At 71.2% G+C, this 198,710-nt stretch carries 192 protein-coding genes, 4 tRNA genes and 3 pseudogenes (1 of these 199 running past the window's edge); 121 read left to right on the top strand and 78 right to left on the bottom strand.

Features of this window, described 5'->3' with window-relative positions; genetic code table 11:
• The 5 genes and pseudogenes from AC07FJ_RS28515 to AC07FJ_RS28495 form a co-directional block, all read right to left on the bottom strand.
• Positions 1-250, bottom strand: a pseudogene (locus AC07FJ_RS28515) (2-oxoacid:ferredoxin oxidoreductase subunit beta); the annotation flags it as partial.
• The gene (locus AC07FJ_RS28510; protein ID WP_479052125.1) at positions 243-2,201 is read right to left on the bottom strand and encodes a 2-oxoacid:acceptor oxidoreductase subunit alpha; all 1,959 of its coding nucleotides are present in this window, start codon (positions 2,199-2,201) and stop codon (positions 243-245) included. The pseudogene AC07FJ_RS28515 and the gene AC07FJ_RS28510, both read right to left, overlap by 8 nt.
• A 285-nt stretch (positions 2,202-2,486) precedes the next feature.
• The gene (locus AC07FJ_RS28505) at positions 2,487-3,158 is read right to left on the bottom strand and encodes a LuxR C-terminal-related transcriptional regulator (RefSeq protein ID WP_479052124.1); all 672 of its coding nucleotides are present in this window, start codon (positions 3,156-3,158) and stop codon (positions 2,487-2,489) included.
• A 143-nt stretch (positions 3,159-3,301) separates the two neighbouring features.
• On the bottom strand, positions 3,302-4,624 hold the full coding sequence (locus AC07FJ_RS28500; RefSeq protein WP_479052123.1) for a sensor histidine kinase: 1,323 nt from the start codon (positions 4,622-4,624) through the stop codon (positions 3,302-3,304).
• 160 nt (positions 4,625-4,784) lie between these two features.
• Positions 4,785-5,945, bottom strand: a complete 1,161-nt coding sequence (locus tag AC07FJ_RS28495) for a sensor histidine kinase (RefSeq protein WP_479052122.1) — start codon at positions 5,943-5,945, stop codon at positions 4,785-4,787.
• Positions 5,946-6,158: 213 nt separating this feature from the next.
• Here AC07FJ_RS28495 and AC07FJ_RS28490 point away from each other — a divergent pair, with 213 nt between their 5' ends.
• The 13 genes from AC07FJ_RS28490 to AC07FJ_RS28430 all read left to right on the top strand — a co-directional run bounded on the left by AC07FJ_RS28490 (position 6,159) and on the right by AC07FJ_RS28430 (position 17,977).
• Positions 6,159-6,560: an NADH-quinone oxidoreductase subunit A gene (locus AC07FJ_RS28490; RefSeq protein ID WP_361421625.1), complete on the top strand. Its 402-nt coding sequence runs from the start codon at positions 6,159-6,161 to the stop codon at positions 6,558-6,560.
• Positions 6,551-7,246: an NADH-quinone oxidoreductase subunit B gene (locus AC07FJ_RS28485; protein WP_479052121.1), complete on the top strand. Its 696-nt coding sequence runs from the start codon at positions 6,551-6,553 to the stop codon at positions 7,244-7,246. Before AC07FJ_RS28490 ends, AC07FJ_RS28485 begins: the two co-directional genes overlap by 10 nt.
• A complete protein-coding gene (locus AC07FJ_RS28480) occupies positions 7,243-8,370 on the top strand; it encodes an NADH-quinone oxidoreductase subunit C (protein WP_479052120.1) in 1,128 nt (375 codons plus the stop codon). Before AC07FJ_RS28485 ends, AC07FJ_RS28480 begins: the two co-directional genes overlap by 4 nt.
• Entirely contained in the window at positions 8,367-9,335 is a 969-nt protein-coding gene (locus tag AC07FJ_RS28475; RefSeq protein ID WP_479052119.1) for a complex I subunit 1/NuoH family protein, read from the top strand. Before AC07FJ_RS28480 ends, AC07FJ_RS28475 begins: the two co-directional genes overlap by 4 nt.
• Positions 9,335-9,943: a NuoI/complex I 23 kDa subunit family protein gene (locus AC07FJ_RS28470; RefSeq protein WP_479052118.1), complete on the top strand. Its 609-nt coding sequence runs from the start codon at positions 9,335-9,337 to the stop codon at positions 9,941-9,943. The genes AC07FJ_RS28475 and AC07FJ_RS28470 overlap by 1 nt, the downstream gene beginning before the upstream one ends.
• Positions 9,940-10,548 carry an NADH-quinone oxidoreductase subunit J family protein gene (locus AC07FJ_RS28465; RefSeq protein WP_479052117.1) on the top strand — a complete coding sequence of 203 codons (609 nt, stop codon included), beginning with the start codon at positions 9,940-9,942 and terminating at the stop codon, positions 10,546-10,548. The genes AC07FJ_RS28470 and AC07FJ_RS28465 overlap by 4 nt, the downstream gene beginning before the upstream one ends.
• Positions 10,548-10,961, top strand: a complete 414-nt coding sequence (gene nuoK, locus AC07FJ_RS28460; protein WP_479052116.1) for an NADH-quinone oxidoreductase subunit NuoK — start codon at positions 10,548-10,550, stop codon at positions 10,959-10,961. The genes AC07FJ_RS28465 and nuoK overlap by 1 nt, the downstream gene beginning before the upstream one ends.
• Positions 10,958-12,958: an NADH-quinone oxidoreductase subunit 5 family protein gene (locus AC07FJ_RS28455; protein ID WP_479052115.1), complete on the top strand. Its 2,001-nt coding sequence runs from the start codon at positions 10,958-10,960 to the stop codon at positions 12,956-12,958. Before nuoK ends, AC07FJ_RS28455 begins: the two co-directional genes overlap by 4 nt.
• Positions 12,959-12,961: 3 nt before the next feature.
• Positions 12,962-14,539: a complex I subunit 4 family protein gene (locus tag AC07FJ_RS28450; protein WP_479052114.1), complete on the top strand. Its 1,578-nt coding sequence runs from the start codon at positions 12,962-12,964 to the stop codon at positions 14,537-14,539.
• On the top strand, positions 14,536-16,074 hold the full coding sequence (locus AC07FJ_RS28445) for an NADH-quinone oxidoreductase subunit N (protein WP_479052113.1): 1,539 nt from the start codon (positions 14,536-14,538) through the stop codon (positions 16,072-16,074). The genes AC07FJ_RS28450 and AC07FJ_RS28445 overlap by 4 nt, the downstream gene beginning before the upstream one ends.
• Before the next feature lie 40 nt (positions 16,075-16,114).
• A complete protein-coding gene (gene mscL / locus AC07FJ_RS28440; protein ID WP_479052112.1) occupies positions 16,115-16,573 on the top strand; it encodes a large conductance mechanosensitive channel protein MscL in 459 nt (152 codons plus the stop codon).
• 151 nt (positions 16,574-16,724) lie between these two features.
• Positions 16,725-17,588, top strand: a complete 864-nt coding sequence (gene htpX, locus AC07FJ_RS28435) for a zinc metalloprotease HtpX (protein ID WP_479052111.1) — start codon at positions 16,725-16,727, stop codon at positions 17,586-17,588.
• On the top strand, positions 17,585-17,977 hold the full coding sequence (locus AC07FJ_RS28430; protein WP_361421591.1) for a YccF domain-containing protein: 393 nt from the start codon (positions 17,585-17,587) through the stop codon (positions 17,975-17,977). The genes htpX and AC07FJ_RS28430 overlap by 4 nt, the downstream gene beginning before the upstream one ends.
• A 246-nt stretch (positions 17,978-18,223) precedes the next feature.
• On the opposite strand, the gene AC07FJ_RS28425 is transcribed toward AC07FJ_RS28430, so the two are convergent.
• Positions 18,224-19,429 (bottom strand): APC family permease, encoded by a 1,206-nt coding sequence (locus tag AC07FJ_RS28425; RefSeq protein ID WP_479052110.1) that lies wholly within the window; start codon positions 19,427-19,429, stop codon positions 18,224-18,226.
• Positions 19,430-19,515: 86 nt separating this feature from the next.
• Here AC07FJ_RS28425 and AC07FJ_RS28420 point away from each other — a divergent pair, with 86 nt between their 5' ends.
• On the top strand, positions 19,516-19,785 hold the full coding sequence (locus tag AC07FJ_RS28420) for a GlsB/YeaQ/YmgE family stress response membrane protein (protein WP_479052109.1): 270 nt from the start codon (positions 19,516-19,518) through the stop codon (positions 19,783-19,785).
• A gap of 14 nt (positions 19,786-19,799) precedes the next feature.
• On the opposite strand, the gene AC07FJ_RS28415 is transcribed toward AC07FJ_RS28420, so the two are convergent.
• The 3 genes from AC07FJ_RS28415 to AC07FJ_RS28405 all read right to left on the bottom strand — a co-directional run bounded on the left by AC07FJ_RS28415 (position 19,800) and on the right by AC07FJ_RS28405 (position 21,634).
• Positions 19,800-20,474: an alpha-ketoglutarate-dependent dioxygenase AlkB family protein gene (locus AC07FJ_RS28415; RefSeq protein ID WP_479052108.1), complete on the bottom strand. Its 675-nt coding sequence runs from the start codon at positions 20,472-20,474 to the stop codon at positions 19,800-19,802.
• Complete coding sequence (locus AC07FJ_RS28410; protein ID WP_479052107.1) at positions 20,471-20,977, bottom strand: methylated-DNA--[protein]-cysteine S-methyltransferase; 507 nt, start codon at positions 20,975-20,977, stop codon at positions 20,471-20,473. Before AC07FJ_RS28410 ends, AC07FJ_RS28415 begins: the two co-directional genes overlap by 4 nt.
• A gap of 168 nt (positions 20,978-21,145) precedes the next feature.
• Complete coding sequence (locus AC07FJ_RS28405; RefSeq protein WP_361421577.1) at positions 21,146-21,634, bottom strand: YajQ family cyclic di-GMP-binding protein; 489 nt, start codon at positions 21,632-21,634, stop codon at positions 21,146-21,148.
• Positions 21,635-21,807: 173 nt separating this feature from the next.
• On the opposite strand from AC07FJ_RS28405, the gene AC07FJ_RS28400 reads away from it, so the two are divergent.
• Positions 21,808-21,889 (top strand) — tRNA-Tyr (locus tag AC07FJ_RS28400).
• Between the two features lie 96 nt (positions 21,890-21,985).
• Here the strand turns inward: AC07FJ_RS28400 and AC07FJ_RS28395 are convergent.
• The 3 genes from AC07FJ_RS28395 to AC07FJ_RS28385 are packed head-to-tail and all read right to left on the bottom strand — an operon-like array spanning position 21,986 to position 24,424.
• A complete protein-coding gene (locus AC07FJ_RS28395) occupies positions 21,986-22,501 on the bottom strand; it encodes a GyrI-like domain-containing protein (RefSeq protein ID WP_479052106.1) in 516 nt (171 codons plus the stop codon).
• Positions 22,498-23,154: an SDR family oxidoreductase gene (locus tag AC07FJ_RS28390; RefSeq protein WP_479052105.1), complete on the bottom strand. Its 657-nt coding sequence runs from the start codon at positions 23,152-23,154 to the stop codon at positions 22,498-22,500. Before AC07FJ_RS28390 ends, AC07FJ_RS28395 begins: the two co-directional genes overlap by 4 nt.
• A 34-nt stretch (positions 23,155-23,188) precedes the next feature.
• Positions 23,189-24,424, bottom strand: a complete 1,236-nt coding sequence (locus AC07FJ_RS28385) for an amidohydrolase family protein (protein ID WP_479052104.1) — start codon at positions 24,422-24,424, stop codon at positions 23,189-23,191.
• A gap of 268 nt (positions 24,425-24,692) precedes the next feature.
• Here AC07FJ_RS28385 and AC07FJ_RS28380 point away from each other — a divergent pair.
• The 6 genes from AC07FJ_RS28380 (at position 24,693) to AC07FJ_RS28355 (ending at position 27,321) form a co-directional block, all read left to right on the top strand.
• Positions 24,693-24,765: transfer RNA gene (locus AC07FJ_RS28380), tRNA-Thr, on the top strand.
• A gap of 46 nt (positions 24,766-24,811) precedes the next feature.
• Positions 24,812-24,884: transfer RNA gene (locus tag AC07FJ_RS28375), tRNA-Met, on the top strand.
• Between the two features lie 93 nt (positions 24,885-24,977).
• Positions 24,978-25,142: a 50S ribosomal protein L33 gene (gene rpmG / locus AC07FJ_RS28370; protein ID WP_003948671.1), complete on the top strand. Its 165-nt coding sequence runs from the start codon at positions 24,978-24,980 to the stop codon at positions 25,140-25,142.
• 95 nt (positions 25,143-25,237) lie between these two features.
• A complete protein-coding gene (locus AC07FJ_RS28365) occupies positions 25,238-25,690 on the top strand; it encodes a MaoC family dehydratase N-terminal domain-containing protein (RefSeq protein ID WP_356645128.1) in 453 nt (150 codons plus the stop codon).
• A gap of 7 nt (positions 25,691-25,697) precedes the next feature.
• A complete protein-coding gene (locus tag AC07FJ_RS28360) occupies positions 25,698-26,126 on the top strand; it encodes a MaoC family dehydratase (protein WP_479052103.1) in 429 nt (142 codons plus the stop codon).
• Between the two features lie 100 nt (positions 26,127-26,226).
• On the top strand, positions 26,227-27,321 hold the full coding sequence (locus tag AC07FJ_RS28355) for a UDP-N-acetylmuramate dehydrogenase (protein WP_479052102.1): 1,095 nt from the start codon (positions 26,227-26,229) through the stop codon (positions 27,319-27,321).
• Positions 27,322-27,342: 21 nt separating this feature from the next.
• Here AC07FJ_RS28355 and AC07FJ_RS28350 read toward each other — a convergent pair whose 3' ends face one another.
• A complete protein-coding gene (locus tag AC07FJ_RS28350) occupies positions 27,343-28,374 on the bottom strand; it encodes an adenosine deaminase (RefSeq protein ID WP_361421558.1) in 1,032 nt (343 codons plus the stop codon).
• Between the two features lie 125 nt (positions 28,375-28,499).
• Positions 28,500-29,726 carry a pyridoxal phosphate-dependent aminotransferase gene (locus AC07FJ_RS28345; RefSeq protein ID WP_479052101.1) on the bottom strand — a complete coding sequence of 409 codons (1,227 nt, stop codon included), beginning with the start codon at positions 29,724-29,726 and terminating at the stop codon, positions 28,500-28,502.
• Positions 29,727-29,920: 194 nt separating this feature from the next.
• Here AC07FJ_RS28345 and AC07FJ_RS28340 point away from each other — a divergent pair.
• The 9 genes from AC07FJ_RS28340 to AC07FJ_RS28300 all read left to right on the top strand — a co-directional run bounded on the left by AC07FJ_RS28340 (position 29,921) and on the right by AC07FJ_RS28300 (position 42,219).
• A tRNA-Trp gene (locus tag AC07FJ_RS28340) sits at positions 29,921-29,993 on the top strand.
• A 102-nt stretch (positions 29,994-30,095) separates the two neighbouring features.
• A complete protein-coding gene (secE, locus tag AC07FJ_RS28335) occupies positions 30,096-30,374 on the top strand; it encodes a preprotein translocase subunit SecE (protein ID WP_355366709.1) in 279 nt (92 codons plus the stop codon).
• A gap of 77 nt (positions 30,375-30,451) precedes the next feature.
• Positions 30,452-31,357 (top strand): transcription termination/antitermination protein NusG, encoded by a 906-nt coding sequence (gene nusG / locus AC07FJ_RS28330; protein WP_479052100.1) that lies wholly within the window; start codon positions 30,452-30,454, stop codon positions 31,355-31,357.
• A gap of 159 nt (positions 31,358-31,516) precedes the next feature.
• Positions 31,517-31,951, top strand: a complete 435-nt coding sequence (gene rplK / locus AC07FJ_RS28325; RefSeq protein ID WP_003956479.1) for a 50S ribosomal protein L11 — start codon at positions 31,517-31,519, stop codon at positions 31,949-31,951.
• A gap of 79 nt (positions 31,952-32,030) precedes the next feature.
• Positions 32,031-32,753, top strand: a complete 723-nt coding sequence (gene rplA, locus AC07FJ_RS28320; protein WP_479052099.1) for a 50S ribosomal protein L1 — start codon at positions 32,031-32,033, stop codon at positions 32,751-32,753.
• Between the two features lie 389 nt (positions 32,754-33,142).
• A complete protein-coding gene (gene rplJ, locus AC07FJ_RS28315; protein ID WP_361421544.1) occupies positions 33,143-33,673 on the top strand; it encodes a 50S ribosomal protein L10 in 531 nt (176 codons plus the stop codon).
• A gap of 114 nt (positions 33,674-33,787) precedes the next feature.
• Positions 33,788-34,177: a 50S ribosomal protein L7/L12 gene (gene rplL / locus AC07FJ_RS28310; protein WP_361421541.1), complete on the top strand. Its 390-nt coding sequence runs from the start codon at positions 33,788-33,790 to the stop codon at positions 34,175-34,177.
• 527 nt (positions 34,178-34,704) lie between these two features.
• Positions 34,705-38,190 carry a DNA-directed RNA polymerase subunit beta gene (rpoB, locus tag AC07FJ_RS28305; protein ID WP_355366724.1) on the top strand — a complete coding sequence of 1,162 codons (3,486 nt, stop codon included), beginning with the start codon at positions 34,705-34,707 and terminating at the stop codon, positions 38,188-38,190.
• 129 nt (positions 38,191-38,319) lie between these two features.
• Positions 38,320-42,219: a DNA-directed RNA polymerase subunit beta' gene (locus AC07FJ_RS28300; RefSeq protein WP_479052098.1), complete on the top strand. Its 3,900-nt coding sequence runs from the start codon at positions 38,320-38,322 to the stop codon at positions 42,217-42,219.
• A gap of 71 nt (positions 42,220-42,290) precedes the next feature.
• On the opposite strand, the gene AC07FJ_RS28295 is transcribed toward AC07FJ_RS28300, so the two are convergent.
• The 9 genes from AC07FJ_RS28295 to AC07FJ_RS28255 form a co-directional block, all read right to left on the bottom strand.
• Positions 42,291-42,554 carry a hypothetical protein gene (locus AC07FJ_RS28295; RefSeq protein ID WP_355366730.1) on the bottom strand — a complete coding sequence of 88 codons (264 nt, stop codon included), beginning with the start codon at positions 42,552-42,554 and terminating at the stop codon, positions 42,291-42,293.
• On the bottom strand, positions 42,541-42,777 hold the full coding sequence (locus tag AC07FJ_RS28290; protein WP_479052097.1) for a hypothetical protein: 237 nt from the start codon (positions 42,775-42,777) through the stop codon (positions 42,541-42,543). The genes AC07FJ_RS28295 and AC07FJ_RS28290 overlap by 14 nt, the downstream gene beginning before the upstream one ends.
• Positions 42,778-42,790: 13 nt before the next feature.
• Positions 42,791-43,684, bottom strand: coding sequence for a peptidoglycan-binding protein (locus AC07FJ_RS28285; RefSeq protein WP_479052096.1), 894 nt, complete (start codon positions 43,682-43,684; stop codon positions 42,791-42,793).
• Between the two features lie 96 nt (positions 43,685-43,780).
• Positions 43,781-44,431 carry a hypothetical protein gene (locus AC07FJ_RS28280; protein ID WP_479052095.1) on the bottom strand — a complete coding sequence of 217 codons (651 nt, stop codon included), beginning with the start codon at positions 44,429-44,431 and terminating at the stop codon, positions 43,781-43,783.
• Positions 44,428-44,655: a hypothetical protein gene (locus tag AC07FJ_RS28275; protein WP_479052094.1), complete on the bottom strand. Its 228-nt coding sequence runs from the start codon at positions 44,653-44,655 to the stop codon at positions 44,428-44,430. The genes AC07FJ_RS28280 and AC07FJ_RS28275 overlap by 4 nt, the downstream gene beginning before the upstream one ends.
• Positions 44,652-47,024 carry a hypothetical protein gene (locus AC07FJ_RS28270; RefSeq protein WP_479052093.1) on the bottom strand — a complete coding sequence of 791 codons (2,373 nt, stop codon included), beginning with the start codon at positions 47,022-47,024 and terminating at the stop codon, positions 44,652-44,654. Before AC07FJ_RS28270 ends, AC07FJ_RS28275 begins: the two co-directional genes overlap by 4 nt.
• Complete coding sequence (locus tag AC07FJ_RS28265; protein ID WP_479052092.1) at positions 47,011-48,270, bottom strand: hypothetical protein; 1,260 nt, start codon at positions 48,268-48,270, stop codon at positions 47,011-47,013. The genes AC07FJ_RS28270 and AC07FJ_RS28265 overlap by 14 nt, the downstream gene beginning before the upstream one ends.
• 51 nt (positions 48,271-48,321) lie before the next feature.
• Entirely contained in the window at positions 48,322-49,434 is a 1,113-nt protein-coding gene (locus AC07FJ_RS28260) for a hypothetical protein (RefSeq protein ID WP_479052091.1), read from the bottom strand.
• 46 nt (positions 49,435-49,480) lie between these two features.
• Positions 49,481-50,107: an HlyD family secretion protein gene (locus AC07FJ_RS28255; RefSeq protein ID WP_479052090.1), complete on the bottom strand. Its 627-nt coding sequence runs from the start codon at positions 50,105-50,107 to the stop codon at positions 49,481-49,483.
• 68 nt (positions 50,108-50,175) lie between these two features.
• On the opposite strand from AC07FJ_RS28255, the gene AC07FJ_RS28250 reads away from it, so the two are divergent.
• The gene (locus AC07FJ_RS28250) at positions 50,176-50,601 is read left to right on the top strand and encodes a hypothetical protein (protein WP_479052089.1); all 426 of its coding nucleotides are present in this window, start codon (positions 50,176-50,178) and stop codon (positions 50,599-50,601) included.
• Positions 50,602-50,647: 46 nt separating this feature from the next.
• Here AC07FJ_RS28250 and AC07FJ_RS28245 read toward each other — a convergent pair whose 3' ends face one another.
• The 4 genes from AC07FJ_RS28245 to AC07FJ_RS28230 all read right to left on the bottom strand — a co-directional run bounded on the left by AC07FJ_RS28245 (position 50,648) and on the right by AC07FJ_RS28230 (position 52,587).
• Positions 50,648-50,992: a hypothetical protein gene (locus AC07FJ_RS28245; RefSeq protein WP_479052138.1), complete on the bottom strand. Its 345-nt coding sequence runs from the start codon at positions 50,990-50,992 to the stop codon at positions 50,648-50,650.
• 65 nt (positions 50,993-51,057) lie between these two features.
• On the bottom strand, positions 51,058-51,348 hold the full coding sequence (locus tag AC07FJ_RS28240; protein WP_355361775.1) for a hypothetical protein: 291 nt from the start codon (positions 51,346-51,348) through the stop codon (positions 51,058-51,060).
• A 131-nt stretch (positions 51,349-51,479) separates the two neighbouring features.
• Positions 51,480-52,064, bottom strand: a complete 585-nt coding sequence (locus AC07FJ_RS28235; RefSeq protein WP_361421504.1) for a phage tail tube protein — start codon at positions 52,062-52,064, stop codon at positions 51,480-51,482.
• 121 nt (positions 52,065-52,185) lie between these two features.
• The gene (locus AC07FJ_RS28230) at positions 52,186-52,587 is read right to left on the bottom strand and encodes a hypothetical protein (protein WP_361421501.1); all 402 of its coding nucleotides are present in this window, start codon (positions 52,585-52,587) and stop codon (positions 52,186-52,188) included.
• A 355-nt stretch (positions 52,588-52,942) separates the two neighbouring features.
• Here AC07FJ_RS28230 and AC07FJ_RS28225 point away from each other — a divergent pair, with 355 nt between their 5' ends.
• Positions 52,943-53,236: a hypothetical protein gene (locus AC07FJ_RS28225; protein WP_479052088.1), complete on the top strand. Its 294-nt coding sequence runs from the start codon at positions 52,943-52,945 to the stop codon at positions 53,234-53,236.
• Positions 53,237-53,319: 83 nt separating this feature from the next.
• Here AC07FJ_RS28225 and AC07FJ_RS28220 read toward each other — a convergent pair whose 3' ends face one another.
• From AC07FJ_RS28220 to AC07FJ_RS28210, 3 genes are all read right to left on the bottom strand, one after another.
• On the bottom strand, positions 53,320-53,559 hold the full coding sequence (locus AC07FJ_RS28220) for a MerR family transcriptional regulator (RefSeq protein WP_479052087.1): 240 nt from the start codon (positions 53,557-53,559) through the stop codon (positions 53,320-53,322).
• Positions 53,556-54,377 carry a hypothetical protein gene (locus AC07FJ_RS28215; protein WP_479052086.1) on the bottom strand — a complete coding sequence of 274 codons (822 nt, stop codon included), beginning with the start codon at positions 54,375-54,377 and terminating at the stop codon, positions 53,556-53,558. The genes AC07FJ_RS28220 and AC07FJ_RS28215 overlap by 4 nt, the downstream gene beginning before the upstream one ends.
• A gap of 181 nt (positions 54,378-54,558) precedes the next feature.
• Positions 54,559-54,939: a WhiB family transcriptional regulator gene (locus AC07FJ_RS28210; RefSeq protein WP_479052085.1), complete on the bottom strand. Its 381-nt coding sequence runs from the start codon at positions 54,937-54,939 to the stop codon at positions 54,559-54,561.
• A 210-nt stretch (positions 54,940-55,149) separates the two neighbouring features.
• Between AC07FJ_RS28210 and AC07FJ_RS28205 the strand changes: the two genes are divergently transcribed.
• From AC07FJ_RS28205 to tuf, 6 genes are all read left to right on the top strand, one after another.
• Positions 55,150-55,635 (top strand): helix-turn-helix transcriptional regulator, encoded by a 486-nt coding sequence (locus tag AC07FJ_RS28205; RefSeq protein WP_479052084.1) that lies wholly within the window; start codon positions 55,150-55,152, stop codon positions 55,633-55,635.
• 174 nt (positions 55,636-55,809) lie between these two features.
• Positions 55,810-56,826: a hypothetical protein gene (locus tag AC07FJ_RS28200; RefSeq protein WP_479052083.1), complete on the top strand. Its 1,017-nt coding sequence runs from the start codon at positions 55,810-55,812 to the stop codon at positions 56,824-56,826.
• 356 nt (positions 56,827-57,182) lie between these two features.
• Positions 57,183-57,554, top strand: a complete 372-nt coding sequence (gene rpsL / locus AC07FJ_RS28195) for a 30S ribosomal protein S12 (protein WP_003948652.1) — start codon at positions 57,183-57,185, stop codon at positions 57,552-57,554.
• 2 nt (positions 57,555-57,556) lie between these two features.
• Entirely contained in the window at positions 57,557-58,027 is a 471-nt protein-coding gene (gene rpsG, locus AC07FJ_RS28190; RefSeq protein ID WP_031076642.1) for a 30S ribosomal protein S7, read from the top strand.
• Positions 58,028-58,065: 38 nt separating this feature from the next.
• A complete protein-coding gene (fusA, locus tag AC07FJ_RS28185; RefSeq protein ID WP_355361794.1) occupies positions 58,066-60,192 on the top strand; it encodes an elongation factor G in 2,127 nt (708 codons plus the stop codon).
• Positions 60,193-60,340: 148 nt separating this feature from the next.
• Positions 60,341-61,534: an elongation factor Tu gene (gene tuf, locus AC07FJ_RS28180; protein ID WP_361421479.1), complete on the top strand. Its 1,194-nt coding sequence runs from the start codon at positions 60,341-60,343 to the stop codon at positions 61,532-61,534.
• A 100-nt stretch (positions 61,535-61,634) separates the two neighbouring features.
• Here tuf and AC07FJ_RS28175 read toward each other — a convergent pair whose 3' ends face one another.
• The 3 genes and pseudogenes from AC07FJ_RS28175 to AC07FJ_RS28165 all read right to left on the bottom strand — a co-directional run.
• Complete coding sequence (locus tag AC07FJ_RS28175) at positions 61,635-63,662, bottom strand: PIG-L family deacetylase (protein ID WP_479052137.1); 2,028 nt, start codon at positions 63,660-63,662, stop codon at positions 61,635-61,637.
• 200 nt (positions 63,663-63,862) lie between these two features.
• A complete protein-coding gene (locus AC07FJ_RS28170) occupies positions 63,863-64,318 on the bottom strand; it encodes a DUF6463 family protein (protein ID WP_479052082.1) in 456 nt (151 codons plus the stop codon).
• A gap of 160 nt (positions 64,319-64,478) precedes the next feature.
• Positions 64,479-65,141, bottom strand: a pseudogene (locus AC07FJ_RS28165) (response regulator); the annotation flags it as partial.
• 175 nt (positions 65,142-65,316) lie between these two features.
• Between AC07FJ_RS28165 and AC07FJ_RS28160 the strand changes: the two are divergent.
• From AC07FJ_RS28160 to AC07FJ_RS28150, 3 genes are all read left to right on the top strand, one after another.
• On the top strand, positions 65,317-66,267 hold the full coding sequence (locus AC07FJ_RS28160; RefSeq protein WP_479052081.1) for an ABC transporter ATP-binding protein: 951 nt from the start codon (positions 65,317-65,319) through the stop codon (positions 66,265-66,267).
• Positions 66,268-66,323: 56 nt separating this feature from the next.
• Complete coding sequence (locus AC07FJ_RS28155) at positions 66,324-67,046, top strand: ABC transporter permease (RefSeq protein WP_479052080.1); 723 nt, start codon at positions 66,324-66,326, stop codon at positions 67,044-67,046.
• 160 nt (positions 67,047-67,206) lie between these two features.
• A complete protein-coding gene (locus tag AC07FJ_RS28150; RefSeq protein ID WP_479052079.1) occupies positions 67,207-68,754 on the top strand; it encodes a sensor histidine kinase in 1,548 nt (515 codons plus the stop codon).
• 82 nt (positions 68,755-68,836) lie between these two features.
• Here the strand turns inward: AC07FJ_RS28150 and AC07FJ_RS28145 are convergent, their stop codons facing one another.
• The 5 genes from AC07FJ_RS28145 to AC07FJ_RS28125 form a co-directional block, all read right to left on the bottom strand.
• Positions 68,837-69,157, bottom strand: coding sequence for a hypothetical protein (locus AC07FJ_RS28145; protein ID WP_479052078.1), 321 nt, complete (start codon positions 69,155-69,157; stop codon positions 68,837-68,839).
• A 75-nt stretch (positions 69,158-69,232) separates the two neighbouring features.
• On the bottom strand, positions 69,233-69,583 hold the full coding sequence (locus tag AC07FJ_RS28140) for a hypothetical protein (protein WP_479052077.1): 351 nt from the start codon (positions 69,581-69,583) through the stop codon (positions 69,233-69,235).
• The gene (locus tag AC07FJ_RS28135) at positions 69,576-70,508 is read right to left on the bottom strand and encodes a hypothetical protein (RefSeq protein WP_479052076.1); all 933 of its coding nucleotides are present in this window, start codon (positions 70,506-70,508) and stop codon (positions 69,576-69,578) included. The genes AC07FJ_RS28140 and AC07FJ_RS28135 overlap by 8 nt, the downstream gene beginning before the upstream one ends.
• Before the next feature lie 8 nt (positions 70,509-70,516).
• The gene (locus AC07FJ_RS28130; RefSeq protein ID WP_479052075.1) at positions 70,517-71,362 is read right to left on the bottom strand and encodes a helix-turn-helix domain-containing protein; all 846 of its coding nucleotides are present in this window, start codon (positions 71,360-71,362) and stop codon (positions 70,517-70,519) included.
• Positions 71,363-71,502: 140 nt separating this feature from the next.
• The gene (locus AC07FJ_RS28125; protein WP_479052074.1) at positions 71,503-72,036 is read right to left on the bottom strand and encodes an ATP-binding protein; all 534 of its coding nucleotides are present in this window, start codon (positions 72,034-72,036) and stop codon (positions 71,503-71,505) included.
• Between the two features lie 141 nt (positions 72,037-72,177).
• Between AC07FJ_RS28125 and AC07FJ_RS28120 the strand changes: the two genes are divergently transcribed.
• The 3 genes from AC07FJ_RS28120 to AC07FJ_RS28110 all read left to right on the top strand — a co-directional run bounded on the left by AC07FJ_RS28120 (position 72,178) and on the right by AC07FJ_RS28110 (position 74,565).
• On the top strand, positions 72,178-73,047 hold the full coding sequence (locus tag AC07FJ_RS28120) for a helix-turn-helix domain-containing protein (protein ID WP_479052073.1): 870 nt from the start codon (positions 72,178-72,180) through the stop codon (positions 73,045-73,047).
• Positions 73,044-73,253, top strand: coding sequence for a DUF397 domain-containing protein (locus AC07FJ_RS28115; RefSeq protein ID WP_479052072.1), 210 nt, complete (start codon positions 73,044-73,046; stop codon positions 73,251-73,253). Before AC07FJ_RS28120 ends, AC07FJ_RS28115 begins: the two co-directional genes overlap by 4 nt.
• 76 nt (positions 73,254-73,329) lie before the next feature.
• Complete coding sequence (locus AC07FJ_RS28110) at positions 73,330-74,565, top strand: outer membrane protein assembly factor BamB family protein (protein ID WP_479052071.1); 1,236 nt, start codon at positions 73,330-73,332, stop codon at positions 74,563-74,565.
• A 19-nt stretch (positions 74,566-74,584) separates the two neighbouring features.
• Here the strand turns inward: AC07FJ_RS28110 and AC07FJ_RS28105 are convergent, their stop codons facing one another.
• Positions 74,585-75,175 carry a 2'-5' RNA ligase family protein gene (locus tag AC07FJ_RS28105; RefSeq protein WP_479052070.1) on the bottom strand — a complete coding sequence of 197 codons (591 nt, stop codon included), beginning with the start codon at positions 75,173-75,175 and terminating at the stop codon, positions 74,585-74,587.
• A gap of 269 nt (positions 75,176-75,444) precedes the next feature.
• Here AC07FJ_RS28105 and AC07FJ_RS28100 point away from each other — a divergent pair, with 269 nt between their 5' ends.
• Positions 75,445-75,987, top strand: a complete 543-nt coding sequence (locus AC07FJ_RS28100; RefSeq protein ID WP_479052069.1) for a phospholipase — start codon at positions 75,445-75,447, stop codon at positions 75,985-75,987.
• Here AC07FJ_RS28100 and AC07FJ_RS28095 read toward each other — a convergent pair.
• Entirely contained in the window at positions 75,956-77,107 is a 1,152-nt protein-coding gene (locus AC07FJ_RS28095) for an FAD-dependent monooxygenase (RefSeq protein WP_479052068.1), read from the bottom strand. The genes AC07FJ_RS28100 and AC07FJ_RS28095 overlap by 32 nt on opposite strands.
• 179 nt (positions 77,108-77,286) lie before the next feature.
• Between AC07FJ_RS28095 and AC07FJ_RS28090 the strand changes: the two genes are divergently transcribed.
• The 3 genes from AC07FJ_RS28090 to AC07FJ_RS28080 all read left to right on the top strand — a co-directional run bounded on the left by AC07FJ_RS28090 (position 77,287) and on the right by AC07FJ_RS28080 (position 80,178).
• Positions 77,287-78,294, top strand: coding sequence for a TetR/AcrR family transcriptional regulator C-terminal domain-containing protein (locus AC07FJ_RS28090; RefSeq protein ID WP_479052067.1), 1,008 nt, complete (start codon positions 77,287-77,289; stop codon positions 78,292-78,294).
• Between the two features lie 70 nt (positions 78,295-78,364).
• A complete protein-coding gene (locus AC07FJ_RS28085; RefSeq protein WP_479052066.1) occupies positions 78,365-79,486 on the top strand; it encodes a hypothetical protein in 1,122 nt (373 codons plus the stop codon).
• Between the two features lie 80 nt (positions 79,487-79,566).
• Positions 79,567-80,178, top strand: a complete 612-nt coding sequence (locus tag AC07FJ_RS28080) for a hypothetical protein (RefSeq protein ID WP_479052065.1) — start codon at positions 79,567-79,569, stop codon at positions 80,176-80,178.
• A 5-nt stretch (positions 80,179-80,183) separates the two neighbouring features.
• On the opposite strand, the gene AC07FJ_RS28075 is transcribed toward AC07FJ_RS28080, so the two are convergent.
• The 5 genes from AC07FJ_RS28075 to AC07FJ_RS28055 form a co-directional block, all read right to left on the bottom strand.
• A complete protein-coding gene (locus tag AC07FJ_RS28075; RefSeq protein WP_479052064.1) occupies positions 80,184-82,955 on the bottom strand; it encodes a poly(A) polymerase in 2,772 nt (923 codons plus the stop codon).
• Between the two features lie 3 nt (positions 82,956-82,958).
• Positions 82,959-84,692: an RNA ligase family protein gene (locus tag AC07FJ_RS28070; RefSeq protein WP_479052063.1), complete on the bottom strand. Its 1,734-nt coding sequence runs from the start codon at positions 84,690-84,692 to the stop codon at positions 82,959-82,961.
• Positions 84,693-84,770: 78 nt separating this feature from the next.
• Positions 84,771-85,454 (bottom strand): hypothetical protein, encoded by a 684-nt coding sequence (locus AC07FJ_RS28065; RefSeq protein WP_479052062.1) that lies wholly within the window; start codon positions 85,452-85,454, stop codon positions 84,771-84,773.
• A gap of 13 nt (positions 85,455-85,467) precedes the next feature.
• Positions 85,468-86,067 carry a hypothetical protein gene (locus AC07FJ_RS28060; protein WP_479052061.1) on the bottom strand — a complete coding sequence of 200 codons (600 nt, stop codon included), beginning with the start codon at positions 86,065-86,067 and terminating at the stop codon, positions 85,468-85,470.
• Between the two features lie 42 nt (positions 86,068-86,109).
• A complete protein-coding gene (locus AC07FJ_RS28055) occupies positions 86,110-86,595 on the bottom strand; it encodes a hypothetical protein (protein WP_479052060.1) in 486 nt (161 codons plus the stop codon).
• Between the two features lie 519 nt (positions 86,596-87,114).
• Here AC07FJ_RS28055 and rpsJ point away from each other — a divergent pair.
• The 31 genes from rpsJ (at position 87,115) to truA (ending at position 104,479) form a co-directional block, all read left to right on the top strand.
• A complete protein-coding gene (rpsJ, locus tag AC07FJ_RS28050; RefSeq protein WP_003948644.1) occupies positions 87,115-87,423 on the top strand; it encodes a 30S ribosomal protein S10 in 309 nt (102 codons plus the stop codon).
• A gap of 13 nt (positions 87,424-87,436) precedes the next feature.
• On the top strand, positions 87,437-88,081 hold the full coding sequence (rplC, locus tag AC07FJ_RS28045) for a 50S ribosomal protein L3 (RefSeq protein ID WP_361421414.1): 645 nt from the start codon (positions 87,437-87,439) through the stop codon (positions 88,079-88,081).
• An 8-nt stretch (positions 88,082-88,089) separates the two neighbouring features.
• Positions 88,090-88,740: a 50S ribosomal protein L4 gene (rplD, locus tag AC07FJ_RS28040; RefSeq protein WP_355353904.1), complete on the top strand. Its 651-nt coding sequence runs from the start codon at positions 88,090-88,092 to the stop codon at positions 88,738-88,740.
• Positions 88,740-89,054 carry a 50S ribosomal protein L23 gene (gene rplW, locus AC07FJ_RS28035; protein ID WP_361421410.1) on the top strand — a complete coding sequence of 105 codons (315 nt, stop codon included), beginning with the start codon at positions 88,740-88,742 and terminating at the stop codon, positions 89,052-89,054. The genes rplD and rplW overlap by 1 nt, the downstream gene beginning before the upstream one ends.
• A gap of 39 nt (positions 89,055-89,093) precedes the next feature.
• On the top strand, positions 89,094-89,930 hold the full coding sequence (gene rplB, locus AC07FJ_RS28030; protein ID WP_355353910.1) for a 50S ribosomal protein L2: 837 nt from the start codon (positions 89,094-89,096) through the stop codon (positions 89,928-89,930).
• Between the two features lie 12 nt (positions 89,931-89,942).
• A complete protein-coding gene (rpsS, locus tag AC07FJ_RS28025; RefSeq protein ID WP_041665437.1) occupies positions 89,943-90,224 on the top strand; it encodes a 30S ribosomal protein S19 in 282 nt (93 codons plus the stop codon).
• Positions 90,225-90,275: 51 nt separating this feature from the next.
• The gene (rplV, locus tag AC07FJ_RS28020; RefSeq protein WP_030685471.1) at positions 90,276-90,623 is read left to right on the top strand and encodes a 50S ribosomal protein L22; all 348 of its coding nucleotides are present in this window, start codon (positions 90,276-90,278) and stop codon (positions 90,621-90,623) included.
• Complete coding sequence (gene rpsC, locus AC07FJ_RS28015; protein ID WP_355353915.1) at positions 90,623-91,453, top strand: 30S ribosomal protein S3; 831 nt, start codon at positions 90,623-90,625, stop codon at positions 91,451-91,453. Before rplV ends, rpsC begins: the two co-directional genes overlap by 1 nt.
• 5 nt (positions 91,454-91,458) lie before the next feature.
• Entirely contained in the window at positions 91,459-91,878 is a 420-nt protein-coding gene (rplP, locus tag AC07FJ_RS28010) for a 50S ribosomal protein L16 (RefSeq protein ID WP_030494257.1), read from the top strand.
• Complete coding sequence (gene rpmC / locus AC07FJ_RS28005; protein WP_015035581.1) at positions 91,878-92,102, top strand: 50S ribosomal protein L29; 225 nt, start codon at positions 91,878-91,880, stop codon at positions 92,100-92,102. Before rplP ends, rpmC begins: the two co-directional genes overlap by 1 nt.
• Entirely contained in the window at positions 92,102-92,386 is a 285-nt protein-coding gene (gene rpsQ / locus AC07FJ_RS28000) for a 30S ribosomal protein S17 (protein ID WP_039656223.1), read from the top strand. The genes rpmC and rpsQ overlap by 1 nt, the downstream gene beginning before the upstream one ends.
• A 142-nt stretch (positions 92,387-92,528) precedes the next feature.
• Entirely contained in the window at positions 92,529-92,897 is a 369-nt protein-coding gene (rplN, locus tag AC07FJ_RS27995; protein ID WP_003956455.1) for a 50S ribosomal protein L14, read from the top strand.
• A gap of 2 nt (positions 92,898-92,899) precedes the next feature.
• A complete protein-coding gene (gene rplX / locus AC07FJ_RS27990; protein WP_031076675.1) occupies positions 92,900-93,223 on the top strand; it encodes a 50S ribosomal protein L24 in 324 nt (107 codons plus the stop codon).
• Positions 93,223-93,780: a 50S ribosomal protein L5 gene (gene rplE / locus AC07FJ_RS27985; RefSeq protein ID WP_004984522.1), complete on the top strand. Its 558-nt coding sequence runs from the start codon at positions 93,223-93,225 to the stop codon at positions 93,778-93,780. Before rplX ends, rplE begins: the two co-directional genes overlap by 1 nt.
• 5 nt (positions 93,781-93,785) lie before the next feature.
• Positions 93,786-93,971 carry a type Z 30S ribosomal protein S14 gene (locus AC07FJ_RS27980; RefSeq protein ID WP_003956452.1) on the top strand — a complete coding sequence of 62 codons (186 nt, stop codon included), beginning with the start codon at positions 93,786-93,788 and terminating at the stop codon, positions 93,969-93,971.
• A 208-nt stretch (positions 93,972-94,179) separates the two neighbouring features.
• Positions 94,180-94,578 carry a 30S ribosomal protein S8 gene (rpsH, locus tag AC07FJ_RS27975; protein ID WP_010473942.1) on the top strand — a complete coding sequence of 133 codons (399 nt, stop codon included), beginning with the start codon at positions 94,180-94,182 and terminating at the stop codon, positions 94,576-94,578.
• A gap of 21 nt (positions 94,579-94,599) precedes the next feature.
• Positions 94,600-95,139 (top strand): 50S ribosomal protein L6, encoded by a 540-nt coding sequence (gene rplF, locus AC07FJ_RS27970; RefSeq protein WP_010473939.1) that lies wholly within the window; start codon positions 94,600-94,602, stop codon positions 95,137-95,139.
• A gap of 3 nt (positions 95,140-95,142) precedes the next feature.
• A complete protein-coding gene (gene rplR, locus AC07FJ_RS27965) occupies positions 95,143-95,526 on the top strand; it encodes a 50S ribosomal protein L18 (protein ID WP_355353926.1) in 384 nt (127 codons plus the stop codon).
• Positions 95,527-95,565: 39 nt separating this feature from the next.
• Positions 95,566-96,171 (top strand): 30S ribosomal protein S5, encoded by a 606-nt coding sequence (gene rpsE, locus AC07FJ_RS27960; RefSeq protein ID WP_030201551.1) that lies wholly within the window; start codon positions 95,566-95,568, stop codon positions 96,169-96,171.
• On the top strand, positions 96,171-96,353 hold the full coding sequence (rpmD, locus tag AC07FJ_RS27955; protein WP_010473936.1) for a 50S ribosomal protein L30: 183 nt from the start codon (positions 96,171-96,173) through the stop codon (positions 96,351-96,353). Before rpsE ends, rpmD begins: the two co-directional genes overlap by 1 nt.
• Before the next feature lies 1 nt (position 96,354).
• On the top strand, positions 96,355-96,810 hold the full coding sequence (gene rplO, locus AC07FJ_RS27950) for a 50S ribosomal protein L15 (protein WP_355353932.1): 456 nt from the start codon (positions 96,355-96,357) through the stop codon (positions 96,808-96,810).
• A 260-nt stretch (positions 96,811-97,070) separates the two neighbouring features.
• A complete protein-coding gene (secY, locus tag AC07FJ_RS27945) occupies positions 97,071-98,390 on the top strand; it encodes a preprotein translocase subunit SecY (RefSeq protein WP_479052059.1) in 1,320 nt (439 codons plus the stop codon).
• Positions 98,390-99,055, top strand: coding sequence for an adenylate kinase (locus AC07FJ_RS27940; protein WP_361421390.1), 666 nt, complete (start codon positions 98,390-98,392; stop codon positions 99,053-99,055). The genes secY and AC07FJ_RS27940 overlap by 1 nt, the downstream gene beginning before the upstream one ends.
• A 127-nt stretch (positions 99,056-99,182) precedes the next feature.
• The gene (map, locus tag AC07FJ_RS27935) at positions 99,183-100,019 is read left to right on the top strand and encodes a type I methionyl aminopeptidase (RefSeq protein ID WP_479052058.1); all 837 of its coding nucleotides are present in this window, start codon (positions 99,183-99,185) and stop codon (positions 100,017-100,019) included.
• 288 nt (positions 100,020-100,307) lie between these two features.
• Positions 100,308-100,529, top strand: coding sequence for a translation initiation factor IF-1 (gene infA, locus AC07FJ_RS27930; protein WP_003956442.1), 222 nt, complete (start codon positions 100,308-100,310; stop codon positions 100,527-100,529).
• A 69-nt stretch (positions 100,530-100,598) separates the two neighbouring features.
• Entirely contained in the window at positions 100,599-100,712 is a 114-nt protein-coding gene (gene rpmJ, locus AC07FJ_RS27925) for a 50S ribosomal protein L36 (protein ID WP_003956441.1), read from the top strand.
• Between the two features lie 202 nt (positions 100,713-100,914).
• Positions 100,915-101,295: a 30S ribosomal protein S13 gene (rpsM, locus tag AC07FJ_RS27920; protein ID WP_064069941.1), complete on the top strand. Its 381-nt coding sequence runs from the start codon at positions 100,915-100,917 to the stop codon at positions 101,293-101,295.
• A 64-nt stretch (positions 101,296-101,359) separates the two neighbouring features.
• A complete protein-coding gene (gene rpsK, locus AC07FJ_RS27915) occupies positions 101,360-101,764 on the top strand; it encodes a 30S ribosomal protein S11 (RefSeq protein ID WP_003956432.1) in 405 nt (134 codons plus the stop codon).
• A gap of 128 nt (positions 101,765-101,892) precedes the next feature.
• Positions 101,893-102,915 (top strand): DNA-directed RNA polymerase subunit alpha, encoded by a 1,023-nt coding sequence (locus tag AC07FJ_RS27910; protein ID WP_023587013.1) that lies wholly within the window; start codon positions 101,893-101,895, stop codon positions 102,913-102,915.
• An 80-nt stretch (positions 102,916-102,995) separates the two neighbouring features.
• Positions 102,996-103,508: a 50S ribosomal protein L17 gene (gene rplQ, locus AC07FJ_RS27905; RefSeq protein ID WP_351809138.1), complete on the top strand. Its 513-nt coding sequence runs from the start codon at positions 102,996-102,998 to the stop codon at positions 103,506-103,508.
• Positions 103,509-103,597: 89 nt separating this feature from the next.
• Positions 103,598-104,479, top strand: coding sequence for a tRNA pseudouridine(38-40) synthase TruA (gene truA / locus AC07FJ_RS27900; protein ID WP_479052057.1), 882 nt, complete (start codon positions 103,598-103,600; stop codon positions 104,477-104,479).
• On the opposite strand, the gene AC07FJ_RS27895 is transcribed toward truA, so the two are convergent.
• Entirely contained in the window at positions 104,444-105,352 is a 909-nt protein-coding gene (locus AC07FJ_RS27895; RefSeq protein WP_479052056.1) for a hypothetical protein, read from the bottom strand. The genes truA and AC07FJ_RS27895 overlap by 36 nt on opposite strands.
• 56 nt (positions 105,353-105,408) lie before the next feature.
• On the opposite strand from AC07FJ_RS27895, the gene AC07FJ_RS27890 reads away from it, so the two are divergent.
• A complete protein-coding gene (locus AC07FJ_RS27890) occupies positions 105,409-107,028 on the top strand; it encodes an ABC-F family ATP-binding cassette domain-containing protein (RefSeq protein WP_479052055.1) in 1,620 nt (539 codons plus the stop codon).
• A 34-nt stretch (positions 107,029-107,062) separates the two neighbouring features.
• Here AC07FJ_RS27890 and AC07FJ_RS27885 read toward each other — a convergent pair whose 3' ends face one another.
• From AC07FJ_RS27885 to AC07FJ_RS27840, 10 genes are all read right to left on the bottom strand, one after another.
• Entirely contained in the window at positions 107,063-107,917 is an 855-nt protein-coding gene (locus AC07FJ_RS27885; protein ID WP_479052054.1) for an FAH family protein, read from the bottom strand.
• The gene (locus tag AC07FJ_RS27880; RefSeq protein ID WP_479052053.1) at positions 107,914-109,119 is read right to left on the bottom strand and encodes a mandelate racemase/muconate lactonizing enzyme family protein; all 1,206 of its coding nucleotides are present in this window, start codon (positions 109,117-109,119) and stop codon (positions 107,914-107,916) included. The genes AC07FJ_RS27885 and AC07FJ_RS27880 overlap by 4 nt, the downstream gene beginning before the upstream one ends.
• Positions 109,112-110,008, bottom strand: a complete 897-nt coding sequence (locus tag AC07FJ_RS27875) for an alpha/beta hydrolase (protein WP_479052052.1) — start codon at positions 110,006-110,008, stop codon at positions 109,112-109,114. The genes AC07FJ_RS27880 and AC07FJ_RS27875 overlap by 8 nt, the downstream gene beginning before the upstream one ends.
• Positions 110,005-111,702 (bottom strand): GH3 family acyl-acid amido synthetase, encoded by a 1,698-nt coding sequence (locus AC07FJ_RS27870; RefSeq protein WP_479052051.1) that lies wholly within the window; start codon positions 111,700-111,702, stop codon positions 110,005-110,007. Before AC07FJ_RS27870 ends, AC07FJ_RS27875 begins: the two co-directional genes overlap by 4 nt.
• A gap of 97 nt (positions 111,703-111,799) precedes the next feature.
• The gene (locus AC07FJ_RS27865; RefSeq protein ID WP_479052050.1) at positions 111,800-112,321 is read right to left on the bottom strand and encodes a flavin reductase family protein; all 522 of its coding nucleotides are present in this window, start codon (positions 112,319-112,321) and stop codon (positions 111,800-111,802) included.
• A gap of 130 nt (positions 112,322-112,451) precedes the next feature.
• The gene (locus AC07FJ_RS27860; RefSeq protein ID WP_361421358.1) at positions 112,452-113,564 is read right to left on the bottom strand and encodes an LLM class flavin-dependent oxidoreductase; all 1,113 of its coding nucleotides are present in this window, start codon (positions 113,562-113,564) and stop codon (positions 112,452-112,454) included.
• A 51-nt stretch (positions 113,565-113,615) separates the two neighbouring features.
• On the bottom strand, positions 113,616-114,884 hold the full coding sequence (locus AC07FJ_RS27855; RefSeq protein ID WP_479052049.1) for an ATP-grasp domain-containing protein: 1,269 nt from the start codon (positions 114,882-114,884) through the stop codon (positions 113,616-113,618).
• Positions 114,881-116,203 (bottom strand): aminotransferase-like domain-containing protein, encoded by a 1,323-nt coding sequence (locus AC07FJ_RS27850; RefSeq protein WP_479052048.1) that lies wholly within the window; start codon positions 116,201-116,203, stop codon positions 114,881-114,883. The genes AC07FJ_RS27855 and AC07FJ_RS27850 overlap by 4 nt, the downstream gene beginning before the upstream one ends.
• Position 116,204: 1 nt before the next feature.
• Positions 116,205-116,531 (bottom strand): YciI family protein, encoded by a 327-nt coding sequence (locus AC07FJ_RS27845; RefSeq protein WP_479052047.1) that lies wholly within the window; start codon positions 116,529-116,531, stop codon positions 116,205-116,207.
• A 44-nt stretch (positions 116,532-116,575) separates the two neighbouring features.
• On the bottom strand, positions 116,576-117,322 hold the full coding sequence (locus AC07FJ_RS27840; protein ID WP_361421346.1) for an SDR family NAD(P)-dependent oxidoreductase: 747 nt from the start codon (positions 117,320-117,322) through the stop codon (positions 116,576-116,578).
• Positions 117,323-117,872: 550 nt separating this feature from the next.
• On the opposite strand from AC07FJ_RS27840, the gene AC07FJ_RS27835 reads away from it, so the two are divergent.
• From AC07FJ_RS27835 to glmM, 9 genes are all read left to right on the top strand, one after another.
• The gene (locus tag AC07FJ_RS27835) at positions 117,873-119,186 is read left to right on the top strand and encodes an MFS transporter (protein WP_479052046.1); all 1,314 of its coding nucleotides are present in this window, start codon (positions 117,873-117,875) and stop codon (positions 119,184-119,186) included.
• Between the two features lie 260 nt (positions 119,187-119,446).
• The gene (locus AC07FJ_RS27830) at positions 119,447-120,595 is read left to right on the top strand and encodes a fatty acid desaturase (protein WP_479052045.1); all 1,149 of its coding nucleotides are present in this window, start codon (positions 119,447-119,449) and stop codon (positions 120,593-120,595) included.
• 124 nt (positions 120,596-120,719) lie between these two features.
• Positions 120,720-121,157 (top strand): cobalamin-dependent protein, encoded by a 438-nt coding sequence (locus tag AC07FJ_RS27825; RefSeq protein WP_361421337.1) that lies wholly within the window; start codon positions 120,720-120,722, stop codon positions 121,155-121,157.
• Positions 121,154-122,530 carry a methylaspartate mutase gene (locus AC07FJ_RS27820; RefSeq protein WP_479052044.1) on the top strand — a complete coding sequence of 459 codons (1,377 nt, stop codon included), beginning with the start codon at positions 121,154-121,156 and terminating at the stop codon, positions 122,528-122,530. The genes AC07FJ_RS27825 and AC07FJ_RS27820 overlap by 4 nt, the downstream gene beginning before the upstream one ends.
• 54 nt (positions 122,531-122,584) lie before the next feature.
• The gene (locus tag AC07FJ_RS27815) at positions 122,585-123,547 is read left to right on the top strand and encodes a quinone oxidoreductase family protein (protein ID WP_479052043.1); all 963 of its coding nucleotides are present in this window, start codon (positions 122,585-122,587) and stop codon (positions 123,545-123,547) included.
• A gap of 62 nt (positions 123,548-123,609) precedes the next feature.
• On the top strand, positions 123,610-124,905 hold the full coding sequence (locus tag AC07FJ_RS27810; protein ID WP_479052042.1) for an ATP-grasp domain-containing protein: 1,296 nt from the start codon (positions 123,610-123,612) through the stop codon (positions 124,903-124,905).
• A gap of 236 nt (positions 124,906-125,141) precedes the next feature.
• Positions 125,142-125,585: a 50S ribosomal protein L13 gene (gene rplM / locus AC07FJ_RS27805; RefSeq protein WP_064069935.1), complete on the top strand. Its 444-nt coding sequence runs from the start codon at positions 125,142-125,144 to the stop codon at positions 125,583-125,585.
• Between the two features lie 41 nt (positions 125,586-125,626).
• On the top strand, positions 125,627-126,145 hold the full coding sequence (rpsI, locus tag AC07FJ_RS27800; RefSeq protein WP_479052041.1) for a 30S ribosomal protein S9: 519 nt from the start codon (positions 125,627-125,629) through the stop codon (positions 126,143-126,145).
• A gap of 111 nt (positions 126,146-126,256) precedes the next feature.
• Positions 126,257-127,615, top strand: a complete 1,359-nt coding sequence (gene glmM, locus AC07FJ_RS27795; protein ID WP_479052040.1) for a phosphoglucosamine mutase — start codon at positions 126,257-126,259, stop codon at positions 127,613-127,615.
• 64 nt (positions 127,616-127,679) lie between these two features.
• On the opposite strand, the gene AC07FJ_RS27790 is transcribed toward glmM, so the two are convergent.
• Together AC07FJ_RS27790 and coaA are read right to left on the bottom strand one after the other, a co-directional pair.
• Positions 127,680-128,627: a DUF389 domain-containing protein gene (locus AC07FJ_RS27790; RefSeq protein WP_479052039.1), complete on the bottom strand. Its 948-nt coding sequence runs from the start codon at positions 128,625-128,627 to the stop codon at positions 127,680-127,682.
• Between the two features lie 15 nt (positions 128,628-128,642).
• Positions 128,643-129,653 carry a type I pantothenate kinase gene (gene coaA, locus AC07FJ_RS27785; RefSeq protein ID WP_479052038.1) on the bottom strand — a complete coding sequence of 337 codons (1,011 nt, stop codon included), beginning with the start codon at positions 129,651-129,653 and terminating at the stop codon, positions 128,643-128,645.
• A 135-nt stretch (positions 129,654-129,788) separates the two neighbouring features.
• Here coaA and AC07FJ_RS27780 point away from each other — a divergent pair, with 135 nt between their 5' ends.
• The 10 genes from AC07FJ_RS27780 to AC07FJ_RS27735 all read left to right on the top strand — a co-directional run bounded on the left by AC07FJ_RS27780 (position 129,789) and on the right by AC07FJ_RS27735 (position 139,237).
• Positions 129,789-130,178 carry a hypothetical protein gene (locus tag AC07FJ_RS27780; RefSeq protein ID WP_479052037.1) on the top strand — a complete coding sequence of 130 codons (390 nt, stop codon included), beginning with the start codon at positions 129,789-129,791 and terminating at the stop codon, positions 130,176-130,178.
• A 125-nt stretch (positions 130,179-130,303) separates the two neighbouring features.
• Positions 130,304-131,317, top strand: a complete 1,014-nt coding sequence (locus tag AC07FJ_RS27775) for an ATP-binding cassette domain-containing protein (protein ID WP_479052036.1) — start codon at positions 130,304-130,306, stop codon at positions 131,315-131,317.
• Complete coding sequence (locus tag AC07FJ_RS27770) at positions 131,314-132,123, top strand: ABC transporter permease (RefSeq protein WP_479052035.1); 810 nt, start codon at positions 131,314-131,316, stop codon at positions 132,121-132,123. Before AC07FJ_RS27775 ends, AC07FJ_RS27770 begins: the two co-directional genes overlap by 4 nt.
• A gap of 50 nt (positions 132,124-132,173) precedes the next feature.
• Complete coding sequence (glmS, locus tag AC07FJ_RS27765) at positions 132,174-134,021, top strand: glutamine--fructose-6-phosphate transaminase (isomerizing) (protein ID WP_479052034.1); 1,848 nt, start codon at positions 132,174-132,176, stop codon at positions 134,019-134,021.
• Between the two features lie 21 nt (positions 134,022-134,042).
• Entirely contained in the window at positions 134,043-134,411 is a 369-nt protein-coding gene (locus AC07FJ_RS27760) for a holo-ACP synthase (RefSeq protein WP_361421301.1), read from the top strand.
• A 37-nt stretch (positions 134,412-134,448) separates the two neighbouring features.
• Positions 134,449-135,861 carry an NAD(P)H-hydrate dehydratase gene (locus AC07FJ_RS27755; protein WP_479052033.1) on the top strand — a complete coding sequence of 471 codons (1,413 nt, stop codon included), beginning with the start codon at positions 134,449-134,451 and terminating at the stop codon, positions 135,859-135,861.
• Positions 135,862-135,918: 57 nt separating this feature from the next.
• Positions 135,919-137,076 carry an alanine racemase gene (alr, locus tag AC07FJ_RS27750; protein WP_361421295.1) on the top strand — a complete coding sequence of 386 codons (1,158 nt, stop codon included), beginning with the start codon at positions 135,919-135,921 and terminating at the stop codon, positions 137,074-137,076.
• 18 nt (positions 137,077-137,094) lie between these two features.
• The gene (locus AC07FJ_RS27745) at positions 137,095-138,327 is read left to right on the top strand and encodes an alpha/beta fold hydrolase (protein WP_361421292.1); all 1,233 of its coding nucleotides are present in this window, start codon (positions 137,095-137,097) and stop codon (positions 138,325-138,327) included.
• Positions 138,299-138,883: a tRNA (adenosine(37)-N6)-threonylcarbamoyltransferase complex ATPase subunit type 1 TsaE gene (gene tsaE, locus AC07FJ_RS27740; RefSeq protein ID WP_479052032.1), complete on the top strand. Its 585-nt coding sequence runs from the start codon at positions 138,299-138,301 to the stop codon at positions 138,881-138,883. Before AC07FJ_RS27745 ends, tsaE begins: the two co-directional genes overlap by 29 nt.
• Positions 138,884-139,066: 183 nt before the next feature.
• A complete protein-coding gene (locus AC07FJ_RS27735; RefSeq protein WP_479052031.1) occupies positions 139,067-139,237 on the top strand; it encodes a hypothetical protein in 171 nt (56 codons plus the stop codon).
• Between the two features lie 55 nt (positions 139,238-139,292).
• Here the strand turns inward: AC07FJ_RS27735 and AC07FJ_RS27730 are convergent, their stop codons facing one another.
• Complete coding sequence (locus tag AC07FJ_RS27730) at positions 139,293-139,859, bottom strand: hypothetical protein (protein WP_479052030.1); 567 nt, start codon at positions 139,857-139,859, stop codon at positions 139,293-139,295.
• Between the two features lie 113 nt (positions 139,860-139,972).
• On the opposite strand from AC07FJ_RS27730, the gene tsaB reads away from it, so the two are divergent.
• The 6 genes from tsaB (at position 139,973) to AC07FJ_RS27700 (ending at position 144,116) form a co-directional block, all read left to right on the top strand.
• Positions 139,973-140,629, top strand: coding sequence for a tRNA (adenosine(37)-N6)-threonylcarbamoyltransferase complex dimerization subunit type 1 TsaB (tsaB, locus tag AC07FJ_RS27725; protein WP_479052029.1), 657 nt, complete (start codon positions 139,973-139,975; stop codon positions 140,627-140,629).
• A gap of 29 nt (positions 140,630-140,658) precedes the next feature.
• Entirely contained in the window at positions 140,659-141,123 is a 465-nt protein-coding gene (gene rimI / locus AC07FJ_RS27720; protein WP_479052136.1) for a ribosomal protein S18-alanine N-acetyltransferase, read from the top strand.
• Positions 141,113-142,234: a tRNA (adenosine(37)-N6)-threonylcarbamoyltransferase complex transferase subunit TsaD gene (tsaD, locus tag AC07FJ_RS27715; RefSeq protein WP_479052028.1), complete on the top strand. Its 1,122-nt coding sequence runs from the start codon at positions 141,113-141,115 to the stop codon at positions 142,232-142,234. The genes rimI and tsaD overlap by 11 nt, the downstream gene beginning before the upstream one ends.
• Positions 142,231-142,506 carry a hypothetical protein gene (locus tag AC07FJ_RS27710; protein WP_479052027.1) on the top strand — a complete coding sequence of 92 codons (276 nt, stop codon included), beginning with the start codon at positions 142,231-142,233 and terminating at the stop codon, positions 142,504-142,506. The genes tsaD and AC07FJ_RS27710 overlap by 4 nt, the downstream gene beginning before the upstream one ends.
• Before the next feature lie 71 nt (positions 142,507-142,577).
• Positions 142,578-143,429 (top strand): polysaccharide deacetylase family protein, encoded by an 852-nt coding sequence (locus AC07FJ_RS27705; protein ID WP_479052026.1) that lies wholly within the window; start codon positions 142,578-142,580, stop codon positions 143,427-143,429.
• Between the two features lie 48 nt (positions 143,430-143,477).
• Positions 143,478-144,116: a hypothetical protein gene (locus AC07FJ_RS27700; protein WP_479052025.1), complete on the top strand. Its 639-nt coding sequence runs from the start codon at positions 143,478-143,480 to the stop codon at positions 144,114-144,116.
• 6 nt (positions 144,117-144,122) lie between these two features.
• Here AC07FJ_RS27700 and AC07FJ_RS27695 read toward each other — a convergent pair whose 3' ends face one another.
• Positions 144,123-145,301, bottom strand: coding sequence for a THUMP-like domain-containing protein (locus tag AC07FJ_RS27695; RefSeq protein ID WP_479052135.1), 1,179 nt, complete (start codon positions 145,299-145,301; stop codon positions 144,123-144,125).
• An 82-nt stretch (positions 145,302-145,383) separates the two neighbouring features.
• On the opposite strand from AC07FJ_RS27695, the gene AC07FJ_RS27690 reads away from it, so the two are divergent.
• From AC07FJ_RS27690 to groL, 3 genes are all read left to right on the top strand, one after another.
• Positions 145,384-146,346: a polysaccharide deacetylase family protein gene (locus AC07FJ_RS27690; protein WP_479052024.1), complete on the top strand. Its 963-nt coding sequence runs from the start codon at positions 145,384-145,386 to the stop codon at positions 146,344-146,346.
• 231 nt (positions 146,347-146,577) lie between these two features.
• The gene (groES, locus tag AC07FJ_RS27685; protein ID WP_355354073.1) at positions 146,578-146,886 is read left to right on the top strand and encodes a co-chaperone GroES; all 309 of its coding nucleotides are present in this window, start codon (positions 146,578-146,580) and stop codon (positions 146,884-146,886) included.
• Between the two features lie 115 nt (positions 146,887-147,001).
• On the top strand, positions 147,002-148,630 hold the full coding sequence (gene groL / locus AC07FJ_RS27680) for a chaperonin GroEL (protein ID WP_361421261.1): 1,629 nt from the start codon (positions 147,002-147,004) through the stop codon (positions 148,628-148,630).
• A 106-nt stretch (positions 148,631-148,736) separates the two neighbouring features.
• Here groL and AC07FJ_RS27675 read toward each other — a convergent pair whose 3' ends face one another.
• The 7 genes from AC07FJ_RS27675 to AC07FJ_RS27645 form a co-directional block, all read right to left on the bottom strand.
• Entirely contained in the window at positions 148,737-149,765 is a 1,029-nt protein-coding gene (locus AC07FJ_RS27675; protein WP_479052023.1) for a hydroxyacid dehydrogenase, read from the bottom strand.
• A 17-nt stretch (positions 149,766-149,782) separates the two neighbouring features.
• Positions 149,783-150,646 (bottom strand): carbohydrate ABC transporter permease, encoded by an 864-nt coding sequence (locus AC07FJ_RS27670; RefSeq protein WP_479052022.1) that lies wholly within the window; start codon positions 150,644-150,646, stop codon positions 149,783-149,785.
• Positions 150,643-151,674 carry a carbohydrate ABC transporter permease gene (locus AC07FJ_RS27665; protein ID WP_479052021.1) on the bottom strand — a complete coding sequence of 344 codons (1,032 nt, stop codon included), beginning with the start codon at positions 151,672-151,674 and terminating at the stop codon, positions 150,643-150,645. Before AC07FJ_RS27665 ends, AC07FJ_RS27670 begins: the two co-directional genes overlap by 4 nt.
• A 4-nt stretch (positions 151,675-151,678) precedes the next feature.
• Positions 151,679-153,013, bottom strand: coding sequence for an ABC transporter substrate-binding protein (locus AC07FJ_RS27660; RefSeq protein WP_479052020.1), 1,335 nt, complete (start codon positions 153,011-153,013; stop codon positions 151,679-151,681).
• Positions 153,014-153,124: 111 nt separating this feature from the next.
• On the bottom strand, positions 153,125-154,282 hold the full coding sequence (locus AC07FJ_RS27655) for a LacI family DNA-binding transcriptional regulator (protein ID WP_479052019.1): 1,158 nt from the start codon (positions 154,280-154,282) through the stop codon (positions 153,125-153,127).
• Positions 154,283-154,451: 169 nt separating this feature from the next.
• Positions 154,452-155,225, bottom strand: coding sequence for an SDR family NAD(P)-dependent oxidoreductase (locus tag AC07FJ_RS27650; RefSeq protein WP_361421243.1), 774 nt, complete (start codon positions 155,223-155,225; stop codon positions 154,452-154,454).
• Positions 155,222-155,914 (bottom strand): MOSC domain-containing protein, encoded by a 693-nt coding sequence (locus AC07FJ_RS27645; RefSeq protein ID WP_479052018.1) that lies wholly within the window; start codon positions 155,912-155,914, stop codon positions 155,222-155,224. The genes AC07FJ_RS27650 and AC07FJ_RS27645 overlap by 4 nt, the downstream gene beginning before the upstream one ends.
• A gap of 81 nt (positions 155,915-155,995) precedes the next feature.
• Between AC07FJ_RS27645 and AC07FJ_RS27640 the strand changes: the two genes are divergently transcribed.
• On the top strand, positions 155,996-156,889 hold the full coding sequence (locus AC07FJ_RS27640) for a LysR family transcriptional regulator (RefSeq protein ID WP_479052017.1): 894 nt from the start codon (positions 155,996-155,998) through the stop codon (positions 156,887-156,889).
• Positions 156,890-156,995: 106 nt separating this feature from the next.
• Here AC07FJ_RS27640 and AC07FJ_RS27635 read toward each other — a convergent pair whose 3' ends face one another.
• Positions 156,996-157,367 carry a WhiB family transcriptional regulator gene (locus tag AC07FJ_RS27635; protein ID WP_479052016.1) on the bottom strand — a complete coding sequence of 124 codons (372 nt, stop codon included), beginning with the start codon at positions 157,365-157,367 and terminating at the stop codon, positions 156,996-156,998.
• Positions 157,368-157,769: 402 nt separating this feature from the next.
• Here AC07FJ_RS27635 and AC07FJ_RS27630 point away from each other — a divergent pair, with 402 nt between their 5' ends.
• The 4 genes from AC07FJ_RS27630 to AC07FJ_RS27615 all read left to right on the top strand — a co-directional run bounded on the left by AC07FJ_RS27630 (position 157,770) and on the right by AC07FJ_RS27615 (position 162,155).
• Entirely contained in the window at positions 157,770-158,381 is a 612-nt protein-coding gene (locus AC07FJ_RS27630) for a response regulator transcription factor (protein ID WP_003948568.1), read from the top strand.
• Positions 158,382-158,614: 233 nt separating this feature from the next.
• The gene (locus tag AC07FJ_RS27625; protein WP_361421232.1) at positions 158,615-159,217 is read left to right on the top strand and encodes a sigma-70 family RNA polymerase sigma factor; all 603 of its coding nucleotides are present in this window, start codon (positions 158,615-158,617) and stop codon (positions 159,215-159,217) included.
• Between the two features lie 193 nt (positions 159,218-159,410).
• A complete protein-coding gene (gene guaB / locus AC07FJ_RS27620; protein ID WP_361421229.1) occupies positions 159,411-160,913 on the top strand; it encodes an IMP dehydrogenase in 1,503 nt (500 codons plus the stop codon).
• 117 nt (positions 160,914-161,030) lie between these two features.
• Positions 161,031-162,155 carry a GuaB3 family IMP dehydrogenase-related protein gene (locus AC07FJ_RS27615; protein ID WP_479052015.1) on the top strand — a complete coding sequence of 375 codons (1,125 nt, stop codon included), beginning with the start codon at positions 161,031-161,033 and terminating at the stop codon, positions 162,153-162,155.
• A gap of 131 nt (positions 162,156-162,286) precedes the next feature.
• Here the strand turns inward: AC07FJ_RS27615 and manB are convergent, their stop codons facing one another.
• The 6 genes from manB to AC07FJ_RS27585 form a co-directional block, all read right to left on the bottom strand.
• Positions 162,287-163,369, bottom strand: coding sequence for a mannose-1-phosphate guanylyltransferase (gene manB / locus AC07FJ_RS27610; protein WP_479052014.1), 1,083 nt, complete (start codon positions 163,367-163,369; stop codon positions 162,287-162,289).
• 33 nt (positions 163,370-163,402) lie between these two features.
• Positions 163,403-164,659, bottom strand: coding sequence for a glycoside hydrolase family 113 (locus AC07FJ_RS27605; protein WP_479052013.1), 1,257 nt, complete (start codon positions 164,657-164,659; stop codon positions 163,403-163,405).
• 117 nt (positions 164,660-164,776) lie between these two features.
• Positions 164,777-166,225: a glycosyltransferase family 2 protein gene (locus tag AC07FJ_RS27600; RefSeq protein WP_479052012.1), complete on the bottom strand. Its 1,449-nt coding sequence runs from the start codon at positions 166,223-166,225 to the stop codon at positions 164,777-164,779.
• 83 nt (positions 166,226-166,308) lie between these two features.
• Positions 166,309-167,100, bottom strand: a complete 792-nt coding sequence (locus tag AC07FJ_RS27595; RefSeq protein WP_479052011.1) for a hypothetical protein — start codon at positions 167,098-167,100, stop codon at positions 166,309-166,311.
• Positions 167,101-167,257: 157 nt separating this feature from the next.
• The gene (locus AC07FJ_RS27590; protein ID WP_479052010.1) at positions 167,258-168,604 is read right to left on the bottom strand and encodes a glycoside hydrolase family 26 protein; all 1,347 of its coding nucleotides are present in this window, start codon (positions 168,602-168,604) and stop codon (positions 167,258-167,260) included.
• 168 nt (positions 168,605-168,772) lie between these two features.
• Positions 168,773-170,014, bottom strand: a complete 1,242-nt coding sequence (locus AC07FJ_RS27585) for a nucleotide sugar dehydrogenase (RefSeq protein ID WP_361421208.1) — start codon at positions 170,012-170,014, stop codon at positions 168,773-168,775.
• A 223-nt stretch (positions 170,015-170,237) separates the two neighbouring features.
• Here AC07FJ_RS27585 and AC07FJ_RS27580 point away from each other — a divergent pair, with 223 nt between their 5' ends.
• On the top strand, positions 170,238-171,944 hold the full coding sequence (locus AC07FJ_RS27580; RefSeq protein ID WP_479052009.1) for a glycerol-3-phosphate dehydrogenase/oxidase: 1,707 nt from the start codon (positions 170,238-170,240) through the stop codon (positions 171,942-171,944).
• Between the two features lie 22 nt (positions 171,945-171,966).
• On the opposite strand, the gene AC07FJ_RS27575 is transcribed toward AC07FJ_RS27580, so the two are convergent.
• Entirely contained in the window at positions 171,967-173,031 is a 1,065-nt protein-coding gene (locus AC07FJ_RS27575; RefSeq protein ID WP_479052008.1) for a serine hydrolase domain-containing protein, read from the bottom strand.
• A 160-nt stretch (positions 173,032-173,191) separates the two neighbouring features.
• On the opposite strand from AC07FJ_RS27575, the gene AC07FJ_RS27570 reads away from it, so the two are divergent.
• The 6 genes and pseudogenes from AC07FJ_RS27570 (at position 173,192) to AC07FJ_RS27545 (ending at position 186,197) form a co-directional block, all read left to right on the top strand.
• Positions 173,192-175,810: a serine/threonine-protein kinase gene (locus AC07FJ_RS27570; protein ID WP_479052007.1), complete on the top strand. Its 2,619-nt coding sequence runs from the start codon at positions 173,192-173,194 to the stop codon at positions 175,808-175,810.
• A 134-nt stretch (positions 175,811-175,944) separates the two neighbouring features.
• Entirely contained in the window at positions 175,945-178,422 is a 2,478-nt protein-coding gene (locus AC07FJ_RS27565; RefSeq protein ID WP_479052006.1) for a protein kinase, read from the top strand.
• Between the two features lie 123 nt (positions 178,423-178,545).
• Positions 178,546-180,303, top strand: coding sequence for a serine/threonine-protein kinase (locus AC07FJ_RS27560; protein WP_479052005.1), 1,758 nt, complete (start codon positions 178,546-178,548; stop codon positions 180,301-180,303).
• Positions 180,304-180,402: 99 nt separating this feature from the next.
• Positions 180,403-181,191: pseudogene (locus tag AC07FJ_RS27555) on the top strand (serine/threonine-protein kinase); the annotation flags it as partial.
• Between the two features lie 1,497 nt (positions 181,192-182,688).
• Positions 182,689-184,359, top strand: a complete 1,671-nt coding sequence (locus tag AC07FJ_RS27550; RefSeq protein WP_479052004.1) for a succinic semialdehyde dehydrogenase — start codon at positions 182,689-182,691, stop codon at positions 184,357-184,359.
• 29 nt (positions 184,360-184,388) lie between these two features.
• Entirely contained in the window at positions 184,389-186,197 is a 1,809-nt protein-coding gene (locus tag AC07FJ_RS27545) for a GMC oxidoreductase (protein ID WP_479052003.1), read from the top strand.
• 72 nt (positions 186,198-186,269) lie between these two features.
• Here AC07FJ_RS27545 and AC07FJ_RS27540 read toward each other — a convergent pair whose 3' ends face one another.
• The 3 genes from AC07FJ_RS27540 to AC07FJ_RS27530 all read right to left on the bottom strand — a co-directional run bounded on the left by AC07FJ_RS27540 (position 186,270) and on the right by AC07FJ_RS27530 (position 195,912).
• Positions 186,270-187,370 carry an LAETG motif-containing sortase-dependent surface protein gene (locus AC07FJ_RS27540; protein WP_479052002.1) on the bottom strand — a complete coding sequence of 367 codons (1,101 nt, stop codon included), beginning with the start codon at positions 187,368-187,370 and terminating at the stop codon, positions 186,270-186,272.
• A 771-nt stretch (positions 187,371-188,141) separates the two neighbouring features.
• Positions 188,142-188,858, bottom strand: coding sequence for a hypothetical protein (locus AC07FJ_RS27535; RefSeq protein ID WP_479052001.1), 717 nt, complete (start codon positions 188,856-188,858; stop codon positions 188,142-188,144).
• Between the two features lie 88 nt (positions 188,859-188,946).
• Complete coding sequence (locus AC07FJ_RS27530; RefSeq protein WP_479052000.1) at positions 188,947-195,912, bottom strand: polymorphic toxin-type HINT domain-containing protein; 6,966 nt, start codon at positions 195,910-195,912, stop codon at positions 188,947-188,949.
• A gap of 502 nt (positions 195,913-196,414) precedes the next feature.
• Between AC07FJ_RS27530 and AC07FJ_RS27525 the strand changes: the two genes are divergently transcribed.
• Positions 196,415-198,710: the start of an FG-GAP-like repeat-containing protein gene (locus AC07FJ_RS27525; RefSeq protein ID WP_479051999.1), read on the top strand. It continues 2,477 nt past the right edge of the window; only the first 2,296 of its 4,773 coding nucleotides appear in the window; the start codon lies at positions 196,415-196,417; its stop codon lies beyond the right edge, outside the window.

Below are 198,710 nucleotides of genomic sequence, written 5' to 3'. Positions count from 1 at the left end.
GGGCGCGGCCGTGGATGGAGTGCATCCCGTAGGTGTTCATGTAGTACGGGAAGCGGGAGGAGCAGCCGATGCCGGAGACGAAGACGATGTTCTCCCTGGCCAGGCCGAGCTCGGGCATGAAGCCCTGTACGGCGGCGAGGATCGCGTAGTCACCGCAGCCGGGGCACCAGCGCACTTCCTGGTCCGACTTGAAGTCCTTCATGGACTGCTTCGCCTCGGCCTTCGGCACGAGCTTGAGCGCCTCAGACATCGGTGGCCTCCTTGAGAGCCGTGGCGAGCTGCTCGGCCTTGAACGGCATGCCGTTGACCTGGTTGTAGCTGTGCGCGTCCACGAGGTACTTCGCCCGGATGAGAGCGGCGAGCTGGCCGAGGTTCATCTCGGGCACGACGACCTTGTCGTAGCGCGCCAGCACCTCGCCGAGATTCTTCGGGAAGGGGTTGAGGTGGCGCAGATGGGCCTGGGCGATGCGGCCGCCGTCTCTGCGGACGCGTCGTACGGCGGCGGTGATCGGGCCGTAGGTCGAGCCCCAGCCCAGGACGAGCGTGCGGGCCCCGTCCTGGTGGTCGACCTCCACGTCCGGCACCTCGATGCCGTCGATCTTGGCCTGGCGGGTGCGGACCATGAAGTCGTGGTTGGCCGGGTCGTAGGAGATGTTGCCCGTGCCGTCCTGCTTCTCGATGCCGCCGATGCGGTGCTCCAGGCCCGGTGTCCCCGGCACCGCCCAGGGTCGGGCGAGGGTGTGCGGGTCGCGCTTGTAGGGCCAGAAGACCTCGGTGCCGTCGGCCAGCGTGTGGTTCGGGCCGGAGGCGAACTGCACCCGCAGGTCGGGCAGCTCGTCCACCTCGGGGACGCGCCAGGGTTCGGAGCCGTTGGCGAGGTAGCCGTCGGACAGCAGGAACACCGGTGTGCGGTAGGTGAGCGCGATCCGGGCGGCGTCGAGGGCGGCGTCGAAGCAGTCGGCCGGGGTGCGCGGTGCCACGATCGGCACCGGGGCCTCGCCGTTGCGCCCGTACATCGCCTGCAGCAGGTCGGCCTGCTCGGTCTTGGTGGGCAGGCCCGTCGAGGGGCCGCCGCGCTGGATGTCGACGATCAGCAGCGGCAGCTCCAGGGAGACGGCCAGGCCGATGGTCTCCGATTTCAGTGCCACACCGGGCCCTGAGGTGGTGGTGACGGCCAGCGACCCGCCGAAGGCGGCGCCGAGCGCGGCGCCGATGCCGGCGATCTCGTCCTCGGCCTGGAAGGTCCGCACGCCGAAGTTCTTGTGCTTGGACAGCTCGTGGAGGATGTCGGAGGCCGGGGTGATGGGGTAGGAGCCCAGGTAGAGCGGCAGGTCGGCCTGGCGGGAGGCGGCGATCAGCCCGTAAGACAGGGCGAGGTTGCCGGAGATGTTGCGGTAGGTGCCGGCGGGGAAGGCCTGGGTGGCGGGTGCGACTTCGTAGGAGACGGCGAAGTCCTCGGTCGTCTCGCCGAAGTTCCAGCCGGCGCGGAAGGCGGCCACGTTCGCCTCGGCGATCTCGGGCTTCTTGGCGAACTTCTTGCGCAGGAATCTCTCGGTGCCCTCGGTAGGCCGGTGATACATCCACGACAGCAGGCCGAGGGCGAACATGTTCTTGGACCGTTCGGCTTCCTTGCGGGACAGGCCGAAGTCCTTCAGCGCCTCGATCGTCAGCGTGGTGAGGGGGACGGGGTGGACGTTGTAGGCGTCCAGGGAGCCGTCTTCGAGGGGGCTGGTGTCGTAGCCGACCTTGGCCATGGCGCGTTTGGCGAATTCGTCGGTGTTGACGATGATCTCGCCGCCGCGGGGTACGTCGGCGATGTTGGCCTTCAGGGCGGCGGGGTTCATCGCGACCAGCACGTCCGGGGCATCGCCGGGGGTGAGGATGTCGTGGTCGGCGAAGTGGAGCTGGAACGAGGAGACGCCGGGCAGGGTGCCGGCGGGGGCGCGGATCTCGGCGGGGAAGTTCGGCAGGGTCGACAGGTCGTTGCCGAACGACGCCGTCTCCGAAGTGAACCGGTCTCCCGTCAACTGCATACCGTCACCGGAGTCACCCGCGAACCGGATGATCACCCGATCCAGACGACGGACCTGCTTCTCGCCCTCGTGCCGCGTCGGCGTGCCGCGCTGTTCCCCGACGACAGCCTCGTCGGCTTCGCCGGCCTCGTCCGCCCGCTCGGCCGGGCTACTGACCTGGCTGGTCACTGAACTGGACCTCCCTCGAGACAAGGGGCCTCCCCGCCGTCGGCGGGGGAACGCTCGGGAGACGGCCTGGTGGCTGGTTCTCCCAAGGCCCACCCTACGTCCGTAAGGGTCGCCTTCCCTGGATCGCTCAAATGTTGGACGTTATTTTGGAACGTCCTTACACCCGGACTCATCATGCTTTGTCTCCCCCCGACTCCTGCGTGAACGACGCTCCCGGCCGGTCCTCCGGTTCTGGGCCGGCAGCCCGGGCCGGGACGCCTGGGGCGCCTCAGATGTACAGACGCCTCAGCTGTTCAGATAGGTGAGCACCGCGAGCACCCGCCGGTGATCACCCTCGCTCGGGGACAGCCCGAGCTTCAGGAAGATGCTGCTCACGTGCTTCTCCACCGCGCCGTCGCTCACCCTGAGCTGCCGCGCGATCGCGGAGTTCGTCCGCCCCTCCGCCATCAGCCCCAGGACCTCACGCTCACGCGGCGTCAGCCCCGCCAGAACGTCCTGTTTACGGCTCCGCCCCAGCAGCTGGGCCACCACCTCGGGGTCCAGCGCCGTACCGCCCCGGGACACCCGCACGACCGCGTCCACGAACTCGCGGACCTCCGCGACCCGGTCCTTCAGCAGGTACCCCACGCCCCGGGTGCTGCCGGCCAGCAGCTCGGTGGCGTACCGCTCCTCGACGTACTGCGACAGCACCAGGACACCGATGCCGGGGTGCTCCTTGCGGAGGCGCACCGCCGCCCGCACGCCTTCGTCGGTGTGCGTCGGGGGCATCCGCACATCGGCGACCACCACGTCCGGCAGATCCCCCTGGCCGGCCAGGTCGTCGATTGTCTTGATCAATGCGTCGCCGTCACCCACCCCGGCGACGACGTCGTGCCCCCGGTCGGTCAGCAGCCGGGTCAGCCCCTCCCGCAGGAGTACGGAATCCTCGGCGATGACCACCCGTACCCGGTCTTCCACATCTCCCACGATCCTGAAGCCCCCACCATCGATCCGGTCCACGCGTTTGCCGCGTCCGGGGTACAGCATCCCAGCATCCGGATCGTCATGGGCTGCCTGTGGATAACCACTTGGGGGAGGACGGGCAGCCGGCGAGGGGCGCGTCAGGGCCGGGCGCGCCACGGCAACTCGGCGATGATCGCGGTCGGGCCGCCGGCCGGTGACTTCACGGCGAGGACGCCGTCGACCGCGTCCAGCCGCTCGGCCAGCCCCGCCAGGCCCGTGCCGCCGTCGAGTCGTGCGCCACCGCGGCCGTTGTCCGTCACCTGGAGCAGCAGCCGGTCCTCCACCCGCCACACGTCGACACCGGCCCGCGTGGCCCCGGAGTGCTTGGAGACGTTCTGCAGCAGCTCCGAGACGGTGAAGTAGGCGATGCCCTCGATGGCCGGCGCCGGCCGCTCCGGCAGGTCCACCTCGACCGACACCGGGACGGTGCAGCGGGAGGCTATGGAGGACAGGGCGGCGTCGAGGCCGCGGTCGGTGAGCACGGCGGGGTGGATTCCGCGTGCCAGGTCGCGCAGTTCCTGCAGTGCGATCTTGACCTCGCCGTGTGCCTCCTCGACCATGCGCGCCGCTGCCTCGGGGTTCTCGGCCATCTTCTCTTTGGCGAGGCCGAGGTCCATGGCGAGGGCGACGAGCCGGGCCTGGGCGCCGTCGTGCAGGTCGCGCTCGATGCGGCGTAGATCGGCGGCGGCCGTGTCGACGACCACGCCCCGGTCCGACTCCAGCTCCGACACCCGGCTGGCGAGCCGGGACGGGCCGAGCAGCCCCGTGACCAGCAGGCGGTCGACGCCGGCCATCGCCCGGATCAGCCACGGTGTGAGCATCCAGAGCAGCAGCCCGGCCAGGCTGGTCAGCGCCAGCTCGACCGGCGTGTCCAAGTGGACGCTGTGCGTCCCGTCACCGTACAGCTGCAGCCCGTCGACGCCCGCGTACACCGGGAAGATCCACTGCCACAGCGGATACGTCAGCAGCGCCCAGCCGTACGCCCAGAAGGACACCGCGACCGAGAAGGCGAAGACCGCCCAGGGCAGGTGCACCACCGCGTAGAGGAGGTGCCGCCAGGACACGCCGCTCTTGAGCAGGCCGCCCACCCGGGCCATCGGCCCGCCGCCGGGGCCGCGCCGTACCGGGTCGGGGTCGGCGATCTCCACCCCCAGCAGCACACGCGCCCGAGCCCGCTCCACCACGCCGAACCCACGGCACAGGGCGAGACCCCCGGCGAGGACGGGTATGCCCAGGAAGGTCACGAGCAGCCCCGCGCCGAGCGCGACCGTCGCGATGGCGACGGCGAAGTAGAACACGCTGAGCGGCAGCCCCAGGAGCAGGTAGCCGAACTCGCGCCAGGTGCGCGCCTCCAACGGCGCGCGCAGCGCCGCCGGGACGCGGTGGTGCCGGGTGGTGCCCGAGCCGTAAGCCATGGCCATCGGTGTCAGTCCGTTTCTGCGAGTCGCGGTCGCGCGGTGCGCGCCATTGCGTCGTGTGTCCAGGCTGCCGTGCCCGGGTCGTGTCCACCATGAGGGCGCTCTCCGTCGTGACCGGGGGTTTTCCCTACTCCCGAAGGGGGGCCCACCCTCGGCGGCGCCGCTAACGCGCGGCCGGGCGCGAGGTGTCGCGGCGGCGCCAGGGCAGCTCGGCGGTGACCGTCGTCGGGCCGCCGGCCGGGGACTCCACCGTGAACAGTCCGTCGACCGCGTCCAGCCGTTCCTCGAGGCCCGGCAGGCCGGTGCCGTCGTCCAGCCGGGCTCCGCCATGGCCGTCGTCCGTGACCTGTATGAGCAGCCGGTCGTCCACCCGCCAGACGTCGACGGCCGCCGAACGCGCCCCGGAGTGTTTGGAGACGTTCTGCAGCAGCTCGGAGACGGTGAAGTAGGCGATGCCCTCGATCGCCTCGGCCGGCCGCTCGGGAAGGTCGACGGTGACCTTGACCGGGACGGTGCAGCGGGAGGCTATGGAGGACAGGGCGGCGTCGAGGCCGCGGTCGGTGAGCACGGCGGGGTGGATTCCGCGTGCCAGGTCGCGCAGTTCCTGCAGCGCGATCTTGACCTCGCCGTGCGCCTCCTCGACCATGCGCGCCGCGGCCTCGGGGTTCTCGGCCATCTTCTCTTTGGCGAGGCCCAGGTCCATGGCGAGGGCGACGAGCCGGGCCTGGGCGCCGTCGTGCAGGTCGCGCTCGATGCGGCGTAGATCGGCGGCGGCCGTGTCGACGACCACGCCCCGGTCCGACTCCAGCTCCGCGATCCGCCGCTCCAGCTCGTCGGAGGGCGACAACAGGCCGCGCGCCAGCGCCCCGTCCACAGCCACCATGCCGCGCACGACGTAGCCGAGGACCGGCCACAGCACGACGAGGCCCACCAGCGTGACGACGAAGGTGAGGACGCTCCACGGCAGCCGTATGAACGCGTACAGCATCGTCCGCCAGGCCACCGGGTCCTTCAGCCCCGTCCACAGCCAGGGGAAGAATCCGGCGCCGCGCCGGTGCGGCAGCCGGCTCGGCTCGTCGATCCGTATGCCGAGCAGCGCCCGCGCCCGGGACCGCTCCGTCCGACCGAGCACCCGCGCCCCGGCGAGCCCGACGGTGAGCAGGGGCAGCCCGACGACGGTCACCGACAGGCCCACGCCGACGCCCACCACCACCAGCACGTACACGAAACCCATCACGGCGACCGGGAGGCTGGAGAGGAGGTACGCGACCTCCTTCCAGGCCTGCCGGCCGAAGGCGAAGTGCGGTGCGCTGCGTGCGGTCATGCGGACCAGCCTGCCCGGCCGTACACGGCCACGCCATGGGGCTCGTGGGGGGAGCGGAGTAGGGCTAACCCCACCCAGCGGGCCCCCGAGCACCGCCGAAGTGCGGCACGGCTGATTACCCGCGCTTTGCCAGGGCCTACACTCCCGTGCGTAGAGAACGCATAAACAACAGCCGCAACAGCAGCCGCGTGGCAGGGAGCGAGGACTACGGACGTGCCGGAACCGACCGTGGGGACCGTACTCGCCGTCGACTACTTCCAAAGCTACTCGGTGGTAGGCCTGCTGGCGCTATTGGGGGTGCTCTTCGTCGCCGTCGCCTTCGGGGCCGGGCGGCTGCTCCGGCCCGTCGTGCCGACGCAGGAGAAGATGCTCACCTACGAGTGCGGCGTCGACCCCGTGGGCGAGGGCTGGGCCCACACCCAGGTGCGCTACTACGTCTACTCTTTTCTGTACGTCATCTTCGCCGTCGACTCCATCTTCCTCTTCCCCTGGGCGACGGTCTTCGCAGCACCGGGGTACGGCGCCACGACGCTGGTCGAGATGTTCATCTTCCTCGGCTTCCTCGCCGTAGGACTGCTCTACGCGTACAAGAAGGGCGTCCTGACATGGACGTAACCCCTGTGACTCCCGAGACGCCTGCGACCCCTGTGGTCCCCGCGAGCCCGGTGGACCTGCCCGAACCGAAAAGGCTCGGCGTCCTGTCCCGGCTCGCCCCCGAGCCGATGAAGGTGGTCCTGAACTGGGGCCGCCGCTACAGCCTGTGGGTCTTCAACTTCGGACTCGCCTGCTGCGCGATCGAGTTCATCGCCGCGTCGATGGCCCGGCACGACTTCATCCGGCTCGGCGTCATCCCGTTCGCGCCCGGCCCCCGCCAGGCCGACCTCATGGTCGTCTCCGGGACCGTCACCGACAAGATGGCCCCGGCGGTGAAGCGGCTGTACGAGCAGATGCCGGAGCCGAAGTACGTCATCTCCTTCGGCGCCTGCTCCAACTGCGGGGGACCGTACTGGGACTCGTACGCCGTGACCAAGGGCGTCGACCAGATCATCCCCGTCGACGTGTACGTGCCGGGCTGCCCGCCGCGCCCGGAGGCGCTGCTCCAGGGCATCCTCAAGCTCCAGGAGAAGATCGCCCGCGAGTCGCTGGGCGAGCGGTACGGCCACGGGCGGCCGTCGTCGGTCGCGCAGCTGCGCAGCGGTCCCGTGCCGCCGCCGTCCCCGTCCGCCTCGCCGACCGTCTCCGCGTCTGTCTCCCCGTCGGCCACGTCTTCGGCCGCGCCGTCGCCGGGAGGCGCGGAGTGAACGCGTACGACCGTCTCCCCGAATCCGTCACCGAGGTCTTCGGCGAGGAGGCCACCGCCGAGCACGCGTACGACCTGCTGACGGTCGACGTGCCGGCCGGCTCCTGGATCGCCGCGCTCGAAACCGCCCGGGACGAGCTCGGCTGCACCTACTTCGACTGGCTGAGCGCGGTCGACGAACCGGCGACGGGCTTCCGCGTCTGCGCCCACGTCGTCGCCCTGGCGGACGGCACGGTCCGCCGTCTCCTGCTGCGTACGACCGTGCCGCACGACGCCCCGGTGCTGCCGACCGCCATCGGCGTGTACGCGGGCGCGGCGTGGCACGAGCGCGAGACGCACGAGATGTTCGGCGTCCGCTTCGAGAACCACCCCAACCTCGCGCCTCTCCTCCTCCCCGAGAACTTCGAGGGCCACCCGCTGCGCAAGGACTTCGTCCTGGCCGCGCGCGTGGCGAAGGCGTGGCCGGGCGCGAAAGAGCCCGGGGAGACTGCGGCGGGCGCGGCGCACGGCGGCCCCAAGCGCCGCCAGATGCTGCCGCCCGGCGTGCCCGACCCCAACGAGTGGGGTCCCCTCAAGGGCCAGCTGCCCCCTGCCCCGGCGCGCCCCGTCCGCGAACGCCCGGCCCGCGCCGCCGGTGCGGCGGGTGCGGCCGGTGCGGGTGCCGCTGCCGGTGCCGGTGACCGTCCGGTACGCCGTGCCCGTACGGCCGCCGAGGGCTCCGCGAGCCAGGCGGCTCCGGCGGCTGCTGCGGCTGCGGACGCCCCGGCGGCTCCTGCGGCCCCGGCGACCGGTACCCCTCGCCGCGCGCGCAGCGTGAGCGAGGGCTCGGCCACCCAGCGCACGCGGCCCGCGGCGCCGGAGGCCACGCCTCCGTCCGAGGCCCCCACCGCGCCGCCGGCCCCGCCGCGCACCCGCAGCACGGACGCGCCCTGGAACAACCCGCGCCCCGCCTTCGACGACGACACCGCCGCCGCGCCCGCCGCGCCCGACGCCGAAGAGCAGCGGCGCCCCGAAGGCCCCGAACGACCCGAGAAACCCGCACGGACCGCACAGCCGGAACGACCCGCACAAGCGGAACGGCCCGAACGGCCCGAACAGCCCGAACGACCTGAAGGAGACGCGTGAACGACGTGCTCGACGTCGCCCTCCGCCTGGTCGCCGTCTTCGCCGTGTTCCTCGTCCTGCCGCTGGTGATCGGCCAGACGGAGCACAAGGTCATGGCGCACATGCAGGGCCGCCTCGGCCCCATGTACGCCGGCGGCTTCCACGGCTGGGCGCAGCTCGTCGCGGACGGCGTGAAGTTCGCGCAGAAGGAGGACGTGGTCCCGGCCAACGCCGACCGCCGCATCTTCCAGCTCGCCCCCGCCATCGCGCTCCTCCCGTACCTCCTCGTGCTGGTCGCCATCCCGATCGGCCCGAGCGAGGGCGCGGTCGGCGTACTGGTCGACGCGGGCGTCTTCTTCGTGCTCGCCGTCATGGGCGTCGGCGTGCTCGGCTCGCTCATGGCGGGCTGGGCGTCCGCCAACAAGTTCTCGCTCCTCGGCGGCCTGCGCACCGCCGCCCAGCTGCTCGCGTACGAGCTGCCCATGCTGCTCGCCGCCGCCTCCGTCGCCATGGCGGCCGGCACCGTCTCCCTCCCGGGCATCGTCAACGCCTTCGAGTGGTGGTGGCTGCCGTGGCAGATCGTCGGCGCGCTGGTCTTCTTCGTCGCGGGCCTCGCCGAGCTGCAGCGCCCGCCCTTCGACATGCCGGTCGCCGACTCCGAGATCATCTTCGGTGCATACACCGAGTACACGGGCCTGCGCTTCGCGCTGTTCCTCCTCGCCGAGTACGCCGGCATCGTCGTGCTGTGCGGTCTGACCACCGTCCTCTTCCTCGGCGGCTGGCACGGGCCGTTCGGCGCCGAGGGGCTCGGCTGGCTCTGGACCCTGCTCAAGACGGCCGTGCTGGCCTTCATCGTGATCTGGCTGCGCGTGAGCTACCCGCGGCTGCGCGAGGACCAGCTGCAGAAGCTCGCCTGGACCACGCTCGTCCCGCTCGCCCTCGCCCAGATCGCCCTCACCGGCATCGTCAAGGTGGTGAACCCCTGATGCCTCCGATTCCCGGATCCGGCCTCGCCAAGGGCCTGGCCGTCACGCTGCGCACGATGACGAAGAAGAGTCACACCGCGCAGTACCCGGACGCCCAGCCCGAACTGCCGCCCCGTACCCGCGGCGTGATCGGGCTGTTCGAGGAGAACTGCACGGTCTGCATGCTGTGCGCCCGCGAATGCCCCGACTGGTGCATCTACATCGACTCCCACAAGGAGACGATGCCCGCCGCCACGCCGGGCGGGCGCGAGCGCAGCCGCAACGTCCTCGACCGGTTCGCCATCGACTTCGCACTGTGCATGTACTGCGGTATCTGCATCGAGGTGTGTCCTTTCGACGCGCTGTTCTGGTCGCCGGAGTTCGAGTACGCGGAGACGGACATCCACGAGCTCACGCACGAGCGGGACAAGCTCCGCGAGTGGATGTGGACGGTCCCGGAGCCGCCCGCCCTCGACCCGGGTGCGGAGGAGCCGAAGGAGATCGCTGCCGCCCGCAAGGCCGCGGAGAAGCTCGCCGCGGCCCAGGCGGCCCAGGCAGGGGAGACGCCCGAGACGACCAAGACCACGGACGCGCCCGAGGCGCCCGGGACCGCGGGAGGCAGTGAGTGAGCCTCGCCGCGGCCCACGGCTTCCTGTCGCCCACGGGCGTCGAGATCGCCTTCCTCCTCGTCGGCATCGTCACCCTCGGCGCGGCCGTCGTCACCGTCACCACCAAGCAGCTGGTGCACGCCGCCCTGTGGCTCGTGGTGGCGCTCGGCGGCATCGCCGTCGAGTACCTGCTCCTCACCGCCGAGTTCGTCGCCTGGGTGCAGGTGCTGATCTACGTCGGTTCCGTCGTCGTCCTCCTCCTCTTCGGTCTCATGCTCACCAAGGCACCCATCGGCCGTTCCCCGGACGCCGACTCGGGCAACCGCCCGGCCGCCCTCGCGGTCGCCGTCGCCGCGGCGGCCGCCCTCGTCTGGGTGGTCGTCGACGCGTTCCGCACCACCTGGATCGACCTGGACGGGCCCGTCCAGGGCTCCACCAAGGTCTCCGGCACGATCCTCTTCCGGCACTGGGTGCTGCCCTTCGAAGCGCTCTCCGTCCTCCTGCTCGCCGCGCTCGTCGGCGCGATCGTCCTGTCCCGCAAGGACCGGGCGGACGACGGTGCCGCGCCCGGCCGGGCCACCGGCCCGGCCGCCGGCCGGGCGACCGACCGGAAGGGGCAGCGCTGATGCACCTCGCCTATCCCGCGGTCCTCGCCGTCCTGCTCTTCTGCACGGGGCTGTACGGAGTCCTCGCCCGCCGCAACGCGATCCTGGTCCTGATGTCCGTCGAGCTGATGCTCAACGCCGTCAACCTCAACCTCGTCGCGTTCGACGTCTGGCTCCGCGACACCCTGCACGCCGGCCAGGCACTCACGCTCTTCACCATCGCCATCGCCGCCGCCGAGATCGGCATCGGCCTGGCGATCGTCCTGATGGTCTACCGCAACCGCGGCACCTCCGACATCGACAAGCTCCGCGACAACGCCGAGACGCCGGGTCCCGACGACGCCCCTGACGACGCCCTGGACGAGGCCGCCTCCGACGCTGCCTCCGACGCCGCCGGCGAGGTCCCCGACGAGAAGGCCGAGGCCACCGCGTGACCACCACGACCCTCGCCGTCCTCGTACCCCTCCTCCCGTTCCTCGGCGCCCTGGCCGGGCTGCTGCTCGGCCGCACCGCGCCCGGCTTCGTCCGCCCGCTCGCCGTCCTGCCGACGCTCGCCGCCCTCGTGGTGGCCGTCCTGGTCGCAGCCCGGCAGGGCGGCGGCCGGCCGATCGACGCGGCCACCCAGCTCACCCCGACCGGCTCGGTCCCCATCGAGCTCGCCCTGCACCTGGACGGCTTCGCCGTCCTCGCCGCCGTCCTGGTCGGCGTGGTCGCGTCGTGCGTGCAGATCTACTCGACGGGCTACCTGCGCGACGACCCGCGCTACCCCTCGTACGCGGCGCTCGTCTCCCTCTTCACCTCCGCGATGCTGCTCGTCGTCTACTCCGGCGACCTGATGGTGCTGCTGGTCGGCTGGGAGATCATGGGCATCTGCTCGTACTTCCTGGTCGGCCACTACTGGGAGACTCCCGAGGCGCGGGCCGCCTCCCTGAAGGCGTTCCTCGTCACCAAGCTCGGTGACGTCCCGTTCCTCATCGGCCTCTTCGCGCTGGCCGCCGACGCCGGCACGTTCCGGATCACCGGGATCCTGGGAGCCGTCGCCGCCGACGGCATCGACCACCCGACACTGGTGGCGCTGCTGCTCCTCGCGGGTGTGGCGGGCAAGTCCGCGCAGTTCCCGCTGCACACCTGGCTGCCCGACGCGATGGCCGGCCCGACGCCGGTCTCCGCGCTGATCCACGCCGCGACGATGGTCGCCGCCGGTATCTACTTCGTGGCCCGCCTCCTCCCGCTTTTCGCCGCCTCCGCCGCGGCCATGACCGTGCTCGCCGTGATGGCCGCGGTCACCATGGTGGGCTCCGGACTGGCCGCCCTCGCCCAGGACGACATCAAGCGCGTGCTCGCGTACTCGACCATCGGCCAGCTCGGCTACATGTCGGGCGCCCTGGCCGTCGGCGACCGCGGCGCCGCCGTCTTCCACCTCCTGTCGCACGGTGCCTTCAAGGCGCTGCTCTTCCTCGCCGCCGGCGTGATCATCCACGCCGCCGGCACCAACTCCCTGGCCGCCATGTCCCGCATGCGGGGCCTTGCCGCCCGCATCCCCGACGCGTACTGGACGATGACGGTCGCGCTGCTCGCGCTCGCCGCGATCCCGCCCTTCGCCGGCTTCTTCTCCAAGGAGGCCGTGCTCGTGGCCGCCGAGCACACCGCTCTCGGCGACCGGGCCGCCGCCCCCGCCGGGGCGGGCTGGATCGTGCTCGTCTCCGGTCTGATCACCGCCCTCCTCACCGCCGCCTACGCGACGCGCCTGTGGCTGCTCGCCTTCCGGGGCCGCGGCACCGAGGCCCCCGATCACGGCCGCCAGCCGCTCGTCATGAACGGCGTCCTGTGGGTGCTCGCCGTCCCGTCCCTCGCCTTCGGCCTCACTGCCGGCTACCTGAGCGACTGGTTCGACGGCCAGGCCCTCACCCCCACCGTCACCACGGCGGTGCTCGGCACGGGCATCGCGCTCGTCGGCGGACTGGTCACCTACGCCGCCTGGCGCGCAGCGACACACAAGGTGCGCACCGCGGCGGCCACCCCGCTCGGCGCGGTCGCCGCCCACCCCCAGGAGCAGCCGGCCGTCTCCGAGGAGGAGGCCATCGCCACCCACACGGCCGCCTACGGCGATATCGCGTCGGCCCCCGACCCCGCCGACCCGGGGCGCCTGCTGCTCGGCCCGCTGCACCGCCACGCCGCCGCGGGCTTCCGCCTTGACGCCGTCTACTCCGCCCTCTTCGTACGCCCCGTCCGGGCCGCCGCCTCCCTGGTCAGCTTCCTCGACCGGGAGGTCGTCGAGACCTACGTACGCGGCGCGGGCGGCGGCACGCACCTGCTCGGCCGGGCCGTACGCCGCGCCCAGACCGGCAATGTGCAGACCTACCTCAGCGTCCTGCTGGCCGGCTCCGTCGTCCTGGCGATCGCCGCCGTACTCGTCGCCGCCGGAGCGTGAGCCGTGATCGATATCAGCGAATCCGTGATGCAGTTCCTTCTCGCGTTCATCGTCGTCGGCCCGCTCATCGGCGCGGCCGCGGCTCTCCTCCCCGCCCCGCCCGGGCTGAAGGGGAAGTCCCCGGACCAGGCCGTGCTGCGCCACGGCGTGACCGTGACCGGCGCCGTCCTCGCCGCCGCGATCGTGCTCCTGCTGGGCTTCGACCACGACCAGCCGTCGAAGATGCAGGCCACGACGGACATCAGCTGGATCCCCGCGCTCGACGTGCGGATCCACCTCGGTACCGACGGCATCTCGCTCCCCCTCCTCGTCCTGACCGCGCTGCTGACCTTCCTCTGCGCGCTGTACAGCTACTTCAAGCTGCCCGCGGGCCCTTCCCCCAAGGCGTTCGTCGCCCTGCTGCTCGTCCTCGAGTCCGGCATGCTCGCGACCTTCGCCGTCCTCGACCTGCTGCTGTTCTTCCTGGCCTTCGAGATGGTCCTCATCCCGATGTACTTCCTCATCGCCCGCTGGGGCGGCGAGGGCAGGCGCCAGGCCGCCTGGCGGTTCATCCTCTACACGCTGCTCGGTTCGGTCGTCATGCTGCTCGGCCTGCTGCTCGTCGGGCTGAAGGCCGGCACCTTCGACATGGTGGCACTCGCCACTGACAACGGCCGCGACATCACCACGTCCGTGCAGGTCATCGCCGTTCTCGCGATCGGCGTCGGCCTCGCCGTGAAGACCCCGATGTGGCCGCTCCACAGCTGGCTGCCGGACGCCCACACCGCCGCCCCGACCGTCGGGTCGGTGCTCCTCGCGGGCGTGCTGCTGAAGATGGGTACGTACGGGTTCGTCCGGATCGCCCTGCCGATCACGCCCGACGGCATGCACGTCCTCGCCCCGTACCTCGCGGGCTTCGCCGTCGCCGGCATCATCTACGGATCGCTCGCCTGCCTCGCCCTGGCCCGTTCCGGTGCGAACGGCGACCTCAAGCGCCTGATCGCGTACTCCTCCGTCGGCCACATGGGCTTCGTGCTCCTCGGCATCGCCACCATGACCCCCACCGGCGTGAACGGCGCGCTCTTCGCCAACATCGCCCACGGCCTCATCACCGGCCTGCTCTTCTTCCTGGTCGGCGCCCTCAAGGACCGCACCGGCACCACCGACCTCGACGCCCTGGCCCAGCAGACCGGCGCCGCGCTCTACGGCCGCGCGCCGCGCCTCGGCGGCCTGCTCGCCTTCGCGGCCGTCGCCTCCCTCGGCCTGCCCGGGCTGGCCGGGTTCTGGGGCGAGATGCTCGCGCTGTTCGGCGCGTTCCAGCCGGCCGCGGGCCTCAACCGCCCCGCCTTCCTCACCTTCATGGCCATCGGCGCCTTCGGCACGCTGCTCACCGCCGCGTACCTCCTCGTCGTCGTACGCCGGGTCTGCATGGGCGCCCACCCCGCCGAGGGCCGGCCGCCGATCGCCGACATCCGGCCCTACGAGTTCGCCGCCTGGACCCCGCTGGCCGTCCTCACCGTCCTCGCCGGCCTCTGGCCCGCGCTCCTCCTCGGCCTGTCCGACCCGGCCGTGCAGAAGCTCCTCGCAGGAGGCAAGTCGTGACCGCCGCAGCCGCGAGCACCGCGAACACAGCCCACCTCGTCCAGTCGGTCGACTGGGCGGCCATCGCGCCGCCCACCATCGCCGCCGTGACCGGCCTGGCCGTGCTCGTCGCCGACCTCTTCGTACCGAAGGACCGCCGGCGCCTCCTCGGCTGGATCTCCCTCGCCGGTCTCGCCGTCGCGCTCGCCGCCCTCGCGCCGCTGCGCAAGGGCGACCGCTCCACCTTCTGCCTCACCACCGACTCCGACGCCTGCAGCTACACCGCGGACCACTTCACCCTCGTCATCCAGCTGCTGGTGCTCGGCGGCGCCCTCCTGACGGCCCTGCTGTCGCTGACGGAGACCGAGGAGAAGCTCCCCGCGGGCGAGTTCTGGTTCCTGCTGCTCTCCTCGGCCGCCGGAGCCGCGCTGCTGCCCGCCTCCCGCGACCTGGCGACCCTGATCGTCGCCCTGGAGGTCGCCTCGCTGCCCGCGTTCGCGCTCGTCGGCCTCAAGCGCGGCGACCGCATGTCGGGCGAGGCGGCGCTGAAGTTCTTCCTGTCCTCCGTCACCGCGACGGCCGTGTCCCTGCTCGGCGTGAGCTTCGTGTACGCCTCGACCGGCACGCTGCACCTGACCGAGATCGCCCAGAGCATCGACGACACCCCGGCCCAGCTCGCCACCCTCGCCAAGGCGGGCGTCGCCCTCACCCTCGTCGGCTTCGCCTTCAAGACGGCCGCCGTGCCGTTCCACTTCTGGGTGCCGGACACCTATGTCGGCGCGCCGCTGCCCGTCGCCGCGTTCCTCTCCGTCGTCGGGAAGGCGGTCGGCTTCACCGGCCTCATCCTGGTGACCGTCGTCGCCTTCCCCTCGTACGCCGACGTCTGGGGCCCGGCCCTGTCCGTGCTGGCCGCGCTGACCATGACCGTCGGGAACGTCGCCGCCCTGCGGCAGGTCTCCACGCGCGCGTGGAGCGCCGTCCGGCTGCTGGCCTGGTCCTCCGTGGCGCAGGCCGGGTACCTCCTGGTGCCGATCGCGGCCGCCGCGTACTCCAGCGACGACCAGATCGGCGCCACCGTCTCGTACGCCCTGATGTACGCCGTCGTGAACCTCGGAGCCTTCGCGGTCGCCGCCCTGGTGGCGCGTACGCACCCGCTCAACCGGATCTCCGACTACCGGGGCCTGTACGCGACCCGGCCCCTCGCCGCGCTCGCCATGGGCTTCTTCCTGCTGTGCCTGGCGGGCCTGCCGCCCGGCATCATCGGCCTGTTCGCCAAGGTGACCGTGTTCCAGTCGGTCGTCGACGCGGGCCTGGGCTGGCTCGCCGTCGTCATGGGCGTCAACGTGGTCATCGGCCTCTACTACTACCTCCAGTGGACGGCGGTGCTGTTCCGCGCCCCGGAGGCGCGGGCCGCGGCCCCGGAGGCGGCCGTGGCTAGCCGCGCGGCGGGTACCGCGCCGATCACCCTCGCCATCGGCCTGACGGCCTTCGCCGGCGTCCTGCTGTCCGGCTACCCCCAGCTGGTGCTGCGCTTCGCCGCGAGCACCCTGTTCTGATCCCCGTCCCGATCCCCCCACCACCTCCAGGAGCACGACCGTGCTGAACGGTTTCAAGGACTTCGTCCTGCGCGGAAACGTCATCTCCATGGCGATCGGTCTGGCCGTCGGAGCCGCCTTCACCGCCGTCGTCACGGCCTTCAGCAACGCCTTCATCGTGCCGCTCATCGGCCTCGCCACCGGTTCGATCGGCGACTACAGCAAGGCCACCTTCTCGGTGGAGGGCGCGAAGTTCCCGTACGGCCTGTTCGTCAGCGCCATCCTGGCCTTCCTGATCACGGCGGCCGTCCTGTACTTCGGCGTCGTGGTCCCGATGATGAAGATCCAGAGCCGCTTCAAGCGGGACGAGCCCTTCGACATCAAGGCGGCCCTGCGCGACTGCCCCCGCTGTTACTCCGAGATCCCCGCCATCGCCAGCCGCTGCCGCCACTGCACCAGCGAGGTGCAGCCGGTTCCCGAGGCGCTCGCCAAGGCCGGTCTGATGCCGGCTCCGCGCTGAGTCACCCGAACGGCCGAGCGCACCGCCCTCCGCGCGCGAGGGAACCCGCCACTCCCGCCTGGCGTTGACCAGTACGGGAGGGTCCACTGGACAGTGGACGAGGACCAGCACCAGCAAGGGTTCCCCTACCGCACCACTTGGAGGGCGTACCGTGCACCGCCGGCACAACGGGCTGAGGACCGCCGTACTCCTCGGAGGACTGTCCGCACTCATCATCCTCATCGGCAGCCTCTTCGGGCGTACGGGCCTGTACGTCGCGCTGCTCGTGGCGCTCGGCACCAACGGGTACGCGTACTGGAACAGCGACAAGCTGGCCCTGCGCGCCATGCGGGCGCGCCCGGTGAGCGAGTTCCAGGCGCCGCAGCTGTACCGGATGGTCCGCGAGCTGTCGACGCAGGCCCGCCAGCCCATGCCGCGGCTCTACATCTCTCCGACCATGGCCCCCAACGCCTTCGCCACCGGCCGCAACCCGCGCAACGCGGCGGTCTGCTGCACCGAGGGCATCCTCCAGCTCCTCGACGAGCGCGAGCTGCGCGGCGTGATCGGCCACGAGCTCAGCCACGTCTACAACCGCGACATCCTGATCTCGTCCGTGGCCGGCGCGCTCGCCTCGGTGATCATGTTCCTGGTGAACTTCGCCTGGCTGATCCCGATCGGCCGCTCGGACGACGACGAGGGCCCGGGCCTGTTCGGCATGCTCCTGATCATGCTGCTGGGTCCGCTCGCCGCGTCGGTCATCCAGCTCGCCATCAGCCGCTCCAGGGAGTACGAGGCGGACGCCTCGGGCGCCCAGCTGACCGGGGACCCGCTGGCCCTGGCCAGCGCCCTGCGCAAGCTGGAGGCGGGCGCCAAGCGGCTCCCGCTGCCGCCGGAGCCCAGGATCGAGACCGCCAGCCACATGATGATCGCCAACCCGTTCCGGCCGGGCCAGGGGCTCGCCCGGATGTTCTCCACCCACCCGCCGATGGCGGAACGTATTGCCCGGCTCGAACAGATGGCAGGTCGCCGCCCGTGAAGACGATCCTCAACCTCATATGGCTGGTCCTGAGCGGCTTCTGGCTGTGCCTCGGCTACCTCGCGGCGGGCCTCCTGCTCTGCATCACCGTCATCGGCATCCCCTTCGGCATCGCCGCCTTCCGTATCGGCCTGTACGCCCTGTGGCCCTTCGGCCAGACGGTGGTGGACCGCCGCGACGCGGGCGCCGCGTCCTGCGTCGGGAACGTGCTGTGGCTGGTGCTGGCGGGCTGGTGGCTGGCGATCGGCCACATCGTCACGGGCATCGCCCTGTGCGTCACGATCATCGGCATCCCGCTCGGCATCGCGAACTTCAAGCTGATCCCGGTCTCGCTGCTGCCGCTTGGCAAGGAGATCGTCCCGACGGACCAGCCCTTCACGGCCCGCTGACGCCGGGCGTGACGACGTCGTCACCGGTTGTCAGTGGTGTGGTGCACCATGGAGCCATGACGGAACACGCGTACGACTTGGGGGCCTGGGCCCCCCGAATATCCCGGACCTGAGCGCGGCCGCGCGCTATCCCGCCCTGGGCGCGGCCGTGCGACGGGCCGCACGCGCGCCCGCGCCCGAACCCGCGCCGGGGAGCCGCCCGGCAGGGACCCCCGCAGCTCTGCCGTCCCCGCCCCCGCCCGGGCCCTACCCGCGCCGCACCGCGTAGATCACCGCGCCCACCGCCAGTACCGCCGCGCCCGCGAGGACGGACGACACCGGCAGGGCGAACGCCAGCAGCGCGCACCCCGCCAGGCCCGCCACCGCCAGGACGCGGCCGGTACCGAGGGTCCACGCCGAGGCGTTGGCGATCGCGTAGTAGGCCAGCACCCCGAACGACGAGAAGCCGATCGCCCCGCGCAGATCCGCCGTGGCCGCCACCACCGCGCCCACCGCCAGCTCGGCGTGGTGCGGTACCTGGTAGCGGGGGTGGACGGCGGCGAGGGCGCGCGGCAGGTGGCCGTCGCGGGCCATCGCCAGCGTCGTCCGGGAGACACCGAGGATCAGCGCCAGCAGCGAGCCGAGCGCGGCCACCGCCGCGCCGACCCGCACCACCGGGACCAGCCAGCCGTGCCCCGCCGCCCGCGCCGCGTCCGCGAGCGGGGCCGCCGACCCGGCCAGCTCCCGCGCGCCCAGCACCGACAGGACGGAGACCGCCACCACCACGTACACCACGAGCGCGATGCCCAGCGCGAGCGGGACCGCCCGCGGGATGGTCCGCGCCGGGTCCCTGACCTCCTCGCCGAGGGTGGCGATCCGCGCGTACCCCGCGAAGGCGAAGAACAGCAGACCCGCCGCCTGGAGCACACCGCCCAACGACGCGTCACTTCCCGGCTCGAGCCGCCCGAAGTCCGCGGCCCCCGACCCGAGAGAGGAGACCGCCACCGCGGCCAGGACCGCCAGCACCACCGCCACGATCGCGCGCGTCACCCACGCCGACTTCTGCACGCCTCCGTAGTTCACGGCGGTCATGGCCACCACCGCCGCGACCGCGACCGCGTGCGCCTGCCCCGGCCACACGTACGCGCCGACCGTCAGCGCCATCGCCGCGCACGACGCGGTCTTGCCCACGATGAAGGCCCACCCGGCCAGGAAGCCCCAGAACGGACCGAGCCGTTCGCGACCGTACACATAGGTGCCACCCGACGCCGGATAGCGGGCGGCGAGGCGCGCCGACGCCATGGCGTTGCAGTACGCCACGCCCGCGGCCAGCGCGAGCCCCGCGAGCAGCCCGCTGCCGGCCGCTCCGGCCGCCGGTGCCAGGGCCGCGAAGATCCCGGCCCCGACCATGGAGCCCAGCCCGATGACGACCGCGTCGAAGACGCCCAGCGACCGCCGCAACTCCCGTGTCATGTGCCGCACCCTACTGACGCCCGCAACCTTCCCCGGCGCCCCCGGCGTCCTCCACGACAACACCGTATGAAAGGCAGGTTCCCGGCATGAGCTTCCTCAGCTGGATCGTCCTCGGGCTGCTGGCCGGAGTCGTCGCCAAGATCCTGCTCCCGGGCCGCGACCCCGGCGGCTTGATCGGCACCACCGTCATCGGCGTCGCGGGCGCCTTCGTCGGCGGCTGGCTGTCGGCCCGCTTCCTGGACCGGCCGATCACCAACGAGTTCTACGACGGAGCCACCTGGGCGGCGGCCATAGGCGGCTCGCTCGTGCTGCTGATCGCCTACCGCATCCTGTTCGGCCACTCCCGCTCGCGCTGAGCCGCCCGACACCCTCAGGAGAGCCCGGTCTCGCGCAGGGTGATGTTCAGCCGTCCCGAGGGAAGCCCCGCCGCCGGGTCGCCCGTGTCCGGGTACACCTTCGGCACCCCGTGGTACGCGAACCGCGAGGGGCCGCCGAAGACGAACAGGTCGCCCGACGCCAGCTCCACGTCCGTGTAGGGCCGCCCACGCGTCTCGGTGTTCCCGAACCGGAAGACGCAACGGTCCCCGATGCTCAGCGACACCACCGGGGCGCCGGACCGCTCCTCCCGGTCCCGGTGCATGCCCATCCGGGCCCCGGGCTCGTAGAAGTTGACCAGCGCGGTGTCCGGGGCGTAGCCGCCGTGCCCGCCCTCGTCCCCGTACGCCGCCACGAGCGCCGCCCGCCCCAGCTCCGCCAGCCAGTCGGGGAACTCCGCCACGCGGGCGCCGTTCACGTCGTCGGCGGTGCGGCTGTAGCGGTACGGCTGCCAGTGCCAGCCCACGCACACCGTGCGGACGGACATGACGCCCCCGCCCGGCAGCACCGTGTGCCGCATCGGCACCGGCCCGCGCGCCCAGCCCCGGCACGCCTCGACCAGCTCCCGCTGCCGCTCCACCGGCAGCCAGCCGGGTAGGTGCACCGCGCCCGGCGCGACCTCCGCCCGTTCACGCCGCAGCGGAAACAACCCGTCGGCCCCGCCGGTCACCGCGCCCGCGCGCCTTCCAGCCCCAGCAGCCGCTCCTTGCGCCCCAGCCCGGCCGCGTACCCGCGCAGCGCCCCGTCCGCGCCGATCACCCGGTGGCAGGGCCGCACCACCAGCAGCGGGTTGCGCCCGATCGCCGTCCCCACGGCCCGCACCCCGGCCCCCGGGGAGCCGACCCGTGCGGCGATCTCGCCGTACGTCACGGTCTCGCCGTACGGGATGTCCTCCAGCGCCCGCCACACCCGCCGCTGGAAGTCCGTGCCGGCCCCGTCGGAGTACGGGATGTCGAAGCGCGTCAGCCGGCCGGCGAAGTACGCCGTGAGCTGCGCCGCGATGCCCTCGAACGCCTCCGGCGCGTGCCGCCACCCGTCCTGGACGACCGCGCCGCCCTTCTGCTCCGGCAGCGAGAGCGAGATCAGCGCCGTACCGGCCCCCTCAGGGCCGGTCTCCTCGCCGACCAGCAGCATCGCGCCGAGCGGCCCGTCGACGTACGCGTACACCGTCATGGCTCGGTCTTCCCTTCCTCGCGCTCGGCCCCCGGCCCGCTCCTGACCGCCGGGCGGGGGCTCCGACCGCCAGTCTGGGCGCGGCACCGGTCCGGCCGCTGGCGGAAATCGGACACGAAGCCCGGGCCGGGTGGCGTCAGCGGCGGCTCAGCGGCGGCTCACGGCGGCTCAGCGGTAGTTCACGAACTGCAGCGCGAAGTCGAAGTCCTGCTGCTTCAGCAGCGCGATCACGGCCTGCAGGTCGTCACGGCTCTTCGAGCTGACCCGCAGCTCGTCGCCCTGCACCTGCGCCTTGACGCCCTTGGGGCCCTCGTCGCGGATGATCTTCGCCACCTTCTTGGCGTTCTCCTGGGAGATGCCCTCCTGGATCGACGCGAAGATCTTGTACTCCTTGCCGGACAGCTGCGGCTCACCGGCGTCCAGCGACTTCAGCGAGATGCCCCGCTTGATCAGCTTGGACTCGAACACGTCGAGGATGGCCTTGACCCGCTCCTCGGAGTTCGCCTGCATCAGGATCTTCTCGCCGGACCAGGAGATGGAGGCCCCGACGTTCTTGAAGTCGTAGCGCTGGGAGATCTCCTTCGCCGCCTGGTTGAGGGCGTTGTCGACCTCCTGCCGCTCGACCTTCGAGACGATGTCGAAACTGGAGTCGGCCATGTCCTGTGGCTCCTTGGGTCGGGTGCGTATCAGTGCCCCCAAAGCCTAGTCACCCTCACCCACCCCACCTGCTGATCAAACCGGTGGCGAAGCACCCGTCGGCATCAGGTATTGTTTACGTCGTTGCCACGGAGCGCCGCCGAGAAGCGGACCTCTCCACGGCGACATCCCATGGCGGTGTGCCCGAGTGGCCAATGGGAGCGGACTGTAAATCCGTCGGCTTAGCCTACCCAGGTTCGAATCCTGGCGCCGCCACTGGAAGAACGGCCCCTGATCTGCGAAAACGCGAGATCAGGGGCCGTTTTCACATGCCCTCGCGCGGCGCGGGCGGCCAGGCGGCGGCCGCGGGCCTCAGTCCGCCAGGCGGAACGCCAGCTCCGTCTCCCATTCGGCCGGATCCGGCTCCTCGCGCGGGTCCGTGCGGTACGACTCGATGCGGCAGCCCCACCGCTCCACGCCGTCCACCACCCGCATGTCCCACTCCAGCCCCTGCTTCCGCGCCCACTCCAACAGGGTCCTCACCGCCGCGAGCAGGCCCTCCGGGTGGCCGACGCGGGTCAGGGTCGCGTAGCGGCCGGCCGGCAGCAGGGCCACGCCGACGTCGCCCTCCGGTTCCGGGGCCGAAGCGACCGGGATGCCCGCCTCCACCTCGCACGCGCCGCCCTCCGCAGCGACCGTGTTGTAGCGGAAGAACGGCGCCCCGGCCCGCGGGATGTCCCGCGCCGCCAGCCACCCCACCAGCTCGGGCAGCCGGTCGGCGACTTCGGCGAAGCGGTCCATCGTCACGGAGCGGCGCAGGAAGACGTACGGCTGCTCGGGCCGCTCCTCCACCACGGGCCCGCGCCGCCCGGGCCCCGCGCCGCTCACTCGCCCGCGATCGCCTTGACGGCGACCGCCACCGGCACCGACCCGCCGACCAGCTCCAGCGTCAGGCCCGCCGTCGCCGGTGTCTCCACCAACTCGGCCAGCACCGCCGCCACGTCGTCGCGCGGCACCGGACCGCGCCCGGTGGACGCCTCCAGCCGCACGAGCCCCGTACCGGCGTCGTTCGTCAGCATGCCGGGCTTGAGGATCGTCCAGTCCAGGCCCGAGCGCGACCGGAGGTCGTCGTCCGCCGCGCCCTTCGCCCGCAGGTAGGCGTCGAAGACCTCGTCCCCCTGCCGCCGCGCGTCCGCGCCCATCGACGAGACGAGCACGAAGCGCCGTACCCCGGCCCGCTCCGCCGCGTCCGCGAAGAGCTGCGCCGCGCCCCGGTCGACGGTGTCCTTGCGCGCGGCGCCGCTGCCCGGCCCGGCGCCGGCCGCGAAGACCGCCGCGTCCGCGCCGCGCAGCACCTCCGCGACCTCGTCGACGGAGGCCGACTCCAGGTCCAGGACGACCGGTTCGGCGCCGGCCTCCCGCACCGCGTCCGCCTGTTCCGGGTCGCGGATGATCCCCGCGGCCTCGTGCCCGCCGGCCGAGAGCAGCCGCTCCAGTCGCAGGGCGATCCGACCGTGTCCTCCAGCGATGACAATGCGCATGCTCTCGACCGTACGACTCCGGAGCCCAAACCGCTCAGGGACGGGCGTCCGGCCGCCCCTGGCGCGGCAGTTCGAGCGCCGCGGCCGAGTCGCAGTACTCCCGCACCGCGCTCGTCCGCGCCACCACCCGCCCCCGGTGCACCACGATCCGGCTGTACGCCAGCGACAGCACGCCCGACAGCCGCTCCCCGCGCACCGCCAGCAGCTCGGCCGGGAAACCCGCTTCCACGCGCACGGCGGGCAGCCCCATCGCCTCCCGCGCGGACCCGCTCACCGCCGCGTACGCCTCGCCCGCGCCCAGCCCGCCCTGCGACGCCAGCAGGTACGCCGCCTCCAGCGGATCGCCCCGCCCCACCGGATTGGCGACGTCCCGCAGCGCCCCGCTGCCCGCCGCCAGCCGCACCCCGGCGGCCCGCAGCAGCCGTACCGGCGCGGCGCCGCGCACCTCCGTCCCCGCGCAGCCGCCCTGCGGCAGGCACACGACCGTCACACCCGCCGCCGCGAGCCGGTCGGCCGCCCGGGCCGCCGCGTCCCGCGGCAGCCGTCCCAGGGCTCCGCAGGGGCCGATGGTGACGCCGGGCCGCATCCCGCCGGCCAGGGCGGCCAGCCGCGCGAGCCGGGCCGGGTCGTCGCCGTCGGTGTGCAGGTCCACGGGGCAGCCGTGCTCGGCCGCCACCTCCAGCACGGCCTCCGCGTACCCGATGGGGTCGGGGTCCAGGTCCGGGCAGCCCCCGACGACGGAGGCGCCCATCTTCACCGCGTCGCGCAGCATCGCCAGCCCGTCCGCGCCCGCCACGCCGGTCAGCAGCCGCGGCACGGCCACCGCCGTCAGGTCGGCCAGCCCGCGCAGCGAGCGGCGCGCCTGGAGGACCGCCTCCAGCGGCCCGAGGCCCTGCACGTCGCCGATCCGGACGTGCGCGCGTACGGCGGTCGCGCCGTGGCCGAGCTGGAGCAGCGCGGCCTCGGTGGCACGCCGCTGGACGTCCTCGGTGGCGTACGACACGGGGCCGGGGGAGTCGGCACTCAGGGCGGTGTCCGCGTGCGCGTGCGGCTCGGCGGGCGCGGGCAGCAGCACGTAGCCGCTCAGATCGACCCGGGCGGTGCCGGCGGCGGGCAGGCTGCCCGCCGTGCCGACGGCCTCGATGCGCCCGCCGGCGAGCCGTACGTCGACGGCCCGGCCGTCGGTGAGGCGGGCGCCGCACAGCAGCAGCGTGGTGGCGTCGGCGGTGGCGCCCTCGGGTGGGTGCGGCTGCTGGCTGTCGGAGGACATCTGGCTCCTCTGGCTCCTGGCGCTTCTGGCGCTCCTGGCGGGGGGCTCGGGCGCGACCCGGACATCGGTCGTCGGTACGCGAGACGCGCAAGATCACGCAGCGTGAGGCGAGCCTAGGGGCCCTTCCGCAGGGCTTCGAGGAGGAGCGCAATAGTCGTACCGGCGTGGGGCGCGAGTGGCGTACGTGGCGGGGGAGTCGGCAGTCGTCGCGTCGCCCGGAATCGGATTTGGGCGAACGGCAGCCGACCGTGTAATGTCTTCATCGCTCGCCCCAATAGCTCAGTCGGCAGAGCGTCTCCATGGTAAGGAGAAGGTCTACGGTTCGATTCCGTATTGGGGCTCTGGTGTCGGTGATCCTCGCCTTCGGGCGAGGGGATCCAGCATCACAGCGGTGTAGCTCAGTCGGTAGAGCAAGCGGCTCATAATCGCTGTGTCACCGGTTCAAGTCCGGTCACCGCTACTTACTGAAAGTAGCCGATTGCAGGGTCGGTCCTTCGATCGGCTACTCTTTCTTGCGTTCACCCGTCCATCCGTCCGTCATAGGAGCACTCACGTGGCTGCCACCGACGTCCGCCCGAAGATCACGCTGGCCTGCGTGGAGTGCAAGGAGCGGAACTACATCACCAAGAAGAACCGGCGTAACAACCCGGACCGTCTTGAGATGAAGAAGCACTGCCCGCGCTGCAACGCGCACACTGCGCACCGCGAAACGCGCTGAATCAGGCTCGTACACGAGGCCGTCCCCACCCGGGGGCGGCCTCGTGTCGTTTGTCACCACAGTCAGCAGGAGCATCAGCAGGAGGTAGCCAGCCCATGGCGCTCGACCAGTCCTTCGTGGGGCGGACCTATCCGCCCACCGCGCCGTACGAGGTCGGCCGGGAAAAGATCCGCGAATTCGCCGAGGCGATCGGTGACGCGAATCCGGCCTACGTCGATACGGAGGCTGCCAAGGCGCTGGGTCACCCCGATGTGATCGCCCCGCCGACTTTCGTGTTCGCCATCACCTTCAAGGCGGCCGGACAGATCATCGAGGACCCGCAGCTGGGCCTGGACTACAGCCGGGTCGTCCACGGCGACCAGAAGTTCGCCTACAGCCGTCCGGTACGCGCGGGGGACCGGCTCTCGGTCACCTCGACCATCGAGGCCATCAAGTCGCTCGCGGGCAACGACATCATGGACGTCCGGGGCGAGGTGCACGACGAGGCGGGCGAGCACGTCGTGACGGCGTGGATCAAGCTGGTGGCGCGGGCCGCCGAGGAGGCGTGAGGCGACGATGACCGCGAAGATCGCATACGACGAGGTCGAGGTCGGCACCGAGCTCCCGGCGCAGAGCTTCCCCGTGACGCGCGCCACGCTGGTGCGGTACGCGGGCGCCTCCGGGGACTTCAACCCGATCCACTGGAACGAGAAGTTCGCCAAGGAGGTCGGCCTGCCGGACGTCATCGCGCACGGCATGTTCACCATGGCCGAGGCGATCCGGGTGGTCACGGACTGGGCCGGCGACCCGGCCGCGGTCGTCGAGTACGGGGTCCGCTTCACCAAGCCGGTCGTGGTCCCCAACGACGACCAGGGCGCCGTGATCGACGTCACGGCGAAGGTCGCCGCGAAGCTGGACGACAACCGTGTGCGGGTCGACCTCACCGCGATGAGCGCGGGCCAGAAGGTCCTCGGCATGTCCCGCGCCGTGGTGCGGCTGGCCTGAGGCCCCGAGGCCCCGAGGCCCCGAGGCCCCGAGGCCCCGAGGCCCTGAGGCCCCAGCCACCTCGCCCCCGGCCCCGGGTGACCAGGGAGCCGGGGGCGAGGTGGCTTCGCTGTCAGCGGCCACCCGTAGTCTTGGGGCCGTGCAGGAACTCCACGACGCCCCCCTCGCCCCGCTGACCACCTTCCGGCTCGGCGGGCCCGCCACCCGCCTCGTCACGGCCACGACCGACGCCGAGGTCGTCGCCGCCGTGCGCGAGGCCGACGCCGCCGGGACGCCGCTGCTGGTCATCGGCGGCGGCTCCAACCTCGTCATCGGCGACAAGGGCTTCGACGGCACCGCCCTGCGCATCGCCACCCAGGGCTTCTCGCTGGACGGCACGCGGCTGGAGCTCGCCGCGGGCGAGGTCTGGTCGGACGCCGTCGCGCGCACCGTCGAGGCCGGCCTCGCGGGCATCGAGTGCCTCGCCGGCATCCCCGGCTCGGCGGGCGCCACGCCGATCCAGAACGTGGGGGCGTACGGCCAGGAGGTCTCCGCCACCATCACCGAGGTCGTCGCGTACGACCGCCGCGCCGGCGAGACCGTGACCATCCCGAACGCCGCGTGCGACTTCTCGTACCGCCACAGCCGCTTCAAGGCGCACCCCGACCGGTTCGTGGTGCTGCGCGTCCGCTTCGAGCTGGAGGACGCGCAGGGCATGAGCGCCCCGATCCGGTACGCCGAGACGGCGCGCGCCCTGGGCGTCGAGCCCGGCGACCGCGTCCCGGCCGCCACCGCGCGCGAGACGGTCCTCAAGCTGCGGGCGGGCAAGGGCATGGTCCTGGACCCCGAGGACCACGACACCTGGTCGGCCGGGTCCTTCTTCACCAACCCGATCCTCGACGAGGCCGCGTACGAGACGTTCCTCACGCGCGTCCACGACCGCCTCGGCCCGGAGGTCACCCCGCCCGCCTTCCCGGCGGGGGAGGGCCGCGTCAAGACGTCGGCGGCCTGGCTGATCGACAAGGCCGGCTTCACCAAGGGCTACGGCTCCGGCCCCGCCCGCATCTCGACCAAGCACACCCTCGCCCTCACCAACCGCGGCGGGGCCACCACCGAGGACCTCCTGGCCCTGGCGCGCGAGGTCGTCGCGGGCGTACGGGACGCCTTCGGCATCACGCTGGTCAACGAACCGGTGACGGTCGGCGTCAGCCTCTGACGGCCCCGCTCGCCGGGTCCGTCACGCTCCCGGGGCGGCCGCGAGCCAGTCGTCGACGCCCGCCAGCAGCTTCGCCCGGACGTCCTCCGGGGCCGCCGAGGCCCGGACCGACTGGCGGGCCAGCTCCGCGAGCTCCTCGTCGGTGAAACCGTGGTGCACGCGCGCGATCTCGTACTGCGCCGCCAGCCGCGAGCCGAACAGCAGCGGGTCGTCCGCGCCCAGCGCCATCGGCACTCCGGCCTCGTACAGCGTCCGCAACGGCACCTGCTCCGGCTTCTCGTAGACGCCCAGCGCCACGTTGGACGCCGGGCACACCTCGCACGTCACGCCCTTCTCGGCCAGCCGCCGCAGCAGCCGCGGATCCTCCGCCGCCCGCACCCCGTGGCCGATGCGCCGCGCCCCCAGGTCGTCCAGGCAGTCCCGTACGGACGCGGGGCCGGTCAGCTCGCCGCCGTGCGGCGCCGCCAGCAGCCCGCCCTCCCGGGCGATCGCGAACGCCCGGTCGAAGTCGCGCGCCAGGCCGCGCCGCTCGTCGTTCGACAGCCCGAACCCGACCACACCGCGGTCCGCGTACCGGACGGCGAGGCGCGCCAGCGTGCGGGCGTCCAGCGGATGCTTCATGCGGTTCGCCGCGACGAGGACGCGCATCCCGAGGCCGGTCTCGCGCGACGCGCTCTCCACCGCGTCCAGGATGATCTCCAGCGTGGGGATCAGCCCGCCCAGCCTCGGCGCGTACGACGTCGGGTCCACCTGGATCTCCAGCCACCCGGACCCGTCCCTGACGTCCTCCTCCGCGGCCTCGCGCACCAGCCGCCGGATGTCCTCCGGCTCGCGCAGGCACGACCGGGCGAGGTCGTACAGCCGCTGGAAGCGGAACCACCCCCGCTCGTCGGTCGCCCGCAGCTTCGGGGGCTCCCCGCCGGTCAGCGCCTCGGGCAGGTGGACGCCGTACTTGTCGGCGAGATCCAGCAGGGTGGCGGGCCGCATCGACCCGGTGAAGTGCAGGTGCAGATGGGCTTTGGGCAGCAGCCGCAGATCTCGTACGTGCTCCATCTGGGGATCTTGCCAAACCGCCACCCCGCGCGGGAGCCCCTTTCCCCGATCGAGTGTTTGCGGGAACGGAAAAGCGGGCCCCCAGCGGGGGCCCGCTTCTTCGGCTTCCGAAAATCCGGAGGTGCCTAGTCGCGTGCTTCCGCCAGCAGCTTCTGCATCCGCGACACACCCTCGACCAGGTCCTCGTCACCCAGCGCGTACGACAGCCGCAGGTAGCCCGGCGTACCGAACGCCTCGCCCGGTACGACCGCGACCTCGGCCTCGTCCAGGATCAGCGCCGCCAGCTCCACCGAGGTTCCGGGGCGCTTGCCGCGGATCTCCTTGCCGAGCAGGCCCTTGACCGACGGGTACACGTAGAACGCGCCCTCCGGCACCGGGCAGACCACGCCGTCGATCTCGTTGAGCATCCGCACGATCGTCTGGCGGCGCCGGTCGAACGCGGTGCGCATCTCGGCGACCGCGTCCAGGCTGCCGGAGACGGCGGCCAGGGCGGCGGCCTGCGCGACGTTGGAGACGTTCGAGGTGGCGTGCGACTGGAGGTTCGTCGCGGCCTTCACCACGTCCTTCGGGCCGATGATCCACCCCACGCGCCAGCCCGTCATGGCGTACGTCTTGGCCACGCCGTTGACGACGATGCACTTGTCGCGCAGCTCCGGCAGGAGGGCCGGCAGCGAGGTGAACGTGGCGTCGCCGTACACCAGGTGCTCGTAGATCTCGTCCGTCAGCACCCACAGGCCGTGCTCGACGGCCCAGCGGCCGATCGCCTCGGCGTCTTCCTTGCTGTAGACGGCGCCGGTCGGGTTGGACGGGGAGACGAACAGGACGACCTTGGTCCGCTCCGTACGGGCCGCCTCCAGCTGCTCCACCGACACCCGGTAGCCGGTGGTCTCGTCGGCGACGACCTCCACCGGGACACCGCCGGCGAGCCGGATGGACTCCGGGTACGTCGTCCAGTACGGCGCCGGGACGATGACCTCGTCGCCCGGGTCGAGGATCGCGGCGAAGGCCTCGTAGATCGCCTGCTTGCCGCCGTTGGTCACCAGGACCTGGGAGGCGTCGATCTCGTAGTCGGAGTCGCGCAGCGTCTTCGCGACGATCGCGGCCTTCAGCTCGGGCAGGCCGCCGGCCGGCGTGTAGCGGTGATACTTCGGGTTGCGGCAGGCCTCGATCGCGGCCTCGACGATGTAGTCCGGCGTCGGGAAGTCGGGCTCACCCGCGCCGAAGCCGATCACCGGGCGGCCGGCGGCCTTGAGGGCCTTGGCCTTGGCGTCGACGGCGAGGGTCGCGGACTCGGAGATCGCGCCGATGCGCGCGGAGACCCGGCGCTCGGTGGGAGGGGTTGCAGCGCTCATGCGGCCCATCGTCCCAGACCCCGGAGGGGCCCGGTACACAGGTTTCGCTGTGCGGACGGACGGTGCGTCAGGGGGTGCCGCGGCCGTGTCCGGGGCTATCTGTTCGACGCGGAGCCGCTGACCACGTACACTCTCTGCTCGTTGGCCCTCACCGACCACATCCGCGGATGCGGTAGGTTGGGGGAGAACGACAAAGGGTCGTAGCTCAATTGGTAGAGCACCGGTCTCCAAAACCGGCGGTTGGGGGTTCAAGTCCCTCCGGCCCTGCTACACACACCGCCAGGATGTGTGCGCAGGTATGTATGTCATTGCACCGCCGTGCGGCTCCACCCGGGCGCGGCACGGCCGACCCGGAATCAGGTGAGAGACGTGACGGACGCCGTAGGCTCCATCGACATGCCTGATGCCGAAGACGAAGCGCCCAAGAAGAACCGCAAGGGCGGCAAGCGCGGCAAGAAGGGCCCGCTGGGCCGTCTCGCGCTCTTCTACCGCCAGATCGTCGCCGAGCTGCGCAAGGTCGTCTGGCCCACGCGCAGCCAGCTGTCGACGTACACCACCGTCGTCATCATTTTCGTCGTCGTCATGATCGGTCTCGTGACCGTGATCGACCTCGGCTTCCAGGAAGCAGTCAAGTACGTCTTCGGCTGATTCCCGCGGAGGGCGCCCACCCCGGCGCCCCTTTTCGCATGTTCCACCCCATCTGTATCCAGGAAGAAGCAGCCACCGTGTCTGACCCGAACCTGAACGAGTCCGCCCAGGACGAGCTCGACGTCGTCGAGGCGGCCGACGAGGACCAGGCGGAAGCTGCGGACGCCGCTGCCGACGAGGCGGCCGAGGACGCCGCGCTCCACGTCGAGGACGAGGACGCGGACGAGGCCGTCGAGGGCGAGGACGACGTCGAGACCGCCGAGGAGGCGGACGAGGAGTCCGAGATCGAGCCCGTCGAGGACGAGGCCGCCGAGGACGACGAGGCCGAGGCCGAGGCCGAGGCCGCCGAGGAGCCCGAGGCTCCGGTCGACCCGGTCGCCGCCCTGCGCGAGGAGCTGCGCGGCCTGCCCGGCGAGTGGTACGTGATCCACACCTACGCGGGCTACGAGAAGCGCGTGAAGGCGAACCTGGAGCAGCGTGCCGTCTCGCTGAACGTCGAGGACTTCATCTACCAGGCCGAGGTGCCCGAGGAAGAGATCGTCCAGATCAAGAACGGCGAGCGCAAGAACGTCAAGCAGAACAAGCTGCCCGGCTACGTGCTCGTCCGCATGGACCTGACGAACGAGTCCTGGGGCGTCGTCCGCAACACCCCCGGTGTCACCGGCTTCGTGGGCAACGCCTACGACCCGTACCCGCTGACCCTGGACGAGATCGTCAAGATGCTCGCCCCGGAGGCCGAGGCCAAGGCCGCCCGCGAGGCCGCCGAGGCCGAGGGCAAGCCGGCTCCGGCCCGCAAGGTCGAGGTCCAGGTGCTGGACTTCGAGGTCGGCGACTCGGTCACCGTCACCGACGGCCCGTTCGCCACGCTCCAGGCCACGATCAACGAGATCAACGCCGACTCGAAGAAGGTCAAGGGCCTCGTCGAGATCTTCGGCCGCGAGACCCCGGTCGAGCTGAGCTTCGACCAGATCCAGAAGAACTAACCCCACAGGTTTCCGGTCAGGTCAGATCAGCTGTCGCAGCTGCTCTGACCTGCTCGGTTTTTGGCCGCACTGCCATACCCGTTATCGTGGTGCGGTATGCCTCCATCCGGATGATCCGGACGGAGGCTGGAAAACTCTCACTAGGACCCGGAGAGAGCAATGCCTCCCAAGAAGAAGAAGGTCACGGGGCTTATCAAGCTCCAGATCCAGGCCGGCGCGGCCAACCCGGCTCCGCCGGTCGGCCCCGCGCTGGGTCAGCACGGCGTCAACATCATGGAGTTCTGCAAGGCCTACAACGCCGCGACCGAGTCGCAGCGTGGCATGGTCGTGCCGGTGGAGATCACGGTCTACGAGGACCGTTCCTTCACCTTCGTCACCAAGACTCCGCCGGCCGCCAAGCTGATCCTCAAGGCCGCGGGTGTGGACAAGGGCTCCGGCGAGCCGCACAAGACCAAGGTCGCCAAGCTGACGCGCGACCAGGTCCGTGACATCGCCACCACCAAGATGCCCGACCTGAACGCCAACGACCTGGACGCCGCCGAGAAGATCATCGCCGGCACCGCCCGTTCCATGGGCATCACGGTCGAGGGCTGATCAGCCCCCTCTTGACCACTGTGGGAGGGCCCGCGCTCGGCCCCGACCACAACTCCACACCTGAACCACAGGAGAAGAAGTGAAGCGCAGCAAGGCTCTCCGCGGCGCGGACGCCAAGGTCGACCGGGAGCGTAACTACGCCCCCCTCGAGGCCGTCCGTATTGCCAAGGACACCTCCGCCACCAAGTTCGACGGCACCGTCGAGGTCGCCTTCCGCCTGGGTGTCGACCCGCGCAAGGCGGACCAGATGGTCCGTGGCACCGTGAACCTTCCGCACGGCACCGGTAAGACCGCCCGGGTCCTGGTCTTCGCGACCGGTGACCGTGCTGCGGCCGCGGAGGCCGCGGGCGCCGACATCGTCGGCTCCGACGAACTGATCGACGAGGTCGCGAAGGGCCGTCTGGACTTCGACGCCGTCGTCGCCACCCCGGACCTCATGGGCAAGGTCGGCCGCCTCGGCCGCGTCCTCGGCCCCCGTGGTCTGATGCCGAACCCGAAGACCGGCACCGTCACGATGGACGTCGCCAAGGCCGTCACCGACATCAAGGGCGGCAAGATCGAGTTCCGTGTCGACAAGCACGCGAACCTGCACTTCATCATCGGCAAGGTCTCCTTCGACGAGACCAAGCTGGTCGAGAACTACGCCGCCGCGCTGGAGGAGATCCTCCGTCTGAAGCCGTCGGCCGCCAAGGGCCGCTACATCAAGAAGGCGACCCTGAGCACCACGATGGGCCCCGGCATCCCGCTGGACCCGAACCGCACCCGCAACCTCCTCGTCGAGGAGGACCCGGCCGCCGTCTGATCCTGACGGCCGTCGCGGGTCTCGCGTACGCAGAAGCCGGCCCCCGTCGCTCTCCGGAGCGGCGGGGGCCGGTTTTTTCGGCTTCCGGAGCCGGGCACCTGTCAGCCGTTCGGCCCGATTTGCTTGACGAGGGGCCATTCGCGTACGCTTCCGAGGAAGCCAAAGACCGCTGGTCGTTGCCGTGCCCTCGCGAGGGGTCCGGTGGCCGAAGGATCCGCTAGCTGCGGACGACCCGCGCAGGTGACTGTGGATGAACTCCTGGATGCCGCTCTTCGTGAGCGCAGCCGGTTGAGTCACGCCCCGTGCGCCTGCGCCGGGGCGTTTCGTTTTGCCCAGTCTCCTTCCTTCAGCCCACGCGGTCCGAATCACCCGGAAGGAGGCCGAGGCTCATGGCGAGGCCCGACAAGTCTGCTGCGGTTGCCGAGCTGACGGACAAGTTCCGCAGCTCGAACGCCGCCGTGCTGACCGAGTACCGCGGTCTCACCGTGGCACAGCTCAAGCAGCTGCGCCGTTCGCTCGGTGAGAACGCCCAGTACGCCGTGGTGAAGAACACGCTGACCAAGATTGCGGCCAACGAGGCCGGGATCACCTCGCTCGACGACCAGTTCGCTGGTCCGACGGCGGTTGCCTTCATCACCGGTGACCCGGTGGAGTCGGCGAAGGGTCTTCGTGACTTCGCCAAGGAGAACCCCAACCTGATCATCAAGGGCGGTGTCCTTGATGGCAAGGCGCTCTCCGCCGATGAGATCAAGAAGCTCGCGGACCTCGAGTCCCGCGAGGTTCTGCTCGCCAAGCTGGCGGGCGCCATGAAGGGCAAGCAGTCCCAGACTGCCGCGCTCTTCCAGGCGCTTCCCTCGAAGTTCGTCCGCACCGCGGAGGCGCTTCGTGCCAAGCAGGCCGAGCAGGGCGGTGCCGAGTAATTCGGCTCGCGCATTGATCGTGGCCCCCTAGGGGCGACGGTCGCAGCGGGCCCAACGTACGCCCGCCTCACATGTACACCCGGCACCAGCCGATTTAGTGGAAGGACCGCCATCATGGCGAAGCTGTCTCAGGAAGACCTGCTCGCGCAGTTCGAGGAGATGACCCTCATCGAGCTCTCCGAGTTCGTGAAGGCGTTCGAGGAGAAGTTCGACGTCACCGCCGCCGCCCCGGTCGCCGTTGCCGCCGCCGGTGGTGCCGCTGGTGGCGCCGCCGCCGAGGCCGTCGAGGAGAAGGACGAGTTCGACGTCATCCTCACCGGCGCCGGCGACAAGAAGATCCAGGTCATCAAGGTCGTGCGTGAGCTGACCTCCCTGGGCCTGAAGGAGGCCAAGGACCTCGTCGACGGCACCCCGAAGCCGGTCCTCGAGAAGGTCAACAAGGAGCAGGCCGACAAGGCTGCCGAGTCCCTCAAGGCCGCCGGCGCGGCTGTCGAGGTCAAGTGACCTTGCGGGTCTCCTGACTCGTTCTGACGCCCCTCAGGGGCGTTTCGAAGGGCGATCACCCAGCCGGGTGGTCGCCCTTCGGCGTACCCGCGGTGCCTGTCTTGCGCTGAGCCCCACGGAGAGTATGGTGATCTTCGCCGTGCGCCCCGCTCACCCGGGGGCCTTGACGAACCGCACGCCGCGCGCAATTCTCAGGACGCGTCGTCACAACGATCCGGATCCGAGGCATGGATCGACGGGCGAACGGGCAGTATCGATGTGCGCCGACAGCGCGAGGTGCCGTGGAGTTGAGAAGAACGAGGGTCGCGATTTACTCGCCCTGGACATCAGTGGGCCAAGTGGCTACACTGACCCTTTGCGCTGCCTGTTAGCTGCTCCCTGCCCGTCACCAGGGGCATACCCTCGCAAGAGCACAGAGACCGAACGTCCTGACCAGGCCTTTTGGCTGAATCAGGGAAATTCGTCCTCGTGTCCTGTGAGGGACCGGTACGCGCGTAGTGAGTCCGAGCCCTCGGAAGGACCCCCTCTTGGCCGCCTCGCGCAACGCCTCGACCGCGAATACGAACAACGGCGCAAGCACCGCCCCGCTGCGCATCTCCTTTGCAAAGATCAAGGAGCCCCTCGAGGTTCCGAACCTCCTCGCGCTGCAGACCGAGAGCTTTGACTGGCTGCTCGGCAACGCCGCCTGGAAGGCTCGTGTCGAGGCGGCTCTGGAGTCCGGACAGGACGTCCCCACCAAGTCCGGTCTGGAGGAGATCTTCGAGGAGATCTCGCCGATCGAGGACTTCTCCGGGTCGATGTCGCTGACCTTCCGCGACCACCGCTTCGAGCCTCCGAAGAACTCCATCGACGAGTGCAAGGAGCGCGACTTCACGTACGCCGCGCCGCTCTTCGTCACGGCCGAGTTCACCAACAACGAGACCGGCGAGATCAAGTCCCAGACGGTCTTCATGGGCGACTTCCCGCTCATGACCAACAAGGGCACCTTCGTCATCAACGGCACCGAGCGTGTCGTGGTGTCGCAGCTCGTGCGCTCGCCGGGTGTGTACTTCGACTCCTCCATCGACAAGACGTCCGACAAGGACATCTTCTCCGCCAAGATCATCCCGTCCCGGGGTGCCTGGCTGGAGATGGAGATCGACAAGCGCGACATGGTCGGTGTCCGCATCGACCGCAAGCGCAAGCAGTCCGTGACCGTCCTCCTCAAGGCGCTCGGCTGGACCACCGAGCAGATCCTGCAGGAGTTCGGCGAGTACGAGTCCATGCGCGCCACCCTGGAGAAGGACCACACCCAGGGCCAGGACGACGCGCTGCTCGACATCTACCGCAAGCTGCGCCCGGGCGAGCCGCCGACGCGCGAGGCCGCCCAGACGCTTCTGGAGAACCTCTACTTCAACCCGAAGCGTTACGACCTGGCCAAGGTCGGCCGCTACAAGGTCAACAAGAAGCTGGGTGCGGACGAGCCGCTGGACGCCGGCGTCCTGACCGTCGACGACATCATCGCGACGATCAAGTACCTGGTGAAGCTCCACGCGGGCGAGACCGAGACCGTCGGTGAGAACGGCTCGACCATCGTGGTCGAGACGGACGACATCGACCACTTCGGCAACCGCCGTCTGCGCAACGTCGGCGAGCTCATCCAGAACCAGGTCCGCACGGGTCTGGCTCGTATGGAGCGCGTCGTGCGCGAGCGCATGACGACCCAGGACGTCGAGGCGATCACGCCGCAGACCCTGATCAACATCCGGCCGGTCGTCGCCTCCATCAAGGAGTTCTTCGGCACCAGCCAGCTGTCGCAGTTCATGGACCAGAACAACCCGCTGTCCGGGCTGACGCACAAGCGTCGTCTGTCCGCGCTCGGCCCGGGTGGTCTGTCCCGTGAGCGGGCCGGCTTCGAGGTCCGAGACGTGCACCCGTCCCACTACGGACGCATGTGCCCGATCGAGACCCCCGAAGGCCCGAACATCGGTCTGATCGGTTCGCTCGCCTCGTACGGCCGCGTCAACGCGTTCGGCTTCGTCGAGACCCCGTACCGCAAGGTCGTCGAGGGCCAGGTCACCGACGAGGTGGACTACCTGACCGCCGACGAGGAGGACCGCTTCGTCATCGCCCAGGCCAACGCGCCGCTGACCGACGAGCTCCGGTTCGCCGAGGCCCGCGTGCTGGTCCGCCGCCGTGGCGGCGAGGTCGACTACGTCGCGCCCGACGACGTGGACTACATGGACGTCTCGCCGCGCCAGATGGTGTCGGTCGCGACCGCCATGATCCCGTTCCTCGAGCACGACGACGCCAACCGTGCCCTCATGGGCGCGAACATGATGCGCCAGGCCGTTCCGCTCATCAAGGCGGAGGCCCCGCTCGTCGGCACCGGCATGGAGTACCGCTGTGCCACCGACGCCGGCGACGTCGTCAAGGCGGAGAAGGACGGTGTGATCCAGGAGCTCTCCGCGGACTACATCACCGTCGCCAACGACGACGGCACGTACATCACGTACCGCCTGGCCAAGTTCGCCCGCTCCAACCAGGGCACCTCGGTCAACCAGAAGGTCGTCGTCTCCGAGGGCGACCGGGTCGTCGAGGGCCAGGTCCTCGCCGACGGTCCGGCCACCGAGAACGGCGAGATGGCGCTGGGCAAGAACCTGCTCGTGGCGTTCATGCCGTGGGAGGGTCACAACTACGAGGACGCGATCATCCTGTCGCAGCGCCTCGTGCAGGACGACGTCCTCTCCTCGATCCACATCGAGGAGCACGAGGTCGACGCCCGTGACACCAAGCTCGGCCCCGAGGAGATCACCCGGGACATCCCGAACGTCTCCGAGGAGGTCCTCGCCGACCTCGACGAGCGCGGCATCATCCGCATCGGTGCCGAGGTCGTCGCCGGCGACATCCTCGTCGGCAAGGTCACGCCCAAGGGTGAGACCGAGCTGACCCCCGAGGAGCGCCTGCTCCGCGCGATCTTCGGTGAGAAGGCGCGTGAGGTCCGTGACACCTCGCTGAAGGTGCCGCACGGCGAGACCGGCAAGGTCATCGGCGTCCGCGTCTTCGACCGCGAGGAGGGCGACGAGCTTCCCCCCGGTGTGAACCAGCTGGTGCGCGTGTACGTCGCGCAGAAGCGCAAGATCACCGACGGTGACAAGCTCGCCGGCCGCCACGGCAACAAGGGCGTCATCTCCAAGATCCTGCCGATCGAGGACATGCCGTTCCTGGAGGACGGCACCCCGGTCGACATCATCCTCAACCCGCTGGGTGTCCCGTCCCGAATGAACCCGGGACAGGTCCTGGAGATCCACCTCGGCTGGCTCGCCAGCCGCGGCTGGGACGTCTCCGGCCTCGCGGACGAGTGGGCGCAGCGCCTGCAGGCCATCGGCGCCGACAAGGTCGAGCCCGGCACCAACGTCGCCACCCCCGTCTTCGACGGTGCGCGTGAGGACGAGCTGGCCGGTCTGCTGCAGCACACCATCCCGAACCGCGACGGGGACCGCATGGTGCTCCCGACCGGTAAGGCGCGCCTGTTCGACGGCCGCTCCGGCGAGCCGTTCCCGGACCCGATCTCCGTCGGGTACATGTACATCCTCAAGCTCCACCACCTGGTCGACGACAAGCTGCACGCGCGCTCGACCGGTCCGTACTCGATGATCACCCAGCAGCCGCTGGGTGGTAAGGCTCAGTTCGGTGGCCAGCGCTTCGGTGAGATGGAGGTGTGGGCGCTGGAGGCTTACGGCGCCGCGTACGCCCTCCAGGAGCTGCTGACCATCAAGTCCGACGACGTCACCGGCCGCGTGAAGGTCTACGAGGCGATCGTCAAGGGCGAGAACATTCCCGAGCCCGGCATCCCGGAGTCCTTCAAGGTGCTCATCAAGGAGATGCAGTCCCTGTGCCTCAACGTGGAGGTGCTGTCCTCGGACGGCATGTCCATCGAGATGCGCGACACCGACGAGGACGTCTTCCGCGCTGCGGAAGAGCTTGGCATCGACCTGTCCCGGCGCGAGCCGAGCAGCGTCGAAGAGGTCTGACGGGTCTGGTCGGGGCCTCCTCGTGAGGTCCCGGACCCTCCCCCCGGACCCTCCCCCTACGCCCTGGCGGGCGTGGGGGGCCCATCAGACCATGATTGAGACTCAAACCCTGAGAGGGATTGACGCATAGTGCTCGACGTCAACTTCTTCGACGAGCTGCGGATCGGCCTGGCCACCGCGGACGACATCCGTCAGTGGTCCCACGGCGAGGTCAAGAAGCCGGAGACCATCAACTACCGCACCCTGAAGCCCGAAAAGGACGGACTCTTCTGCGAGAAGATCTTCGGTCCGACCCGGGACTGGGAGTGCTACTGCGGCAAGTACAAGCGCGTCCGCTTCAAGGGCATCATCTGTGAGCGGTGTGGCGTCGAGGTCACCCGCGCCAAGGTGCGCCGTGAGCGGATGGGCCACATCGAGCTGGCCGCTCCCGTCACTCACATCTGGTACTTCAAGGGCGTCCCGTCCCGCCTGGGCTACCTGCTGGACCTCGCCCCGAAGGACCTCGAGAAGGTCATCTACTTCGCGGCGTACATGATCACGTACGTCGACGAGGAGCGCCGCACGCGCGACCTGCCGTCGCTGGAGGCCCACGTCTCCGTCGAGCGCCAGCAGATCGAGCAGCGCCGTGACGCCGACCTCGAGGCCCGCGCCAAGAAGCTCGAGACCGACCTGGCCGAGCTGGAGGCCGAGGGCGCCAAGGCCGACGTGCGCCGCAAGGTGCGCGAGGGCGCCGAGCGCGAGATGAAGCAGCTGCGCGACCGCGCCCAGCGCGAGATCGACCGTCTCGACGAGGTGTGGAGCCGCTTCAAGAACCTCAAGGTCCAGGACCTGGAGGGCGACGAGCTGCTCTACCGCGAGCTGCGCGACCGCTTCGGCACGTACTTCGACGGTTCGATGGGTGCCGCGGCGCTGCAGAAGCGCCTGGAGTCCTTCGACCTCGAGGAGGAGGCCGAGCGCCTCCGCGAGATCATCCGTACCGGCAAGGGCCAGAAGAAGACCCGTGCGCTCAAGCGCCTCAAGGTCGTCTCCGCCTTCCTGCAGACCAGCAACAGCCCCAAGGGCATGGTGCTGGACTGCGTGCCGGTGATCCCGCCGGACCTGCGTCCGATGGTGCAGCTGGACGGTGGCCGCTTCGCGACCTCCGACCTGAACGACCTGTACCGCCGCGTCATCAACCGCAACAACCGCCTCAAGCGTCTCCTTGACCTCGGTGCCCCCGAGATCATCGTGAACAACGAGAAGCGGATGCTGCAGGAGGCCGTCGACGCGCTGTTCGACAACGGCCGCCGCGGCCGCCCGGTCACCGGTCCCGGTAACCGCCCGCTGAAGTCCCTCAGCGACATGCTGAAGGGCAAGCAGGGTCGCTTCCGTCAGAACCTGCTCGGTAAGCGAGTCGACTACTCGGCGCGTTCCGTCATCGTCGTCGGCCCGCAGCTGAAGCTGCACCAGTGCGGTCTGCCCAAGGCCATGGCGCTGGAGCTCTTCAAGCCGTTCGTGATGAAGCGCCTGGTCGACCTGAACCACGCGCAGAACATCAAGTCGGCCAAGCGCATGGTCGAGCGCGGCCGCACCGTCGTGTACGACGTCCTCGAAGAGGTCATCGCCGAGCACCCGGTGCTGCTGAACCGTGCGCCCACGCTGCACCGCCTCGGCATCCAGGCCTTCGAGCCGCAGCTGGTCGAGGGCAAGGCCATCCAGATCCACCCGCTCGTCTGCACCGCGTTCAACGCGGACTTCGACGGTGACCAGATGGCCGTGCACCTGCCGCTCTCCGCGGAGGCGCAGGCCGAGGCCCGCATCCTGATGCTGTCCTCGAACAACATCCTCAAGCCGGCCGACGGCCGTCCGGTCACCATGCCGACCCAGGACATGGTGCTGGGCCTCTTCTTCCTCACCACGGACGAGGAGGAGCGCGAGGTCAAGGGTGAGGGCCGCGCCTTCAACTCCACCGCCGAGGCGATCATGGCCTTCGACATGGGCGAGCTCTCGCTCCAGGCGAAGGTCGACATCCGCTTCCCGATCGGCACCGTCCCGCCGCGTGGCTGGACCCCGCCGGTCGCCGAAGAGGGTGAGCCCGAGTGGCAGCAGGGTGACTCGTTCCGTCTGCGGACGACCCTGGGCCGCGCGCTCTTCAACGAGCTGCTGCCCGAGGACTACCCGTTCGTCGACTACTCGGTCGGCAAGAAGCAGCTCTCCGAGATCGTCAACGACCTCGCCGAGCGCTACCCCAAGGTCATCGTGGCGGCGACGCTCGACAACCTGAAGGCGGCCGGCTTCTACTGGGCGACCCGTTCCGGCGTCACCGTGGCCATCTCCGACGTCGTCGTTCCCGAGGCGAAGAAGGAGATCGTCAAGGGCTACGAGGAGCAGGACGAGAAGGTCCAGAAGCAGTACGAGCGCGGTCTGATCACCAAGGAAGAGCGCACGCAGGAGCTCATCGCGATCTGGACCAAGGCGACCAACGAGGTCGCCGAGGCGATGAACGCGAACTTCCCCAAGACCAACCCCATCTTCATGATGGTTGACTCGGGTGCCCGAGGAAACATGATGCAGATGCGGCAGATCGCCGGTATGCGTGGTCTGGTGTCGAACGCGAAGAACGAGACCATCCCGCGTCCGATCAAGGCGTCCTTCCGTGAGGGCCTGTCCGTGCTGGAGTACTTCATCTCCACCCACGGTGCCCGTAAGGGTCTGGCCGACACCGCCCTGCGTACCGCCGACTCGGGTTACCTCACCCGTCGTCTGGTGGACGTCTCGCAGGACGTCATCATCCGCGAGGAGGACTGCGGCACCGAGCGCGGTCTCAAGCTGCGGATCGCCGAGCGCGGCGAGGACGGCGTGCTGCGCAAGACGGACGACGTCGAGACGTCCGTGTACGCGCGGATGCTCGCCGAGGACGTCGTGGTGGACGGCAAGGTCATCGCGCCGGCCAACGTCGACCTGGGTGACGTGCTCATCGACGCCCTGGTCAACGCGGGCGTCGAGGAGGTCAAGACCCGTTCGGTCCTGACCTGTGAGTCCGCGGTCGGCACCTGTGCCTTCTGCTACGGCCGTTCGCTGGCCACCGGCAAGCTGGTCGACATCGGTGAGGCGGTCGGCATCATCGCCGCCCAGTCCATCGGTGAGCCCGGTACCCAGCTGACGATGCGTACCTTCCACACCGGTGGTGTGGCCGGTGACGACATCACCCAGGGTCTGCCCCGTGTCGTCGAGCTCTTCGAGGCCCGTACGCCGAAGGGTGTCGCCCCGATCTCCGAGGCCTCCGGCCGCGTGCGGATCGAGGAGACGGAGAAGACGAAGAAGATCGTCGTCACCCCGGACGACGGCAGCGACGAGACGGCCTACCCGATCTCGAAGCGCGCCAAGGTCCTGGTCTCCGAGGGCGACCACGTCGAGGTGGGCCAGAAGCTCACCGCGGGTGCCACCAACCCGCACGACGTGCTGCGCATCCTGGGTCAGCGTGCCGTCCAGGTCCACCTGGTCGGCGAGGTCCAGAAGGTGTACAACTCGCAGGGCGTGTCGATCCACGACAAGCACATCGAGATCATCATCCGGCAGATGCTGCGCCGCGTGACGATCATCGAGTCCGGCGACGCGGAGCTGCTGCCGGGCGAGCTCGTCGAGCGGTCGAAGTTCGAGTCCGAGAACCGTCGTGTGGTCCAGGAAGGCGGCCACCCGGCCTCCGGCCGTCCGCAGCTGATGGGTATCACCAAGGCGTCGCTGGCGACGGAGTCGTGGCTGTCCGCGGCCTCCTTCCAGGAGACGACCAGGGTCCTGACGGACGCGGCGATCAACGCCAAGTCCGACTCCCTGATCGGCCTCAAGGAGAACGTCATCATCGGTAAGCTCATCCCGGCCGGTACGGGTCTGTCCCGCTACCGCAACATCCGGGTCGAGCCGACCGAGGAGGCCAAGGCCGCGATGTACTCGGCCGTCGGCTACGACGACATCGACTACTCGCCGTTCGGCACGGGCTCCGGCCAGGCCGTTCCGCTGGAGGACTACGACTACGGTCCGTACAACCAGTAAGAGTTGTTGATCGAAGGGCGGCCATCCCGTTGCGTACGGGGTGGCCGCCCTTCGGCGTTTCCCGGCGGCTGCTACCGGCCGGCCGCCTGCCACAGGGCGAGGGTGAAGCCGGCGCCGGCGGTGAGCGCCGTGACGCTGGCCAGCGGCCAGCGGGTGCGCTCCAGCGCGTCGAGCCGTGCCTCGTGGTCGGCGAGCTGTTTGTCGGTCTGGTCGCTGCGCTGGACCAGCAGGGCGAGCGAGCCGTCGGCGCGGGCGAACCCGGCTTCGAGCGTGCCGCGCAGCCGTTCCAGTTCGAGGGCGACCGCGACGGGGTCGTTCCGGTCAGTCTCGGTCATCGGCGACTCCCGGCGAGGGGCTGCTCAGCCAGGACGGCAGCAGCCGCTGTACGGCCTCCAGGGCCATGACCCGCGCCAGCCCGCCGGCGACGGCCAGGGCGCCGGCGACCCAGGGGAGGGTTGCCGGGACACCGGAGGCGTCCACGATCGCGGGCAGGACGACGGCGATGCCGACGGCGGTCTGGAGGATGGTTCTGGCCGTGCGCTGGGCGGCGTCGGTCATGATCGGGGGCTCCTCAGCGGGTGTAGGGGACCTTCAGGGCGTTCCAGGAGGCGCGGCCGGGTACGCCGTCGGCGTCGGAGCCGGTGAAGCCGAGCTTGCGCTGCCACTTCGCGTAACTGCGGCGGTCGGCCTCGGACCAGCGCGGGCCGGGGCCGACGGCGTACGCCGAGCAGCCCTCGGCGACCAGCCGGCGGCCCATGGCGGTGATCACCGGGGAGCTGGTGGCGGAGGTGAAGAACGAGGCGCCGGGGAAGGGCTGGTAGCGCGGCGTGCCGGGTGTGCCCGGCGGGGGCGGGGTGGACGGGCCGCCGGCCGGCTTCCCGAGCCGGGCGGCGACGCGGGAGCGCATCGTACGCATCTCGAAACCGCGCGGATCCGTCTTGGTACGGGTCCACTCCTTGTGGCCGATCACGGAGCCGGCGGACCAGCCGTGGGCGCGGCAGAGGGCGGCCGAGGCGCGCTCGATGGCCTCGAGCTGGGCGGCGGGCCAGGGGTCCTTGCCGTCGCCGAGGTTGACGCACTCGAAGCCGTAGAAGTGGGCGTTGCCGTCGGTGTCCTGGTCGGCCGGCGGCGGCGGGGCGGTCTCCGCCCGGACCGCGCGCAGGACGTCGCCGTCGCCGGTCCCGGCGTGGTTGGCGCGGCCGTTGGCGATCAGGTGGACCGTGCCCTCCTTGTCGATGACGGCCTGGCAGAGCGGGCCGGGCAGGCCGGCGTAACCGTCGCGGCAGAGCGCCACGGAGGCGGCGGAGCCGCTGGAGACGGTGTGGTGCACGATCACGCCGTGCACCGGACCCCAGGGGCCCTTGTGGTTCCGGTTGCGGGTGCGCCAGCCGGGGTGTTCGACGACGCGGACGCCCTCGGCGCGCAGGGCGGCGAGGAGCCGGTCGGGGGAGAGGGGAGCTGCCATGCTTACGTCTCCTCGTCGTGCGGGGGCGGGGCGGGCGAGCCCGGTGGGCCCGGGGGCCGCCGGCCCCGCGCGGAGCGGGACCGGCGGCCGCGGGGGTCACATCACCGGGTCGATGCGGATGAAGCGGGTGTCGAAGTTGCCGGTGCTGGTGGTGTTCGCCGTCCGGTACGCGGGCGTGGCGGTGTGCGTCGTACCGACGGCCAGGCCGCTGACCAGGAACTGCGTCGAGACGGAGGACCGGTTCGGGGTGTTGACCAGCGCCGCCCTGTCGTCGGAGGCTCCGAGCACCACGGCTCCGGCGGAATTGCGGACGTTCGCCGACATGTAGCAGCCGACACCGGTGGCGGTGCCGTGCATGTAGCAGCCCACGGTGATGATGACCTGGCCCGAGGCGGGCACGGTGAACACGGCGTTCATCGGGTCGCCCACGGCGTCGGTCAGGGTCTCCGCCCAGGTGGTGCTGGTGGTGCTGCCGCCGTCGAGGTTGACCCGGAAGACCGGCACCGGACCGACGGGCGCCCAGGCGGAGCCCGTGTAGTACATCAGGCGGCCCGGCGAGGCGATCCACGCCACCATCCCGGCCACCGGCGCGGTCACCTTGGTGTCCCGCTCGGAGGCGGTGCCGAACCGCATCACCGCCCGCCCGTCCAGCGACTGGGCGAGGGACTGCAGGTGCGCGGGCAGGTCGGCGGGGTCGCTCGGCTGCGGGTAGGGGAGGTTGCTGAGCGGGGTGTACTGGGTGGTCATGCGATCTCCTCCTGGCCTCCGCCGGAGACGGGTACGGCGGGTGCGGTGTCGGGCTCGGGTCCGGGCTCCGGGGCCTCCGGGACGGGCGGCGGGGGAGCGGGCGTGACGGGGTGCTCCTCCAGGAGCACCTCGACGGGGTGGGTCGGGTCCCCCGGCGCCTCGGTGCTGATCTCCACCGGCGGCGGGGTGTCCTCGGTCACCGCGGTGTCGGTGTTGTCGGTCATGACGCGCTCTCCTTGACCTGCCGCCAGGTCAGACCGCTGCCGGCGAGGTCTCCCAGCGTGGAATGGGCGGCGGCGACGTCCGCGTAGGTGGCGCCGGCCGGGACGGGGGTGCGGTCGGAGGGGGTGTCGGGCGTCAGCCCGGCGTCCGCCGGAATCCCGTTCGTCCGGGTGCCGCGGAGGGTCAGGGTCTGCTGCACGGTTCCGGGCGCCGTGGAGCCGGTCTTGATCCCGATGACCCAGGCGAAGGTGTCCAGCGCCGCGCCGGTGGAGTCCACGACGCGTACGACGTCACCGAGCTGGATGCGCGGGTCGTACAGCACCTCGACCTCACCGAGCACGGGCACGGGGTACTGGCCCGCCACCCGCATCGCGTCGGCGAGTTCCTGCGCCGCCCGGTAGTCCTGGATCCAGTCGCTGGCCTCGGCGTAGAACTCCTGGCGCCCGTGGTACTTCTCGCTGGTGCTGCCGGAGATCCACGAGGTCGCCTGCCGCTCGACCGCCTCGGTGGACGGCTTGAGCGTCTGGATGTGGACGGACGGCTTGCCGTCCTCCGTCACCGTGTACAGGCGCCGGCTGCTGCGGTTGGTGAACCGCAGGACCAGGCACCCCTCCTCCCGCCGCGCGAGGATGTCCACGGCTCCCTTGACGGCGTCCGCGCCGGCCGCGTTGGACGCCGCGAAGCGCACCGAGAAGCCGGGGGCGACGCTCTGGTCGTCGTCGACGTTCGGCGGACCGATGTCGAACTCCTCCTCGGCGAGCACGTACTTCAGCGTCACCGAGCTGTTGCCGGGCACCTCGCGCACCACGGTGTCGTTGTACGTCGTACCGCTGGTGACCTTCACCGACGACCAGTCCTTGAACGGCTGGACGCAGTAGTTGCGGCAGGCGTCGATCTCCTCGGTGACGGTGAGCGCCGCGATGTCCCGTACCGACGTCAGGGTCAGGTCGGGGGCCGTCGGGGCCTTCGCGAAGCGCGTGTAGTTGCGCCACTGGAAGACGCCCCGCTCGTCGAACTCGGCCGTCGACATGCTGGCCTTGGCGATCTGCGTGATGACGTCCCACTGGGAGCCGGACACCCGCGGCACCGCGTACAGCGGGAGGATCGCGTCGTCCAGTTCGGCTTCCTTGACCCACGTCTTCTGGGCGAACTCCGTGGCCGTGGGCGTGCCGGCCAGCCCGCTGGTGAGCTGGACCGCCTCGGCGGCGAGCTGGGTCACCAGCCGCAGCTGGTACAGCTCGGCGGCCGGCTGCTCGGCCGAGGGGTGGGTGAAGGTGACCGGGCCGCACGGGTAGTGCGTCCCGTCCGGCGCGGTCAGGAAGGGCTGCACGGTCGGCAGGACGGTCGTCCCGGTCGACGTGGTGTCGAACAGGCCGCCGATGTGCCAGACGCCGGGCTTCTCCTTGAGCGCCGAGACGCCCCAGGAGTAGTAGTAGCCGGTGCCCTCCCGGGTGCCGGAGTGCATGAACACCTGGCCGGTCGAGAAGTCGACGGCGATCCGCAGCCGGCCGGTCTGGGTGCCGGTGCGGTTGAGGTCCAGCTCCAGGGCGACGGTGCTGCCGAAGCCGACCGCGCTGTTCACCCAGGCCTCGGCGAACAGCCGGCTGCCCGGAACGGTGACCCGGCTGCGGGGGAACCAGGTGGCGGTCATCGCGTGGGTGTCCGTCGCGGCGGCGTGCGGCACGAGCGCCATCTCGTGCGGGGCGCCCTGCCGGGTCCAGCTGTAGTGCCGCGGGTCGGGCACGACCTCGGGCTGGCCGTAGGTCGCGGCGAACCCGCCGTGCAGCGAGGCGTACACCAGGGTGAGCGGCGCCGCCGGGTCGAACTCCGGGTACCGCGGCGGCGGGCAGGAGTGGACGCCGGCCTGCCGCAGCAGCTCGTCGACGCACCAGGTGGCGGTGGCCATCGGACGCCGCCAGTAGAACCCGGCGTACGGCCTGGGCAGCTCCGCGGGCCCGTGCAGCCGCTCCGCGCCGTCGAGCGCCGTCAGCTGCACGGTGTCCGTGCCGGAGGCGGCGGACCGGTTGCGCAGGGTGCCGCGGAAGGCGGGCAGGACGCCGGCGTCGGTGCCGTACTGATGGACCACCGACTGGCCGGGTCGGGCGATGTCACCGGTCGAGCGCGGTGCCCACGGCGAGTACAGCGCGGGCGCCGACTTGCCGCCGGAGCCGGACAGCTGGAGCTGCAGCTGCGCCGACGAGCTGCCGGAGAACGCCCGCATGGCGTCCGGCAGGTCGGTGCTGTAGCTGCGCTCCAGCTGCCAGGACTGGACCTGCTCGGACACGTCCTGGCCGCCGAGGCGGGTGGTGTGGTGGGCGACGCGTGAGCCGGACTGGAGGGTGCCGGTCAGGTTCTCGTCAGTTGCTCGCACCGGCCACCTCCGCCAGCTCGATGGAGACGTTGCGGTACGGCAGCGGGCGGGCCGCGGAGTCGGTGAAGGCCGTGACGGCCATCACCGGGCACCCGTCGCCCGGCAGCTGGGGCACCGTCGGGTCGATGTGCAGCAGCTTCGCCGGGCCGATCCGCGACTGGAACGCCGTGGTGGCCGAGGCGAACGACACCGTGGCGGAGACGTGGGTGGCGCCGGCCGGCACGGCCGCCGGGGCCCAGCCGGTGATGGTCACCAGCACGGCGCCGGCGGCGTCGTGGAAGGTGAGCGCGCAGCTCTGGGCGCGGGTGCGGACCGCGGAGGGCAGCACCAGGCCGACCAGTCCCGCTCCCGGCGGCAGCGCGTGCCCCTTCTGGGTGCCGTTGACGAAGGCCAGCGTTCCGGCGGTGGACGCGGCCAGGGAGGCGACCGCGTACCCGGAGGCGTCCGTCGACAGGGTGACGCCCGTCGCCGACCACTGCGTCAGCGCGCCCTTGCCGGCGGCCTGGTCGGCGGAGAGCAGGTTCACCGGGGCGGTGGGCACGTGGTCGTCGTCGATGGTCAGCACGGCGCCGTCGAGGCCGTACGTCCCGATCTCGCCGGCGACGCCCGAGGGCGTGACCAGCGCGGCACCCGCGGGGACCGTGGCCACGAGGGTGTGCCCGGTGTCGGCCGCGGACGACAGGTAGGTGCCCGCCGCGTCGCGCCAGTGCAGGCGGGTGGCGCAGGGGCCGACCCGCCACGACTTCGGCAGGGTGAACCGCACCCGCATGCCGGGCGCGACGGGGAAGCCGGCTCGGGGCCGGCGCTGCCAGTTGAGCTGCGCCGTGGTGGTCTCGGCCTTCCAGACGTACGTCTGGGGCAGCGCCCCGGCGGCGGTCGACAGCTCCACCTTGCCGCTGCCGCTGACGGAGGTGTACCAGACGTTGTACGGGGTGCTGGACACGCTGCGCCCCTCCGCCTGGAGCGGGTCCAGCAGGTTGCGGGCCACCGGGTCGAGCAGGTCGACGGGGCCGGGGCCGTCGATGCGGCGTGCCAGCCGGTCCAGGTGCGTCGCGTCGTCCTGCGAGAGCCGGTCGAAGCTGAGCTTGATCCGGCGGGGGGCGCGCTTGGGCGCGATCGTGGTGATCTGACCGCTGAGCGAGGTGAACTGGGAGACCCCGAGGTCCGCGCCGCGTTCGAAGGCGCTGGCCGCCTGGCTGATCTCCCGGAGCTGTCCGGGCAGGCCGACCCAGAGATTCCTTGGCATGGGACGTGCCTCCTTCCTTGGTCGTGACTACCGGTGCCGTGCGGACACGACCTAGCGGCGGGCGAGTTGGCGGTGGCCGGCGATGACGGCGCGGGCGATGGTCTGGCCGTCGACCTGGACGTGGACGGGCCGGTCGGCGAGCCGCTCGACCGCCTCGGCGAGCCGGGCGATCTGGGCGCGGCCGCCGCCGGGGCCGATCATGCGCTCCAGCTTGCTGAGCGGGATGACGGCCTCGTGCTCGCCGGCCTCGCCGATCACGGCGAGGGTGCCGCCGTTGCGGGGCTGGACGATGCCGCCCTTGGCGAGGTGGGGGACGGGGATCTTCGGCAGGTTCATGGAGAAGCTCTTGCCGCCGAACTTCGGCACCCAGCTGGGGATCGAGACCTTGAAGCCGTTGAGCGCGCCGATGATCGTGTTGATGGCGGTGGCGAAGGCCCGGAAGGGCGCGAGCATGACGTTGCCGACGCCCTTGAGGATCGGCGTGATGACCCCGATCGCCGTGGACACGGCGCTCTGGATCGCCTTCATGCCGGACTTGAAGCCCTTCGTCACGACGGAGACGATCTTGTCGACGTTGACGAACTTGGCGATGAGCGGGGCGAGCAGCGTCATGATGAGGCCGAACGGGCTGGCCGCCATGGCCAGGTTGAGGCCCTTCTGCGCCAGGCTCGCGCCCTTGAGGCCCTTGGTGAGCCCGCCCCCCATGGTCTTGCCGGTCTTGTCCGCGTTCTTCCCGGCCTTGCCGACGGACTTCTCGACGGCGTCCGCCTGGCGCTTGACGTCACGCAGGGCGTTCTTCGCCTTGTCGGCGGAGCCCTTGAGCTTGTCGAGCGAGGTCTTGAACTTGTCGGTGCCGCCCTTGGCCTTGCCGAAGGAGGTGTTGGCGTTGTTCAGGCCGGTCCGGAGCTTGCCGACGGCGCTGTTGCCGTTGTTGGCGGAGGTGCGGAGCTTGCCGAGGGAGGTGTGGGCCCTGTCGGCACCGCTCTTGACCTTGGTCATGGCGGTGCCTGCCTGACCCGCCGACGACTTGATCTTCCCCACCGCGGTGGATGCCGTGCCGGAGGACTGCCTCAGGCGGCCGAGCGAGGAATTGGCCTGGTCCATCACGGAACGGAATTTCCCCGCCCCGCCGGCGGCCTTGCTGAATGCGCTGTTCAGGCTCACGTCATCTCCTTAGCGGTCACCTCGGGAAGGTGACCGTCGGTGCGTTTCATCCGGCGAGCTCCTCTTCGAGTCTGCGCAGCTGTTCCCTGGTGGTCTTGAGGTTGCTCCTCACCGAATGCAAGGACTTGATCGCGCTCTCCTTCGACTTCTCCGCGTCCTTTTCCTCATGGCGGGACTTCTGGGCCGTCTTCAGCGTGTCGACATAATGGCGACGCGCCTTCTTGAGTAGCTTTTCGGCTTCCTCGGTGGCGAAGTCGGCCTGCCGCTGGGCGGTTTTGACTGCCGCGTTGTCACCGACTCGTCCGCCGTTCTGGCCGGACATCCCCTGGGCCACTCGTGACCGGATGTCCTCGGCGTCCTTGCGTGCCTGCGCGGCCTTCTCGCTGGCCCTCTCGGCCCTGTCGACGAGCCGGACCAGCTTGCGGTCGTCCCGCTCGGACTCGTCCTTCGCCCAGGGGAAGGTGACCAACTGCCGTCCGAGGAAGACGATGCCTTTCTCGTCGCCCTTCAGTACGGACGCGTCGAACTTGAAGGGTGTGAACCCGAGCCCGACGACGCCGACGGCGATTTTGAGGCCCTCGACCGTCGTACTCAGCCCGTTGAGTTTGTGTTTGAACTTGTCTGCTTCGCTCTTCGTCCAGTAATGCAGGACCGTGTCGTCGTTCGTTGCCAACTTCGGTCACCTTCCTGGGGTGGCGGGATTCCTTGTCATCCCGTGCTGCCGCGTGCGACCATCCGTGCGTGACGAGCCTGATGTGGGTCGCTGTGGTGTGGGTGCTCGTGCCACTGCCGTTCCTGGTGTGGTTCGGCGTGTATCCGCTGTGGCTGAGGCGGCGCCTCGCACGGGTGGGAGTGGAGGCCGTCGGTGTCTGCCGGTACGTCACGGCTTCCGAGAACCGGCGCAGTACGAGCTTCGTGTTCACGACCGCCGGCGGCGAGAAGGTCTATTACCGCTCGCCGTTGAGCTGGCGCAGCTGGGGAACACCGGGCCGGGAGGCGGTGCTGGTGTACGACCCCGGCTTCGCCCGCCGCTTCGTGCGCAGCAGGAGCGAACTGGAGGCCCGCTCCGAGGCGTGGACGATCCTCTGGTGGATGCTGGGCATGGAAGTCGTGATGGTCCTGGGCTTCGTCCTCGTCGCGCTGTACGAGGCGGGCGTGATCCGCTGACGGCTCCGCGCCTGCCGTCCGGCGGCCGATCGCGGCCCCTGCGCCGTCACCCGAAGAAGTGCATCAGTTCCACGGGACCGGGCCGGGGGGCCGCACGCTCCTCGTCCTCCGACGGCTTCCCGTCCTGCGGGGCGTCGCTGTCGTCGGGCCGCGGTACCGGCTTCGGGTACTCCAGCGGCTCCGCGTCCTCGTCCTGGTTGACCGTGGCGAACATCCAGTTGGACTCGGCGAGATGGTCCACCGCGGCGGCGAGCAGGTAGTCGCTCACGCCCCACTCCGCCGCCTCGCCGTGCGTCGCGCGCGCGAGCGCGCTGTCACGCGGCATGTGCCGGACCAGCACCGCGAGCCGGCGCGAGGAGAGCCGGCCGCGGTGCCAGTCGAGCAGGTCCACGCCGTAGTGGCGCAGTAGGTCGGCCTCCAGGGCCTCGGCGTGCTCCTCGACGAGCACGCCGAGGCTCAGCCTTCCCCCAGGCCGAGCCCGGTCTCCTTGCCGTACGCCTCCAGGATGGCCGCGATGTCCTGCATCGTGACCTCCAGGCGGTCGAAGCGGGCGTACTGCTGCTCGCCCAGGAGCAGCCGCAGCAGCCCGTCGACGTCGTTGTCGTCGAGCTCGCGCAGCTTGCGGGCGGTGGAGCGGGACAGCTCGGTCGGCAGCTGGAAGGTCTGGTCGTCGAGCTCGAAGCTCCAGGCGCGGCCGAGGGCTTCCAGGCGCTGGGCGCGGGCGGCGTTGACGTTGAAGGAGGACATGCGTGGGCTCCTTTGGGGATGGGGGAGGGGACGTGGAAACGAAGGCGCCGGCGCCCGGCGCGCGGCCACAGGGGACCGCGCGCCGGACACCGGCGTGGGGGAGGGACGGGCGCCGGGGGAGCGCCGCGCCCTTACGCGTACGACTTGTCCTTCATGATCCAGGTCGCCAGCGTGGAGCTGCCCTCGGGCGCGAGGGCGGTGAAGGTGATGCCGAGCTTCAGCGCTCCGGTGCGGGTCAGGCCGATCTCCTCGGTCTCCGTGACCTGGCCGCGCGGGACGATGAAGCGGTACGTGACGTCCGAGCCGTCCTTGAACTCGATGCCGAGCTGGCGCTCGTCCTTCTGCGGCTCGGCGCCCATGGCGTACGAGTAGGTGTCGACGGCCCCGGTGGCGGTCACCGGGGTGACCGAGCCGCCGCCCATGAAGAACGGCAGCGTGTCCTTGTTGAACTGCAGGAGCTGGAACTTCACCGTCAGGTCGCGGTCCGAGTAGATGAAGCGGGCCGGGCTGACCGACTGCCAGGTGTCGACCGGGTCGATCTTGTCCTTCTTGTTGAACTTGATGCCGTCGGTGCTGGTGTAGCCGAGCTCGGTCCAGCCGGTGACCCACTCGTCGGCGGTGTGCTTCGGCGCGGCCGGGCCGGTCGGACCGGCGGCGGCGACGAGGATGCGGCCGGTGCCGGCGACGCGGATCTGGTTGCCGTTGTTGGCGGGCATGGGAACTCCTCAGGTGAAGGGTGGTGCGGGATATGGCGAAGGCCCCGCCGCGGGTGCGACAGGGCCTGTTCGTGGGCCGCGCGGGACGCGCGGCGGGGTGTGCCGGTGCGGAAGCGACCTGCTACGCGGGGCGGATCGAGATCCGGACCGTCGAGAGGTAGCGGTTGCCGTTCGGCCGGTTGTAGTCGGGCAGCCAGCGCGGACCGTCCGCCTCGGCCACCTCGGTGACGGAGGCGCCGCCGTACACCGTTCCGGCGGCTTCGAGCAGCGCGGCACGCGCGGTGAGCGCCACCGTGTGGGCGGCGGTCTTGTCCGGCCCGTAGACCTCCAGGTCGAGCAGCGGCTGGTCGAGGTGGAGGTCGTCCACCCAGGCGCCGCCGACGCGGGAGACGAGGACGGCCTTCTGGGTGCCGTCGAACCCGGCGGGCGGCCGGTTGTCGACCACGACACCGGCCAGTTCCGCCCGGTTCTTCAGGTGGTCGACCACGAGTCGTTCCGCGTCCGGGAAGGCGAGAGGGCTCACATGGACGCTCCCTTCGGGAGAGAGTCGGAGAGAGTCGGGAAAACACGAAGCGGCAGGACCGCCGCCCTGGTGGAGGGCGCAGCTCTGCCGCTGCTCCAAGTGTGATCGAGGCCCGCGGGCTCCGCAACCAACTTCCCCCCCGGCTGCGGCGGGACGCGCTCCGTATGTCCGCCGCTACCCCCCTCATCTGCGCTACGCTCGCTAACCCGAACATAAGTTCGAGCAAGGATGCAGGGTCGAGCGGACGAGCGGACGCGGACGCGGAAGGTACGGAGCACCCGGGCGGGCGTGAGGAGTGGTGGGGCGTGCAGGAGACGAACACGAGGAGCGGGCGGGCAGCCGGCGGTGAAGGCCGATGAGGAACAGCCCGCAGGACCGACTGGCAGATGTCGCCGCCGCCGTCGTCGAGGTCGCCGTGGAGAGCGCCGCGGCGGGGACGTACACCGGAGGGGTCGGCCGCGCCCTCAGTTCCGTCATCGCCAAGGTCGGCGCGCGCCTCACGGTCGACGCCGAGCTGCGCGGCTTCTCCAGCGGCTGGCAGGAGGCGGTGGCCACGCTGAGCCCGGAGCCACCCGCCCCCGCGAAGCAGGTGCAGCACGCGTCCGTGGTGCGTATCCCCAGCCCGCCGGACACGGCGGAGCACGGCTGACCCCTCCATACGTCGATACGCACGACGACGCCGGGGCGGCCACTCCTCTGAGGAAGTGACCGCCCCGGCGTCGTCGTGCGTGCTCAGGCCTGGACCGGCCGCGGCTTGCGGCGCGCGGAGCGCTCGGCGGCGAAGACGTCCTCCAGCCGGTAGAGCTGCGCCCGGCCCTGCCGCCCCGCGGGGGACAGGTGCCCGAGCTGCACCCACTTGCGGATGGTGGTGGGCACGACCCCCGCCTCCTGCGCGGCCAGTTGCCCGGTGACGAGCGCGGCTCCGGCCGGGACCGGGATCCGGGACGTGATCGGCGTACGGTTCACGTTCATCGGGCCTCTCCGTCGCGCACCGCCGCGGCCACCGCCGCCGGTGCCGTCTCCTCCATGCGGGCGGCGATCTCCGCCACGCCGCCCTCCGCCGCCCCGGCCAGCTCCTGCCAGGCGTCCTCCGCCCACAGGTGCCGGAACGCCGGGTCGCTCACGCAGTCGCAGTCCGGCAGACCGCACCGGCACCCGGGGTTGACGCACACCACGGCCCGGCTCGTCGGGAACGCCCGCAGCGACACCGAGTCGCACCACGGGCAGCGCCCGGACACGCGCACCACCGTCTCCGCCTCGCCCAGCTCCCGCGCACAGCGCCTCGCCATGCGGCGCATCTCGTCCCGTACGTGGAGGGCGAGCGTGGCGTCGGCGCCGATGCGGCCGAGCAGCTCCGTGATCCGCCGCAGCCGCTGCGCGACGTCGGCCCGGCGCGGCCGGCCCAGGCCCAGCCGGTCGTACACCGCCTCCTCCAGCTCCACCACACCGTCGGTGATGTCCCGGATCGCGTCGGACACGTGGAGGCGGATGGGGGAGGCGACGTGCCCCGGTACGGACAGGCCGTGCCGCTGCTCGTTCAGCAGCGCCTCCTGCCGCTCGGCGCGCAGCCGGGCGGCGCGGGCGGCGAGCTGCGCGGCCCCGGGGGCCGGACGGTCACAGGTCGGCGCGCCGCCGCGGCCCGGCGTCGGCGCCAGTTCGGTGAGCAGTTCGGGGAACTGGCGGACCAGCATGGCGGTCCACAGTGCGGCATCCCGTACGACGCCGGCGGTGGCGTCGTCGGCGGTGGTGGTGAGGGTGGTGGTGAGGGCGGTGGGCTGGCTGACGGACATGGAGTGCTCCCTCCTGCGGGGCGCCGCGAGAGCGCCGACGTGGAGCGGCCGCCGACACGACGGTGGCGGACGTGGTGAGTGGCTGTGGCTGCTGACCCGGTGGTGCCGGCCGTACCGGTGGTGCCGGCCGTACCGGCGGCGTGTGGTGTACGTACGTGCGGGGCCTGCGCGGCGGCGGAGGTCAGGCGGCGGCCTGGTCGAGCGGGGGCGTGCGGTGGTCCTCGGGGCCCGCCGCGAGGGCCTCGGCCTCACGGGCGCCGCCCTGGGCGCGGGCACGGTTGCCCCGGTTCAGGTCCACGGGCCGGCCGTTGTGCCACAGCCGCCCGGCGCTCACGCCGTCGAACCACGTACGCGCGGGGTCCACGGCCTCCTCGCACTCCCGCGTCACAGGGCAGCGCGCGCACGCCCGCAGCGCCGGCGCCGCGTCGGCCGGCCGCCGGGCGAAGACCACCTGCGGCGGCAGCCCCGCACAGGCGGCGTCCATCCGCCACCCGAGGAACTCCCGCAGCTCCGCGGCGGACGATGACGACGACGGACGGGCGTTGAACGGCGGTACGGACATGACGGTGGCCCCCTGATGCACTGCGAACGCCTGAGCGAAACGTATGTTGCGAGGCAGCACACTGGCATGTTGCGAGCGAGCACGCAACTAAAACTGAAAGCGGGCATATCCAGTTCTCGACGCAACCTTCACAATTGCGTGCGTGTAAGCGCGCAACCAGTGCGCGCAAGCGCGATAGTCTGGTGGCCGCCTCGAAGGGAGGGCGTACCCATGTCCGTCAGCGAACTGGAAGAGTTCACGGCCTGGATCGAAGGGGTGATCCGGCGGCAGGGGTACGACATCGACAGCCCGCGTGGCGGTGGCAAATCCCGTCTCGCCGACGAGGCCGGCGTGCACCGGGCGGCCATCACCCGCCTCCTGCAGGGGCAGAGCATGCCTGACCTGGAGACCATGCGCCGCCTCGCCCACGTGCTGCGCGTCCCGGTCCGCGACATGCTCATCAAGTCCGGCAGGCTCACCGAGGAGGACCTGCCGTTGCCCGGCCTGTCCGGTGACGTGCCGCCCGCCGAGGAGCCGGCGGCCCCCGCCCTCACCCTCGAACAGGCCGCGGCCGGGCTGGGCATCCCGCCCGACCAGCGCGACATGTTCATCCGGGTGGCCGGACAGTTCCTCCCCGAGTGGCCCGCCGGGCGCCCCGAGCGCGAGGCGCACCCAGGGCCCCGGCAGGCGGACGCCCAGGGTGTCCGCGAGGCCTGACTCCGCTTTCTCGTAAGCTTGTTCGCGCCTGTCCCCACGATTTCGCAGGCTCATTGCCCCGGCGGCGGCCGAGCCTCCGGGGGCACCGCCGTAGGTACGGGCGTCGCCGGCGCGGAGCGTGAACCGGCGTCTTCGGCGGAACCGAAACGGCGACGGGTTGCGAAAGAGAGTGTCATGGTCGAGGGCGAGGGGTGCTCCCGGCCGACCGGCGACCCGGGCGACGACGAGGCGGGGCCGACCAGGGCCAGGGGCCCCGTACGCGGACTTCCGGAACCGGCCGCCGACCTGCCGGCCCTGCTCGCCGCCCTCGGCCGCTACCTGGAGGGTCACGCGCCCGACGAGGTCGTGGTCCTGCTGCGCGAGGAACTGGCGCGCCGGGAGTTCCAGGCGTACGTCAACGGCTGGCGCGACGCCGCCGACGAGTACGAACCCGTCCTGGAGGAGGCGCGCCGCATCGCCCAGACCCGCCGCCTGCGGCTGGTCGGCCGCACGCCGGGCCAGGCGGCGGTCATCCCCTTCCCCCAGGGCGAGGACCCGGCGGCGGACGACGAGTCCGCCGGGGGCCGACCGGAAACCCACCCGGAGTCCCCGGGCCCCGGCGCCGAGGCGAGCGCGTCGGCCTCCCGGCGGCCGAGGGGGCGCGGCGGCGCGTCCGGCGACACCGGAAGGGATCCGGCCCCGGCCCCGGTCTCTTCGCCCACTTCGCGCACTTCGCCCGCTACGCGCTCGCGCGCAACAAGCGAGGACGCGGCGGCGCACCCGCGCGACCGCCCAGCCCGCCAGGCCCCGGCCGACCCGCCCGCCGCCGAGCCCCCCGCCCAGCGCCAGGCCCCGGCCGCACCGCGCCCGCACCGCCGCGAGAACGGGCAGCGCCAGGTCCCGCCCCCGTCGAACGCCGTCGAGGACGCGCACCGTCCGGCCCCGGACGGGAACGCGCCCGGCACCGCCGAGCCCCCGCAGGGCCAAGGCGCCGCCGACTCCCGCGCCGCCGAGGGCCCGCAGCGCCGGCCCCCCGCCGAGTCCGCGACCCGCGAGGGCCCGCAGCGCCAGGCCGATGCGCAGGATCCCGCCGCGGACCAGGCCCGTACCGCGGCCGCCGCGCCCAAGCTCGTCGCCAAGTCGCGCAGCTCCCGCGTCCCCACGATCCCGCGGCTCCCGGCGCGCCGCCGGAGGCCCGGCGACCACCCCTGAGGCGGCGCGCGGGCCCCGCGCCCACGGCCGGGCCGACGGCCGCGCCCAAGGCCGGGACCCGGGTCCGGGCGAACGCCGGGACGAGGGGTTTTCGCGCAACCGGCCGAGGCCCGGCGGGCGAGGTCATTTGTTTTGACCCAGGTCCATACGGTAGGTACGCTCAGACCTTGTGCCTGGGGTGTGCCTGGGCTCCTGTGCGTGTCCTCAACCGCACGGCGAGTCGAGCATCGGCCACCGCAATCTGCGCCCATTTCCGCCGCGAGGCGGGAGTCCGCAGTATTCGACACACCCGACCGCGTGGGTCGGCAACGTTCCAGGTTAGCTTTACTACACGGCACACAGAAACCGGAGAAGTAGTGCCTACGATCCAGCAGCTGGTCCGGAAGGGCCGGCAGGACAAGGTCGAGAAGAACAAGACGCCCGCACTCGAGGGTTCCCCTCAGCGCCGCGGCGTCTGCACGCGTGTGTTCACGACCACCCCGAAGAAGCCGAACTCGGCCCTCCGCAAGGTCGCGCGTGTGCGTCTGACCAGCGGGATCGAGGTCACGGCTTACATTCCGGGTGAGGGACACAACCTGCAGGAGCACTCCATCGTGCTCGTGCGTGGTGGCCGTGTGAAGGACCTGCCGGGTGTTCGTTACAAGATCATCCGCGGCTCGCTCGACACCCAGGGTGTCAAGAACCGCAAGCAGGCCCGCAGCCGCTACGGCGCCAAGAAGGAGAAGTAAGAATGCCTCGTAAGGGCCCCGCCCCGAAGCGCCCGGTCATCATCGACCCGGTCTACGGTTCTCCTCTGGTGACCTCGCTCATCAACAAGATCCTGCTGAACGGCAAGCGCTCCACCGCCGAGCGGATCGTCTACGGCGCCATGGAAGGCCTCCGCGAGAAGACCGGCAACGACCCGGTCATCACGCTGAAGCGCGCCCTCGAGAACGTCAAGCCGTCTCTCGAGGTCAAGTCCCGCCGTGTCGGTGGCGCCACCTACCAGGTGCCGATCGAGGTCAAGCCCGGTCGCGCCTCCACGCTCGCGCTGCGCTGGCTCGTGGGTTACTCCCGCGCCCGTCGCGAGAAGACCATGACCGAGCGCCTCATGAACGAGCTCCTGGACGCCTCGAACGGCCTCGGTGCTTCGGTCAAGAAGCGTGAGGACACGCACAAGATGGCCGAGTCCAACAAGGCCTTCGCGCACTACCGCTGGTAGTCGCACCCACATCGAGACCGAGAGAAGACTGAAGCCTTATGGCTACCACTTCGCTTGACCTGGCCAGGGTCCGCAACATCGGGATCATGGCCCACATCGACGCGGGCAAGACGACCACCACCGAGCGGATCCTGTTCTACACCGGCGTTTCGTACAAGATCGGTGAGGTCCACGACGGCGCCGCCACGATGGACTGGATGGAGCAGGAGCAGGAGCGCGGCATCACGATCACGTCCGCCGCGACGACCTGCCACTGGTCGCTCGAGGACGTCGATCACACCATCAACATCATCGACACCCCGGGTCACGTCGACTTCACCGTCGAGGTGGAGCGTTCGCTCCGCGTCCTCGACGGCGCCGTGACGGTGTTCGACGGTGTGGCCGGTGTCGAGCCGCAGTCCGAGACCGTGTGGCGTCAGGCGGACCGCTACGGCGTTCCGCGCATCTGCTTCGTCAACAAGCTCGACCGTACGGGCGCCGAGTTCCACCGCTGCGTGGACATGATCTCGGACCGCCTGGGTGCGCAGCCGATCGTCATGCAGCTCCCGATCGGTGCCGAGGCGGACTTCAAGGGCGTCATCGACCTGGTCCGCATGAAGGCGCTGGTCTGGTCCGCCGAGGCCGCCAAGGGCGAGATGTACGACATCGTCGACATCCCGGCCACGCACGCCGAGGCCGCCGAGGAGTGGCGCGGCAAGCTGGTTGAGACCGTCGCCGAGAACGACGAAGAGATCATGGAGCTGTACCTGGAGGGCCAGGAGCCGTCCGAGGAGCAGCTGTACGCCGCGATCCGTCGCATCACCATCGCCTCCGGCAAGGGCACCGGCACCACGGTCACCCCGGTGTTCTGTGGCACCGCGTTCAAGAACAAGGGCGTCCAGCCCCTGCTCGACGCGGTCGTGCGCTACCTCCCCTCCCCCGTCGACATCGAGGCCATCGAGGGCCACGACGTCAAGGACGCGGAGACGGTCGTCAAGCGCAAGCCGTCCGACGACGAGCCGCTGTCGGCGCTGGCGTTCAAGATCATGAGCGACCCGCACCTCGGCAAGCTCACCTTCGTCCGGATCTACTCCGGTCGCCTGGAGTCCGGCACCTCGGTGCTGAACTCCGTCAAGGGCAAGAAGGAGCGCATCGGCAAGATCTACCGCATGCACGCGAACAAGCGTGAGGAGATCGAGTCGGTGGGCGCCGGCGACATCATCGCCGTCATGGGTCTGAAGCAGACCACGACCGGTGAGACGCTGTGCGACGAGAAGGCCCCGGTCATCCTGGAGTCCATGGACTTCCCGGCCCCGGTCATCGAGGTCGCGATCGAGCCCAAGTCCAAGGGTGACCAGGAGAAGCTGGGTGTCGCCATCCAGCGTCTCGCGGAGGAGGACCCCTCCTTCCAGGTGCACACCAACGAGGAGACCGGCCAGACCGTCATCGGCGGTATGGGCGAGCTTCACCTCGAGGTCCTCGTCGACCGCATGAAGCGCGAGTTCAAGGTCGAGGCCAACGTCGGCAAGCCTCAGGTCGCGTACCGTGAGACGATCCGCAAGGCCGTCGAGCGCGTGGACTACACCCACAAGAAGCAGACCGGTGGTACCGGTCAGTTCGCCAAGGTGCAGATCGCGGTCGAGCCGATCGAGGGCGGCGACGCCTCGTACGAGTTCGTCAACAAGGTCACCGGTGGCCGCATCCCGAAGGAATACATTCCTTCGGTGGACGCCGGCTGCCAGGAGGCCATGCAGTTCGGCATCCTCGCGGGCTACGAGATGACGGGCGTCCGCGTCACGCTTCTCGACGGTGCCTACCACGAGGTCGACTCCTCCGAGCTCGCCTTCAAGATCGCCGGTTCGCAGGCCTTCAAGGAGGCCGCGCGCAAGGCGTCCCCGGTGCTCCTCGAGCCGATGATGGCCGTCGAGGTCACCACGCCCGAGGACTACATGGGCGACGTCATCGGCGACATCAACTCCCGCCGTGGCCAGATCCAGGCCATGGAGGAGCGGGCCGGCGCCCGGGTCGTCAAGGGCCTGGTGCCGCTTTCGGAGATGTTCGGCTACGTCGGCGACCTCCGCAGCAAGACCTCGGGTCGCGCAAGCTACTCGATGCAGTTCGACTCCTACGCCGAGGTTCCGCGGAACGTCGCCGAGGAGATCATCGCGAAGGCCAAGGGCGAGTAACTCTCACCGGTTCACGCTTTAGGCTTGACACCATCCGCCGGGGCTCCGCCCCGAACCCGAGGCAGAGTTCCCGGCGGGTGGCCACCCAGCAAAGATCACCTGGCGCCGATGAGTAAGGCGTACCAGAACCACTCTCAGGAGGACCCCCGTGGCGAAGGCGAAGTTCGAGCGGACTAAGCCGCACGTCAACATCGGCACCATCGGTCACATCGACCACGGTAAGACGACCCTCACGGCCGCCATTACCAAGGTGCTGCACGACAAGTACCCGGACCTGAACGAGGCTTCGGCCTTCGACCAGATCGACAAGGCTCCTGAGGAGCGTCAGCGCGGTATCACCATCTCCATCGCGCACGTCGAGTACCAGACGGAGTCGCGTCACTACGCGCACGTCGACTGCCCGGGTCACGCGGACTACATCAAGAACATGATCACCGGTGCGGCCCAGATGGACGGCGCCATCCTCGTGGTCGCCGCCACCGACGGCCCGATGCCGCAGACCAAGGAGCACGTGCTCCTGGCCCGCCAGGTCGGCGTTCCGTACATCGTCGTCGCCCTGAACAAGGCCGACATGGTGGACGACGAGGAGATCCTGGAGCTCGTCGAGCTCGAGGTGCGTGAGCTCCTCTCCGAGTACGAGTTCCCGGGCGACGACCTGCCGGTCGTCAAGGTCTCCGCTCTGAAGGCGCTCGAGGGCGACCCGGAGTGGGCCGAGTCGGTCCTCAACCTGATGAACGCCGTCGACGAGGCCATCCCGCAGCCGGAGCGCGACGTCGACAAGCCGTTCCTCATGCCGATCGAGGACGTCTTCACGATCACCGGTCGCGGTACGGTCGTCACCGGCCGTATCGAGCGTGGTGTCCTGAAGGTCAACGAGACCGTCGACATCATCGGCATCAAGACCGAGAAGACCACCACCACGGTCACCGGCATCGAGATGTTCCGCAAGCTGCTCGACGAGGGCCAGGCCGGTGAGAACGTCGGTCTGCTCCTCCGTGGCATCAAGCGCGAGGACGTCGAGCGCGGCCAGGTCATCATCAAGCCGGGCTCGGTCACCCCGCACACCGAGTTCGAGGCGCAGGCCTACATCCTGTCCAAGGACGAGGGTGGCCGCCACACGCCGTTCTTCAACAACTACCGCCCGCAGTTCTACTTCCGTACCACGGACGTGACCGGCGTCGTGACCCTCCCCGAGGGCACCGAGATGGTCATGCCGGGCGACAACACCTCCATGTCCGTCCAGCTGATCCAGCCGGTCGCCATGGAGGAGGGCCTCAAGTTCGCCATCCGTGAGGGTGGCCGGACCGTCGGCGCCGGCCAGGTCACCAAGATCGTCAAGTAACTCTGACGGTTTGACCTGGTAGCTCGTCGCAGAGCTGCTGCAAGCCGAGGGCCCCGCACCGTGAGGTGCGGGGCCCTTCGGCGTATCCGGCGCTGGGCGCTCAGCCTTCGGTGCGCGGCTCCGGCGCCCACGTCCACGGGTGGGCGTCCGCGCCGAGGCCGATCGCGACGACGCCGTGCTCGCGGTGGGCGTGCAGCGTCGCCGATTCCAGGGCCACGGCCCCCTGCGTACGGGTGGACAGCCGTCCGGCGCCGGTGCGGATCCGGACGCGGCCCCGCAGGTCCTTGCCGACCAGCACCGGCCCCTCGGGGGTCGCGACGGCGCCGACGGGCCCGTACCCGTCGAAGGCGACACGGGTCGGGGCCGCGTCGTCGACGCGTACCGCCGTCAGCTTCTCGCTGGTCGGCGCGCGGTAGTACAGCTCCAGGCCGCCGTCGGGCGCCGCGGCCACCGCCAGCGGGTCGCCGGAGGCGGGCAGGCCGCTGTCGGGGCGGAACGTGACCCGCCCGCCCGGCGCGGTCTGCGCCCAGTGGTGGATCGTGTCGCGGGCGGTGGCGAAGAGGTGGACGCGCCCGGTGCGGTCCGCCGCGGCCGCCAGGCCGTCCTGGATCTCCTCGCCGCCGAGGTCCCGCCAGGGCCCCCAGCTGCCGTCGGGCTCGCGGACGCGGGTGCTGACGCCCTTGTCGGCGTTGCGTACGAAGAGGTGGACCCGGTCGCGGCCGTCGGTGACGGCCACCGGGACGCCGAGCCGGCGCCCGCGGTCGTCGCCGTGCTCGGGGTTGCCGAGCCCGCGCCAGGGGAGGAACGGCCCACCCGGCGTGCGCTGCTCCAGCACCACGATCTCGCGCCTGTTCGGGCCGCCGTGCCCGCCGAGCGCCGCGAAGCGCAGGCCGAAGAGGAGCCGCCGCCCGTCCTTGAGGGCCGCCGAGCCGAGGCCGGGCGCGAGCGGCCCGCCGCCGAGGTCGTCCGGCTCGCCCCACTGGCCGCTGCCGCGCGCGGTCTCGTGCCAGCGCACCGCGCGCAGGCCGAGCACCCCGTACACGGCGAGCCGTCCGTCGGGCTCGGTGACGACGACCGGCCCGGGGTCCGGGTAGCGGTAGTGCGTGGCCCGCACCCACCCCTTCTTGTTGGTGAGGGGGCGGACGCCGCCGACGCTGTAGTCGCCGCAGCCGCCGCTGTTGCCGCACCGCCAGTCCGGGTCGCCGCCGTACGGCACGAGGTGCGCGGCCTTCTCGCGCAGCACGGGCTCGGGGAGGTTCTTGGGCCAGTGCCGGTTGTAGTAGCCCCGGAAGGACGTCGTCACGAAGGCCGGTATCGCGCCGCCGTCCCCCGTCGCGTGCGCGACCCAGCGGATCATCGCCGCCCAGCTGAAGGAGGCGACGGCGGTGTGGTCGGCGTGGTCCGAGTAACCCGGCTGCTCGGAGTCCTTCTTGCGGGTCTTCTCGTCGCTGTGCTGGATGTCCGGGTCCGGGTCCAGGGTGTGGATGACGGTCGGCCGGTACTGCTCCATGAGCCCGACGAGCACGTCGATGAGCCGGTCGTAGTCGTAGTCGTCGGCCTTGCGTACGGGGGAGTCGTCGGCGACGACGGTCCGCAGGCCCAACTGGCGGTCGTGCCACAGGCTGGGGAGCGCCATCCAGCGGCGCGGGGCGTGCATGGCGAGGTTGAGGAAGACCAGCTCGACGCGGCGGTTGCCGTGGGTCAGCGTGTTGATCTCGGCGCGCCGGTCGCCGCGGAGGGTGAGGACGCCCTTCTGCCACGGCGTGAACGTGTCGAGCCCCAACATCCGCGCGTACGCCTGCCGCAGCCCCTGGTGCCGAGCCGAGGAGTACGCCGACTTGTCGGCGGGGATGTCCTTGCGGCCGGGGATGTGGTTCTTGCCGTCGTGCTCGCCCGCGGTGACGTAGACGGAGACCAGCGGGACACCGGCGTCGACCATCCGCTGGGTGTCCGGGTTCATGAAGTACAGGTCGTCGTCCGGGTGTGCGGCGATCTGCATCAGCTGCGCGCGCCGCGAGCTGGTGATCGGCATCCCCGGCGCCGGGTCGGCCGTGGGCCCCCTGCGCCGCGGCGTGGGCACGGTGCACCCGGTGACCCCGGCGGCGACCGCCGCCCCGATGGCGGCCATGCCGGCCAGAACGCCGCGCCGCCGCACGGTCGTCGCCACCCGCCCGATGGCAGGGCGCGGCCCCGCCCCCCGTATCTCGTTCACTTGTCGTGCTCCCCGTCCGCTTCCCCCGCAGCGGTGCCCCCGCCTGCGTTACGTCGTCCCCGATCGCGGCGGCGGGGCTGGTGCGGAGCCGCGCGCCGCGCGGTCGGTTAGACGGATTATCGGGGGGCGGGGTTGCCTGGGGCGGGGCGGGTCTCCTCAGGACTGTCCCGGCGCTCCGGTGCCGACAGCGCCGCACGGTCCCGCCGCGAACGCAGCACCGCCAGCGCGCCGATGGCGACCAGTGACCAGCCGCCGGAAACCGGCTCCAGCAGGGACACCGGCACCCCGAGCGCCAGCAGGATCCACCCGAGGTCGGGGGGCAGCGCCCCGGTGGTCGTCACGGACCTGCGGGCCAGGAGGCCGAGACCGATGAGGGCGATGCCGCACGCCATGAACCAGAGGGCCGTCATGCGGCCCTCGTCGTCGTTGCCGACGGTGTTCCAGAGCCCCTCGGAGAGGATGCCGCTCCAGTGGGAGCGGGCGGCGACGAAGCCGACGAGCAGGTGCGTCGCGGCGGCGGCGTGGACGAGCCGGGGTATCCAGAGGGTGAGGCCGCGGGCAGGGGTCGTCATGAAGTCATGGTCCTTCCGGGTGGCGTGTCGGTTCTTCAGTTGTCCGAGGAGACGGCTGTCGCGGCTGTCCCGGCTGTCCCGGCTGGGACTGCCGGGGCGGCTGGGACCGCCGGGGTGACTGGGGCGGCCGACCCGCGACCTGGCCCGCGACCTGTTCCGCGACCAGGCCCGCCTCGTGCGCCGCGAGGGCGGCCTCCACGCGGTTGCGGGCGCCGAGCTTCGCCAGTACGGCGCTGACGTGGGCCTTCACCGTGCCCTCGACCAGGTGCAGCGTCGCCGCGATCTCCGCGTTGGACAGCCCCGCGCCGAGCCCGGCCAGCACGTCGCGCTCCCGGCGCGTCAGATGGTCGAGGGACCGCCGGGGCCGGGCGGACCGCTGCGCGCGCAGACCGGCGACGACCCGGGCGGCGACCCTCGGCGACAGATAGGCCCCGCCGGAGGCCACGGCCTGCACCCCGTTCAGCAGCTCCCGGGGATCGTCCGCCTTCAGCAGGAACCCGCTGGCGCCTTCCTCCAGGGCCCGTTGGATGAAGTGGTCCTCGCCGAACGTCGTCAGCATCACCACGCTGCTCGTCGGCACGGCCTCGTGGATGCGGGCCGCCGCCGCGATGCCGTCGAGGCCGGGCATCTGGATGTCCATGAGGACCACGTCGGGCCGGTGACGGCGCGCCAGCGCGACCGCCTCCGCCCCGTCGGCCGCCTCGGCGACCACCTCCGTCCGCGGGTCCCGCGCCAGGATGGCCCGGATACCGGCCCGCACCATCGCCTCGTCGTCCACCACGAGGACGCGGACCGGCCGTTGACCTGGTGTCGTCTCTTCCACACGGCGAGCGTACGGACCCGGCCGGGCGGCGCTACCGGGCCCCGCCGAAATCCGACCTACGGCGCAGCACCACCCCCGACGAAGGGAAGGAAGGACCTGACGATCGCCCCATGTGCCCCTGGACGCAGCGCTCTTAGCGTCGTCGCCGTACCCCGGAGCGGACGGAGGAATCGGTGTGATCACCCTGAGAGGGCTCGGCAAGCGCTACGGCGAGACCGTCGCCGTCGACGACCTGACACTGGACGTCGAGGAAGGGAAGGTGACCGGCTTCCTCGGCCCCAACGGGGCCGGGAAATCCACCACGATGAGGATGATCCTCGGCCTCGACCACCCCTCCCGAGGCCGGGCCCTCGTCAACGGCAGGCCCTACGCCGCCCTGCGGCACCCGGTCCGCGAGGTCGGCGCGCTGCTGGACGCGAAGGCGCTCCACCCGGCGCGCTCCGCCCGCAGCCACCTCGTCGCACAGGCCCGCAGCAACGGCATCCCGGTACGCCGCGTGGACGAGGTGCTGGAGACCGTCGGCCTCGCCAAGGCGGCGCGCCGCCGCGCCGGGACGTACTCGCTCGGCATGTCCCAGCGGCTCGGCGTGGCGGGGGCGCTGCTCGGTGACCCGTCCACGCTGATCTTGGACGAGCCGGTCAACGGCCTCGACCCCGACGGCGTGCGCTGGATGCGCGACCTCGTCCGGAGCCTGGCCGCGCAGGGCCGCACGGTGTTCCTCTCCAGCCACCTGATGAGCGAGATGCAGCTGACGGCCGACCACCTCGTGGTCATCGGCCGGGGCCGGCTGTTGGCCGACACCTCCATGGCGGACTTCCTCGCGGGCGGCTCCCGTGCGACCGTGCGGGTGCGCGTACCGGATCCGGAGGAGCGGGCCGTCCTCGTACGCCGCCTGGCGGCCGATCGCTTGGACGCCACGGTGACCGTGACCGTCGACACGGCGGACCGGGACGAGATCGTCGTCACGGGCCGGACCGCCGGGCAGATCGGTGACCTCGCCCACCGCTGCGGCGTCCGGCTGCACCAGCTCACCGACGTCCACGTGTCCCTGGAGCAGGCGTACATGGACCTGACGGCGCGCAGCGTCGAGTACGCGACGGGCGCACGGACCGAGGAGGAGGCGTGATGACGGCCCACCACGCATCTCAGGTCAAGGGGCCGGCCGGGCCGTTTCGCGGGGCCGTGGCCGCCGAGTGGACCAAGCTGTGGTCGGTGCGCGCCCCGTACCTCTGTCTCGCGGCGGCGCTCGCCGTGACCGGCGTGTTCACCTTCTACTACGGCTCGATCGCGCGCATCAACGACCATCCCGTCCAGCCGGTCGGCCATGCGGCGATCTCCTCCACGGTCCTCGTCCAGTTCGCCGTGGTCATCCTGGCCATGCTCACCGTCACCGGCGAGTACGCGACCACCAGCATGAGCTCGTCCCTGCTCTGGGTACCGGTACGCCGCCGCGTCCAGCTCGCCAAGGCCCTGGTCACCGCGCTGGTCACCTTCACCGCCGGCACGGTGTGCGCCGCGCTGGGCACGGCTGTCGCCTGGGGACCGTTCTCCGGCCACGCCTCGTTCGACGCCGCCGAGACGGTGGGGCAGGTCCTCTCCGTCGGCGCGTACTACGCCCTCGTCGCCGTCATGACCGTGGGCGTCTCCTTCGCCACGCGCCACGCCGCCGGCACCCTGACGGTGCTCTTCACCCTGCTGTGGGCCCTGCCGAGCATGCTGGTGGGGCTCGGCGGCCCGGCCCTGCTCGCGGTCAACGACTGGCTGCCGCACAGCGCGGGCGGCATCCTCATGCGCGGCGGCTCCGGCGCCCCCTACGGCCCCGCCACCGCGGTCGCCGTCCTGCTCGCGTGGACGCTCGCCGCCCACCTCACCGGTCTGTACGTGCTGCGCCGCCGGGACGCCTGACCCGACCCCGTTCGCGTACGGGTGACGTAGCGTCGGCCCGGTGACAGCACGGACCTTGCCCCCCGGACTGCCAGGAGAGGAACCCCGACCGACGATGCGGCGCCTTCGCGTATCGCTGAGGCCGTGGCCGTGGCCGTGGCCGAGACCGTGGGCCAGGCCGGTGGTCGCCGACATCGCCCTGTGGGTGGTGTTCGCGACCGCCGGCGCCCTCTGGTTCGGCGACACCCGGGCCGCCTCCGCCACCCGGGACCTGCTCGTCCCCCTGCTCGCGCTGGCTGTGGCCGTACCGCTGTCCCGCCGCCGCCCCGGGGCGGCCGTCCTCCTGGCCAACGTCCCGTGCGCGCTGGGGCTCGCCGGTGCCGCGAGCCCGGCGAACGTCTACGCGCTGACGCTGGCCTGCATGAGCTTCCTGCTGGGCGCCCGCAGCGCCACGGCCCGCACGCCGCTGCTGGTGCTCGCCGGCTGCCTGACGGTCGACCTGGCCGTCTGCGCCGTCCTGCGGGTCCCCGCGGTGTGGTGGTTCTACGCGATGACCATGCTGCCCGCCGCCCTCCTGCCGCCCTGGCTCGCCGGCCGCTACCGGCGCGGGCGCCGCGAACTGATCGAGGGCGGCTGGCAGTTGGCCCGCAACCTGGAGGAACGGCAGCACCTCGCCGCGGAGCGGGCCCGCCTGGCCGAACGCGCGGCCATCGCCGCCGACATGCACGACTCCCTCGGCCACGTCCTGAGCCTGGTCGCGCTGCGCGCCGGGGCGCTGGAGCTGTCGCCGTCCCTCACCGCGCAGGACCGCGACGACGTCGCCGAACTCCGGCGCGCGATATCCGACGCCGTCGACCGGCTCCGCGAGACCGTCACCGTGCTGCGCGCCGACCCGCACGCGGACGCGGCCGACACGGTGGAGGAGCTGCTCGGGCGTGCGGTCGCCTCCGGCGTCCCGGTGCGGTGGGAGCGCGGCGGACCGCCGCCCCGGTCGCCCCTGGTCGAACGGGCCGTGTACCGGGTGGTGCAGGAGGCCCTCACCAACGCCACCAAGCACGCGCCGGGCAGCGCCGTCCGCGTCACCATCGCGCACACCGGCGACACCACGCGCGTACGCGTCGTCAACGCGGAGCCACCGGCCGGCCCGCCGCCGCTCGTTGCGGGCGGAAACCACGGCCTGGCCGGACTGCGCGAGCGGGTGGCGGTCCTGGGCGGCACCTTGCGCGCCGGTCCGTACGCGGGTGGCTTCGAGGTCTCGGCGACCCTGCCGCACCGGGCCTCCGCCCAGGCGACCCCACCCGACCCGGACGACCCGGCCGACCGTACGCCGCCCGCCGACGCCGACGCCGTACCCGAATCGGTACGCCGCCGCGCCCGCGTCCGTCGCGTCGCCCGCTGGCGCTTCGCTGCCGTCTTCGCCTTCCCCGCCGCGGCGGCGGCGGTCTTCCTGCCGAGTGCCGCGTATCTGGCGTACCAGCTCACCGGCAGCGTCCTGCCGCCGTCCCGCTACGAGGGCCTCCGCCTGGGCACCCCCCGCGCGGACCTGGAGCCCCTGCTCCCCGCCCGGCCCTTCCGCTACGCCCCCGAAGCAGCGCGCTCCGCGCCCGCCCCGCCCGGCGCCACCTGCGACTTCTACCGCTCGAACGGCAACGTCCTGGAGGAGGTCGACCTCTACCGCCTGTGCTTCTCGGGCGGGAGGCTGGTCGCCAAGGACACCGTGGGCCCCTAGGTCCGGGAAGGCGGTCCCCCTCGGGGAGTCGGAAAGGGCGGCAGCAGCCAGCTGCGCTGCGGCCAGCCTGCCCGGTCGAGCCTCAGCTGGACTGTTCAGCGGAGGGGCTGATGGCGCTGTCCGTGCCGTAGAAGCGGCCCTGGTCGCACAGGGCGTCGATCTCGGCGTTGTCCTCCTCGCTCAGTTGCGCATCCAGCGCAACGCTGATGACGCGTCGGGCGCGGGCCAATCGCCGAGCGACATCCCAGTCTGCGATGAATTCGCCGACGGTGTACTCGTCGGCGGTTCCGGCTGCCTGACGGGATCCGAGCCGGTCAAGAGAAACGACGAACTCGTTCAGGTCCTGCAGCACTGCGACGACCTCGCTGAGCGGCATGCGGATCTCTCGGGAGGACATGTCCATCAGCCGATTCAACTCCAGAGTCGATGCTCGGGGCCATCCCGATCTTGCCCGTAGGGCAGCTGCTCCAGGGCGGGGCTACGCGTCGGCGAAGATCTCCTCGGCGGAGGTGGCGGTGAGAGCGCGGTCGTACCAGCGGAGCAGGAGATCCATGTCGAAGCAGTCGGCGATGCGCTCGCGGGTGTCGTCGGTGACGTCGAGGGCGCGCCTTTCCAAGACCGACAGGATGTTTTCGATGCGGCACTCTCGGAGGGCTTGCCAACGAGCTGCTTCCCTGAGTGTCACCCTGAAGAAGGGAAAATGCCGATCCACCAGCTCCATCCACTTGGCAAGGGCCTCCGGGTTGTCGCTGAGACCTTGATTGATCTTTTCGATGAGCACCATGCGGCGGTCGAAGATGAACACTTCTTCCGCGTCGGGGTTACTCATCGGCGAAGAGCTCATCGACCGACGTGGCGGTGAGAGCGCGGTCGAACCACTGGTCCAGGAGCTCCAGGTCCAGGCAGCCGGTGATGCGCTCGCGGGCCGCGCTCGGCACGTCCACGCCGTGGCGGTCAAGGAGGCGCAGGATGGCCTTTGCGAGGCCTGCAGCCTGGCCTTCCTGGCGCCCTTCCGCGCGGCCGATTTCGCGGCCTTCCTCGCGGCCCTCCTCCCGCCCCTCCTCGCGCAGCTCCTCCGAGACGGAGGACTGGAAGAACGACAGTTCGACAGCCATCAGTTTCCTCCACAGGGGTGCGATGGGGCGTCCGCCCAGGCCTTGGGCGATGAATTCGGCGAGGACGTACGCCAGCTGTTCAGGTGTTTCGCGCAGGGCGCCGGAGACCGCCTTCAGTATGGCATCGGCGTCCCGATTGTCAGCGTGTGTGATCGCGGCGAGCGTCGCCAGTGCCGGGTCCTTGCGGGCCTCCTCCGTTCTGGTGATCAGTGGCATGTTGTGCGGGCCGATCACGAAGGGCCGCATCGTCAGTGATGCCCACTTCGGGTTCCCGATGTGCACGGGCCGCGTCGCCCACTCGGCCGTGGAACGGTCCTGGCACACGACCAGCAGGAAGACCGGAAGCCGGTACTTGCTGTGCAGGTACGTGAGGTAGTACATCCAGCTGGCGGACTTGGCGAGGTCCTTCTTGCCCTGGGCTTCCACCGCGAGCAGGAAGGTGCCGTCCTCCTCGGTGTCGAAGCGCAGCAGGGTGTCCACCCGGCGTTCGAGGGGGCGGGTCTCGGTGAGGTCCGTGGGCAGGATGTCCACGGCGGTGGGCGGGGCGAAGTCGACGCCCAGCACCTCCGACACCCGGGAGAAGAGGTCCGGGCACTCCTGGAAGATGCGGTGCATCGCCTCGTGGGACGAGCTGACCATGCGGGTCCTTAGGTCGGTGAGGTCGCCGGGAGGCAGTCGCGGCACACGCCCGGTTCCGGGGCGCGGAAGGCCCGTTCGCAGCGGTCGCAGCACTGGAGCGGGTGCGGCCGACGCGCCGCCCGGAACGTCGGCGGTGGCGGCAGCTGGGCCGTCAGGCGGTGGGCGAGCAGAGCGGCCGGGCGGTTCAGCGGCCCGCTCGGCAGGCACGCGGTCAGCGCGGCGCGTACGAGCTCGGGCTCCACCTCGCGCTCCAGCCACGCGACGACCCCCGGAGCCAGCGCCTCCGCGTCCCGCTCCGACAGCAGCAGGCGCGGGTCCACGTGGCGCAGCCCGGCCAGCAGGTCGACGGCCTGCCGCAGCAGGTCCGCGTTCGCGTAGCCCGGCTGCGGTACGGAGAGGGGCCTCGGCTCGCGGCGGGGCCGGGGCGTCGGCTCCGGCGGCGCGGCCGTCGGCTCCGGTGCGGACTCCTTCCGCGCGGCGGCTGGGTTGTTGCAGGAGATCGTGCGGGTGAAGCACCGGCCGTCCGGGGTGCGCCCGCGCTCCCGCCGCAGGTAGCCGTGCTCCTCCAGCTCCCGCAGCGCCGCCGCGACCCGTTCCCTGCCCTCCGGGAAGCGACCCGCCAGGGTCCTGATGTCCACCCGAGCGCCTGGGGGCAGGGACTGGATGTGCACCGAGAGCCCGATCGCCGTCAGGGACAACTTTCCGTGCTGGGCGAGGTGATTGCCGATGATCGTGAACCGGGTGCGGTGCCGGTTGTTCTCGTGGACGACGCCGCCGCTTCGTGAGTGGTGCGTACGGGTGCGGACGTTCCCGCGCTGGGCGCGTGAGCGCGCGCTAAGGTGCTTCGTATCCATCAGGAAGGTCCTACTTCCTCGGTGGCCAGGCCCTCGTCCGGGATTGCCCGTCCCGGCGGGGGCCGTCGCATGTCTGCGGTTCTGTGTCGCCGTGAGCGTAAGACACGCAACCGCCCGTTATGCCACTCCACTTGGCATATTCACTCGGGTGAGTGAGGCCGCCCCACGGGAGGGAGGGGTGGGGTTTGGTTGGGGTTCTTTCTCTCCGGTTCTTTGGTTTTGGGAAGACCGCCCGAGCCACCGAAGACCGGATTTCCGGGCGCCGGTACGAGCCCGATCTCCGCCCACACCGTCTTGCGCGGAACCGGCCCCTCCGTCACACCCCACCGGTCCGCGAACGCCTCGACGAGCACCAGTCCGTGCCCCGTCTCGCTGCGGCACGGGAGCCGGTCCCCGCGCGTGTCCGTCACCTCGACACGGAGCCTCTTGTCGCCCTCGGTCGTACGCAGTTCGAGGACGAAGTCCCGGCCCGGCACCTTGCCGTGGGTGACGGCGTTCGCGGCGAGCTCGGCCACGAGCTGCGCGGCCGTTTCGGCCACCCCGTACGGCAGGTCCCACGCGTGCAGCCGCTCGGTGGCGAGCAGTCGGGCGAGGCGGGCGCCGCGCGGGGTGGGGGACAGGCGCACGCTGAAGTGGCAGGTGGATGAGGGCAGTTCGGTGATTTTGTGGTTCACGCCACAAAGCCTGACGGCGGCGAGCGCGGGCGCGCTAGTCACGTTATGCATGCGTACGGTGACTGTCCGGAGCTTGTCCGGCGCTGTCCGGCCTGTCCGCCGGGGCGTACGGGCAGGGAGGTACGTCGGAGGTGGGCGCGCATGAGCCTGGAAGAGAACGGCAGCAAGAGCGAGGCGGACGAGCCGGGTTGGGAGGTGGACCCGGACGACGAGTCCGGCGCGGCTGTCGTCGCGACGGTGGGGCGGCAGCTGCGGCTGTGGCGGGAGTCCGCGGGTATGAAGGCCGCCGAGTTCGGACTCGCCATCGGGTATGGCGAGGACCTCGTCTACAAGGTGGAGGCGGGCAAGCGGATCCCGAGGCCGGAGTACCTCGACAAGGCGGACGAGGTGCTCCAGGCGGGCGGGCGGATCGCCGCGATGAAAGGCGATATCGCCGAGGTCCGCTACCCGAAGAAGGTACGAGACCTGGCGCGGATGGAGGCCCGTGCTGTCGAGTTGCTGTCGTATGGCAACCACAACCTGCATGGAGTCTTGCAGACGGAGGAATACGCTCGCGCGCTGCTCGGCACGCGTCGGCCTGCTCTGTCGGAAGGCGAGTTGGAGCGGGCTGTTGCGGCGCGCATGGCGCGGCAATCCATCTTTGACCGGGTGCCTGCACCCGAGATGAGCTTTGTCCAGGAAGAGGCGACGCTCCGCCGACCTGTCGGCGGCAGAATGGTGCAGAGCCGACAGCTCGAACGCCTCTTGGAGGTAGGGCACATGCGGAACGTCGAGATTCAGGTCATGCCGACGGACCGCTGGGAGCACCCCGGGACGAGTGGAAAGATCCAGGTACTCAAGTTCGGGGACGGCTCTGCGGTGGGCCGTACTGACGATGAGTACGGAGGGCGTCCTGTCTCCAATCCGAGGCAGCTCAGGGTGCTTGAGCTGCGCTATGGGATTATCCGGGCGCAGGCTCTCACCCCACGGGAGTCGCTGGCCTTCATTGAGCGAGTGCTGGGAGAGACATGATCCGCAAGTCCTCTGCCGGGGAGTCCGACGGGCTCGTCTGGTTCAAGAGCAGCTACAGCGACAGCAGCAACCCGAATGACTGCGTCGAGGTCGCCGCCACCCCCGGAGCCATCCACGTCCGCGACTCCAAGAACCCCGACGGGCCCCGCCTCGCCATCGCGCCCGGCGCCTGGGCCGGCTTCATCGCGGACGCGTCAGCGCGCTGATCACGGATCCCCTACCCTCAGGGCGTTCGACGTCACAAGGGTGGGGATCCGCATGGTAACTGGCACGTCGTCACCCGTGAGCTGGTGGCAGAGGCCGCTCGCGTATCTGGTCGCCGGCATTGTCGTGCTCGGCTTCACCGGCGGTATCGCGTACGTCTTGCTGAGCAGCACCGGCTACGTGCCGTTCGTTTCGATCAAGCAGGTCTGGGAGACCCCGGTCGACCGCAAGGCGGCCGAGCACGGCAACGGCGCCTGGCTCGTCGGTGACACCGTCGTCCGTAGCCGCTACGACGCCGTCACCGGCTTCGACGCGGGGTCGGGGAAGAAGCGCTGGGAGCACCTTCCGCCCCGGCGCACCGAGATCTGCGCGGCCAGTACCGTCGCCGACGACTCCGTCGCGCTGATCGCGTACAGCCAGAAGGGCAAGGGCTGCGACACCGTCGCCGCGCTCGACCTCACGGACGGCCGTGAACTGTGGCGCACGGCCCTCGTACCGGCGAAGGGTGAAGAGGCCGCCGCAGTCCGCGACGTCGCCACCGGTGGCGGACTCGCCGTGGTACAGCAGGGCGCCGTGGCCGTGCGGGTCTTCGACCTGCGGACCGGTACTCCGCGCTGGCAGGCGGCCCTGCCGAAGGGGTGCACCCCGTACACGACCGCCGCCGCCACGAAGCAGGTCCTCGCCGTCCTCACCTGCGGCGACGAACTGAAGCTCGCCGCGTTCGACCCGGCCGACGGCAAGGAGCGGTGGACCGTGCCCCTCGACGACCGGCGGGGCGTGAGCGCGAAGGCGGAGGTGACCTTCGAGTCCGTCGAACCGATCGTGCTGGGCGTGAGTGACGGCACCAGTGTCTTCAGCCCCACCACCCTCACCGCGCTCGCCTTCGGACCGGATGGCCGGCCGCAGGCGCACATCGAGGGCAGCGGCGAGTACGGCAGGATCTCCGACGTGGCGATCGCCAACGGGCGGCTCTTCGCGGTAGCCACGTACAAGGGCAGCCGGAGCGAGTTGGAGCAGATCGTCGCCTTCGACCTCGCGAGCGGGGACGAGCTGTGGCGGGAGGACGGCGGGGGCGGCGGGTCCGACCCCGGGGCGCTGCGCGCGGAGGGCGACCGGGTGTTGTTCCTGGTCGATTCGCACAAGTACGGGGACCGGCTGCTGGTCTACGACGCCGCCACGGGGGAGGAAGAGGAGGACCGCAAGTTCCGCGAGGAGCCGGTCGCGAGCCAGGACCTGCTCACGTACAAGGACCTCTTCATCGTCGTCCGCTGGGGCGAGGGCGTGCGGCCCTTCACGGCGTACGAGCGCTGGTGACGCACCCGCTACCCACCCGCTACGCGCCCGCTGACCACCGCAACTCCCCGGTGCCCAGCGCCACCGTCGCCCGGGACCGCATCGGGCCGTCGGCGCGGCGGGAGAGGAGCGTCAGCTCGGTGACCCGGGTCGTCAGGGTGCCGAGGAGGGCAGCGCAGTGGGCCGCCAGCTCGCGCGGGGTGCGGCTGCGGCCGAGGGAGAGGTGCGGGGTGAAGCGCTCGTGGCGGCCCGTGCAGAGCGGGAAGCGGAGCTCCAGTGCGTCGTACAGCCGCGTCCACGGCCCGGCGCCTCCCGCCGCAGGGTCCAGCCAGACCGTGGCGTCGTGGCGGTGGCGGAACCAGCGCACGCCCTCCAGCCGGACCGGGAAGGGCGCCACCTCGGCGGCGGCCGCCGCCAGCAGCGGGCCCGCCCGCTCGAAGTCGGTCTCCGGTACGAAGCCGAAGAGGACGTTGACGTGCGGCGGCCAGCGGTGGAACTGGCGGTCGTGCTCGCGGCGGATGTGCTGGATCGGCGGCCACAGCTCGGGCGGCGGGAGCCAGGCCACCGCCGTCCGGGCGGTCGGCGGGACGGCCAGCACGCGCCCGGCGTCGCTCGCACCTCGCATACTCATGGACGTACCACCCAATGATCATGAAGGAAGCCGGGCGATGGTCCTCGCTCCCTACCGGCTCGTCCGGCTCGTCCGGCTGGCCCTGTGGGCCCTTTCCCCCTACCCCGCAGGCGCTGCACTTCGACATCGAGCTGACACCGCACGGGACACCTCCGCAGGCCTGAACGCCCAGGTTCACCCTTCGGCGCGCGCGTCGATGACGGGGCACGGCCCCGCGCGAGCGGAGGCTATGGGCGCCCATGATCGCTCGCGCCCTCCGGAGACCCCGTATGCGCCGCCGTCTCGCCCTGCCGCTCGCGTCCACCCTGCTCGCTCTGGCCTCCCCGGCCTACGTGCTCGCCGCACCGGCGTCCGTGTCCACCGTGCCCGCCGACAAGCCGAAGCTGCTCAACGCCTGGACCCAGCCCAGCGCCACCAGCTATGACGCCTGGTGGGCGGCGCGCCAGAACCAGGCCGCGTGGAGCGCGTACGCCTTCGACTGGTCCACGGACTACTGCTCCGGCGCGCCCGACAACCCCCTCGGCTTCCCCTTCCAGCACTCCTGCGCGCGGCACGACTTCGGGTACCGCAACTACAAGGCGGCGGGGCAGTTCGAGGCGAACAAGGCGCGGCTGGACACGGCGTTCCACGAGGACATGAAGCGTGTGTGCGCGCGGTACGCCAGCGGCGCCGTGCGCGTCTCGTGCCACACGCTGGCGTGGACGTACTACCAGGGCGTGTCGACGTTCGGTACGCCGGCCACGACGCCCGCGCCTGCCGCGCCCACTCAGTCCGGCGTCGTCAGCGGACAGCAGCAGCTTCCGGCAGCGTGATCGCGTTCTTGGCCCGGGCCATCGACTCCTCCGAGGCCGGGGCGCACGGGTTCTCGGTCGCGAGGGCCTGGTTCAACTCGACGAAGGGCCGCATGGCCGACTCGTAGCGGGCGAAGGCGGCACGGTGGTCGGCGCCCTCGGCCAGGGCATCGGCCAGGACGTACGCGCCGACCAGCGCGAGGCTCGTGCCCTGTCCGGAGAAGGGCGAGGCGCAGTAACCGGCGTCGCCGAGGAGGACCGTGCGGCCGTGCGACCAGCGGTCCATCCGGATCTGGGCCAGGGCGTCGCAGTAGAAGTCGGGCGCCTCCCGCGCGGCCTTCGCCAGCCGGTCGGACTCCCAGCGCAGGGCGGAGACGCGCTCGACCACGAGCCGCCGCAGCCACTCCGTGTCCCGGTGGTCGCCCTCCAGCGGCGAGGAGGACTGGAAGCCGAAGGCGACCCGCACCTCCTTGCCGTCGCGCACCGGCATGATGCCGAAGCCCGCGTCGCCGTCGCGCAGCCAGACCTGCCAGTCGTCCAGGCCCAGGAAGTTGTCGGCGCTGAAGACCGAGAGGTAGCTGCCGAGGTAGTGGGTGTAGTCCTCGGCGGGGCCGAAGGCGAGGCGCCGCACCGCCGAGTGGCGGCCGTCGGCGCCGACGACGAGGTCGACGTCCCGCGCCGGGCCGTGCGCGAAGCCGACCCGCACGCCGGCCTCGTGCTCCTCCAGCGACACGATGCTGTCGCCGAAGACGTACTCCACGTCTTCCTCCACGTCCTCGTGCGCCGTCTGCGCGTGCGTCTGCGCGTGGAGCAGTCGTACGAGGTCCTCGCGGAGGATCTCGATGTCGTCGCTGTCGAGCCGCCCACTGCTGAGGGCGTACTCCGTCGTGCGCTCGACCTCCGTGCCGTCGGCGTCGAGCATCGACATGCCGCGTATCCGGGTGCGCATGCCGCGCGCCTCCGCCAGCAGGCCCATCCGGTCCATGACCTCCAGCGCGACGCCCCGGATGTCGACGGCCTGGCCGCCCGCGCGCACGTCCGGCGCCCGCTCGACGACCACCGGCGCGAAGCCGCGGCGGCGCAGCAGCAGGGCGAGTGCGGCGCCTGCGATGCCGCCACCCGAGATGAGTACGGTCCTCATGTGCTTCCCCCTCCATACGGTGTACGCCGCTGAATGTACGGCGTACGCGAGCGCCTGCCAACTGGGGTTTTCTTCCACCTGTACTAGGTCAGTGAGGCCTCTAGGGGGTGTCGTCGCTGGTAGCGTCTGCCCTAGTACAGGCACCCGGGCAGTGGAAAAAAGTCGAAGGGAATCCGCGCATGGCTGAAGCGACCGAGCCGCCCCCCTACCTCCGTATCGCGGCCGACATCCGCCGCCGGATCGCCAGTGGGGAGCTCGCCCCCGGCGATCGGGTGCCGTCGACCCGCCGTATCGCCCAGGAGTGGGGCGTCGCCCTCGCCACCGCCACGAAGGCGCTCACCACCCTGCGGCTGGAGGGGCACGTGGAGGCCCGGCCCCGGGTCGGCACGGTCGTCGCGGCCGTGCGGGGCGCGGCGGACGTCTCGGTACGGCCTAAGCCGTCCGTGCCCGCGTCCGCCTCCCTGCCCGCGTCCGCCTCCCTGCCCGTGCTCGCTTCCGTGCCCGTTCCTGCGCCCGAGCGCGAGCTCACGCGGGAGCGCATCGTGCGTACCGCCATCGAGATCGCCGACGCCGAGGGGCTCGCCGCCCTCTCCATGCGCTCCATCGCCGCCCGTCTCGGCGTGGCGGCGATGTCCCCGTACCGCCACGTCGGCAGCAAGGACGACCTCGTCGCGCTGATGGCCGACACCGTCTACGGCGAGGCGCCGGCCTACCCCGCCGTACCGCCCGAGGGCTGGCGCGCCCGCCTGGAACTGGTCGCGCACACCCTGTGGCAGGTGTGCCGCAGCCACCCGTGGGTCGCCCACATCGGCCCGATCGGCAGGCCCCTCCTCCTGCCGAATCTGATGGCGCACGGCGACTGGCTGCTCGGCGCCCTCGAAGGGCACGGCCTCGACGCCGAGACCATGTTCGACATCCACCTGCTGGTCTACAGCCACGTCCAGGGCCTGGCCGTCAACCTGGAGCGCGAGGTGCAGGCGCGGGCGGCGACCGGCATGACGGACGAGGAGTGGATGGAGGGGCAGGGCGCGGCCTTCCGCGAGATCGTCGCCTCGGGTCGCTTCCCCGCTTTCTCCCGCACCCTCACCGGCTTTCGGAACGGGGGGTACGACCTCGACCTGGACGCGCTCTTCTCCTTCGGACTGCGCGCGCTGCTCGACGGCATCACCGGGCTGGTGGAGGGGTGAGGCCGCCCACGGCGTAGAGCGTGGCCCGTGGTGAAATGTCCGCGTCAGGTGCACGACGTGGGGTGGGGCGATGGGCAAGCGCGGCGACGAGTCGTCATCGGTGTCGGACGAGGAGTGGGCGGAGTTCGTCCGCAAGGCTCAGGAGGACGGTGGGCACGGCGCGCCGAAGGAGCCGTCCGCCGCCGCCCGGGCCGCGCGGAAACCGCGCGCGGCGGAGCCCGAGGGGTGGCGGACCGGCCCCGCGTGGCGGGAGATGAACGGCGGCCGCACGCGAAAGCGGAGCTGGGCGGCGACGGTCGGCGTACTGCTGGCGCTGGGCCTCGCCGTCGTCGCCGTACGGCCGGAGCTGGTCACCGACCGTCTGCCGGGCGGCTGGGGCACCGAAGGCCAGGCGGCGCCGCTGGCCGCCGAGACGGCACGGCCCACCGGGGCGCCGCCGGAGGAACTCTTCCCGGACGAGCCGACGCTCAAGGAGCCGTTCCGGGGCTCGCCCGCCGCCGCCTGGGAGGACGGCGCCGCCGGGATCCACGTACCGGAGGCCAAGGCCGTCGGCGGCATGACCAAGGAGCAGGTCGCCCACGCCCTGACCAGCACCAAGCAGCTGATCGTCGCCGCCAACCTCGACCCCGCCACGCTCCGGGGCGAGCGGCCGACGGCGGCGCTGGAGCTGCTGGACCCGCTCCAGGCCGATGGACGCCGGTTGATCGAGAAGGCGCTCACCGCGCCCAGCGCCGAGCAGAACCCGCTGTGGGCCTTCAGCCGCTTCGACCCGTCCGAGGTGCGGCCGGCGGGCGCGGTCGTCAAGACGCGCGGACGCATGACGTACGAGAAGGGCGACCGCGACGGCGAGGTGCTGGTGCACGCCGACTACACCTTCGTCTACCCGGTGGTGCGCGCGAGGCCGGGCGCCACGGAGGTCGCGCGGACGGTCGTACGCCGCGAGATGACGTTCGCCCTCTATGACCCCGCCAAGATCCGTACGACGCCCGGGAAGCTGTACGTCCTGCGCTGGCTGCAGTCCGCCGGCAACGACGACTGCGCCCGCGACGGCGACGGCTTCCTCCACCCGCAGTTCGCCTCCGAACTCCCACCCACACCCACCGAGGCGCCCGGCCCGTCGGTCGACCCCTACGACCGCAGCAAGCCGCTCGCCGACCGGTCGGAGGAGTGCGGGACCGTGACGCGGACGTGAGCACGTGGCGCGTGCGTTGCGTGCGTTCATGAGTACGCCTACTCACGCGCGCCCGCACCGCGGTTCGTAGCGTCGGGGGCATGAAGAAGAAGCGCGTGGGCCTGGGGGTTCTGGCGGCCGTGGGGGCCCTGGCCCTCCTGGCCGTCGGCGTGGACGCCGGGGCGAAGAAGGTGTCGGAGCTCTGGAACGGGCGCCCGTACCCGGCGGCCGATCCGGCGGCCGTGGCGCGGAAGCTGCAGGAGCGGTCCCAGTGGACGTACGACGGCTTCGGCCTGCCTCCGGCCACGGCCGGCGCGGTCCAGGCGGGCGGCATGAGCACCGGCGCCTGCTACTACCGCGGGCTGCGGGGGTTCGGGCACATCGACGAGGCGCGCATGGACGTCGTCGACTTCGGGCTCCGGTGGGAAGTGCCCGGCGTCCCGGAGGACACGGCCCGTCGGGCAAAGCAGCGGCTGCGGAAGCGGCTGGAGGGGGCGGGCTGGAAGCTCACCTATGACGGGAACCGCACGGTCGAGGACCTGGTCGAGCTCGGCTACCGCTACCAGCAGCCGGGCGGCGAGGACCATGTCGACGTGCGGTGGAACAACCGGACGACGACCCTGGTCGTCAGCGTCTACGCCCCCTGCGGCCAGGTCCCGCCCGGTTCCCTGGACACCGAGGCGGCGAAGGCCTCCTGGGCCCCCGCCGCCTGACGCGGTCAGCGCAGGGTCGGTACGTCGCCGCCTTCCGCGCGCCTCAACGCCACACCGGCGAGGCCCCGCAGCCGGTGCTCGGCGAAGCGGGCCAGCGCCTGCTCGTCCGGCGGGGTGGCGCCGAGGCCGATCGCGTAGCGGCCGGGGGCGAACGGGCGCGGCCACGCGTGGGCGTCAGGGGCGCCCGCAGCCTCCAGGTCGGACAGCAGGGCGCGCATCCGGCCCCGCACCCGGCCGAGTTCGGCGTCCGGGACGGTGAGGACCGCCCACGCGGCGTGGCGGCGGTGGAGGGGCGGCGGCGCCAGCAGCTCGGACCACGACCAGGCGGTGGGGGACGCCTCCAGGATCTCCCAGGCGCGGAACAGCTCCTGCGTCAGCAGATCGCGGCCGCCCGGGCTCACTTGCTCCGTGCAGGGGCGTACGGGCGCGGTCGGGGTCAGGATCGTGACCGGCGGTGGCGGGACCGGCACCGGTCCGTCACCCACCGGCTCGCGCCAGTCCCAGGCCGCCCACCGGGCGAAGAACCGCCGGAGCAGATCCTCCGGTGACAGGCCGTCGGCCTCCCGTACCGTACGGGCCGCCAGGACGCACCACGCCAGGCCCGGCAGGCCGCCGAAGGGCGCCGAATCCAGGCCGCGTGCCCGCGCCCACGCCTTCACCTCGCGGGCGAGGCGTACGAAGCCCTCCCGCCGCGCGCCCGGCTCCGGGAGCAGCGCGTCGGCGTCGCTCACCGCGCTCAGCGCGACCGCCGCCGCCTCGGACGCCGCCTCGGACGGCTGCACCGGAGCCGTGTCCACGAGCACCAGGTCCACACCCAGGTCCCCGACCCGCAGCCGCAGGCCCGGCACGCGGGCGCCGACCACCTCCCGTACGCCGTCGGCCTCGGGGAACGCCGCCGCCAGCCGGTCCCGGGTGTCCCGTACGCCGGTGAGGCCCGGCGCGGCCGCCACCAGGTCCAGGTCGGCGCCCTCCAGGGCGCAGCCCATCCGCCGCGAGCCGACGACGTACACCGCCGCCTCCGGCAGCGCGTCCGACACACGGGCCGCCACCTCGCGGGCGTGCTCGGCGCGGCGCGGGTCCTCCGGCCGTGGGGCCTCCGGACCGGGGTCCTCGGCCCAGCGCACCTCGCCCGTGCCCAGCACGACCGTCGCCCGGACCCGCATCGGCTCGTCGCCCCGCCGGGACAGCAACACCAGCTCACCGACGCGCGCGGCCAGCGGGCCGGGCAGGCGGCGCGCGCACTCGGCGGCGACGGCTTGCGGGTCGCGGGTACGGCCCAGGCTCAGGTGCGGTGTGAACCCGGACCGCTGGGCCCGGCAGCGCGGGAAGCGCCGCTCCAGTTCGCTGCGCAGCCGCGCCCACGGCTCCTCGCCCGCCGCGGCCGGGTCCAGCCACACGGTGGCGTCCTCCCGGTGCCCGAAGGTGTGCACGCCCTCCAGCCGGGCCTCGAACGGCTGGACGGCGGCCGCCGCCTCGGCGATCAGCGGCGCCGCGCGCTCGAAGTCGTACTCCGGTACGAACCCGAAGAGCAGGTTGACGTGCGGCGGCCAGCGGTCGATCTGCGGGTCGTGGTCCTCGCGCACGGCCTGGAGCGGCGGCCACAGCTCCCGTGGCGGAAGCCAGGCCACCGCCGTACGGGCCGTCGGCCGCGTGTCGAGGACGCCCGAGGCGGCGGGTCCGTCGAAACCGAGGTCGGCCTGGACGGCGTAGTGGTCGGAGACGTACAGCCCGTCCACCGTGGGAGTGTCCCCGCGCAGCACGGCCGCGTCCACCCGCAGGTCCTCGGCGCGCAGCAGCACCCGGTCCAGCCGGGAGGCGCGGCCGGTGAGCGACGAGACGGCCGCCAGGGGATTGACCCGCGGGTCGAACGTCGGCGTGCCGTCCGCCGGGCCGTGCACCTCGCTCCAGGCGTCGCGCATGCCCAGCGTGCGCGCGGGGGTCTCGCCGCCGTCGTTGAAGTCGCCCAGCAGGATCACGGGGGCCTCGGTGGACGCGAGCCCCTCGGCGATCCGGGCCAGCTCGGTGTCGCGCCGCGCGGCGCCGTCGGGGGAGTGGTCGCTGCTGAGGTGCGTCGCGGCCACGACCAGCGGACCCGTCGCCGTCTCCACGACGACGGCCGCGACCGCCTTGTGCGGCCCCAGCACGTGCAGACCGGCCTCCCGTACGGGCAGCCGGCTGAGCAGCAGCAGCCCGCACTCGGCGACGTCCGGCCCCGCCGGGTCGGTGCCCAGCGTGTACGCGTCCCTCACCCACGGCGCGTCCAGCAGCAGGCGCAGCAGCCCGGCCTCGACCTCCTGGAGCGCGATGACGTCGGCGTCCGCCTCCTCCAGGGCGGCCAGCAGCAGCGGGCGGCGCCGGGCGCTGTCGATGCGGTCGCTGTCGTACCGGTCCCACAGGGTGTTCCAGGTCAGCACGCGCAGCCCGGCCGCGGCGGGTGCGCCGCGCGGCGTCGACGCCGCTGCCCAGCCGCCGTCGTACGCGTACGGCGTCCGCGCCGTGAAGAACGGCGCCCGCAGCAGCCGCGGGTCGCGCACCCGCCCGGCGTCGGTCGCGTCGATGCGGTCCACGCCCGTGGAGCGGTCCCAGACGATCTCGCCGTCCGCCTCGAAGAACAGCACCCGGTGCCACGGGATGTCCCCGCCGGGGACGAACGCGGACAACGGCATCCGCTTCGGGCCCATGCCGGGGTCGCGCCGCCGCACGCCCACCACGAACCGGGCCGGGTCGAACCGCGGGTCCCACAGCACCCGGTGGTAGATCTCCTCGCTCGTGCGCATGCCTCACGCCTCGTCTTCCACTGTGCCGCTCGCGCCGACGTACCAGGTGCGGTGCGCCTGGCCCGGGTACGGCGGGACGAACCGGCGCAGCTGGCCGGCGAGCACCTCCGGCGGCACCGCGTGCGTCCGGTGCGCGTTGCGGCGCGCGAGCTCGGCCTCGTCGACCAGCGCCACCGCGTGCGTGACGAGCGCGTCGCGGCGGTGCGCGACCGCGTGCACCAGGGACCGCTGGTGCGGATTGAGCGACGTGGCGTCCCACACCACGGTGCCTCCGGCGGCGAGGGCCGTGTCGAGCCGGTCGAGGCCCTCGCGCAGGACGGCGCCGTTGTCCCGCTGGTCCGACCGGGCGCCGCGCGCCGCGCGCAGCTCGTCGAGCGACACGTACGCGGCGGGGTTCCCGCCCGGCAGCAGGCGGCGCCCGAAGGTGCTCTTCCCGCTGCCCGACGGCCCCACCAGGTGCACCAGCCGGGGGAAGTCCCCCGACCGCCACCGCCACGTCGCCGCGACCGCCTCCTCGGCGGTCGCGATCCGGCCCAGCGCGTACGCCTCGCGCGCCTGCGCCACGCAGCGGTCGGCCGCGTCGGGGTCGTCCACGTCACGGAACGCCTCCCGGAGCCCGTCCAGCGGCCGGGCCTCCTCCGCGTGGAGCGCGGACCACTCCACTTGCTCGCGCGCCTCGGCGGTGTCCGCGAGGGCCGCTGCCACCGCGTGCAGGACGCCCAGGTCGGCGGCGTACGACAGCCGCAGCAGCCCGGTGCGCCGCTCCTCGTCCGGGTACGGCCGGTGCAGCCCCGGGTACAGCCCGACCAGGTCGGCCACGCGGCGCGCGAGCGGCATGCCCAGCGGCGCCGCCAGCCGGGCCGCGAGCCGCGCCCTCGGATGCCGGTGCAGCAGCGCCGCGAGCACCCCGGCGAGCCGGTCGTCGCCGGACCGCCCGGGACCGAGCCCGTCGAGCCGCGCCGCCACGTCCGCCACCACGTCTGCAGCCACGTCCGCGGCCCCGTCCGCGGCTCCGGCCGAGGCGGCACCGGCATCCCCGCCTTCCGGCAGGCCGACCGCCGCCGTGAGGGCCCCGGGGTCGGGCGTCGCCCCGGACCGCACGTCCCACAACGCGGCGCGCGGGCCAAGCCCGTTCTCCACGACGGCGGCGTGCATCCAGTGCGCGTCGGTCGTCACGTGCCGGGGCCGCACCCACTTCGCCACCCGCCGCCCGAACTCCGCGTACCCGAAGCCCTCGACCGTCCGGACGACGTACCCCTCCTGGCGGCCGGTGTCGAGCCGCAGGGCGCGCAGCGCCCGCTCGTCGAAGGTGCCCCGCCACAGGACCGGCGGCGTGGGGATCCCCAGCCGCAGCAGGAACGCCACGGTCCGGTCCCAGTCCAGGCACCGCCCGTCGCCGTCCCAGACGGAGAAGCCGTAGAACCAGCTCTCCAGACCGGTGTACGCGATCGAGTGCCGCGCGTACATGTTCTCGCCGCACACCCGCCACCCCGCCGGGACGCGGGCGGCGATCCGCCCCTGGAGACCCTTGACCCAGGCCCGCGACGGATGGTGTGCCGAGTCGAGCGAGCGGGCGTGCAGGCCGTCGGCGTACAGGGTCGTGTTCTCGCCGTCGAGCTTCTCGGTGACCACGACTTCCCGGCCGGCGAACCCCTCCAGACCCCCCGCCCGCACATCGTCGGCGGTCGCGCCGGGGGACCAGGGCAGGTGGGGCGTGCGGGGATAGGACGTACGCACGGTTCCCCCATGCTCCGAATTCGATCAAGGCATCCGTACCGTAGGCGGCCTCCCGCCGCCACGCACCTGGTTATACGGCTACCGTTCGCGCTCCCACGTCTGGAGGACCGCGAGTGCGTAGGCGACGCGCGTGTCCAGGTGCCGCGGGTCGAAGCGGTAGATCCTGCCGACGCCCCGGTAGTCCAGCACCGTGCCGGCGCCGGGCGTGCGCCAGCGGGTTCGTACCGGTCTCGCGACCGTGTCGTCGTCGGCCTCGCCCACGACGAACGAGTACACCGATACGCCGAGTACGACGAGGAACCAGACGGGGGCGGTCAGCACGTAGAGGAGCCACGCGTACCAGGTGCCGGACCTGCCGGTCACGGTCCGGGGCGGGTGGGTGAACCGCGCCGACCAGCGGATGCGGCGGGGCCAGGGCAGGAACCGGCCGGCACGGCGGGTGATCCGGGCCAATGGCGTGCCGTCGGGCGTGTGGACGTCGTAGACGTCCGGGGCGGCGGGGCGTACGGAGCAGGACGGACCGCCGTCCCGTCCGTCGTCGATCCAGAAGGGCACGGGTGCCCGGCGGCTCCAGCGCCCCGTGGTACGCGGGGTGAAGACCCGGGCCAGCGGGGTGTCCTCGGGGCGACGGGCGGTCGCCAGCCGGATCGTCGAGGCCATCTCGGCGTCGGGCGGCAGGTGCGGTGGCTGCGGGTCGGCTACCGGAACCGGGTTGTTCACGGAGACCAGGAACGCGTACGGGGTGCCGGTCGTGTCGTTCACGTCGCTCACGGTGTCATCCGAAGGGGTTGGCGCTCGACAGCCGGCCGATGACGTCGCCCGCCGTATCGCGCGCCTGGTCGAGCTTCTCGTGGAACTTCTCGGACGCGTACTGCACGTCCTGCGTGGCGATCCGCACGCCTTCCTTGTAGAGGTTCTTCGCGCCGGTCACCGCCTCGTAGCCGCGTGCCGTCCAGGACCGCGGGTCGATGTACTTGCCGACGGTCTCGCCGGTGTCGTCGATGATCGGCCTGACGGAGTCGGCGAGCGCGGGTATGTGTCGCAGCGGGGTGTTCTCGATCATCTGGGGCATCACCTTCTGGAAGGCGATGTCCGTCACCCCCGCCCCGGGCCGGTACAGGTTGAAGTCACCCAACTCCTTGGCCACGGCCACCTTGAACCGGTCCGCCAGACCGTCCGCGGTGATGTGGATCGCGTGCGCCTTGCTGCCGAAGGAGTTGATGTTCCGCATCACCCACTTCTCGGCGTCGTCGCCCAGCTTCGCGGTCCCCCCGACGTGCTCGATGATGTCGTCCGCGCGCTTCCAGGCGTCGGCCGCCTTCGCGCCGAAGTCCAGCACGTTCATGGGGATCTTGACGCCGGTGCGCGCGTGCACAGAACTTCCCCGAGTGCTCCATGCGACGCCCAAAGCGCTGCGCTACTTCAGCTTGTACGAGCAGGGCTTGGCGACCGCCCCGTCGCCGTTGTCCGCCACCTTCTTGCCGTCGACCGTGATCGTGCACCCGGCCGCCTTCAGCATGCCGTCCTCGCCCTGCGAGTGGCCCGGCGTGACGATCACGAGCCGGCCGACCTGCTTCTCCGCGCCCTCCGGGGTGATGGTGGCGGTCCTCTTCCAGGGCAGCGTCACCGTCTCGGTCTTCGACTCGTCGAGGGTGTACATGATCATCGTCTGGCCCTTGCCGGTCACCTCGATGGTCACCTCGTGCGCCCCGCCGCCCTCATCCGCGGGCTTCCCCGCGGGCTTCTCCGTCGGCTGCTCCGCCGTCGGCGTCTTCCCGGCACCCGCGTCGCCCTTGCCGCCGGCGCTGCCGCCGGTCCCGTCCGCTCCGCCGCAGCCCGTCAGCAGTGCCGCCGCCAGGGCCAGCGCCACGGCCGTCGTCGTCTTGCGCACGATGTCCCCCATGATCCATCCGGTTCCGGGGCGGTGGGCCCGCCCGGGACGGCCAGTGATCATAGTGGCGGCGGCGGGCGGCGCACGGCGCGGCCGGACCGCGCGCTTCCGCGTGCCGCGGTTTGACAGGCAACCCCGGCGGGGTAATCTCTTCGGCTCGATTGGCGTCGGCCGTGCCCGGTGTGGCAGACTGTCCGGGTTGCTCGGTTGAGTGCCGATGCTGCGCGCCTCCCGCCGGGAGGACCGGAAGCGAGTCCCACAGTACTCGTCGCCTCTGATCAGGGGCGGACGTACGGGAATCTTCCGGGAAGTGTCAGCGGGGCGCCGACCAGGCACCCGGTGGCCAGACGCGTCCATACGTCGATCCCCGGTCTCGCGGTCCACGGGACCGCACCCCCTCGGTTGGGAAATCCTTCGGGATATCTGCGTAGAGGGAGTGCGACACGCCCGACCGCGTGGGTCGGAGATCAGGACAGGGCGCGGACCCACCAGGTACCAGAGCGTTACGAGAGACAGGACTACTGAGTAGCCATGGCGGGACAGAAGATCCGCATCCGGCTCAAGGCCTACGACCACGAGGTCATCGACTCTTCGGCGAAGAAGATCGTCGAGACGGTGACCCGTACCGGTGCGTCGGTCGCGGGCCCGGTGCCGCTGCCCACTGAGAAGAACGTGTACTGCGTCATCAAGTCGCCGCACAAGTACAAGGACTCGCGCGAGCACTTCGAGATGCGCACGCACAAGCGCCTCATCGACATCCTCGACCCCACGCCGAAGACGGTTGACTCGCTCATGCGCCTCGACCTGCCGGCCGGCGTCGACATCGAGATCAAGCTCTGAGGTGACGCGCGAGATGGCTAAGAACATTAAGGGCGTCCTGGGCGAGAAGCTCGGCATGACCCAGGTCTGGGACGAGAACAACCGGGTCGTCCCGGTGACCGTCGTCAAGGCCGGGCCCTGCGTCGTCACCCAGGTCCGCACGAACGACATCGACGGCTACGAGTCGGTCCAGATCGCCTTCGGCGAGATCGACCCGCGCAAGGTGAACAAGCCCCTCAAGGGTCACTTCGCCAAGGCCGACGTCACCCCGCGCCGCCACCTGGTGGAGATCCGCACCGCTGACGCCTCCGAGTACACGCTCGGCCAGGAGATCACCGCTGAGGTCTTCGAGGCGGGCGTCAAGGTCGACGTCACCGGCAAGAGCAAGGGCAAGGGCTTCGCCGGTGTCATGAAGCGCCACAACTTCCGTGGCCTGGGCGCCGGACACGGCACCCAGCGCAAGCACCGCTCGCCCGGTTCCATCGGTGGCTGCGCCACCCCGGGCCGTGTGTTCAAGGGCCTCCGCATGGCGGGCCGCATGGGCAACGAGCGGGTCACCACCCAGAACCTGACCGTCCACGCCGTTGACGCGGAGAAGGGCCTGCTCCTGATCAAGGGTGCGGTTCCTGGTCCGAACGGCGGCCTCGTCCTGGTCCGTACCGCGGCCAAGGGGGCCTGAGGTAACCGATGAGCACCATTGACATCCTTTCGCCGGCAGGCGACAAGGCCGGGACCGTCGAGCTCCCCGCGGAGATCTTCGACGCGAAGACCAGCGTTCCGCTGATCCACCAGGTCGTCGTCGCACAGCTGGCCGCTGCCCGCCAGGGCACGCACAAGACCAAGACCCGTGGCGAAGTCCGCGGCGGTGGCAAGAAGCCGTACCGCCAGAAGGGCACCGGCCGCGCCCGTCAGGGCTCGACCCGCGCCCCGCAGTTCGCCGGCGGTGGCGTCGTCCACGGCCCCGTGCCGCGTGACTACTCGCAGCGCACCCCGAAGAAGATGAAGGCCGCCGCCCTCCGCGGTGCCCTCTCGGACCGGGCGCGTCACTCCCGCATCCACGTCGTCTCCGGCGTGGTCGAGGGCGAGATCTCCACCAAGGCCGCCAAGACGCTGTTCGGCAAGATCTCGGAGCGCAAGAACCTGCTCCTGGTCGCCGAGCGCTCGGACGAGGCCGCGTGGCTGTCCGCCCGCAACCTGCCCCAGGTGCACATCCTGGAGCCGGGCCAGCTGAACACGTACGACGTGCTCGTCTCCGACGACGTGGTCTTCACCAAGGCCGCCTTCGAGTCCTTCGTGTCTGGCCCCAAGGCCGCTGACAACGAGGGGAGCGAGGCCTGATGGCCGAGATCACCAGCAAGACCTTCACGGACCCGCGCGACATTCTCGTCAAGCCGGTTGTCTCCGAGAAGAGCTACGCGCTGCTGGACGAGAACAAGTACACGTTCATCGTCGACCCGCGCGCGAACAAGACCCAGATCAAGCAGGCCGTCGAGGCGGTCTTCTCGGTCAAGGTCGCCGGGGTCAACACGATCAACCGCCAGGGCAAGCGCAAGCGCACCCGCACCGGTTTCGGCAAGCGCGCCAACACGAAGCGCGCCATCGTGACCCTTGCCGAGGGCAGCCGAATCGACATCTTCGGCCAGGCCTCCTAACGGAGTGCCCTGGTCCGAATATCGGACGAGGACTGAGAAATGGGTATCCGCAAGTACAAGCCGACGACTCCGGGCCGTCGTGGCTCCAGCGTCGCCGACTTCGTCGAGATCACGCGGTCCACGCCGGAGAAGTCGCTGGTCCGCCCCCTGCACAGCAAGGGCGGCCGTAACAACACCGGTCGTGTGACCGTCCGTCACCAGGGCGGTGGCCACAAGCGCGCCTACCGCGTGATCGACTTCCGTCGTCACGACAAGGACGGCGTGCCGGCGAAGGTCGCTCACATCGAGTACGACCCCAACCGCACCGCTCGCATCGCGCTGCTCCACTACGCGGACGGCGAGAAGCGCTACATCATCGCTCCGCGTGGCCTGAACCAGGGCGACCGGATCGAGAACGGCCCCGCGGCCGACATCAAGCCGGGCAACAACCTGGCCCTGCGCAACATCCCGGTCGGTACCACGATCCACGCGATCGAGCTCCGTCCCGGCGGTGGCGCCAAGTTCGCCCGCTCCGCCGGTGCCTCCGTGCAGCTGCTCGCGAAGGAGGGCTCGATGGCCCACCTCCGCATGCCGTCCGGTGAGATCCGTCTGGTCGACGTCCGCTGCCGCGCCACCATCGGCGAGGTCGGCAACGCCGAGCAGTCGAACATCAACTGGGGCAAGGCCGGCCGCAAGCGCTGGCTGGGCGTCCGCCCGACCGTCCGTGGTGTCGCCATGAACCCGGTCGACCACCCGCACGGTGGTGGTGAGGGCAAGACCTCCGGTGGTCGTCACCCGGTTTCCCCGTGGGGTCAGAAGGAGGGTCGTACTCGTTCTCCCAAGAAGGCGAGCAACAAGTACATCGTCCGCCGCCGCAAGACGAACAAGAAGCGCTAGGAGCGGGTTTAGATGCCGCGTAGTCTCAAGAAGGGGCCCTTCGTCGACGACCACCTGATCAAGAAGGTGGATTCTCAGAACGAAGCCGGCACCAAGAACGTCATCAAGACCTGGTCCCGTCGCTCGATGATCGTCCCGGCCATGCTCGGCCACACGATCGCGGTGCACAACGGCAAGACCCACATCCCGGTGTTCGTCACCGAGTCGATGGTCGGCCACAAGCTCGGCGAGTTCTCGCCGACGCGCACCTTCCGGGGTCACGTCAAGGAAGACCGGAAGTCGAAGCGCCGCTAACCAGCGGGGTGAAAGACCATGACGAACGTGTCAGACACTGAAGGGACAACCATGGAAGCCAGGGCCCAGGCGCGGTACATCCGCGTCACGCCCATGAAGGCCCGCCGCGTGGTGGACCTCATCCGTGGCATGGACGCCACGGAGGCTCAGGCGGTCCTGCGTTTCGCCCCGCAGGCCGCGAGCGTGCCGGTGGGCAAGGTGCTGGACAGCGCCATTGCCAACGCCGCGCACAACTACGACCACACGGACGCCTCTTCGCTGTACATCAGCGAGGCGTACGTTGACGAGGGCCCGACCCTGAAGCGGTTCCGTCCGCGTGCCCAGGGCCGTGCCTACCGGATCCGCAAGCGGACCAGCCACATCACCGTGGTCGTCAGCAGCAAGGAAGGAACCCGGTAATGGGCCAGAAGGTAAACCCGCACGGGTTCCGGCTCGGCATCACCACCGACTTCAAGTCGCGCTGGTACGCCGACAAGCTGTACAAGGACTACGTCAAGGAAGACGTCGCCATCCGTCGGATGATGACGTCCGGCATGGAGCGCGCCGGCATCTCGAAGGTGGAGATCGAGCGCACCCGTGACCGTGTCCGCGTGGACATCCACACCGCGCGTCCGGGCATCGTCATCGGCCGCCGTGGCGCCGAGGCCGACCGCATCCGCGGTGACCTCGAGAAGCTCACGGGCAAGCAGGTCCAGCTGAACATCCTCGAGGTCAAGAACCCCGAGGTCGACGCTCAGCTCGTGGCCCAGGCCGTTGCCGAGCAGCTGTCCTCCCGCGTCTCCTTCCGCCGCGCCATGCGTAAGAGCATGCAGTCGGCGATGAAGGCGGGCGCCAAGGGCATCAAGATCCAGTGTGGCGGCCGTCTCGGCGGCGCCGAGATGTCCCGCTCGGAGTTCTACCGCGAGGGCCGTGTGCCGCTGCACACGCTCCGCGCGAACGTCGAGTACGGCTTCTTCGAGGCCAAGACGACCTTCGGCCGCATCGGCGTGAAGGTCTGGATCTACAAGGGCGACGTCAAGAACATCGCCGAGGTCCGCGCCGAGAACGCCGCTGCCCGCGCCGGCAACCGCCCGGCCCGTGGTGGCGCTGACCGCCCCGCCGGCCGTGGTGGCCGCGGTGGCGAGCGTGGCGGTCGCGGTCGCAAGCCGCAGCAGAACGCCGGCGCCGAGGCCCCCAAGGCCGAGGCTGCCGCCGCTGCTCCGGCTGAGAGCACCGGAACGGAGGCCTGACCGACATGCTGATCCCCCGTAGGGTCAAGCACCGCAAGCAGCACCACCCGAAGCGCAACGGTATGTCCAAGGGTGGCACGCAGGTTGCGTTCGGCGAGTACGGCATTCAGGCCCTCACCCCGGCCTACGTGACCAACCGCCAGATCGAGGCCGCGCGTATCGCGATGACCCGCCACATCAAGCGTGGCGGCAAGGTCTGGATCAACATCTACCCGGACCGTCCGCTCACGAAGAAGCCTGCCGAGACCCGCATGGGTTCCGGTAAGGGTTCGCCGGAGTGGTGGATCGCGAACGTCAAGCCTGGTCGGGTGATGTTCGAGCTGTCCTACCCGAACGAGAAGATCGCGCGTGAGGCCCTGACTCGTGCCGCCCACAAGCTGCCGATGAAGTGCAAGATCGTCAAGCGCGAGGCAGGTGAGCTGTGATGTCGGCCGGTACCAAGGCGTCCGAGCTGCGCGAGCTGGGCAACGAGGAGCTTCTCAACAAGCTCCGCGAGGCCAAGGAAGAGCTGTTCAACCTCCGCTTCCAGGCGGCGACCGGGCAGCTCGAGAACCACGGTCGGCTCAAGTCCGTCCGTAAGGACATCGCCCGGATCTACACCCTGATGCGCGAGCGCGAGCTGGGCATCGAGACGGTGGAGAGCGCCTGATGAGCGAGAGCAACGTGACTGAGAACAAGGAAGCGCGCGGTTTCCGCAAGACCCGTGAGGGTCTGGTCGTCAGCGACAAGATGGACAAGACCGTCGTCGTCGCCGTCGAGGACCGCGTCAAGCACGCGCTGTACGGCAAGGTCATCCGCCGTACGAACAAGCTCAAGGCGCACGACGAGCAGAACGCCGCGGGCGTCGGCGACCGCGTCCTCCTCATGGAGACCCGGCCGCTGTCCGCGACGAAGCGCTGGCGCGTCGTCGAGATCCTCGAGAAGGCCAAGTAATTTTGCGGCGGACTCTCCCCTCGCCGGGAGAGTCCCCGCATGCCCCTCGCTGAGGCGTCACTGCCCCAGCATTTAGTTCCGCCAGGCTCGGCAGGGCCTTCACAGGCCCTGCCGGGAACCGGCAGACGATCAGGAGATAGACGTGATCCAGCAGGAGTCGCGACTGCGTGTCGCCGACAACACTGGTGCCAAGGAGATCCTTTGCATCCGTGTTCTCGGTGGTTCCGGTCGCCGCTACGCGGGCATCGGTGACGTCATCGTCGCCACCGTCAAGGACGCGATCCCCGGTGGCAACGTGAAGAAGGGTGACGTCGTCAAGGCGGTCATCGTTCGCACCGTCAAGGAGCGCCGCCGCCAGGACGGCTCGTACATCCGCTTCGACGAGAACGCCGCCGTCATTCTGAAGAACGACGGCGACCCTCGCGGCACCCGTATCTTCGGCCCCGTGGGCCGTGAGCTGCGCGAGAAGAAGTTCATGAAGATCATCTCGCTCGCGCCGGAGGTGCTGTAAGCATGAAGATCAAGAAGGGCGACCTGGTCCAGGTCATCACCGGTAAGGACAAGGGCAAGCAGGGCAAGGTCATCGCGGCCTTCCCCCGCGAGGACCGTGTCCTGGTCGAGGGTGTCAACCGGGTCAAGAAGCACACCAAGGCCGGTCAGACCGCTCGCGGCTCGCAGACCGGTGGGATCATCACCACCGAGGCCCCCATCCACGTGAGCAACGTTCAGCTCGTCGTGGAGAAGGACGGCAAGAAGGTCGTGACCCGCGTCGGTTACCGCTTCGACGACGAGGGCAACAAGATCCGCGTTGCCAAGCGGACGGGTGAGGACATCTGATGGCTACCACCACCACTCCGCGTCTGAAGACGAAGTACCGCGAGGAGATCGCGGGCAAGCTGCGTGAGGAGTTCTCGTACGAGAACGTCATGCAGGTCCCGGGCCTCGTCAAGATCGTGGTCAACATGGGTGTGGGCGACGCCGCCCGCGACTCCAAGCTGATCGAGGGCGCCATCCGCGACCTCACCACGATCACCGGTCAGAAGCCGGCCGTCACCAAGGCCCGCAAGTCCATCGCGCAGTTCAAGCTGCGTGAGGGCCAGCCGATCGGTGCCCACGTCACGCTCCGTGGCGACCGCATGTGGGAGTTCCTGGACCGCACCCTGTCGCTCGCGCTGCCGCGCATCCGCGACTTCCGCGGCCTGTCCCCCAAGCAGTTCGACGGCCGTGGCAACTACACCTTCGGTCTCACGGAGCAGGTCATGTTCCACGAGATCGACCAGGACAAGATCGACCGTGTCCGGGGTATGGACATCACCGTGGTGACCACGGCGACCAACGACGAAGAGGGCCGTGCGCTCCTCCGTCACCTCGGCTTCCCCTTCAAGGAGGCGTAAGCGAGATGGCGAAGAAGGCTCTCATCGCGAAGGCTGCCCGCAAGCCCAAGTTCGGCGTGCGCGCGTACACCCGCTGCCAGCGCTGCGGTCGTCCGCACTCCGTCTACCGCAAGTTCGGCCTGTGCCGCGTGTGCCTCCGTGAGATGGCTCACCGTGGCGAGCTGCCGGGCGTGACCAAGAGCTCCTGGTAATCCCTCACTTGGGATGACCGGAGTCTCTCGGTAAGCATCTGGTCGGCAGGAGCCCTTCCCCGCATGTCGTAGGCTTGTGGGGTTGGGCGCCTGCCGCCCGTACGACTTACTACGCCGTAGGTCCCCGCACCGCACCCGTCCCGCCCATGAGTGGGGAGAGGGATGGCGCACATAGGAAACCCCGGCGAGAGAGGCCGAAGGCCAATTCATGACCATGACTGATCCGATCGCAGACATGCTTACGCGTCTGCGGAACGCGAACTCGGCGTACCACGACACCGTGACGATGCCGCACAGCAAGATCAAGTCTCACATCGCGGAGATCCTCAAGCAGGAGGGCTTCATCACGGGCTGGAAGGTCGAGGACGCCGAGGTCGGCAAGAACCTCGTCCTCGAGCTCAAGTTCGGCCCGAACCGTGAGCGCTCCATCGCGGGCATCAAGCGGATCTCGAAGCCCGGTCTCCGGGTGTACGCGAAGTCCACCAACCTGCCGAAGGTCCTCGGCGGCCTGGGCGTGGCGATCATCTCCACGTCCCACGGTCTCCTGACCGGCCAGCAGGCGCAGAAGAAGGGCGTGGGTGGGGAAGTCCTCGCCTACGTCTGGTAGTCGGGAACGGAGGAAAAGCCAATGTCGCGTATCGGCAAGCTCCCCATCACGGTTCCCGCCGGTGTGGACGTCACCATCGATGGCCGCACGGTCGAGGTGAAGGGCCCCAAGGGCACCCTCACCCACACCGTCGCCGCCCCGATCGAGATCGTCAAGGGTGAGGACGGCGTTCTGAACGTCACCCGCCCGAACGATGAGCGTCAGAACAAGGCCCTCCACGGCCTGTCCCGCACGCTGGTGGCCAACATGATCACCGGTGTGACCCAGGGGTACACCAAGGCGCTCGAGATCAGCGGTGTCGGTTACCGCGTCGCCGCGAAGGGCTCCAACCTGGAGTTCCAGCTCGGTTACAGCCACCCGATCCTGGTGGAGGCCCCCGAGGGGATCTCCTTCAAGGTCGAGTCGCCGACCAAGTTCTCGGTCGAGGGCATCGACAAGCAGAAGGTCGGCGAGGTCGCCGCGAACATCCGCAAGCTGCGCAAGCCCGACCCGTACAAGGCCAAGGGCGTGAAGTACGCGGGCGAGGTCATCCGCCGCAAGGTCGGAAAGGCTGGTAAGTAAGCCATGGCATACGGTACGAAGATCGCCAAGGGCGACGCTTACAAGCGCGCTGCTAAGGCGCGTCGCCACATCCGTATCCGCAAGAACGTCTCGGGTACGCCGGAGCGTCCGCGCCTCGTCGTCACCCGGTCCAACCGCGGCATCACCGCTCAGGTCATCGACGACATCGCGGGTCACACCCTGGCGTCGGCGTCCACCCTGGACGCGTCCATCCGCGGCGGCGAAGGCGACAAGTCGGCGAAGGCGAAGCAGGTCGGCCAGCTCGTGGCCGAGCGTGCCAAGGCCGCCGGCGTCGAAGCTGTCGTGTTCGACCGTGGCGGCAACCGCTACGCCGGGCGCATCGCCGCCCTGGCGGATGCCGCCCGTGAAGCCGGCCTGAAGTTCTGAGCCGGTTCCGCACGTAGGAAGACTAGGAAGGAAAGTCCAATGGCTGGACCCCAGCGCCGCGGAAGCGGTGCCGGTGGCGGCGAGCGGCGGGACCGGAAGGGCCGTGACGGCGGCGCTGCTGCCGCCGAGAAGACCGCGTACGTTGAGCGCGTCGTCGCGATCAACCGCGTCGCCAAGGTTGTGAAGGGTGGTCGTCGCTTCAGCTTCACCGCGCTGGTCGTGGTGGGCGACGGTGACGGCACCGTGGGTGTCGGTTACGGCAAGGCCAAGGAGGTGCCGGCCGCCATCGCCAAGGGTGTGGAGGAGGCCAAGAAGCACTTCTTCAAGGTCCCCCGTATCCAGGGCACCATCCCGCACCCCATCCAGGGTGAGAAGGCGGCGGGCGTCGTCCTGCTCAAGCCGGCGTCCCCCGGTACCGGCGTTATCGCCGGTGGCCCGGTGCGTGCCGTGCTCGAGTGCGCCGGCGTTCACGACATCCTGTCGAAGTCGCTCGGCTCCGACAACGCGATCAACATCGTGCACGCGACCGTGGAGGCCCTGAAGGGCCTGCAGCGTCCCGAGGAGATCGCGGCCCGCCGTGGTCTGCCCCTCGAGGACGTCGCCCCCGCGGCTCTCCTCCGTGCGCGTGCCGGGGCGGGTGCGTAATGGCTCGCCTCAAGATCACGCAGACGAAGTCGTACATCGGCAGCAAGCAGAACCACCGCGACACCCTGCGTTCCCTTGGTCTCAAGGGCATCAACACGCAGGTCGTCAAGGAGGACCGCCCCGAGTTCCGCGGCATGGTGCACACCGTCCGCCACCTCGTGACGGTCGAGGAGGTCGACTGACATGGCGGAGCAGAACCCGCTGAAGGTCCACAACCTCCGTCCCGCCCCGGGCGCCAAGACCGCCAAGACCCGTGTGGGTCGTGGTGAGGCGTCGAAGGGTAAGACGGCCGGTCGTGGTACGAAGGGCACGAAGGCCCGCTACCAGGTTCCGGAGAGCTTCGAGGGTGGCCAGATGCCGCTCCACATGCGTCTCCCGAAGCTGAAGGGCTTCAAGAACCCCTTCAAGACCGAGTACCAGGTCGTGAACCTGGACAAGCTGGCCGCGCTCTACCCCGAGGGTGGCGAGGTCACCGTGGCCGACCTGGTCGCCAAGGGTGCCGTGCGCAAGAACCAGCTCGTCAAGGTCCTGGGCCAGGGCGACATCTCCGTGGCGCTGCAGGTGACGGTCGACGCCGTCTCCGGCTCCGCCAAGGAGAAGATCACCGCCGCCGGCGGTACCGTCACCGAGCTCGTCTGAGACGACTCGATGGCTTGAACATCCGACCGGGGATGCCTCTCAAAAGGGGCATCCCCGGTTGGTCGTTCCTAGGGGGGCATGTCCGCCGGTAAGGTGGCGTGCACTGTGTTGCCGTAATGACTTGGGGCATGCGCCCCGGGCCGCGCGGACGGACCCCAGGGTCCGCCCCCGCGGTTTTTACTGACCACTGACTGATACGTATTCGTCGATCCTCAAGACCGTCACCTCTGACGCATAGCGCGGGGGTCGCAGGAGGCACCGTGCTCACCGCGTTCGCCCGGGCGTTCAAGACGCCCGACCTGCGCAAGAAGCTGCTCTTCACGCTCGGCATCATCGTGCTGTACCGGCTCGGGGCGCACGTCCCCGTGCCCGGGGTCAGCTACGAGAAGGTCCAGATGTGTGTGGACCAGGCCCAGCAGGGCAACAACAGCCTGTTCGGCCTCGTGAACATGTTCAGTGGCGGGGCGCTGCTGCAGATCACGATCTTCGCGCTCGGCATCATGCCGTACATCACGGCGAGCATCATCCTGCAGCTGCTGACCGTGGTCATCCCGCGTCTGGAAGCCCTGAAGAAGGAGGGGCAGTCCGGCCAGGCGAAGATCACGCAGTACACCCGCTACCTCACCGTCGCGCTGGCGATCCTCCAGGGCACCGGCCTCGTGGCCACCGCCCGTACCGGCGCCCTCTTCAGCGGCTGCACCGTGGCGAGCGAGGTCGTCCCGGACCAGTCGATCTTCGTCACCATCACCATGGTGATCACCATGACCGCGGGTACGGCGGTCGTCATGTGGCTCGGCGAGCTCATCACCGACCGCGGCATCGGCAACGGCATGTCGATCCTGATGTTCATCTCGATCGCGGCCGGCTTCCCGGGCGCCCTGTGGGCCATCAAGGAGAGCGGCAAGCTCGCCAAGGGCTGGATCGAGTTCGGCACGGTCATCCTGATCGGCTTCGTCATGGTGGCGCTCGTCGTCTTCGTCGAGCAGGCCCAGCGCCGCATCCCCGTGCAGTACGCGAAGCGGATGATCGGCCGGCGGTCGTACGGCGGTACGTCCACGTACATCCCGCTCAAGGTGAACCAGGCGGGTGTGATTCCCGTCATCTTCGCGTCGTCGCTGCTCTACATCCCGGCGCTGATCGCGCAGTTCTCGAACTCCACCGCGGGCTGGAAAACCTGGATCGAACAGCACTTCGTCAAGGGTGACCACCCGTACTACATCACCGTGTACTTCCTGTTGATCGTGTTCTTCGCGTTCTTCTACGTGGCCATCTCGTTCAACCCCGAGGAAGTCGCGGACAACATGAAGAAGTATGGTGGCTTCATCCCGGGCATCCGGGCTGGTCGACCTACTGCCGAGTACCTGAGCTACGTGCTCAACCGGATCACCTGGCCGGGCTCGCTGTATCTGGGTCTGATCGCTCTCGTGCCGACGATGGCGTTGGCGGGCTTCGGTGGCGCGAACCAGAACTTCCCGTTCGGCGGGACGAGCATCCTGATCATCGTGGGTGTTGGTCTGGAGACCGTGAAGCAGATCGAGAGCCAGCTCCAGCAGCGCAATTACGAAGGGTTCCTCCGCTGATGCGAATCGTCCTCGTCGGACCGCCCGGTGCCGGGAAGGGAACGCAGGCCGCGTTCCTTGCCGCGAACCTGTCGATTCCGCACATCTCCACGGGCGACCTCTTCCGTGCCAACATCAGCCAGGGCACGGAGCTGGGCCTCAAGGCCAAGTCCTTCATGGACGCCGGCGAGCTGGTGCCCGACGAGGTCACCATCGGCATGGCCAAGGACCGCATGGAGCAGCCCGACGCGGTGAACGGCTTCCTGCTGGACGGCTTCCCGCGCAACGTGTCGCAGGCCGAGGCGCTGGACGCGATGCTCCAGGCCGGGGACATGAAGCTCGACGCGGTGCTGGACCTGGAGGTCCCCGAGGACGAGGTCGTCAAGCGGATCGCCGGCCGCCGGCTGTGCCGCAACAACGACAAGCACGTCTTCCACGTGACGTACACCCCGCCGAAGACCGAGGGCGTCTGCGACGTCTGCGGCGGCGAGCTGTACCAGCGCGGTGACGACTCCGAGGAGACGGTCCGCCGCCGCCTGGAGGTCTACCACACGCAGACCGAGCCGATCATCGACTACTACAAGGCCCAGGGCCTGGTGGTCACGATCTCCGCGCTCGGCAAGGTCGAGGACGTGACCGCGCGCGCGATGGAGGCGCTGCGGGGCCGCGGCGAGCAGGCCGCCTAGCACTCTTCGTACGCGTCGTACGTGTCGTACACCGGCCGCGGTGCCCTTCGGGGCGCCGCGGCCGGTGTCGTACCGCCGTATCGTTGTCGGGTCAACCCGTTCTCCGTTTGGAAAGGCGTCAGCCGTCATGGTGCAGATCAAGACTCCCGAGCAGATCGCGAAGATGCGCGAGGCGGGGCTGGTCGTCGCCGCCATCCACGCGGCGACGCGCGAGGCGGCGGTTCCCGGGGCGACGACGAAGGACCTGGACGAGGTGGCGCGCAAGGTGCTCGCCGAGCACGGCGCCAAGTCGAACTTCCTCGGGTACGGCGGGTTCCCCGCGACGATCTGCACCTCGGTCAACGAGGTCGTCGTCCACGGCATCCCCAGCCAGGACGTCGTCCTCAAGGACGGCGACGTCATCTCCATCGACTGCGGCGCGGTCGTCGACGGCTGGCACGGCGACGCCGCGTACACCGCCTTCGTGGGCTCCGGTCACGCCCCGGAGCTGATCGAGCTCTCCCGGGTGACGGAGGAGTCGATGTGGCACGGCATCGCCGCCATGCGGAACGGCAACCGGCTGGTCGACATCTCGCGCGCCATCGAGACGTACATCCGCCGCCAGCCGAAGCCGGGCGGCGGCAAGTACGGGATCATCGAGGAGTACGGCGGCCACGGCATCGGCACCGAGATGCACATGGACCCGCACCTGCTGAACTACGTCTCCCGCAAGCGCGGCAAGGGCCCGAAGCTGGTCCCCGGCTTCTGCCTGGCCATCGAGCCGATGGTGTCGCTGGGTACGCCGCGCACGGAGGTCCTGGAGGACGAGTGGACCGTCATCACGACGGACGGCACCTGGTCCTCCCACTGGGAGCACTCGGTCGCCCTCACCGAGGACGGCCCGCTGGTGCTGACCGCCCCCGACGGCGGCAAGGCGAAGCTGGCGGAGCTGGGCGTCACGGCGGCGCCGGACCCGCTGGCGTGATGTCGTCGGGCGGGGCCGGTCCCGTCCGTCGGCCGGAGGCCGGCGTCGAGGGTGGGTCGGCGGCAAGGCGAAGCCGGCGGAGCTGGGCGTCACGGCGGCGCCGGACCCGCTGGCGTGATGTCGTCCGGGGGGATCCGCCGGCTTAGCGATCTTCCGGCATGGGCAGACTGAGCCCGATTCGTCTTTTCGAATGCCCTGACGTAGACTGATGCGTCGGCTCTCGTGTACCCGTGTGTCCACACACGGAGACGGAGAGTCGATCAAGGTAGCCGATTCGAAGGGCGAAGCGTGGCCAAGAAGCAAGGTGCCATCGAGATTGAGGGCACCGTGATCGAGTCCCTGCCGAACGCCATGTTCAAGGTGGAGCTCCAGAACGGTCACAAGGTCCTCGCGCACATCTCCGGCAAGATGCGGATGCACTACATCCGTATCCTCCCGGACGACCGGGTCGTGGTGGAGCTCTCTCCGTACGACCTGACGCGTGGCCGGATCGTCTACCGCTACAAGTAGATCTTGCCCGCACCGGCGCGGTGTTCTTCCGCGCGGGTGGTGGCACTGACCCGGAGAACCTCACATCCCATGAAGGTCAAGCCGAGCGTCAAGAAGATCTGCGACAAGTGCAAGGTGATCCGCCGCCACGGCCGGGTCATGGTCATCTGCGACAACCTGCGCCACAAGCAGCGCCAGGGCTGACGCACGCCAACCTGCACCTCGCAGTATCTTCGCGCGACGCGAGCAAATTCGTACATACGCAGCGCCCGTCCAAGCCCTGACAGGGCTGACGACACCTCCGGCGGGGGCCGGGGACCTGGACGTACCACTTCTTTTGATCAAAAGGGGTCGGCGGCCATGGAGCGGTGCTGTGGAAGACCCCCGAACACACAGGAGCCATTGAATGGCACGCGTTTCCGGTGTTGACATCCCGCGCGACAAGCGCGTGGAGGTCGCACTCACCTACGTCTTCGGCATCGGCCGCACCCTGGCGAAGGAGACCCTCGCCTCCACCGGTGTGAACCCGAACACCCGCGTTCGTGACCTGTCCGAGGAGGACCTGGTCAAGATCCGCGAGTACGTGGACGCCAACCTCAAGACCGAGGGTGACCTCCGTCGCGAGATCCAGGCCGACATCCGCCGCAAGGTCGAGATCGGCTGCTACCAGGGTCTGCGTCACCGCCGCGGTCTGCCGGTCCACGGTCAGCGCACCAGCACGAACGCTCGTACCCGCAAGGGCCCGCGTCGCGCCATCGCCGGCAAGAAGAAGCCGGGCAAGAAGTAGTCCGCAGCGGACGACTGTCCACGGTCTTCGCTGTAGGACCGACCACCTCCCGTAGGAGTAAGACATGCCCCCCAAGGGTCGTCAGGGCGCTGCCAAGAAGGTGCGCCGCAAGGAAAAGAAGAACGTCGCTCACGGCCACGCGCACATCAAGAGCACGTTCAACAACACGATCGTGTCCATCACGGACCCGAGCGGCAACGTGATCTCCTGGGCCTCCGCCGGCCACGTCGGCTTCAAGGGCTCGCGCAAGTCCACCCCCTTCGCCGCGCAGATGGCCGCCGAGTCGGCCGCCCGCCGCGCGCAGGAGCACGGCATGCGCAAGGTCGACGTCTTCGTCAAGGGTCCCGGCTCCGGCCGTGAGACCGCGATCCGCTCCCTCCAGGCCACCGGCCTCGAGGTCGGCTCGATCCAGGACGTCACCCCCACCCCGCACAACGGCTGCCGTCCGCCGAAGCGCCGCCGCGTCTGACGCACGGGCACGGTTGCTGCTTGTTCTGTGAGGTTCCGGGCGGTACGGCTCTTCGGGGGCGTGCCGCCCGTACCCTTGCAATCAGAGGACGTCAAATAGCGGGCGTCCACGACTGAAGGAAACACACCATGCTTATCGCTCAGCGTCCCTCGCTGACCGAAGAGGTTGTCGACGAGTACCGCTCGCGGTTCGTCATCGAGCCCCTGGAGCCGGGCTTCGGCTACACGCTCGGCAACTCGCTTCGCCGTACGCTCCTCTCCTCGATCCCGGGTGCGGCCGTCACGTCCATCCGCATCGACGGTGTCCTGCACGAGTTCACCACCGTGCCGGGCGTCAAGGAGGACGTCACCGACCTCATCCTCAACATCAAGCAGCTGGTCGTGTCGAGCGAGCACGACGAGCCGGTCGTGATGTACCTGCGCAAGCAGGGCCCGGGCCTCGTGACCGCGGCCGACATCGCCCCGCCGGCCGGTGTCGAGGTGCACAACCCCGACCTGGTGCTCGCCACGCTGAACGGCAAGGGCAAGCTCGAGATGGAGCTGACCGTCGAGCGCGGTCGCGGCTACGTCTCCGCCGTTCAGAACAAGCAGGCGGGCCAGGAGATCGGCCGCATCCCGGTCGACTCCATCTACTCGCCCGTCCTCAAGGTCACCTACAAGGTCGAGGCGACCCGAGTCGAGCAGCGCACCGACTTCGACAAGCTGATCGTCGACGTCGAGACCAAGCAGGCGATGCGTCCGCGTGACGCCATGGCCTCCGCCGGTAAGACCCTGGTCGAGCTCTTCGGCCTGGCGCGCGAGCTCAACATCGACGCCGAGGGCATCGACATGGGTCCGTCCCCGACGGACGCCGCGCTCGCCGCGGACCTGGCGCTGCCGATCGAGGAGCTGGAGCTCACGGTCCGCTCGTACAACTGCCTCAAGCGTGAGGGCATCCACTCCGTGGGTGAGCTCGTGGCGCGCTCCGAGGCCGACCTGCTCGACATCCGCAACTTCGGTGCGAAGTCGATCGACGAGGTCAAGGCGAAGCTGGCCGGCATGGGCCTGGCCCTGAAGGACAGCCCGCCCGGATTCGACCCGACCGCCGCCGCCGACGCCTTCGGCGCCGACGACGACGCGGACGCGGGCTTCGTCGAGACCGAGCAGTACTGATTGCTGCCCGTAGGCGACCGCCTGCGGGGTCCTGACCCCGGTACCTGATACGGCCGGGGCAGATCACAAGGAGAAACACCATGCCGAAGCCCGCCAAGGGTGCCCGTCTGGGCGGCAGCGCCGCGCACGAGAAGCTGCTTCTCGCGAACCTCGCGAAGTCGCTGTTCGAGCACGGCCGCATCACCACGACCGAGGCCAAGGCCCGCCGCCTGCGTCCGGTCGCCGAGCGCCTGATCACCAAGGCGAAGAAGGGCGACATCCACAACCGTCGCCTGGTGCTGCAGACGATCACGGACAAGGGCATCGTCCACACGCTCTTCACCGAGATCGCCCCGCGCTACGCCGAGCGCCCGGGTGGCTACACCCGCATCACCAAGATCGGCAACCGTCGTGGCGACAACGCCCCGATGGCTGTGATCGAGCTGGTCGAGGGTGAGATCGCGAAGAAGGCGACCGTCGCCGAGGCCGAGGCCGCGACGAAGCGCGCGGTCAAGGAGGCCGACGAGGCCAACGCCAAGGTCGACGAGGCGAAGGCCGACGAGGCCGAGGCCAAGGCTGACGAGGCCAAGGCCGAAGAGTCCAAGGACGCCTGAACCGCGTTCTGAAGGCTGACGGACGGGCCCGTTCCCCTCGCGGGGGGCGGGCCCGTTCCGTTGTGTCGCGCGCTTGAGAGGATGGACGCGTGAGCGATGAGGTGAAGCCCGGTTTCGTACGGGTGCGGCTGGACCTGTCGTACGACGGCAAGGACTTCCACGGCTGGGCCAAGCAGGCCGGCGGCCGGCGGACGGTGCAGGGCGAGATCGAGGACGCGCTGCGCACGGTGACGCGGTCGTCGGAGACGTACGAGCTGACCGTGGCGGGGCGGACCGACGCCGGGGTGCACGCGCGGGGGCAGGTCGCGCACGTAGACCTGCCGGAGGCGCTGTGGGCCGAGCACCGGGACAAGCTGCTGCGGCGGCTGGCCGGGCGGCTGGCGCACGACGTGCGGATCTGGCGCGTCGAGGAGGCTCCGGCCGGCTTCAACGCGCGGTTCTCCGCGATCTGGCGGCGGTACACGTACCGGGTGACGGACGATCCGGGCGGTGTGGACCCGCTGCTGCGGGGCCATGTGCTGTGGCACGACTGGGCGCTGGACGTCGACGCGATGAACGCGGCCGCCGAGCGGCTCGTCGGCGAGCACGACTTCGCCGCTTACTGCAAGAAGCGCGACGGGGCGACCACCATCCGCACGCTCCAGGAGCTGCGCTGGGAGCGGCTGCCGTCCGGGGTGCTGGAGGCCACGGTCCGGGCGGACGCCTTCTGCCACAACATGGTGCGCTCGCTGGTGGGCGCGCTGCTCTTCGTCGGCGACGGGCACCGGCCGGTGGAGTGGCCCGGGAAGGTGCTGGCCGCGGGCGTGCGGGACTCGGCCGTCCATGTCGTACGGCCGCACGGGCTCACGCTGGAGGAGGTCGGCTACCCGGCCGACGAGCTGCTGGCCGCCAGGAACCTGGAGGCCCGCAACAAGCGGTCACTGCCGATCTCGGTGTCAGCCGGCGGGCGCGGGGGAGGCGGCTGCTGCTGACGCCTGGGCGCGGCCGCGGGCGTAGATCTGGTTGAAGGCGAAGGTGCCGACGTCGTCGCTGGTCTTGAAGACGACGTCGTCCGCCTTCGTCACCTTCTTGCCGCTGGTGTATCCCGCCTGGGTGAAGTAGGCGTACCGGCCGAGGGAGTTGGCGCGGCGCAGGCAGACCGTCTTGGCCTGGCAGAAGCCCCCGACGCCGGACCCGGCGAGCGGCGCGACGCCGCCCTGGACCTGCTCCTTGGCCTTGAGCGCGGCGGCCGTGGTGTCGAAGAGCGCGACGCCCACGGTGATGGCGACGCCGTCCTTCTCGTACGTGGCGCGGATCACGCGGCTGCAGCCGTGCTTCGTGAGGACCGGGCCGAGGCCGGCCTGGACGGCGGCGGTGCAGTCGGTGGTGGAGCTGGTCGCGCCCTTGTCGTAGACGCGGTCGCCCATCGTGAGCGTCTTGCCCGGGAAGAGGGATTCGGGGGTGAGGGGCGCCTTGTCCTTCTGCGCGGTGGAGATGAAGTCCATCGGGTTCGGCGGGGGCGGGGGAGCGACGGAGGAGAAGGACGGCTGCGGCTTGGTGGTGTCGGTGGGCAGCTCGGGGGTGGAACTGCCGGTGCCGGACGCCTTGTTGTCGTCACCGCCCTTGTTGGCCGAGACGATCGCGACCGCGATGATCGTGCCGATGGCGGCGGTGGCGAGCGCGCCGCCGCCGATGAGCAGCCAGCGCCTGCGCCGGGCCCGTGCCTCGGAGGCTTCGGCGAGCGCGCTCCAGTCGGGCGTGCCGGCGTCGTAGGACTGCTCGTACGACGGCGGGTACGGCTGCTGGTGCTGCTGGTATGGCTGGTGCGGCTCTTGCGGCGGCCACTGCGATCCCCCAAAGCTCATGCCGCGCATCCTAATGCGGTTGGGACGGGGGCTCTTCCCCGGAGAGAATGCGCTCCATGGGTCATGTAGAGGTCGCGCATCTGGAGTACTACCTGCCGGACGGTCGGATCCTGCTCGGCGATGTGTCGTTCCGGGTGGGCGAGGGCGCGGTGGTGGCCCTGGTGGGGGCGAACGGCGCCGGCAAGTCGACGCTGCTGAAGCTGATCGCGGGGGAGCTCCAGCCGCACGGCGGTGCGGTGACCGTCGGGGGCGGGCTGGGCGTCATGCCGCAGTTCGTCGGGTCCGTACGGGACGAGCGCAGCGTGCGCGACCTGCTGGTGTCGGTCGCGCCGGCGCGGATCCGGGAGGCTGCGGCCGCGGTGGACGCCGCCGAGCACCGCATCCTCACCGTGGACGACGAGGCCGCGCAGATGGCGTACGCGCAGGCGCTGAGCGACTGGGCGGAGGCGCGGGGGTACGAGGCCGAGACCGTCTGGGACATGTGCACCATGGCGGCTCTGGGTGTGCCGTACGAGAAGGCGCAGTTCCGTGAGGTGCGCACGCTGAGCGGCGGCGAGCAGAAGCGGCTCGTGCTGGAGGCGCTGCTGCGCGGGCCCGAGGAGGTCCTGCTGCTGGACGAGCCGGACAACTACCTGGACGTGCCGGGCAAGCGGTGGCTGGAGGAGCGGCTCGCCGAGACCCGCAAGACGGTGCTGTTCGTCTCGCACGACCGGGAGCTGCTGGCGCGGGCCGCCGAGAAGATCGTGGCCGTCGAGCCGGGCCCCGCGGGCTCGGACGTGTGGGTGCACGGTGGCGGCTTCGCGACCTTCCACGAGGCGCGGCGGGAGCGGTTCGCGCGCTTCGAGGAGCTGCTGCGGCGCTGGGAGGAGAAGCACGCGCAGCTCAAGCAGCTGGTCAACACCCTGAAGAACAAGGCCGCGTTCAACGACGGGCTGGCCTCCCGCTACCAGGCCGCCCAGACGCGGCTGCGGAAGTTCGAGGAGGCGGGCCCGCCGCCGGAGCCGCCGCGGGAGCAGGACATCCGGATGCGGCTGCGCGGCGGGCGGACCGGGGTGCGGGCGGTGACCTGCGCGGGGCTGGAGCTGACGGGGCTGATGAAGCCCTTCTCGCTGGAGGTCTTCTACGGCGAGCGGGTCGCCGTCCTCGGTTCCAACGGCTCCGGCAAGTCGCACTTCCTGCGGCTGCTGGCGGGGGAGGACGTCGCCCACACCGGCACGTGGAAGCTCGGCGCGCGGGTGGTGCCGGGGCACTTCGCCCAGACCCACGCCCACCCGGAGCTGATGGGCCGGACGCTCGTCGACATCCTGTGGACCGAGCACGCCAAGGACCGGGGCGGGGCGATGTCCGCGCTGCGGCGGTACGAGCTGGAGCGCCAGGGCGACCAGCCCTTCGACCGGCTGTCGGGCGGGCAGCAGGCGCGCTTCCAGATCCTGCTGCTGGAGCTGTCGGGCACGACGGCCCTGCTGCTCGACGAGCCGACGGACAACCTGGACCTGGAGTCGGCGGAGGCCCTGCAGGTGGGCCTGGAGGCGTACGAGGGCACGGTCCTCGCGGTCACGCACGACCGGTGGTTCGCGCGGGCCTTCGACCGCTTCCTGGTGTTCGGCGCGGACGGGGTGGTCCGGGAGGCCCCGGAGCCGGTGTGGGACGAGCGGCGGGTGGACCGGGCCCGGTAGCCGTGAGGGGCCCGGCCCACCCGCCGTGCCGTGGTCAGGGGGCCGACACCGGGTGGGACAGCTCCACACCGTGCGTGGCGAACCGCATCTCGACGCGGTCCCCGTCGGCCATGGTGAAGCCGCTGTGGAAGCTGCTGCGGTCCGCGCCGAGGTAGACGTAGTGCACCCGGCCCGGGTGGAGCAGGGCCTCGTGGGCGAACAGGCCGGCCATCATGTCCCGCAGGCCGTAGTGGAGCGCCTTGACGCCCGTGGTGAAGGTGCCCTCCCAGGCCGGTGCGCCGTCGCGTGCGATGGTGACCTCACCGGTGACGTGGCGGGGCGGGGTGCCCAGGAACAGCCAGGGGGCCACGCCCGCGTCGCAGAGCTTGGCGTACGACAGGTGGCCGTTGTGGCGCTTGAAGCGGCCGATGTCGGTGAGGTCGTTGCCGAAGGTGTAGCCGGCGTAGTGCGGGGTGCGGTGCTCGTCGGTGACGTAGACGAGCACGACCTCCGCCTCCTCCGTCAGCGCGACGGACCCGGCCGGCGCGCGCAGCGGTTCGCCGGAGACCTTCAGGACGTCGCCGAGGCCCTTGAAGAACCAGTTGGGCTGCGTCTGCGTGGTGTCGTCGACCTTGACGTTGTGGGTCGCCATGAAGCCGCTGATCATGGCGTCGCCGGCCGACTCCGGCAGCAGCGGGGGCCGGAAGCGTACGTCGGCGGGCGCCGCCTCGGCGGGGGTGCGGCCCTCGGTGACGGCGGCGGTGAACGCCTCCGTGTCGCCGCCCGCCGCGAGCAGGGTGGCCCGCAGGTCGGTGTCGCCCAGCGGGTAGAGGCGCAGGACGGTGTCCTCGGGCGTGCCGAGACCGAAGTGCCGCGCGCCCTGGTGGACGCACTCGTACAGGACCGTCAACGTGGGTTCTCCTTGCGGGTGAGGGCGGACCAGCGGCCGTCGGCCCAGGTCAGGGCCGCCCAGGGCGCGGCCGATGGGGTCAGGCGGAGCCCGAAGCCGGGTCCGGGGGGCGGGGCGAGGGTGTTGGCCCGGCGGTCCACCAGGGGGCGCGGCGAGACGATCATCTCGGGGCCGGGGAAGAACCGGTCGGACTGGCCGGCCTCGACGGTCAGGGCGTCGGGGCTGCGGAAGGCCAGCGCGCGGCCGGCGTTGATCAGCGGGCCGGTCTCCGCGACCTGGACGCCGATCTGGAAGGCGAGGCCGGCGCTTCGGGCGTACGCGACCAGGCGGGCGGCGTTCAGCAGGCCGCCGTTCTTCGCGACGCGTACGTTGACGGCGTCGCAGGCCTCGGCGGCCACGGCCGCCCGGGCATCCGCGAGCGTGCACACCGACTCGTCCAGCATCACGCGGATGCCGGACTCGTGGCGCAGCGTGCGCAGGGCGTCCCAGGAGCGCCGGGGCAGCGGCTCCTCGACGAGCTCGGCACCGGCGTCGCGCAGCCGGCGGGCGTACGGCACGGCGGTCTCGGGGGTCCAGCTCATGTTGGCGTCCACCATGACGGGGACCTTCGGGCCGAGCCGGTCCCGGATGGCGCCGACCGTGCGGACGTCGCGGTCGATGTCCTGTGACGCCTTGACCTTGACGAAGTGGAAGGGGCCGCGGGTGTCGAGGAACTCGTCGACGCCCAGGCTGAGGTCGAGGACCTGCGACACGGGCAGGGTGGCGGGTGCCGGGAAGCCTTCCAGGAGGTCGGCGGCCGGGACGGAGAGCCGGTGCGCGAGGAGGTCGAGGACCGCCGTCTCCAGCAGGCAGACGAGGTTGTTGTACGCGCCGGGCCGCTCCGGGGCCTCGGGCGGCAGGTTCAGGCCCGCCGCCGCCGCGAAGCCGTCCCGCCGCAGCCGGTCGAGGAACTCCTCCGGCGGGACCTCGCGCAGCCGTGCGATCAGCCCGTCCAGCGGGACCCGGCGCAGCTCCTCCGTGACGGTCGCGGTCGTCTCGCCCGTGACGTACGCGCGCGGCGCGCACTCCCCGAGGCCGGTCACCCCGTCGACGGTCAGGCTCAGCACGAGGCTGTCGCTGGTGGAGCGGCGGGCCGCCGGGTGGTCGAAGCCGACGCGCATCGGCAGCGCCACCCGGTACAGCCGGGCCTCGGCCTCAGACATCGCGGTCCACGGCCTGGAGCAGGGTGTAGGCGGACGCCCAGTCGACCACGTCGTCGCGGACGTCGGTGTAGAAGAGGTAGTGCCGGTCGGTCGGGAACTTGATGATCATGCCCCGGTCGGAGACCATCCGGTTGAACACCCGGTGGGTGTCGTCGAGGTCGACGATCGGGTCGGTCAGGCCGGAGACGAACGCCGCCGGGACCTCCGGGAGTTCGCGCCGGTCCGGGTGGTGCGGGTCCAGGTAGAGGCGCTCCAGCCCCAGCAGGGTGGCGCGGGAGCGGCGGGTGATCTCCCGTACGGCCAGGTCGTCGTGGTCGATGAAGTGCCGGTAGCGGGGGTCGGCGGTGAAGTCGTGCGACTTCAGTCCCGCGTCCCACAGCTCGGTGGACCGCTCGGCGGCCAGCGCCGCGCGCTCCTCCCCGCCGAGCAGCGAGTGCAGCCGGCCCAGCCACGTCGAGCAGTAGACGGCGGCGTCGTAGCGGACGTCGAAGGCGGAGTGGTGCAGCAGGGCGGCGAGGAAGGAGCCGCCCAGGCAGTGCCCGAACAGCGTCAGCGGGATCTCGTCGCCGATCAGCTTCCGTACGTGCGCGAGCGCGCCGGTGTAGTCGGAGATCACCGTGTCCACATCGGGTATCTCGTGGCGCGGCCCGCCGCTGATGCCGCTGCCGCGCCGGTCGAGCACGAAGAACGCGATGTCGTTGTCGGCGAATCTGGGCCCCACCTCCCACAGCCACCCGGCGTGGCTCTGGAGCCCGTGGAGGTAGAAGACCGCCCCCTTGGTCCGCTCCCGGGGCCGCCACAGGTGGAGCGCCAGGTCGGTGCCGTCGTCGGCCGCGAGCGTGATGATCTCCCGGCGGAGGTTCTGCGGCGGCCTCTTCGTCTCGATCACCGGTGCGCTCCCGTCGCTGCCGTCGCCGCCGTCACGCCGAGGAGGTCGGCGGCGAAGTCCGTGTCCTTCTGGAAGGGCTTGTACTTGTACTGGGTGGCGTTGCCCTGCTGGCGGCGCGCTTCGGTGTAGGCGGCGATGGCGCCGTGCGGGACCGTGGCGAAGGAGAGCGGGCCGAGGCGGCCGCTGCTCCGCTTGGACGCGTACTCGATGTTGATGACGCCCAGCGCGCGGTCCACCGCCTCCGACAGGGCCCGGTCCAGGTCGGGTCCCGGCTCGGTGGCCTCGCCGACGACCACGTAGTAGGGCGGTTCGGCCCACTGCGGTCCGCACATGTAGAGCCCGACGGGCATCCCCCGGTCGCCGAGGGCCTGCTCGATGGCCTGGGTGACCTGTACTTCGGTGATCTTCTCGCCGGTGAAGGAGTGGTAGATGTCGTCGCGCTGGACGAAGTGCACCCAGGGGGTGCCGTCCACGATCCGGTCGACGCGGTAGACGTCCCCGCTCCACAGCCGGTGCAGGCCGTTGGCCTGCGTCATGATCAGGTGGTAGTCGCGGCCCTCCTCCACCTCGTCGAAGAGCAGGGTGTCGACCCGCTCGCCCGCGTCCAGCAGCGCGCCCAGCTCCACCCCGGCCGGTACGAACTCGAAGAAGGCCTGGTTGACGGCGAGGGGCTGGCTGTCGAGGGAGTCGTCGACCGGGATGGTGGTCACACCCTCGGTGCCGCAGCTCATGAACGGCATGGCGGCCACGCCCGGCAGCACGGTGTCCAGCCGGGACTGGTAGAGCCCGGCCGAGGACGACAGCCAGCAGCTGTAGAGGCGCAGCGAGGGCCAGACGTCCGTGAGGGCGAACTCGCCCTTCTCCAGGACGCCTTGCAGGTGGCGGGCCGCCTCGGGGTCGGGGTCGGTGTACGGCTTGCCTTCGAGGGTGCCCTCGGCGAGGTCGCGGACCAGGGCGGGGCCGTGCTCGGCGACCAGGTCCCGCAGCGAGATCAGGGTGCTCGGGTTGATGGCCGAGACGAAGTGCAGGTCCTTGCCCACGAGGTGGCGGATCCGGTGGTACATCCGCCCGGCGTGCGAGGACGGCGCCTCGGTGCCGAACCACGGGGCCGCGGACCACGGCGGGTTCCAGTCGCGGCTGTTGATCCGCGGGTGGCGGTTGCTGATCGCCTGGTACTGGACGCCGTACAGGAAGTCGTCGACGTCGTCGTACACGGTCTGCGTGTCGAGCGTGGCGTGCGGGTGGGCGAGGATCTCGGGGTGGTGCTCCATGTACGTGCCCCACATGGCCTGCATCGCCGGGATGCGGTAGGTCAGCAGCCAGTGCAGGGTGTACGGGATGCGCTTGGGGACGTCGGTCGTGCCGCTCGTCTTCAGCCAGCGCAGCACCGGGCTGCACGACAGGACACCGCCCTTGGTGCGGGTCTCCCGGTCGATGTCCTCGGTGAAGTCGGCGTACCGCATCACCGGGACGACGTCGCGGAAGGCCGCCGGGTCGGCGGCGACGGCGTCGTACCCCCGCTCCTTCCAGCGCAGCGAGTCGGCGCACAGGGCGATGATGTCGTTCAGGACCCGCTGCTGGGCCGCGTAGGGGTCCTTGAGGTCCGCCAGCAGGGTGGCGCGGGCCTGCCGGCACTCCTCGGCGAAGGGGCTGCGGCGCGCGTTCCAGTGCTCGTGCCAGTGCGAACTGCCCACGGCTTCGGTATCTCCCTCAACTCGTTCTGACAGTGGTGCCGGTGAACTGGTGAGTCATGGCTCCGGTGGCCGCCGAATGGCTCGGGCGACGGCCGGCTCAGGCGCCGACGCTCCTGGGGGCGACGAGCCCGCGGAACCGGCCCGCGTGGAAGACGAGCGGCTCCGCGGAGTCCGCCAGGGCGCCCTCGGCCGCCGACGCGACCACCAGTTCGTGGTCTCCGGTGGGGTGGATCGCGGTGATCCCGCAGTCCAGCCAGGCCAGCCCGTCGGCCGGGATGGGGTGCCCGGCCCTGGTGTACGCCCAGTCGCGGCCGGCGAACCGGTCGGCACCGCGCTCGCTGAACAGGCGGCACAGCTCGGCGTGGCGCTCGCCGAGGATGGTGACCGCGAAGCTCCCCGTCGCTCGGATGTCCGGCCACGTGGTCGAGGTGTACGCCGCGCACAGCGCGATGAGCGGCGGGTCGAGCGAGACGGAGGTGAACGAGTTGACGGCCATCCCCACGGGGCCGTGCGCCGCCTGTGCGGTCACGAGCACGACTCCGGTGGTGAAACGGCCCAGAATGTCACGGAACGAGCGCTGATCCAAAGGGTGTTGTACCGGCTCGGTCTGTTGCAGCATGCGATGCGTTTCCACTCGGTCCGGCGGACGGTCTTGGTCGGCGGTGAGGGCTTCGGTCACCGGCGGCGCGGGCGTCCCGGGATTGCCGGGACGCCGCGCTCGTCGGCGAGACGCAGGGGGGCGGGCGCGGCTACCGCGCCGCGCGGGCGGCGATCGCCCAGTCGACGGCCTCCTGGGGGCGGGCCGCGGCACCGGTGATCTGCGGGGCCACGTACCGGGCGAGCAGCTCGAGGCTGCGGTTGGTGTTCTCGTACGAGGTCCAGTCCGCCACGTACACCAGGAGGGTGCCGAAGCCGCCGGTGGCCTCCTGCATGCGGCGGATGCCGGCGACCACCTCGTCGACGGAGCCGACCAGGGCGCCGCCCGCCTCCACGCGGGCTTCGAGGAGCTTCTCGCGCGGGGTGCCGGGGGGCTGGACCTCGCGGCCGGCGGCCTTGCCGAAGTACTCGAAGAGCCAGCGGTCGTAGCCCTCGCGGACCTCGTCGAACGCCTGCTTGCTCGTCTCGGCGACGTGCACCGGGAGGGCGATGCGCCAGTCCTCGCGGCGGATGGTCCGCCCGAACTCGTCGGCGGCCTCCTCGGCGTGCTTCCACTGCTGGGCCAGCCCGATGTGGTCCGGCGCGCCCGGGGTCATCAGGGCGAACGGCAGCGCGAAGGAGGTCATGCTCAGCCCGTACCGGCCGACGAGACGCGGGCTGGTCACCGAGGTGCCGGAGGTGGCCATGGCGACCTCGATCGGGCCGGGGCCGAAGCGGGGCAGCTGGAGCTTGGCGTCGTTCAGCTCGTACCAGTCCGTCTTCTGCGTGACGCGCTCCTCGCCGTTGACCAGCTCCAGGACGGTCGGCAGGGCCTCGTCGAGGCGCTTGCGCTGCACCTTCGGGTCGAGGCCGAACATGCCCGCGTCGAAGGGCACGCCCGGGCCGACGCCCAGGATGTAGCGGCCCCGGGCGAGGTGGTGCAGGTGCACCGCGCGGCTGGCGACGTGGAAGGGGTGGTGCCCGGAGAGGGGGACCACGCCGTGCGCGAGCTTGATCTGCCGGGTGCGCTGGCTCGCGGCGGCGATCATGGTCTCCGGGGCGCCGACGAGGCCCCAGCCCAGGGTGTGGTGCTCGCCGAACCACGCCTCGTCGAAGTTCAGGCGGTCGGCGTGCTCCACCAGGTCGAGATTGCGGTGAATCGCCAGATGCGGGTCCTGCCCGGTCTCGTGGACGGGTGACAGGAAGAGGCCGATACGGCTGTGCACTGCTGTCCTCCAGCATGGGTGGTGTGGTGAGGAAGGCGAGGGGCCGCGTGGTCAGGCGAGGCGGTAGACGGAGTCCTTCAGCTCGCGTGCCGTCTCGTAGTCGGCGACGAGCTGTCGTTCGTCGGCCGAGGTCAGGTAGATCCTCATGGCGGCCGTCAGCAGGTCGGTGGTGGGGCGGATGCGGGCGCCGGGCGCGTACTTGACGCTGGTCAGGAACACACTGGGCAGCGCGTTGATGCGGGCGACGACGTCCTGGTCGACCTCCGCCACCACACCGTCGAGGGTGGTGCCCGGGTTGTAGCTGTACGCGGAGCGCAGCTTGCGGTAGATCCGGCCGGCGTACTCCCGGAGGAACTCCTCCGGGCGGGTGTAGGCCAGTGCGGCGAGCCCGGCCTGGTCGTCGCCCAGGCACAGTTCCTGGAAGCCGGGGTTGAGCTGGCCGTTGAGGCGCGTGGCGATCTCGACCAGGACCGGGCCCCGGTCGGTGGCGATGACCTCGGCGTGGGCCGGGCCCCAGCGGACGTCCAGCGCGTCGAGGACGTCGTGGATGTAGTCGATCAGCGCCGCGACCGGCTCCTCGTCCGGCGCGACGAGGATGTCGCGGTTGTAGATGTTCTGGCCGGAGGGCAGCAGGATCTTGTCGTACTCCCAGACGCCGGAGACGTACCGCCGGCCGTCGCAGCTGACCGTGTCGACGACGTACTCCTGGCCCCTGAGGTACTCCTGGACGAGCACCTCGGTGTTGGCCGAGCCGAAGATGTCGCGGGTCCCGAGGACGCGGCGGGCGGCGGCGGCCACCTCCTCGGCGCTGTCGCAGACGAACACGCCGTCGGAGGCGGCGGAGCTGATCGGCTTGACGACGACGGGCCAGCTTCCGTGGTCCTGCGCCCACTTGACGACGAGGTCCGCGTCGTCGCTCTTGAACTGCTCCGCGCAGCGCACCCCGGCGCGGCGCAGGGCCTCGATCATCTCGTACTTGTCGCGGCGGGCGGCGGAGAGCGCGGTGCCGTTGGACTTCACGCCGAGCGCCTCGGAGAGGCGGTCCGCCAGTTGTACGGCGGACTCCTGCCCGGGCACGACGGCGACGGGGGCGTACGGGCGGAGCAGCTCGACGAGCCGGTCCTCGTCGGAGCAGACGATGTTCTCGGCGTACGCGGTGAGGTCGGGCGCGAGCATCGTCGGGATGAGCTCCGGCGTGCTCTGTACGTGGATGACGCGGGCGCCGGCGGCGGTGAAGGCCGCGGGGTAGAAGTTGCCCGCCGAGTAGCCGTCCACGACGACGGCGGTCGGCTGTGCGGTGCCCGGCTGTGCGGTGGTCATGCCCGCACCTCCGGGGTCTCACGGGGCGTCTCGCGCGGGGTCTCCTTGATGAAGCGGGCCAGGCGGGAGATGCCCTCGCGGATCGCCTCCGGCGCCAGGTTGCTGAAGCCGAGCCGCATCTCCCGGTCGCCGCCGCCGTCGAGGTAGAACATGCTCATGGGCGCCCAGCTCACCCGGTAGTCCCTGGCGGAACGTTCCATCGCCGCCAGGTCCGCGGTGAAGGGGACGGTCAGGGTGAGGAAGAAGCCGCCGCGCGGGGTGTTCCAGCTCACGCCGTGGTCCTCGCCGGCCGGGAAGTGCTCGGCCAGCGCCTCCAGGGTGGCGTCCAGCCGCTCCAGGTAGACCGCGGCGAGCTCACGGGTGGCGGAGCGCAGGTCGTAGTCGTGCTCGACGAGGATGCCGCCGATCACCGCCTGGGAGAGGGTGGAGGACCCGACCGTGAACATCGCCTTGGCCTTGGAGAGGCTCTGCGCGAGGGTGCGGGTGGCCCCGGTGGCGTCGGTGACCTCCTGGTCCGCGACCAGGTAGCCGAGGCGGGCGCCCGGGAAGGCCGACTTGGCGAACGAGCCGAGGTAGGCGACCCGGCGCTCGGTGTCCAGCGACTTCAGCGTCGGCATCGACTCGCCGTCGCGGGCGAAGAGGCCGTACGGGTTGTCCTCCAGGATCACGAAGTCCTCTTCGGCGGCCACCTCCAGCAGCCGCTTGCGGGCCTGCAGGGGCAGCACCGTGCCGGACGGGTTGGAGAAGTCGGGCACCAGGTAGAGCGCGACCGCGCGCTTGCCCTCGGCCCGTACGGCGCGGGCGGCCTCGGCCACGGCCTCGGGGTCGAGCCCGTCGGGGCCCTCCAGGATGCCGCGGACGGGGACGTCGAGCATGCGCGCGGCGCCCCGGATGCCGACGTACGCGGGGGAGACCGACAGCAGTACGTCGTCGGGGGAGGCGCACAGGCCGCGCAGGGCGACCAGAGCCGCCTCCTGGAAGCCGTGCGTGATCATGATCGCCTCGGGCGGGACATCGATGTCCTCGTCCCGCTTCAGCATGCGGGCGACCTCCTCCTGGATCAGGCCGTTGACCGGCCCGTACTGGAAGAGGAGCCGGGTGATGCGCTGCTCCGGCACACCCTTGTCCCGCAGGTACTTGATATAGCGGTCCACGTAATAGGTGAGATTGCCCAGGTCGTGGTTCCCGTCGTACGGCGCGCCCGACGAGAAGGAGAGCGCGTCCGGGAACCGCAGCGCCGTCTCGCTGAGGATCCGCATGGAGTCCATTTCGGGGTCGGCGATTCCCCCGTGCAATGCGTCCTGCTGGAACGAGAGCATGTCAGCGGTTCCCTTCCGCGCTGGTGACTTCTTCCGACGTGTTCAGCGCGGATATCCAGCTGCCTTTACCCGGGTTCCATTCACGGATACGGGTGCTCGCCACGATTCCGCCTTTTACATACGGCTCGTCGTCCAGAATCCGCTGGAGTTCGTCGCGGTCGGCCGCCTCATAGAGCAGGAGTCCGGCGTTCTCTCCCACGAGCGGGCCGCCGAGCAGCAGGACTCCGCTGTCGGCCAGCCGGTAGAGGTTCTCGGCATGCGCCGGATGCAGGCCCTGGCGGCCGGCCCGGTCGACGTTGTACTCGAATTCGACGACAAACTTCGCCACACCAGCTCCTTGTGCGCTTTTTCTTACGAGGGTGGGGGTGGCCCTCACATGTAGAGGCCGCCGTTGATGTCGATGACGGAGCCCGTGGAGTAGCCGGCGCTCTCCGAGCACAGGTGCAGGACGCTGCCCACGGCTTCGGACACCGTGCCGTAGCGGCCCATGGGCAACCGGGACAGCACGGCCTTCTTGGACTCCTCGTCGCGCTGCTCGAAGGCCCGCGCCACGCGCTCGGTGGCGATGGGGCCGTGGGCCACCACGTTCACCACCACGCCGGTTCCGGCCAGTTCGTAGCCCATCTGCTTGGTCATGCCGATGACGGCGGCCTTGGCCCCGACGTAGGCCGCGTTGTTGAAGTGGCTGTACGTACGCCCGCCCGCCGAGGCGAAGTTGACGATGCGTCCGTAGCCGTCCTGGACCATCCGCGGCGCGCACACCTTGATCGCGATCCAGGTGCTGACCACGTTCTCCAGGTACGTCTCCTCGAAGTGGGAGCGCTGCAGGTCGGCGTAGCCGATGACGCGGGTGTCCCCGCCGACGCCGTTGACCAGGATGGAGGGGGCGTGCTGCTCGACGACGGAGGTCAGCAGCCGCTCGGCGGCGGGGATGTCGGTGATGTCGCCCACGACCACGTCGACCTTGGTCCGTGGGGCCAGCTCGTCCGCGAGGCGCCTGACGGCCTCCTCGTTCCTGTCGAACAGGACGAGTGAGTGCCCTTCTTCGGCCAGTCCTCGGGCGGTCTCGGAGAGAATTCCACCGGCGGCACCGATCAGGAGTGCAGTACGTGCGGTCACTCTACTTCTCACCTGGCTTGTCTGGGTTCATGACCCTGAACGGGCGGTGCAGGGCCCTTTGTGGGGGGTTGAACAGTGCCTCATGCCGGTTCGGCCGATTTGCCGTGGTGATCACATTGGCGGAATGCAGGCTTCCCGATATCCGCGCATGGCAGCAGGCCAGGGGAGGGTAAACCGCCCCCCGGTCGGCACCTCCCAGACCATCACACCAACCTCAGCCCATGTCAACGCGTCAAGACGGTTCGTTCGTCCAATGTTCGTAAAGGAGTCAACAGCGCGCGGGCCGGCGCCGTGGATCCCTTGCGCAAGGCCGAGATATCGTCAATCCTTGCCGACTGACGTGTCCGAGTAACGTCGGTACCGGGCAAGGGGGTGGGTGTGGCCGAATCCTTGTGGCGAGAATTCAGCCATTGGCCTGCTCTTTTCAGCCGCTTCTGTTCTTGGCCATTTTCCGTACCCGCAAAGACTGGCGAACCGGGGTCTACCCGCCCCGCTCCGATGGAATCTCCGCACAACGGCGGTTCCGGACCAACCACCGGATGAACGGACCATGCGACCCAACTCTCCGTGGCGAATACGTGACTTCCGCACCCTTTTCACCGCGTCCGCGCTCAGCCAGCTCGGCACCAACATCGGCTACGTGGCCATGCCGCTCGTCGCCGTGGCCGCGCTGGACGCCCGCCCCGGCCAGGTGGGCGCGCTGGCCACCCTGAGCACCGTCGCCTTCCTGGTCATCGGCCTGCCGGCCGGGGCCTGGGTGGACCGGCTCAGCCACCGGCGGGTACTGATCACCGCGGACCTGTGCCGGGCGCTGCTCTTCGCCACCGTGCCGCTGGCCTGGTGGCTGGATGTGCTCACTCTCGGCCAGCTCTACGCCGTGGTCCTGCTCAACGGCTGCGCCACCGTCTTCTTCGACGTGGGTTCGCAGAGCGTGCTGCCCCAACTGGTGGGGCGGGACAGTCTGGTTCAGGCCAACGCCGACATCAACACACTGATCGCGGCGGGCAACGTGGCCGGGCGCGGTGCGGGCGGCGGACTGGTCGCCCTGCTCACGGCGCCCGTGGCCGTACTCGTCACCGCCGGGGCGCACCTGGCCTCGGCGCTACGGCTGACCGGCATCCGGCAGACCCCGGCGGCTGACGCCCCGGCCGGCACCTCGCCCGGGCAGCCGACCGCGGGGCAGTCGTCCGCCGGGCAGCAGGCCGCCGCCCGGAAGACCGCCGGGCTGCGGACCCAGATCGCGGAGGGCGTACGGCACGTCTTCGGAAACCCGGAGCTCAGGGCGCTGGCGCTCACCGCGGCGCTGGGCAACCTGGGCTCCGCGATCGTGAACACCATGCTGCCGGTCTGGTTCGTCCGCGAACTGGACCTCTCGCCCGGGGCGCTCGGGCTCTTCTGGGCGGCCGGCGGGGTGGGGCTGCTGGTCGGGGCGCGCTGCGCCCGGCCGGTCGCGACCCGCCTCGGCTACGGGCGCACCCTCGGTCTCGCCGGGCTGTGTTTCGCGCCCGCGGGGCTGCTGGTGCCCCTGGTCGACCGCGGGTTCTGGCTGTTCCTGGCCGGAGCCGGATGGTTTCTGGCCATGTTCAAGGTCGGCATGGACAACGTCATCGGTGTCAGCCTGCGCCAGCGGATGACCGCCGACGTCCTGCTCGGCCGGATGAACGCCACCTTCCGGTTCCTGCTCACCGGCGCGCTCGCCGTCGGCGCCGCGGTGTCCGGCGCGCTGGGCGAGCTGGCCGGCGTACAGGCCACCCTGTGGGTCGGCGGAGCCTTCATGGCCACCGCCTTCCTGCCGGTCTTCCTTTCCCCGGTGCGCTCCCGGCGGGAGCTGCCCGAACAGCAGGCACATAACACGGCGGCATGAATTCGCGCCGAATTATTTATGGAGAGCCGGCGGGGAGGTGATCAAACCTTCCACTAACGTGTTGACCTTGGCGGCGAATGCCTGCGAAGATCAACGACGCACCCAGTCACAGACTTTATGTGGCACCGATTGCGGATGCGCTGGACAGCGCCCCTCCTGTCGGTGTCAATTTGATCCTGACCTTGAGGAGTGCGATGGCGGCCATCGAAAGTGGCTTCCGAACCGAAGGCATTGCGGATTACTCGGATCCTCGCGAAACCATGCGCGCCCTGCCTCGGTTCCTTCAGTATCCGCTCACGCTGTTCACGGGAAAGCCGATAGCCGGGCAGAAACCCCTGTCCTGGTGGACCCCCGGATTTCACCTGACCACCGCCGGACTGTCCATGCTGCTCGGTCTCGCGATCAGCTGCACCGGCATGGGCCTGGGCGGCTTCTGGCTGCTGCTCCTGCTGCCCGGCTGGGCCGTCACCCTGCACGGCATGCGCAACCTGCGCATGATGATCTACCACCAGTGCTCGCACCGGAACATGTACCGCAAGCGCCGTCTGGACGCCGCGATCGGCCGCGCCACCTCCAGCCTGCTGATCATCCAGAACTTCGCCCGCTACAGCCGCGAGCACGTCAGCGACCACCACGCGGCACACCACATGACGTTGCGCGACCCCACGGTCCAGGCGTTCCTGGTCAGCCTGGACCTGCACCCGGGAATGACGCGCCGGCAGATGTGGCGCCGCGTTCTGGGCAAGATCTTCTCGCCCTGGTTCCACCTCAACTTCGCGGTGGCGCGCGCCCGTTCCTTCTGGCACGACTCCGACACCAGCGAGAAGGCGACCAGTGTCGCGCTCTACGGAGGCGCCGCGGCCGCCACCGTCGCCACCGGCACCTGGCCGATGCTGGTGGTCGCCTGGCTGGTGCCGCTCTTCCCGCTGTTCCAGGTGAGCAACACCCTGCGGCTGTGCGTGAAGCACACCTTCCCCGCGGCGGACGTGACCGAGCGCCGCGGCAAGGAGTACTTCGGCAGCCTGACCAACGCCATCTTCATCGGCGAGGCGGCACCCTCCCCGGCCCTGCCGCCGGTGCGGCGCGTCGCCGCCTGGGGGAGATGGGCCGCGCGGATGCTGTTCGTGCACGCGCCCGCGCGCTACCTCGTCCTGACCGGTGACACCGTCGTCCACGACTTCCACCACCGCTACCCCTCGACGCCGAAATGGGCGAATTACATCTTCGAGCGACAGGCGGACGCCGACAAGGGAAGTCCCGGGTGGCCGGAATACCGCCATGCCTGGGGTCTCGTGGCCGCGATCAACCTCGTCTTCGACTCGCTGTCCGTCGCCGACCCGGAGGAATACAGCGTCACCCGGCTGCGTGAGGTCAGCAAGCGCGAACTCTTCGCCGCGTTCGACGACTGACATCCGACCGGTGAGAAACCGGCAAGCAACCGGCAATCAACCGGTCATCAGCCGGTAAGCGACCGGTCTCCGAGTCCGCCGTCCTGAGAAGAAATTCCGTCCACAAGACTTCCGGGGGTTCTCCATGCGGCACGAAAACGCAACCCGCACCGTCATTCTCGGTGTGGCAGCCAGCGACGCCCACGTCGTGGCCAACCAGCTCATCGCCCACGCCCTGCGCGCCCAGGGTTTCCACGTCGTCAACGTCGGCACCTGCACCTCGGTCGCGGAGTTCGCCGAAGCGTACGCCGAGCACCCCGAGGCCGAGGCGGTCATCATCGGCAGTCTCAACGGGCACGCCTACGAGGACCTCCAGGACCTGCCCGCCGCCCGCGCCCAGGGGCTCCTGGACTGCCCGGTGATCCTGGGCGGCAACCTCTCCGTGGGCAGCTACAAGGACCCGGCCCACCTCGACCGGTTCTACGGGCTCGGCGTCGACGTCATCCTGTCCGACCCGGAGCTCCTGCCGGCGACCCTGGACGAGCTCCGGCTCCGTACCGCGCAGCCGACCGCCGCCTCATGAACGAAGCCGTACCACCGGCGGTGCCCCCCGAGCTCCCCACGGCCGCCGAGTCCGTCGCCTACGTCCGGCGGCTGGGGAAGCCGACCGCCGCCGAGGTGCTGCACGCGGCCCGCTCCGCCGGGCGGGTCGCGCTGCAGCCGCGCTGCGGCGTCGGCTCGCACGCCCAGATGATGACCCTGCTGCGGGACCTGGAACGGCACGCCAAGCCGGACATCCTCACGCTCACCATCGACTCGCACACCCGGCTGAAACGTTTCGACAACGCCCGGGCCGCGCTGCTGCGCAACTCGGCCGAGCTCAACGGCTACCCCCTGGTCACCCACGGCTGGCAGCGGGGCCGCGAGCTGAACGAAGCCGTGGCCGCGCCCCTGGAGGTGCGCCACGGTTCCCCCGACGCGCGCCTGCTGTTCGAGACCTCGGTGGCGTCCGGCATCACCTCCTTCGAGGGCGGCGGGATCTCGTACAACCTGCCCTACTCCAAGGCCGTGCCGCTGAGCGAGTCGCTGGCCGCGTGGCGCGAGGTGGACGCGCTCTGCGGCGACCTCGCCCGGCGCGGACTCGTCATCGACCGGGAGCTGTTCGGCACGCTCACCGCCGTGCTCGTCCCCCCGTCCGTCTCGCTCGCCGTCAGCGTCCTGGAGGCCGTGGCCGCCGCACGCGAAGGGGTGCGGTGCATCTCGGTGGCGTACCCCCAGGGCGGCCACGTCGAGCAGGACGTGGCCGCGCTGCGGGCGATCCCCGTCCTCGCGGCCCGCTACCTCCCCGAGGACGTCGAAGTCCACGCCGTACTCCACGAGTTCATGGGCGTCTTCCCCAAGGAGCGGTCGCACGCCGAGGACCTCATCCTCTACGGCGCGCTGGTCGCCCGGCTCGGCGGCGCCAGCAAGCTCATCACCAAGACGTACCTGGAGGCCTACGGCATCCCCGACACCCGCGCCAACATCGACGGGCTGCTCCTCGCCTCCCGCGCCAACTCCCCGCTCCTGGACTTCATCGCGCTCGACGAGGACCGGGTGGGCCGCGAACTGGAGTGGATCCTCGAAGAGGTGGCGGAGATCGTGGAGCCGGTCCTCGCAACCGCCTGCCTCCACAAGGAGATCGAGGCGGCCTTCGCGGACGGACGGCTGGACATCCCCTTCAGCGCCAGCCGTTACGCCCGCTCCGAAGTGATCCCCCGCCGCGCCGCGGACGGTGCCATACGCTACCTGGACCCGGGGTCACTCCCCTTCTCCGACCGTACGCGCCGGCGCAACGAGGCGAGCCTCGCCGCCACGGGAGGCGGCACCCGCATCGGCGACATGGTGAAGGGGCTGACGTCGGACATCAACTACTTCCTGCACGTCTTCGGCGAGAGTCCCGCAGCACCGTCCTGACCCGGCGGCGGCCGGCACCCGGCAGCCACAGCACGACCTGGAGTGGGTAAGAGCATGCAGTCCATCATCGTGACCAGCCCCGGCGGACCCTCCGCACTCACCCTCACGGAGAGCGAGGTGCCCGTCCCGGGCAGGGGCGAGGTACTGGTCCGCAACACCGCGGCCGGCGTCAACTTCATCGACGTCTACTACCGCAACGGCAGCTATCCCGCCGAGCCCCCCTTCACCCCGGGCCAGGAGGGCGCCGGCGTGGTCACGGCCGTCGGCGAGGGCGTCACGGCCTTCGCGGAGGGCGCCCGTGTCGCCTACGCCTCCCAGCTGGGCGCGTACGCCGAGTACAGCGTGGTGCACCAGGACAAGCTCGTCCCCGTACCGGACGGCGTCGACCTGACCGCGGCGGCCGCCGTCATGCTCCAGGGCCTGGCGGCGCACTACCTCACCCACGAGACCCACCCGGTGGCCGAAGGCGACACGGTGGTGGTGCTGGCGGCGGCCGGCGGGCTCGGGCGCTTCCTCGTCCAGCTGGCGGCGGCCCGCGGGGCGACGGTGATCGCGGTGACCTCCACCCCCGAGAAGGAGGAGGCCGCGCGCGCCGCCGGCGCGCACCACGTCCTCGGGTACGACGGCTTCGACACCGCCGTACGGGAGCTGACCGGTGGCCGGGGCGCCCGCGTCGTGTACGACTCGGTCGGCGCGGCGACGTACCGCACCAGCCTGGGCGCCCTCGGCAGGCGCGGGCTGCTCGCGCTGTGCGGCCTGTCCAGCGGCCCCGTACCGCCCTTCGACATCGAGCTGCTGCGCGGCGCCGGCTCGGCGTTCCTCACCCGTCCCACCATGAAGGACCACGTGTACGACGCCGCGACCCTGCGCGCCGCGGCCGCCGCCGTCTTCGGTCACCTCGCGGACGGTGTCCTCACGCCGCACCTCCACGCGACGCTGCCGCTGCGGGAGGCCGCCGAGGCGCACCGGCTCCTGGAGAGCCGGGCGACCACCGGAAAGCTGCTGCTCGCGCTCTGAACCGACCTTCCACCGACCGTTCCGTAACCGTGTCCGTACGCATCACCACTCCGGGAGCACAGATGGCCGAACCGGCCTCCCCCCAGCTTCTCTTCGTCGGCGGCGCCGGGAACGCCACCCTCGCCGTCGACGTCGTCGAGACGGCGATACGCCAGGCCCGCAAGCGCGGACTGCGCGTCCACGTCACCAACCAGGAAGCCACCCTGGCCGCCACCCCGGCGATCACAGCCCTCGCCGACGCCGCGACGGCCGTCGACTTCGAGGTGCCCGGCGCGACCGCGGCCTGGGTGCGCGAGCGGGCCGCGGCCGGCGACCGCTTCGACGTCGTCTTCGGCGTACGGGAGATGGCCCAGGAGGCGGTCGCCGAGGCCGCGGACGCGCTCGGCCGGCCGGGCAACCCGCCGCACGCCGTGCACCGGGTGCGTACCAAGGACGAGGCGCGCGCCGCCCTGTCCGCCGCCGGCTTCCTCCAGCCGCGCTTCCGGGTCTGCGCGGACGAGGCCGAGGCCCGGGCGTTCCTCGACGGCTCCACCGGGCCGTGGGTGGTCAAGCCGCGCGACGCCATGGGCAGCGAGGGCGTGACCCGGATCGAGGGGCCGGAGGACCTGGCCGCGGCGCTGGACTTCCTGCCGGGAGGCCCGGAGGGCGGGGGCTCCTTCATCGTCGAGGAGTTCGTGGAAGGGCCCGAGTACAGCGCGGAGGGCGTCTTCGTCGACGGCGTGCCGCGCGTCCTGGCCCTCACCTCGAAGGAGCTCCTGCCGCCGCCGAACTTCTTCGAGATCGAGTACGTCATCCCGGCGATCCTCCCCGAGGACACCGCCGGGGAGATCGAGCGCCAGGTCGTCGCCGCCCTCACCGCGCTGGAGCTGCGCTACGGGCAGTTCCACGTGGAGCTGTGGTGGACCGAGCGCGGCGTCGTCCTCGGCGAGATCCACGTGCGCAACGCGGGCGGCTGGATCCACCGCATGCTGGCGCACGTCATCCCCGGCCTGGAGTGGTTCGGTCTGGTGTTCGACGACGTCCTCGGGAACCCCGTCGACCCGGCCGCCCTCACGCCGGTGCGCGGCTCCGCGATCCGCTTCCTCACGCCGCCGCCGGGCCGGCTGGTGGCGGTCGAGGGCTGGGACGAGGTGCTGGCCCACCCGAACCTGATCCACGCGGAGCTGGCCCTCGCCCCGGGCGACGTCATCGCGGAGCACCGCTCGGTCGGCAACCGCGTCGGCCACATCGCGGTCGGCGCGGACACCTCGGAGGAGGCGCAGGCCCTGGCCCGGAAGCTGGAGGCGTCCGTACGCTTCATTACGGAGCCGGTGGCGGCCGAGCCGGCGGGCGACACGGCGGAGGCTGCGGCTCCGTAAGGGGAGCGGCCCGGCGGTCGAGGGCGGTTTTGACCCCGGCGGGGGCGCACGAGTATTCTTCTGGTTCGTTATGCGTATTGGCTTCGTCGTTCTCACGCGAAGGGGCCCTACGCAGGTTCCCTGGAGCAGTTACCAGTGGCTCGCATACGGGCGGTGTCCCGGCAGTGTGGGCCCCAGCTGCATGATCGCTTCAGGTGTGTCTGGACTCCATCCACTGAAGAAGCGAAGGCTACGAAGTGCGTACGTACAGCCCCAAGCCCGGCGACGTGACTCGCCAGTGGCACATCATCGACGCGCGGGACGTTGTCCTGGGCCGTCTGGCGACCACGGCTGCGAACCTCCTGCGAGGCAAGCACAAGCCCGTCTACGCGCCGCACATGGACATGGGCGACTTCGTCATCATCATCAACGCTGACAAGGTCCACCTGTCCGGCAACAAGAAGACCCAGAAGATGGCCTACCGCCACTCCGGCTACCCGGGTGGTCTGCGCTCCGTCCGTTACGACGAGCTGCTGGACAAGAACCCCGAGAAGGCCGTCGAGAAGGCCATCAAGGGCATGATCCCCAAGAACTCCCTCGGCCGTCAGATGCTCTCGAAGCTGAAGGTCTACGCGGGCGAGAACCACCCGCACGCTGCCCAGCAGCCGGTCCCGTTCGAGATCACCCAGGTCGCGCAGTAGTTCCGGCCACCCCTAAGAACGAAAGAAATCTGAGGAGCATCGTGGCCGAGACCACTGTTGAGAACCCCATCGAGGGCGAGGAGACCTACGCGGAGGTCACCACCTTCGAGTCCGAGGTCCCCATCGAGGGTGAGTACACCTCCGAGTCCCTCGCGTCCCGCTTCGGCGAGCCGCAGCCGGCCGCCGGCCTGGGCCGTCGCAAGAACGCCATCGCCCGCGTCCGGATCGTCCCGGGCACCGGCAAGTGGAAGATCAACGGTCGCACCCTCGAGGACTACTTCCCGAACAAGGTGCACCAGCAGGAAGTCAACGAGCCCTTCAAGGTGCTCGAGCTCGACAACCGCTACGACGTCATCGCCCGCATCTCGGGTGGCGGCGTCTCCGGCCAGGCCGGCGCCCTGCGCCTCGGCGTGGCCCGCGCGCTGAACGAGGCGGACGTGGACAACAACCGCGGCCCGCTGAAGAAGGCCGGCTTCCTGAGCCGCGACGACCGTGCCGTCGAGCGCAAGAAGGCCGGTCTGAAGAAGGCCCGCAAGGCCCCGCAGTACAGCAAGCGCTAATCACGCCTGCTCGGTCTGCTCATTCGTACGCCCCGGCGGCACCTTCCGTGCTGCCGGGGCGTACGTCTTTACGCTTCACCTTGCTTTTTCGGAGTAACTCGGAGGACAGCTGTGGGACGACTCTTCGGCACGGACGGTGTGCGCGGTGTCGCCAACGCGGACCTGACGGCGGAGCTCGCGCTCGGCCTGTCGGTCGCGGCGGCGCACGTGCTCGCCGAAGCGGGGACGTTTGAAGGACACCGGCCGACCGCCGTGGTCGGTCGGGACCCGCGTGCGTCGGGAGAGTTCCTGGAGGCGGCCGTGGTGGCCGGCCTCGCCAGCGCGGGCGTGGACGTCATGCGCGTGGGCGTGCTGCCGACCCCGGCCGTCGCGTACCTGACCGGCGCGCTCGGCGCCGACCTCGGCGTGATGCTCTCCGCGAGCCACAACGCCATGCCGGACAACGGCATCAAGTTCTTCGCGCGCGGCGGCCACAAGCTGGCCGACGAGCTGGAGGACCGCATCGAGGCCGTGTACGAGCAGCACCGCACCGGTGAGCCGTGGGACCGGCCGACCGGCGCGGGCGTCGGCCGCGTCGCCGACTACGCGGAGGGCTTCGACCAGTACGTCGCCCACCTGCTGTCCGTCCTGCCGAACCGCCTCGACGGGCTCAAGATCGTCCTCGACGAGGCGCACGGCGCCGCGTCCGGCGTCTCGCCGGCGGCGTTCACGCAGGCCGGTGCCGAGGTCATCACCATCGGCGCCACGCCGGACGGCCTCAACATCAACGACGGCTGCGGCTCCACGCACCTCGACCTGCTGAAGGCCGCCGTCGTCGAGCACGGCGCCGACCTCGGCATCGCGCACGACGGCGACGCCGACCGCTGCCTGGCCGTGGACCACACCGGCGCCGAGGTCGACGGCGACCAGATCCTCGCCGTCCTGGCGCTCGCCATGCGCGAGGCCGGAACGCTGCGCGGCGACGCCGTCGTCGCCACCGTCATGTCGAACCTGGGCTTCAAGCTCGCCATGGAGCGCGAGGGCCTGCAGCTGGTCCAGACGGCCGTCGGCGACCGCTACGTCCTGGAGTCGATGAAGGAGCACGGGTACGCGCTCGGCGGCGAGCAGTCCGGCCACGTCATCGTCCTGGACCACGCGACCACCGGCGACGGCACCCTGACCGGCCTGCTGCTCGCGGCGCGCGTCGCCGCCACCGGGCGGTCGCTGGCCGAGCTGGCCGGCGTCATGGAGCGCCTGCCGCAGGTCCTGATCAACGTGAAGGACGTCGACAAGACGCGCGTGAAGACCTCCGCCGAGCTGGGCTCCGCCGTCGCCGAGGCCGAGCGCGCCCTGGGCTCCACCGGGCGCGTCCTGCTGCGCCCCTCGGGCACCGAGCCGCTGGTGCGCGTGATGGTCGAGGCCGCCGACATCGAGCAGGCCCGGACGGTCGCGGGGCAGCTGGCGGACGTGGTGAAGTCCGCGCTGGGATGACCGGCTGGATGTGACGAAGGGGGGCGCCCGTCGGGTGCCCCCCTTCGCCGTACCCAGGACCGGCTCACACGGTCTGCCTGCTCGCCCGCCGCTCGCGCTGCCGCGCCCAGAAGAACTTCTGCGCCAGCAGCGTCAGCGTCCCGGCGAGCAGGATCGCCAGCAGGTTCAGCAGCAGCTGCTCGACCGAGCCCTTCGTCTGGGCGAGGTCGCCGTAGCCGAGCGCCACCGCCGCGTTCGCCGCCGCCGGGACCGTGGTGACGGAGATGGCCACGCCCACCAGGGCGCCGGACTTGGCCGAGGTGAGCGACAGGGTGCCGGCGGCGCCCGCGAGCAGGCCCACGACGAACGAGAACCAGTCGGGCGCGTAGATGAAGCCGGTGTTGGGCCGATGGCCGTGCAGCTTGGACTCGGTGAACAGGCCCACCGCGTCCATCGCGAGGCTGAACGCCACGGTCAGCGCCATGGCCACGGCGAACCCCGCCACCAGCGCCACCAGGGCCCGCACCGCCAGCTTCGGGCGGCGCCGCACCAGCGCCGTACAGAGACCGGCCAGGGGGCCGAACTCCGGGCCGACGGCCATCGCGCCCACGATGAGGATGGCGTTGTCCAGGACCACGCCGCAGGCCGCGATCATGGTGGCGAGGGTCAGGAACGCCACGTACGTGACCGAGAGCGTCGACTCCTCGTGCGTCGCGTCCGACAGCTGGTCCCACAGCACCGCGTCCGAGCCCTCGCCCGGGGCGTCCTCCTGCGCCTTCTCCGCCCGCTTCGACAGCGACAGGTCGACGTTCTCGACGGCGATCGAGCCCGAGGCGTCGAGGCCCAGCGCGCACAGGTCGTTGATCAGCTCGTCCGCGGCCTCGCGCGCCACGTCGCACAGGACCAGGTCGCCCGCCGGGTCGCGGGCCGCGCCGGGGATGACGACGAGGTGGGTCGTACCGACCGTCTTCTCGATGGTGCGGACGGCGTCGTCCGTACGGTCGGGGGGGACGATCAGGCGTAGGTGCAGCACGGGTCCGCGTCCCTTTCAGAGCTTGCGGAGGGAGAGCCGCTGGACCTTGTGGTCCGGGCCCTTGCGTACGACGAGGGTGGCACGGCCGCGCGTCGGTGCCACGTTCTCCAGCAGGTTCGGCTTGTTGATGGTCCGCCAGGTCGTCCGGGCGTACGCGAGCGCCTCCTCCTCCGTCACCTGCGTGTACTTGCGGAAGTACGAGGACGGGCTCTGGAACGCCGTGTCGCGCAGCTTGCGGAAACGATTCAGGTACCAGGCCTCGATGTCCTCGGTGCGCGCGTCGACGTACACCGAGAAGTCGAAGTAGTCGGCGAGGGCGACGCGGGTGCGGCCGTCCTTGCCCGGCAGCGCGGGCTGGAGGACGTTGAGGCCCTCGACGATGAGGATGTCGGGGCGGCGGACGGTCAGCCGCTCGCCGGGCACGATGTCGTAGATGAGGTGCGAGTAGACGGGCGCGGTCACCTCGTCCTTGCCCGCCTTGATGTCGGCGACGAAGCGCGTCAGCGCGCGCCGGTCGTACGACTCGGGGAAGCCCTTCCGCGACACCAGGCCCCGCTCCTTGAGCTCCTTCATCGGCAGCAGGAACCCGTCGGTGGTGACCAGCTCGACGCGCGGGTGCTCGGGCCAGCGGGCGAGCAGCGCCTGGAGGAGGCGGGCGACGGTCGACTTGCCGACGGCGACGGAGCCGGCGACGCCTATGACGAAGGGGGTGCCGCGCTGGGACCCGCGCTCACCGGCGTCGCCGAGGAAGGTGTTGAGCGCGCCGCGCAGGTTGGCGGTGGCGCCGACGTAGAGGTTGAGCAGCCGCGAGAGCGGCAGGTAGATGTCGCGCACCTCGTCGAGGTCGATGACGTCCCCGAGGCCCCGCAGCCGCTCGACCTCCTCGGCGGTCAGCGGCAGCGGGGTCTTGTCCCGCAGGGCGCTCCACTCCTCACGGGTGAGGTCGACGTACGGCGTGGCCTCCGCGCGGCGCTGCGCGGAGGCGCTCCGGGGCGCGGTGGCACTTCGGGACGGCGAGGTGATCACCTCGCCATTGTCGGGGCTGGAGGGCCGCTGAGGGGCGGCTGCGGGGGGTGGGGTCGGTCACGCGGCGGGGGTGGCCCGGCGGGTGCGGGAACGCCGGCACGTGACCTCCGGGCAGGCTCCGGCGAGAATCCCGGAATGAGCCGCACGCTGTTCGTCCTCCGCTACCGGAACGGAGCGCCCGAGCCCCTCGACATGGACCTTGTGCGCGAGGTCCTGGCGCCGTACGCCGTCGCCGCCGACGAGGACCTCGCGAACGGCGTGCTGATCCGCACCCCCGACGGCTACGAGGTCGACGTGGACGTCGACGAGGTCTGCGTCGCCGTGAGCCGCTTCCCGCCCGGCCGGTTCTTCGACCTCCTCGCCGAGCTGGTGGATCGCCTCGGGGCGAGCGTGATCCCGACGGACCGGCCGGTGATCCTCCGCGAGGAGGGCGACCGGGCCCATCTCTCCGCCGACCTGCGGGAGAAGGCCGCCGTCGTGGAGACGACGGGGCCGGCTCTGGCGGCCTTCCTCGGCGGTGCCTGAGGCGGCGGCCTTTTCCCGCGCGAGGAATGTCAGTGGCGTGCGTCACAGTTGTGGGAAGGGTGGGCGTCGGCCGGCCGCCGTCCGCCCGCGTCAGCGCGACGACCCCGATCCGAGGGGAAACTCCCATGACCGACGCGTACGCGATCCAGGCCGAGGGCCTGGCCAAACACTTCAAGGAGACCCGGGCGCTGGACGGCGTGGACCTCGCCGCGCGGACCGGGACGGTGCTGGGGCTGCTCGGGCCCAACGGTGCCGGCAAGACCACCGCCGTCCGCATCTTCGCCACGCTGCTCCAGCCCGACGCGGGCCGGGCGACCGTGGCGGGGCACGACGTGGTGCGGCAGGCGGGCCTCGTGCGGTCCCTGGTGGGCCTGACCGGGCAGTATGCGGCGGTCGACGAGAACCTCACGGGCACCGAGAACCTGCTGCTCATCGGGCGGCTGCTGGGCATATCGCGGCGCGAGGCCAGGGCGCGGGCGGCGGAGCTGCTGGGGCGGTTCCACCTCACCGACGCGGCCGGGCGCGCGGTGAAGACGTACTCCGGCGGCATGCGGCGCCGGCTGGACCTGGCGGCGAGCCTGGTCGGGCGGCCGCGGATCCTGTTCCTCGACGAGCCGACGACCGGCCTCGACCCGCGCAGCCGCGGCGAGCTGTGGGACATGGTGCGCGGCCTGGTCGCCGAGGGCGTGACGGCCCTGCTCACCACGCAGTACCTCAACGAGGCGGACATGCTCGCCGACGACATCGTGGTGATCGACCGGGGCCGGGTGATCGCCGAGGGCACCCCCGACGAGCTGAAGTCGCAGGTGGGCGGCCAGGTCCTCCAGCTGCGGCCGGTGCGGGACGCGGACCTGGCCGCGGCGCACGCCCTGGTGGAGCAGGCGGCCGGGGCGCAGACCCAGATCGAGGGCGACGTGATCACCGCGCCGGTGAACGACCCCGAGTTGATGCCCGCCGTCGTACGGCGGCTGGACGGGGCGGGCATCGCGGTCGGCGAGCTGACCCTGCGCCGCTCGTCCCTCGACGAGGTGTTCCTGGCGCTGACCGGCCACCGCGCCGAGCCGGAGCCCGGCAAGGAGGGCGAGCAGGCACCGGAGCCCGACGACAGCGACATCGAAAAGGTGGTGAGCTCGGCATGACCGCGACCACCGTGACCGCCCCCGTGACGGCGACCGGCCGCGTGCGGCCCGGGGCCGCCGTGCGCCAGACCGCCACCATGGCGTGGCGGAGCCTGGTGGCCGTCAAGCACAACCCGCTGGAGCTGGTGGACTACAGCATCACCCCGATCATGTTCGTGTTCCTCTTCACGTACGTGATGGGCGGCCAGATGGCCGGCTCGCCGGACGCGTACCTGCGGTACGCCCTGCCGGGGATCATCGTCCAGAACACGCTGTTCATGACGATCTACACCGCCATGGCGCTCAACACCGACCTCACCAAGGGCGTCTTCGACCGGCTGCGGAGCCTGCCGATCGCCCGCTCCGCGCCGCTGATCGGCCGGATCGCCGCCGACCTGGCCAAGCACCTGTGGGCCGTGCTGCTGATGATCGCCCTCGGCCTCGCGCTCGGCTTCCGGCTCACCGGCGGGCTCGGCGGCTTCCTCGCGGGCGTGGCGCTGGTGATCGCCTTCGCGGCGGCCGTGTCGTGGTGCGCGGTGCTCATCGGGATGCTGGCGGGCGACGCGGAGAAGGTGCAGGCCTTCGGCTTCACGCTGATCTTCCCGATCACCTTCACCAGCAGCGCCTTCGTCCGCGTCGACACCATGCCCGGCTGGCTGCAGGCCTGGGTGGACATCAACCCCGTGACCCATCTGTCGGACGCCTTCCGCGGGCTGCTGCTGGGCGGCGAGGTGGGGCGGCCGGTGCTGTGGTCGCTGGTCTGGGCGGCGGGCATAGCCCTGGTCTTCTATCCGCTGGCCATGCGGGCGTACCGGGCGAAAGCATGACGCGGTCGGGCCTACTGCCCGGCGCGGTCAGCCTCCCCTAGGCTGCCGACATGTGCGGAATCGTGGGTTACGTCGGCGGGCAGTCGGCGCTCGATGTGGTGATCGCGGGCCTCAAGCGGCTGGAGTACCGGGGCTACGACTCGGCCGGTGTCGCGGTGCTCGCCGACGGCGGGATGGCGGCCGCGAAGAAGGCGGGCAAGCTCGTCAACCTGGAGAAGGAGCTGGACGCCCGGCCCCTGCCGGCCGGGTCGACGGGCATCGGGCACACCCGGTGGGCCACGCACGGCGCCCCCACCGACGCCAACGCCCACCCGCACCTCGACAACGCCGGGCGCGTGGCCGTCGTCCACAACGGCATCATCGAGAACTTCGCCGCCCTCCGCGCCGAGCTGGCGGAGCGGGGCCACATGCTGGAGTCGGAGACCGACACCGAGACCGTCGCGCACCTGCTGGCCGAGACGTTCTCGTCCTGCGGCGACCTCGCCGAGGCGATGCGGCTGGTGTGCCGCCGCCTCGAGGGCGCTTTCACGCTGGTCGCCGTGCACGCCGACGAGCCGGACGTGGTCGTCGGCGCACGGCGCAACTCCCCGCTGGTGGTGGGCGTCGGCGAGGGCGAGGCGTTCCTCGCCTCGGACGTGGCCGCGTTCATCGAGCACACCCGCTCCGCGATCGAGCTCGGCCAGGACCAGGTCGTCGAGGTCCGCCGGGACGCCGTGACGGTGACCGACTTCGACGGGGCGCCGGCCGAGGTACGGGCGTACCACGTCGACTGGGACGCCTCGGCGGCCGAGAAGGGCGGCTACGCCTCCTTCATGCTCAAGGAGATCGCCGAGCAGCCGAAGGCGGTCGCCGACACCCTGCTCGGCCGCGTCGACGCGAACGGCTCCCTGACCCTGGACGAGCTCCGCATCCCGGACGAGGTGCTGCGCGAGGCGGACAAGGTCGTCATCGTGGCCTGCGGCACCGCGTTCCACGCGGCGCTGATCGCCAAGTACGCCATCGAGCACTGGACCCGCATCCCGTGCGAGGTGGAGCTGGCGAGCGAGTTCCGCTACCGGGACCCGATCCTCGACCGGCGGACGCTGGTGGTGGCCATCTCCCAGTCCGGCGAGACCATGGACACCCTCATGGCGCTGCGCCACGCCCGCGAGCAGGGCGCGAAGGTACTGGCCGTCTCCAACACCAACGGCGCGACCATCCCGCGCGAGTCCGACGCCGTGCTGTACACGCACGCCGGGCCCGAGGTGGCGGTCGCCTCCACCAAGGCGTTCCTCACCCAGCTCGTGGCCGTCTACCTGCTGGCGCTCTACCTCGGGCAGGTGCGCGGCACCACGTGGGGCGACGAGATCCGGGCCGTGGTCCGGGACCTGTCGAGGATCGGGGAGGACGTCGAGCGGGTCCTGCAGACCATGGAGCCGGTGCGCGAGCTGGCGCGCTCGCTCGCCGACGCGGACACCGTGCTGTTCCTCGGCCGGCACGTGGGCTTCCCGGTGGCGCTCGAAGGCGCGCTGAAGCTCAAGGAGCTCGCGTACATGCACGCGGAGGGGTTCGCGGCGGGCGAGCTGAAGCACGGGCCGATCGCGCTGATCGAGAAGGGCCTGCCGGTGGTGGTCGTGGTGCCGTCGCCGCGCGGCCGCTCCGTCCTCCACGACAAGATCGTGTCGAACATCCAGGAGATCCGGGCGCGCGGTGCGCGGACCATCGTGATCGCGGAGGACGGGGACGAGGCGGTCGTGCCGTACGCGGACCACCTGATCCGCGTCCCGGCGACGCCGGTGCTGCTCCAGCCGATGGTGTCGACGGTGCCGCTCCAGGTGTTCGCGTGCGAACTGGCGACCGCGCGCGGCAACGAGGTCGACCAGCCGCGTAACCTCGCCAAGTCCGTGACGGTGGAGTGAGCGGGACAGATCGGGAGAGAAATGATCATCGGGGTGGGGATCGACGTCGCGGAGATCGACCGGTTCGCGGCGTCGATGGAACGGACACCGAACCTGGCGCACCGGCTCTTCCTGGAGCGCGAACTGCTCCTGCCGAGCGGCGAGCGGCGCGGGATGGCCTCGCTCGCCGCCCGCTTCGCGGCCAAGGAGGCGATCGCGAAGGCGCTCGGCGCGCCGGCCGGACTGCTGTGGACCGACGCCGAGGTGTACGTCGAGGACAGCGGCCGGCCGCGCCTGCGGGTGCGCGGCACGGTCGCGGCCCGCGCGGCCGAGCTGGGCGTACGGCACTGGCACGTGTCGCTCAGCCATGACGCGGGGGTGGCGTCGGCCGTGGTGATCGCGGAGGGTTGATCACGGAAGGCCGCCGTCGTCGTGGAGGGGTGATCGGATGCGTACCGCCTACCGGGTGGAGACCGTACGGGCCGCCGAGGCCGAACTGATGGCGCGGCTGCCACCGGACGCGCTGATGCAGCGCGCCGCGGCCGGACTGGCCGCCGCCTGCGCCGGGCTGCTGGGCCGCGTCTACGGCGCGCGCGTGGTGCTGCTCGTCGGCAGCGGCGCCAACGGCGGCGACGCGCTCTACGCGGGCGCCCGCCTGGCCCGGCGCGGGGCCGGCGTCTCGGCGGTGCTGCTCGGCTCCCGCGCCCACGAGGGCGGGCTGGCGGCGCTGCGCGGCGCGGGCGGACACGTCGCCGAGGACCCGTACGCGGTCCTCGCCCGCGCCGACCTCGTCCTCGACGGGATCACCGGCATCGGCGGGCGCGGCGGACTGCGGCCCGACGCCGTGCCCGTGGTGCGCGCGGCCCACGACTCCGGGGCGGCCGTCGTCGCCGTGGACCTGCCCAGCGGCGTGGACGCCGACACCGGCGAGGTCGCGGGGGAGGCGGTGCGCGCGGACGCGACGGTGACCTTCGGGGCGTACAAGCCGGGGCTGCTGGTCGACCCGGCGCGGGAGTACGCCGGCGCCGTGCGGCTCGTCGGCATCGGGCTCCGGCTGCCGGCCGAGCCCGAGCTGGAGGCGCTCCAGCACGCCGACGTGGCCCGGCTGCTGCCAGTCCCCTCCGGCGAGAGCGACAAGTACCGGCGCGGCGTCGTCGGCGTGGTCGCCGGTTCCGCCCGCTACCCCGGCGCGGCGGTGCTCGCGGTCTCCGGCGCGCTGCGCGGCGGGGCCGGGGCCGTGCGGTACGTCGGCCCGGCCGGCGACGCCGTCATCGCGCGCCATCCGGAGACGCTCGTCCACGCCGGGCCCCCGGGGAAGGCGGGCCGTGTCCAGGCGTGGGTCATCGGGCCCGGGCTCGGCGACACGCCCGGCGTCGACGACGTACTCGCCTCGGACGTATCGGTCCTGGTCGACGCCGACGGCCTGCGCCACCTGGACCCGGCGGCCGTCCGCGCCCGCCCCGCCCCCACCGTCCTGACCCCGCACGCGGGCGAGGCCGCCGCGCTGCTGGGCGTCGCCCGCGAGGAGGTCGAGGCCCGGCGCCTGGAGGCGGTGCGGGAGCTCGCGGGCCGGTACGGCGCGACCGTGCTGCTCAAGGGCTCGACGACGCTGGTCGCCGCCCCGGAGGGGCCGGTACGGGTCAACCCCACGGGTACGGCGTGGCTCGCCACCGCGGGCAGCGGCGACGTCCTGTCGGGCCTCGCCGGCTCCCTGCTCGCGGCCGGCCTCGCGCCCCGGGACGCCGCGTCGGTGGCGGCGTACCTCCACGGCCTCGCGGCGCGGCGGGCGGCGCGGGAGGCGCCGATCACGGCGTACGACGTGGCGGAGGCGCTGCCGGGGGCGTGGCGGGGGGTCGCGTGACAGGTATGACACGAGCGCGCGGCGAGGGCGACGGGCGCACCTGAGAGACTGGGCGCGATGAGTGAGACACCGCAGACCCTTCGCGCCCGCGCCGAGATCGATCTCGGGGCGCTGCGCGCCAACGTGCGTGCCCTGCGCGGGCGCGTGGGGACGGACGTCCAGGTCATGGCCGTCGTGAAGGCCGACGCGTACGGGCACGGCGCCGTCCCCTGTGCCCGGGCGGCGCTGGAGGCGGGAGCCACCTGGCTCGGGACCGCCACGCCGCACGAGGCGCTCGCACTGCGGGCGGCCGGGATCGACGCGCCCGTCCTGTGCTGGCTGTGGACGCCCGGCGGCCCCTGGGACGAGGCCATCCGGGCCGACGTGGACATGGCCGTGAGCGGGATGTGGGCCCTGGACGAGGTCATCGAGGCGGCGCGCCGGACCGCACAGCCGGCGCGCGTGCAGCTCAAGGCCGACACGGGCCTCGGCCGCAACGGCTGCCAGCCCGCCGACTGGCCCCGGCTCGTCGGCGAGGCGCTGAGGGCCGAGGCCGACGGCCTGCTCCGGGTCACCGGCGTCTGGTCGCACTTCGCCTGCGCCGACGAGCCCGGCCACCCCTCCATCGCCGCCCAGCTGGACGCGTTCCACACCATGCTGGAGTACGCCGAGAAGGCGGGCGTCCGGCCCGAGGTGCGGCACCTGGCCAACTCCCCGGCCACCCTCACCCTGCCCGAGACCCACTTCGACCTCGTACGGACCGGGATCGCCATGTACGGCGTCTCGCCGATCCCCGAGGTGGGCGCACCGGCCGACTTCGGGCTGCGGCCCGTCATGCGGCTGGTGGGGAGCGTCGCGCTCGTCAAGAACGTGCCTGGCGGGCACGGCGTCAGCTACGGGCACCACTACGTCACCGACGGACCGACCACCCTCGGCCTCATCCCCCTCGGGTACGCCGACGGCATCCCGCGCCACGCCTCCGGCCGCGGCCCGGTGCTGGTCGGGGACCGGGTGCGGACGGTGGCCGGCCGGGTCGCGATGGACCAGTTCGTGGTCGACCTGGAGGGCGACGCCGTGGAGCCGGGCGCGCAGGCCGTGCTGTTCGGGCCGGGCGACCGGGGTGAGCCGACCGCCGAGGACTGGGCGCGGGCGGCGGACACGATCGCGTACGAGATCGTGACCCGGATCGGATCGCGGGTACCACGCGTCTATACGAACGTAACCGACGCGACCTGACCGACGAGGAGCTGCCGCGTGAGTGAGACCAGTGCGGTGGAGGCCGCGGCCGCCGGCAATTGGCGCCGCGCCGGTTTCGCCGGCGCGGCGATAGGAGTGATCGCGGCCGGTGCGGCCGCCGGTGTCGCCATAGAGCGCCTCACCGTCGGGCGCGGCATGCGCAGGAAGGCGCGCCTCGCGCTGGACGCGGCGGGCCCGTACGGCGCGCTGCGCGGCACCCCCGGCAAGGCCGCGGCGGACGACGGCACGGAGCTGTACTACGAGGTCGACGAGGTGGCCGACCCCGACGAGGCGGACGCGGGAGGCGGCATCCCGCGCCGGCGCCGCCTCTTCGGCGCCAAGGCGCCCGCGCCCGTCACGGTCGTCTTCAGCCACGGCTACTGCCTCAACCAGGACTCCTGGCACTTCCAGCGCGCCGCCCTGCGCGGCCTGGTGCGCACCGTCCACTGGGACCAGCGCAGCCACGGCCGTTCGGGGCGCGGCGTCGCCCAGCGCCGCCGCCCGGACGCCGACGCCGTGCCGGTCTCCATCGACCAGCTGGGCCGCGACCTGAAGGCCGTCATCGACGCCGCCGCGCCCGAGGGGCCGCTCGTGCTGGTCGGGCACTCGATGGGCGGCATGACGGTGATGGCGCTGGCCGACCAGTACCCCGAGCTGATCCGCGAGCGGGTCGTCGGCGTCGCCTTCGTCGGTACGTCGTGCGGCCGGCTCGGCGAGGTGAACTACGGCCTCCCGGTCGCGGGCGTCAACGCCGTCCGGCGCGTCCTGCCGGGCGTGCTGCGGGCGCTCGGCTCGCAGGCGGAGCTGGTGGAGCGCGCGCGGGGGGCGACCGCGGACCTGTTCGCGGGGCTCATCAAGCGGTACTCGTTCTCGTCGCGGGACGTGGACCCGGCCGTCGCCCGGTTCGCGGAGCGGATGATCGAGGGCACGCCGATCGACGTCGTCGCGGAGTTCTACCCGGCGTTCACGGACCACGACAAGGCGGACGCGCTGCGCGTCTTCGCCGAGGTGCCGGTGCTCGCGCTCGCGGGCGACCAGGACCTGGTCACGCCCAGCTCGCACACCGAGACGATCGCCGACCTCCTCCCCGACGCCGAGCTGGTCATCGTCCCGGACGGCGGGCACCTGGTGATGCTGGAGCACCCGGAGGCGGTGACCGACCGGCTCGCGGACCTGCTGGCGCGCGTGGGGGCGGTGTCCGCAGCGGCTAACGTTGGCGGGTATGGAAGCACCGCACAGCCCGGCGGCTGACGGCACCCAGGCCGCAGCCGCAGAAGCCCCCGCCGCCACCGCCCGGTTCACCCTCCACGCGCCCGAGCAGACACAGGACCTCGGCCGCGCGCTGGCGAAGCTGCTGCGCCCCGGCGACCTGGTCCTGATGACCGGTGAGCTGGGCGCGGGCAAGACGACCATGACGCGCGGGCTCGGCGAAGGGCTCGGCGTACGGGGGGCGGTCACGTCCCCGACGTTCGTCATCGCCCGCGTCCACCCGTCGCTGACCGGCGGCCCCGCGCTCGTCCACGTCGACGCCTACCGCCTCGGCGGCGGCCTCGACGAGATGGAGGACCTCGACCTCGACGTGTCCCTGCCGGATTCGGTGGTGGTCGTGGAGTGGGGCGAGGGCAAGGTCGAGGAGCTGTCCGAGGACCGGCTGCACGTGGTGATCCACCGCGTGGTCGGCTCGACGGACGACGAGCGGCGCGTGGTGACGCTGTCCGGGTACGGGGCGCGCTGGGCGGAGGCGGACCTCGACGGCCTGGGCCTGAGCCTGGGCCTGGGGTCGGACCTGGACCCGGGCCTCGCCTGAGCCTCGCGGCTCGCGGCTCGCGGCTCGCGTCTCGCGGCCTCGGGCGGCGCCGTGTTCCCCGTAGTTTCCGACAAGGTGTCGGCACGATGTTGCGTCGTACGTCCGGGGCGTGGTCCCATGGATACCCGTACGTGGTTAGGTCTACCTAACCATGCCTGCCCCCGGAGCCCCAGGAGGCAACCGATGCCGACGTCCGAGCAGGATGTCTCGATGCGTGATCTGCTGGCGTCGTGTGCGGCGGCCAGCGCCGTGTCCACCCCGCCCCGGGCCGAGAACGGCGACGGTGCCGAAGCGGACGCCGACGCCGACGCGGACGTGCCGGGCGACGACGCCGTGGCGTCGGACGCGGCGTAACGGCCCGCGCCGCGTAACGGTCCGACCCGCGTAACGGCCCGGCCGGCGTCACGCCTTACGGGACGACGACGACCTTCGAGTTGACCGCGGCGAACGTCCACAGCGCGTCGCCGTCCGCCCGCGTCATCCGGATACCGCCCGTCTTGCGCGTCGGGTCCGGGCTGGCCATCGTGCCGTCCACCGCCGCGCTGAAGCCGATCGTCACCCCGTCGACCCGGGCGAACCGCACCACGTGCTCGACCCGTACGCCGTCGGAGCCCGGCACGCTGCTCGAGCGGGTCGTCACGGCGTACGTGCCCGGCTTCGGGTTGACGGTGCTCGGCATGACCGCGAACGTCCGCGTGACCTTGTCGTTCGCGTCGACCAGCCAGACGCGCCGGGCGCCGAGCGCGTACACCACCCGCGTCCCCGTGCCCGACTCCTCCGGCAGGGCCAGCGGGTCCGCGGCCTTGGTGCCGCCGCCCGGCGCGGGCGCCGGCGTCGCGGGGCCGCTCGGCGACGCCGAGGGCTTCGCCGCGAGGTCGGCGGGGACGTTGGCCGACGCCTGATAGGCGAGGAAACCGACCGCGGCCAGCGCCGCCACGGTGAGCCCGGCCACGAATCCCGAGCTGCTCCTTGCCACCCTGCTGCCCACCTCTCGCGCGTACGCGTACGTAATGGGGGTGACGGTAGCAGTCGGCGGGCGGACCGACCGGGGCGGCCGTGCCCCCGCCCCGGGAGCCGTAGGCTGTTTGCGTGCTCTTGCTCGCCATGGATACCGCCACACCCGCCGTCACCGTCGCCCTCCACGACGGGGACTCCGTCCTCGCCGAGGCCGCCCAGGTCGACGCCCGCCGCCACGGGGAGCTGCTGCTGCCCACCGTCGACCGGGTGCTCCGGGAGGCCGGCCGCACGCTGGACGCCGTGACCGGCATCGTCGTGGGCGTCGGCCCCGGCCCGTACACCGGGCTGCGGGTCGGCCTGGTCACCGCCGCCACCTTCGCCTCGGCGCTCGGCGGCGTACCGGTGCACGGCGTGTGCACGCTCGACGGGCTCGCCTACGCCTCCGGGATCGAGGAGCCGTTCGTCGTGGCGACGGACGCGCGCCGCAAGGAGGTCTACTGGGCGCGCTACGACGACTGCCGTACGCGCGCGACCGGCCCCGCCGTCGACCGCCCCGCCGACATCGCCGACCAGGTCGCCGGCCTCCCGGCCGTCGGCGCCGGAGCCCGCCTGTACGGCGAGGTGTTCCCCGACGCCCGCGACCCCGAGCACCAGTCGGCCGCGGCCCTCGCCGCGCTCGCCGCCGAACGGCTGCGGGACGGCGGGACGTTCGAGGACCCGCTGCCGCTGTACCTGCGGCGCCCCGACGCCCAGGTGCCGAAGAACTACAAGGTGGTCACGCCGAAGTGACCACGGTGACCACGGCCACGCTTCGCGAGATGCGCTGGTGGGACATCGAACCGGTGCTGGCGCTGGAGCGGGAGCTGTTCCCCGACGACGCCTGGTCGGCCGGGATGTTCTGGTCCGAGCTCGCCCACGCGCGCGGCCCGCACTCCACCCGCCGCTACGTCGTGGCCGAGACCGCGCCCGACGGGCGGATCGTCGGGTACGCAGGGCTCGCGGCGGCCGGCGGGCTCGGCGACGTACAGACCATCGCCGTCGCCCGCGACCAGTGGGGGACCGGCCTCGGGGCGCGGCTCCTGACCGAACTGCTGCGGCACGCCACCGCCTTCGAGTGCGACGAGGTGCTCCTCGAAGTGCGCGTGGACAACACCCGCGCCCAGAAGCTGTACGAGCGCTTCGGCTTCGAACCGATCGGCTTCCGCCGCGCTTACTACCAACCGGGCAACGTCGACGCGCTGGTGATGCGCCTGACCGTACAAGGAACTGAGAGTGATGGCTGACGAACCCCTCGTCCTCGGCATCGAGACCTCCTGCGACGAGACCGGCGTCGGCATCGTCCGGGGCACGACCCTGCTCGCGGACGCCGTCGCGTCGAGCGTGGACGCGCACGCGCGGTACGGCGGCGTGGTGCCCGAGATCGCCTCCCGCGCCCACCTGGAGGCGATGGTCCCGACCATCGAGCGCGCCCTGGAGCAGGCCGGGGTCTCCGCCCGCGACCTCGACGGCATCGCGGTCACGGCCGGGCCGGGCCTCGCGGGCGCGCTCCTCGTCGGCGTCTCGGCGGCCAAGGCGTACGCGTACGCGCTCGGCAAGCCGCTGTACGGCGTGAACCACCTCGCCTCGCACATCTGCGTCGACCAGCTGGAGCACGGGCCGCTGCCCGAGCCGACGATGGCGCTGCTCGTCTCCGGCGGCCACTCGTCGCTGCTGCTCGCGCCGGACATCACCTCCGACGTACGGCCCATGGGGGCGACGATCGACGACGCGGCGGGCGAGGCGTTCGACAAGATCGCGCGCGTGCTGGACCTCGGCTTCCCGGGCGGGCCGGTCATCGACCGGCTGGCGAAGGAGGGCGACCCGTCCGCGATCGCGTTCCCGCGCGGCCTGAGCGGGCCGCGCGACCCGGCGTACGACTTCTCCTTCTCGGGCCTGAAGACCGCGGTGGCCCGCTGGATCGAGGCGAAGCGCGCCGTCGGCGAGGAGGTGCCGGTCCGTGATGTGGCGGCGTCCTTCCAGGAGGCGGTCGTCGACGTCCTGACCCGCAAGGCCGTACGCGCGTGCAAGGACGAGGGCGTCGACCACCTGATGATCGGCGGCGGTGTGGCGGCCAACTCGCGGCTGCGCGCGCTGGCCGAGGAGCGGTGCGAGCGGGCCGGCATCCGGCTGCGCGTGCCCCGGCCGGGCCTGTGCACCGACAACGGCGCGATGGTCGCGGCGCTCGGCGCCGAGATGGTCGCCCGCAACCGGCCGGCCTCGGACCTGGAGCTGCCCGCGGACTCCTCCCTGCCGGTGACCGAGCCGCACGTGCCCGGCAACCACGGCCACGGCCACGGCCACGGTCACGACCACGACCACGTCCACGAGATCAGCAAGGACAACCTCTACTCATGACCGTGGTCACCCTGATGTGGGAGGCCCGCGCCGCCGAGGGCCGCGGCCCGGAGCTGCTGGCGTGGGCGCGGGCGGCCGGGCTCCCCGCCGTACCGCAGGCCGTACCGCGGCGCCGCGAGACCTTCACGGCGCCGGGCGACCGGGTGCTCGTGCTGACGTGGTGGGAGGCCGCGTACGACGCGGACCTGCCCGAACTGCCCGAGCCGCCGGCGGACCTGGTCACGCGGCCGGTCCACCGCTGGCGGTTCGAGTCCCACGGGACGGCGGCCTGAGGCAACCCCCGGAGTCGTTCAGCCGTCAAGCAGTACGCGGCTGATCAGACGTTCGAACATGGGGTTGCAGGGTGGGGAAGTACATCGCGGGTGCGGCGGCGCTGGCCGCGGCACTGCTCATATCGGGCTGTACGGCGTCGGGTTCCGGTTCCGGCTCCGGCTCCGGCTCGGCAACGGTCCCGGAGCCGGCGCCGAGCACGACCGCGGCCGCGCCGCCGCGCCAGGCACCGGACGCCTCGGCCGCGTACGCGAAATGGGGCCTGAAGCCCTTCCCGGCGCCGCCGGCCCCGCCGAAGACCAAGCCGGTGAAGACGGGCGTGGGCGGCCCGGTGCCCGTCATCAGCGAGATACCGACCACCGACAAGGTCGTCTTCCTCACCTTCGACGACGGCGCCGAGAAGGACCCCGAGTTCATCGAGATGATGCGGGAGCTGAAGGTCCCCTTCACGATGTTCCTGACGGACGCCGCCATCCGCGACGACTACGCGTACTTCACGCGCCTGCGCGACCTCGGCGGCGGCGCGGGCGTCGCCAACCACACGCTCACCCACCCCAACCTCCGCACCCTCGGCGCCGCCGCCCAGCAGCGCGAGATCTGCGGCCAGCAGGAGAAGCTGAAGCGGACCTACGGCACCGCCCCGCGCCTCTTCCGCCCGCCGTACGGCAACTGGAACGAGGACACCCGCGCGGCCGCCGCGCAGTGCGGTGTCGAGGCGATCGTGCTGTGGCGCGAGTCGATGCAGATCACCAACATGCAGTACCAGCGCGGCGACCGGAAGCTCCACCCCGGCGACATCGTCCTGGCCCACTTCCGCGGCCCGCAGGACCTCAAGGGCACCTCGATGACCGAGATGACGGCGAACATGCTGCGCCGCATCCAGGAGCAGGGCTTCACGGTCGCCCGCCTGGAGGACTACGTCTGACGCCGGGCGCCTTTCCCCCCGCGCGATCACGGTCGCTAGCCTCGGAGCATGTCTCCCCGTCGCCTCCTGCCCCCGCCACCGCCGCCCCCGCACCTGCGCACCTGGCCGGACCGCGCGGCGCTGCTCGCCGACCGGAACCGGGCCATGGGGGAGCTGATCTGGCGCATCATGGGCGGGCGGCGGCTGGTGCTGTTCCTGCTGACGCTGGCGGGCCTGCAGGCGGGCTGGCTGATGGTCGGCGGAGCGCTGATGTCGCTGGAGGACGGCCTGGTGGACCCGCTCACGGCGATGGCGGGCGCCCTCGGCGTCTGCGTGGGCCTCGCCGTCGTGATCCCGGTCGTGTTCGCGGTGGCCTTCGCCGTCCGCCGTGACCGCGCGGCGCGCGAACTCCTCGTCCAGTGGGCGTCCCTCGACAGCGACCCGCCGCGCGACGCCGTCTTCCGGGTGCCGGTGCTCGGCCTGATCTGGTTCCTGCTCTCCTTCGCGCTGTGCGCGTCGGGCCTCTGGCTCTGCTTCGCGGTCCCCGCCTCCGCCCGTCCCGGGTCCACGACGTACGCCGAGGTCGCCGCCCTGATGGGCGTCGGCCTCATCCTGTGGGTGCACGGGCTGATCGCCGTGACCAAGGCGGTGGGTCACTACCGCTGGGCGGTACGCCTGGGGGCGCGCCACCCGCAGGCCGTGCGGTGAAGTCCCTTACGCCGGGCGTCCGATCAGCATCGTGGGCGCCCCCGCCACCCGGGTCAGGAAGACCGTCGCCGCGTTCGGGCCCTTCGGCTTCAGCTTGCGGCGGAGCTCTTCCGGTTCGACCGCGGAGCCGCGCTTCTTGACCGTCAGGTGGCCCACCTCGCGCTCCCGCATGAGGGACTTGAGCTTCTTGACGTTGAAGGGCATCCGGTCGGTGATCTCGTACGCGGTGGCGTACGGCGTCGGGCGCAGCTCGTCCGCCGTGATGTAGGCGATCGTCTCGTCGAGCAGCCCGCCGCCGAGCTCCTCGGCGACCTCGGCGACCAGGTGGGCGCGGATGACCGCGCCGTCGGGCTCGTACAGGAAACGGCCGACCTCGCGGACCGGCGGGTCGGGCAGGCCGCGGCCGCCGAGGGTGTGCGGGCCCGGGAGCAGCGTGGCGGTGACCGCGCCGGGGCGGGTGCCGAACCAGAGGACGGCCTCCTTCACGTCGCCGCCGTCCGAGATCCACTCGGCCTCGGCCTCCGGCGGCACCGTCTCGTGCGGGATGCCGGGGGCGATCTTCAGCGCGGCGTGCGGCGCCCCGAGCGCCGTGCCGACGGCCCAGGACAGCGGCGGCGAGTACGCCTCGGGGTCGAACACGCGGCCCCGGCCACCGCGCCGGGCCGGGTCCACGAAGACCGCGTCGTACCCGGAGGTGTCGACCTCCGTGACGTCCGCGCAGCGCACCTCGATCAGGTCGGCCAGGCCCAGCGCCTCGGCGTTCGCGCGGGCGGCCCCGGCGGTCAGCGGGTCCCGGTCCACGGCCAGGACCCGGATCCCCGCGCGGGCCAGCGCGACGGCGTCGCCGCCGATGCCGCAGCAGAGGTCCGCGACGCCGCGTACGCCCAGCTCCTTGAAGCGCGCCGCGCGGTAGGCGCCGACGGAGGCCCGGGTCGACTGCTCGACGCCGTTGGGCGTGAAGTACATCCGGTACGCGTCCTCCGCGCCGAACTTCGCCACCGCCCGCTGCCGCAGCCGGGCCTGTCCGATCGCCGCCGTGACCAGCTCGGCCGGGTGGTCCCGGCGCAGCCGGGAGGCGACGGCGAGCTCCTGGGACGGGTCGTAGTCGCGCAGGGCGGCCAGCAGGGCCTGGCCCTCGTCGGTGAGGAGCGCGGAGAAGGCGGCGAGATCGGTCACCCGCCCCATTGTGGGCCAGGTGGGCGATGGTGCGCGCGGGGCGGCGGTGTCGCCCGGGCGGCGGGGCGCGGCGCTGACAGGATGCGGCGCCATGCAGCTAGTACGACAAACGGAACAAATGCCGTCGGTCGCGAGGGGGTGGTGGCCCCGGCGCGCCGCCGCCGTGCTCGCCGCTCTCCTCCTCGCCGCACTCGCCGCCTGCGGTGACCCCGACTCCGGACGGGAGGACGTCGCCCCCGCCGGCGGACAGCCCCAGCCGCGCCAGGGCGGCGGGGCCGCGGCCGCCGGACCGGCCGGCGCGCTGGCCGCGTACGTGGAGAGGGTCAAGCGCGCGCAGGCCGCCCGCGCCGTCGCCGCCCGCAAGTGGGGGCTGAAGCTCACGCCGCTGGCCGCGCCCCCGCCGCCCACGGCCGCCGAGAAACCGAAGATCACCTTCCGTAAGGGCTTCGGCGTGGGCGACCCCACCCTGCCGCCCGTCTTCACGACCGTCCCCACCAAGGAGCGGATCGTCTTCCTCACCATCGACGACGGCGCCGAGAAGGACCCCGAGCTGGTGCGGATGATGGACGAACTCGACATCCCCTACAGCGCGTTCCTCAGCGACTACCTCGTCAGGGAGGACTACGGCTACTTCAAGAAGATGCAGCGCACCGGCGTCGCCCTGCACAACCACACCCTCAACCACCGCTACATGCCCGCCCTCTCCTACGCGGAGCAGAAGCGCGAGATCTGCGGCCAGCAGGACGTCATCGAGAAGCGCTACGGCACGCGCCCGCCGCTCTTCCGCCCGCCGTACGGCAACTACAACGGCGACACGCTGCGCGCCGCCCGGTCCTGCGGCGTCAAGGCCGTACCGCTGTGGGCGGCCGAGGCGTTCCCCGACCACATGGAGTGGCGCGAGTGGGACCGGGACCTGCACCCCGGCGACATCATCCTCACGCACTTCCGGGGCCGGGAGGACTGGAAGGGCAGCATGGCGGACATGATCCGGTACGTCATGAACGTCGTGACGGCGAAGGGCTACGCCGTCGCGAAGCTCGAGGACTACGTCTGAGGACCCCGTCGCGGAGGACCCCGCCGAGGGCGGCGAGAAAACGCCGCGCCGTCGTGAATTGGCACTCCGCTTGACCGAGTGCTAATCGCGGTCATAGTCTCGGCTCTGGCACTCCCCACCGGAGAGTGCCAACACAGCGACGGGCAGGTCCGGCACCCGCGACGACGGATCCACCTGGTCGCCACCTCAGACAGTTAACCCCGTGAGATCTCCGAAGGGGGAGGTCGGATCGTGACGACCACCAGCTCCAAGGTTGCCATCAAGCCGCTCGAGGACCGTGTCGTGGTCCAGCCGCTCGACGCCGAGCAGACCACGGCCTCTGGCCTGGTCATCCCGGACACTGCGAAGGAGAAGCCCCAGGAGGGCGTCGTCCTCGCCGTGGGCCCGGGCCGCTTCGAGAACGGCGAGCGCCTGCCGCTCGACGTCAAGACCGGCGACATCGTGCTGTACAGCAAGTACGGCGGCACCGAGGTGAAGTACAACAACGAGGAGTACCTCGTCCTCTCGGCCCGCGACGTGCTCGCGATCGTCGAGAAGTAATTCACCCCGCTTTTCCCGAAGCAGAGATGCTTTGAGCTGCGCCCCTGGCCGCCCCGCTCTCCACAGCGCCGGGCGTCGAGGGGCGCGGTTCGTTCGAGAGGACTGACTCAGCCCCATGGCGAAGATCCTGAAGTTCGACGAGGACGCCCGTCGCGCCCTCGAGCGCGGTGTCAACAAGCTCGCCGACACCGTCAAGGTGACCATCGGCCCCAAGGGCCGCAACGTCGTCATCGACAAGAAGTTCGGCGCTCCCACCATCACCAACGACGGTGTGACGATCGCCCGCGAGGTCGAGCTCGACGACCCGTACGAGAACCTCGGCGCCCAGCTGGTGAAGGAGGTGGCCACCAAGACCAACGACATCGCTGGTGACGGCACCACCACCGCCACCGTGCTGGCCCAGGCGCTGGTCCGCGAGGGCCTGCGCAACGTCGCCGCCGGCGCCTCCCCGGCCGCCCTGAAGAAGGGCATCGACGCCGCGGTCAAGGCCGTCTCCGACGAGCTGCTCGCCACCGCGCGCCCGATCGACGACAAGGCCGACATCGCCGCCGTGGCCGCGCTCTCCGCGCAGGACCAGCAGGTCGGCGAGCTCATCGCCGAGGCGATGGACAAGGTCGGCAAGGACGGTGTCATCACCGTCGAGGAGTCCAACACCTTCGGCCTGGAGCTCGACTTCACCGAGGGCATGGCCTTCGACAAGGGCTACCTGTCCCCGTACATGGTGACCGACCAGGAGCGTATGGAGGCCGTCCTCGACGACCCGTACATCCTGATCCACCAGGGCAAGATCTCCGCGATCGCCGACCTGCTCCCGCTCCTCGAGAAGATCATCCAGGCCGGCTCCTCCAAGCCGCTGCTGATCATCGCCGAGGACGTCGAGGGCGAGGCCCTGTCGACCCTGGTCGTCAACAAGATCCGCGGCACCTTCAACGCGGTCGCGGTCAAGGCCCCCGGCTTCGGCGACCGCCGCAAGGCGATGCTCGGCGACATGGCCGCCCTCACCGGTGCCACCGTCGTCGCCGAGGAGGTCGGCCTCAAGCTCGACCAGGTCGGCCTGGACGTGCTCGGCACCGCCCGTCGCGTGACGGTCACCAAGGACGACACCACCATCGTCGACGGTGGCGGCAAGTCCGAGGACGTCACCGGCCGCGTGGCGCAGATCAAGGGCGAGATCGAGTCCACCGACTCCGACTGGGACCGCGAGAAGCTCCAGGAGCGCCTCGCGAAGCTGGCCGGCGGCGTGTGCGTGATCCGCGTCGGCGCCGCCACCGAGGTGGAGCTGAAGGAGCGCAAGCACCGTCTGGAGGACGCCATCTCCGCGACCCGCGCCGCGGTCGAGGAGGGCATCGTCTCCGGTGGTGGCTCCGCGCTGGTCCACGCCGTCAAGGTGCTCGAGGGCAACCTCGGCAAGACCGGCGACGAGGCCACCGGTGTCGCGGTCGTCCGCCGCGCCGCGGTCGAGCCGCTGCGCTGGATCGCCGAGAACGCGGGCCTCGAGGGCTACGTCATCACCTCGAAGGTGGCGGAGCTCGACAAGGGCCAGGGCTTCAACGCCGCCACCGGCGAGTACGGCGACCTGGTGAAGGCCGGCGTCATCGACCCGGTCAAGGTCACGCGCTCCGCGCTGGAGAACGCCGCGTCGATCGCCTCCCTCCTCCTGACCACCGAGACGCTCGTGGTCGAGAAGAAGGAAGAGGAGCCGGCGGACGCGGGCCACGGCCACAGCCACGGCCACGCCCACTGACGTCACCCGACGCAGTAGTACGCCGTAGTACGCGGTAGTACGCGGTACATCAGAGGCCCGGTGCCCCCGTCGCGGGGGCACCGGGCCTCGGTGCTGCTCCGGGCGGCTACGCCGACCTGGTCAGCTGCGAGGGCCGTACGGGGTCGGCGAACGGCACGCCCGCGGCGTACCGCTCCAGCTCGTCCAGCGCCTGGTCCGCCATCCGGTGCAGCTCGTTGCCGAGTGAACCGGCCACGTGCGGCGTGAGCAGCACGTTCGGCAGCTCGTACAGCGGCGAGTCCGGCGGCGGCAGCTCCGGGTCCGTCACGTCCAGCACGGCGTGCAGACGACCGGAGCGCAGGTGCGCGAGGAGGGCCTCCTCGTCGACGAGCGAGCCGCGCGAGGTGTTGACCAGCGTCGCCCCGTCCGGCATCGCCGCCAGCTGGCGCGGCCCGATCATCCGGTACGTCGACGGCAGCTGCGGCGCGTGGACGGAGACGACCGACGCGCGGGCGCACAACTCGTCCAGGGGCACCGGCTCCACGCCGAGCGCCACCGCCCCGGCGGCGTCCACGTACGGGTCGTACAGCAGGACCCGCAGGTCGAAGGGGCGCAGCAGCTCGATCACGCGGCGGCCGATGCGCGAGGCGCCGACGATGCCGACGGTACGGCGGTAATTGCCGGCGGCGGCGAGCTCCTCGTGCCAGTCGTGCGCGGCGCGCAGCTGCGCGTACCGCCGGGCCGAGGGCAGGACGTGCTTGCCGGCGAGGAGGATCGCGGCGAGCGCGTACTCGGCGACGGGCAGCGCGTTGGCCGCGGCCGCCGAGGTGACGGTGATGCCGCGCGCCCAGCAGGCCCCGGTGACGTGGTGCTTGACCGACCCGGCGGCGTGGACGACGGCGCGCAGGCGCGGGGCCCGGTCGAGGACGGCGGCCGTCAGCGGGGTGGCGCCCCAGCAGGTGAAGAGGACCTCGGCCTCGGCGAGGGCGGCCGCGACACGGGGGGTGGGCTCGGTCAGGTCGTGGGCGACCAGGTGCGGGTCGGTGCGCGACAGGGCGGCGAGGCGGGCCCGGTGCGCGTCGGTGAACAGGCGGTCCGCGATGCCGGGGCCCATCGCCAGGAGGACCGTCGGCCGGTTGTCGGTGGCGTGGTGCATGGTGGAAACCGAGCTCCTCACTTGACGCTGCCGGCGCTCAGGCCGGCTTTCCAGTGGCGTTGGAGGGAGACGAACGCAACGACCAGGGGGACGACGGCGAGCAGGGAGCCGGTGACGACGAGGGGGTAGAAGTCCGGTTCGGCGTGGGCGTTGCTGTTCCATGCGTACAGGCCGAGGCTCAGCGGGAAGAGCTTCTGGTCCGAGAGCATCACCAGGGGGAGGAAGAAGTTGTTCCAGATGGCGGTGAACTGGAAGAGGAAGACGGTCACGAAGCCCGGCATCACCATGCGCAGCCCGATGGACCAGAAGGTGCGCAGCTCGCCGGCCCCGTCGATACGGGCGGCCTCCAGCGCCTCGCCGGGGATGTAGCCGGCGCTGAAGACGCGGGAGAGGTAGACGCCGAAGGGGTTGACCAGGACCGGGATCAGCACGGCCCAGTAGGTGTTGACGATGCCGGTGCTGCTGGCGAGCAGGTACATGGGCAGGGCGAGCGCGGTGGTGGGGACGAGCACGCCCAGCAGGACGGTGCCGAAGAGCTTCTCCTTGCCCCGGAAGTCGTACGTGTCGAAGGCGTAGCCGGCGGCGACGCAGATCAGCGAGCAGACGAGGGCGCCGCCGCCCGCGTACAGCAGGCTGTTGAGGTACCAGCGGACGTACACGCCGTCGCCGTACTCGGCGAGCCGGGTCAGGTTGCCGGACAGGTCGAAGCCCTCGAAGGAGAGGGCGTCCCCGCCGAGCAGCCCGCCCGCGTCCTTGGTGGCGGCCGTGACCAGCCAGACGAGGGGGAAGAGCATGTAGGCGGTGGACAGCAGCAGGACGCCGTTGACTGCGGTGCGGGACAGCCAGCGGCTGGGCGGCCCGGGGCGGGCGGTCGCGCTCATGCGTGCTTCTCCTGGCGGCGGCCGGTGAGGCGGGTGACGGCGAAGGACAGCAGCGCGGCGGTGAGCGCGAGGAGTACGGAGGCGGCGGCGGCGAGCCCGTAGTCGTTGCGGTCGAAGGCCGCGGAGTACGCGTACATGTTGGGCGTCCAGGAGGAGGTGACGGCGGAGCCCGTGCCCTTGTTGAGGATCAGCGGCTCGGTGAACAGCTGGAGCGAGCCGATGAGGGTGAAGAGCGCGACCATCGTCAGCGACGCGCGGATCAGCGGGAGTTTGATGCCGAACGCGATGCGCCAGGCGCCGGCGCCGTCGACCGTCGCCGCTTCGAGGACGGAGCGGTCGATGGCCTGGAGGGCCGCGTAGAAGATCACCATGTTGTAGCCGAGCCATTCCCACAGCGCGATGTTGACGATGGAGGGGAGGGCGCCTTCGGGGGAGAAGAAGTCGAAGCCGATCCCGCCGGACTCCATGGCCTTCACGACCGGGCTGAGCTGGGGCGTGTAGAGGTAGACCCAGATCAGCGCGGCGATGATGCCGGGCACGGCGTGCGGCAGGAAGAGCGCGAGCTGGAAGAAGCGGCGGGCGCGGGCGAGCGCCGAGTCGAGCAGCAGGGCGAGGGTGAGGGCCCCGGCGAGCAGCAGCGGGATGTAGAACAGGCAGTATCCGAGCAGGACGCCGAAGCCCTCGAGGAAGGCCCGGTCCGCGAGCGCGGCCGCGTAGTTGTCGAGTCCGGTGAAGACGGTCTCGGTGCCGCCGAAGCCCAGCCCCGACTGCTTCTCGCTGAACAGGCTGAGCCAGACCGCGTATCCGACCGGCACCACCATCACGGCGGTGAACAGCGCGAAGAAGGGGGCCAGGAGGACGGCTGCGGCACGGTTGCGCGCACCGGCACCGGCACCGGCACCCGTACGGGATCCGGCAGCGGTACGGGCGCCGGCATGGACACCGGCACCGGCAGCGGTACGGGCTCCGGCTCCGGCAGGGACGCGGGCGACTCCGGTTCCGGCGGCGCGCGCGGCACGGGCCTTCATCGGTTCAGCCCTCGACCTTCAGGCCGCGCTTGGTCAGCTCGGCGACGGTCGCGTCGTGCCCGGCCTTCACGGCCTCGGCGAGGGTGACGCCGCCGCTCGCGACCTTGCCGAACCGGTCCTTGATGGCGGTGTTGGTGGTGCCGGTGGCCGGGCCCCAGGCCCAGTGCGGGTTGATGGAGGCTCCCGCCTGCTCGAACAGCCGGTAGATGTCCTGGCCGCCGTAGAAACCGGCGTCGAAGGAGCGCTTGGCGACCGGGCGCAGGGCGGTGGCGGCCGGGAAGGCGCTGGAGGTGCCGGAGGAGATCCGGGCCGTGACGCCCTCCTCGGTGGTGGCCATCCACTTCGCGAACTCGACCGCCGCCTCGGTCTTCTCGCTGTCCTTGGTCACGGCGAAGGTCGAGCCGCCGAGCATGCCGCTGGCGGGCTTGCCGTCCCAGCTGGGCATCGGGGCGACGGCCCACTTGCCGCTCTGTTCGGGCAGCGTGCCCTTGAGGACGCCCGCGCCCCAGGAGGCGCCGAGGTAGCCGAGGGTGGTGCCGTTCTTCAGGGAGCCGGTCCACTCGGGGGTGAACGAGGCGTCGTTGTGGACGAGGTCGGCGTCGAGGAGCCCCTGCCAGTAGGCGGTGACCTTGTTGGTGGCCGCGTCGCCGGTTTCGATCTTCCAGGTGTCGCCCTCGGCCTTGAACCACTGGGCCCCGGCCTGCCAGGCCATCGCCTCGAAGGTGGTCGGGTCGTCGGGGAAGAAGGTGGCGATCCTGGCCTTGGCGTCGGCCTTCTTGACCTTCTCGGCCGCCGCCTTGAACTCGTCCCACGTGCGGGGGACGGCGACGCCGTACTTCGCGAAGAGGTCCTTGCGGTAGTAGAAGGCCTGCGGCGCGGCGTCGAAGGGCACGGCCCAGGTCTTGCCGCCGAGGGTCGTGAGCTGGACGGCCTGCGGCAGCAGCTTCTTCTTCTCCTCCTCGGAGAAGTGGGCGCCGATGTCCTGGAGCGAACCCTGGCTGACGAACTCGGGGAGCGAGGGGTACTCGATGGAGACCAGGTCGGGGGCGTTGCCCGCCTTCACCGCGTTGGAGATCTTGGCGTAGCCGCCCGCGTTGCCGGCGGGGATCTCCTCGAACCTCACCTTGATGTCCGTGTGCGAGGCGTTGAACGCGTCGACGACCTCCTTCGACCCCTTGGCCCAGCCCCAGAAGGTGAGGGTCACGGGCTTGCCGTCGGCCCCCGGGGCTGACGCGTCGTCACCGCCACCGTCACCGCCGCCGCACGCCGTGAGGACGGCGAACGCGGTGGCGGTGGCGGTGAGGGCTATGGCGGCGGACGTTCTCCGGCTGCGGCGCATGGCGGGCTCCAGCTTCGTACGAAGGGGCGACAGGAACGGACCTCGTGGCCGAGATACTTGGGCCCCTCATGAGCGAAGTCAAGAGCGAAAGATTGTTTGATCGAAAAAAGATCAGATCGGTTTCGGATCCGCGGCACCCGAGGAGGCGCCGCACGAGGCCCGTACGCGCAGCCTCGGCAGCAGCGTCACATGCCGCCGCGGCTCCTCCCGGTCGGCGGTCCCGGCTCCGGCTCCCGCCGCTGCCCCGGCTCCGGCCCCGGGTCCCGCCTCCGCGAGCCGCTCCAGCAGCAGCTCGGTGGCGAGCCGCCCCACGTGCCGCTTCGGCGGCGCCACGGCCGTCAGCGGCGTATCGGCGAGCGCCGCCACCTCGTCGTCGTACGCGATCAGCGCCAGGTCCTGCGGCACCCGTACGCCCAGCTCGGCGAGGCGCTGCACCATCTGGATGGCGTCCACGTCGTTGTGCACCAGCGCCGCCGTGGCCGCGCCCGACGCCACCGCCGCCGACAGCGCCCGCACCGCCTCCTCGAACCCCTCCGGGTCCAGCTCCGCCGGTACGGAGTCGATCACCGGGCCGGGCCCGGTCAGGCCCAGCGCGCCCAGCGCCTCCGCGTACCCGGCGCGCACCGCGAGCGCGGTCGGGCTGTCCGCCCGGGCCACCAGCAGCGGCGCCCCGTGGCCGAGCCCGACCAGGTGGCGCACGGCGAGGACCACCCCGTGCCGGTGGTCCGACGACACTCGGTCCAGGGCGTCCAGCGGCGAGCCCGGCGTGGCCCGCCGCTCCAGCAGCACCGCCGGGACGGGCAGCTCGGCGATCCAGTCGCTGTGCGCGGCCTGGTCGCCCGGCGCCCGCCAGCCCGGCGCGACCAGCAGCCCCTCGGCGCCGGCCGCCAGCAGGCCCTCGGTGCGCGCCCGGTCGTCCTCCGGCCGGTAGTCCGAGATGCGCAGGATCAGCCGCGCCCCGGCCCCGGCGGCCGCCTCGCGCGCCCCGCGGATGATCTCCGCGAAGTAGTACGTCGCGGACGGCGCGAGCAGCCCCAGCACCGGGCCGCCGTCCTGCCCCGGCCCCTCGGCGCCGGAGGGCCGCTCGGGCCAGGAGACCTGACCGTGCACCCGGTCCAGCAGCCCCCGGGCCGCCAGCGCCTCCACGTCCCGGCGCGCCGTGACGGGGGAGACGCCCAGCTGCGCGGCCAGCTCCGACACCCGGGCCGTGCCCCGCTCCCGGACCAGGGCCAGCAGCCGGTCATGACGTTCGACAGCACTCTCGCGCACGCGGAAGTCCCCCTTGAGGTGTGGTGGCTCTTCAGACCCTAGTCCAGCTGATCGAAACCCGAGAAGTTCCGATCATTCGATCGGAACCGGCGGCATCCGGCGACAGCCGACGACGTCCGTCGGCATCCGACGACATCCGTCGAGATCCGATCGCTCGGCCACGTCGCGGCTACCGCGGCCCGTACTTGCGGCCCGCCCGCGAGCTGAAGCCACCGAGCAGTCCGCGCGGCGCCAGCTTCACCACGCCCATCAGCGCCTTGTACCGCGGATCGGGGATCGACACCGTCTTGCCGCGCGCCAGGTCGGCCAGCGCCTCCCGGACCAGCTTGTCGGCGTCCAGCCACATCCAGCCGGGGATGTTGTCCGTCCCCATCCCGGCCCGCTCGTGGAACTCCGTCCGTACGAACCCCGGGCACAGCGCCATCAGCCGCACCCCGCTGCCCGCCAGATCGCGCGCCGCCCCCTGGGTGAACTGCACGACCCACGCCTTCGACGCCCCGTACGTGCCCCGCGGCACGAACGCGGCCACCGACGCGACGTTCACCACGCCGCCCCGGCCGCGCTCGCGCATCGACCGGGTCGCCGCCGCCGTGAGGCGGAGCACCGCCTCGCAGTGGACCGTGAGCATCTTCAGCTCGTCGGCCATGGACACTTCGAGGAACCGGCCCTTGTTGCCGAACCCGGCGTTGTTGACCAGCAGGTCCACCGGCCGCTTCGGGTCGGAGAGCCGCGCCTCCACGGCCGCGATGCCCTCCTCCCGCGACAGGTCCGCGGCCAGGACCTCCGCCTCGACACCGTGGCGGTCGTGCAGCTCGGTCGCCTGCTCCCGAAGCCGCTTCACATCGCGCGCCACCAGCACCACGTCGCGGCCCTCCGCCGCCAGCCGCCGCGCGAAGGCGGCCCCGATTCCCGCCGTCGCGCCCGTAATCAGTGCAGTCGTCATACGGGCACGTTAGTGCCCGTCGGTGAAGCGTTCGTACGCGCGTACTTGAGTGCCGTCTCGCGGAGCTCCGGGCCGAGCGCGTCCCCCGCCGCCAGCACCCCCGGCAGCAACTCGCGCCGCACGGTGAGGGCCTGGAAGGCGAGCGCCACGGTGACGTCGTGGTCCGGCCGGTGCACCACCTCCACCGGGTCGCCGGCCCGGATCTCGCCCGGCTCGACGACCCGGAGGTACGCGCCCGGCGCCCCCTGCTCCGTGAACCGCTTGACCCAGCCCTTCTCCTCCAGCCAGCTCGCGAACGTACGGCACGGGATCCGCGCCGACGCCACCTCCAGGACGAGCTCGGAACCGATCCGCCAGCGCTCCCCGATCCGCGCGCCGTTCACGTCGAGGCCCGACGTGGTCAGGTTCTCGCCGAACGCGCCGTTGGCCAGGGGCCGGCCCAGCACGGCCTCCCAGTGGTCGAGGTCCTCGCGCGCGTACGCGTACACCGCCTGGTGCGTACCGCCGTGGTGGCGCACGTCGCACACCGCATCCCCGGCCACGCCGCTCGCGCCCCCGCCCTCGGGCCCGGGTTCCGCCACCCGCACCGCCCCCTCGACGGGCCGCTTGTCGATCCCAGTGGTGCCGCTCGGCGCGTCGGTGTACGCGACGGCCTGCGGCCGCCCGACGTTCACGGTCAGAATCCTCATGGCGCGGCAGGCTAGCCCGCGTAACCCAAAGTGACCAGTGAATATTTCGCTGAACACCCAAGCAAGTCTTATATTCGAAGGGTGATCGAAGCCCGCCATCTCCGCGTCCTGCGTGCCGTGGCCGCCACCGGCTCCTTCTCCGCGGCCGCCCGCGAACTGGGCTGTACGCAGCCCGCCGTGAGCCAGCAGATGAAGGCGCTCGAAGCGTCCGCGGGTACCCCGCTGCTGATCCGCACGGGCCGCGAGATGCGCCTCACCCAGGCCGGCGAGGCGCTCGTACGCCACGCCTCCGGCATCCTCGCGGGGCTCACCGCCGCGGAGGAGGAGATCGCCGCCATCGCGGGCCTGCGGGCGGGCCGGGTCCGGCTGGTCTCCTTCCCCAGCGGCAGCTCCAGCCTGGTGCCCGGCGCCCTCGCCGCCCTGCGCGCCGCCCACCCCGGCACCCGCGTCTCCCTGGTCGAGGCCGAGCCGCCGCGCTCGGTGGAGATGCTCCGCGAGGGCGACTGCGACGTGGCGCTCGCCTTCCGCTACCGCCCGGCCGTCGCGGAGTGGGACGACCTGGTCGTCCGGCCCCTGCTCGCCGACCGCCTGGTCGGCCTGGTCCCCGAGGGGCACCGCCTCGCGGACGCCGGTTCCGTCTCCATCGGCGACCTGGCCGAGGAGTCCTGGATCGCCGGCTGCCCGCGCTGCCGCCGCCAGCTGGTCAGCGTGTGCGAGAGCGCCGGTTTCACCCCGCGCATCGACTTCGCGACCGACGACTACCCGGCGGTGGTGGGCCTGGTCGGCGCCGGCCTGGGCGTCGCCGTACTGCCGGAGCTGGCCATCGAGTCCGTACGCCCCCGGGGCGCCCGCACGGTCGTCGTGGAACCCGCCCTGGAGCGGGAGATCGTCGCCCTCACCCTGCCGGACCTGGCCAACGTCCCGGCCGTCGCGGCCACCCTCGACCACCTGGCGCGCACGGCGGCCCGGACCTGAACACCGGAAGGGCTCGGACACCGGAAGGGCCTGAACATTCAGAAGGGCGGCCCCGTTGGGCCGCCCTGAGTCCTGTCGGGTGAAGACCTGGTGAAGAAACGTTCCTTCAGCTGCGTGCCGCCGATCCCGTGTGTGCCGCCGATCCCGCCGATGCTCCCGGGCCTCCTGCCGCCGATGCCGCCGACGTCGTGACCAGACGATTGCGGGCCCGCCCCATGAGCTCCTCGCGCTCGTCCTCGGTGAGGCCGCCCCATACGCCGTAGGGCTCCCGCACGGCCAGCGCGTGGGCCGCGCACTCCGCGCGGACCGGGCACCGCATGCAGACCTCTTTCGCCGAGTTCTCGCGCGCACTCCGCGCCGCGCCGCGCTCCCCCTCCGGGTGGAAGAAGAGCGAACTGTCGACCCCCCGGCAGGCCGCGAGGAGCTGCCAGTCCCACAGGTCGGCGTTGGGTCCGGGAAGGCGGGAGAAATCTGCCATAGCGCATGTCCCCTTGAAACCGGTGCTGAGCGGATAGCTGGGCTGATGCCTGGGCTGATACAGCCACGACCGTACAACTACTGTCTAAGTAGATGTAAATATGACTCATTGCGAATCTAGCTACAGACACCGACAAAGTGAAGGAAAAGCCGCTAAATGGGGCATAGCTCTGGGTGAAGCAACGGTGACCTGCGTCGCTCTGCTCCGTACGCGCTCACTCACGTAGAGTGCCGAAGGGGGAGGGCGGACCCGTAACTCTTTCGAGTGACCGTCGTTGAGAGTGCGGAGGCGGTTGAGAGAACAAGCGCTCGGGCAGACGTCCGGGCGCGTCAACCGCACAGGTGACGATACGTAACCAGCCTGGAGGCCCAAGGTGACGCGCATCAGCTGCGGAGGACGGCCATGACATCCGTCCTCGTCTGCGACGACTCCCCGCTTGCCCGAGAAGCGCTCCGCCGCGCCGTCGCCACCGTGCCCGGCGTCGAGCGCGTGACGACCGCGGCCAACGGCGAGGAAGTCCTCCGCCGCTGGGGCGCGGACCGCTCGGACCTGATTCTGATGGACGTACGCATGCCCGGACTGGGCGGCGTGGAGACCGTCCGCCGGCTGCTCTCCGCGGACCCCGGCGCCCGCATCATCATGCTCACCGTCGCCGAGGACCTCGACGGCGTCGCGCTCGCCGTCGCCGCGGGTGCCCGGGGCTATCTGCACAAGGACGCCTCGCGCGCCGAGCTGCGCGCCACCGTCACCCAGGCGCTCGCCGACCCGACCTGGCGCCTCGCCCCGCGCCGGCTGCGCTCGGCCGAGATGGGCGCCGCGCCCACGCTCACCGCGCGCGAGATCCAGGTCCTCGAGGGCATGAGTCACGGCCGCTCCAACGCCGAGATCGGCCGCGAGCTGTTCCTCTCCGAGGACACGGTCAAGACCCACGCCCGGCGGCTGTTCAAGAAGCTGGGCGCCTCGGACCGGGCGCACGCCGTCGCGCTCGGATTCCGCTGGGGTCTGGTGCGCTAGCACGTGACCGTTCGGATCCCCGTCCGCCGCCCGGCGGACGGGGCGGCGGAGGCCCGATGTCTGTTTCCGGCTCGATGCCGCATCCTTGAGATGTGGAGTTCCTCGGGGACGAGTCGATCGAGCGGGAGGGGAGGGCGCAGGAGATGACGTCCGGCGCACCTGCTCATAACGCTTCGGTGCACAAGTACGCACGCGGTGCCACCGAGCGGCAGACGTCAAGGCACGATGGACCGATGCGCGATGACGAGACGCAGGTGTCTGCCATGTCCGCGGGAGCGGGGGCGATCGGAGCGCTGGTCCACCGTGCCGTCGAAGGCGACGAGCAGGCCACCCACGACCTCCTGGCGCACGTCCACCCCCTGGCCCTGCGGTACTGCCGTACCCGGCTGAGCAGGCTCCCCGGTGACGCGCGCCACTTCGTCGAGGACCTGGCCCAGGAGGTCTGCGTCGCCGTCCTGATGGCGCTGCCGCGCTACAAGGACACCGGGCGGCCCTTCGAGGCGTTCGTCTTCGCCATCGCCGGACACAAGGTGGCCGACCTCCAGCGGGCCGCGATGCGGCACCCCGGATCCACCGCCGTACCGTCCGACGAGATGCCCGAGCGCCCGGACGACTCGCTCGGACCGGAGGAGCGGGCCCTGCTCAGCGACGACGCCGAGTGGGCCAAGAAGCTCCTCGCCAACCTGCCGGAGAACCAGCGCGAGCTGCTGGTGCTGCGCGTCGCCGTCGGCCTCACCGCCGAGGAGACCGGCCAGATGCTCGGGATGTCCCCGGGCGCCGTGCGGGTCGCCCAGCACCGCGCCCTCAGCCGCCTGCGCGCCCTCGCCGAACAGTGAGCGGCCCGTCCGTACGGCCGCCCGTAAGGCGCCCGCGCCCACGTCGTGCGGCCGCTCCGCGCGGCCTCGTACGGCCGCGTCCGTCCGTGTGAACGTACAAACCTTCCGGGTGATCTTGCTCGTGGAATGAGACACGCGCTCAGCCCGTTAGCATGGACATCCGCACCGATCAAGGCCATTTGGGGAAGGTGTCATGACTGCCAACGTCGACGGAGTGCCCGAGAAATTCGCGACACTCGGGCTGACCTACGACGACGTGCTGCTGCTGCCGGGCGCGTCGGACATGGCGCCCGACCAGATCGACACTTCCTCGTACATCTCCAAGAACGTACGGGTGAACATCCCGCTGCTGTCCGCGGCGATGGACAAGGTCACCGAGTCCCGCATGGCCATCGCCATGGCCCGTCAGGGCGGCGTCGGCGTCCTCCACCGCAACCTCTCCATCGCCGACCAGGCCAACCAGGTCGACCTGGTGAAGCGCTCCGAGTCCGGCATGGTCACCGATCCGATCACGGTCCGCCCGGAGGCCACCCTCGCCGAGGCCGACGCCATCTGTGCGAAGTTCCGCATCAGCGGCGTCCCGGTCACCGACCCGGCGGGCAAGCTCCTCGGCATCGTCACCAACCGCGACATGGCCTTCGAGACCGACCGCCACCAGCAGGTGCGCGACGTCATGACCCCCATGCCGCTGGTCACCGGCAAGGTCGGCATCTCCGGCGTCGACGCCATGGAGCTGCTGCGCCGCCACAAGATCGAGAAGCTGCCGCTCGTCGACGACTCCGGCATCCTCAAGGGCCTCATCACGGTCAAGGACTTCGTCAAGGCGGAGAAGTACCCGAACGCCGCGAAGGACAAGGAAGGCCGGCTGATCGTCGGTGCCGCCGTCGGTGTCGCGGGCGACGCGTACGAGCGCGCCCAGGCGCTGATCGAGGCGGGCGTCGACTTCATCGTCGTCGACACCGCGCACGGCCACTCCCGGCTGGTCGGCGACATGGTCGCCAAGATCAAGTCGAACTCCTCGGTGGACGTCATCGGCGGCAACGTCGCCACCCGCGACGGCGCCCAGGCGCTCGTCGACGCCGGTGTCGACGGCATCAAGGTCGGCGTCGGCCCCGGCTCCATCTGCACCACCCGCGTCGTCGCCGGCATCGGCGTCCCGCAGGTCACCGCCATCTACGAGGCCTCCCTGGCCGCCCGCGCGGCCGGTGTCCCGGTCATCGGCGACGGAGGCCTGCAGTACTCGGGCGACATCGCCAAGGCCCTGGTCGCCGGCGCCGACACGGTGATGCTCGGCTCGCTGCTCGCGGGCTGCGAGGAGTCGCCGGGCGAGCTGATGTTCATCAACGGCAAGCAGTTCAAGTCCTACCGCGGCATGGGCTCCCTCGGCGCCATGCAGTCCCGTGGCGAGCAGCGGTCCTTCTCCAAGGACCGGTACTTCCAGGAGGGCGTCGCCTCCGACGAGAAGCTGGTCCCCGAGGGCATCGAGGGCCAGGTGCCCTTCCGCGGCCCGCTGTCCGCGGTCGTCCACCAGCTGGTCGGCGGTCTGCGCCAGTCGATGTTCTACGTCGGCGGGCGCACGGTCCCCGAGCTCCAGGAGCGCGGCAAGTTCGTCCGGATCACGTCGGCGGGCCTCAAGGAGAGCCACCCGCACGACATCCAGATGACCGTCGAGGCGCCGAACTACAGCAGGAAGTAGCAGCGGGAATCAGGCGTACGCGCGGGAGGGGCGGTTCCGGGATACGGCCGGAACCGCCCCTCCCGCGTGTGTCGGGGATACTGGTAGGCGCAGACGTAGAGGGAAAGGCCACACATCGTGACTGAGATCGAGATCGGGCGCGGCAAGCGCGGCCGCAGGGCGTACGCGTTCGACGACATCGCCGTCGTACCGAGCCGGCGCACCCGGGACCCGAAGGAGGTCTCGATCGCCTGGCAGATCGACGCCTACCGCTTCGAGCTGCCGTTCCTGGCCGCCCCCATGGACTCGGTGGTCTCGCCCGAGACCGCCATCCGCATCGGGCGGCTCGGCGGCCTCGGCGTCCTGAACCTCGAGGGCCTGTGGACCCGCTACGAGGACCCGCAGCCGCTGCTCGACGAGATCGCCGAGCTGCCGGGCGAGACCGCGACCCGCCGTCTGCAGGAGATCTACGCGGCCCCGATCCAGGAGGAGCTGATCGGGCGGCGCATCAAGGAGGTGCGCGACTCGGGCGTGGTCACCGCGGCCGCGCTCTCCCCGCAGCGCACGGCGCAGTTCTCCAAGGCCGTGGTGGACGCCGGTGTCGACCTCTTCGTCATCCGCGGCACCACCGTCTCCGCCGAGCACGTCTCCGGCGCGGCCGAGCCGCTGAACCTGAAGCAGTTCATCTACGAGCTGGACGTCCCGGTCATCGTCGGCGGCTGCGCCACCTACACCGCCGCCCTGCACCTGATGCGCACGGGCGCGGCGGGCGTCCTGGTGGGCTTCGGCGGCGGCGCCGCGCACACCACGCGCAACGTCCTGGGCATCCAGGTCCCGATGGCGACCGCCGTCGCGGACGTCGCGGCCGCCCGCCGCGACTACATGGACGAGTCCGGCGGCCGGTACGTCCACGTCATCGCGGACGGCGGCGTCGGCTGGTCCGGCGACCTGCCCAAGGCGATCGCGTGCGGCGCCGACGCGGTGATGGTCGGCTCCCCGCTGGCCCGCGCGACGGACGCGCCGGGCAAGGGCCGCCACTGGGGCATGGAGGCCGTCCACGAGGACGTGCCGCGCGGCAAGCTGGTCGACCTCGGTGCGGTCGGCACGACGGAGGAGATCCTCACCGGTCCCTCGCACTCCCCGGACGGGTCGATGAACTTCTTCGGCGCCCTGCGCCGCGCGATGGCCACGACCGGCTACAGCGAGCTCAAGGAGTTCCAGCGCGTCGAGGTGACGGTCGCGGACGCCCAGCACAGCCGCTGACCGCTTCCCACGCGCCTTCGCGCGACGGGGCCCGCACCGAGCGCCGGTGCGGGCCCCGTCGGCGTAACGGTCCCGTCCGCGTACGGCCCTCTCCGCGGACGGCTTGTCCGTACGGTCCTGTCCGCGCGGTCCTAGGAGAGGAGCGACGGCGCCGCGGAGGTGCGGATGGCGGCCGGCGGGAGCGTGACGCCGCAGCCGATCCGCAGCCCGGGGACGAGCTCGTTGTCCGGGCCGACGGCCGCGCGGGCGCCGACGACCGTGTCCCGCAGGGTGGTGCCCGCGCCGATCGAGGCGCCTTCGCCGACCACGGAGCGGTGCACCAGGGCGCCGCCGGCTATCCGGGCGCCCGGCAGCAGCACGCTGCCCTCCACGACCGCCCCGGCCGCCACGACGGCCCCCTCGCACACCACGGTGCCGCCGCTGAGCACCGCGGCCGGGTCCACCAGGGCGCCCGGCAGGACGAGCGCGTCACCGGCCGGGCCCGGGAGCGCGGGCGAGGCGACCGCGCCGGTGACCAGGTCGGCGGAGCCCCGTACGAAGGCCTGCGGCGTGCCCAGGTCCAGCCAGTAGCCGGAGTCGACCACGCCGTGCAGGGGGACACCGGCGGCGAGCAGGCCGGGAAACGTCTCCCGTTCCACCGACACCTCCCGCCCGGTGGGGATCGTGTCGATCACCGCGCGGGTGAAGACGTAGCAGCCCGCGTTGATCTGGTCCGTGGTGATCCGCTCCTCCGGCCCGGGCTTCTCCAGGAAGGCCGTCACCCGCCCCTCCGCGTCGGTCGGTACGAGCCCGAACGCGCGCGGGTCCGCGACCCGGGTCAGGTGCAGCGTGACGGCCGCCCCCGAGGACAGGTGGGCGGCGAGGTCCACGCCGGAGAGGATGTCGCCGTTGAAGACGAAGACCGGCTCCCGGGGGCCGCTCGTCAGGAGCGCGGCGGCGTTGCGGATGGCGCCGCCCGTGCCCAGGGGCTCCGGTTCCGTCGCGTACACCAGCTCCAGGCCGAGCGCGGAACCGTCGCCGTACTCCGCCTCGAACAGCTCGGCGAGGTACGACGTGGCGAGGACGAGCCGGGTCACTCCGGCGGCCGCCGCGCGGGCCAGCTGGTGCGTGAGGAGGGGGACGCCCGCGACCCTCAGGAGGGGCTTGGGGGTGTGGGTGGTCAGGGGCCGTAATCGCGTGCCCTTGCCGCCGACCAGGAGGATGGCCTCACTCATCGCGGGCTCACCCCTTTCTGCTGTTCCGAAGGGTCATGGTGCGGGGGTGGTGTCCGGACCGGCACGGGTTCCGGCGCCGGTCCCGGTGCCGCTGCCGGTCCCGGTCCCGGTGCCGCTCCCGGTCCCGGTCCCTGGGCCGGGATAGGCGGAGCCGAAGCACGAACGGATGGCTTCCTCCGTCTTCGCGCGGCCGGCGAAGTTCAGCCGGGACTCCTCGTCCGTCGGCGGGGTCCTCGGGTCGTCGTCGAAGTAGACCGACCACCAGTAGACGCCGCCCATCCGGCGTTCCCGGACCACCCGGCAGACGGCCGTGTACCAGTTGGCCTGGACGGCCGTGTTGACCTCACGCGTGGTGTAGAAGTCGCCGGGGGCGTGGTACGCGCCGTCCATCGCGGCGATGCCCGCCTCGGTCAGCACCACGCGGGGCAGGGGGCCCTCGGCCTTCTTGTCCAGCCAGGTGTTCCAGCCGGCGGCCAGCTGCTCGACGGACGCGTCGTCGGACACCTTCACGGGGAAGTACGCGTCGACGCCGAGGTGGGTGACCGGCACGTCGACCCGCCCGGCTACGTAACTGTCCCAGTTGGCGTCGTACGAGATCTCCCCCGAGAACCGCTTCTCGGCCGACTCCACCAGGGCCTTCCAGCCCTGCGCGCCCTCCATGGAGTTCAGCTCCGTGCCGATGACGAACGTCGCCGCCTTCTCGCCCTCCGCCACGTCCAGGTAGGGGCCCAGGAAGCGCTCGTACGAGGCGAACCAGGCCGAGCGGCTCGACGGGGCGATGTTGCCCCGCCAGCCCTCGGGCGGGTCCAGCGACTTCTCGTCCAGGAGGGGGCGGACCGTGGTGCGCAGGCCCGCCTTGCGGAAGGTCTCCAGGACGATGGCCAGATGCCCCGGGCTCGGCGTGTGGACGCCCGCCTTCAGCACGCTGGACGTACGCCCCTCCGTGTAGAGCGGGAAGGAGACGGCCACCGAGTTGGCCTTCAGGCCCACGAGGTAGTCGGCCTGTTCGGCGGCCTTCGCGGCGATGTACGCGTCGCTGTGGGACGCCTTGTCCTCCCAGTAGACCTGGACGCCCCACTGCGGCATGCCGGGCCGCCACGGCCGGGCCACGCGCGCGGGGGAGGTGTTCTTCCGGGCCCCGTCCCGGGAGGAGGGCGGCTCGGGCCGTACGGACGGTGGTGCGGAGTCGTCGCCGACCACGATCCTGGGGACCGGGTCGCCGGCCTCCCAGCGCACCGGGTGGTCACCCACCACGAGGGGCGCGCCGACGACCAGAACGGTCACCGTCACCGGGAACACGGCGAGGAGGGGGATCCTGGAACGCTGCTTCCGTGGTGCGGGGCTCGAGGAACTCACGGCATTCGTGCGACTCATGGGTCTCATGGGGCTCATCTGGGTTTCCGAACGCTATGCGGGCTTGGCGATGACGACGAACTTGTTCTCCTCGCGACGGAGGAACTTGATGAGCCCGCGCAGGCCGCCGAGTCCCTCCATCACCGAGAAGACCGGGATGAGCGCCAGCACCGCGAACGGCTCCCACCAGGCGCGCTTGCCGTTGAACGAGACCAGGGCGTTGAGCCGCAGCCCCTCCCAGTACGTCCAGATCACATAGGCGAAGCTCAGCGACCACATCACCACCACGGACTGGGTGACCGGAGAGGTGTTGAAGTCCCCGACCAGCCAGGCCACGAAGAGCACCGTCGCCACGTGCTGGAGCGGGCCGAGGACCCAGCTGACCATGCACAGCATCAGGAACCAGCGGTAGCGCAGCGGTATGGTCCGGTTGAAGCAGAGCGCCACCAGCCCCCACGCCCACCGCTCCCGCTGCTTGACGAAGTCCCGCGTGGTCGCGGGCGAAGCGCCGTAGCAGCGGCCGTTGAACCAGTCGCTGCGGCCGGGGTACGTACGGCAGAAGGTCAGCGCCAGCTGCGCGTCCTCCACGATCGCCTTCGGGCCGAAGTCCCAGCCGATGGTCGCCTCTATGGAGGCGCGTAACAGCAGCAGCTCCCCGTGGACGCCGGCGACGGGGGTGCCGAGACCGGTGAAGGCCCGGAACCGTGCGATGTCGTCGGCGGGGCGGACGGCGTCGGCGAGCCAGGTGAACCGGTTGACGGCGTTCTCACGCGGGTACGCCAGGATGCCCTGCGCCATGTGCTTGGCCTGGTCGCCGGCGCGCCGCTGGCGGTTGACGAACTGGGCGAGGGCCGCCGCCGTGTCCGGGCCCACCCCGGTGTCGTCGTCCATGTGCAGGACCCACACGTCGTCGAGCGCCTCGCCCTCGCCGATCCGCAGCTCGTGCGCGTAGTGGTTGGCCCGTGCCTTGAAGCGGGTGCCGTTGGGCGTCTCGTACGCCTTGGGGACCGTGACGACCCGGATGAGCGGGTGGGAGGCGGCGAGCGCGTCGATGCGGGCGGCGGCCTCGCAGCCCTCCTCGGTCAGCACGTCGACCCGCAGGTGCGGGAAGTACGCCGGGAGGTGCTCGACGTAGCTGAGGACCGACCTCTCCAGGGCCGGGTAGGTGTCGTGGCGGCCGATGGTCGGGACCAGCACGATCAGGGAGTCCTGCTCCACGGGCGCCGGCGGGGTCATCTCATGGGCGCGGCGCACCCGGCGGCGGATGAGCAGGACGCCCTGGAAGCCGACCATCACGCCGATGGCCGGCAGCGACCAGATGACCGAGAGGGTCCAGCCGAGCGGGGAGGGGTTCGGTTCGAAGACCCACAGGCCGAAGGCGAGCAGGCAGAGGAAGGGAAGCAGGAATGCCAGGACGCTCGGTTTCCACTTGGCATGCCGCTTCGCCATCCGGGCGTCGAGGCGGGACGGGGTCACCGCGCTGCGTACGGCGGTCGAAGACATGAGGAAGGGTCTCTCTCCGGTGCGTTGCATGCGTGACGGGACGGGACGGGAGGGGACGGGGGCCCTACGGGCTCGCTACGGAGTCACCGCTGCGGCGGCTGCGGCGGCTGCGGCGGCCGCGGTGCGCCGTAGGGCGGGCCCTGTGGCGGCCCCTGCCGCGCGTCCTGCTGCGGCCAGCCCGGCGGTACGGGCGGTACGGCGTTCCCGTACGGCTGCGGGGTGTGCGGCGCGGGCGGGGGTCCGGGGGTGTACGGCTGCGGCGCGGCCTGCGGAGGGCCCTGCTGCGGGTACGCCTGGGCGGACTGCTGAACCGAGTGCGGAGCCGACTGCTGAGCCGACTGCTGGGCGGCCTGCTGGGCGGCCTGGGCCTGCTGGGTCCACGGGTTGGCCGGTGGCTGCCACGGCTGGTGCGGCTCCCGCCCCCGGACGAGGAGGACGGTGAGCGCCGCGGTGACCAGGAAGCCCGCCGCGAACGTGACCAGCTTCAGCTGGCCCTCGAGGGTGCCCGTGAACCAGTCGCTCTGCTGGTCGTCCAGGAGCGCACCGGTGAGGCTGCGCAGCCGGTTGTAGCCCTCCACCAGGGCCACCCCGACGGCCAGTCCGCGCCCCAGGGCGTTGCCCTGCAGGATCAGCAGCCCCGCCGCCAGGTAGACGACCGCCCAGTTGAGGTTGAACGTCTCGGCGCGGCCCGAACCGTCGTTGAATCCGTAGTAGAAGACGCCCTGCAGGAACTCCGCGGGGCCCACCTGCCAGAAGCAGTTGTAGGCGGCCCAGACCAGCAGGACGCCCGCCCAGGCGAGGGCCGTCCAGGCGGCCGCGCGGTACGCGCGCGGCAGGGGCTGTTGCCGCTGTTCCCGTAACAGTGAGGCGGTCACGTGACTCCCGTTCGTCCCCCGGCCCGGAGTGGTCACCCCGGCCGAACTCGTGTGTCCTGACGTGTCGTGCTGTGCCGTGCGGTCTCGTGCTGTGCTGTGCTGTGCTGTGCCGTGCAGAGTCGTGCGGTCTCGTGTGGCGTCGTGTCGTGCCGTTCGGTCAGCGGCGGTGCAGTGCCCCCCAGTCGACGGGGCCGCCGCTGCCGCCGGTGAGCACCGACGGTGCGCCGTACGTCGCCTTGACGTCCTCCGGCGCGTTCCGGGCGGTCAGGCCGTCCCCCCAGACCGTCCACAACACCCAGGGCGCGTCCCGCAGCGTGTCGCGCCGGCGCACGCCCAGGGGCACGTGGAAGGACTCCGCGAGCACGCGCGGCTTGCCGTATCGGGCGAGGTCCCGGTGCCACCTGCTGGTCCAGGGGCCCGGGCCGAAGGGCTGGTCCGGGGTGCCGCTGTAGTCGTCGACGCCCACCACGTCGACGTACTCGGCCCCGGGGAAGTGGTCCCACGGCTCGCTGCCGTGGACCCCGTCCCACGCGGACGGCGCCCAGACGAAGATCAGGTTGTGCAGGCCGCGGGAGCCCACCAGGTAGTCGTGGAGCGTGCGCCACAGCGCGGCGTACTGCTCCGGGCGCAGCCCCGACCACCAGAAGCCGCGGTCCTCGCCGAGCGCGTTCATCTCGTGGTACGGGCGCAGCAGTACGGGGACGTCATGGGCGGCGAGGTAGCCGAGGTGGTCCGCGAGGAAGGAGAGGTCGAGCAGCAGGTCCCGGTGTTCGGCGGTGCCGGGGGTGATCACCCGGTCGATCCAGCCCGCGTCGCGGGCGGCCGGGGAGGTGCGCCGCATGGTGTGGTCGAAGCTCTTGACCGGGCTGCCGGGCCACGGCTGGTGGAAGGACATCCCGACCAGTCCGGCGGGTGCTCCGCCGTTGTGGGGCAGGGCGCCGCGGGTGCCGTCCCACCGGCGCTCCCTGCCGTCCCGGTTGTAGGAGCCGTCGGGGGTGCGGGGGAGGCCGTGCCAGACGCCCATGGCGAGGTCGACGGCGTCGTTCGTGTACGTCCAGTGGGCGCGGCGCGCGGGCCAGGCGGCGCGCGAGTAGGAGCGGGGCTCGCCGACGCCCCAGTCGGCCTCCTGATAGCCCGGTCCGAGGTCCACTTCGACGAAACCGGGCAGTTCGCCGGTGATGTCGCGGGGCTTGCGGTAGTAGTACCCGGCGGGTTTGACGCCCTGGTGGTCGCCGTAGCGCGGGTTGTACCGCTCGTTGTGGAGCTCGACGTGCTGGCCGATGACCGTGCCCCTGGGGCGGCCTGCCCGCGCGTCGGCCTCCAGGGCGGCTAATAAGCCGTAGACGGCGCGGGCGGCGGGGGTGGCCGCCGGGTCCCGGCCCGTCAGGTCGCTCTGCGGCCGTAAGTCCTTCGCCGCGGGGGCCCGGGAGGTGCTGAAGGCCGCCACTCCGGCGAGCGTGCCGGCGGCGCCGGCGCCGCCGACGAGCACGGTACGGCGTTTCATGTGCGAGGACCCCCCTCCGGTATGCGCGCAAGCCTTTCCCGCATCTTGCACTCAGACGGACCACGTTGGGGAAAAGTTGTACGGATTGGCCGTGAGGTCTTCGTTACGCGGGGTGTCAGGTGGGGCGGCCCTGTTCGGCCGTCACCCGTTCGGCCCAACAGGTGCCACTCAGAGGCGGTGTGCCGCCCCCACCGGGGTGACCCCGCGGGTGTCCAGGAGGAGCTGGGCCTTCACCGCCAGCCCCTGGAGGTCGTACGTACGGTGGTGCTGGAGCAGGATCGTCAGGTCCGCGGCGGCGGCCGCCTCGTAGAGCGAGTCCGCGCGGGGCACCGGCAGGTCGCGGACGCGCCAGTCGGCCACGTACGGGTCGTGGTAGCTGACCACCGCCCCCATGTCCATCAGGCGGCGGGCGATCTCGGTGGCGGGGGAGCCCTCCTGGTCGGCCAGGTCCGGCTTGTACGTGATGCCGAGCAGCAGCACGCGCGCGCCGCGCGCCGACTTGCCGTGCTCGTTGAGGAGAGTGGCGCAGCGCTGGATGACGTACTGCGGCATCCGTTCGTTGATGCGCGTCGCCAGTTCGACCAGGCGCAGCGGCCGGTGGGGGCCGATGGTGTCGACGGGTGTGCCGTGGCCGCCGACTCCGGGGCCCGGGCGGAAGGCCTGGAAGCCGAAGGGCTTGGTCTCGGCGCACCGGATGACGTCCCACAGGTCGACGCCGAGGTCGTGGCAGAGGACGGCCATCTCGTTGACCAGGGCGATGTTGACGTGGCGGAAGTTGGTCTCCAGCAGTTTGACGGTCTCCGCCTCGCGCGGCCCGCGGGCGCGGACGACCTTGTCGGTGAGGCGGCCGTAGAAGGCGGCGGCCGACTCGGTGCAGGCGGGGGTGAGGCCACCGATGACCTTGGGGATGTGGGCGTAGTCGTGCGCGCGGTTGCCGGGGTCGAGGCGGCCGGGCGAGTACGCCAGGTGGAAGTCGCGGCCGGCTCGCAGCCCGGAGCCCTCTTCGAGCAGCGGGCGCAGGACGTCCTCGGTGGTGCCGGGGTGCACCGGGGATTCCAGCAGGACGGTGGTGTGCGGGCGCAGCCGGGCGGCCAGGGCGCGGGCGGCGCCGGTGACGGCGGTCAGGTCCAGGGCCTGGTCGGCGCCGAGCGGGGTGGGCGCGCAGATGACGGCGGTGCGGACCCGGCCGAGCTCGGTGGGGTTGGTGGTGGGCCGGAAGCCCCCCGAGAGCATCCGGCGGATCTCGGACGCGGTCAGCGAGCCGTCGACCGGGGGGCGGCCGGCGGCGAGTTCCGCGACGGGGCGGGGATCGGTGTCGAAGCCGATGGTGCCGATACCGGCTGCTGTGGCGGCTTGGGCGAGGGGCAGTCCGAGGTGGCCGAGGCCGATGACGGCGAGGTCTGCGGGCATGGGTGATGCCGTCCTTTCCCGTAGCCGGAGTGGACGCGTTGTGCAAGTCCTGTGGACAGAACGAGCGGGAGCAATGTCAGACTAGGCGTAAATATGACCGTTATGTGGCATTGCCAGCGTTTGGACGTCCGAGTGTTGTCCACAGGCGGTGGCTGAAGTCGGAGCGCGGGGACAGAATCGAAGCTGTGGGCCCGACCACACGGGGGGACGACGGGAGGCAGCGGTGAGGACAGCGACACTGGGACCCGCGGAGCGCGCCGAGGCGCTGGCGGGCATGGCCGAGGGTGAGCTGGACGTGCTGGTGGTCGGCGGCGGAGTGGTCGGCGCCGGGACCGCCCTGGACGCGGCGACCCGCGGGCTCGCGACCGGGCTGGTGGAGGCGCGCGACTGGGCGTCCGGCACGTCGAGCCGCTCCAGCAAGCTCATCCACGGCGGGCTGCGCTATCTCGAGATGCTGGACTTCGCGCTCGTCCGCGAGGCGCTGAAGGAGCGCGGGCTGCTGCTGGAGCGGCTCGCACCGCACCTGGTCAAGCCGGTGCCCTTCCTCTACCCGCTGAAGCACAAGGGCTGGGAGCGGCTCTACGCCGGGTCGGGCGTCGCGCTGTACGACGCGATGTCGGTCTCGTCCGGGCATGGGCGCGGGCTGCCCGTACACCGGCACCTGACGCGGCGGCACGCGCTGCGGGTGGCGCCGGCGCTGCGCAAGGACGCCCTGGTGGGCGCGTTGCAGTACTACGACGCCCAGATGGACGACGCCCGCTTCGTCACCACCCTGGTGCGGACGGCCGCGAGCTACGGCGCCCGGGTCGCCAGCCGGGCCCGGGTCGTCGGGTTCCTGCGCGAGGGGGAGCGCGTCGTCGGTGCCCGGGTGCGGGACGTGGAAGCGGGCGGGGAGTACGAGGTCCGCGCCAAGCAGATCGTCAACGCCACGGGCGTGTGGACGGACGACACCCAGGCGCTGATCGGGGAGAGGGGGCAGTTCCACGTACGGGCGTCGAAGGGCATCCACCTCGTCGTGCCCAAGGACCGGATCCACTCGAGCACCGGGCTGATCCTGCGCACGGAGAAGTCCGTGCTCTTCGTGATCCCCTGGGGCCGCCACTGGATCATCGGCACCACCGACACCGGCTGGGACCTCGACAAGGCGCACCCCGCGGCCTCCAGCGCCGACATCGACTACCTGCTGGAGCACGTCAACAGCGTGCTGGCGGTGCCGCTCACCCGGGACGACGTGGAGGGCGTGTACGCCGGGCTGCGGCCGCTGCTGGCCGGCGAGTCGGACGCCACGAGCAAGCTGTCGCGCGAGCACACGGTGGCGCACCCGGTGCCGGGCCTGGTCGTCGTGGCGGGCGGCAAGTACACGACGTACCGCGTGATGGCCAAGGACGCCGTCGACGAGGCGGTGCACGCCCTCGACACGCGGGTGGCGGCCTGCGTCACCGAGGACGTGCCACTGCTCGGCGCCGAGGGCTACCGCGCGCTGTGGAACGCGCGGGCGCGCATCGCGGCCCGGACGGGCCTTCACGTGGCGCGCGTGGAGCACCTGTTGAACCGGTACGGCTCCCTGGTGGAGGAGGTGCTGGAACTGATAGCCGCCGATCCCTCGCTCGGCGCGCCGCTGGCGGCGGCCGACGACTACCTGCGTGCCGAGATCGTCTACGCGGCGTCGCACGAGGGGGCGCGGCACCTGGACGACGTGCTGACCCGGCGGACCCGGATCTCCATCGAGACCTTCGACCGGGGCACGCGGAGCGCGCGGGAGTGCGCGGAGCTGATGGCGCCGGTGCTCGGCTGGGACCGGGACCACGTCGACAAGGAGGTGGAGCACTACGACAAGCGGGTCGAGGCGGAGCGCGAGTCGCAGCGGCAGCCGGACGACCTGACGGCGGACGCGGCACGGCTCGGCGCGCCGGACATCGTGCCGATCTAGGGCCTGTTTTCCGGATCAGGCTTTAGCCGGCCCGGCGGTCGACCGGCGGGCGCGCGCAGAACTCGGACTCCAGGAGCGCCGGTTCCAGGGCGGGAAGTGTTCCGGCCGCGAGCGTGTCCGTGTTGACCCGGAAGGTGAGGGTGCGTCGACCGTCTGTGGTCGCGGCGGTACGGACGTAACTCCCGGTGATGTGCCCGTTGTGTCCCCACACGGTGGTGCCGCAGGACAGGGTGACCGGATAGACGCCCATGCCGTACGCCCCGTGGGACGGGCGGGTGTCGAGCAGTTCGCGCAGTTGGGGTGAGGGGAGCAGGCGGCCGCCGAGGAGGGCGGCGTAGAAGCGGTTCAGGTCGTCGAGCGTGCTGATCAGCTCGCCGGCCGCGCCCGCGTGGCGCGCGTCGAGGGCGGTCACGTCATGGCCCCGCGCGTCGTACGCGCGGCCGTGCGGGGCGGGGAGTGCGGTCCGGGCGCCGGGGAACGAGGTGCCTGTGAGGCGAAGGGGGTTGATGATGCGGCGCCGGGTCTCGTCCGCGTAGGAGCGGCCGGTGACCCGCTCGACGACCATGCCCAGCAGCGCGTAGTTGGTGTTCGAGTACGCGTACGAGCCCGGTGGTCGCGGTGGGCGGGCCAGGGCGTTGCGGACGGCGTCCGCCGGGCGGGCCGGTGCGGGGCCCGCGGCGGTGGCGTAGTCCGGGATGCCGCTGGTGTGCGTCAGCAGGGCGCGCAGGGTGACGCGGCGGCCCAGAGGGCCGGGCAGCAGTCCGGGCAGATGGCGTGCCACCGGGTCGTCCAGGCGCAACCGCCGCTCGGCGCCGAGCTGGAGGACCACCGTCGCGATGAACGTCTTGGTGATGCTGCCCGCGCGGAAGTGGTCCGCACGGTCGATGTCCGGACCAGTGGCCTGGAAACGGGAGGAGCGCGGTGAAGCGGACAACAGGGCGGCGGCGGGCGCGTGACCTTCCGACACGAACCGCTGCAGGACGGGGGAGTCGGGCACGGGCTCCGGCTCCGGGGAAAGGGGCCGCGCGCCCAGCGCGAGCAGGACCGCCGCCACGACGACGGCGCTTCGCTTCCAGGGCGTTGGCATGGTCCGGGTCCCTTCCTCCGGGGCCATCCTGACGCACGGCGGACCCGGAAGAACCGCCGGTCCCGGAGTGAGGGACAATGGACGCTCTTCCAGGGCGGGTTACCGCATCGCGCGGGAAGCGGCAGGCGCGGGCGAGGATCAGGGATCGCAGAGGGGACGCATGTCGGAAGCGGAGCAGTCGCGGGGCGCGGCGCGGAAACCTCAGCGGGACGAAGCGAAGCCGGGCGCCGAAGCGGACGTCAAGCCGGATGACGGGCAGGCCGGAGGCACCGTCGACGGCCGGGCCGACGGCGCGGTCGACGACGGTGTGGCCGAAGGCGGCGCGGTCGGCGACGGTGCGGGAAAGAGCCGGAGCGGTGGGTCGGATGACGGTCCGGAGGCCGGTCCGGAGGCCGGTCCGGGGGCCGGAGCGAAGGACGGGCCGGACGTGAAGCCGGGTGTCGAGACGGGCAAGGGTGCGGCCGTGGAGTCGGGCGTCGGACAGGACGTGAAGCGGAATGGAACCGCCCAAGCGGAAGCCGGAGCCGAAGCGGAAGCGGAATCCGGAGCGGCGCGGGTGAAGAGCGGTACCGCGTCCGAGGCCCGGGCGGCGGTCCCCGCCGCACGGTCGGGCGCGGCGGACGACGACGCCAAGCCCACCGGGCCTTCCCGGCCCGCGCGGTCCTCGGAGCGCTCGGAGGGCTCGGAGCCCTCGGAGCCCTCGCGGGCCGACAAGCCGGCGGAACCGGGCGGAGCGTCCGCGTCCGCGGCCGAGCCCCCGGCGTCCGCGGCCGCCGCACGCAAGCCGTCGGTGCCGGGAGCCCGGCAGCCCGGTGGCGCGGACAAGAAGGGCACCTCCGCCTCCGGCGAGGCGGCAGGCCGCACGCCCGGCGCGGCGGCCGGACGCTCGGCGGGTACGGTCGCCAAGACGGCCGAGGGCCGCCTCCTGGCCGGCCGGTACCGGCTCGGTGTCGTGCTCGGCCGCGGCGGCATGGGCACCGTCTGGCGGGCCGTCGACGAGACCCTCGGCCGGACCGTCGCCGTCAAGGAGCTGCGTTTCCCCAACAGCATCGACGAGGAGGAGAAGCGCCGCCTCATCACGCGCACCCTGCGCGAGGCCAAGGCCATCGCGCGGATCCGCAACAACGGCGCGGTGACGGTCTACGACGTCGTCGACGAGGACGACCGCCCCTGGATCGTCATGGAACTCATCGAGGGCAAGTCGCTCGCCGACGTCATCCGCGAGGACGGCGTGCTCACGCCGAAGCGCGCGGCCGAGGTCGGCCTCGCCATCCTCGACGTCCTGCGCTCCGCGCACCGCGAGGGCATCCTCCACCGCGACGTGAAGCCGTCCAACGTGCTCATCGCCGACGACGGGCGCGTCGTCCTCACCGACTTCGGCATCGCCCAGGTCGAAGGGGACCCGTCCATCACCTCGACGGGCATGCTCGTCGGCGCCCCCTCGTACATCTCGCCCGAGCGCGCCCGTGGCCACAAGCCGGGCCCCGCGGCGGACATGTGGTCGCTCGGCGGCCTGCTGTACGCGTGCGTGGAGGGCTGCCCGCCGTACGACAAGGGCTCCGCCATCGCGACGCTGACCGCCGTGATGACCGAGCAGCTCGACCCGCCGAAGAACGCGGGCCGGCTGGAGGAGGTCATCTACGGCCTCCTGCACAAGGACCCCGAGAAGCGGCTCGACGACGCGGGCGCGCGGGTGCTGCTCAACGACGTGATCCACACGCCCGAGCCGCCGGTGGCGCCGCCGGCCCCGGAGCCGTCGCCGGAGGCCACCCGCGTGGTGCCGCTGCCGCCCGCGCCCTCGGCCGCGGCGAAGGGCAAGGAGGCGGCCGACGCGGCGGCCGAGCGGATGCGCGGGGCGCTGCGCTCCGTACGCAACGCGGCGACCAAGCCGGAGCCCGCGCCCCGGCCCGGGCCGACGGCGGAGCAGAGGCCGCAGGCACCGGTGCGGGCGCCGCTCACCGACGTGGTGCCGCGCCGCACGCTCGTGGTCATCGCGGTCGTGGCCGTGCTCGCGGTGGTGGCCGTCGTGCTGGCCTTCGCGCTCGGCGGCGACGACGAGAAGGGCACGGGCGGGCAGGGCAAGCCGCAGGGCGGTACGACCGCGTCCGCCGGGGCCACCGGCGGGGACAAGGGCGAGGACGGCGGCAAGGGGCAGGGCGGACAGCAGCCGGCCACCGGTGGCCAGGACGCCACCCAGGGCGCCCAGGGCGGCGGCACCGGCACGAACACCGGCACGAGCACCGGCACCGGTACGAGCACGGGAACCGGCACCAGCACCGGCACCGGCCAGTCCACCGGCGGGACCGGCAACGGCGCGGCCCTCCCGCCCGGCTACACCATGGTCACGAACGACCGCTTCCACTTCTCCATGGCCATGCCCTCCACCTTCCGCATGACGGGCATAGCCGGGCAGAACTCCGGCGGGATATTCAGCGCGAACGGCGGGTTCCCGCGCGTCCAGGTCGACTTCAACGCCAGCCCCAAGGACGACGCCGCCAGCGCCTGGGCCGCGGCCGTGGGCGCCGTCTCGGCCACCAGCAACGGCTACAAGCACCACGGCATCGAGAAGGTCGACTACAACGGCTACCCCACCGCCGCCGACTGGCAGTTCGAGCGCAATCAGGGCGGTGAGCGGGTATGGGTGCTCAACAGGGGCTTCAAGGTCGACGCCAAGCACGGCTACTCGATCATGATCACCTGCAAGTCCAGCGAGTGGAACGGAGCGGAGTGCACCACGCTGCGCAAGACGGCGTTCGCGACGTTCCGCCCCAAGGACTGACCGGGGCCACGTATCGTGAGAGCGCGAGGACCGTACGAAGCCGATTGGGTAGTTAACGGTACGGGTACTGACCGGTTTTGACGGTTCCGCACGGCCTGGCGGACCGGGGGACAGCGCGCTCGTGGGGAGGCGTCGTGGAGGACTACGCGGGGAGGGTGCTCGCCGACCGCTACCGCCTGCCCTTGCCGCCCTCGGACGAGTACGACCTCGTCGAGACCCGCGCCTTCGACACCTACAGCGGCCAGGAGGTGCTGGTCCGGCAACTGCCGTTGCCGGAGGTCGTCGAGGCCGAGGTGCTCGACGACCGCGGCACACCGCCGGGGTACGCGGCGGCGCCGCGGCGCGGGGCGCCCGGCCGGGCCACCCGGCGGCCCGGTGACCCTGCCGTACGGCGGGCCGTCGAGGCCGCCCAGGCCGCGGCGCAGATCCCGGACCACCCGCGCCTGGACCAGGTCTTCGACGTGTTCACGGAGGCCGGTTCCCTGTGGATAGTCAGCGAGCTCGTGCCGGCCCGTCCGCTGGCCGCGCTGCTCGCCGAGGAACCGCTGAGCCCGTACCGGGCGGCCGAGATCGCCTCGGACGTGCTCACCGCGCTGCGCGCCCTGCACGCGCACGGCTGGGTCCACCGCAACATCACCGCGCGTACGGTGCTGGTCTGCGACGACGGGCGCGTCGTCCTGACGGGCCTGGCGGCCGGCGCCGCCGAAGAGGCCCTGTGCGGGTACGCGCCGGTCCCCGTACCGGACGACGAGGACGACGAGCACGACGACGAAACGGAGCGCGCGGACGCGCCGGAAGCCCCCGGGCCGACTCCAGGTGGCGAGCCCGGGCTGCCGTACGGCACGCGGCCGTACGGCGTGGACCCGGCCGGCGCCTCCACGGCGGACCCGCGTGCCGTGCGCGCCGGGGCCATCGCCGCGTACCGGGCCGGGGCGGCCGCCGCGAGCCGCGCCCACGAGGCCGGTGCCGTCGCGTTGCCCCCCGGCGGCACGCTGCCGCCCGGCTACGAGCCCCACCAGGCCCATGCGGCGCTGTACGACGAGGACCTCGACGAGCTCGACGACCTCGAAGACCACGACGCGTACGGCGGCGAGGCGCCGCGCGCCCTGCTGACGGGCACCTGGCACGACGGCCCCGGCGCCACCGGACCCGTACCGGCCGGCGGTGGCCGCGTGCCCGTGCCCCGGTCCTCGCAGGAGCCCGTGCGGCCCGAGCCCGTACCCGGGCTCCAGCCGGAGCCCGGGCACGCCTCCGCGCCCGCCGGCCGCTGGGACGACGTCGTCGCGGGCAGCCGCCCCGACACCCCCTACCGGGGCCCGGCCACCCCCCTCGCCGCCGAGCGCGCCCGACAGGCCCGGATCGCCGTCGTCGGGGCCGTGACCGAGCGGTGGGCGCCCGAGCAGGCCGGGCCCGTCCACGGGACCTGGCAGCTGGCCCCGCCCATCGGCCCCGCCACCGACCTGTGGGCGCTCGGGGCGCTGCTCTACCGCGCGGTCCAGGGGCATGCCCCGTACCCCGAGGAGAGCGCCGCCGAGCTGGTGCAGCTGGTGTGCGCCGAACCGCCCGCGTACGCGGAGGAGTGCGGCCCGCTGCGCCCGGTCGTCGAGTCGCTGCTGCGCCAGGACCCCACCGAACGCCCCGACTTCGAGGAGCTGCGCGGCTGGCTGCGCTCGCTCATCCGCTCCGCGCCCGAGCCCGACGCGGGCGTCGGCGTCGTCCCCATGCCGTCCGTCCCGGTCGACAGCGCGCGCCTGCCGGTCGTACGCCGACGCGGCGAGCTCGTCCGCAGGCGCCGCGGCCGCGCGGGCACGGTCGAGCAGGCGGGCCACGGCCGCCACCGCCACAAGAAGCCCAGGGCGGCGACCCGCGAGCCGCGCCCGGCGAGAGCGCCCCAGGGGCACCAGGACGGCGCCCGGCGCCCACGTGCGCTCGGCCGTACCCTCCTGCTGCTCATCCTGGCCGCGCTCGCGGCCGCCATCGCGTACGCCCTGCTGTTCATGCCCAAGGCCGAGCCCCAGGAGCGGCAGCAGGGTGCGGCGCCCCGGCCCACCGCGCCCCGGCAGGACGGTCAGACCGGGCAGCCGGCGCCCACGCCCACGCCGACCCCCACCACCCCCGCCCCCTCTCCCAACGCCGTCACCCCGACCACCCCCGCCCTCGCCGCCGGCTACACGCTCCGGGAGGACCCCGAGGGCTTCCGCATAGGCGTCCCCAAGGACTGGCGCCGCAGCCCCATCAACGACGTCGGTCAAGTGCGCTACACGAACGGGGACTACACCCTGATCGTCGTCCCCGGCCGCGACACCCTCCGGGCCAACGGTGCCGACCCGATGGAGTACCAGCGGACCAAGGAGCGCGAGCTGCAGCCCTGGCGGGACTCCTCCTGGTCCTCCGTCACCGGTATGCGCCGCGTCGACGTCGGACAGCAGGTCATGGCGGAGGGCCAGTTCACCTGGCGGGACGCCAACAACCGTGAGGTGTACGTCCGCAACCTCGCCCTCATCGTCGGCGACCGCTACCACGTCATCCAGGTCATCGGCCCGGACGGCCAGCGCGACAAGGTCAACGAGGTCTACGAACAGGCCGTCACCGCCTACCGCGCCACCCGCTGAGCCCCACCGGGCACCGGCACGGCCGCCGCACGCATCACGGTGCGGTCTCCGTGGTGGCCCCGAGGTTCCCCGCCGGCCGCCACCCTCCGTAATCTTGGCCTCCTGAGCAATGGGCGGGGGCAAGTGGAACACTCTGGGGAAACGGCCAAGGGTCTGGTACTGGCCGGGCGTTACAGATTGGCCGAATCCATCGGCCGCGGTGGCATGGGCAAGGTATGGCGGGCCCATGACGAGCTCCTCCACAGGACCGTCGCCGTCAAGGAACTGACGGCGGGCCGTTACGCGTCGGAGGCGGACCGGATCGTCCTCCACGCCCGTACGCAGAAGGAAGCACGCGCCGCCGCCCGCATCAGCCACCCCGGCGTCGTCACCGTCCACGACGTCCTGGAGCACGACGACCGGCCCTGGATCGTGATGCAGTACGTCGACGGGCCCTCCCTCGCCGACGCCGCCAAGGAGGCCGAAAACCGCCGTATCGAAGCGCGTGAGGCGGCCCGTATCGGCATGCACGTGGTGAATGCGCTGCGTGCCGCCCACGCCGCCGGAGTGCTCCACCGGGACGTCAAGCCCGGCAACGTCCTGCTGGCCCGCGACGGCCGCGTGCTGCTCACCGACTTCGGGATCGCCGCCATCGAGGGCGACGCGACCATCACCCGTACCGGGGAACTCGTCGGCTCCATCGACTACCTGGCGCCCGAGCGGGTACGGGGCGGTTCCCCCGGCCCGGCCTCCGACCTGTGGTCGCTGGGCGCCACGCTGTACGCGGCGGTCGAGGGCGCCTCGCCCTTCCGTCGCTCTTCCCCCATCAGCACCATGCAGGCCGTCGTGACGGAGGAGCAGCCGCCCGCCGAGCACGCCGGACCGCTCGCCCCCGTCATCACCGCGCTGCTGCGCAAGGACCCGGCGGACCGCCCCGACGCCGCCGAGACCGAACGGATGCTGCTGGAGGCCATGGAGGGCCGCACCCCGGCCGCCGCCCAGGCGTACGTGCCGACGCGGCGCGTCGACGAGGCGGACCGCGCCGCGGCGACGGCGAACCGGGACGACGCGCCCACCAAGGTGGACGGGCGGCCGGGTGAGGAGACCTCCGGGCCCTCCGGGTCCTCCGCGACGTCTGGGGCCTCCGCGACGTCTGGGGCCGCTGGGTCCTCGGGGACCGCTGGGTCCTCTAGGGCCTTTGGGGCCTCTGGGGCCTCCGGCTCCTCTGGGTCAGCCGGTTCCGCCTCGTCCGCGCCCGCCCCGAAGACCGCCCGGGAAAGCGCAGCCGCCACCACCGCGGTCGCGGATAGCGGCGCCGGACGCCGTTGGCGTGCGGCCGCCCTCGTCGTCGTCCTCGCCGCCGTCGTCGGCAGCGCCGCCGGCTTCGCCGTGACGCGGTACGGGGACGACGGCGGCAGCCGCCCCGACCGCGCGCTGCCGACGGCCGTCCCGGACGGCTGGGAACGCGTCAAGGACCCGGAAGGTTTCAGCCTTTTTGTGCCCGAGGGTTGGGAGCGGCGCATGGAGGGGGACCAGATCGACTACACCCCTGACAACGGCCGCCACCTCATCCGGATCAGCAAGGACCCGGCGCCGGACTTCGAGACGCCGTGCCTGCACATGAGCGACATCGAGAAGAGCCTGCGGAAACGGCTGCCACAGTATGCACGGAAGCAGCTGCAAACGAACACGTTCCGTGATCAACTGGAATCCTGTCTGTGGGAGTTCACCTGGGTGGAGACCAAGGACCACGCGGGGGAGCGACGCGCGATCGACCAGGTGTACTACGCGGACGACGGAACCGAGTACGCGCTGTACATGTCGTCCCCGGCCGAGGACTGGGCGACCACTCGGAAGCAGTTCGACATCGTGCTGCGCGGCTGGCGTCCCGCCGAGGAGTGACCTCGGCGCGAGCAGAGGGGATGTGCCGTGTCCGGACTGGGGCAGCAGCGGCGGATCGCCGATCGTTACCGTTTGGAATCCCGGCTCGGCCGCGGTGGCATGGGGACCGTCTGGCGGGCGTACGACGAACTCCTCGGCCGCCGGGTGGCCGTCAAGGAGATCCACGTCGACGCCGGCGCCACCCCCCACTCCTCGCTGCGTGAGGCGCGCGCCGTCGCCCGCGTCCACCACCCGAACGTCATCTGCGTTCACGACGTGGTCGAGGAGGACGGCACCCCGTACATCGTGATGGAGCTCGTCGAGGGACTCTCGCTCGCCGAACTGCTCGCGGTACGCGGCCCCGTCGACCCGCCCGAGGCGGCGCGCATCGGCCTCGCGCTGCTGGGCGCGCTGCGCGCCGCGCACGCGCTCGGGGTGCTGCACCGCGACCTCAAGCCCGCCAACGTCCTGCTGGAGGACGGCACCGGGCGGGTCGTCCTCACCGACTTCGGCATCGCGCACCTCGCGGGGGCGACGACGCTCACGGAGGCGGGGATGTTCGTCGGCTCCCCCGAGTACACCGCTCCGGAGCGGATGCAGGGCGCGCAGGCGGGGCCCGAGACGGACCTGTGGTCGCTGGGCGCGTTGCTGTGCGCGGCGCTGACCGGCCAGTCGCCCTTCCATCGCGACTCGTTGGGCGGGGTGCTGCACGCGGTCGTGGAGGAGGAGGTCCGGCACCCGGCGGCGGCCGGACCGCTGATGCCGCTGGTACGCGGGCTACTGGAGCGCGACCCGGAGCGCAGGATCGGCGTGGCGGAGGCGGAGCGGTTGCTGCGGACCTACCTGGTGACGGGGACGACCCCGCTGTACGAGCCGCCGCCACCGGCCGAGCGGCCTCCGGAACCGGGCCACGCCCGGGCGCGGGACGAGGCGGCGGAGGACGGAACCGCGCGGACCCGGAGCAGGTGGGCGCAGCGGGCACAGAGGTCGCAGCGTGCTCGTGAGCGGTCGCGGGGGGCGGAGGGGCCGGAGGGGCCGGAGGGTTCGGCGGGACGGTCCGAGGGGCGTTCCGCGGGGCGGTCCGAGAGGGCTCAGCGGTCGGAACTGCTCCACTGGCCACCCCGGCCCTTCCGGCAGACGCCGGGCGGCTCGGGCGCCGCCGGTGGACCGGGCGGCTCGGGTGACTCGGGCGGCCCCGCCGTCGCGCCGGGCTCGAGCGGGGCCGACGGCGAGGGAGGGGCGCCCGCCCCGGCCGGCTCCGCTCGCTCCGGTGGCTCCGCTGGGGCGCCTGCCGTGCCGGGCTCCGGCGGTTCCGGCGGTTCCGGCGGGTCGCCCGCCCCGGCCGGCGCGGACACCTCGGGCGGCTCGCCGGCCCCGCGCGACACCGCCGCCTCACACAGCCCCGGCGACCCGAGCGCCTCACACGCCCCTATCAACCCCACTAACTCCACCAGCCCCACCAACCCCACATGCTCCAGCAGCCCCGGTGACGCCACGGCCACCTCCCCTCTCTCACCTCCCCCCAGTGCCACGGCAGCCCCCACCGCCCCCACCGCCCCCACCGCCCCCATCCCTCCACCCCACTCCGCCGTCACCCGCCCCACGCCCACCGCCCACCGCACGCGCCACCCCCTCCGCACCCCCGTCGTGGCCGCCACCGTGCTGGCCGCCGCCGCGGCGCTCGCCGGGGCGGGCGCCGCGGGCGTGCTGCTCCTGCGCGACGACCCCGGGGACACCGGTGACGGCGGCGCCGCGCCGCCCGTGGCCACCGTCACGGCGTCCCCGTCGGGGCACCAGAACGGCCCCACCCCCGCTCCCACCCCGACCCCGTCGCGCTCCACCCCCGTACCCGCCGGGTACCGCGCCGTCTCCGACCCCGGCGGCTTCTCCCTCGTCGTCCCGGAGGGCTACCTCCGCAGCACGGACGGCCAACGCGTCTACTACATGTCCCCGGACAAGGCGTACCGGATCGGCATCCGGATCCGCCGGACCGTCGAGGGCGGCCCCCTGGCGGCCATGCGCCGCGCCGACGCCGACGGCCCGGACCGCAACCCGGGTTACCGCGACGCCAAGGTCACCCCCACCACGCACAACGGCCTCCCCGCCGCCCTCCGCGAGTTCACCTGGAACGGTTTCACGGACGGCGAGGGCCCCCGGCGTACGTACGACATCTGCTGGGACGAGGGGGGCCACCTGTACAACGTGTGGGTCTCGGCACCGCGCACGCGCCTGGACGAGCTGAAGCGCCATTTCGACACGGTTCTGGATTCGTTCCGTGTGCGGCACGCCTGACGAGCCCCTGATCAGGGCTTCTTTGCCAGTGATCGCTGGCGTGGTGTGAGGGTCCCGCGAAAAGCTGTTACCGGCGGGTACCGCGCGCCCGGCATTCCGCATACCCTCGCCCCCATGACGGACTCGACGGACACGACGGACTCCACGGAGACGCAGGCCACCTCCGCCCCCTCGGCTTCCCCCGCAGCGACGGAGCGGATCGGAACGAACCCCGTGGCCCCCGCCCCGGCCGGCGCCCGCACCGCCGCCGACGTGGTCACACCCGAGGTGGTCGCCCAGCTCACGCGCGGCGTGGTCGGCTCCGGCCGCACGGCCAACCACACGCCGTTCACCGGTGAGAAGCTGGCGGACCTGCCGGAGTCCACCCCCGAGGACGTCGCCGAGGCGTTCGCGCGCGCCCGCGCCGCCCAGCCGGTCTGGGCCGCGACCCCGGTCCGCGCCCGTGCCGCCGTACTCCTCCGCTTCCACGACCTGGTCCTCCAGCGCCAGGCCGAGGTGCTGGACCTGATCCAGCTGGAGACCGGCAAGGCGCGCCTGCACGCCCACGAGGAGGTCCAGGCCGTCGCCGTCGCGGCCCGCCACTACGGCCGCCGCGCGGGCGCGTACCTGAAGCCGAAGCGCCACGCCGGCGTCGTACCGGCGCTCACCAAGGTCACGGAGCTGCGTCAACCGCGCGGTGTCGTCGGCCAGATCGCGCCCTGGAACTACCCCCTCGAACTCTCCGTCGGCGACGCGCTGCCCGCCTTCGTCGCCGGCAACGCCGTCGTCATGAAGCCCGACACCGAGACCGCGCTGACCGCGCTGTGGGCCCGTGACCTGCTCATCGAAGCCGGTCTGCCGGCCGAGGTCTTCCAGGTGGTCCTCGGGGACGGCCCGGTCGTCGGCCCCGAGGTCGTCAAGCACGCCGACTACGTCTCCTTCACCGGCTCCACCCGCACCGGCCGCGAGGTCGCCCAGGGCGCCGCCGCCCGGCTCGTCGGGGTCTCCCTCGAACTCGGCGGCAAGAACGCCATGCTGGTCCTCCACGACGCGGACGTGGAGAAGGCCGCCGCCGGCGCCGTCCGCGCCTGCTTCTCCTCCGCCGGCCAGCTGTGCATCTCCATCGAGCGGCTGTACGTCCACGAGTCCATAGCCGACGACTTCATCGAGCGCTTCACCGCCCGCACGAAGGCGATGCGGCTCGGCAACTCCCTCGCGTACGGCGCCGACATGGGCTCCCTGGTCGGCGAGCGGCAGCTGGAGACGGTGACCCGGCACGTCGACGAGGCCGTCGCCAAGGGCGCCACGCTCCTCGCCGGCGGCGTCGCCCGCCCCGACATCGGCCCGCTCTTCTACGAGCCGACCATCCTCGAAGGCGTCCAGGAACCGATGTCCGTCTGCGCCGAGGAGACCTTCGGCCCGGTCGTCTCGGTCTACCGCTTCACGGACGAGGACGAGGTCGTCGAGCGCGCCAACGCCACCGCGTACGGCCTCAACGCCAGCGTCTGGACGAAGGACGGCCGCCGCGGCCACGCCGTCGCCGCCCGCCTGCGTACCGGCACGGTCAACATCAACGAGGGCTTCGCCCCGGCGTACGGCAGCGTCCAGTCGCCCATGGGCGGCATGAAGGACTCGGGCCTCGGCCGCCGCCACGGCTCCGAGGGCATCCTCAAGTACACCGAGGCCCAGACGATCGCGCAGCAGCGGCTGATGCCGCTGGCGCCGTCCTTCGGCATGGACGACGAGAAGTACGCGGCGTTCATGAGCCACAGCCTGCGACTGATGAAGGCGTTCCGCTTCCGCTAGAAGTCCCCTTTTCGGTACGAGGAGAGCCCATGCCCCAGGTCCCCCCTGCCCAGAATCAGGATGAACCGGCTGACGGGTACGACTACGACGTCATCGTCGTCGGCTCCGGCTTCGGCGGCTCGGTCTCGGCCCTCCGCCTCACGGAGAAGGGCTACCGCGTCGGCGTCCTGGAGGCGGGCCGCCGCTTCACGCGGGAGACCCTCCCCAAGAGCTCCTGGGACGTGAAGAACTACCTCTGGGCCCCCGCCCTCGGCCTGTTCGGCATCCAGCGCATCCATCTGCTCGGCAACGTCATGGTCCTGGCGGGCGCCGGTGTCGGCGGGGGCTCCCTCAACTACGCGAACACCCTCTACGTACCGCCCGCGCCCTTCTTCCAGGACAAGCAGTGGGCCGCCATCACGGACTGGCAGGCGGAGCTGGCGCCGTACTACGACCAGGCCAAGCGGATGCTGGGCGTACGCCTCAACCCGACCATGACGCCCTCGGACGTCCACCTCAAGGCCACGGCCGAGGCGATGGGGGTCGGCGACACCTTCCACCTCGCCCCGGTCGGCGTCTTCTTCGGCGACGGCCGGGACGCCGACGGTACGGCGAAGGCCACACCCGGCTCGACCGTGCCCGACCCGTACTTCGGCGGGGCCGGCCCCGCCCGGAGCGCCTGCACGGAGTGTGGCTCGTGCATGACCGGCTGCCGGCACGGCGCGAAGAACACCCTCACCGAGAACTACCTGCACCTCGCAGAGAAGGCGGGAGCGGTCATCCACCCCATGACCACGGTCACCGCCCTCACCGAGTCCGCCTCCGGCGACGGCTACCTGGTCACCACCGTCCCCACGCACCGCCGCCGCAAGGCCACCCCGCACACGCTGCGCTGCCGGTACGTCGTCGTCGCGGCGGGCACGTACGGCACGCAGACCCTGCTGCACCGCATGAAGGACGAGGGGAAACTGCCCCGCCTCTCCTCCCGACTCGGCGAGCTGACCCGTACGAACTCGGAGGCGCTGGTCGGGTCCCAGACCACGGACCGCCGCTACCGCAAGCGCCACGGCCACCGCCGCGTCGACTTCACGCGCGGCGTCGCGATCACGTCCTCCATCCACCCGGACGCCAACACCCACATCGAGCCCGTCCGCTACGGCAAGGGCTCCAACGCCATGGGGTCCCTGTCCATCCTCCAGGTGCCGTACTCCGACCACCGCGTCACCGCCTGGCTCGGCAACGTCGCCCGACACCCGCTGCAGGCGCTGCGCTCGCTCTCCAACCGCCGCTGGTCGGAGAAGACCATCATCGGGCTCGTCATGCAGTCCCTGGACAACTCCCTCACCACCTACCGCAAACGCGACGGCATCGGGAAGGGCCTCCTCACCGCCCGCCAGGGCCACGGCGCCCCGAACCCCAAGCAGATCCCCGAGGGCACGCGCGCCGCCTCCCTCCTCGCCGAGGAGATCAACGGCTTCGCCGGCTCGAACGTCGGCGAGCTCATGGGCACCCCGCTCACCGCGCACTTCCTGGGCGGCTGCGTGATCGGCGCGACGGCCGAGGACGGCGTCATCGACCCGTACCACCGCCTCTACGGCCACCCGGGCATCTCGGTCGTCGACGGCGCGGCCGTCTCCGCCAACCTCGGCGTGAACCCGTCCCTCACCATCACGGCCCAGGCGGAACGCGCCATGTCCTTCTGGCCCAACAAAGGCGAACCGGACCCCCGCCCCCGCCAGGGCGCCGCCTACGTACGCCTCACCCCGGTCGAACCCAAGTCCCCGGCGGTCCCGGCGGACGCCTTCGCGGCCCTGAAGCTCCCGTTCCTGGGCATCCCCACGGTCCCGCCGAAGGCCTGAGCGGCCGCGGACACACGAGAGGCGCTGCACCCCCCTCCGAGTGCAGCGCCTCTCTTGTCCGTGTGGTGCTGGTTACGCGGTGGCGCCGCTGTTGCGACGACGCATCGCGAAGACGACACCGGCACCGGCGACGATGGTGATACCACCGGCGATACCGATCACCGGCAGCATCGACGACGAACCGGTCTCGGCGAGGTTGCCGGTGACGGGGATCTGCTTGGCCTCACCCTGCGGCTTGACGTCGGCCTTCGGCTTCTCGCCCGACGGCTTCGAGTCCTCGACCTCGCCCGGGTTACCACCCGCGGCGACGACCTCGAACGGGTACTCCTCCATGTCGAAGGCGCAGTCGGCGCTCGGCTCTTCGCTGGCGTCGAAGCCCATGATGAGGGCAACGCTCTGACCCGCCGGAGCCGGCTTGTCGATCTTCACGCGGAGCTTGACGGACTCCTGCTTGCCCGCCTTGAGCGCGAACGCGCCCTGGAAGTAGCCGTTGTTGGCGCCCTCCTCGGCGAAGTCCGACGTCCACTTCTTGGCCTGCGGGTCGTACATCTCGAAGTGCGCGTACTGCTCGACCAGCTTGTTGGTCTCCCCGTCGAGCTCCTTCTCGTACGACGCGAAGGCGAAGAGCTCAAGGTTCTCGATGTCGCTCTTACCCGTGTTCTTGACGTCGAAGGAGAACTCCTTCCAACCGCTCCCCGCGACGATCTTGTTCGGGAAGCCGGAGAGGCTCACGTCGAGGGTGAGGTCCTCGCAGAACTCCTCGAGCGGAGCCTCCTCGTCTTCCTCGGACTCGGCGGGCTTGTCGTCGGTGGCCGGCTTCTCGCCCTCGGCGGGCTTGTCCGCAGGCTTGTCCGCGGGCTTCTCCGCGGGCTTCTCGCCCTCCGCGGCGGGCTTCTCGCCCTCCGCGGCCGGCTTCTCGGCCTCGGAGGCGGGCTTCTCGCCCTCGGTGGTGTCCGCGTCGTCCGGGGTCGTCGAGCCCGGCGTCGTGGTGTCGTCGTTCGCCGTGTCCGGCGTCGTCGTGTCGGGCGTGGTGGTGCCCTGCTCCCCGGCGCCGCCGGTAGAGGTCGTGCTCGTGGTGCCGTCCGTCGCGTACGCGGCCGGAGCCGCCAGGAAGGCGGCAGGGGCGATGACGGCGGTCGCGGCGGCGACCGCCATGGCGCGGCGAAGCTTCATTCAAGACCTCGTGGTCTGGCGTACCGCATCACGCGGCACGGAGTCTGGCGGGCCGCCTCCCGAGGTGGGGGTGTCACGGGTGTGGCCGTTGTTTCGCATGCATGACCCGTGACGGGTGGGGATGGTTGTGCGCCAACTGACGAAAACTTTATGTGTCCCGCGTCACACGAATGGCCTAGCGTCCGGCGTCCGCGCACCGGACCTCGTAGTCGTACCCCTGGCCGACGTTGGTCTCGAAGTAGAGAACGGGCTCGTCGCCGCCACACAGCTCCTGCAGCACTGCGGACGCCCCTCCTCGAAGGGTGCCCCCGACGGTGATCTAGAGATCGATCACGAAACTGCGTTCCTTGTTGCCGCGGAGTGACCATGCGTCTGCCCCGAGTAGAGGCCTGCCCCGGAGGGACGGTCGAGCCGATGAAAGGCGTCACACGGAATACCAGGCATCTCGAACTCCCCGTCCTCTCGGAAGTCGACCCGCGACCACCGCCGTCTCCCGTCCACCCTTCACGACATCAGCGGTGCCCAGCTCCCGACTCCTGCCCTCGCAGGCGTACAGCCCGAACAGCGCAACGAGCAGCGCAACCTAAACCGCCACGGTGATCGCGCACGCGCGAAGGAACCTCACCGGGCTCGCGCTGTGGATTCCTCTCTTCGTCGAGGACCGCCACCCCTGCCAGGCGCGCCTCGCACGGGACCGCAGCCCCGCCAGGGGCCTGCCGCTCGGCCAACCAGCTGGAAAGGTTCGCTAGCTAGGCTTTGTGCTGCTCAACATCAACTGTGGCCGAGGGCTCCAGCATGTTGGGAGACTTGCCGCACCTGGGCCGCAGGCAGATGCCGCACGTCCCAGAGCAATGCTGCCGTGTCGGCAATCTCGCCCGGCACTTCGCGACTCGGCGGCACGTCCTGCATACCGGTCAAGGTCGCCAAAACAGAGACCCTGACGCCGAACACAGCTGCGAAGCCATTGAGGAGCTCACGGTCGAGTTCCTTGACGCCACGCCCTACTGCTCCGATGGTCGCAGCTGATAGATAGACATCGGACATCAGATACATCACCTTGGCTGCCGAGGACCACCCCAGATTGCGGAGAGCGAGCATCCGCACAAAGAGCGAACCGAAACATGGGGGGTACTGCTCATAAGAATTTCGCTTCCTGGGTGATGCGGTCATCGGTCGCTCGGTCAGGGATCGGGCGTAATCCCGCAGCTGCTGCCTGGAGGAAGCAGGCAAGGGGAGTGCATGCCGGACCAGTCGGGGGAGCTCGCGGCTGGCACCCTCATCGAAAGGCCACTCCTGGTCCGGAATGGAAAGGTCCGCGATGAGGAAAAGATCGTGGCTTTGCATGCCGATCTGCTTCGCTAGTCGATGAAGGAACTTCTCGGTCGAAAGTTTCCCCATCGAAGTTTGAGGTGGCTCCATGCCTTGACTGTGCGCAAGACGCGCCAGGAGAACGTCGGAGCCGGGGTATGTCGGGAATTCCATCGCCACCGTCGCATCAGAAGAGGACTTATTCAGGGTGTGTGCAACGCCCGCTGGGGGCAGCGTCCACAAGGCTGCCCCCAGTGAACATCGCCGTTCAGTGGCCTGGTGGTCCAGCGTAGTAGTCCCAGGCGCTGTCGGAAAAGTCCCAACCGTGCCGTCGGAAGGCCCCGCGGGTGATATCTAGCAATGGAGTGAACCCTGGGAGGTCCGTCGGACGGTAATGACCGGAGAAGTTGTCGATCCTGGAAATCACACCATTTGCATCGACGTCGAAGGTGCCTGCCATGAGCACCCCTTTACGGTCACCCAAGGAGGTGTGCCCGGCATCCGGATTCAGGTCCCACATCGATTCGTTCTGCATGGCACGCAGTGAACCATCCCGGCGGACGACGAAGTGATACTCACCCGCACCTAGGGGGGACCCTGCCGAAATCCCTGCGTCTGCGGGAAGGGTTCCCTGGTCGGCGTGGTCGACGCCCTCGCGGAAGGGTTCCCAGACCTTATCCCCGCAGTTGTGAACCAGGACCGGCGCAGTCCCCACCAGCACGTAGTACGTGTGGATATCAGCCACCGTGAGGTTGTGAACCATCGCCTGCTGGGTCCAGCGCTGGACCGCCGAGATCTGGACGTGCGTGCCGGCGCTGGTGCGGAGCCACTGGCCTGACTTCAGCTCGGTGGCGTCGATCCATTCGCCTAGCTCGGGGACCCAGAAGGGATGTCCGTCGGTGGCCGTGATGGTCGCCGACTTGTCGCCCTTCTCACCGTCGATGTCGACGGTGACCTCGACCAGGTTCTTGGACCCCTTGCCGATGATGGTCGCGGAGACGTCCCTGGCCGACGTCTCGCCGGTCTCGGGATCCGTGGCGATGACCTTGTCGCCGGGCTTCAGGTCCTTGATGGCCTTCTTGCTGCCGTCGGCCATGAGGACGGGAGTCTCGGGCGTGAAGCTGTTGACGGTGCAGGATTCACCGGCACTGCCATTTCCTCCGCCCCCGCCGTCACCGCTGTCGGCCTTCTTCGCGGCTATCGCCGCCGCTTCGTCGGCTTCCGCTTTTTTCGCCGCTATGGCCGCGTCCGCTTGTTTCCGCCACGCGGCCATGTCTTCCGTGTACTTGGCCATGGCGACGGCATCGGAGTCAGTCCGCTTGATGATGCCGACGGCCCACTGGACGTCGTCTTCCCATCTGCGGTAGGCGTCCCATGCCTTGTCGAGGGCCTTGAGGACGCGCTTCGCGCCACCCGCCCACGGGACTGCGGCCTCGAGGGCCAACATCCCGCACGTGGCCAGGTCACCGCCGAGACAGGCGGCGATGTCATCCCAGCCGGTGGCTCCCTTCAAGGCCTCCTTGGCCACTTGGAGAGCGATGTCGACTTTGCTTTGCTGCGTGAACGCGCGAGCGCGGTCAACGTCTCGCTTGCTGACGCTCGGCACCGGCGCGGAGGGCGCGGGCGGGACGCCGGCGGCGGAAAGAGTGGCGTTGTAGGTCTTCGCCGCCTTGATCCACTCCGAGAAGTTCACCCACTCGCCGGACGGGTCGCTCAAGGTGATTGGACTGTTGAGTGCATACGCGTACGGGCTCATCGTCTGCGACTCGGCGAAGTCCATCATCGGGTCGACCGAGATGAACCGCCCCACCGCCGGGTCGTATTCGCGTGCCCCGAGATGGGTGAGCCCCGTGGACTCGTCGACCGTCCCGCCGACGAAGCCCTTCTCTCCCGGCCAGATCGAGGGCTTCTCGCCCCGCGTCTCCCCGAAGGGTGTGAACTTGCGCCGCGTGACCGCCTGGGTGGTGGCATCCACTGACGTGGTCGCCGTGCCGTTGCGGTCGCCGAGCAGGTACGAGGTGGTGATCGTGCCGGCTTGGGCGACCTTGACCATGCCAGGGCCTGCCGGGTGGGCGAAGTAACGCGTGCCCTTGGCGATGTTCCCCGCCTTGTCGAGCTTGACCTCGGTGCCCGGCAGGTAGAGCGTCGTCCCGGTGGGGTCGCGTCGTATGAGGCGGTTGCCACCCGCGTCGTAGACGTACGACGTGCTCTCCGTGCCCTTGGTCACGCTCTGCAGGTGGCCCTCGACGTCCCACTCGAGGGTCTGGGTGTTGCCCTGGACGACACGCTTCGTAGTGTTGCCGGCCGTGTCGTATGCGAAGAGGTCCTCCCGCTCGCCCTGCGGCCCCTTGGTGTGGACCTTGGACAGGCGGCTGGTGGTAGTGCCCCCGGTCTCGTAGGTGTAGGTGCGGATGACGTCCTTGGCGGTGTCGCCGACGGTGTCGTGCTTGACCTCGGTCTTGCGGTTGCCGACAGCGTCGAAGGTGTACGACGTCCAGTACGGGTCCGGACCGCCCACCTTCGGCGCCGATCCCGGGCCTGCGCTGCCGGGCTTGGCCGCGCAGTCGTCCGTCGCCGTCCAGGCGTCGGTCATGCGCCGCAGGTAGTCGTAGGCGAAGCACTGGGTGTCGGTCGTGGCCTGCGTCGGGTTGGCGCCCTGCGCATCCGTGATCTTCAGGACGTTGCCGACGTCGTCGTAGGCCGTACGCACATCACTGATGCGTGCCGTGCTGGTCAGCCCGACTTCCTGGTCGTACACGGAACGGGTCGACCGGCGGGTCTGCTCGTCGAACTCATGGCTGGAGATCAGCTGCTTGCCGGCCGGTCCCACCCTCGTACGCACCACATCGCCCAGGGGCGTGTACTGCGTCTGCGCGACGAAGGTCTTGCCCGCGACCGACATCGTGTCGACCACGTCGAAGCCGTTGTAGCCGAGGCTGACACGTTCGGAGGGCAAGCCGCCCGCCGCCGGATGCGTGACCGTCTGCGGGAGGCCGGTCGTCTTGCTGTACGTGTTGGTGTAGAGGTAGTCGCCCGCGAGCTTCCCTTCGGACGCGGGGATAGTGACCTTGTTGCCCAGCGGCCGGTACTCCGCGTCGTATGCGGTCACTGCCTGGGTGTAGGCGTTTCCGTCGACGTAGCGGGTCGAGGCCACGGGTAGTCCGAGCGCGCCCGGCAGGGTGTCGTACGTCTGCTCGGTCAGTTTCGGTCCGGTGAGCGCGCCCTCATGGGTGGCGGTGACGCGGCCGAGGGCGTCGTAAGCGAAGGCGATCGTCTTCGCCGGGCCGCGGCCGTCGGTGATGGTCAGGACACGGTCGCCCTGGTCGTACGTGGTCCGCGAGGTCCCCTTGTCGGGGTCCACCGTCTCGTACGCGCGGCCGCGGATGTCGTACTTGTACGACCACCTGTTGCCCGCCTGGTCGGTGACCGACTCCAGCAGCCCCCGCCGTTCGTACGTGTAGTCGATCTTGTCGAACGTTCCCGAAGGGCTGTCGCCCTTGAACTGCTGGAGCTGGGTCTTACGACCCTTGGCGTCGATCAGCGCCTTGGTCGGGGTGTCGCCCTTGGGCGGGTCGACCGCTATCCAGTCGCCGCCGTACGACGTCGTCGTTCGCCAGGTCTCCGCGCCGAGCTTGCGGGCGATCGTCGCCACCGGGCGCCCCATGCCGTCGTACTCCATGCGCGTGGACGCTGGCACTTTGTTGTCGTCCGAGATCCACAGACCGGCCGACGGGGCCTGGTCGTTGAAGTGGGCACCGTTCTCCTTCCAGATCAGCCCGCGGCTGTCGTAGAAGGTGTCCGTGATGACCCGGCCGCCGTCGAGCGCGGGCTGCTGGGTCTGACGAAGACGGAGCGCACCGTCGTAGATGTCGTAGCTGGTGCGGTAGGTGCCTCTCTCCAGAAGCCGCTTGGTGGTGATGACCACCGGAGCGTCCGGGGTCACGCTGTAGCCGAACTCGGCGTCCGGGATCGTCGTCGCCGGGTCGCGGTCCGGTGACCACACCTTGAGCAGACGGCCGAGCGCGTCGTACTCCATCACGGAGCGGCGCTTGTTCGCGTCCTCCTGCGCCACCGGCAGGCTACGCCCAGGATCCAACTCGGTGGAACTCACGTGACCGAGCGCATTCGTCGTCGTGATCTTCGTGACGACCGAGCCTGACGCGGGGGTGTACGACGTCTTCGTGACGTTGCCGTACACGTCCGTCGCCGACGTGGGGCGTCCGTACGCGTCGAAGGTCGTGGACCCGTTGAGCGTGTAGACCGGCTGGCCGTCCTTGTAACCGGACAGCGACTCGGCCTTGATGACGTTGCCGACGGTGTCGTAATGGACGCGCTTGTCCGACGCGACATCCTGCGGACGCTGGATCGTCGTCGCGTCACACGCCTTGGTGAGGGACTCCACCCGCTTCTGGAGCGACAGGAGCCACTTGGACAGGTCCTCGACGTACTCGTAACGGACACACGTGTCGTCGTCCGGCTTGCCCGTGTTGCCGCGGTCGGTGGTGCTGAGCACCCGGCCCCGACTGTCGTAGGTGTGCTCGACCGCCGTACGGATCTGGCCCCGGCCGTCCGAGAGCACCGTGCGCGAGGCGATGGTCGTGGTGCCCTGCACCCATGCCTGCAGCGGCTGCGCACCCTCGTCGCCGCGTTTGCGGGACGCGGTCGGGCCGTGGACCCATGGCGTGTAGAGCGTCGCCGACTCGAGAGCCCCGCCCTCGCCGTTGTAGTAGAGGGTCTCGCGCGTCTGCCCGGCGTACAGCTCGTGGTCGGCGACCTCACCGCCCTCGCTGTCCTTCACCTTCACCGACCGCCGAGTACCGCCGGCGAGCTTGTCGCCGTCCATGCCTCGGAAGTAGAGGTTCTCCACCATCGTGCGCTTGTCCGGCGCGACGCCCACCAGGGTCCGTACGCGCTCGTAACCGCGCCACTGCGACCACGTGCGCGCACGCTCGCTCAGGACCTCCGACTCGTCGTCATAGGCCCAGGCCGGCGCACCCAGGTAGACGTAATTCGTCTCCTTGGTCGGCGACGTGCCGTTCTTGTCCTCCTCGCGCACCTGGTCCACGCGGTGCTTGTGGAACCAGTCGGTGGAGTACACCTTCTTCATGCCGGTCGGGTCGGTGGGGTCCGGAACCTCAATGACGACCGGATAACAGCGGAGCGTGTTCGTATCGGGAGTGGCAGGGAGCTTCTTCGGCTCCACGGTGCTGCACTCGGGCGCGGCGTACTTCACCGCGATCCGCGCACCGGTCTCCGTCTGGATCGTCTCCACACGCCAGCGCAGGAAGGGCGGGTTGCCGTCGGTGTCGTTGTCCACCCGGTTGGGCAACTGCTTGCCCTCGAAGACGACCGGCGGCATCGCGATGGGCGTGCCGTTCTTGCCCGTGTGCTGGATCTTCGCGAGCCACAGCGGGTAGTCCCCCGCCACGCCGCCGTCACCGGTGGACTTGAAGTCCTGCGTCAGGGTCCAGGTATCGACCGGCTCGGGCTTACCGGCCTTGAGTACCCAGGCGTTGACGGCGGTCAGCCGCTTGCGGGAGAAGAACGTCGGCGAGTAGCGGTCCTTGCACTCCTTGCCCGACTCGCACAGCATGTCGGCGGGTACGTCCGGCCAGTTACGGGTGGTCTCCCACTGCGCCTCCGAGGTCAGCTTGGCCTCGGCGCAGTCGAAGGTATCCGTCTTGATGCAGCGCTCGGCCACGTCGAACGTGATCTGGGCGGGGGCCGCCGCGAAGAGGGCGTCGCTCCGCAGACCGTACGAGACGCGGGTCAGCCAGCCGCCCCGGTCGTAGCCACGGGCGGTCGACTTTCCCAGCTCCGTGACGTTGGAGCCGTAGTGGTTGCGCTCCTTGGCGTACCAGTAGGTCATCGCGTTGCCGCGAGGGTCGACCACGTAGTCGAGGTTCCAACGCCAGGCCTGATCGCACACCGACTCCGCGTACGCCGTCTGGTGGCAGTCCTCGCCCGCGTGGTTGCCGTACACCGGCACGGTCCACGCGGAGTTCGTCTCCGGGTTCCCGGCGGCCCAGCCGGGGAGCCGGTTCAGGCCGAAGTAGTACTGGACGCCTTGCATGTTGGTGACGCGCCAGTACTCCTTCTCCGTGTCGCCGTTGACGGCGCCCTTGACCAGCTCGACGCGGGAGCCGTCGTCCCCCTGCGGACGCCATTTCTTGGTGGCGTCGTCCAGGACGAGCTGCGTGGAGGAGCCGTTGAGTGACATCGTCACCATCGGCGGGCCCTGGCAGAGGTCACCGGTCGGGTTCTTCGGGTTGTTGTGTCCCGAACCCTCCTTCCGGTCCTCTGAACACGGCAGATAGGTCCGTTCGATGAAGTTCGAGGCGAGATCCCAGCCGTCACCGACCCAGCTCGGCTGCTGGGACGTCGCCGAGGAACGCCCGTCCACACTCGCGGAGGAGTAGCTCAGCCCCAGGGACGGCCCGGGGCCGCCCAGCGACGCCGGGATCTCCATCGGGTACGACCAGGAGAAGTCACCGGACGAACCGCCACCCTGCCAGGAACCGGAAGGGCTCAACGACGTCGCGCGGTAGTCGCCGTTGGCTCCGCTCGCGCCGGCTGTGGCGGCCAGGACCATGGGGGCGGGTGTCGCCGGCGCGGCCTTGGTCTCGGAGGCCTTGGCCGCGGACGGCTTGGCCTGCGGCTGGATCGTCGCGGTGACGGTTCCCGCGGCCGCGTTGTTCGTCGTGGCGACAGGCGTGCGTGTCTGACATTCCGGCTTCTGCGGAGTCGTCAGGGCACACTCAGGGAGCGCCACGAACGTCAGACGCGAGCCCCAATCACCCCCGTAGGCGTTGCGGAAGCTCCGGTAGTCCAGCTCTACGGCCAGCGGGCTCGTCGACACGCCCGTGTCCGTCCGCTGCACCTTCAGCAGAAGTCCGTCCACACCCGCACGCTGGGCGGACGCCCGGTCCTTGACCTGGACCCTGGCCCGTACGGGTGTCGTGGCGGCGTTCGGCTTGGCGACGGCGAGTCGAACGGGGGCCGCACCGGCCTTCACCGCCGCTCCTGCCACGGACGCGGTGAGGCGGGACTTCGCGGGAGCCGTCGTGGTCGGCAGCGTGACCTCGGCGGTGCCGGGTTTCGGCCAGGCCACTGCCGGCGGGGCCTTCCATGAGCGCTCCGCGGAGAGCGCCTTGCTGGATGCGCCCTTGGCGGGCTTGCCGGGAACATTGGTGAGTTTCTGCAGCCCCGGCAGAAGATTTTTCTGCGCTGCCACGGCGACCGGAGTCGACGGCAGCCCGGTAACAAGGATGGCGGACGCAAGCGCTGGGACTGCCCAGCGCGTCATCGGCCGAAAACGTATGCGCCGTCTTATCCGCCCAGCGCGTAAACGTGATCTCAAGATCCCCCCTGTATTCGCGAAAACGCACAACCGGCCGGAGAACGTATCACTACCTCCAGGGCCCGTCTGTGCTTTTCAGGGACAGGTAAAACAAACAAGCCAGTTGTCGGAGAGTTGACGTGTCGGAGCGGGACAAGGAGGGATCAATGGTTACTTGTCGTATTGCTTGACCCTTCTCGCGCAGCCACCCCTTCGCCTGGTAGAAACGGGATTCGCCGCAGGGGGCACGTCACGCTGAGTAAATATCGGTCGAGGGTTCTGGGTCCTCTGCGGAGCGCTTCACAGACTCGCAGGAAGCAGCGAATAACCAGGGGGGATTTTGAGAAGACGAACATCCGCTGTCGCCGCTGGGGCGATGCTCGCGGGAATTATCACCATGCAACCAGAGGTCGCGTCCGCTGAGGGTGCGGAATTACGCGCACCCGGCGGTGCCGCATCCGCGGTTACGCTGACGGAAAAGCGGCAGGCGGAAAGCGCGGCCGCTGAAAAATCTGCAGTAAAGACCGGAAAGCGTGTCGAGATCATCTCGATGCGTACCGAGACGGATGAGACTTATGCGAATCCGGATGGCACGTTCAGTGTGGACCGCGCCATTGTTCCGGTGAGGGTCCGGCAACAGGGCGAGCTCGTGCCCGTCGACCCCGAACTCGCGGTCGCGGGCGACGGGCGTATCGCCCCCGGGGCGACCGCGCTCCAGGTGTCGTTCTCGGGCGGAGGTGATGGCACCTTCGCGACCATGAGGGACAACGGCCGCGAGCTGTCCTTGTCCTGGCCTGGCAAGCTGCCCAAGCCATCCTTGAACGGCAACACGGCGACGTACGCGGAGGTGCTGCCCGGCGTCGACCTCACGGCCACGACGACCGTGGACTCGTTCTCGCATGCCCTCGTCGTTAAGAACGCCGAGGCCGCCAAGAATCCGGCGCTGGCCGCGGTCACCTTCGGCCTGAAGGTGAAGGGCCTCGACGTGAAGCCCGGTCCGGAGGGAGGGCTCCACGCCGTCACACCTAACGGCGATGCCGCGTTCTCGGCGCCGAAGCCTCGCATGTGGGACTCGGCCGGGTCCGAGGCCGTCAAGGCCGCGCCGACGGCGAAGCGCCCCCTCGCGGCGGTGCTCACCGGGGCGACGGAGGGATCGCGTCAGGCGCCGATGGGCATGAAGCTGACGAAACACGCGCTCACGCTGACGCCGGACAGGACGCTCCTCAGTGACCCCGGGACCGTCTTCCCCGTCGTCCTCGACCCGATCTGGGGGAAGGACGCCTGGAAGAACGCCTGGTCGATCGCGTACAAGCACACCGGCTACCCAGGCACCGAGAACACGGTGTACTGGAACGGCGGCACCATCTCCGACTTCGCTCGCGTCGGCGTCGCCAACGACCCCAACGGCGGGACGGTGAGCGCGAACACGTACTTCCGCGTCGCCACGGGCAACGTGTGGGACAAGCAGATCCTCAAGTCGACGTTGCGCATCAAGCAGACGCACGCGGGTTCGTGGTCGTGCAAATCCGGTGACATTCTTGTGAAGGACATCGGGAAGTCCCTCCCCTCGAACATCACGTGGAACAACCAGCCCACCTGGCTCTCCACCGTGGATTCCTCGGGAGAGTCCTTCGGTGGTCGCAACTGCCCCGCTGATACGGCGGGGCTGGTCGAATTCGACGTCACGTCGGCCATCAGCAAGGCCGCCAAGGGCAAGTACCCCGCGTGGGCGTTCGCTCTGACAGCCCGGAGCTCCACGGTCGATCATTCCTGGCGCAAGTTCGATCCCCACTCGGTACGCGTTTCGACGTACATGAACACGCTGCCGGTCAAGCCGACCGACCTGTCCACGAACCCGTCGGTGCCCTGCTCCGGCGGCACGTTCGGCGTCACCGACTACGTGACTCTCCGTGCCAAGGTGGACGACGCGGAGGACAACAACCTCACGGTCCAGTTCCAGTACGCGGTGGCGGGCTCTTCCGCCGCTCCCATCCGGCCCGCCAAGGTCAACGCGAGCCGGGGCACGGTCGCCTCCCTGCGCATCGATACGCGGAACCTGGCCAGCGGCACGTACTGGTGGAACGTGGTGGCCAGCGACGGCACGGCCAACAGCCCGGTGAGCGACACCTGCCGTTTCACCTTCGACAAGAACGCCCCGTCCGCCCTCCCCGGCATCAGCTCGAAGGAGTTCCCGGCTGACACGGATGGAAACCCGGCTCGTACGAAGGGGCAGTTCCTCCTCACCAACGGCGGCGTCAGCGACGTCACCCACTGGATGTGGTGGACCGACTCCGACGCCACGGAGCGCTTCGTGCACGCCAAGGACTTCCCGGATCCGCTGAAGCCACCGAGGATCGAGTACACGCCGCTCAGCGCGGGACCGCAGTACCTGTACGTCCGCAGTGTCGACGCGGCGGGCAACCGCTCTGCACTGCGCGCCTATCTCTTCATCGCGACTCGTGCGCCCGCCCGCGACAAGCCGGGCGACCTCAACGGCGACGGCACTGTCGATCTGTGGAGCGTCGACCCCGGCGGCGGGGCCCTGTGGGCACACCCGGGCCAGGGCAACGGCAAGTTCGGCGTGGGCCAGCAGGCCGACGACGAATCGTTCGGCGAGGCGGTCACCGCCCATCGCGGCAGCTGGAACGAGGACTACTACGAGGACCTGGTGGCGCTCCGCCCTGGTGCCGAGG

The organism is Streptomyces sp. NPDC045998 (genome assembly GCF_056430285.1).
The sequence above is the reverse complement of the archived record's forward strand: the minus strand, read 5'-3'. Positions and strand labels throughout refer to the sequence as shown.

Coding starts and splice junctions, on each gene's coding strand:
- AC07FJ_RS28500 (WP_479052123.1), bottom strand. CDS start 4,624: ATGGCCATGGCTTACGGCTCGGGCACCACCCGGCACCACCGCGTCCCG.
- AC07FJ_RS28495 (WP_479052122.1), bottom strand. CDS start 5,945: ATGACCGCACGCAGCGCACCGCACTTCGCCTTCGGCCGGCAGGCCTGG.
- AC07FJ_RS28485 (WP_479052121.1), top strand. CDS start 6,551: ATGGACGTAACCCCTGTGACTCCCGAGACGCCTGCGACCCCTGTGGTC.
- AC07FJ_RS28470 (WP_479052118.1), top strand. CDS start 9,335: ATGCCTCCGATTCCCGGATCCGGCCTCGCCAAGGGCCTGGCCGTCACG.
- nuoK (WP_479052116.1), top strand. CDS start 10,548: ATGCACCTCGCCTATCCCGCGGTCCTCGCCGTCCTGCTCTTCTGCACG.
- AC07FJ_RS28425 (WP_479052110.1), bottom strand. CDS start 19,429: ATGACACGGGAGTTGCGGCGGTCGCTGGGCGTCTTCGACGCGGTCGTC.
- AC07FJ_RS28420 (WP_479052109.1), top strand. CDS start 19,516: ATGAGCTTCCTCAGCTGGATCGTCCTCGGGCTGCTGGCCGGAGTCGTC.
- AC07FJ_RS28410 (WP_479052107.1), bottom strand. CDS start 20,977: ATGACGGTGTACGCGTACGTCGACGGGCCGCTCGGCGCGATGCTGCTG.
- AC07FJ_RS28405 (WP_361421577.1), bottom strand. CDS start 21,634: ATGGCCGACTCCAGTTTCGACATCGTCTCGAAGGTCGAGCGGCAGGAG.
- AC07FJ_RS28390 (WP_479052105.1), bottom strand. CDS start 23,154: ATGCGCATTGTCATCGCTGGAGGACACGGTCGGATCGCCCTGCGACTG.
- AC07FJ_RS28385 (WP_479052104.1), bottom strand. CDS start 24,424: ATGTCCTCCGACAGCCAGCAGCCGCACCCACCCGAGGGCGCCACCGCC.
- AC07FJ_RS28365 (WP_356645128.1), top strand. CDS start 25,238: ATGGCGCTCGACCAGTCCTTCGTGGGGCGGACCTATCCGCCCACCGCG.
- AC07FJ_RS28360 (WP_479052103.1), top strand. CDS start 25,698: ATGACCGCGAAGATCGCATACGACGAGGTCGAGGTCGGCACCGAGCTC.
- AC07FJ_RS28350 (WP_361421558.1), bottom strand. CDS start 28,374: ATGGAGCACGTACGAGATCTGCGGCTGCTGCCCAAAGCCCATCTGCAC.
- AC07FJ_RS28345 (WP_479052101.1), bottom strand. CDS start 29,726: ATGAGCGCTGCAACCCCTCCCACCGAGCGCCGGGTCTCCGCGCGCATC.
- rplK (WP_003956479.1), top strand. CDS start 31,517: ATGCCTCCCAAGAAGAAGAAGGTCACGGGGCTTATCAAGCTCCAGATC.
- rplJ (WP_361421544.1), top strand. CDS start 33,143: ATGGCGAGGCCCGACAAGTCTGCTGCGGTTGCCGAGCTGACGGACAAG.
- rplL (WP_361421541.1), top strand. CDS start 33,788: ATGGCGAAGCTGTCTCAGGAAGACCTGCTCGCGCAGTTCGAGGAGATG.
- AC07FJ_RS28295 (WP_355366730.1), bottom strand. CDS start 42,554: ATGACCGAGACTGACCGGAACGACCCCGTCGCGGTCGCCCTCGAACTG.
- AC07FJ_RS28290 (WP_479052097.1), bottom strand. CDS start 42,777: ATGACCGACGCCGCCCAGCGCACGGCCAGAACCATCCTCCAGACCGCC.
- AC07FJ_RS28285 (WP_479052096.1), bottom strand. CDS start 43,684: ATGGCAGCTCCCCTCTCCCCCGACCGGCTCCTCGCCGCCCTGCGCGCC.
- AC07FJ_RS28280 (WP_479052095.1), bottom strand. CDS start 44,431: ATGACCACCCAGTACACCCCGCTCAGCAACCTCCCCTACCCGCAGCCG.
- AC07FJ_RS28275 (WP_479052094.1), bottom strand. CDS start 44,655: ATGACCGACAACACCGACACCGCGGTGACCGAGGACACCCCGCCGCCG.
- AC07FJ_RS28265 (WP_479052092.1), bottom strand. CDS start 48,270: ATGCCAAGGAATCTCTGGGTCGGCCTGCCCGGACAGCTCCGGGAGATC.
- AC07FJ_RS28240 (WP_355361775.1), bottom strand. CDS start 51,348: ATGTCCTCCTTCAACGTCAACGCCGCCCGCGCCCAGCGCCTGGAAGCC.
- AC07FJ_RS28235 (WP_361421504.1), bottom strand. CDS start 52,064: ATGCCCGCCAACAACGGCAACCAGATCCGCGTCGCCGGCACCGGCCGC.
- AC07FJ_RS28225 (WP_479052088.1), top strand. CDS start 52,943: ATGAGGAACAGCCCGCAGGACCGACTGGCAGATGTCGCCGCCGCCGTC.
- AC07FJ_RS28220 (WP_479052087.1), bottom strand. CDS start 53,559: ATGAACGTGAACCGTACGCCGATCACGTCCCGGATCCCGGTCCCGGCC.
- AC07FJ_RS28215 (WP_479052086.1), bottom strand. CDS start 54,377: ATGTCCGTCAGCCAGCCCACCGCCCTCACCACCACCCTCACCACCACC.
- AC07FJ_RS28210 (WP_479052085.1), bottom strand. CDS start 54,939: ATGTCCGTACCGCCGTTCAACGCCCGTCCGTCGTCGTCATCGTCCGCC.
- AC07FJ_RS28205 (WP_479052084.1), top strand. CDS start 55,150: ATGTCCGTCAGCGAACTGGAAGAGTTCACGGCCTGGATCGAAGGGGTG.
- AC07FJ_RS28200 (WP_479052083.1), top strand. CDS start 55,810: ATGGTCGAGGGCGAGGGGTGCTCCCGGCCGACCGGCGACCCGGGCGAC.
- rpsG (WP_031076642.1), top strand. CDS start 57,557: ATGCCTCGTAAGGGCCCCGCCCCGAAGCGCCCGGTCATCATCGACCCG.
- fusA (WP_355361794.1), top strand. CDS start 58,066: ATGGCTACCACTTCGCTTGACCTGGCCAGGGTCCGCAACATCGGGATC.
- AC07FJ_RS28175 (WP_479052137.1), bottom strand. CDS start 63,662: ATGGCCGCCATCGGGGCGGCGGTCGCCGCCGGGGTCACCGGGTGCACC.
- AC07FJ_RS28170 (WP_479052082.1), bottom strand. CDS start 64,318: ATGACGACCCCTGCCCGCGGCCTCACCCTCTGGATACCCCGGCTCGTC.
- AC07FJ_RS28145 (WP_479052078.1), bottom strand. CDS start 69,157: ATGGACATGTCCTCCCGAGAGATCCGCATGCCGCTCAGCGAGGTCGTC.
- AC07FJ_RS28140 (WP_479052077.1), bottom strand. CDS start 69,583: ATGAGTAACCCCGACGCGGAAGAAGTGTTCATCTTCGACCGCCGCATG.
- AC07FJ_RS28135 (WP_479052076.1), bottom strand. CDS start 70,508: ATGGTCAGCTCGTCCCACGAGGCGATGCACCGCATCTTCCAGGAGTGC.
- AC07FJ_RS28130 (WP_479052075.1), bottom strand. CDS start 71,362: ATGGATACGAAGCACCTTAGCGCGCGCTCACGCGCCCAGCGCGGGAAC.
- AC07FJ_RS28120 (WP_479052073.1), top strand. CDS start 72,178: ATGAGCCTGGAAGAGAACGGCAGCAAGAGCGAGGCGGACGAGCCGGGT.
- AC07FJ_RS28115 (WP_479052072.1), top strand. CDS start 73,044: ATGATCCGCAAGTCCTCTGCCGGGGAGTCCGACGGGCTCGTCTGGTTC.
- AC07FJ_RS28105 (WP_479052070.1), bottom strand. CDS start 75,175: ATGAGTATGCGAGGTGCGAGCGACGCCGGGCGCGTGCTGGCCGTCCCG.
- AC07FJ_RS28100 (WP_479052069.1), top strand. CDS start 75,445: ATGCGCCGCCGTCTCGCCCTGCCGCTCGCGTCCACCCTGCTCGCTCTG.
- AC07FJ_RS28095 (WP_479052068.1), bottom strand. CDS start 77,107: ATGAGGACCGTACTCATCTCGGGTGGCGGCATCGCAGGCGCCGCACTC.
- AC07FJ_RS28090 (WP_479052067.1), top strand. CDS start 77,287: ATGGCTGAAGCGACCGAGCCGCCCCCCTACCTCCGTATCGCGGCCGAC.
- AC07FJ_RS28085 (WP_479052066.1), top strand. CDS start 78,365: ATGGGCAAGCGCGGCGACGAGTCGTCATCGGTGTCGGACGAGGAGTGG.
- AC07FJ_RS28080 (WP_479052065.1), top strand. CDS start 79,567: ATGAAGAAGAAGCGCGTGGGCCTGGGGGTTCTGGCGGCCGTGGGGGCC.
- AC07FJ_RS28075 (WP_479052064.1), bottom strand. CDS start 82,955: ATGCGCACGAGCGAGGAGATCTACCACCGGGTGCTGTGGGACCCGCGG.
- AC07FJ_RS28055 (WP_479052060.1), bottom strand. CDS start 86,595: ATGGGGGACATCGTGCGCAAGACGACGACGGCCGTGGCGCTGGCCCTG.
- rpsJ (WP_003948644.1), top strand. CDS start 87,115: ATGGCGGGACAGAAGATCCGCATCCGGCTCAAGGCCTACGACCACGAG.
- rplC (WP_361421414.1), top strand. CDS start 87,437: ATGGCTAAGAACATTAAGGGCGTCCTGGGCGAGAAGCTCGGCATGACC.
- rplD (WP_355353904.1), top strand. CDS start 88,090: ATGAGCACCATTGACATCCTTTCGCCGGCAGGCGACAAGGCCGGGACC.
- rplW (WP_361421410.1), top strand. CDS start 88,740: ATGGCCGAGATCACCAGCAAGACCTTCACGGACCCGCGCGACATTCTC.
- rplB (WP_355353910.1), top strand. CDS start 89,094: ATGGGTATCCGCAAGTACAAGCCGACGACTCCGGGCCGTCGTGGCTCC.
- rpsS (WP_041665437.1), top strand. CDS start 89,943: ATGCCGCGTAGTCTCAAGAAGGGGCCCTTCGTCGACGACCACCTGATC.
- rplV (WP_030685471.1), top strand. CDS start 90,276: ATGGAAGCCAGGGCCCAGGCGCGGTACATCCGCGTCACGCCCATGAAG.
- rpsC (WP_355353915.1), top strand. CDS start 90,623: ATGGGCCAGAAGGTAAACCCGCACGGGTTCCGGCTCGGCATCACCACC.
- rplP (WP_030494257.1), top strand. CDS start 91,459: ATGCTGATCCCCCGTAGGGTCAAGCACCGCAAGCAGCACCACCCGAAG.
- rpmC (WP_015035581.1), top strand. CDS start 91,878: ATGTCGGCCGGTACCAAGGCGTCCGAGCTGCGCGAGCTGGGCAACGAG.
- rpsQ (WP_039656223.1), top strand. CDS start 92,102: ATGAGCGAGAGCAACGTGACTGAGAACAAGGAAGCGCGCGGTTTCCGC.
- rplX (WP_031076675.1), top strand. CDS start 92,900: ATGAAGATCAAGAAGGGCGACCTGGTCCAGGTCATCACCGGTAAGGAC.
- rplE (WP_004984522.1), top strand. CDS start 93,223: ATGGCTACCACCACCACTCCGCGTCTGAAGACGAAGTACCGCGAGGAG.
- AC07FJ_RS27980 (WP_003956452.1), top strand. CDS start 93,786: ATGGCGAAGAAGGCTCTCATCGCGAAGGCTGCCCGCAAGCCCAAGTTC.
- rpsH (WP_010473942.1), top strand. CDS start 94,180: ATGACCATGACTGATCCGATCGCAGACATGCTTACGCGTCTGCGGAAC.
- rplF (WP_010473939.1), top strand. CDS start 94,600: ATGTCGCGTATCGGCAAGCTCCCCATCACGGTTCCCGCCGGTGTGGAC.
- rplR (WP_355353926.1), top strand. CDS start 95,143: ATGGCATACGGTACGAAGATCGCCAAGGGCGACGCTTACAAGCGCGCT.
- rpsE (WP_030201551.1), top strand. CDS start 95,566: ATGGCTGGACCCCAGCGCCGCGGAAGCGGTGCCGGTGGCGGCGAGCGG.
- rpmD (WP_010473936.1), top strand. CDS start 96,171: ATGGCTCGCCTCAAGATCACGCAGACGAAGTCGTACATCGGCAGCAAG.
- rplO (WP_355353932.1), top strand. CDS start 96,355: ATGGCGGAGCAGAACCCGCTGAAGGTCCACAACCTCCGTCCCGCCCCG.
- AC07FJ_RS27940 (WP_361421390.1), top strand. CDS start 98,390: ATGCGAATCGTCCTCGTCGGACCGCCCGGTGCCGGGAAGGGAACGCAG.
- map (WP_479052058.1), top strand. CDS start 99,183: ATGGTGCAGATCAAGACTCCCGAGCAGATCGCGAAGATGCGCGAGGCG.
- rpmJ (WP_003956441.1), top strand. CDS start 100,599: ATGAAGGTCAAGCCGAGCGTCAAGAAGATCTGCGACAAGTGCAAGGTG.
- rpsM (WP_064069941.1), top strand. CDS start 100,915: ATGGCACGCGTTTCCGGTGTTGACATCCCGCGCGACAAGCGCGTGGAG.
- rpsK (WP_003956432.1), top strand. CDS start 101,360: ATGCCCCCCAAGGGTCGTCAGGGCGCTGCCAAGAAGGTGCGCCGCAAG.
- AC07FJ_RS27910 (WP_023587013.1), top strand. CDS start 101,893: ATGCTTATCGCTCAGCGTCCCTCGCTGACCGAAGAGGTTGTCGACGAG.
- rplQ (WP_351809138.1), top strand. CDS start 102,996: ATGCCGAAGCCCGCCAAGGGTGCCCGTCTGGGCGGCAGCGCCGCGCAC.
- AC07FJ_RS27895 (WP_479052056.1), bottom strand. CDS start 105,352: ATGAGCTTTGGGGGATCGCAGTGGCCGCCGCAAGAGCCGCACCAGCCA.
- AC07FJ_RS27890 (WP_479052055.1), top strand. CDS start 105,409: ATGGGTCATGTAGAGGTCGCGCATCTGGAGTACTACCTGCCGGACGGT.
- AC07FJ_RS27880 (WP_479052053.1), bottom strand. CDS start 109,119: ATGTCTGAGGCCGAGGCCCGGCTGTACCGGGTGGCGCTGCCGATGCGC.
- AC07FJ_RS27865 (WP_479052050.1), bottom strand. CDS start 112,321: ATGCTGCAACAGACCGAGCCGGTACAACACCCTTTGGATCAGCGCTCG.
- AC07FJ_RS27855 (WP_479052049.1), bottom strand. CDS start 114,884: ATGACCACCGCACAGCCGGGCACCGCACAGCCGACCGCCGTCGTCGTG.
- AC07FJ_RS27850 (WP_479052048.1), bottom strand. CDS start 116,203: ATGCTCTCGTTCCAGCAGGACGCATTGCACGGGGGAATCGCCGACCCC.
- AC07FJ_RS27835 (WP_479052046.1), top strand. CDS start 117,873: ATGCGACCCAACTCTCCGTGGCGAATACGTGACTTCCGCACCCTTTTC.
- AC07FJ_RS27830 (WP_479052045.1), top strand. CDS start 119,447: ATGCGCGCCCTGCCTCGGTTCCTTCAGTATCCGCTCACGCTGTTCACG.
- AC07FJ_RS27825 (WP_361421337.1), top strand. CDS start 120,720: ATGCGGCACGAAAACGCAACCCGCACCGTCATTCTCGGTGTGGCAGCC.
- AC07FJ_RS27820 (WP_479052044.1), top strand. CDS start 121,154: ATGAACGAAGCCGTACCACCGGCGGTGCCCCCCGAGCTCCCCACGGCC.
- AC07FJ_RS27815 (WP_479052043.1), top strand. CDS start 122,585: ATGCAGTCCATCATCGTGACCAGCCCCGGCGGACCCTCCGCACTCACC.
- AC07FJ_RS27810 (WP_479052042.1), top strand. CDS start 123,610: ATGGCCGAACCGGCCTCCCCCCAGCTTCTCTTCGTCGGCGGCGCCGGG.
- AC07FJ_RS27780 (WP_479052037.1), top strand. CDS start 129,789: ATGAGCCGCACGCTGTTCGTCCTCCGCTACCGGAACGGAGCGCCCGAG.
- AC07FJ_RS27775 (WP_479052036.1), top strand. CDS start 130,304: ATGACCGACGCGTACGCGATCCAGGCCGAGGGCCTGGCCAAACACTTC.
- AC07FJ_RS27770 (WP_479052035.1), top strand. CDS start 131,314: ATGACCGCGACCACCGTGACCGCCCCCGTGACGGCGACCGGCCGCGTG.
- glmS (WP_479052034.1), top strand. CDS start 132,174: ATGTGCGGAATCGTGGGTTACGTCGGCGGGCAGTCGGCGCTCGATGTG.
- AC07FJ_RS27760 (WP_361421301.1), top strand. CDS start 134,043: ATGATCATCGGGGTGGGGATCGACGTCGCGGAGATCGACCGGTTCGCG.
- AC07FJ_RS27755 (WP_479052033.1), top strand. CDS start 134,449: ATGCGTACCGCCTACCGGGTGGAGACCGTACGGGCCGCCGAGGCCGAA.
- alr (WP_361421295.1), top strand. CDS start 135,919: ATGAGTGAGACACCGCAGACCCTTCGCGCCCGCGCCGAGATCGATCTC.
- tsaE (WP_479052032.1), top strand. CDS start 138,299: ATGGAAGCACCGCACAGCCCGGCGGCTGACGGCACCCAGGCCGCAGCC.
- AC07FJ_RS27735 (WP_479052031.1), top strand. CDS start 139,067: ATGCCGACGTCCGAGCAGGATGTCTCGATGCGTGATCTGCTGGCGTCG.
- rimI (WP_479052136.1), top strand. CDS start 140,659: ATGCGCTGGTGGGACATCGAACCGGTGCTGGCGCTGGAGCGGGAGCTG.
- AC07FJ_RS27710 (WP_479052027.1), top strand. CDS start 142,231: ATGACCGTGGTCACCCTGATGTGGGAGGCCCGCGCCGCCGAGGGCCGC.
- AC07FJ_RS27700 (WP_479052025.1), top strand. CDS start 143,478: ATGTCTCCCCGTCGCCTCCTGCCCCCGCCACCGCCGCCCCCGCACCTG.
- AC07FJ_RS27695 (WP_479052135.1), bottom strand. CDS start 145,301: ATGGGGCGGGTGACCGATCTCGCCGCCTTCTCCGCGCTCCTCACCGAC.
- AC07FJ_RS27690 (WP_479052024.1), top strand. CDS start 145,384: ATGCAGCTAGTACGACAAACGGAACAAATGCCGTCGGTCGCGAGGGGG.
- groL (WP_361421261.1), top strand. CDS start 147,002: ATGGCGAAGATCCTGAAGTTCGACGAGGACGCCCGTCGCGCCCTCGAG.
- AC07FJ_RS27675 (WP_479052023.1), bottom strand. CDS start 149,765: ATGCACCACGCCACCGACAACCGGCCGACGGTCCTCCTGGCGATGGGC.
- AC07FJ_RS27670 (WP_479052022.1), bottom strand. CDS start 150,646: ATGAGCGCGACCGCCCGCCCCGGGCCGCCCAGCCGCTGGCTGTCCCGC.
- AC07FJ_RS27665 (WP_479052021.1), bottom strand. CDS start 151,674: ATGAAGGCCCGTGCCGCGCGCGCCGCCGGAACCGGAGTCGCCCGCGTC.
- AC07FJ_RS27660 (WP_479052020.1), bottom strand. CDS start 153,013: ATGCGCCGCAGCCGGAGAACGTCCGCCGCCATAGCCCTCACCGCCACC.
- AC07FJ_RS27650 (WP_361421243.1), bottom strand. CDS start 155,225: ATGACGACTGCACTGATTACGGGCGCGACGGCGGGAATCGGGGCCGCC.
- AC07FJ_RS27645 (WP_479052018.1), bottom strand. CDS start 155,914: ATGAGGATTCTGACCGTGAACGTCGGGCGGCCGCAGGCCGTCGCGTAC.
- AC07FJ_RS27635 (WP_479052016.1), bottom strand. CDS start 157,367: ATGGCAGATTTCTCCCGCCTTCCCGGACCCAACGCCGACCTGTGGGAC.
- AC07FJ_RS27630 (WP_003948568.1), top strand. CDS start 157,770: ATGACATCCGTCCTCGTCTGCGACGACTCCCCGCTTGCCCGAGAAGCG.
- AC07FJ_RS27625 (WP_361421232.1), top strand. CDS start 158,615: ATGCGCGATGACGAGACGCAGGTGTCTGCCATGTCCGCGGGAGCGGGG.
- guaB (WP_361421229.1), top strand. CDS start 159,411: ATGACTGCCAACGTCGACGGAGTGCCCGAGAAATTCGCGACACTCGGG.
- manB (WP_479052014.1), bottom strand. CDS start 163,369: ATGAGTGAGGCCATCCTCCTGGTCGGCGGCAAGGGCACGCGATTACGG.
- AC07FJ_RS27600 (WP_479052012.1), bottom strand. CDS start 166,225: ATGTCTTCGACCGCCGTACGCAGCGCGGTGACCCCGTCCCGCCTCGAC.
- AC07FJ_RS27590 (WP_479052010.1), bottom strand. CDS start 168,604: ATGAAACGCCGTACCGTGCTCGTCGGCGGCGCCGGCGCCGCCGGCACG.
- AC07FJ_RS27585 (WP_361421208.1), bottom strand. CDS start 170,014: ATGCCCGCAGACCTCGCCGTCATCGGCCTCGGCCACCTCGGACTGCCC.
- AC07FJ_RS27575 (WP_479052008.1), bottom strand. CDS start 173,031: ATGCCAACGCCCTGGAAGCGAAGCGCCGTCGTCGTGGCGGCGGTCCTG.
- AC07FJ_RS27570 (WP_479052007.1), top strand. CDS start 173,192: ATGTCGGAAGCGGAGCAGTCGCGGGGCGCGGCGCGGAAACCTCAGCGG.
- AC07FJ_RS27550 (WP_479052004.1), top strand. CDS start 182,689: ATGACGGACTCGACGGACACGACGGACTCCACGGAGACGCAGGCCACC.
- AC07FJ_RS27545 (WP_479052003.1), top strand. CDS start 184,389: ATGCCCCAGGTCCCCCCTGCCCAGAATCAGGATGAACCGGCTGACGGG.
- AC07FJ_RS27540 (WP_479052002.1), bottom strand. CDS start 187,370: ATGAAGCTTCGCCGCGCCATGGCGGTCGCCGCCGCGACCGCCGTCATC.